Genomic DNA, 228,458 nt, shown 5'->3' on the forward strand with positions numbered 1-228,458 from the left:
CCCTGGGCCTGGGCGACGATCGCTGCCGTGCTCGCCCTGATGGCGCTCGCGTTCGTCGCCTACGGGTCGGCGCACATCGAGGTCGGCCACGACAGCCACGGCGGCCACCTGCGTGCCGGGCGGGCGCGGATCGAGGCGGCCCACCTCGGGCGGGCCGAGGCGCTCGACCCCGAGGCGGCCCGTCGCGCGGCCGGCGCGCAGGCCGACGCCCGCGCCTACCTGCTGCTGCGGCCCTACCTCTCCCGTGCGGTCCGGGTGCAGATCTCCGACCCGCGCGACCCGACGCCCTACTGGCTGCTCGCCACCCGCCACCCCGAGAGCCTGGCCGCCGCGCTGACGCAGCTCCGGGCAGGACACGCCGCCGACTAGACCGCCTACTAAGGTGGGTCCATGGCGAAGAACAAGGGCTCGAAGGGCTCCAAGACGTGGACGATCTTCTCCACGGTGGCGGCGCTCGGCGCGGCGGCGCTAGCGCGCAAGGCGCTCGACAAGGGCTGGCAGGTCTCCACGCGCCGCAGGCCGCCGGAGAACCCGGCGGACCCGGACGTGCAGCTGTGGGAGGCGGTCGCCTGGTCGGCCGCCACCGGGGCCGCTGTCGCCATCGCCCGGATGTTCGCCCAGCGCCGGGCCGCCAACTACTACGTCAAGTCGGCCGGTCACCTGCCGCCGCAGCTCGCGAAGGACTGACACCCGAGGGGTCAATCCTGCGGCGTCGAGGAGTCACTCCAGACGCAACGAGGGGTCAACCGGGGGCACGGGTAGTGCCCCGAGTTGACCCCTCGGTGCGTGGGGATTGACCCCTCGATGCGTGAGGATCGACCCCTCGATGCGGAGGGGTTGACTCCTCGGATCAGGCGCAGTCCTTGCAGATCATCCGCTTCTCGTCAGCCAGCTGGCTGCGGTGGTGGACGAGGAAGCAGCTCATGCAGGTGAACTCGTCATCCTGCTTGGGCTTGACCTCGACCGCGAGCTCCTCGTGCGACAGATCCGCACCGGGGAGCTCGAATGACTCGGCCGCCTCGGCCTCGTCCTCGTCGACCTTGCCGGAGTTCTTGTCGTGACGGCGCGCCTTGAGCTCTTCGATGCTCTCCTCGGACTGCTCCTCATCGGTCTTCCGCGGAGCGTCGTAGTCCGTTGCCATGCGTCACCATCCCCTTCGTTGCATGCCCGCCCTCGTACCGCACCCGAGTCGGTACGTCGGGGCGAGATTGTGCACCATGCCGCACCCAAACCGCACACCGGTTCGGCAGTGCGTGGCATGAACGTCAGGTGACGGGTGGCTATTCCCGGCCGTACCCCGCTTCGAGAACCGCATTCCGCAGCTCTGCGAAGCCGTGCTCCGGAGCCGCGATCACGAGCTGCCGATCGGCGATCCCGGGGAGCACCTCGACCATCGCGCCGGCCCCCTCCGCAACGAGCGCGCCGGCCGCGAAGTCCCACAGGTTGACGCCGACCTCGAAGTACCCGTCGGCCTGTCCGTCGGCCAGGTGGCACAGCTCCAGCGCGCACGACCCGTGCCGGCGGATGTCGCGGACCTGCGGGAGCAGCCGCACCAGGCACTGCGCCTGCTGCTCGCGCACCGCCGCGTCGTAGCTGAACCCGGTGATGACGAGCCGCTGCGCCAGCGGTGCCGGAGGCCGTACGCCGACCGGCGCACCGTCCTTGCGGGAGACGACCCCGTCCTCGGTGCGATGCGCGGTGTACTCCACGCCGGTCGCGACGTTGAGCACGATCCCGGCCACGACGCTCCGTCCGGCCGGCCCGTCGACCTCGGCCGCGATCGAGATCGCGTACTCCGGCAGGCCGTAGAGGAAGTTCACCGTGCCGTCGATCGGGTCGACGATCCAGCGCACACCCGTCGTACTCGTCGCGTCGTCGTGGAGGCCGCCCTCCTCGCCGAGGATCGCGTCGTCGGGCCGCTCGGCCAGGATCGTCGCTCGGATCAGCTCCTCGGAGTCGCGGTCGGTCTGGGTGACCACGTCGACCTCGCTGGACTTGGTCGCGGCGACGGTGATCTCCGCAGCCGCCCGCTCGCGGACCAGCGCGGCGGCGCTGCGGGCGGCGCGGACCGCCACGTCGAGCAGCTCGGCGCTCATCACGACACCTCCCCGCACAGCGCCGGCCGCGACCCGTCGCGCAGGTTGGGGCAGCACCCGACCGGACAGCGGTCCCACAGCGGGCCGATCGACCCGACGGCCGCTCGGGCGACCTCCTCGCCACGCTCGACGGCCGCCCGCTCCAGCAGCAGGTCGCGGACCGTGGCGACGAACCGGGCGTCGTCGCCCGGGGTGGCCGCACGCCGGGCCGCCAGCCCGAGCCGTTCGCAGGTCGCCAGCGCCTCGGTGTCGAGGTCGTAGACGACCTCCATGTGGTCGCTGACGAAGCCGACCGGGACCAGCACGACCGCGCGGGTCCCCGCCGCGGCGAGCTCCTCGAGCCGGTCGTTGACGTCGGGCTCGAGCCAGGGCACCTGCGGGGAGCCGGAGCGCGAGCAGAACACCAGCTCGTGCTCGTGCTGCACACCCGTCTCGGCCGCCACCCGCTCGGCGACGACGGCAGCGACGTCGAGGTGCTGCGCGCGATAGGCGCCGCCGCCCGCGGAGGGCGGACCGGAGGAGTCGTTCATCGCGGTCGGGATCGAGTGGGTGACGAAGACCAGCCGGGCCTCGGCACGCACGTCCTCGGGCAGGTCGTGGAGCGCGGCCAGCACCGCGTCGGCGACCGGCTCGGTGAAGCCGGGGTGGTTGTAGTAGTGGCGCAGCTTGTCGACGACGAAGGGCTCCGGCGCACCCGGCGCGGCGCTCACCGCGTCGTAGAGGTTCTCGCGGTACTGCCGGCACGAGGAGTAGGACGAGTAGGCGCTGGTCGTGAAGACGGCGGCCCGGGTGACGCCGTCGGCCTCCATCTGAGCGACGGTGTCGGCGAGGTAGGGGGCCCAGTTGCGGTTGCCCCAGTAGACCGGGATGTCGACGCCGTGCTCGGTCAGGTCGGCGCGGAGCGCGTCGAGGAACGACCGGTTCTGGTCGTTGATCGGCGAGCGGCCCCCGAAGAGGAAGTAGTGCTGCCCGACCTCCTCGAGCCGCTCGCGCGAGATGCCGCGACCGCGGGTGACGTTCTCGAGGAACGGCACCACGTCCTCCGGCTTCTCGGGACCACCGAAGGAGACAAGCAGCAGCGCGTCGTACGGACGGACATCCATGCCGACAGCCTATTTGCCCGCCAAGTCAGCGGTGTCGGGGGCCCGCGCCGGTCTCCGCGGCTAGGGTTCGGCGCCATGCAGTGGCAGAACTGGTCAGGGCTCGAGTCGGTCATGCCCACCCGCGTGCTGACGCCGCGCAGCGCCGACGACGTCGTGGCGGCGGTCACCGAGGCGCGGGACGCCGGCGGCCGGGTCAAGATGGTCGGCACCGGGCACAGCTTCACGGGCGTCGCCGCCCCTCCGGGGACGATGCTCTCCCCCACCGCGCTCACCGGGATCACGGCGGTCGCCCGCCAGGCGGACGGGTCCGGGACGGTCACGGCGTACGCCGGCACGCAGCTCAAGCACCTCAACGCGGCCCTCGAGCACCTCGGTCTGAGCCTGCACAACATGGGCGACATCGCCGAGCAGACGCTGGCCGGGGCGATCTCGACCGGCACCCACGGCACCGGCGGAAGGGTCGCCGGCCTGTCCGCCCAGGTCGTCGGGCTCACGCTGGTGACCGGCACGGGCGAGCTGATCTCCGCCACCGCCGAGGAGAACCCCGACGTCCTCGAGCTGGCCCGGCTCGGTCTCGGTGCCCTCGGCGTCCTGGTGACGATCACCTTCCGGGTCGAGCCGCTCTTCGGTCTCGAGGCGGTGGAGCAGCCGATGTCGTGGGACGAGTTCCACGCCTCGTTCGACGACCTGACCGCGTCCGCCGACCACGTGGACGCCTACTGGTTCCCGCACACCGACCGGCTGAGCACCAAGCGCAACACCCGGGTCCCGCTCGACGGGCTGCGGCCGCTCCCCCGCTGGAGGGCGTGGCTCGACGACGACCTCCTGCAGAACACCGTCTTCGGCGCGATGTGCGTCGCGACCAACCACGCGCCGGCGGTCATCCCGCCCATGAACCGGATGAACGCCAGGGTGATGGCCGCCCGCACCTACTCCGACACCGCGCACCGCGTCTTCACGACCGAGCGCCGCGTCGTCTTCCGCGAGATGGAGTACGCCGTCCCGCGCCCGGACGGGCTCGAGGTGCTGAGCGAGTGCCGCCGGGTCCTGGAGGCCTCCGACCTGCGGATCTCCTTCCCGGTCGAGCTGCGGGTCGCGCCCGCCGACGACGTGCCGCTGTCGACGGCCTACCGCCGGGACTCGTTCTACCTCGCGTTCCACACCCACCGCGGCATGCCGCATGAGGCCTACTTCGCGCTGCTCGAGCCGGTCCTGCGCGCGGCGGCCGGGCGACCGCACTGGGGCAAGCTGCACACCCGGACGCGGGCCGACCTCGAGCCGGCGTACGAGCGGTTCGGCGACTTCCTGGCGATGCGCGACCGACTCGACCCGGACCGCTTGTTCGCCAATCCCTACCTGGAGCGGGTGCTCGGCGCCTGATCGCTCGGCGCGCCGCGTGGCGCGGCCGGATCGGGGTGCGCGCTGTCGTAAGGTGGCCGCACCCGACGAGCAAGAGACGAAGAGGATGTCCGCCGAAGAGCTGCCCCACCTGATGACACCGGTCCCCGACCAGGGCCCGGCACCCGAGCCATCGGGTCGTCCTCGGCAGCTCACTCCTGTCACGGTGACCCGCGACGGAGCGAGGCTGATCCTCGTCGACCAGGACGGCAACGAGTTCGCCATCGCCGTGGACGACAGTCTCCGCACGGCCCTTCCGACACCCCCGGCAGCGGCCGACCAGCCTCGGCGATCGGAGAAGACGCCCATGACAGCCCCCACCCTGCGCCCCCGCGACATCCAGACGCGGATCCGCTCCGGCGAGAGCCCGGAGTCGGTCGCCGACGCCGCCGGCACGACGGTCGAGAAGATCATGCCGTTCGCGGCGCCGGTCATCGCCGAGCGCGAGCACATCGCCGAGCGCGCACTGAAGGCCTCCGTACGCCGCCGGCCCGCCGAGACCACCGCCGCCTCGGCCTCCGCCCGCACCCTCGGGTCCGCCGTGGCCGCCCACCTGAGCAACCTCGACGTCCTCGCGGACACCGTCGAGTGGGACGCCTGGCGCCGCACCGACGGTCGCTGGTCGCTGGTCGCGATCTACGAGACGCCGAGCCGCTCCGGCACCGCCGAGCTGACCTTCGACCCGCCGGGCAACTTCGTCTCCCTGGACAACGACGACGCGCGCTGGCTCGTCGGCGACCTCGTGGTGCCTGAGCCCGAGCCCGTCCGTGACGACCTGGCCCAGGTTCGCGAGCGCCGGCTCGCGCCCGTCCCGAAGGCCACCGCGGTCATCGACGACGTGCTGCCGATCGACGAGCCGCTCGAGGCGTTCCTGCCCGAGGCGCCGACGACCACCGGGGCCGAGACGCCCGTGGCCGAGCCCGTCATCGAGCCGACCGTCGAGGCCGAGCCTGAGCGGCGCCCGGAGCGACGGCCCGAGCAGGAGGCGCCGGCCGCCGAGGCGAGCCCGGAGCCGGCCCCGGCGCCCGAGCAGCCCGCCCGACGTACGCCGGCCAAGAAGCGTGGCCGCGCCTCGGTCCCGTCGTGGGACGAGATCATGTTCGGCGGCGGCGGTTCCTGAGCCGCTGCACCACCCGATCGCCGGCCTGACAGAATGACCGCCCGTGGCTGAACTGCGCTTCTACACAGGTCCGATGGACTCCGGCAAGAGCACCCTCGCCCTGCAGACCAACCACAACCACGCGGCTCGCGGGCGCGTCGGCCGCATCTTCACCGCGCACGACCGCGCCGGCGCCGCGGTCGTCTCGAGCCGGCTCGGGCTCACCCACGGCGCCGTCGAGGTCGATCCCGAGTTCGACTTCTGGCGCTACACCGTGGAGGCGCTGACCCACGGCGCTCGGATCGACTACTTCATCTGCGACGAGGCCCAGTTCTACACCGCCGAGCAGGTCGAGGCGCTCGCCAAGATCGTCGACGAGCTGCAGATCGACGTCTTCTGCTTCGGGATCCTCACCGACTTCCGGACCCGGCTCTTCGAGGGGTCGGCACGCCTGGTCGAGCTCGCCGACTCCACCCAGTGGCTCCAGGTGGAGACGCTGTGCTGGTGCGGCAAGCGGGCGACCCACAACGCACGCGTCGAGGACGGGATCATGGTCACCGAGGGCGAGGTCATCGTCGTCGGCGACACCGACGACCAGACGCCCGAGGCCCAGCGTCCCGGCGTGGTGACCTATGAGGTGCTCTGCCGCCAGCACCACCGCCGCCAGCTCACCGCCGCCCGCGCCCAGGCGGTCTCGCTCTCCGCCGAGCCGCTGCCGTTCGCCTGAGCCGCGCCGACGCTCACCCGAGGTCGTCGCGCCAGTCCTCCCACTGACGGCGCAGGACCGTCGGGAGCTCGCCCGCGCAGGCCTCGTCGAGCATCGCGAGCTGCGCCGGGGTGAGTGCGAACGGCGGCCGGGCACGGCCGACGACCTGCGCGAACCCCTGACCGCGAGCCGCCCACCCAGGCGCCTCGCGAAGGTAGCGCTCGACATAGGGCGCCAGCAGGTCGCCCGGGCCGGCCGCCCACAGCCCGCGGAAGGTGGCGTCGAAGATGCGGTTGCCGACGTCGGCGACAGCGGCCACCCGCCATGCTGCCGACTTGGCCTCGGCAGTAGGGCGCGCGGCGAGCGCGGCGGCGACGCCGATGTCGGCCTCCAGCCCGGGCGAAAGCCGACGCTCGGCCTCGATCCCGTCGGCGTCGACGGCCCCCAGCTCGGCCAGCCGCTGCACGGCGCGCCAGCGGAGCGCCGGCGTCATCGGCTGGCCCGCGACCTCGTCGGCGTCCAGCCAGCCGAGCAGCAGGTCGGCGTCCATCGAGCCGACCACGACGCCGCGGGCGAAGGCGGCCGCGACGTCCGGCGCCGGCGCGGCGGCCAGGCCCGCGGCACAGGCCTCCGCCACCCGCTCGACGAGCCCGGCGACGTCGCCCGCTCCGGCTCGCAGGAGGACGAGCCGGAGGGAGTGCTCGACGATCGCCGTGACCACCGTCGGGTCCGGCTCGACGGGCAGGTGCCGCTCCACCAGGTCGACGAGTCCGTCGACCGGGAGCGCGCGGGTGCCCACCTCGTCGAGGACCATCGTCCACAGCACCGCGCGGGCGACCACGTCCCCGATCCCGGACAGGCCCGCGGCCACTGCGGCGCGGGACCGGCCGTCGAGCACGATCCGGGCGAAGGTCTCCCCCGCCGCGTTGGGCACGATCACCCGTCCGGCGAGTTGCGGCAGCGGGATCGGCTCGTCGGCGACGTCGACCAGCAGCCGGGCGACCTCGGTGAGGTCGTCGTCGTACGCCGTCACCGTGACACGGTGCGGACGGCTGCCGTCGCGGTGGAGCACCGGGACGCCGTCGACACGCTCGACGCGGAGCGTGTCGAAGCCGCTGCGGCGCAGCCAGAGGTCGACCCACGCTCTGACGTCCCGGTCGGTCGCGTCCGCGAGCGCGTCGACGAGGTCGGCGAGGCTGGCGTTGGCGAACCGGTGCCGGGTGAGGTGGTCGTTGACGCCGCGCAGGAACGCCTCGTCGCCGAGCCAGGTCGCGAGCTGGCGCAGGACCGAGTTGCCCTTGGCGTAGGAGATCGCGTCGAAGATCGTGGCGGCGCTGTCGACGTCCGGCACGTCCTCGGTCGCGGGGGCGACAGGATGGGTGGAGCGGCGCTCGTCGGCGAGGTACGCCGCCGGCTTCTGCATGATCTCGTGCGTGACCTGCGCGCCCGGGAACCCAGCGGCCCCGGCCGCGACCCGGTAGCCCATGTAGTCGGCGAAGGACTCCTGCAGCCAGGTGTCCTCCCACCAGGTCATCGTCATCGAGTCGCCGAACCACATGTGCGCCATCTCGTGGGCGATGATCGAGGCGCGGAGCACGCGGGTCTCGGCCGGCACCCGTCCGCGCGGGAGGAGCTCGTCGCGGAAGAGGACGCAGCCGGGCATCTCCTGGGCGCCCCAGTTCAGGCCCGGGACGAGGACCTGGTCGTAGGAGTCGAACGGGTAGGGCTCGTCGAACAGCCCGGCGTAGTGGTCGAAGCAGCGCTCGGTGACGGAGCGGAGCTCGGCGGCGTCGCGGTCCAGCTCGACGCCGAGGGAGGCGCGCGCGTGCCACCCGAACGGCAGCCCGGCATGCTGCCACCGCACCGACCGCCACGGCCCGGCGGCGACCGTGAAGAGGGCCGGCGGGATCGGCGGCGTGGCCTCGAACGTCCACCGGCCGTCCCCGTTCGCGGCCCCGTCGGCGACGGCACGGCCGTTGGCGAGCACCGTCCAGCGCGGGTCGGCGGCGACCGAGGTGGTGATCGGCGCCTTGAGGTCGTTCTGGTCGAAGCAGGCGTAGACCCGCTGCGCGATGTCGAGCCCGAGGTAGGCGCCGAGGTAGGTCTCCCCGTCGGCGGCGTCCACCGCGCGGTGCATGCCCTCGCCGTCGGTCGTGTAGGGCAGCCGGGCGTCCACGACGACCTCGTGGAGCGCCTCGGAGGGGTCGAGGCGCAGCTGGATCCGGTGGCCGTCGTACGCCGGCTCGACGAGCGAGCCGTCGACGTGGACGGTCAGCTCGCGGGCCGAGGTCAACTCGAGGAACGTGCTCTCGGTCGTTGATCGGAACCGGGTGACCGTGCGCGAGCCGAAGGTCGGGCCGTCGGCGTCGGTCAGGTCGAGCTCGACCTCGTAGGACACCTCGGAGATCTGCTGCGCCCGCGCGCGGGCCTCGATGAGCGTGAGAGACGGCACCCCTCGGACCCTAGGGCACCGGCCCAGCGCCCAGGGCCGGTCAGTCGACGAGCAGCGGGATGAGCATCTCGTCGGGGGTGAGCGACCCGTGCAGGCCGACCAGCATCGCCTCGTAGGGGAACCCGGCCGACGAGATCACCGCGAAGTCACCGTGCGCGGCGACGACGACGTCGCCCAGCCGCGGCAGCACCGCCGGCGAGACCGGGCCGAACCAGCCCCGGCCGATCGCCTCCTCGCGGGTCAGCACCGTCGCCCGGTCGCCGAGCACCTGGCGCCAGGTCGCGGCGACGTCGTCCACCGCACCGCCGCGGCAGTAGAGGTGCCGGAAACGGGCCTCGCCGCCGAGCAGGGCCAGGCCGTCGCGCAGTGACGAGGTCTCCGGGTGCTCGTCGACGTCGAGCCGGGACTCGGTCGGCGAGTCGATCATGCCGTGGTCGGCGATGACGAGCAGCCTCACCGACGGCGGCAGCGCCTCACGCAGCTGCTCGGCCTCGGCGTCGATCATGGACAGCTGCTGCAGCCACTGGCTCGACGCGATGCCGTAGCGGTGCCCGGTCCAGTCCAGGTCGCCGTCGTAGAGGTAGGTGAGCGAGCAGCGCTCGGAGGATGCCAGGACGGCGCCCGCGATGCGCTCGCCGACCCGGTCGGCGCCGATCCAGTCGGCGCCGCGCTGGGACGCCTCGGTCAGGCCGCTGCCCTGGAACTCGCGCTTGTTGACGACCGTCACGGTGACGCCGAGGCGCCGCATCGCCTGGAAGGCCGTCTGGTTGGGCTGCCACTCGTGCGGGTCGACGTCCTTGTTCCACTGCAGCGCGTTGAGCAGGTGGTCGGTCCCCGGGATGCGGCTGGTGTAGCCCACGATGCCGTGCCCGCCGGGCGTGAGCGCGGTGCCGAGCGAGGTGAGGCTCGTCGCCGTCGTGGACGGGACGCCGGCGGTGCCGGGCCGGCCGTCCAGCAGCGAGGAGAGGTACGGCGCCGCGTGGGCGTAGCGCTCGAGCAGCCGCGCGCCCATCCCGTCGACCAGGAAGACCACGTAGGAGGCGGCGTCGGGCAGCGTCAGGCCGGTCGGACCGGCCGGGGTGGCTCCGATGGCGACGCCGATGGCCGGCACGACGTCGCCGAGCGAGCGGACGCCGTACGCAGGCGCGACGAAGCCGTTCGGCTGTGCGGCGTTCACGCGGAGTGCGTTCGCGCCGAGAGCGCCTCGGCGAAGGCGAGCAGGCTGTTGACCGCGTCGGAGCCGTCCGCGGCGGCGGAGACCCGGAGCGAGAAGTCGTCGGAGGAGAGCACGCCGGTGTAGCCGTGGTCGGCGTCGCACTGCGGGTCCGAGCAGCCGGCCGGCTCGAGGTCGACGCGGGAGACGCCGCCCCAGCCGATCGTCATGACCGCCTCGGCCGCGGCGGCCGGGCCGCTGCTGGGGTTGGCGACCATGCGGGTGACGACGACCGACTTCACGGCGCTGAGCCGGACCGCCTCGGTCGAGGTCGAGGTGTAGGGCTCGGGCAGCAGGTCGTCACCGGGGTGCTCGTCGGTGTGCGCGAGGATCAGCCGGCTCGGGGTCAGCACCACGACGGAGAGGTGGCGACGCACCTCGTCGTGGTCGAAGGTCGGCTCGTGGTGGACGAAGAACGACGCGACGTGCTCCCCCGCCACCGCCGAGAGGACTCCGTCGGCGACGACCTCCGGGTAGTAGCCGGTGCGATCGATCGCCTCGCGGAGCTCGATGGCGCGGTCGTCGGTGCGGGTGCTGCTCATGGGGGTCAGTCTGTCACGCAGGATCAGTTCGGGAGGGTGTCGCCCGGAAGCGTGGCCATCCGGCGGACGAACCAGTCCGAGCGGGGGTCGACGACCGGCTCCACCCGGCCGGCCGCGGTCAGCACCGTCGCACCGTCCGGACCGGCCAGGACCAGGTCGAGGGTGAGCGCGCTGATCTGGGGCAGGTCGTTCTGCAGCTGCGCGACGCGCCGGATGAGGCGCTCGACCTCCTCGACGTCGACCACGTCGGCCCCGCGGTAGCCGAACAGCATCGGCGCCGCCTTCACCTCACGGACCATCGCGGCGGCGTCGCGGCGGCTCAGCGGCGGGATGCGATAGCTGCGGTCGCCGAGGAGCTCGCTCATCGGCCCGCCGAGCCCGAAGGAGACCACCGGCCCGAAGAGCGGGTCCTCGATGCTGCGGATGATCATCGGCACGCCCGGTCGGGCCACCTTCTGGACCACGAAGCCGGCCGCGTCCACGTCACCCACGAAGGCGGTCAGAGAGGCCCAGGCCTCCTCCATCTCGTGGTCGTCGTTGATGTTGCGCCACACGTGCGCCATGTCGGGACGCTCGCGCACGTGGTCGGCGGTCGCCTTGAGGACGACGTCCCACTCCAGCGCCCGGCCGGCCTCCCGGGCCTCCTCGAGGCTTGTCACGGGGAGGGTCGGCCAGAGGATGACGCCGTAGCTGGCGAGCAGGTCGACCAGCTCGTCGCGCTCGAGCTCGCCGCCGGCCGGGCGCTTGGACAGCACCGTGGTGACCAGCCGCTTCGCCCGGTCGATGTCGACCTCGGCGGCGTCGTCGGCCGGCCCGTCGGGGGTGCGCAGCCAGACGGCGTACTCCACCACGCGGGCAAGGGCACGCACGGCGCTCTCGACCGAGGAGTACGACGGCACCGAGCCGCGGCCGGCCGTCGACCCGGCGACGTCGGGGACCCGGAGCAGCTCGGGGACGCCCTCGGCGCCCAGGAAGGATGAGACGAGCGGCTTGTCCGACTGCTCGCCGACGGCGGCGAGCACGTTGGCGACGTCCTCGCCACTGACCGACAGCGGCGGGATGTAGACGGCCACGACCGCGTCGACCTCGGGGTCGTCGATCGCGTTGTCGAGGGCGTCCTCGAAGTCCTCGGCGGTCGGCTCGGCCGGCAGCGGGATCTGCCGGTTGACGACGAGCCCGGAGCCGGCGGCGGCGTCGGCGGCGAGCAGGCCGAGCGCGTCGGAGTTGCCGACGATCGCCACGCGGCGCCCGCGCGGCAGGGGCTGGTGGGCCAGCAGCTGGGCGACGTCGAACATGTCCTCGAGGGTGTCGACCTGGATGACGCCGGCCTGGCGGAACATCGCGTCCACGGCCTGCGGCGGAGCGGCGATCTTGCGCACGGCGTGCCCCATGGGGACGCCCTGCGTCGTACGCCCGCTACGGACGGCCACGATCGGCTTGCGCAGCGAGACGCGGCGCGCGATCCGGGAGAACTTGCGGGGGTTCCCGAGCGACTCGAGATACATCATCACGACCTCGGTCGACTCGTCCTCCTCCCAGTACTGCAGCAGGTCGTTGCCGGAGACGTCGGCGCGGTTGCCGGCGGAGACGAAGGTCGACAGGCCGAGGCCGCGGTTCTGGACCTTCTCCAGGATCGCGCTGCCGAGCGCGCCGGACTGGCAGAAGAACCCGGCGCGGCCGCGCGGCGGCATCACCTGCGAGAGCGAGGCGTTGATCTTGACGGTCGGGTCGGTGTTGATGATGCCGAGCGCGTTGGGGCCGATCAGCCGGAGCCCGTAGGAGCGCGAGAGACCGACCAGCCGGCGCTGCCGCTGCCGGCCCTCCTCACCGGTCTCGGCGAAGCCGCTGGAGATGACGACGAGGCCGTGCACGCCCTTGGCGGCACAGTCGAGGACGACGTCCTGAACGGCCTCGGCCGGGACGGCGACGATGGCCACGTCGACGTCGCCATCGATGTCCTGCACCGACTTGTAGGCCGGCATGCCGGAGACGGCCGAGGAGTTCGGGTTGACGACGTAGACCCGGCCGGTGAAGTCGGCGTTGACCATGTTGCGCACCAGCACCTGGCCGACCGTCTCCTGGCGCCGCGAGGCGCCGATGATGGCGACCGAGCGGGGGTTGAGGAAGCGGCTGATCGAGTTGGCCTCGGCCTCGTGCTCGCGGTTGAGCATGATCCCGATCGCGGTCGGGGTCGGGTCGATCGGGAACTCGAGGTGGATGACGCCGTCCTCGTAGCCGCTCGCCACGTGGTAGCCGGCGTCGCGGAAGACCTGGATCATCCGCGCGTTGTCGGGCAGCACCTCGGCGACGAACTTCTCGATCCCGCGCTCGCGACCGGCCTGGGCGAGGTGCTCGAGGAGGATCTGCCCGATCCCCCGGCCCTGTTGCTCGTCGCTGACGAGGAAGGCGACCTCGGCCTCGCCGGGCGCGGTGACGTCGTAGCGCCCGATCGCGATCATCCGCTCGCGCAGCATCAGCACGAACGCCACCCGCGTCACGTAGTCGACGTGGGTGAACCGCTCGACGTCGCGCTGGGACAGGTGCGGCATCGGCGAGAAGAACCGGTAGTACTTCGAGGTGTCGGAGACCCGGTTGTCGTAGAAGTCGACGAGCAGCTCCTCGTCGGCCGGCCGGACCGGCCTGATGTGCGCCGTCCGACCGTCGCGGAGCAGGACGTCGGCCTCCCAGTGGGAGGGGTAGGCGGGGGCGTCGGCCTGGGTCACACCCGAAATCTATCGGGCGCCGATCAGCGCGCGACGCGGTAGCGCAGGTGCAGCACCCGATCACCTCGTACGACGTCGTCGGGGTCCTCCAGCAGGACCTGCCCGTCGACCTCGCCGAAGAACCGCTTCCCCCGGCCGAAGACGACGGGCACGACGTCCATGGCGACCTCGTCGACCAGCCCGGCGGCGAGCGCCCGGCCGCCCATGACGCCGGCGGTGACGGCGACGACCCGGTCGCCTGCGCGACGCTTCGCCTCCGCTATCGCCTCCTCGACATCGTCGTAGAACGGGACGTCGGCCTCCGGGTGCCAGCCGGCGGGCTTGGGTCGGTGGGAGACGACGAGCAGGTGCTCCCCGGCGGGCGGCTTCGCCTCCCAGCCGTTGGTGAGGTCGAAGAGTCGCCGGCCCATCACCGTGGCGCCGATCGAGTCCCACATCGGCCGCGTGTAGGCCAGCGACGCCGCCGACAACTTCATGTTCATGGAGCCCAGGTCCTGGTCGCCGTTGAAGTACCAGTCGAACAACGGCCCGACGTCGTCGTGGTCGTCGGCGATGAAGCCGTCGACAGACATCACCGCGTGCATGATCACCTTCGCCATCGCCGATCCTTCCTCAACTCTTCGGTTGAGGACGACGATGCTCCGTTGTTCCGACATTGTCAACCATGTGGTTGAGGACGGGTGCGGCGGCGTGGCGGTCGCCGGACCGTCGGTGCCCGCAGGGACAATGCCTCCCATGGCACGACGCAACACCCCCGAGCTCCCCGCTGACGACTTCGAGGAGCACATCCTCGACACCGACATCAAGCAGGAGATGGAGTCGTCGTTCCTCGAGTACGCCTACTCCGTCATCTACTCCCGGGCGCTCCCCGACGCGCGCGACGGCCTCAAGCCGGTGCAGCGGCGGATCCTCTACATGATGAACGACATGCGGCTGCTGCCCGACCGCGGCCACGTGAAGTCCTCGCGCATCGTCGGCGAGGTCATGGGTCGCGTCCACCCGCACGGCGACAGCGCCATCTACGAGGCCCTCGTCCGGCTGGCCCAGTCCTGGTCCATGCGGCTCCCGATGGTCGACGGCCATGGGAACTTCGGTAGCCCGGACGACTCCGCGGCAGCGATGCGGTACACCGAAGCCCGGATGGCCCCCGCCGCTGTCGCGATGACGGCCAGCATCGACGAGAACACCGTCGACTTCCGGCCCAACTACGACTCCCGCGAGTTCGAGCCGAGCGTGCTGCCGGCCGCGATCCCCAACCTGGTCGTCAACGGCGCCACGGGCATCGCCGTCGGCATGGCCACCAACATGGCGCCGCACAACCTCGTCGAGGTCGTCTCGGCGCTGCGCGAGCTGATCCGCAACCCCGCGATGACCGTCGAGGACCTGATGCGCTTCGTGCCGGGCCCCGACCTCCCCACGGGCGGCACCATCGTCGGCCTCGACGGCATCCGCGACGCCTACGCCACCGGCCGCGGCAGCTTCAAGATCCGCGCCACCGCCCGCGTCGAGCCGGTCGGCCGCCGCAAGGGCATCGTCGTCACCGAGCTGCCCTACGGCGTCGGCATCGAGAAGGTCATGGAGCGCATCAAGACGCTCGTCCAGACCAAGAAGCTGCAGGGCATCAGCGACCTCAAGGACCTCACCGACATGGCCAACGGCACCCGCCTGGTCATCGAGGTCAAGAACGGCTTCGTGCCCGAGGCGCTGCTCGAGCAGCTCTACAGGCAGACGCCGATGGAGGACTCCTTCGGCATCAACAACGTCTGCCTCGTCGACGGGCAGCCGCGCACCCTCGGTCTCAAGGAGCTGCTCGAGGTCTTCCTCGCGCACCGCTACGACGTCGTACGCCGGCGCAGCCAGTTCCGTCGCGACAAGGCCGCCGCCCGGCTGCACCTCGTCGAGGGCCTCCTCATCGCGATCCTCGACATCGACGAGGTCATCCAGCTGATCCGGTCGAGCGACAACGCCGGTGAGGCCAAGCAGCGGCTGATCCAGGTCTTCGACCTCTCCGAGGCGCAGGCGGAGTACATCCTCGACATGGCGCTGCGCCGGCTGACGCGGTTCTCCCGGATCGAGCTCGAGAAGGAGCAGGAGGAGCTGCAGCGCACGATCGACGCGCTCGATGCGATCCTCGCCGACGAGAAGCTGCTTCGCGGCGTCGTCTCCGACGAGCTGGGCGACATGGCCAAGACCTACGGCACCCCACGCCGGACCGTGCTGCTGGCCAGCGCCGGCACGGCGGCGATCGAGGCGCAGCGGATGTCCGTCGAGGTCGCCGACGAGCCGTGCTTCGCGCTGCTGTCCTCGACCGGTCTCCTCGCGCGCACCTCCGACGCCGACCCCATCACCACGGGCGAGGGTCGGGCCAACCACGACGTCGTCACCTCGGCGGTGCCCACCAGCGCACGTGGGGAGATCGGCGTGGTCACCTCCCGCGGCCGGCTGCTCCGGTTGGGCGTGCTCGACCTGCCGGCCCTGCCGCCGACCCACGTCGACCCCAACCTGCAGGGTGGCGTACCCCTGTCGGCGCTGCTCACCCTCGAGCCCGGCGAGCGCGCCCTCGCGCTCACCACCCTGGCCACCGACGGCCCCGGCCTCGCGCTGGGCACCCGGCTCGGCGTGGTCAAGCGGGTCAACCCCGAGGTGCTCAACCGCGACGAGTGGGAGGTCGTCAACCTCGCCGACGGCGATGAGGTCGTGGGCGCCGTCCAGCTCACGACCGGGTCCGAGACGCTCTGCTTCATCACCTCCGACGCCCAGCTGCTGCACTTCGGTGCCGACTCGGTGCGGCCGCAGGGCCGCAACGCCGGCGGCATGGCCGGGGTCCGGATCGCGCCCGGCGCGAAGGTCGCTTTCTTCGGCGCCATCCCCGCCGGCGCCGACGCCGTGGTGGTGACCGCCTCCGGCTCCTCGACGGCCCTGCCCGGCACCGAGCCGGGGTCGGTGAAGGTGACGCCGTTCGCCGAGTACCCCGCCAAGGGCCGTGCCACCGGCGGCGTGCGCTGCCACCGCTTCCTCAAGGGCGAGGACACCATGGTGTTCGCCTGGGCCGGGCCGGCCCCCGCACGGGCCGCCGCCGCGAGCGGCGCCCCCATCCAGCTGCCCGCGGCCGACGGCCGCCGTGACGGCTCCGGCGTCCCGGCGCCGCAGCCGATCGACGCCTGCTCGGGCCCGGCCGGAATGCTGGTGGGCACCTCGCCTGTGGAAGGCTGACGCCCATGCGTCGTACCGCCTTCGCCGCCGTCGCGGCCGTGCTCCTCCTCGCCGGCTGTTCGGGCGAGGACGGCTCCTCGGACAAGAAGGACGCGGCGCAGACCCCGGAGCAGGCGCTCGCGGCGGCGAAGAAGACGCTCGACGAGACCAGCGGCGTCCACCTCACCCTCGCCTCCAAGAACGTCGACGACACCATCAGCGGGCTGCTGTCCGGCAGCGGCACCCTCACCGACGCGCCCGCCTTCGACGGCAAGATCGTCGTCCAGATCGCCGGGCTCAAGCCGGAGGTCCCCGTGATCGCCGTCGACGGCAAGGTCTACGCGCAGCTGCCGCTGACCAGCGGCTGGCAGGACATCGACCCCACCGACTACGGCGCGCCGGACCCGGCGGCGCTGATGTCGCCCGACCGCGGGCTCTCCTCGATGCTCACCGCCACCACCGACCCGAAGCGGGGCGACTCGGTCCGCGGTGGCGAGGGCAACAAGGAGGTCCTGACCTCCTACTCGGGCACGCTGCCCGCCTCGGCGGCGAAGGCGTTCGTGCCCTCGGTCGCGGGCGACGTCGACGCGACCTACACGCTCACCGCCGACGACCAGCTCCGCGAGGCCGTGCTCACGGGCGACTTCTACGGCACCGGCGCGTCCGAGACCTACACCGTGACCGTCGACGACTACGGCACCGAGAAGGACATCACCGCCCCGTGACGACCGTCCGGGCGGGCCGCGGTCTGCTGGCGCTGGCCGCGGTCGCGGTCGCGTTCGCCGCCGCCGACACCTACGTGGTCGTCCTGGCCCTGCCCGACATCATGCACGGCGTCGGCCTGTCGGTGGAGCAGCTCCAGAAGGGTGCACCGATCGTCTCCGGCTTCCTGCTGGGGTACGTCGCCATGCTGCCGCTCATCGGGCGTATCGCCGACCTCCGCGGCCGGCCGCCCGTGCTGGTCGCCGGTCTCGTCGTCTTCGCCTTCGGGTCGCTGGTCACCGCACTCGCCTACGACCTGCCGATGATGGTGACCGGACGGTTCCTGCAAGGCGTCGGCGGTGGCGCGCTCGTCCCGGCGACCCTCGCCCTCGTCGCCGACCTCTACCCGGTCGAGCGGCGCGGCGTCCCCCTCGGGATCGTCTCCGCCGTGCAGGAGCTCGGCTCGGTGCTCGGCCCGCTCTTCGGAGCGGTGATCCTCGCCGTCGCGGACTGGCGGGCGATCTTCGCGGTCAACCTGGTGGTGGGTGTCGTGCTGGCGGTGCTCGTACGCCGGTCTGCTGGTTCGTCGCGGTATGCAGCCGAACCCCCGCTTCCCGTGCGGAGTTCCGCCCGGGGAGCGACGACTTCCCTGCATACCTCGACGAACCGCCCGGACCGGATCGGAGCGGCCCTGCTGGCGATCATGGTCGCCGCGGCCGTGGTCCTCCGGGTCCGGCCGACGAGCCTGGTCCAAGACCTCACCTGGGGCCGGCTGTGGATCCCGGCGACGGGCACGTCGGACTGGATGACGCCGCTGGGCCTGACCACGATCGCCGCCGGGGTGCTGCTCATCGTCCGGTGCCTCACCGCGCGCAGGCCACTGATCGGCCTGCGCGGGTGGTACGCCAGCGCCCGGGAGGCCGACCTGCCGGGCTCCGTACTGCTCGCGATCGCGCTCGGCGGCGTGGTCCTCGCCTTCGCGACGGCCGATCCCAAGGCGCAGGCGATGTCGGCGCAGGGCGGCTGGTACCTCCTCGCCACGGCGCTTGCGACCGTTGCGCTCGTCGTGCACCTGCGCCGGGCCGATGCGCCGCTGATCCCCCACGGCGCCATCGGCGCCCGCCCCGCCTGGGGGTCGGTGGCGGTGTCGTTCTTCGTCGGCGCCGCCCTGGTCGCGGCGCTCATCGACGTGCCGCTCTTCGCGCGGTCGACGGCCTATCCCGACAGCCAGCTGCTGGCCGCTCTCGTCCTGGTCCGCTTCCTGGTCGCGCTGCCGGTCGGCGCCGTGATCGGCGGCCTGCTCGTCCGGCACCTGCCGGCCGGCGCCGTCACCGCCGTCGGCATGCTGCTCGCCGCCGCCGGGTTCTGGTGGATGTCCACCTGGGGGCCGGACAGCCTGACCTCGTGGAGTGCGACGCTGCCGCTCGTGATCGGCGGGCTCGGGTTCGGGCTCGCGCTGCCGCCGGTCAACGCCGCCGTGCTCGCCACCACCGACCACGCCGTGCACGGTCTGGCCGGCGCGCTCGTCGTCGTCGCGCGGATGGTCGGCATGCTCGTGGGGGTCGCCGGTCTGACCACGCTGGGGCTGCGCCGCTACTACGCCGAGCAGGCCGACCTGCCCCCGGTCCGTGAGGTGTGCGACGGCGCCAGCCGGTGCGACGCGTTCAGCGACCTGATCCGTGCCGCAGGGGTCACCCAGGAGCAGACGGTCTTCGTAGGCGCCGCGGTCGCCGCGCTGGTCGCCGCCGCGCTCGGGCTGGTGCTCCTGCGCGGGGCGCGTACCCGAGGGGTGGACACCGCGTCGGTGCTTCAGACCCTCGGCTAGATTCAACGGCCATGGGTGACTTCGACGACCTCCTGTCCGCCAATGCCGACTACGCCGCCGACTTCCAGCTCAAGGGCTTCGACGGCGTCGCCCGAGCGGGCGTGGCCATCGTGACGTGCATGGACAGCCGTATCGACCCGCTGGGCATGCTCGGCCTCAAGCCCGGCGACGCCAAGATCTTCCGCAACCCGGGTGGCCGCGTCACGGTCGCGGCGATGGAGGCCCTGGTCCTCGGCGCCCACCTCCTCAACGTGCAGCGGATCCTCGTCATCCCGCACACCCGCTGCGCGATGGCGAGCAACAGCGAGAGCGAGCTGCGCGCCCGGATCGGCGAGTCGAGCGGCCAGGACGCCTCCTGGCTGCCGCTGAGCGTTGTGGACGACCAGGTCCGCGCGCTGACCGAGGACGTCGCCAAGGTCCGCTCCCACCCGCTGATCCCCGACACCGTGGCGGTGGGCGGCTTCATGTACGACGTGGACTCGGGCCGCCTCGACCAGAAGGTCTGACCCGGGCCGCTCAGGCCGTCCGCGGCGGGAGCCGGTGGAGGGTGACCTCCTCGAGCCGGCCGCCCGCGGCGACCGCCGTCAGGTAGGTGCAGAACGGCTGCCGGCGGCGGTCGGTCGGCGAGCCGGGGTTGAGCAGCCGGAGCCCGGTCGACGTGGTGCTGTCCCACGGGATGTGGCTGTGGCCGAAGAACAGCACGTCGAGGTCCGGGTAGAGCTCGGCGCAGCGCCGCTCGCGACCCTGCGCCGGTCCGGTCTCGTGCACGACGCCCAGTCGCAGCCCCTCGACCTCCGCCCGGGCCACCTCGGGGAGCCGCTCGCGCAGGACGCCGTGGTCGTTGTTACCGAACACGCCGACGAGCCGGCGCGCGCGTTCCTCGAGCCGGTCGAGCAGCGCCACGTCGACCCAGTCGCCGGCGTGGACCACGACATCGGCGGCGTCGACCTCGGCCCAGACCTCCGCCGGCAGGTCGCGTGCCCGTCGGGGCAGGTGCGTGTCGGAGATGACGAGCAGGCGCGACGGCATGCAGCCATTCAACCCGCCGCTCGTCCGGTCGCTGGGCCGGTGGACGTCGGCGACGCTCGTCAGCGGCGCTCGTCGGTGAGGGATGCCCGCCGCGGTGCCGGCACGTGGGGCTGCACGAGATGCTCGACCGGCAACAGGAACCAGTGCCGGCGTACGCAGGTGATCTTGGCGTGCTCGACCGGGCCGTCGGTGCTCTCCATGACCTCGCGCCACTGCACCTCGGCCAGCGCGCCGCACTCGGGGCACAGCGTCGTGTCCATCTCGTCCTCCGTCAGGCTTGCTGCTTTCGGGACAGGAGCACGACGCGGCGCCCGGTGATACGGGCCAGGCCAGAGGTCGGTGTGCGGCTGGTCGCGACGGGACGTCGACCGGTCCGACGGCCAGGGGCGGCTCAGGGACAATTCCCGTAGCCACCCGCGGGCCCGGTCCGTCAGAGTGGTCCGGTGACCGACGTCGAAACAGCAGTGGCCGCCAGCACCGTCGACCTGCACAAGACCTACGGATCAGGTGACTCCGAGGTGCGCGCCCTCGACGGGGTGACCCTCGACCTCCACGCCGGTCAGTTCACCGCCGTGATGGGTCCGTCGGGGTCCGGCAAGTCGACGCTGATGCACTGCCTCGCCGCCCTCAACGCGCCCACGTCCGGCAAGGCGGTCGTGGACGGGGTCGACCTGAGCACCCTGAACGACACCCGGCTCACCACGCTGCGCCGCGAACGGATCGGCTTCGTCTTCCAGGCCTTCAACCTCATCCCGACCCTGACCGCGCGGGAGAACATCCTCCTCCCCCTCTCGCTCGCCGGCCGCAGGCCGGACGAGGCGTGGTTCGACACCGTCATCGACGCCGTGGGGCTGCGCGACCGGCTCGGTCACCGCCCCAGCGAGCTCTCCGGCGGCCAGCAGCAGCGGGTCGCCTGCGCGCGAGCGCTGGTCAGCAAGCCGCGGATCGTCTTCGCCGACGAGCCGACCGGCAACCTCGACAGCACCTCGTCGGGCGAGATCCTGGCGTTCCTGCGGCGCAGCGTCGACGAGTTCGGGCAGACCGTCGTCATGGTCACCCACGACGCCGTGGCGGCGTCGTACTGCGACCGCGTCGTGTTCCTCGCCGACGGCCGGGTCGTCGACGAGCTCGCCGACCCCGACCGCGAGCAGGTGCTCGAGCACATGGCTGCGCTGCAGTCGGCCGCCATGAACCTGGTCGACTGAGGGCTCGCGATGCTGCGGCTGACCCTGCGCAACCTGCTCGCCCGCAAGGTGCGGCTGGTGATGAGCGCCCTCGCGATCGTGCTCGGCGTGGCCTTCCTGTCCGGGGTGCTGATCTTCAGCCACGGCCTGAGCAACACCTTCGACAACATCATCAAGGGCTCCACGCCCGACGCCGTGGTGCGGCCGATCGGCACCGAGTCGTTCGGCCAGTCCGCCCCCTCGACGCTCACGGTCACCCCGGCCGACGTGAGCCGGTTGGCCGATCTTCCCGAGGTCGCGGCTGCCGACGGGAGCGTCGACGGCACCGGGCTCTTCCTGCTCGACGGCGCCGGGAAGCTCGTCGGCGGGCAGGGCGCGCCCACGCTCGCCTTCAACCACGCCGGCTCGGTCAACATGCTCGGCGAGCCGATCCTCGAGCTGCGGGACGGGCGCTGGCCCGAGCAGCCCGAGGAGGTGCTGCTCGACCACAACGCCGCGGACCGGGGCGGCTACCACGTCGGCGACCAGGTGAGGGTGATCGCACCGAACGGCGACCTGTCCCGCACCCTCAGCCTGGTCGGCACCGCCGACTTCAACGGAGGGGGTACGGCGGGGGCCGTCCTCGTCATCTTCTCCACCCCCGGCGCCCAGCAGATGTTCCTGGGTGGTCGGGACGCGTTCACCTCGGTGAACCTCACCGCGGCCGACGGGGTCAGCCAGGCCCGGCTCGTCGCGGCCGCCAAGACGGTGCTGCCGGACGGCTTCACCGCCGTCACCGGTGACACCGTCGTCGACCAGTCGCAGGACGCCATCGGTCAGTTCCTCGGCGTGATCTCGACGTTCCTCCTGGTCTTCGCGATCATCGCGGTGATCGTCGGCGGCTTCATCATCGTCAACACCTTCTCGATCCTCGTCGCCCAGCGCACCCGAGAGCTGGCGTTGGTGCGTGCTCTCGGCGCCTCCCGACGCCAGGTCACCGGATCGGTCCTGATCGAGGCGCTGGTCACCGGGCTCGTGGCCACCACGGTCGGTGTCGCACTGGGGCTGGCGCTGGCGCGCGGCCTGGCGGCGCTGTTCCGCCAGTTCGGGCTCGACATCGCCGCCAGCTCGCTCACGCTGACGCCGCGCACGATCGTGCTGAGCTACGTCGTCGGCGTGCTCGTCACCCTGGTCGCCGCCTACTTGCCCGCGCGGCGGGCGGCCAAGGTGCCGCCCGTGGCCGCGATGCGGGCCGACCTCGTCCCGAAGGAGCGCTCGCTGCGTCGGCGTACCCTCATCGGGGCCGTGGTCCTGCTCCTCGGTGCCGCGATCGCGGTCGCCGGGCTGTTCGACCCGCCCGGCAACGACGCGGCCTGGATCGGCGTCGGGGCGGTGCTCTGGATCCTCACCGTCGCCGCCATCAGCGCCGCGCTCGGGCATCCCGTCCTGGTCGTGTGCCGCAGCGTCTTCCGTCGCCTCTTCGGCACGCCCGGCCAGCTCGCCGGCGAGAATGCGCTGCGGGACCCGCGCCGCACCGGTGCCACCGCGTCGGCCCTCATGATCGGGCTGGCGCTGGTCTCCCTGATCGGTGTGCTCGCCGCCTCGTTGAACAGCTCGGTCGACGACCTGGTCGACGAGCAGTTCAACGCCGACTTCGTGGTGCAGAGCGTGGCGTTCACGCCGTTCTCGACCGGCGTGGGCGACAAGCTCGAGCACGTGCCCGGGGTGGGCATCATGTCGCGCCAGCAGTTCCTCGCCGCCAAGCTCGGCGGCGTCGACGGCAGCTCCACCTTCATCGCCGCCAACGACGACCGGTTCAGCAGGATCTACGACCTCGACGTGCGCAGCGGCCGCACGACGCTCCAGCCCGGGGAGGCGTTCGTGTCGAAGGACGCCGCCGACAAGCACCACTGGCGGGTCGGCAGCCGGTTCACGCTGAGCTTCCCCGGCGGTGGGACGCTGACGCCGACGGTGGTGGGCGTCATCGAGCCGAGCCAGGTGGCCGGTCAGATCAACATCAGCCTCGACGACCTCGAGTCGGTGGGCGTGCAGCGCCAGGACTCGTCGGTGAGCATCCGACTGGCGCAGGGCGCGGACGCCGCGACCGTCCAGCGCGCCCTCGCCAAGGTCGTCGAGCCGCTGCCCATCGTCAACGTCCAGGACAAGGACGACTTCCGCGACTCGGTCCGCGGTCAGGTCAACCAGCTGCTCTACATGATCTACGGGCTGCTCGCCCTGGCGATCGTGATCGCCGTCATCGGCATCGTGAACACCCTCGGCCTCAGCGTCCTCGAGCGGACCCGCGAGCTGGGCCTGCTCCGGGCGATCGGACTCACCCGTCGCCAGCTGCGCCGGATGGTCACGCTGGAGTCGGTCGCGATCGCCGTGCTCGGCGCGGTGCTCGGCATGGTCCTCGGCCTCGTCTTCGGCGTGCTGCTGCGCCAGGCCCTGTCCGACGACCTCACGAGCCTCGGACTGCCGCTCGGCCAGCTCGTGGTGTTCCTCGTGATCGCGGTCGTGGTCGGCGTTCTCGCGGCCGTGATCCCCGCCGTCCGCGCCTCGCGGCTGGACGTACTGCGGGCGATCGCGACGGAGTGATCGGCTCGGGCAGGTCTAGGGGTAGTCGACGACCGTCACCGGCACATCGGGGTTGGCGATCGTCGAGGACCCGCCCGTGTCGTTGACGACGTGACGGATCCCGCCGCTCCCGTTGGCGGGGTCGAGGAAGATCGTCAGCAGGTCGTGCAGGCGCACGCCGGCCCTGGTGGGCACCTCGTAGGCGTGGTCGGCGAAGACGTCGACGCCCTGGTTGAAGAAGCTGTAGGTCCCCATCCCGGCGCCCTGGAAGGACCGTACGTCGTCGGCGACCTTGACCGCAGCGAAGCCGTCGGTGGTCGGCGACGACCGCCACGCGGCCTGGCTCGGCACGTCGTAGGGCAGTTCGCTCTGGAAGAACGTGACCGACCCGCGCTCGCCGTTCCAGATCACCTGGAAGCCCTGGTAGTGCTCGACGAACAGCCCGGTGGCGGTGACGTCGTCGCCGTTGACCACGACTCCGGTGCGCGCCGTGTTCTCGGTCCAGCCGACGCCTGTGCCATGGTCGGCCCGCCAGGCCCAGATGTCGTCGAGCAGCACGTTGCTGCTGTTGACCTCCAGGCTGGTCTCGGCGCGGCCGGCGTGGGGTCCGCCGATCCGGAAGAACACGTCCTGCAGCGCCGTCGGGTCGCGCGGGTCGTCGCGGTGGTTGTTGCCGTGGGCCTTGCCCAGCCGCACGAGGGTCGGTGACGTCACCGGCCCGGCGTCGACGGTGAAGCCGGCCAGGTCGACGCCGGGGACGTCGGCCACGGACACCGCCGTCGCGCCGCCCTGGGCGGTCAGGGTCGCCAGGCCGAGTCCGAGCACTACCGTGTCGGCTCGCTTCACGTCGATGGTCCGCGGGACGTCGTACACACCCGGGGTGAGCAGGAGGTCGCGGCCTCGGGAGAGCTGGTTGTTGATGGTGGCGATCGAGTCACCGGGGCGGGCGACGTAGAAGTCCGACAGGGGGCGGGAGTGTCCCGGCGTCGAGCCCGCCGCCCAGGTCGTCCCGCGAGCCTCGCGCTGGGTCGCGGGCACGAAGACGCGCCACTGCCCGGCGTCGGTGACGTAGAGGTAGGGCTTCTCGCGCGTCACCGGGGTGGTCGCGAAGGTCGTGTAGTAGGTGGCGGGCGCGCACTCGAAGCACTCGGCCGGAGCGCCCAGGTCACCGGAGAAGACCTGGTTCCAGACGCTGTTGGACCACCCGTCGAGGTCGGAGCTGCGCACGTAGAACTGCTGCTGGGACCCGTTGACGACGGTGCCGCCGGTGAACTGCGAGTCGGCGATGAACCCGCCGCTCGCGAACGACGGCCCGGTGCAGTAGTCCATCAGCGTGGTGTTGCCGTCGACGTGGACGCGGCGCATCGGCGCTGCCTGGGAGACCGCCCAGAACTCGCCCGTGTAGCAGCCCGCGTCGGGGTTGGTCACGTGGATCGTGAGGTTGGACAGTGATCGCCAGAAGTTGTTGAGGGCGATGCAGTTGCCGTTGTCGCACTGGTTGTAGACGTCGACCGAGCCGTTGATGACGACGTCGCCCGGGTCGCGGCCGAGGCCGGCGACCTCGGTGTAGTAACCGACCTGGAAGTTCAGCGGCTCGGCCGCCGTGCCGTAGGTGCCCGGCTTGAACAGCAGGGCGTAGCGCTGCGTCCCGAACTGGTTGGCCAGCTGCTGTGCCGCGACCGCATCCACGGTCGCCTGGATCTGGCTCACCGCCATCGACGGGTCGAACACGTAGGCGTTCGGGCCCAGGTCGGGCGCACCGGGCGCGCGCTTCGCCGCGACCAGTGGCGCTGCCGCGGTGTGGGCGCTCGCCTCATGGGCGGCTGCTCGAGCGGGTGCGGGTGCGGCTCCGAGGAGCGCGATGGCCAGGGCGGCGACAGCGGACAGGGCGAGAGGCGTACGCCGCCCCGCGCGCCGCCCGAGAACAGTCCGGAGCGTCATGCTCGGAGAATCCTCCTGTGCCGTGCTGTGGCACAAGGACCAGTTTCGGGTAAGTGAGCCACCCACTCGCGCGATGCGTCCCACGGGGGTGACATCGCCGGCGGCGGGGTGCACCCTGGCCTAGCGCCTGACACGGACGTCCAGCGGTGGCAGCACCGGTGGGAGCCGTTGAACAAGCGCCTGCTGGGCGGATGCCACCTGACCCCTGAATGACCGACGCGTCGTCAAATTCGGCCGGCGCGGCTGTCGGATCGGCCCGCTCCCGTTCGTAGCGTAGGTAGCGGCAGGCATCAGGCCTGCCCGATGAAGGGAGCAGGGATGGCTCATTACCTCATCTTCTTCAACCAGCAGTGGGTCGGCGACCACGACGAGAGCTGGTTCGAGGGCCGCGTCGAACCGGCCACGGCGGTCATCCGAGAGATGCAGGACCAGGGCGTCCTCGTGTACGCCGGCGGACTGGTCGAGGAGCTCGAGGAAGCGGCAAGCGCGGACGCCACGAGTGGCGAGCTGGTCTTCACCGACGGGCCGTTCGCGGAGACCAAGGAGTGGCTCGGCGGGCTGACCATCGTGGACGTGCCCGACGACGAGTCCGCCCGCAGGTGGGCGGGGCGCGTGGCCGAAGGGTGCGGCTGGCCACAGGAGGTGCGCCGCTTCAAGGCAGGCTCGATGCAGGCCGCCGTGCTCGGCTTGTGAGGCACCGGTCCCCGACGAGCGGTGTCCAACGCTGTCTATTGGCGTCGGTGGAGGCGGATGTGGCCGGGGCGTAGGCGTTCGACCCGGTAGTCGGGGTGGTCGGCGTAGGTGTGGTGGGGCCGGCAGACCAGCACCCCGTCCGCGAGGTCGGTCCTGCCGCCGTGCTGCCACTGGTGGAGGTGGTGGGCGTCCGCCCAGGCGGCGGGTCGTGCGCAGCCCTCGACCGCGCACACGCCGCCCTGCTGCACGTTCATCGCCAAACGCTGCTTCTTGGTGAAGAGCCTGGCCTTGCGGCCCAGGTCGAGGACCTCGCCGCTCGAACCCAGCACGGCCGGGATGATCCCGCAGCGGGCCGCGAGCCGCCGGGCGGTGCCGGGACTGACCACGTCCCCGGTATCCAAACGGGCGGCCTTCAGGCCGCCGAGGAGGGTCGCCAGGTCCAGGGTGACGACCACGACCGGGTCACACCCACCCGTCCGAGGCAGCGTGCCCTTCGGGATGCGGTCGACCAGCTCGGCCAACGCCCGCCCCCGCAGCTCCTCGGCCGAGAGTCGAACCCCGGTCTCGGGGTCGACCGGATCGATCGGGTCGGGGCGGCCGGGGTTGAGCAGCGCCTCCAACATCCGCTGCAACCGCACCCCCTGCACCAGCGGGATCCGAAAGACCCCGTCGGTGGTCTGCGTGGTCTCGTCGTGCCGCAACCGGCAGAACGCCCGACGCGCCGCCAGGGCTTCGGCGCGGGCCAGCTGGACGGCCAGGCGCCGATCCGCGCCGTGGGGGTCGAGCACCTCGTCGAGATGGTCAGCGATCCCGACGCAGCACACCGGTGTCGTGAGCATGGGCCTCCCCGACCAGGTGCTGCTCCGCCCGCACCGCCACGTCGGCGTCCACCTCGGGCGGGAGGGCGTCGAGCGCGTCCACGACCACCGCGGCGGAGGCGACCGGAAACGCGCCCGCGGCCAGGCCCTCGCGGACCAGCCGCCGCTCGGCCAGCGCGTCGGCGAGCGTGACCTCCCGCTTCGCCGCCCCCGGCGCGAGACGCACCTGCTCCCGCAACCACGCGGGTAGGGACACGGCTCCGTCGTGGGCGGCCAGACCCGACGACCCCGCCTGCGCGAGCAGGGCCAGGGTGAGCTCGGCGAGGCGGGCCTGGGCGGCGTACGCCTCCCGCAGACACTCACCCAGCTCCACGGCCGACAGTGCCCACACCCGGTCGGAGTCCACGCCGTCGAGCACCTCGTGCAGCCGGCCCAGGAACCGGTGCACCTGATGCGCGCGCGAGCGCCGGCCGGTGTGGTGGCTCCATGTCCGCTGCGGTCATGCGCACTCCCGAGAGAAGATCCGATACCGAGGATCATCCCCTCGACCACCGACGGTCCTCGACGCTCAGACGACGCAGCGCGAAGCCCTGTGGACAACGCAACCCGGAAGCAGCCCTGTGGACCACAACCGGCCCCGCATGGGGCTCGTGAGGCAGCCGAGACACGACCCAGGAGGAGCGCGAAGGTCAGCGCGAAGGTCTGCGCGGACGCCAGCGCTTCCAGAGCGCCGTGCCCTGGGCGCGCACCTTGCCGTCCCACTCGAGGGTGACCTCGCAGGTCATCTCGTCCTCGCTCGCCGCCGTCACGTCGGCGACCAGCGAGACCGGCTCGGTCAGCGGCGCCGGTCGGCGGTAACGCACGTCGAGGCCGGCGGTGACGTAGGGCAGCGCAGCTCCGGGCAACGGCGGCCAGTCGTGGCCGTGCGCGACGTGGACGACGGCCGCCGCGCTGTGGCAGTCGAGCAGCGTGGCGATGATGCCGCCGTTGAGGTAGCCCAGCCCGTTGTCGTGCTGCGGCCAAGGCAGGAACGTCGCCGTCGCTCCGAACTCGCCGGCCGCGTGGCTCTTCAGCTGCAGCCCGTCGGCGTTGGCCGGCCCGCAGCCGAAGCAGGTCAGCTCCGGGAACCACGTGTCCTGGATCGACGTCATCACTCCCCCATCAGCTCGCGCAGGTCCCGGTCGACGTACGCATCGGCGAAGTCGCCGCGCGACCGGGCCGCGGCCAGCGACTCGACGGTGCCAAGCTCAGCGAGACGGTCGACGAGCGCGGTCGCGGCCGCTCCCGCCTCCCCCTCCAGCAGTACGTCGGCCAGCAGCGCGCAGTCGACCGCGCCGCCGTCCGGCTCGGGACCTAGCGCGCTCGCCCACGCCCCGATCTCGAAGCGCATCGCGGCAGCGGGCGCCGGCCCGTCGGCGCGCAGGTCGACGATCCACGTGATCTCCGGCCCGGGGATGCGCCAGTGCCCCTTGCGCAGCGCCACCTTCCGGGCGCGGAGCGCCTTCGTGACCGCTGCGCGGCGGGCCTTCTGGTCCACGCCGCCCACCATAGAGGGGACCTCAGGCGGATCGCCTTGCCGGGGCGGTGGGCAGCGGCGAGAATCCGAAGGTGCCGCTGGCGGAGCGGTCGCTCCAGCTGCGTTCACTCGGGGACTACGCCGCTGAGGCGCGACAACGGAACGGCCGGTTCGTCCTCATCTCGGGTGAGGCGGGCATCGGCAAGTCCAGCCTGCTCGAGGAGCTCGAGCAGGCCGTTCCGGATGCGCGCTGGTGGTGGGGCGCCTGCGACGGCCTCTTCACCCCCCGCCCCCTCGGGCCGGTCCACGACATCGAGCCGCTCACCGGCCTGCTCGCCGACCTGACCGGCGACGCGGCACCGCGTGAGCGGCTGTTCCAGGGCATCCTCGCCGAGCTCGCCGCGGAGTTCACCGTACTGGTCGTCGAGGACGTCCACTGGGCCGACGAGGCGACCCTCGACCTGCTCCGCTTCCTGACCCGGCGGCTGCGCGACGTTCCGGCGCTCGTGGTGGCCACGTACCGGGACGACGGGCTCGCCGCCCGCGACCCGCTGACGCTGGCCCTCGGCGAGCTCAGCAACCAGCGCGCCGCGCGCCGGATCACCCTGCCCCCGCTGACGCCGGCGGCGGTGGCGCTGCTGTGCGAGGGCACGGGGCACGTCGCCGCGGAGGTGCACCACCTGACCGGCGGGAACCCGTTCTTCGTCTCCGAGGTGCTCAGGGGCCCCGCGCACGGTCTGCCCGGCACGGTGCGCGACGCGGTGCTGGCCCGTCTGGCCACGGTGTCCGACCACGGTCGGCACGCCGCTCGCGTGGCCGCGCTGGTCGGCCTGCGGATCGAGCCGGCCCTCTTCCCCGTGCTCGGGCCGCCCGCCGCCATCGACGAGCTGATCGGCTGCGGGCTGCTCGACGGCGACGGACCGGAGCTGCGGTGGCGCCACGAGATCGCCCGGCGCGCGGTCGAGCAGGCCATGCCGGCCCACCACCAGCCGCCCGTCCACCGCGCCATCCTCCAGGCGCTGCTCGACGCCGGCAGCGTCGACCACGTGCGACTGGCCCACCACGCCGCCTCGTGCGGCGAGGCGTTCGCGGTGCTCACGCACGCACCTCTGGCGGCGGAGCTGGCCGCCGCGGTGCCGTCACACCGCGAGGCCCTGGCGCACTACCGCCTGGCCCTGGACTTCGCGGTCGGCGCCGCGCCGGAGGTCCGGGCGGGCCTCGCCGACGCGGCGGCCGAGCAGGCCGCGCTGGTCGACCAGTGGGAGGAGTCGGCGGCGCACTGCCGGACCGCCCTGGAGGTGTGGCACGCGCTCGGCGACAGCCTGCGCGAGGGCGACACGCTGTGCCGCCTGAGCCGTGCGCTGTGGCACCTGTGCGACGGGCGCGGCTCGATGGGCAGCTCGCGCTCCGCACTGGCCCTCGTCGAGCCGTACGGCGACAGCCCACAGTTCGCCCGGTCGGCGACCAACATGGCCGGCGCCTACCTGCTCGACGGGCAGAACCTGCCCGCCCTCAGCCTGGCCGAGAAGGCCGCCGACCTGGCCGCCCGGCTCGGGCTCCCCGACGTCCGGAGCGACGCGCTGCGCATCGAGGCAGGAGCGCTGCGGGCCCAGGGGCGACCGTGGGAGGGGCCGATGCGCCAGGCGCTCCACGTCGCCCTCGACGCCGGCCACCCGCGTCAGGCGGGCGGTGCCTACACGGCCTGGGTGGACGGGCTGGCCGACCAGTTCCGGTTCGCCGAGGCGGAGACGGTGCTCGCTGAAGGCCTGGCCTACTGCGAGCAGCGCGACGTGCCGACGTATGCCAACGGCCTGGTCGGCGAGCGGGTCCGGATCCTCGAGATGACCGGTCACTGGGACGAGGCGGTGGCCCTGGCCCGGCGGCACCTGGCCAAGGTCACCCTGTCGTTCCCCAACCGGCTGCACGCCACCGTCAGCCTGGCACGGATCCTCGTCCGACGCGGCGAGGACGCCGCCGACCTGGCGCTCGAGGCGAGCCGGGCGGCGGACGGCATCGGCGACCCGCAGTGGCGGCTGCCCGCGCAGCTCCTGCTCGCCGAGCACGCGTGGCTCGCAGGGGACGACGACACCGCCGCCGAGCACGTCCGCCGGGCGTCGTACGCGGCGCTGCGGTTCGGGCCGACCAGCCAGGGGCTCGTCGCGACCTGGCAGCGGCGACTCGGCCTGCCCCATCCCGAGGTGTCCCTCGAGCCGTGGGCGTCCTGGCTGCGCGGTGACACGTCGGCCGCCGTGGCGGCGTTCGAGTCCCTCGGCTCGCCGTACGCCGCCGCCGCCGTGCTCCTCGACTCAGCGACCGAGACGGGGCTGCGCGAAGCGCTCGCCCGCTTCGAGGCGCTGGGCGCCCGGGCGGCCGCCGACCGCACCCGTCAGCGGATGCGCGAGGCGGGACTTCGTGCCGTCCCCCTCGGCGGCCGCGCGACGACGCGGGCCCATCCGCTCGGCCTCACCCGACGCGAGCAGGAGATCCTCGAGCGGCTCTGCGGCGGCGCCACCAACGACGAGATCGCGCAGCAGCTCTTCATCTCGGTCCGCACGGTCGACCACCACGTCTCGGCTGTGCTGGCCAAGCTGGGCGTCGCCAACCGGCGCGAGGCGGTGGCCGCCGCGCACCGGCACGGGCTGCTGACCGCGGAGACCGGCGAAACATAGGCATCCGTCACCCATCCGGGCAGCGGTGCTGCCCACCTACCGTCGAGGAACCCCGACGGAAGGAATCTGCGATGCCGCTCTTCATGGACGTCCACCACATGAACGGAGGCGTGACGGCCAACGACGTGGCCGCCGCCCACGTCGCCGACCTGGCCGAGCAGGACAAGCACGACGTGACCTACCTGCGCTACTGGGTCAACGAGGAGGAGGGCAGGATCTTCTGCCTGTGCGAGGCGCCCTCGGCGGAGGCCGCCAACACCGTGCACCGCGAGGCCCACGGCCTCGTCGCCGATGAGATCTACCAGGTGCAGGAGGGCTCCTGAGTGGGCAACCGCCGATCTCGCGCCGGAGAACCTGGGCAGGCGTCGCGGATCACGAGGGACCGGTGTCGGAAATAGCGTCGATGACGACCGAACCCCCACCACACGGAAGGTGTCAACAGATGCCGCTCTTCATGGATGTCCACAACCTCGGCGAGGTGTCTCTCGCAGACGTTGCCGGCGCGCACGAGGCCGACCTCGCCACCCAGGACCGCTACGACGTGAGCTACCTGCGCTACTGGGTCAACGAGGAGCAGGGCAAGATCTTCTGCCTCGTCGACGCCCCCGACGCCGAGGCTGCCAACCACGTCCACAAGGAGGCCCACGGTCTCGTCGCCGACGAGATCTACGCGGTCTCCGAGGGGTCGTGAGCCCGCGATCGAGTCGAAATGTACGACGCCCGGCCCGCCCATCAGGGCGGACCGGGCGTCGTGCGTGATCAGTCAGATCCCCGCAGGGGTCACTTGACCTTGACCTTGTAGGCCTTGGCCGACTTGGCGGCACCGGTGTACGCGTCGCCCAGGTAGGAGACCTTCACCTTGTTGACGCCCTTCTTGAGCTTCTTCAGCTTGACGGTCGCCTTGCCGTTGACCACGGTGGCCCGGCCGACGACCTTCTTGCCCTTCTTGACGACGACCGTGCCGCCCACCTGGACGCCGCCCTTGGCGGACCAGTCGTTGGCGACGGAGACGACGAGCTTCGCCTTCTTCTTCTTCACGGCCTTCTTGGACGCCTTGGCCGACACGTGGCCGAGCTGCTTGTCGACCTTGATCGAGCCGAGGCTGACCGGGGTCGCGGTCGTGCAGGGCGCGGTGACCCCAGGGATGGGGGCACCGTCCTTGGTCGGGGTGATGGTGAACGACTTGGGCAGCGTGATGGCGTAGGTGCCGGCAGCCGGCTGCTGGAAGAACTCGTTGATGCCCTCACCGCTGAACTGAATGTGGCTGGCGTCGGACGGGGTCGGCGCTCCGAACTTCGCCGGGACCTTGACCTGCACGTTGCCGATGGTGGACGCGAAGTCCTTGACCTCGGCCCCGTTGGCCTGGATCCCGGCCAGAGCCAGGCCGACCGAGATGTCGGTCGTGGCCGTCACCGGAAGGTGCAGCAGGCCGGCAGCCACCGGGATGCCGGCGGCAGCCGTCGTGGGGAGCGCGCCGTTCACCGTGAGCGTGACGGTCTGCGGCCCGACCACAGGGAAGACGCACTGGTAGGCGGCGCTGATCCCGGCGGCCTGAGCCGGCGCAACGGCACCGAGGGTCGCAGCAACGGCGGCGAGAGCGACGCCACTGGCGGCGAGCGGACGAGCAAGCTTCATTCGGGTTTTCCTCCCTTGTAGCGAAGAGGTGCACTCACGGCAGACGCAGCTGTCGCGCGCACCCCGCGGCGAGGTCCCCCTCGGACAGCTCCCCGCCCGAGTCGAACCTGCCGATGTTGGCCGGGATAGCAAACCACATAGTGACGCCGGACACGTCAGAAACGCCGACCCTTGTTACTGGAGAGTTCAGAAGTCGAGATCGTCCAGGTCGAGCGCGCTCGAGCCGGCGGTGATGAACTCCTTGCGGGGCGCCACGTCGGAGCCCATCAGGAGGTCGAAGACGCCCGCGGCGCTCTCGACGTCGTCGACCGTCAGCCGCCGCAGCGTCCGGTGGCGCGGGTCCATCGTCGTCTCCGCCAGCTGGTGGGCGTCCATCTCACCGAGACCCTTGTAGCGCTGGACCGGGTCCTTCCAGCTGACGTTCTTCTTCTTCAGCTCCGCCAGCCGGCGCTGCAGCTCGTCGTCGGAGTAGGTGTAGACGTACTTGTCCATCCCCTTCTTCGGGTTGGACAGCTCGATGCGGTGCAGCGGCGGTACGGCGGAGTAGACCCGCCCGGCCGAGACCAGATCGGGCATGTACTTGAAGAACAGCGTCGCCAGCAGGGTGCGGATGTGGGCGCCGTCGGAGTCGGCGTCCGCCATGAAGATGATCTTCCCGTAGCGCGCGGCCTCGAGGTCGAAGGTGCGCCCCGAGCCGGCACCGACGACCTGGATGATCGAGGCGCACTCGGTGTTCTTGAGCATGTCGGCGACCGACGCCTTCTGCACGTTGAGGATCTTGCCGCGGATCGGCAGCAGCGCCTGGAACTCGCTGTTGCGGGCCAGCTTGGCGGTTCCGAGAGCGGAGTCGCCCTCGACGATGAAGAGCTCGGTGCGCTCGTTGTCGGCGGCGCGGCAGTCGGCCAGCTTGGCCGGCAGCGCTGAGGACTCCAGCGCGTTCTTCCGGCGCTGGGTCTCCTTGTGCTGCCGGGCGGCGATGCGGGTCCTGGCGGCGCCGAGCACCTTCTCCATGACCAGCTTGGCCTGGGCCTTCTCCTTGGCCTTGGTCGAGGTGAGGAACGCCTTGAGCTCGGACGACACGACCTTGCGCACGACGCCCCGGGCCGCCGGCGTACCGAGGATCTCCTTGGTCTGGCCCTCGAACTGCGGCTCGGCCAGGCGCACGGTCACCACCGCGGTCAGGCCCTCGAGGACGTCATCCTTGATGACGTCGACGTCGTTGACCTTGAGCACCTTCGCCGCCCGCATGGCGTCGTTGAACGTCTTGGTCAGCGCGCTCTCGAAGCCGCTCACGTGGGTGCCGCCCTTGGGAGTGGCGATCACGTTGACGAAGGAGCGCACCTCGGTGTCGTAGCCGTTGATCCAGCGCAGCGCGACGTCGACGCCCAGCTCGCGCTCGACGTCCTGAGGGGTCATGTGCCCCTTGTCGTCGAGCATCGGCACGGTCTCGGTGAAGGTCTCCGAGCCCTGCAGGCGGAGCACCTCGGTGACCGGCTCGCCCTGGGAGAGGAAGTCGACGAACTCGGCGATGCCGCCGTCGTGGCGGAACTTCTCCTCGACCGGGCCCTCCCCGCCGGACTCCGCGCCGCGCAGGTCGCGGATGACGAGCTCGAGGCCGGGGACGATGAACGAGGTCTGGCGGGCGCGGCCGATCAGCTCGTCCCAGACGTACTTCGCGTCCTTGGTGAAGATCTGGCGGTCCGGCCAGAAACGGATGAGCGTCCCGGACCTGCCCTTGGTCACGCGGGCGCCCTTGCGGGTGAGGCCGCTCTGGGGCGTGAAGCGGGCCGTCGGCCCGTCGCCGACGAACACGCCCGGCACGCCGCGCTGGAAGCTCAGGCCCTGCCGCGCCGGCGAGCGGTCCACGTCGATGTCCATCCGCGAGGACAGCGCGTTGACGACCGAGAGTCCGACACCGTGCAGGCCACCCGTGGCGGCGTACGACGACCCGCCGAACTTGCCGCCGGCGTGGAGCTTGGTCGCGACGACCTCGACGCCCGGCAGCCCGGTCTTGGGCTCCTTGTCGGTCGGGATGCCCCGCCCGTCGTCGTAGACCTCGACCGAGCCGTCCTCGTGCAGGGTGACCTCGACGCGGTGCGCGTGACCCGCGAGGGCCTCGTCGACGCCGTTGTCGATGATCTCCCAGACGCAGTGCATGAGCCCACGGGTGTCGGTGGACCCGATGTACATGCCCGGGCGCTTGCGGACCGCCTCCAGCCCCTCCAGGACGAGGAGGTGGGCGGCGTTGTAGGTGCTGTCGATCGTGCTGCTCCTAGCCGTGGGGACTCCCTCGCAATCTACCCGCGACACGCCGCGGTCCGGTGCAGGGACGCGCATCGGGGCGCGGCTTACGGTGACCGGAACGACCACGACGTCACGATGTGGACACGATCGGCCCACCCGTTCGGCCAATCGGCTCCGAATCGCTGGTGACGAGGTCAGACTGGGTACCCGGACTGTGAAGCTCGGGGCATGGAATGCCGATGAACAAGATGCACGACCATGGTTGGATCGAAGGGTGGTGGGCAACACAGTCCCTGGGGAATCTTGACCCCCGCGACTACGTTGCACCTGTCACCGACAGAGAAGAGAAATGAGGCCGATGTGACTACTGCTGTTGCCAGCTCCCCGCTGACCGCTGCGGACCGCTGCGACCGCTGCGGGGCCCAGGCCTACCTTCGTGTCGAGCTGCAGTCCGGCGGCGAGCTCCTCTTCTGCGCCCACCATGCCCGCGAGCACGGTGACAAGCTCAAGAAGATCGCGGTGAACGTGGTCGACGAGACCCACAAGCTCACCGGAACGCCGGCACAGGCGCCCGACGACGAGCACTGAGGCCCAACTCCACAAGCCCACGAGAACGGCCCCGGACGGTGTGTCCGGGGCCGTTGTGCGTCCTGGTGCCTAGGGTGTCCCCGTGTCCGCCCTCGAGATCGTCGTCGCCCTCGCCATCGCGGTCGGCCTCGCGACCACCATCGTCCCGGTCCTTCCCGGCACGCTCATCGTCGGCGGTGCCATCCTCGTCTGGGCCTCCGAGACGGGCGGTACGACGGCCTGGCTGGCCTTCGCCGTGGCGGCCGTGCTCCTGGCCGCCGGAGCGGTCGCTAAGTACCTCCTGCCGGGCCGCCGGCTCAAGGAGGCCGGCATCCCGACCTCGACCCAGCTGGCCGGCGCCGCGCTCGGGATCGTCGGGTTCTTCGTCATCCCGCTCGTCGGGCTCTTCATCGGCTTCGTCCTCGGCGTCTACCTAGCCGAGTGGCGACGGCTCGGGTCCGGAAGGGCCTGGCCCTCGACCAAGCACGCGCTGCGGGCGGCCGGCCTGTCGATCCTGCTCGAGCTGGTCTTCAGCGTGCTCGCCACGATCACCTGGGTGGTCGGGCTCGTGGCCACCTGATGGCGGTGCTGCTCGCGCTGCTGTCGGCCCTGGCCTACGGCACGTCTGACTTCCTCGGCGGCGTGATCTCCTCGCGGATCCCGCCCTGGACCGCCGCCTTCTGCTCCCAGATCACCGGGGCGGCCGCGCTCGCGCTGCTGGCGCTGGTCGACGGCGGATCGCTGAGCGCGGCCGGCGCCGCCTGGGGCGTCCTCTCGGGGATCGGCAGCGGCGTGGGGCTCTCCTTCCTCTACCGCGGCCTGTCGTCGGGCCGGATGGGCGTCGTGGCGCCGACCTCCGGGGTGCTCGCGGCCCTGCTCCCGGCGGCCGTCGGCGTCCTCACCGGCGACCGGCCGTCGCTGCCCGCCTGGATCGGCATCGTCCTGGCGGTGCCTGCGACGTTCCTGGTCGCACGGGAGCCGTCGCTGGACGCGCCCGACGACTCGCCCGCCCGCTCCTCAGGAGTGAGCGACGGCCTGCTCGCCGGCTGCGGCTTCGGCGTGGGTTTCGCCGCCATCGCCAAGGCCCCGGACGCGGACGGCTTCTGGCCGGTCGCGCTGAGCCTGCTCGTGGGTGCGGCGGTCGTGGTCGCCGGCGCCCTCGTCGCACGCAGCGACTGGGTGCCGCGCAACGCGACGGCCGCGCTCTCCACCAGCACCGGGATCCTGGCCGCTGCCGCCCTGGCGTTCTTCCTCGCCTCGCTCGACCACGGGATGCTCGCGGTCTCCGCGGTCGTCGCGGCGCTCTACCCGGCCGCGACCGTGCTGCTGGCCATCACCGTGCTGCGCGAGCACGTCCACCGTGCCCAGGCGCTCGGGCTGGCCCTGTGCGCCGTCGCCGTGGCGCTCGTGGCCACGGGCTGAGCCGGCGTCACAGGCCGGCCGCGAGCGACCAGCTCATCGGCCGCTGGACCGACGACGGCTCCCACAGCGGTTCCGGGCGCCCGAAGAGGAACCCCTGCGCGAGCTCGCAGCCGAGACCGCCGAGGACGCGTGCCTGGTGCATCGTCTCGACCCGCTCCGCGATCACACGGACGCCGAGGGAGCGCGCCATCACGAGGATGGCCTCCAAGATCGGAGCCTCCAGCGACTCCTCCTTGATGCCCTCGATGAAGGTGCCGTCGATCTTGATGACGTCGAGCGGCAACCGGTCCAGCCAGCGAAGGGATGAGTAGCCGGAGCCGAAGTCGTCGATGGCGATCAGCACGCCCAGGGCGCGGACCTCGTGCAGCGTCTCGGCGACCTGGGGGTCGTCGTCGTCGCAGACCGCCTCGGTCACCTCGATCATGAGGCGGTCGCCCTGCAGCCCGTGGCGCCAGAGCGCCGCGCGCACCGTGTGGACGTACTCGGCCCGGCGCAGCTCGCACACCGACACGTTCACCGACACCGTCGCGAAGGTGTTGCCGGTCTCGGCGAGGGCGAGACAGGCCTGGTCCAGCGTCCAGGCGCCGAGCGCCCGGATGGCTCCGGTCCGCTCGGCCTGTGGCACGAAGTCGCCCGGCGGCACCAGGCCGCGCTGCGGGTGCTGCCAGCGCACCAGCGCCTCGACCCCGACGACGGCGCGGTCGGCGAGCCGGACCAGGGGCTGGTAGTGGAGGACGAGCTCGCCACACTCGATCGCCGCCTCGAGCTCGCTCGCCGCACGGCCCGGGTCGCCGTGCACGACCGTCTGGTTGCGACCGGCCGCCTTGGCGTCGTAGAGCGCGACGTCGGCCCGGCTCATGAGCATCGACGCCGAGTCGCCCGCGCGCCACGCGGCGACACCTGCCGACGCCGTCACCTCGGGGGCGAGCGCCTCCCGCAGCCGGTCGGCGAGGTCGGCGGCGCCGCCGAGGGTGTCGTCGAGGACGATGAGACCGAACTCGTCGCCTCCGTAGCGGCCCAGCACCGCGTTCTTGGGCAGCACGCTGCGCCATCGGCTCGCACACATCCGCAGCAGCTCGTCGCCGCGCTGGTGGCCCTGGCCGTCGTTGATCTGCTTGAACCCGTCGAGGTCGAGCAGGGCGAGGAAGAGCCGGCTGTCGTCGGCGCGCGCCTGCTGGAGCGCCTCCTGCAGTCGGCGGTCGAGACCGCGCCGGTTCATCAATCGGGTGAGCGGGTCCTCCTCAGCCGCGTCGGCCGCGCGGCAGACGGCCGCGACCACGATCCCGACCGCGATGCAGACGCCGTTCAAGGTCACCACGGTCTGCCACGACACGCCGACCTGCGGCAGCAGCACGGTCGTCACCAGCAGGACGTGTGTCAGGTGCACCGCCACGCCGACGACGGAGAAGAACAGGGCCGCGTCGAGGATCACGAAGAGGTAGACCGGCACCGTCGCGTCGACGACGCCCGTTCCACGGCCCAGCAGGATCTGCGCGGTGGTGAGGACGGCCCCGGCGACCACGGCGACGTGGAAGAACCAGCGCGGGAACCTACGGCCCCACTTCAGAACCGCCAGGCCGCTGAGCATCGAGGTCAGCGGTATCACCATCAACGGGGCCCGATGGGCCGTCCGCGGGTCGACCAGGACCACCAGCAGGATGCACGCCGCGCCCGTGACGTAGACGGCACCCGTCGTCAGTGCGACGACCGGAAGGGTCGCCACAGCAGGGTGCTGCCGGTTGGAGGCGAGCCGCCGCCAACGCGCGCGTAGGAGGACCATGCACCCTCATCGGCACGCGCGGGCGGGCCCTTACCTCTACCCGGGCGAGGATTCCCGCCCGGCCCGCGGTCAGTCCAGGTAGTCGCGCAGGACCTGCGACCGCGACGGGTGCCGCAGCTTCGACATGGTCTTGGACTCGATCTGCCGGATCCGCTCGCGCGTGACGCCGTAGACCTTGCCGATCTCGTCGAGCGTCTTCGGCTGGCCGTCGGTGAGACCGAACCGCATGCTCACGACGCCCGCCTCACGCTCGGACAGCGTGTCGAGCACGGCGTGCAGCTGCTCCTGCAGCAGCGTGAAGCTGACCGCGTCCGCTGGGACGATCGCCTCGGAGTCCTCGATCAGGTCGCCGAACTCGCTGTCGCCGTCCTCGCCGAGCGGGGTGTGCAGCGAGATCGGCTCGCGGCCGTACTTCTGGACCTCGATGACCTTCTCGGGGGTCATGTCGAGCTCCTTGGCCAGCTCCTCCGGCGTGGGCTCGCGGCCCAGGTCCTGGAGCATCTGGCGCTGCACGCGGGCGAGCTTGTTGATGACCTCGACCATGTGCACCGGGATGCGGATGGTGCGGGCCTGGTCGGCCATCGCTCGGGTGATGGCCTGACGGATCCACCACGTGGCGTAGGTCGAGAACTTGTAGCCCTTGGTGTAGTCGAACTTCTCGACCGCACGGATCAGGCCGAGGTTGCCCTCCTGGATCAGGTCGAGGAAGAGCATGCCGCGACCGGTGTAGCGCTTGGCGAGGCTGACCACGAGTCGCAGGTTGGCCTCGAGCAGGTGGTTCTTCGCGCGGCGGCCGTCCTCGGCGATCCACTCGAGCTCCTCCTCGAGCTTCGCGGTGATCTTGCCGCCCTTGGCGAGCTTCTCCTCGCTGAAGAGGCCGGCCTCGATCCGCTTGGCGAGCTCGACCTCCATCTCGGCGTTGAGGAGGGGCACCTTGCCGATCTGCTTGAGGTAGTCCTTCACGGGGTCGGCCGTCGCGCCGGCGACCATCACCTGCTGCTCGGGCTCGTCGGTGTCGTCGGCGGCCGAGACGACGAAGGAGGCTTCCTTCTCGTCCTCGACGATCGTCGGGTCCGTCGCGACGTCCTTCTCGAACTGGTCGTCGGGGATGTCCGGCAGGATCTTCTTGCCGTCGGGGCTCACCGTGGCGGCGGCCTCGTCCGTCCCGACCTCGATCTCGATGGACTCCACGTCGACGTCCTCGAGCACGGGCTCCTCACCGTCCGCGCCGGCGGCCTTGGCGGACGCGGCCTCGGCCGGCGCCGGCTCGGCGCCCTTCTTCGCGGCGGTCTTCTTGGCCGCGGTCTTCGCCGTGGCGGCCTTCTTGGTCGCCGACGTCGCCGCCGCAGCCTTGCCCGCGGGCGCGCCCAGGTCGACCGAGATGCCGAGGGTGCTCAGGTGCCCGAGAAGGGACTTCAGGTGCCGCGGCTCGACGGCTGCCTGCTCGGTCGCCTGCCGGACGTCCTCCGGCGTCACGCGGCCTGAGGGCATGGCCCGCTCGATGAGCGACACAACTGCCGGGTGGCTGAGCACCTCAGCGGGGATCTTCCGTGCGTTCGAGGACACGAACACCTCTCGTGACAGTGTTTTTCGTCGGCCAGCCCCGCTGGCCTGGTGGCTTCGGGGCGCGGCAAGGCCCGGTGGTGTCAAGAGCCGCGAGTTCATTCTGCCACGAGGGCCCCAACCCCCAGCACCCGAGGGTCAACCGCGCGGCGCGGCCGCCTTGGCGGCCGCCTTCTTCTCCTGCTTGTAGGCGCGGACCTTCTGCAGCGACACCTCGTCGACCACATCCGCGACCGACCGGTACCCGGGTTCGGAGTAGCTACCCGCGGCCTGCTCCCAGCCCTCCGGCCGTACGCCGAGCTGCTTGGCCAGGAGCGCGACGAAGATCTGTGCCTTCTGCTTGCCGAAGCCCGGCAGGGCCATCACCCGCTTCAGCAGGTCGGCACCGCTCGACGCCTCGGTCCACAGCCGGGTGACGTCACCGCCGTAGGTGGTGGCGACGATGCCGGCCAGCTCCTGCAGCCGGGTCGCCATCGAGCCTCCGTAGCGGTGGATCGCGGGCGGCCGGCGGCACAGCTCCGAGAACGCCTCCGGGTCGGCGGCCGCGATCGCCGCCGGGTCGAGGGTCCCGAACCGCTCCAGCACCTTGGCCGGCCCCGCGAAGGCGCGCTCCATCGGGAACTGCTGATCCAGCATCATCCCGACCAGCAGGGCGAACGGGTCCTCCGTCAGCACCTGGTCGGCAGCCGGCTCCTGGGCGATCTGGATGGCCATGCCCCGAGTATCGCGCACCGCGCGCTCGGTCAGTCGCGAGCCTTGACGGCGAGCACCGGGCAGTGCGCGTCGAGCAGGATCCGCTGGGCGTTGCTGCCCAGGATGAGCTTGCCGACCGGCGAGCGACGCCGCAGGCCGATGACGATGAGCTCGGCGGCGTTGGCCTCGGCGATGCTGATCAGGTCGTCGGCGGGGTCGAAGCCGCGGACGAGCTGCCGCACGACGTAGGGCACTCCCGTGCCGTCGAGCTTGCGGCGCACCTGGTCGAGGGCGGCGTCGTGCTCGCTCGCTGCCTGCTCGTCGTAGTCTGCGCCGCCGCGCTGGGAGCTGACGACGACGAGCTTCAGCCCGCGGAGCTCCGCTTCCTGGACCGCTCTCTCCAGTGCTGCGTCACCCTCGGGCTTCGGCACGTAGCCGACGACGACCGTGGCCATCCGGACCTCCTTGTTCGCGAGTGTGAGTCACGTTACAACGGCCCACCCCGCACGGCAGCCTGTGGAGGAGCGTCGGCGCGCCGCGGCGCACTCCGGCAGGCTGGCGGCATGGGACACGAGGCGGGGCTGCGCGAGCCGGTCGCCACGCCGCTGCGCCGGGCGCTGCGGCAGGCGGTGCTCGACCACGCCGTCGCCGAGCGCCGCCCGGCGCACCTGCCCATCCTCCACGTCGGACTCCCAGGGGCGAGGCAGGTGGTCCACCCGATCAGGCCGGACGAGGCGACCGACCACGCGCTGCGAGCCGACGTCGTGGCGGCGATGGTGCGGCGCGTCGCCATGTCCGGCACGCCCCTGGTCTGGCTCACGCGATCCGGCGAGCTGATCGACCAGGACGTCGACACCGACTGGCTCGCAGGTGCGCGCCAGGCGCTCGGCGAGGCGGGCCTTCCGCTGGTCTTCGTCGTCGTCAACCGGCACGGCTGGCGGGACCCGCGCAGCAGGCTGGAGACGACCTGGGTGCGGATGCGCCCGCGAAGCGATCGCCGTTAGTCCCAGGTGTGCACCGGCTCACCGGTGTGCATGCGGTCGCGGTAGTCCAGCAGCGTCGCCCGCAGCGCGGCCAGGCGGCCCTCACGTGAGCGCTCGCGCACCCTGCGGACCAACCATTCGGCGCCGTTCACGCGGCGCCTCGCACGCCCCTCGATGATGCCCAGCACCCGGTCGGCCTCGGCGGGCTGGACGCCCCAGTCGACGAGACCCTCGTGTGCTGCGGGGAGGAGTCGGAGGACGAGCTCGGTGGCGGCGATCCGCTCGTGGCCCGGCCAGGCCACCTCGGCCGCGATGCCGTCACGCGCCGCGGCGTGGAAGTTCTCGTCGGCCGCGGCGAACGGCAGCCGCGACCAGAGCGGGCGCTCGCTCTCGGCGAGCGACCTGACCAGCCCGAAGTAGAACGCGGCGTTGGCCATCGTGTCCGCCACCGTCGGCCCGGCCGCCAGCACGCGGTTCTCGACGCGCAGGTGGGGCAGCCCGTCGGCGACGTCGTAGACCGGCCGGTTCCAGCGATAGATCGTCCCGTTGTGCAGCCGCAGCTCGGCCAGGCCGGGGGTGCCGCCACCGTCGAGCACCGCGACCGGATCCTCGTCGTCCACGACGGGCAGGAGGGCCGGGAAGTAGCGCCGGTTCTCCTCGAAGAGGTCGAAGACGGAGGTGATCCACCGCTCGCCGAACCACACGCGTGGCCGCACCCCCTGGGCTTGGAGCTCCTCGCTGCGGGTGTCGGTCGACTGCTCGAAGAGCGGGATGCGGGTCTCGCGCCACAGCTCCTTGCCCAGGAAGTAGGGCGAGTTGGCGCCGATCGCGACCTGGAGCGAGCTGACGGCCTCCGAGGCGTTCCAGTAGGCGGCGAACCGGTCCGGCCGCACCTGCACGTGGAGCTGCGTGCTGGTGCACGCGGCCTCCGGGAGCACGGTGTCGGCGACCATCTCGAGCCGCTCGGCGCCCTCGATGCTGATCCGGATGTCCTCACCGCGCGCGGCGATCACCTGGTCGTTGAGCACGGAGTAGCGCGAGTCGGCGCTCATGCTCGGCGCCTGCAGGTGCTCGGGGCCGAGCGTGGGCAGGATGCCGATCATCACGAGGTCGGCGTCCTGGCTCGCCGTGCGCTGGCGCGCTTCGTCGAGCCGCTCCCTCAGCGACTGCTCGAGCCGCCCGAAGCCGCCGTGGTGAAGGGCGGTCGGCGGGACGTTGACCTCGACGTTGAAGCGGGCCAGCTCGGTCTGGAAGTCCGGGTGGTCGATCGCGTCGAGGACCTCGGCGTTGCGCAGCGCGGGCATGCCGCGGTCGTCGATGAGGTTGAGCTCGACCTCCAGCCCCGTCATCGGGTCGGTCGCGTCGAACCGCTGCTCCTCGAGCATGCGCGCCAGCACGTCGAGGCTGCGGCGCAGCTTCTCCCGGAACCGGCCCCGGTCCGACCCGCCAAACTCCTGTTCTTCGACCTCTTCGCCCACTTACGCCGCCTTCCAGGTGGCCTCGGTCCGTGCGAGGAGGTCGTCGACGACCTCCTCGATCCTGCCGCCGCGTTCGTACGCCGCCCGCTGCCGCGTCGCCCCGCCCGCACGTAGTACCCGGTCGACGCCCTCGGCGACCCGGTCGAGGTCACCGGCGTCGGCGAGCGCCTCGCGGACATGGTCGACGAGCGCCTCGAGCACCTCGCGGGCGGGCGCGAGCTCGCGGCGTTGCGGGTGGACGAGCGTGTTGCTGAGCCCCATCCGCGCGGCGCGCCAGTGACCGGCGCGCAGGAGCGCGGCGCGCCACCGGTCCAGCGGCTGCTCGTCGGCCCACTCGCGCGCGGCCGTCCCGACGAGTCCGCGGACCAGCGCGGCCACGAGGAGGACGTCCTCGGGGTCGGTGCACGCGTCAACGACCCGCACCTCGACGGTCGGCTGGTTGGCCGAGAGCCGGGCGTCGTAGTAGAGCATCCCGTCGTCCCGGGCGGCTCCGGTCATCTGGAGCATGCGGGACGCCTCGCGATAGCCCCCGACGGTCTCGAACGCCTCGGTCGGGCCGGCGCTCGGCCAGCGCGACCAGACCTGCGAGCGCCAGGAGGCGTAGCGCGTGTCCTGGCCCTCGGCGAACGGCGAGTTGGCCCCGGCCGCGACCAGGAGCGGCAGCCAGGGCGCGATCCGGTCGATGACGCCGACCCCCTCCTCCGGTGAGTCGATCGCGACGTGGACGTGGGTGCCGCAGGTGCTGCCGTTGAGCGCGGCCTCGCCGAAGATCTCGACCATGGCCTGGTAGCGCTCGTCGGGCGAGACCTGCGGCTCGGTGCCGGCGAGCGGGACGACGCCGCAGGCGATCACCCCGAGGCCCGACGAGGTGGCTGCCTCCCCCGCCGTCCGCCGCGCGGCGACGAGCTGGCGGGCGGTGTCGTCGAGGTCGGTGGTCGGGTCGGTGCGAGTCTCGACCATGTGCAGGAAGATCTCTTGGTCCAGCTGGTCGCTCGAGGTTTGCGGGTCACGGCCGCTGCCGTGCTCGCGGTTGGCCTTGAGCACTTCTACGGAACGGGCGCTGACCGCGCGCGTCTCCGGGTCGACCAGGAGCAGCTCCTCCTCGACCCCCACGGTGCGGACGTCCATGCGGCAACGTTATCCAGCGAGACCCCGCGGAAACCTGTCGTGGCCGAGGTCGGCGGGCCACTCCTCCAGCGGTGGCACGGCTCGCTCGAGCGCGTCGGCCACGAGCCTCCCGAGCCCGTGGTCCGGAGCCTCGTCGAGGCACCGGTCCACCGCGCACCAGGCCAACGCGCCGTCGCCGTGCATCCACGCCGCGAACGCGAGCACCCCGGCTGCGCCGGCCACCAGGCCGTCGGGCGCCCGCCGGAGCAGGTCGGTCCACAGCCGGACGTGGTGCACCGCGTCCTCACGGCGCATCCCCACCCAGGCGTGGTCGCGGATCTCTCCGTTGTACACGGCGAGCAGGATCCGCGCCGCCTCCTCGTCGTCCGGCACGGTGCCTGCGACCAGGTGCCGCGCGAGGACGGCGCGCAGCTCCGGGCCGTCGGGGCGGACCCGGCCGAGCAGCGCCAGCGCCGTCTCCGGCGCATCGGCGTCGTCGAAGGCGACCTGCAGGTCGGGAGGGAGCTGCTCCCACAGCTCCCCCAGCGCGTCCTCGACCGCGGCGACCGCCTCCCCATCGGCGCGGATCCGCTCGGCCACCTCGTCGCGCGATCCCACGGTCACCTTCCCGTCGAGGACCGCCTGCGCCCGGAACGGATGGTCGGAGACGTCGTAGCGCACTCCGTCCACCGGGACGCCGCTGCGCCCGAGTGGTGCGAACCAACGGCCGTCGTGGACCTGGATGACGTCGATGACGTGGATGCCCGCCACTCGGAAGCGGCGCGACAGCGCCCCGGCGGTGAGCCTGACGACGCGGTCCCTCCCACTGAACAGGGCCAGGACGACCTGGGCGACGCGGTGGCGCACGGCCGGTGCGAGCAGCGCCGACACGCACGCCTGGACGTCCTCGGGCTCGGGGAGGTCGACCCGGGCGTGGAGGGGCTGGGACCCACCGAAGGTGAGCATGACGATCGACTCGTGCGGCTCGAAGCCGAGCACGACCGGCACGAGGGCGAGGACGTCCTCGGCGGAACGGGCGGTGTAGGTGGTCATGCCGCCACGCTCGTCGGCGAGGCCGACGCTCTCGACCGGTTCGGCACTGCCCTGTGGGAACTGCGGTCCGAAGGACGCGCTGTGGACGGCGAGCGGCCTGCCGCGGGGCGCAGGTGACGGGAGTGTCGGTCCGGCGGGGTAGGTTCCGTCCGTGCGCCAGCACGCCTCCGTCCTCCACATCGACCTCGATGCGTTCTATGCGTCGGTCGAGCAGCGTGACAAGCCGTCGCTGCGCGGCAAGCCCGTGGTCGTCGGCGGGATCGGCGGCCGCGGGGTCGTCGCCACCGCCTCCTACGAGGCCCGCAAGTACGGCGTCCACTCGGCGATGTCGACCCGCGAGGCGCGCAGCCGCTGCCCGCACGCCGCCTTCCTCTACCCGCGCTTCCCGGCCTACCGCGAGTCCAGCGAGCGCGTGATGGGGCTGCTGCGCAGCGTCTCGCCGCTGGTCGAGCCGCTCTCGCTCGACGAGGCGTTCGTCGACCTCGAGCGGTCCTCGCTGGACGACCTCGGGGTGGAGTCGGTCCGGGCGTTCGCCGAGGAGCTGCGCGAGCGCGTCCACGACGTGACCGACGGGCTCACCGCGAGCGTCGGCGTCGGCAGCAGCAAGTTCATCGCCAAGGTCGCCAGTGACCTGGAGAAGCCGGACGGCCTGGTCGTGGTCGCCCCGGGCACCGAGCGCGAGCTGTTGCGGCCGATGCGCGTGAAGGTCATCCCGGGCGTCGGCCCGGCCACCGACGAGCGCCTCCGCCGGGCCGGCATCCACACCGTCGCCGACCTGGAGTCGGTGAGCCTGGAGGAGCTCGTCCGACTCGTCGGCAAGGCCCACGGCGGCGGGCTCTACCAGCTGGCCCGCGCGCAGGACGACCGCCCGGTCGTCGCGGAGCAGGAGGCCAAGTCGGTCAGCGTCGAGAGCACCTACGACACCGACCTGACCGACCGGGTCGTCATGGAGGGCCTGGTCGACCGGCAGGCCCGCGACGTGGCCGGCCGGTTGCAGAAGCACGGGCTCTCGGGTCGGACCGTCACGCTGAAGGTGCGTCTCTACGACTTCACCACGCTCAGCCGCTCGTCGACGCTCGCCGCTCCCACCGACGCGGCCCCCACCATCGCCCGGCTGGCCCGCACGCTGCTCGGCGAGCTGGTCGCGGGCGGGTCCACCGCGGGCGGCGTACGCCTGCTCGGTGTCGGTGTCTCCGGCCTCGCCGACTGGATCCAGGAGGACCTCTTCGGGGAGTCCGACGAGGCGGAGGAGGCGCTCGCGCTCCCCGAGCCGGCCGTGCCGATCCGGCACCGACCGGAGTGGGCGCCGGGCATGGACGTCCTGCACGCCGAGCTCGGACGCGGCTGGGTGTGGGGCTCGGGCCGAGGAGTGGTGACGGTCCGCTTCGAGACGGCGACCACCGAACCGGGGCCGGTGCGGTCCTACTCGGCGGCGGACCCCGCCCTCAGCCCCTGGCCGCCCGCCGGAACCTGATCGGATCGCCCGGGCGCGCCTGGGCGCACTGCCACAGGTCGTCGTGGTGCACGACCCCGACGACGGGGTAGCCGCCGGTCGGCGGGTGATCGGCGAGGAAGACGATCGGGCGGCCGCTGGGCGGGACCTGGATCGCGCCGAGCACCATCCCCTCGCTGGCGAGCTCGTCCGCGCGCGCCCGCTCCAGCGCCGGGCCGTCGAGCCGCAGGCCGATCCGGTCCGACTCCGTGCGCACCGTCCACTCGCTCGCGAAGAGAGGCTCGAGCGAGCGGATCCAGTCGGCCCGAGGTCCGGGCAGCACCCGCAGACCGCCGGGCCGCCGCGCGGGCGGCACGTCGACGGCGCGCGGCGCCCCGGTCGGCTCGCCCAGCGGCAGGACGGCTCCGTCGACGACGCGCGGCGGCCCGACCCAGGCCAGGGTGTCGGTGCTGCGGGAGCCGAGCACGGGAGCGACGTCGAAGCCACCCGCGACGGCGAGATAGCTGCGCAGGCCGTACGCCGGCATCCGCACGCTCAGCTCTTCTCCGGCGGCCCACCACAGCGTCAGCGGTCCGCTCGCGCCGGTCAGCGCCGCCCAGCGGCCCGGCCCCCGGTTGTGCAGGGTCAGGCCGCCGAGCACCGTCTCGAGGACCGCGGTGCCGGGCGGGTTGCCGACCAGCCGGTTCGCCAGGTCGGCCGCCGGCGCGTCCAGCGCACCGGCACGGGGGACGCCGAGGTGGGCCCAGCCGGGCCGGCCCCTGTCCTGGATGGTCGTCAGGGCGCCGGCCGCGAGCACCTCGACCTCAGAGACCGGCAAAGCGCACCCGCGTCCCCGGCGCCAGCAGCGCGGGCTCGGCGGCGGCCGGGTCCCACAGCGACACGGCGGTGCAGCCGAGCAGCAGCCAGCCGCCCGGCGAGGCCGTCGGGTAGACCCCGCACCACTCCCCCGCGATCGCCAGCGAGCCGGCCGGCACCCGCGGGCGTGGGTCGGCGAGCCGCGGCACCTGCCACTCCCGCGGCAGGCCGGCGAGGTAGGCGAAGCCGGGCGCGAAACCGCAGAAGGCGCTCGTGAACGTCAATGACGTGTGCCGCGCGACCACCTCGGAGACCGAGACGCCCCAGCGGGACGCGACCAGCTCCAGGTCCGGACCGTCGTAGGTGACGGGGATCACGACGGTCCGCGCGGCAGCGACCGACCTGCCGCCGGGCCAGGACGCCACGAGCCGCTCCGCCGCCGCCATGTCGACACCGTCGGAGCCGTCGACACCGTCGACGAGCACGCTGCGTGCCGCCGGCACCACGTCGTCGGCGACGAGCCCGGACGCACGCAGGAAGGCGGCCAGCGCCGCCGCCTCCTCCGCCGAGCCGACCTCGGCGAGCAGCGCCCGGTCGCCGACCCGCCGGACCCCGACGACGCCCGGCTCGCTCACAGGCCGACCAGCGTCCAGCCGGCGCCCTCGAGCGCGGTGCGCACGGCCCGCGTGTGCGCGACGGCGCCCGGGGTGTCGCCGTGCAGGCACAGCGAGCGGACCGACCCGGCCAGGGCGAGCGCTTGGGCGACGATCGCGTCGTCCTCGGTCAGGACCGCCCCGGGCCGGTCGCGCGGACGCAGTCGGTCGCCGTCGTACGCGCGGTCGGGGAAGCCCTCGCCGATCACCTCGCGCCCGGCCGCGGCAGCGAGCGTCAGGAGCGCGCCGGGCATGCCGAGGACCGGCAGCGTCCCCGAGCCGGCGAGCACCGCCGACGCCTGCTCCTCGTCGTCGCGGACGCGGTGGTAGAGCGCGCCGTGCGGCTTCAGGTAACGGACCGCGACGCCTTCCGACGACGCGATCTCGGAGAGTGTCCCCACCTGGTCGGCGACCTGCTCGCGCAGCACGTCGGCCGGCACGTCGAGAGGCAGCCGGCCGAAGCCCGCCCGGTCGGCGTAGGACACCTGGGCGCCGACCGACACGCCCCGCGCGGCCGCGGTCGCGCAGACCGCCCGCATGATCGCGGGCGAGCCGGCGTGGTAGCCGCACGCCACGTTGGCCGAGGTCACCAGCCCGAGCAGCGCCTCGTCGTCGGTGACCTCCTCGCCCAGGTCGGCGTTGAGGTCGACGACCCGCTCCGACTCGGCAGTCATGGGACCGAGGATAGGGTCGCGCCATGTCCGAGCAGCCCCAGCCTCCGGTCGCCGAGCGGCGCCCGATCACCACGACCCACCACGGCCGCACCCGGACCGACGACTACGAGTGGCTGCGCGACAAGAGCGACCCCGCGGTCATCGCCTACCTCAAGGCGGAGAACGCCTGGACGGAGTCGAGGACCGCGCACCTGGCCGACCTGCGCCAGCAGGTCTTCGAGGAGATCCGCACGCGCACCCTCGAGACCGACCTCTCGGTGCCGACCCGCAACCGCGGCTACTGGTACTACGGCCGCTCCTTCGCCGGCAAGGAGTACGGCGCCACCTGCCGCGTCCCCGTCGCCGACCCTGCCGACGGGCCGGCCGACTGGACCCCGCCGACGCCCGCCGACGTTGCCCCCGACCAGCCGGCACTGCCCGGCGAGGAGGTCCTGCTCGACCTCGACGAGCTCGCCACCGGCCACGACTTCTTCTCGGTCGGCGGGTCAGCGGTGTCCCCCGACACCACCAAGCTGGCCTACGCCACCGACGTCGTCGGCGACGAGCGCTACACCGTCCGGGTCAAGGACCTCACCACGGGTGACCTGCTGCCCGACGAGATCACCGGCGTGATGGGCGGGGCCACCTGGGACCGCGACGGCGCCTCGTTCTACTACTCGACGGTCGACGAGTCCTGGCGCCCGGACAAGGTGTGGCGGCACGTCCTCGGCACGACGCAGGCCGACGACGAGCTCGTCTTCCACGAGGCCGACGAGCGGTTCTGGAGCGGCCTGGGCCGCACGCGCAGCGACCGCTTCCTCATGATCGAGTCCGGCGCCAAGGTCACCACCGAGTACCGCTTCCTCGACCTCGACCACCCCGAGGCCGGCTGGCAGGTCTTCGCCGCCCGCGAGGAGGGCGTGGAGTACTCCCTCGAGCACGCCGTGATCGGCGGCGAGGACGTCTTCCTCGTCCTGCACAACGCCAGCGGCCCCGACTTCGAGATCGCGACCGCGCCGATCGCGCCGACCCCGCGCAGCGAGTGGGCCCCGCTGATCGCCCACGACCCCGCTGTACGGCTGGAGTCGGTGGACGCCTTCGCCGGTCACCTGATCGTCCACCAGCGCAGCGGCGGTCTCACCCAGCTGCGGGTGCTGCCGCTGGACGCGGACGGCGTCGCCGACGACTACCTGGTCAAGTTCGACGACGAGCTCTACACCATCGGCTCGGGCGGCAACCCGGCCTTCGACCAGCCGACGATCCGGCTCGGCTACACCACCATGCGCACCCCGAGCTCGGTCTACGACTACGACGTCGCCGGTCGCTCGCTGACCCTGCGCAAGCAGCAGCCGGTCCTCGGCGGCTACGACCCCGACCTCTACGAGGAGCACCGGCTCTGGGCCACCGCCGACGACGGCGAGCAGGTACCGATCTCGCTGGTCGTGCGCAAGGACGCCCGGACGGCCGGCCCGGTGCCGGTGCACCTCTACGGCTACGGCTCCTACGAGCACTCCATCGACCCTGGGTTCTCCATCCCCCGCCTGTCGGTCCTGGACCGCGGCGCGGCCTTCGCGATCGCGCACGTGCGCGGCGGCGGCGAGATGGGCCGGCGCTGGTACGACGAGGGGAAGGTGCTCAGCAAGCGCAACACGTTCACCGACTTCATCGCGTGCGCCCGGCACCTGGTCGAGTCCGGCTGGGCACGGCCCGGCGCGATCGTCGCCGAGGGCGGCAGCGCAGGCGGCCTGCTGATGGGGGCGGTCGCCAACCTCGCGCCCGAGGGGATGTTCGCCGGCATCGACGCCTCGGTGCCGTTCGTCGACAACCTCACGACGATGCTCGACGCCTCCCTGCCGCTCACGGTCGTCGAGTACGACGAGTGGGGCAACCCGGAGGCCGATCCGGACGTCTACGACTACCTGGCGTCGTACGCGCCCTATGACAACGTGACCACCCGGGCCTACCCGTCGATCCTGGCCGAGACCTCCCTCAATGACACCCGGGTGCTCTACGTCGAGCCGGCGAAGTGGGTGGCCCGGCTGCGCGCCGTCGCGGGTGCCGACGTCCTGCTCAAGACCGAGATGTCGGCCGGGCACGGAGGCGTCTCCGGGCGCTACCAGGCGTGGCACGACCGGGCCTTCTCCCTCGCCTGGATCCTCGACCGGCTCGGCCTCGCGCCTCGCTGATCGGGCCGCGAGCGCCAGCGAGCGCGTCGAGATCACGGGGCCGGCCCTGAGAAGACCCTGAGATTCGCGCAGAACCGCAACTCTGCGCATCAGTCGAACGTCCTTTCCTTCGAGAGCGCATGCATGCCGCGGGAATCCCGGGGTCACCTGATGCGTTGAGATCCTGCAGGCGAACCCTGCACATGAAGGAGGGTCCCCATGGCGACACGCACCGCCGTCCGTGAGATCGAAGGTCGCGACAGCGTCGGCCTCTACCTCGACGAGATCGCTCGCAACGAGCTGCTCGACGCCGCCAAGGAGGTCGAGCTGTCGAAGGCCATCGAGGCGGGTCTGATGGCCGAGCACCTGCTCGCCCAGAAGCGCTACGGCCGCAAGGCGCCGAGCGGCGCGACGAGGGCCGAGCTCGAGTGGCTGGCCGAGGAGGGGCAGAAGGCGGTCGACACCTTCATCACCGCCAACCTGCGCCTCGTCGTCTCGATCGCGCGCAAGTACGGTCGCGCCCAGATGCCGATGCTCGACCTAATCCAGGAGGGCAACACCGGCCTGATCCGGGCGGTCGAGAAGTTCGACTACACCAAGGGCTACAAGTTCTCGACCTACGCGACGTGGTGGGTGCGCCAGGCGATCACCCGCGGCATCGCGCAGCAGGCCCGCGTCGTCCGGCTCCCGGTCCACGTCGTCGAGGAGCTCAACCAGATCGGCGGCGCCCGCCGCACGCTCGAGCGCCAGCTCGGCCGTGACCCGGAGCCCGCCGAGATCGCCGCCGAGCTCGGGATCGACGTCGACCGGGTGCTCGACCTGATGTCGTGGGGTCGCGAGCACATCAGCCTCGACTCCCCGATCGACGAGGACGGCGACACCTCGCTCGGCGACCTGATGGCGCAGGAGACGTCGCCCGGGCCGGACCTGACGGTGCTCGACGAGGAGTCGCGCGAGCGGCTCAACGCCCTCGTCAGCCAGCTCGACGACCGCGCCGCCGACATCATCCGGTCGCGCTACGGCCTGCTCGACGGCCGCCAGCACAAGCTGGCCGACATCGGCGTGAAGCACGGCATCTCGGCCGAGCGGGTCCGCCAGCTCGAGCGCGAGGCGCTGCAGAAGCTCCGTCGCCTCGGCGACCCCGACCTCGCGGCCTGAGCGCCCGAGGGCTACGAGCGCAGCTCGGCGAGGACCTCCGCCACTCGTCGGCGGAGGTCCTCGACCGTTCCGGTGTTGTCGATGAGATGGGTGGCCGCGGCGATCCGCTGCTCCCGGGTGACCTGGGCGGCGATGCGGGAGCGCGCCTCGGCCTCGTCCATGCCGCGGTCGCGGAGCAGCCGCTCCACCTGCGTCTCGACGGGTACGTCGACCACGACGACCGCGTCGAACCTCGACTGCTGACCGGTCTCGACCAGGAGCGGGATGTCGTGCACCACGACGTCGTCCGGTCCCGCCGTGGCGGCGAGCTCGGCGCTGGCCGCGGCCACCAGCGGCCAGACGATGGCCTCGAGGCGCTGCCGCTGCTCGGGGTCGGCGAAGACGATGGCGCCGACCTTGGCGCGGTCCATGGTGCCGTCCGCCGCGAGGATCTCGGGCCCGAAGGCCTCGACCACCTGGGCCAGTCCGACAGTGCCGGGTGCCACCACCTCGCGGGCCAGGACGTCGGAGTCCACGACGACCGCCCCGAGCTCGCGCAGCATGCCGGCGACCGTGCTCTTGCCCGACCCGATCCCGCCCGTCAGCCCCACTCTCACGCGGGGCACCCTAGCGACCGGTGAGCAGGAGCCGGAGGATCCGGTCCAGCTCGGCGCGGTCCCGCACGGTCAGGCCGTCGGCGAACCCGTCCAGCTCACGGTGGCGCGACTCGTGGACCAGGCGCTGCAGCCGCAGGCCCTCCCCGGTCGCGGTGACCCTCATGGCGCGCCGGTCGGCCGGGTCCGGCTCGCGCGCGACGAGGCCGCGGGCCTCCAGGGCGTCGACGACCTCGGTGGCCGACCTCGGCGCGATGCCGAGACGCTCGGCCAGGACGGAGAGCCGGATGCCCGGCTCCTCGACCACGGTCCGCAGGGCACGGGCCTGCGACGGAGTGACGGCGTAGTCCTCGAGCGCGGCGGCGAATCCGCGTCGCAGCCTCCTGGCGACCGCCATCAGCAGCTCCGCGGTGGTCTCTTCCTCACGCTCGTCCTCTCGCATGGGAATGGATCGTAGCCACTTCTGCGTTACCCTCATAGTGAGGTTCCCTCAGTAATAGGACGAGGTGGTCGGATGGTGAACCCTCAGCACTCCCATGGCGCGGCCGAGCGCGACACTCAGCGGGCCCGCCGCAACCCTGACTCCCGACGGTCCGACCGGCGCCAGCTCGAGGACCGACCGGTCTCGCTGCGCCGCATCGGCCGGCTCTTCTCCGCGCACCGGTCGACGCTCGGCGTCGTGATCGCGCTCATCGTGGTCAGCTCCACGATCGGGCTGGCCCAGCCCTTCCTGGTCCGCCACGTCATCGACGTCGCGCTGCCCGGCCAGGACGTCGGGCTGCTCGTCTGGTGCGTCGTCGGCATGGTCGCCGTCGCCGTGGCGAGCGCCGCCCTGGGCATCTTCCAGACGCTGCTGTCGACACGGGTCGGCCAGCAGGTGATGCACCGCCTGCGCAGCGACCTGTTCACGCACCTGCAGCGCCAGTCGGTGGACTTCTTCACCCGCACCCGCGGCGGCGAGGTGCAGTCGCGGATGGTCAACGACATCGGCTCGATGCAGGGCGTCGTCACCAGCACGGCCACCGCGATCGCTGCCAACGTCACCGTCGTCATCGGCACCGTGATCGCCATGTTCGCCCTCGACTGGCGGCTCGCGCTGATCTCGCTCGTCGTCCTTCCTCCCGCCGTCATCACCACCCGCCAGGTCGCGCGGATGCGCTACGCCGTCACCTCCCAGCGGCAGGCCAAGCTCGCCGACCTGCACGCCCAGGTCGAGGAGGGCCTGTCGGTGAGCGGGATCCTGCTCACCAAGACGCTCGGGTCGGCGCCCGCGCTGGCCGGCCGCTTCGAGCGGACCTCCCACGAGCTCGTGGATCTCGAGATCCGCAGCCAGCTCGCCGGCCGCTGGCGGATGGCCACGATGCAGATCATCTTCGCGGCGGTGCCAGCGGCGCTCTACCTCGCCGCCGGCCTCCCGGTGACCCGAGAAGGGGTCACGATCGGGACCCTGGTGGCGTTCGTGTCGCTGCAGAGCTCGCTCTTCCGCCCACTGATGGGGCTGCTCAACGTCGGTGTCGACGTGACCGCGAGCCTTGCGCTCTTCAGCCGGATCTTCGAATACCTCGACCTTCCCGTCGAGATCGACGACCCGGCCGACCCTGTGCGCCTCGGCGAGGTCGACGGCGAGGTCCGCTTCGACCACGTCACCTTCGGGTACGACGCCTCCACCGCCGTCCTGCACGACATCGACCTGACCGTCCCGGCAGGGAGCAGCCTGGCGCTGGTCGGCGCGACCGGCTCCGGAAAGTCGACGCTCGCCGGCCTGGTCGCCCGGCTGCACGACCCCGGCTCCGGCCGCGTCACGCTCGACGGCGTCGACCTGCGCGACCTGACCCTCGCCGACGTCGCCGAGGCGGTCGGCGTGGTCACCCAGGAGACCTACCTGCTCCACGCGAGCGTCCGTGACAATCTGCGCCACGCCCGCCCCGACGCGACCGACGAGCAGATCGAGGCCGCCGCCCGGGCGGCCCGCATCCACGACCTCGTCGAGTCGCTGCCCGAGGGCTACGACACCATGGTCGGCTCGCGCGGCCACCGCTTCTCCGGCGGCGAGCAGCAGCGCCTGGCCATCGCCCGCACGCTGCTGCGCGACCCGCGGGTGCTCGTGCTCGACGAGGCCACCAGCGCGCTCGACAACACCACCGAGCGCGAGGTGCAGGCGGCGCTCGACACCCTGGCGCGCGGCCGCACCACCATCACCATCGCCCATCGACTGTCGACCGTGCGCAACGCCGACCAGATCGCCGTCCTCGACCGGGGACGGGTCGTCGAGCGGGGCACCCACGAGGAGCTGCTGCTCGCGGGCGGTCGGTACGCCGACCTGGTCAGGGGCGGCCTCGAGCGGACGACCCAGGCCGCGTGACGGCGTGACACCGGGCCGGCGGGCGATCCTCGCCCGCCGGCCCGGCGCGTCCGGTGGCTACTGGACCGCGTTGCGAACCAGGTCGGCGGCCTGGGCCGGGAACCAGGCGCCGGCGGCGGGGTCGACCTGACCCCACTCGGGGTCGATGCCGCCGTTGTCGGTCAGGCCCCGGCTGCACTCACCGTCGGACTCCCCCGGCGTCTTGACCCAGAGGAAGGCGTCCGCCAGCGGGTTGCCGGTGTCGGTGGTGGGGCGCAGGCCCAGGCCGCGGTCCGGCGGGTTGCACCAGTCCTGGGCGTCCGGGTAGACACCGGCCGGCGGTGTCCACGGTCCCTGGCCGTTGCGACTGGTGTCCACCACGAAGTGCGCGAGCGCCTCCGGGCCGGACGGCGGGTTGGCGGCGTCGGCGAGGTTGTCGACGTACCACTGGTCGGTGAGGCCCCAGGTCGAGAAGTCGTTCGGGTCCGCCGGGTAGTACTGGCTGCCGCAGTAGTCGAAGTGGCCGACCCGCCAGCCGCCCTCGGCGGGGTTGGTGCCGTACCAGAGGCACTGGCTGATCCAGCTGCCGTACTTCACCTGCTGCTCGGTGAGCCGGTAGTTCGAGACGTTGAGAAAGAAGCCGGCGGCGCGCTCGACACCGGCCTTGTGCAGCCGGTCGGCGGCGTCGCCGACGCCGAGCCAGCCGGTGTGGGTGCCGTCGAGATAGACGTCGGTGTGGGAACCGGCCTCGAGCACGTCGACGGCGTCGTTGAGCATCGCGAACCGGTCGCTCGCCGCGGTCGCCGGGTCGGCGTCAGCCGGCTGGCACCACTCCGGGCCGGAACCGGTGATCGGCGTGTAGAAGGGGATGATGCCGAGGCCGTCGGGCTCGAGCAGCACCACGGCGCGACGCTGCCCGATGCCGCGGGCGACCGCCCGGACCCAGTCGGCGTACTCGGCAGCGGAGGTCGCCCCGCCCGCGGAGTACTGCGCGCAGTCGCGGAACGGGATGTTGTAGGCGACCAGGACCGGGACCTGGTGGCGGGCCGCGGCACGTCGGGTGACCTGCCGCGCGTCGCGCTGAGCGTCCTTGGCCGTCCCGGTGAGCCAGACGGCCTGGGGCGTCCGGGCCATGTCGAGGACACCCCGGGCGGTCGCGCGGTCACCGGATCGGACGAGCTTCGCCGCAAGCCTCGCCGCGTCGGCGGTGTGGAGACCCGGGGAGTACAGCGAGACGCCGTCGGAGAGGACCCGATCGGCGTGCGGAGAGCCGTGGTGCCTCCCGTGGGCGGCCGCCCCGGGCGGCGCGGCCGCGAGCCCCGCTGTCGCGACGAGGGTGACGGCGGCGACTGCGATCGCGCGGACGATGGGACGACTGGCCACGGCGGACCTCCTCGAGAGTTGGGAGCGCTCCCGCGCCCGTGCTGGGAGTGTGGCCCCCGTCACACGACGGTGTCAACGCCTCAACAGGCGAAGCGTCGCCGGTAGGCCTGCGGGCTCAGCCCCCGTACCCGCGCGAAGTGATGGCGCAGCGTGGCCGCGTTGCCGAAGCCGACCTCGTCGGCGATCCACTCCACGGACCGGTCGGTCGTCTCGAGCAGCTCCTCGGCGCGCAGGACCCGCTGGCTGGTCACCCACGAGTGAGGGGTCGCCCCGGTCTCCGCCTTGAACCGGCGCGCGAAGGTGCGCGGCGACATCAAGGACCTCCGAGCGAGGGTGCCGACGTCGAGCGGCTGGTCGAGGTTCTCCACGATCCACGCCAGGAGCGGGGCCAGCGTGTCCGCCTCGAGCTCGGGCACGGACCGGGCGATGAACTGCGCTTGTCCCCCGTCGCGCTGGGGCGGCACGACCATGCGCCGGGCGACGGCGCTGGCCACCTGGGCGCCGTACTCCTGCCGCCAGATGTGGAGCGTCGCGTCGAGCCCGGCCGCGGTGCCCGCGCTGGTGACGATCTGGCCGGAGTCGACGTAGAGGACCTCAGGCACGACCTTGGCCTCGGGATAGCGGGCGGCGAGCTCGTCGGTGTACTTCCAGTGCGTCGTGCACTCGAGCCCGTCGAGCAGGCCGGCGTCGCCGAGCGCGAAGGCGCCCGAGCACACGCTCAGCAGCCGTGCGCCACGGTCGTGGGCCCGCCGCAGCGCCTCGGCCACGCCGGCCGGCAGCGGGCGGGACCGCCTCATGGCGGGGATGCCGATCAGGTCCGCCTCCTCCAGGCGCTCCATCCCGTGCTCGACGTTGATGGTGAAGCCGAGGCTGAAGGCGACCGGGCCGGGCTCGGGCGCGCAAACGGCGAAGTCGAGCAGCGGTACGCCGTCCTCGCGCCTGTCCAGCCCGAACGCCTCGCACAGCACGCCGAACTCGAAGGGCGCGACGCCGTCCCAGACCAGAGCAGCGACGTTGCGGAGAGTCACCTGATCAGGATGGCACAGATCTGGCAGGAACTGGACGCACACCGGCAAATCTGCCACTCGTGGCAGGATCTTGCGCGGCGCATGATTATTGCCATGACCATTCTGACCCTCGTCCTCCTGGTGGGAGGCTTCGCCGCGCTCGCGGCCTACGCGCGTCACGACCGGTTCGCCGGTCCCGGCAACATGCACGACGACGTCGACGACCTGGGCGCCAGTGAGCACCGGCTCGTCCGCCACTGAGGCGGCTCAGCGCACGCGCGTGCAGGCCGAGGACGCCGCAGCGAGCGGACCGGCGACGCCGTCCCTGACGGCGTACCACCGCACCCACAGGGCCCGGGCCCTCGCGCGCACCGTGGCGCTGGGCGACCGCCGGTCGTGACCCGCCGGACGGAAGGCCGACGCTCGGGGATGTCTCCTGCACGAGCGGACCGGAGCGACGAGCAGCCGGTAGCCGGTCGCTGTGGGCACCGCGGGTGCGCTCGTGCGCACCCGGTCCCGTCGCGGTGAGCGGGCCCTGACCGGGCCGACCGGTCCGAGCGGCGGACCGACGACCGGTGCGGCCGTCGACGGTGCCGGCGGCGGCCCCGGGACCACGGAGACGACCGGTGACGTCACGTCGGCGGAGACGGCCGTCCCCTTGGCCGGCCGGAGCCTGAACTCCCAGCGGTGCCCGTCGACGGCGGCGGCGGTCCACGAGGTCGTCCCTGCCGGGAAGTCCAGCGGGTAGCGGTCCCACGCACCGCCGCTGGACACGTCCCGGCGCTCGAGCCACTCGGTCGTCACGCCGGGAACGTCGTGCCACGAGAGGGAAACCTGACCGACGCCGGCCTCGGCGGTGAGCGAGGACGCCGTGCGTGGTCCGTTCTGGACCACCGGGGTCATGCCCGCGGGCGGGGCCACGCCGGCCAGGTAAAGAGCGGCCTCGACGGCCTCGGCGATCTTGAGGTCGCCCGACGCCGTCGGGTGCGTGCCGTCCCAGGTGTCCGTGCGGCGATCGAAGTCGGGCAGGGCGGTCGTCACGACACGAGCGGCCGGCCCGTCGAGCTCTGCGGAGAGGGCGACCAGCTCGGCGTTGTAGGCCGGGACGTCGGCGTACCAGGTCTGGGGCACCTGGACCAGCACGACGTCGGCCGCCGGCGAGGCGGCCCGGACCTCCGCGACCTCCGCGCGCCAGCGTTCGGCGAGAGCCTCGGGCGTGACGTGGTTCCAGACGAGGTCGTTGAGGCCGATCAGCGCGATCACGACGTCCGGGGTGTGGTCGGCGGCCAGATCGCCCAGGTCGGCGACGGGCGCGGTCAACTTCTGGCCCCAGACGGCCGCGTGGTCGGTGTCGAAGCCGGGCTCGGCGTAGTCGAGGTCGTCGTCGGCGCCCTCGGGCAGGTGGTGGAGGCCGCGCCGCGGGCCCACGAGGTCGAACGGGACGCCCGCGTCGCGCAGGTGCCGGTCGAGGAAGTAGCGCCACGTGTAGTCGCCGGTGGACCCCTGGGTGATCGAGTCACCGTAGACGAGGATCCGGAGCGGGTCGGAGGCTCGGGCGCCGGGCGCGGCGGCGAGGGTCAGCGGAAGCAGGAGCAGAGCCGCCAGGCCCACCATCGTCCGCCGCACGCCGCACCTTCCCGAGTCCACTCGGTCAGAGGTTATGCGCCGGGGGCCGCCGCGCGGGCCGGAACGACCGGAACGGCGAAGGGCGCCCACCGCAAGCGGTGGGCGCCCTTCGTGTTGCTCAGGCTGAGCGGCTGGTCAGTTGCTCCCGCCGGTCAGCTTCTCGCGGAGCGCCTGCAGCGCCTCGTCAGAGGCGAGCGAGCCCGAGGTCTCCTCCTCGACCGGAGCCGAGGAGTACGAGCTGGCCTCGCCGGCCTCGGCCGCGGCGACCTTGGCCTCGGCCTGCTGCTTGACGTGGGCCTCCCAGCGGGCGTGAGCCTTGGCGTACTGCTCCTCCCACGCGGCGCGCTGCTCGTCGAACCCCTCGAGCCACTCGCCGGTCTCGGCGTCGAAGCCCTCGGGGTAGAGGTAGTTGCCCTGCTCGTCGTAGCTGGCGGGCATGCCGTAGAGCGTCGGGTCGAACTCCTCGACGTCAGCAGCGGCGCTGGTCTCGTTGGCCTGCTTGAGGGACAGCGAGATCCGGCGACGCTCGAGGTCGATGTCGATGATCTTGACCATGACGTCGTCGTTGACCTGGACGACCTGCTCCGGGATCTCGACGTGGCGCTCGGCCAGCTCGGAGATGTGGACCAGGCCCTCGATGCCCTCCTCGACGCGGACGAACGAACCGAAGGGCACCAGCTTGGTGACCTTGCCGGGGACGATCTGACCGATCTGGTGGGTGCGGGCGAAGTGCTGCCACGGGTCCTCCTGCGTCGCCTTCAGCGACAGGGAGACACGCTCGCGGTCCATGTCCACGTCGAGGACCTCGACGGTGACCTCGTCGCCCACGGCGACGACCTCGGACGGGTGGTCGATGTGCTTCCAGGACAGCTCCGAGACGTGGACGAGACCGTCGACACCGCCGAGGTCCACGAACGCACCGAAGTTGACGATCGAGGAGACGACACCCTTGCGGATCTGACCCTTCTGGAGCTGGGTCAGGAAGCCGTGGCGAACCTCGGACTGGGTCTGCTCGAGCCAGGCACGGCGCGACAGGACCACGTTGTTGCGGTTCTTGTCGAGCTCGATGATCTTGGCCTCGAGCGTCTGGCCGACGTAGGGCTGCAGGTCGCGGACGCGACGCATCTCCACCAGCGAGGCGGGCAGGAAGCCGCGCAGGCCGATGTCGAGGATGAGACCGCCCTTGACGACCTCGATGACGGTGCCCTCGACGACGCCGTCCTCCTCCTTGACCTTCTCGATCGTGCCCCAGGCGCGCTCGTACTGGGCGCGCTTCTTGGACAGGATCAGGCGACCCTCCTTGTCCTCCTTCTGGAGGACCAGGGCCTCGACCTGGTCGCCGACCGCGACGACCTCGTTGGGGTCGACGTCGTGCTTGATCGACAGCTCACGCGAGGGGATGACGCCCTCGGTCTTGTAGCCGATGTCGAGCAGGACCTCGTCCCGGTCGACCTTGACGATGGTGCCCTCGACCAGGTCACCGTCGTTGAAGTACTTGATCGTGGAGTCGATCGCTGCGAGGAAGTCCTCTTCGGACCCGATGTCGTTGATCGCAACCTGGGGCGCGTCGTAGTCCGGAAGAGCGGAGAGAGTCGTCATGAAGTAGTAGGAACCTTGGTTTTGAGGGGTGCCCCGCGCGAGCGGGGTGCGCGCACGACGCACGCAACCACCGAGGTTACGCCGGTCGGCCGGACCCAGTCCAACTGGCGCAGTGGCTACGCTGAACGGCGTGGAGGCTGCCTATCCCCCGGTCCGAGCCGAGCGTCGTGCGGTGAGCGAGGAGGAGTCCCGCCGAGCGAACGGTCCCGACTGGGACCGCTACGCCGACGAGTACCAGGCCACCCACGGCGCGTTCCTCGGCGACACCGGCTTCGTGTGGGGCCCGGAAGGGCTCACCGAGAAGGAGGCAGGCGTCCTGGGCGACGTCGGCGGGCGTGAGGTCCTCGAGCTGGGCTCGGGCGCGGGCCAGTGCGCGCGGTGGGTGCGGTCGCAGGGCGGACGCGCCTACGGGCTCGACCTCGCGCACCGGCAGCTGCAGCACTCCAGCCGCATCGACGACGCCAGCGGGGTCGTCGTACCGTCCGTGCAGGCGACCGCGACCGCGATCCCCTTCGCCCCGGCGTCCTTCGACGTGGTCTTCTGCTCCTTCGGCGCGCTGCAGTTCGTGGCCGACATCGACCGGTGCATCGCCGAGGTCGTGCGCGTGCTGCGGCCGGGCGGTCGCTTCGCGTTCTCGATCACCCATCCCACGCGATGGATGTTCGTCGACGACCCGGGCCCGGAGGGCCTCGTCGCGAGCCAGTCCTACTGGGACCGCACGCCCTACGTCGAGGTCGACGACGCCTCCGGCGAGGTGTCGTACGTCGAGCACCACCGCACCCTCGGCGACTGGGTCGGCCTCCTGGCCGGCGCGGGCTTCCGGATCACCGACCTGCTGGAGCCGCAGTGGCCGGCCGAGCTGGACCGCAACTGGGGCGGCTGGTCGCGGACGCGGGGTCTGCTGACCCCCGGGACCGCCATCTTCGGGGCCGACCTGGCCCCATGACGATCAGGCCCGCCGACGCCGCACGAGCAGCACGCCACCGACGATCAGCAGCAGGCCGACGATCGGGGCGATGATCCGCAGGCCGGTCCCGACCACCCACAGGGAACGTCCGTTGCTCTTGGCGGTCGAGACGTTCTCCTTGACGGTGCCGTCGGTGTAGCTGACGTCGACGTCGAGCAGCTTCGTGCCGTCGAGGAGGGCGACGGTCTGCGTCGCCTTCTGGTCGACGAAGGCGCCGGTCACCGGGTCGACCCACACGCTCTGCGTGGCCGCGTAGGTGCCCTGCGTGTCTGCGGCGATCTCGGCGGTCTGCGACGGGACGGTGACGTCGAACCGGTAGGTCTTCAACCCGTCGATGGTCCGGGTGCCCGCGTAGTGGGCGGAGACCGCCTTGCCGACGGTGCTGTCCCAGTAGTCGTAGTCCTTCTTCTCCGTGTTGAACGGCAACTTGACCACGAAACCCTGGTAGTCCTTCACGAGCTCGGCGTCGGAGACGTACTTGCCCTGGTCCTGGACCGGCAGGCCGGTCCGCCGGTCGAGGGCGAACTTGTTGTGGCCGATGTTGACGACCGCCTCGTCGTCGCCGGCCAGGACGAAGGTGCCCTTGGCGTCGATGCAGTAGTCGCTCGTCGTCGCCATGCAGCTGGTCTGCTCCATCGCGATGACGTCGTCGTTCGACCGCTTCGGGTCGACCTGGGTGTGCACCACGTAGGTGACCGGGACAGGCGTGTCGGACTTCGCCAGCGCACCGGAAGCCTCACCCGTCAGCCGGGTGAACGAGTCCGTGTCCATGGGAATGCGGTAGGCCGCGTCCTTGCCCCAGAAGATGGCGACGCCGCCAGCCACGACAGCGAACACGCCGACCACCAGAAGCAAGCGACCAACAACACCACGCACGTTCGAACCCTCCCAAGGTCACGGAAACCAGCGCACAGTAGCAGTAACTACCGGCGAGTATGTGCACCTCGTCACAGCCGCCGAGCGGTGTGCGCAAACCGTTACCTGAGGCCCGACTCGATGTGGTCGACGGCGCGCCCTGTGTCATAGTCCCGCCGTGGATCCCCACGCCGTCGACGACCGCTCCCGGTCCGAGCAGGCGCGCCCGGGGATGGCGGAACGCCTGTGGGCGAGCCTCCTGCGCGAGCGTGGGGTGGTCCTCGCCGGCAGCGCGATGGTCCTCGCCCAGCTCGGGTTCCGTGCGTGGGCGACCCTCGGCTCGTGGTTCTACTTCGACGACCTGGCCTTCATGTCGCAGGCGATGAACCGCCCCTTCGACCTGCACTACCTCTTCCAGTCCTACGGCGGGCACCTGATGCCCGCAGGGTTCGCGGCGGCGGCGGCCCTGACCGCCGTCTCCGCCTACACGTGGTGGCCCTGGGCGCTCCTCCTGCTCGCGCTGCAGGCCCTGTCCGGCTTCGGGATGCTCCGGCTGCTGGTCTCGATGTTCGGCCGCCGGCCGCTGGTGCTCGCGCTCCTGGCCGGCTACCTCTGCTACGTCTTCACGCTGTCCGCCGGGATCTGGTGGGCGGCCGGCATCAACCAGCTGCCCATGCTGGTCGCGCTGACCTTCGGCCTGCACGCCTTCCTCGACCACCTCCGCAGCCTGCGGATCCGTCCGCTGGTCGTCGCCCTGCTGTGGACCGTCGCCGGGCTGGCGTTCTACGAGAAGACGCTGCTCGTGATCGGTGTCTACGCCATCGTGGCGATGGCCTACTTCACCTCCGGCGACACGCCTGCCCGCCTGCGACAGCTGTGGTCGACGTACCGCTGGGCGGTGGTGGGCTTCTCGGCGCTCGGCGTGGCCTACCTGGCGCTCTACGTCGCCCTGTCCCCCGACTTCGCGGCCAGCCAGGGCGGCGACAACCCGTGGGGGCTGCTGACCTGGAACCTGGTGATGGTGAGCTTCGCGAGCGCACTGGTCGGTGGCCCGCTGCGCTGGGAGAGCGTCGGCATGGGCTCCCTGGCCGATCCCAGCTATGTGGTGCAGGTGGCCGCCTGGGCGGCGCTGGCCGGCCTGGTCCACCACTGCGTCACGACCCGGACCAGCAGCATCAGGGCCTGGCTGCCGCTCGCCTTCACGATGGCGTGCACGGCCGCCCTGCTCGTCAGCAACCGCGCCGGCGCCGTCGGCCCGTCCATCGCCCGCGAGTACCGCTACCAGCCCGAGTCGGGTGCGCTCTTCGTCATCGGCGCGGGACTCGCGCTTCTCCCCCTGCTCGGCGCGGTCGAGCAGAACCAGCGCCGGCAGGGCCTCGTCGCCCCCTGGGAGCGGACGAGGTACGTCGCCCCGGTGGTCGCCGTGGTCGTGGCGCTCGCGACGGTGTCGGCGACGACCTACGTGCGCTCCTGGCACCACGCCAACCGCACGCGTGACTATCTCGACAACGTGCGGGCGGCCCTGCGCGCTGCGCCCGAGCCGCCGCCGCTGGTCGACGCCGGCATCCCGCAGGACCTGCTGTGGTCCTACCGCTATCCCGAGAACACCTACAGCCACGTGTTCCGGCGCCTGGCCGGCCCGCTCCGCTTCCCCACCGCCTCGCACGAGCCGCTGCAGATGTTCGACGACGACGGCCGCCTGGTCACGGCCTCGCTGACCACGGCGCGGTCGATGGTCGCCACCGCCGGGTGCGGCTACCGCTCCGACGGCGCCGGCGACGTCGAGATCCCGCTCGACGGCCCGGTCCTGGGGTCGAACTGGTGGATCGCGCTGACCTACCGCAGCCGGGAAGCGGTCGACGCCGAGGTCGTGACCGGCGACCTGAGGCACCGCCTCACGCTCGCCGAGGGGCGACACACGGTCTACCTCTCCGCCGAAGGCGAGTTTCACACCGTCGTGATCCACCATGGTGCTGGCCACTCCTCGACCGACGGCCTGTGCGTCAGCGCGCTGACCCTGGGCCTCCCGACCGCGACACCACCGACCTCATGACCGTTGACCAGCCCGGCCCGCGCAGTCCTGTCGCGCGGGACCTGCCGCACCCGCTGGCGCGGTGGACGGAGGACCACCTGGTGATCCCGGCCCGGGCGCACGTCCGGGCGAGGTGGCGTCGGCTCCGCGCCGAGCGGGTGCTTCAGGTGGCCGTCGCGCTGATCGTGGTCCAGCTTGCGCTCCGGGCGTGGGCCCTGAGCCGGTCGTGGTACACCCAGGACGACTTCGCCTTCATGGCCCGCATGCTCGACGACGGCATCACCCCGTCGTCGCTGTTCCGGCCGTACGCCGGCCACGTCATGCCGGTGCCGATGCTGGTGTCCTGGCTGAACGCGACGTTCGCGCCGTTCAGCTTCCTCCCGACCGCCGCGGTGATCTGGGGCATGCAGGCGGTCGCCGACATCGGGCTGCTGATGCTGCTGGTGCGCTGGTTCGGCGTACGCCCGGGCATCCTGCCGCCGCTGGCGCTGTACCTCTTCTGCGTCATCTCCGTGCCGGTGATGGTCTGGTGGGCGGCCGCAGCCAACCAGCTACCGCTGCAGATCGTGCTCTTCTTCGCCCTGCAGACCCACGTCGCCTACCTCCGTACGCGGCGCGTGCGGCACGCCTGGTCCACCGCGGCCTGGCTGCTCGGCGGCTTCCTCTTCTACGAGAAGACTCTCTTCGTGGTGGGCGCCATGGGGATCGTCTCGGTGGCCTACTTCGCGACCGGCACGCTGGCCGAGCGGCTCCGCTACTTCTGGGCGGAGCATCGCGGCGTCGCCGTGCTCCACATCGTCCTGAGCGCGTCCTACCTGCTCGTCTACTACCGCGCGGTGCTCGACTTCGACCCGGCCGCGGCAGCCAGCGGCAGTCTTCCGGACGTCGTCGCCAACATGGCCTTCCGTGGCTACCTCCCGGCCTTGCTCGGTGGTCCCCTGAGGTGGTCGCACACCGACGAGTTCGGGAACCCGTCGCCCGGCTCGCTCGGCGTGCTGGTGGCGGCCGTCCTGGTCGTGGCGATCGTCCGCACCATCAGCCGCTCCCGCGTCAACAGCCTGCGGGCGTGGTGGCTGCCAGCCTCGTTCCTCGCCAGCAACATCCTGCTCGTCACCGCGGGGCGCACCAGCCTCGCCGGCGCCTGGCTCTCGCGAGACTTCCGCTACCAGGGCGAGATGGCCGCCGTGACAGCCGTGGCGCTGGCCTGCGCCCTGATGCCGATGCGCGGTGCGACGGAGACGGTCGAGCTCCGTCCGGGCGCTCACGGGTTCGCCACGAGGTCCCGCCAGGTCGCGGCCTTCGTCGTCCTCTGCTCGATCCTGGGAACGGTCTCCACCGTCCAGTTCGTGGCGAACTGGAGCGATCATCTCGTCGGCCGTTCCTACTTCCGGACACTGCTCCGCGAGGCCGATGCCGCCGGACGCCCGTACCCGTTGGTCGACCAGCCGGTGCCGAAAGCCATGCTGCTCCCGCTGCTCTACCCCGACAACCTCCAGAGCAAGATCATGCGGCGCGTCGTCGACGACGGCAGGGTCCGGTTCGTCACGGCCTCGGTCGACGAGCTTCGGATGACCGACGAACAGGGCCGGATCTGGCCGGCTGCGATCACGCCCGTGCGCTCGGCCCCGGCCGGGCCGTCGGCCTGCGGCTACGAGATCGACAGCTCGCGGACGATCCCCCTGGACGGGCCGGTGGCATTCGGCGGCTGGTGGGCCCGCGTCGCCTACTACGCCGCGCAGCCGGTGTCGGTGCACGTCACCCTCGGCGACACCGAGCACGACCTCGTGCTGCGCAGCGGGATCCACGCGTTCTACGTGGCGGGCGACAACTTCGACTCGATCCGCGTGTCTCCCGACATCTCCTCCGGCCGGCCGCGTCCTCAGCTCTGCGTGGGCGACGTCGTCGCGGGCCGTGCCGAACCAGTGAAGGCGAGCCAGTGACCCGAGACCGCACCTTCCCGACGCTCAACGCGCTGCGCGCGATCGGCGCGATCATGGTCGTGCTCACCCACTCCGCGTTCAACACCGGCCGGATCAACCAGGGCTGGAGCGGCGCTGTGCTCGCCCGCTTCGACTTCGGTGTGACGCTCTTCTTCATCCTCTCCGGCTTCCTGCTCAGCCGGCCGTGGTTCCTGGCGGCCGCGCTGGAGGAGCACCGCCCCTCCACCGGGCACTACCTGTGGAAGCGGGCGCTGCGCATCCTTCCGCTGTACTGGGTGGTCGTGGTGGTCGCGCTGCTGCTCGACCCGGTCAACGACGACGCCGACGCGGTCGACTGGGTCACGAACCTGACGTTCACCCAGCTCTACACCCACGGCCTGCTGCCGAGCTCGCTGACCCAGATGTGGAGCCTGTGCACGGAGGTGGCGTTCTACCTCGTGCTGCCGCTCCTCTGTGTCGCGCTCATCGGGCGCCCCGGTCGCGGCCTGCGGCTGCGCCGGGTGGTGGTCGGCGCCATCGGGATCTCCGTGCTCGGCGTCGCCTGGCAGGTGTACGTCGCCCAGATCCCCGGCTCGGAGGGCCACTACGCCCAGTGGCTGCCGGGCTACCTTCCCTGGTTCATGGTCGGCGTGGTCTTCGCGGCCGTCTCGGCGAGCCTGACCGCGCGCCCCCGTGACCACGTGCTCGACCGCCTCGCCGCCGACCTGACCGGATGCTGGATCCTGGCGGCGGCCGTCTTCGCGATCGCCTGCACCCCGCTGGCCGGCCCGCGGCTGCTGCTGATCCCTGGTGCGTGGGAGGCGGGCTCGAAGGTCGTCCTCTACACGGTGACGGGCGCCTTCTTCGTGCTGCCGCTGGTCTTCGGCCCTGAGCGGGACGGCCTCGTCCGGAACCGGCTCAGCACGGCGGTCCCCGCCTGGCTGGGCGACATCTCCTACGGCATCTTCGCGATCCACATGCTCGTGCTCAACCTGGTCTTCTCGGTGCTCGACCTCGAGGTCTTCACCGGCCACTTCGCCACGGTGGTCGCGCTGACCCTGACGATCACCGTCGCCCTGGCCAGTCTGTCCTTCTACCTGTTCGAGAAGCCGATCCTGCGGGCCAAGAACGTCGGGCGCTTCGCGCGGATGGAACCCCCGGACCTCGAGCCGGAGCCCGAGCAGACCCCCGAGATCGCTCCGTGACTGCTCTCCATGCGCGGGTGACCGCGGCCGCCCGCCCCCTGCGCGGTGCGCCCCGGCACCCGGTGATCCTCCTCGGGCTCGTGATCATCGCCGCCGGGACGGTCCTGCGCGGCTGGGCCGTCAGCCGCACGTGGTTCTGGCTCGACGACCTCATCCTGGTCGGGCAGGGTCAGGACGGCCTCGGCTGGGGAGCGCTCACCGCGCCGTACAACGGGCACCTCATGCCCGGTGGGCGGCTGCTCGCCTGGAGCGTCGCCCAGGGTTCGCACTACGACTACAGCCTCGCCGCGACGCAGATCGTGGCGCTCTACGTCCTCGCCTGCCTGGCGGTCCTCCGGCTCCTGGTCACCCTCTTCGGCCGGCGCCCGGCGATCCTGGTCGCCCTCTCCTACTTCGCCTTCAGCCCGTGGCTGATCCCCGCCACCACGTGGTGGGCGGCGACGATCAACCACCTGCCGGTCCTCGCCACGACGGCGCTCGCCCTGGACGCCCACGTCCGCCACCTGCGGACGAACCGGCGCGGTCACCTGGTCGCGTCGGTCGTCTGGATGGTCGTCGGCCTGGCCTTCGCGGAGCTGGCCCTCTTCGCCTACATCCCGCTCGTCGTCATCACGCTCGGCTACTTCACCGCAGGGTCACCCGTTGCTCGGCTCACCGAGCTCTGGAGCCGCTACCGGCCCGCGCTCCTGGCCCACACGGTCCTGGTGGTCGTCTACGCCGGCCTCTACCTGAGCTCGCCCGCAGCGAGAACCCCACCCGGCGACGGCGTCGCGTGGCGGGAGTACGTCGACAACATCTTCCTCCGCGCCTTCCCAGCGGCCGTGATCGGCGGACCCGGCAGCTGGACCCAGCCCGCGATCGGGCTGTCGAAGCCCACCCCGTCGGTCCTGGTCCAGGTCATCGCGCTGGCGGTGATCGCCGCCGTCTTCGCGCTGGCCTCGCTCACCCGCGACCGAGGCCTGCGCGCGTGGTCGATCCCCCTGCTCCAACTGGCGGCCATCACCCTCCTCGTCGGACATGCCCGGCAGATCTACGGCCCGGACCTCGCGCTCGACCTGAGGTTCACGACGCCTCTGGCGCTCGGTGTCGCGCTCGGACTCGGGCTGGCCTTCCTCGAGGTCCCGGGTGCGCGGGAGTGCTCCACCCTGCGAGCACGGCACTGGATCCTCAACCGTTGGCCCGGACCGGCGGTCGCCACGGCGGCTTTCGTCGCCTTCGCCATCGTCAGCGCCAGCAGGTTCCCCCTGCTCCACGTGGACGAGGACGACTCGGCGCGCCCCTACCTCGACACCTTCGCCGCCTCGCTCGCGCGCGCGGAGAAGCCGGTCACGCTCATCCCCGGCGTCGTCGCCCCGCGCATCGTGAGTGGCGCGGTCGCCGACTCGCCCCTCGACTTCGACGCGCAGTACCGACGGGTCCTGCACCCGTGGCGCGACGAGCTCACCTTCACGCAGGTGCTCGTCGACGACCGGAGGGCGGACGCCTCCATGCTCGACGACTCAGGGGCGATCGTGCCCGCCTCCCTGACGGTCGCCCGCCGCATGCGCGAGCCTGCTCCGGCGGCCGGCGCCGACGGCTGCAGCGGCTACCCGCTGAGCTCCACGACGACGTACGCCCCGCTCGACGGGCCGATCTCCGGCTCCGGGTGGCTGCTGCGCGTCAGCTTCGACGCCGACATCGAGACGCCGGTCCGGATCCGGGCGGGCGAGCGCCGGACGGACGCCGTCCTTCCTGCCGGTGAGCACACCGTGCTCCTGGCCGCCCCCGGTGACTACGACGCCATCGCCTTCTCCGGTCTCGCCCCGGGCGCCGAGGTGTGCGTGACGGGCCTCGCGGTCGGCCGGGCCGGCACCTCCGGCGCCGGCGGCTGACCGATCAGTCCTGGCGTGCAGGGCTCCACAGCAGCGCTGCCGCCAGGAGGCCGACCGCCGCCAGCGCCCAGCCCTGGGTCCACTCGACGGCCCACGACCGCTCGGTGATCCTGTCCCACGACAGCCCGAGCCCGGAGCCCCAGAGCGCCAGCCCGGCGAGCCACGGCCAGCCGACCCGAGCCCGCAGCAGCGGCCCCGCCAGGACGACCAGCACGGCGACGCCCAGGCCCCACCAGCCGCCCACGAGGCCGAGCACGACCGCGATCACGGCCACCTCCAGCAGACCGGCCCGTCGGCGGCCGAGCGGCGGCAGGTCGGTCTGCTCCGCTCGGCGACGGGGCACCGGAAGGAGGACCACCAGGACGCAGCCGAGCAGGCCCACTCCGCCGGCCACCAGCGCCCAGGTGAACGACCGGGCGGCGGGCACGCTGAGCCGAACGGTTCCCGCGGCACCGGCCGGCACCAGCCACGCCTGCTTCCAGCCGTCGGTCCGGATGGGCGTCAGCGTCCTCCCGTCGAGGGTCGCCCGCCAAGCGTCGTTGACGTTCTGGGGCAGGGTGAGCACCGACGACCCGCTGCGCTCGGGCAGCGCCACCGAGATCGGAGCACCCCGCCCGTCGCGCTCCGTGGTGAGCGTCGCGGTGCGGGCCGGAGCGGCGCCCTGCCGCTCGAGGGTCACCGTGTCGACCCGGAAGAGGGCCGACGGAGGCGCGATCACCGTGTGCGCGCCCGTCCCGGACAGCAGGTCGTCGGGAACGTCGCCGCACACCGAGAGACCGACCTGTCGCCCACGCACCAGGTCCCTGACGCTGGCGGTGACCGCCGTCCGCAGTGACGTCCGGTCGACGAGGATCTGCGGACCCGACCCACAACCGAAGCTGCGCGGCTCGGTCGACGCCACAGCCTCGGCCCGGGCGTCGTCGAGGCCGCCGAAGGTGAGGCTGCTGATGCCAGGCATCGCGTCCTCGAACCGCGAGCCCACCACGTGGACGGCCGGCTCGCTGCTCGCCACCTCCAGCCGGAGCGACCTGACCCGCCGCCAGTCGGGCAGCTGCGCGACGCCGTCGGCATCCAGCTCGACGACCGTCCTACGCCGGCCGGCCGTCAGGCGCAGAACCGTCGGCCGGGCGGCGGCGGCGTCGTCGCTCGTCGTCGCCACCAGCGAGGTCAACCGGGTCGGGTGCGGGAACGTGATCGTGACGGTGTCGTCGCGGTCGGCGGCCACCCACGTCGTCCCGGGGTCCCCGTCGAGCATGGCGGTCGGTCCGGCCGCGACGTCGTACGCCGGTCCGGCCGAGCTCGTCGCCCGCATCACGGTGGCGCTGATCGGCAGGTCGTCCACCCCGCGACGGAGCGAAGCGGTGGCCGTGAGGTCGTAGTCGTCACCGGACGTCGTCTCGAAGGCGCGGGCGAGGGTGTCACCGTCCTCGCCCGCGGCCTGCAGGGTCGGCGAGCAGGGCAGCGCGTCGCCGATGCTGGTGCAAGCGGCACGGTCGGGGTCCCGGGTCAGGGAGACGAGGTCGACCGGCACGTCGGGGAGCGGCTTCGGGAGCCGGAGCAGGCGCAGCGGCTCCAGCCCGGGCACCTCCACCTCGCTGATCGCCAGCGACCCCGGCAGGCTCAGGTCACGCCCGGCCGCGACGATCCGCAGCAGGTCGCCGAAGCCCAGCTTGGTCGAGTAGGTCCTCGTCTGCCCCGGTTCGGGCGCCGGACGCAGGACGCTCTCGTCGCCCGCCCACAGCTGCAGCTGGTCGACGGGGGCGGAGTCGGCGGCCAGGGTGACCCGGACAGTGCTCAGGTCGACCGGCTCGGTGAAGCTCATCTGCCAGACCTGGCCGGTCGGGTCCAGCTGGCGCGCCGAGCGCCAGGCCGTTGTCGGGTCACCGTCGATGGCCGCACCGGGGTGGTCGCCGATCCGGATCGGCGGCAGCGCGCTGACCGAGCCCTCGCTCGAGCTGGCGGTGACGTCGGAGACGCCGAAGGACCACTGCTCGGTGGTCTGCCAGCGAGCCTGGTCCGCGACGACGCGGTGCTCGTGCTCGGGGCCGCCGAGCTGGTAGTCGCGCTCCGCGGGCATGGTGGCCGACTCGTTCCAGCGGACGCTGGCGAAGTTGGTCTCGCGCCTGCGCATGTCGTCGGTGAGCACCTGACCATCGCCGTCGGCGAGGAGCGAGCGGCCGGCCCGTTCGGCGTCGGCGGCCAGGAGCAGCTGCCCACCGCCCATGCGCTGGACGGCGGGCGCGAGGGTGCTGCCCGGGTCAGCCGCGGCGGCCTTGGCGCCGGTCGTCAGGTAGGCGGTGGCGGCGCCGTCCACCGAGTACACCTCGATCGAGCCCACCTCGGCGGAGATGCCGTCGCCCTCGATGATGCGCCCAGCCCCTCCGTCGGGCTCCGGCTTCACGGCCGGCGCCCCCACCGTCGGCCCGAACGACTCGGCCAGGCTGATGCCGTGCGTGTGGCCCAGCAGGCTGGCGACGTAAGCAGGGTCGGGCGCGCCGGTCTCGAACCGGTCGACGTCGTTGCGGACCACGAGCCTGCCGACGCCGTTCGCGGCGAGGAACCGGGCGAAGGCCCGGTCCGCCCCGTCCGCCTCGGACGGGGGGTGGCCGGACTCGAGGTAGCGGGTGACCGCGTCGAGGAAGACGACGTTGCCGGGCTGTGCCAGCGGGATCACGTTGCGCACCGCCCACGGGCTGTCCGCGAGCCCCTGCATGACGTCGTCGTGCGTGTTGCCCCAGGAGTAGACCCCGAACGCGGAGGCGGGGACCACGAGCGAGACGGTCCCGTCATCGGTGCGGGCCAGGTAGTCGGCCGCCTGCGACCAGTAGGCCGGGACCTGCGCCACGCCCTCGCGCGGGGCCACCTCGTCCTGCAGCCAGGGCGTCGCCAGGGCGACCAGGGCGAGCGCCGTGGCGGCCCGCATGCCGAACAGGGCCGCCCCGGCCCCTCGCCCGCGGATCAGCCGCGGAAGCTCGGCGAGGAGGTGAGCGAGGCCCAGCACCAGCGGGAGGCGCAGGACGACGTCGAACTTGTGCAGGTTGCGCAGTGGCGCGAGCACACCGTCGAGCAGCGCGGTCCGGTCGTCGGCGAAGAAGCCGGCCAGCTGCCCGGAGTAGCCGAAGCCGACCAGCGCGACGCCCGCGAGGACGCTGAGCCCGAGGAAGCGCCGCTCCGGGTTGCCGTGCAGCGCGACTCCGACGAGGCCCGCCGCGGCGATCGCGGCGGCGTCGAGGAGCAGGTGCTCGGAGGTGACCAGCGTCTGGCCGGCGGTGTAGTCGATCCCGGTGAAGTAGGCGACCCAGTCGGAGGTGCCGACCAAGGTGCGGCCGAGGCCGGTCGGCACGGTGGTGATGCCTGCGTTCTCGATGTAGTCCAGGAACGGCGCGCTGTAGCGGCCGAGGAGGAGCAGCGGCAGGCTCCACCAGAGCGTCGCGAGCGCGGTGAAGAGCGTCCACCAGCCGAGCAGGCGCCACCGCCGGGGACCGCGATCGCGCGTGACGATCCAGATGACGCCCAGCGGCAGCACGGCCGCCACGGCGACCGCGTTGACGCCGCCGCAGGTCGCCACGACCAGCGCGCTGAGAGCAGCGGCACGGCGTACGGAGCCCTCGCGGCTGCCGCGAACCAGGGGCAGCAGCACCCAGGGCGCCAGCGCCATCGGCCAGACCTCGACCGACGTGCCGCCGATCAGCGTGGTCATGCGGGGGGTGAGCACGAACGCGAACCCGGCGACGACCTGCGTGAGCGGTGACCCGATCGCGAGCCGCTGGGCGAGCCTGACCACACCGAAGAACGCCGCGCACAGCAACAGCGCCCACCACAGCCGCTGCACCACCCAGCCGGGCATCTGGGCGGCGTGGCCGAGCCAGAAGAACGGCCCCATCGGCCAGGCGTAGCCGTAGGCCTGGTTCTGGACCTGCCCGAAGGCAGCCGACGGGTCCCACAGGTGCAGGGCGTTGGCGAGGAACTTGCCGGGGTTGGTGACCAGGTCGAACTTCGTGTCGGCGACCATCGCGCCGGCCGACTGGGAGAAGGCCAGCGCGGTGAGGAGCGCTCCGTAGCCCCACATCCGCAGGGGCGCGGTGGCGCGCCCCTCGCTCACCGCTTGCGCAGGACGAGCAGGAGGTTCCACGACAGCACCTCCCCCACGAGCGGCACCCGGACGATCCAGCGGGCCCACCGCGGGTGGTAGCGGGCCGCGCGGAGCAGCACCTGCGCACGCTGCTGCCGGCCGGACCAGCGCAGCATCTCGGCGGCCGTGACGGCGTACATGGACTCCCCGAACCTGTTCTTGGGCTCCCGCCCCTGCGTGCGCAGGTACCGGCGCCTGGCGTACCGGCCGCCCAACAGGTGCCAGGGCGACGTCTCGTGGCCACCCCACGGGCCCCACCACAGCGTGTAGGAGAGGAAGACGATGCCGCCGGGCCTGGTGACGCGGAGCATCTCCTCAGCCATCCGGGCCCGGTCCGGGACGTGCTCGAGCACGTTGGAGGAGTAGCAGACGTCGACGGAGTCGTCGGCGAACGGCAGTCGCATCCCGTCGCCGATCACGGTGCCGGGCGCGATCTCACCCTGCCCGGAGAGCTCGCCGACGTCGGCGTCGAGGGCGACGTACGCCGCCCCGGCAGCGGTGAAGGTGTCCCGGAAGTATCCGGGGCCACCACCGACGTCGAGCACGGTGGCGCCGTCGAGGTCGGCGTAGACGCCGAGCTGTCCGACGGAGTCGGCGGCCAGTGCCGTGTAGAAGCGGCGGGGGTCGTCCTGCTCGTGACGGAAGTCGGCGAAGAGGCGGAGCGAGCGGCCCAGCGTCGGTGCCCACGGACGAGGTCGCGGGGTCTGGATCCGGCGGAGCACCGGCGGAGCCTAACCGAGCCGTCGGCGGCTGTGCATATCGTCACAGGCTGATCTACTCTCCAGTAATGCGTTCGGGGGGAGGGGCGTTCTGGGCGGGGCGCCGCGTCGTGCTGATGACCTGGCGCGACACCGGGAACCCCGAGGGCGGTGGCGCGGAGGTCTACCTCGAACAGGTGGCCCACGGCCTCGTCGAGCTGGGTGCCGAGGTCACCTGCTTCACCGCCACGTACGACGGCGCGCCGGCGGACGAGCTGGTCGACGGCGTCCGCTACGTGCGCCGCGGCGGCAAGCTCAGCGTCTACCTCTGGGGCATGCTGCTGCTCCTCACCGGCCGGCTCGGCCGGCCGGACGTCGTGGTCGACGTCCAGAACGGCCTCCCGTTCTTCACACGGCTGGTGACCCGGCGACCGGTGGTCGTCCTGGTGCACCACGTCCACCGCGAGCAGTGGCCGGTCGTCTACCCGGGTGCGAAGGGCCGGGTGGGCTGGTGGATCGAGTCACGCCTGGCGCCGCGGCTCTACCGTGCCTGCCAGTACGTCGCCGTCTCTCGCGCCACCCGGGCCGAGCTGAACCGCTACCGCGTCTCGCCGGACCGGATCGCTGTCGTGCACAACGGCACCGACCTCGGCATCGACGCGCATCCCAGCAAGACGTCGCACCCGTCGATCTGCGTCGTGGGCCGGCTCGTGCCGCACAAGCGGGTCGAGCACGCGATCGACGCCGCGGTCCGCCTGCGCGAGGAGTTCGACGGGCTCAGGCTGACCATCGTCGGCAGCGGCTGGTGGGAGGACGAGCTGAAGGCCCACGCCGCCGAGCGGGGGGCAGGTGACACCGTCGAGTTCCTCGGTCACGTGGACGACCAGACGAAGCTCGCCGTCTACGAGCGCTCCTGGGTGCTGGCCGTGCCGTCCCTCAAGGAGGGCTGGGGCCTGGTCATCACCGAGGCCGGCCGCTGCAGCACGCCGTCCGTCGCCTACCGCGCGGCGGGCGGGACCACCGAGTCGATCGTCGACGGCGTGTCGGGCCTCCTCGTCGAGGACCAGGCCGAGTTCGACGACCGGCTACGGGAGGTGCTGGCGGACGAGGTCCTGCGCAAGCAGCTCGGCGAGGGCGCCTACTGGCACGCCGCGGCACACACCTGGGACCAGTCGCGGCTGAACTTCGCGGCCGTCCTGAAGGCGGCGGTGTGCGGCGAGCGAGTCGCCGTCTCCGACTGACGCCCGCCACTCACAGGCTGGTGCGCTCGAAGACCGGGCGCGGCAGCAGCCGGATCACGGCCATGATCAGGCGCCAGCGCCGGGGCGTGTAGACGACCGGCCGGCCCCCCTCGACCCCTCGCACGATGTCCCCGGCGACGGTCTCGACCTTCGCGAGGCTGAGCCGGCCACCACGGAGGTGGTCGGTCATCGGAGTGGCGGTCGGGCCGGGCTTCACCAGGGTGATCGCCACCGATGTCCCCGCGGTGCGGTGCTGCAGTCCGGCCACGCCCGTGGCGACCATCGCCTTGGCCGCGCCGTAGAGGTAGTTCGACCGGCGCCCGCGGTCACCGGCGACCGAGCCGATCACCGCGAGCGCGCCGCTGCCCTGCTCGAGCAGGCGCAGGGTGGCGAGGTGGGCGGCCAGCAGCGTGAGGGTGCCGTTCACGGTGAGCAGGTCGGCTGCGACCGCCGGGTCGGCGTCCGCATCCTGCTGTGTCGGCATGGTGCCGAAGGCGACCATCACGACGTCGACCGGTCCGTCGGCGAAGACGGCGTCCACCGCCTGCGACACCGCCGTCGTTTCGGTGAGGTCGTGGAGCGCCGTGGTCACCTCGACCTCGGCGGACCTCGCCCCCAGGTCCGCGGCCACCCGCTCCAGGCGCGTCCGGTCACGTCCGATCAGCCTCAGGGTCAGCCGACCCGTCGACGGATCGTGGCCGGCGACCCACTCGCGCAGGCAGCCCTGCGCGATGCCGCTGGTCGCGCCGAGCACGGCGATGGTCCTCATGACTCTCCTTCAGGCCAGGCCCAGGCGACGCGCCTGTGCCGAGACGAACACACCGGTGGCGCCGTAGCGGCTGCGGACCTGCTCGAACTCCTCCAGCCGCGGATATCCGGCGGCGAACATTCCCGACGTCATCCGGGAGTCCTTCGTGAGGTAGAGGCGGCCGCCGGCCTCGAGCACGAGGCGGTCGAGCATCTCGCACAGCCGCAGGGCGTCCGGGCCCGCCTTGAGGTCGACGGTGAGGGTGTACCCCGGCCGGGGGAAGCCGAGCATGCTCGCGTTGCCCTCGCCGAAGACCTTGAGTACGGCGAGCGGGGAGGCCAGGCCGCTGGCGGCGATGAGGCGCACGGCCTCGGCCACGGAGTCACGTCCGGCCGCCTCCGGCACGACGAACTGGTACTGCAGGAACCCCTGGCGACCGTAGAGCCTGTTCCAGTCCGAGAGGCGGTCGAGGGGGTAGAAGAACGGCTCGTAGCCGACCCGGTGCCGGACGAGCGGACGCCTGACCCGGCCGTAGTAGAGGGTGTTGAACGCGGCCACGGTGAAGCGGTTGAGCAGCCTCGCCGGCGTGTCGACAGGTACGGGAAGACCTCGCGCCGAAGCGGCCCCGAGGTCACCGTCCTCGGCGTGCTCGCCGAGCATCACCAGCGAGCGGCCCAGGCTCGACCCGGTCGCGACGAGGTCGATCCAGCCGACCGAGTAGGTCGATCCGGCGTATTCCTCGAACGCGTCGAGGGCGCCGTCGAGCGACGGAGTCTTGACCACCGTCTCGTCGATGGCGCGTGAGCGCACCGGGCGCAGCCTGAACGTAGCCTCCAGGACGATCCCCGTCAGGCCCATCCCCCCACAGGTCGCGTGGAAGAGGTCGGGATGGCTGGCGCGGGAGACCTCGAGGACCTCCCCCGACGCCACCAGCACGCGCAGCGAGGACACGTGGTCGGTGAACGCGCCGTCGCGATGGTGGTTCTTGCCGTGCACGTCGCTGGCGATCGCACCGCCGACCGTGACGAAGCGGGTGCCGGGCGTCACGGGGAGGAACCAGCCACGCGGCAGTGCGACCGCAAGGACGTCTGCGAGCGACACCCCCGCCTCGCAGGTGAGCTCACCGGTGGTGTCGTCGAAGGCGACGAGGTGGTCGAGCCCGGTGAGCTCGGCGATCCGCTCCCCCAGCGAGCTGTCGCCGTAGCTGCGCCCCAGTCCGCGCGCGGTGACCGGCCCGCCGCGCACGACGGCTGCGACGTCGTCGACGGTCCGCGGGTGGTGCACCTCGGCGTCGACGACCGGATAGCGCCCCCACCCCGACACCGGGACCGGACCGGTCACATCGTCACCACCTTGGCGGCGACGAAGACGGCCACGACGAGCAGAGCGGCCACCAGGGAAGCGCGGTCACGGGTGGCGAAGATGATCGGGTCCTCGTCCATCGTGCCGCGGTGCGCCAGCAGCCACACCCGCATCAGCCAGGCCAGCAGCACCGGCACACCGCACCAGAGCAGCTCCGGGGTGTCGTAGAGGACCGAGGTCTTCGGGTCGTCCACGTAGAGGGAGAAGATCACGACGGCCGCCACGCTCGAGGCCACGCCGTAGGACGAGAGCAGCTCCAGGTCCGTCTCGACGTAGCCGCGCCCGCGCACCTGCACGCCGACCTGCCCCATCGTGCGACGGATCCGGGTCAGCTCGTTGACCCGCTTGGTCAGCGCCAGGCTGAGGAAGAAGAACATCGAGAACGTGAGCAGCCACATCGACAGCTCGACGTCGATCGCTGCCGCGCCCGCGACGATCCGACTGGTGTAGAGGAGACCCAGGACGACGACGTCGAGCACCGGCTGCCTCTTGAGGCGGAAGGTGTAGGCGGTCGTCAGCACCAGGTAGGCCGCCAGCGCCGCGACGAACAGCGCTGGGAGGAACGCCACCGAGAGCCCGAACCCGACCACCGCCAGCGCCGGCCACAGCATCCAGCCGGTGAGCAGGCCGACCCGGCCCGACGCGAAGGGCCGCAGGCGCTTGCGCGGGTGGTGACGGTCGTGGACGACGTCGGCGAGGTCGTTGAGGACGTAGACGCTGGAGGCGACCAGGCAGAAGGCCACCACGGCGAGAAGCATCTGCAGCACCGCGGAGGCGTCGTCGAGCCGCTGCGCGGTGAAGAGCGGAACCAGGACCAGGGCGTTCTTGACCCACTGGTAGGGCCGCAGCAGCGAGCCGAGCGCGCGCAGCCGTCCCTCGGGCGACGGGAAGACCATGCCGACCTCGGTGACGCGACCGACCCGCTCGGCGAGCGAGCGCCTGGCGCCCACGACGACGTGCCCGGTGGCCGCTGCGCCCCAGACCGAGAGGTCGGCCCCGTGGTCACCGAGGTAGTCGAAGCCGCGCTCGCCGAAGCGCTCGACGAGCACCTCCCGCTTGGCGCTCCCCTTCAGGTTGACGCCGTCGGCAGTGGCGATGACCTCGTGGAAGATGCCCAGCTGATCGGCCACGGCCTGCGCCTGCCAGGCCGCGCTGGCGGTGGCCAGCACCAGCCGACGGCCGTTGCTCTGCTCGGCCTCGAGCCAGGTCAGCACGTCACCCCGGTAGGGCAACACCGACGCGTCGAGCTCCGTCCGGGCGGCCAGCTCGGCCTTGAGGTGTGCCTTGCCACGCCGCAACCAGCCCGCCAGCCGGAACACGCCCAGTGGTGAGTGGGTGAGGAAGGCGGTCGCGGCCTCGTGCAGCGTGTCCGTCGCGACGAGCGTCCCGTCGAGGTCGACCACGAGCGGTCGCGACACGGTGCTGCTCATCGCTGTCCCGGTCCGGCGCACGGCACCGGGCGGACGGGGAGCCGAACGCTCAGCGGGTGCCGTACTGGACGGCTGAGGAGCCCGACACGTTGCCTGCGTTGTCCGGCTTCGAGTCGACGGTCGTCGTCACGAGTCCGACGACGGTCACGGCGGCGACAGCCCCACCCACGAGGATGCTGGCAACGGTGCCGATGAAACCCATGCTCAACAACGAAATCTCCCTCTCCCAGGTCAGTCGGGGACTCTAGCAGTCTCCGACCGACGTGTTGCCATCCTCACACGGATCCACCGCGCCGATGTCACGACTCCCGCGAGGACGGCGGCGAGGAGGGCCGCCCAGGCGGCGCCCTGCGCGAGGACCCTTCCCTGCGCGACGTCGGGACGGCGTACGTCGCCCTCGAGCCGCACGACCCGCAGGAGCGGTCCGTCGTGGAGCACCCGGCCGGCCACCTCGGGCGAGGAACCGGCGTCCTTCTCGACCACGACCCACCCCACGCCCATGGCCCGCAGGGCCTTCGCGCGGCCTTCGGGGTCGGTGGCCTGGAGGGCCGATGCGGCCTCGCGGACCCTCGGGTCCTCGCCCCGCACCGTCGTCGAGCCGACCACCAGGTCGTCGGAGGCGACGGTGTCGACGGTGAGGAGGCGGCCGAGCGGGTCGAGCACGGGGCGCCGTCCGTTCCACGCCGGCGCTCGATAGCTGCTCCAGGGCAGGAGCGCCGCGTCACCGTGCGATCCGGTGACGACGTGGCGAGCCGCGAGCCACTCGTCGGGGAGGTGTGTGGGCCGCAGCGAGCCGCCGAGGCCCCAGGCGATGTCGGGCAGCACGGCGACCGGCGCGAGGACGACCGCCACGGCCAGCGCCGTCCGCGCCAGCGCCCGGGTGCCGAGTCCGGCCAGCAGGGCGGCCCCCGAGGAGACGACGGCGACGGTGAGCGGCAGGGCGAGGGCCAGCGAGCGGCTGCCGTCCCGCAGGACGGCGAGGCCGGGCACGGCGCGGCCGAGCGCGCCGACGGCGTCGGGCGCGGCCCAGCTCAGCACCGCGATCCCCACGCCAGCCGCCCAGAGGCCGAGGAGGGCGGTGCACTGACCGTGTCGCTCGGTCCGCCACCACCTGCGGGCGCCGAGAGCGGCCAGGCCGACGACGAGGACGACCGCGGCCCAGCCCGCCGGTCCCCCACGGCTCGCAGGCACGGCGTCCGCGTTCCAGATGCCGCCGAGCGTCAGGACCGCCAGGGGTGCGGGCAGGCCGTGGCCCGAGGTGGCGAAGGCGCGGTAGCCCTCCGCGTCCCCGGCGGCCGACGCGTTCGCCAGGCCGGCGACGACCCAGGGCGCGTTCGCCGCGACCACCGTCAGCACGAGCGCCACGGTCACCCGGCGACGTACTCCGCCGGCGAGGGCCGTGGCGAGCAGCACCGCCGCCGACACGAGTCCCGCGCTGGCACTGAGACTGCCGACCACGAGGACCAGCGGGGTCCAGGGAGGGATCCTGCCGGCAGCGGCGACCCGGCGGCCGGCGACCGCGAGCCACGGCACGGCGGCATAGCCGAGCAGCACCGGCCAGTGGCCGATCGAGAGGCGCTCGGCGACGAACGGGCTCCAGACGGCCAGGCTCACCGCGACGAGCCGCTGCACGAGCCCGCCCCGCACGAGCGCCGCGGCGCCGGTGCCGGCGCCGACCAGACTGCCGACGAGCACCAGCTTCTGGACCAGCATGCCGGGCACGATCTCGTCGAGGACCGCGACGACCGCGTCGGACGGCACGGCCCGAGGCAGCGCAGACCCCAGGCCCAGGACGTCGGAGCGCAGCGCCAGGTCCGGCACCCAGACCATGTCGCGCACCAACACGTAGCCGGGGGCGAGCGCGGAGCCCAGCAGCAGCCCCGTGAGCACGACCGCCCAGGAGAGCGGGAGCCAGCGGGTCACGTCGGAGGAGTCTGCCCGACACCGCCGCTCGGAGGCACGGCAAGGCGGGATCGGCCGTCGGACTCCCTTAGGCTCAGCCCTCGTGACCACCGCAGCATCGCCGCCGTCGCGCCTCGGCAGGCTCCTCGACCGAGGCGGCGTCATCGCGATCGCCATCATGGTGATGAACGTGGCCACCTACGCGTTCCAGATGGTCGCCGCACGGCTGATGGGTCCCAACCAGTACGGCAGCCTCGCCAGCCTGCTCGCACTCATGATGATCGTCGCCGTGCTGCAGCTCGGCCTCCAGGCCACCGCCGCCCGCCGGATCGCAGCCAGCCCGGACGACGTGGGCCGCGTCGAGCGCGGCATCCTGCGCCTGGCGTACCGGTCGTCGCTCCTCCTCTGCGGGCTGCTGCTGCTCCTCTCCCCTGCCGTCGAGCGCCTCCTGCGCCTCGACAGCATCTATCCCGCCATCCTCGTCGCGCTCGGCGCCATCCCGATGACCGTCATGGGCGCGCAGGCCGGGATCCTCCAGGGCGAGCGTCGCTGGCGACCGCTCGCGCTGCTCTACCTCGCCGCGGGCGCCCCCCGCTTCGTCATCGGCTTCGCCGCGCTGCTGGTCCGCCCCACCGAGGGCTCGGCGATGGCCGCCGTCGCCCTGTCGAACTTCGCCCCGGTCGTCGTCGGCTGGTTCGCCCTCCGCCACGGCAACCGGGCCGAGGACCCTGAGAGCCTCAAGCCGCTCGTCTCCGAGATCTGGCACGGCTCCTTCGCACTGCTGGCGTTCTTCGCGCTGTCCAACATCGACATCCTCATCGCCCGCAACGTGCTCAGCGACCACAACTCCGGGCTGTACGCCGCCGGCCTGATCCTGACCAAGGCCGTGCTGTTCCTGCCGCAGTTCGTCACGGTCGTCGCGTTCCCGGCCATGTCGGCGACCGACAGCCGCCGGCGCGCGCTACTGGGCAGTCTCGGATTCGTCGCCGGTCTGGGCCTGATCTGCGTCGCGGGTGCGGCCGTCCTCTCGGCCCTCGCCATGGTCTTCGTCGGGGGTCACGCCTACGACGACGTCCAGGGACGTCTCTGGCTCTTCGCGCTGCTCGGCACCCTGCTGTCCTCCCTGCAGCTGCTCGTCTACGCCGTGCTGGCGCGGCAGAGCCGCCGCTCGGCGTACCTCGTGTGGGCGGCCGTCGTGGTCGTCGCCGCGGTCGGCTCCCAGGTGGGCTCCCTCACCGGCCTGGTCGTCCTGGTCTGCGTGACCGACGCGGTCCTGCTGTCGATCCTGCTCACGCACAGCCTGTGGCGGATGAAGGACGACCCCGCACCGGCCCGCTGACCGGGTCGACCGGTCAGTGAGCGGCGTCGAACCAGCTGGCGCCGGTGCCGATCGACACGTCGAGCGGGACCAGCAGGTCGGCGGCGCCGCCCATCTGCTCCCGCACCAGCGCCTCGAGGGCCTCGCGCTCGCCGGAGGCGACCTCGAGCACGAGCTCGTCGTGCACCTGCAGCAGCACCCGTGAGCCGAGCCCCTGCTCGTCGATGGCGCGCTGCAGGTCGAGCATCGCGACCTTGATCAGGTCGGCGGCCGAACCCTGGATGGGGGCGTTGAGCGCCATCCGCTCGGCGGTCTCCCGCCGCTGCCGGTTGTCGCTGGTGAGGTCGGGCAGGTAGCGGCGGCGGCCCATGATCGTCTCGGTGTAGCCGGACTTGCGCGCCTCGTCGACCACGCCGGAGAGGTAGTCGCGTACCCCGCCGAAGGTGAGGAAGTACTCCTCCATCAGGGCGCGCGCCTCACCCGGCTCGATGCCGAGCTGCTGGGAGAGCCCGAACGCCGAGAGGCCGTAGGCCAGGCCGTAGTTCATCGCCTTGATCTTGGCGCGCTGCTCGGGTGAGACGACCTCCACCCCGAAGACCCGCTGAGCGGTGATCGTGTGGAAGTCGCGGCCGGACTTGAACGCGTCGATCAGCAGCTCGTCCTGAGAGAGGTGCGCCATGATGCGCATCTCGATCTGGCTGTAGTCGGCGGTCATCAGGCAGTCGCCTCCGGCCCCGACCACGAAGCCCTGCCGGATCCGGCGGCCCTCCTCGGTCCGGACCGGGATGTTCTGCAGGTTGGGCTCGGTGCTGGAGAGCCGGCCCGTGGCCGCGATCGTCTGGTTGAACGTGGTGTGGATCCGCCCGTCCGGCTGGACGGTCTTGAGCAGCCCCTCGATCGTCACCCGCAGCCGGGTCACGTCGCGGTGGCGCAGCAGGTGGAGCAGGAACGGATGCTCGGTCTTGACGTAGAGCTGCTGCAGCGCGTCGGCGTCGGTCGTCCAGCCCGTCTTGGTGCGCTTGGTCTTGGGCATGTCGAGCTCGTCGAAGAGGACGACCTGCAGCTGCTTGGGCGAGCCGAGGTTGATCTCCTTGCCGATGACCGCGTAGGCCTCCTCGGCCGCCTGCCGCATCTGCGCGGCGAAGTGGCTCTCGAGGGCCTCGAGGTGGTCGGTGTCGACGGCGATGCCCACCTGCTCCATCCGGGCGAGCATCCCCAACAGGGGCTGCTCGATCCCGGTGAGCAGGCGGGTCCCGCCGGCCCGCTCGACCTCGTCGGCCAGCGCGACCGACAGGTCGAGAGCGGCACGGGCGTGCAGCATCGCCGCGGCGGCGGCGTCCTCGACCCCGCCCTCGACGGAGTCGAAGAGGGCCGCCTGGTCGTCGTCGGCCTCGTGCTTGAGCTCGCGCTTGAGGTGGCGCAGGGTCAGGTCGGCCAGGTCGTAGGAGCGCTGGTCGGGCGCGACGAGGTAGGCCGCGAGCGCCGTGTCGGTCGCGAGGCCCTCCAGCCGCCAGCCCTGGGCCTCGATCGCCAGCAGCGGGCCCTTCGCGTCGTGCACGACCTTGGGTCGGGTCGGGTCGGCCAGCCAGCCGGCCAGGGCGTCGTCGTCCTCCGGGCCCAGCGCCGCGGTGTCGACGTAGGCCGCCTGGGACTCCGACGCGAAGCCGACCCCGTCGACGCGACCGGTGCCGGAGCCCCACGTGCCGCGGATGTGGACGCCGACCGGGTCGGTGCCGAGGCCGCTCAGGAAGGCGGCGACCTCGCCCGGGCCGAGCGTGGTCCCGGCCAGCTCGAACCCCGACTCGTCGATCACCACCGCCTCCTGCGGGGCGAGCACGTCCATGATGCGGGTGCGCAGCTCGCCGCGGAACTCCAGCTCGTCGAGCAGCTCGAGCGCGCTCTGGCGGTCCCACTCCTGGCGCGCCGTCGCGGCGGGCGAGAGGTCGAGCGGCAGGTCGCAGACCAGCGCGTTGAGGCGCCGGTTGCGGATCACGTCGCCGAGGTGCGCACGGAGGTTCTCCCCCGCCTTGCCGCTGATCTTGTCGGCGTGGGTGACGACGTTGTCGAGGCCGTCGTAGGTGGCGATCCACTTGGCGGCGGTCTTCGGCCCGACGCCGGGGATGCCCGGCAGGTTGTCGCTGTCCTCGCCGACGAGCGCGGCCAGCTCGGGATAGCGGTGCGGCGGGACGCCGTACTTCCCCTCGACCGCCGCGGGCGTCATCCGGGCGAGGTCCGAGACCCCGCGCATGGGGTAGAGCACCGTGGAACGCTCGGTGACCAGCTGCAGCGAGTCGCGGTCGCCGGTCAGGATCAGCACCTCCATGCCGGCCTCGAGCGCGCGCGTCGTGAGGGTGGCGATGATGTCGTCGGCCTCGTAGCCGGCGAGCGAGAGGTGCGGGATGCGCCAGGCGTCGAGCATCGCCTGGATCAGCGGGAGCTGGCTGGAGAACTCGGTCGGCGTCTTGTTGCGCTTGGCCTTGTATTCCGCGTACTCCTCCAGCCGGAAGGTCTGCCGGGACAGGTCGAAGGCGACCGCGACATGGGTCGGCTGCTCGTCGCGCAGCACGTTGGTGAGCATCGACGTGAAGCCGTAGACGGCGTTGGTGTGCTGGCCGGTGGCCGTCGTGAAGTTCTCCACGGGCAGCGCGAAGAACGCGCGGTAGGCCAGCGAGTGGCCGTCGAGGAGCAGCAGCCGGGGGGTCGATTCAGGCACCTGAGGAGCCTATCGGTCACCGCCGACAGCAGAATGAGCGCATGACCGACGCGAAGACCTCCATCGACGACTACCTCGCCATGCTCCCCGAGGGCATGGGCACCCTCAACGACAAGGTGGGCATCGAGCTCATCGAGGTCTCGGTCGAGAGGCTCGTCGCGACGATGCCCGTGGCGGGCAACACCCAGCCGTTCGGCCTCCTGCACGGCGGCGCGTCGGTCGTCCTGGCCGAGACCCTCGGATCGATCGGGTCCGGCCTGCACGCGTTCGGGATGGGCAAGACGTCGGTCGGCGTCGACATCAACGCCACCCACCACCGCTCCGCGCGGTCGGGCCTCGTCACCGGCGTGGCCACGCCCGTCCACCTGGGCCGCAGCAGCGCGTGCTACGAGGTCGTCATCACCGACGAGCGCGGCAAGCGGGTCTGCACCTCGCGCATCACCTGCGCGCTGGTGCCGCTCCCCGAGAGCTGAGCGCCCGTCGTACGGCGAGCACGCGCTGCGGCCGCCGGTCCTGGGCGCGCTGCAGGGACGGCGCCTGCGCGTTGAGCTTGGCGCGCACGACGTGGGTCGGCGCCATCCGCAGGACGGCGTGCTGCCCCATCGCGAGCCGGGCCAGGAAACGGTTGCCATCGCGCGACATCGGCTGCGCGCCGGTCGTGATGTGGGCGATCCCCCGCTCCTCGGCGAAGAGCAGGGCCGCCTCCATCAGCGCTCGGCCGAGTCCGCGGCGACGGAAGGCCGGGAGCACGTGCGGGTGCAGCACCTGCAGCGCGGGCTCGAGATTGAGGGGCGTCACGGTCGTCATCCGCAGGAAGACGGCACCGGCACGCTCGCCGCCGTACTCGACGACGAGGACGCGCTGCTCGGCCGAGTCCGCCGCCGTCTTGATGATCACCTCGAGATCGGCGACCTGCTCGGAGATGTCGCCACGCCTCACCGAGTCGTGCCACAGCTCGGCCAGGAATCCGGCGTCAGTGACGACTGCCTCCCGCAGCGCCACAGGGATGCGGCTCATGTGTCCATGCCTTTCCAGGTGCACGTCCGGTCGGCCCCCCTCCGCCTCGACTTCCGTCGTCGTCCCAAGCCGACGAAGGTCGAGGCCTGACACTACGGGCCGACGTGTGTCGGCGTACAGACCCCTCCGGGCGACACGACGTGACCGATCGAAGATGGGACACAGGTGGCACGGGTCACTACACTCTGCCGCCATGATCAAGCGCACCCTGCTCGGCGTCGCCGCCGCGGCCACAGCTCTCGCTCTCACCGCCTGCGGATCCTCCGACAGCGGCTCCGACTCGGGCAAGGACTCCGGCTCCGCCTCCGGACTCAAGCTCGTCGACGACGGCACCCTGACCGTCTGCTCGGACGTTCCCTACGCTCCGTTCGAGGACTTCGACAAGAGCAGCCCCTCCGGGTTCAAGGGCTTCGACATCGACATCGACTCCAAGATCGCCGACGCGCTCGGCCTGAAGCTGAAGGTCCTCGACGAGGACTTCGACGGCCTGCAGAGCGGTCTGACGCTCAACGCCGGCACGTGCGACCTCGTCTCCAGCGCGCTCACCATCACCGACGACCGGGCCAAGCACCTCGCGTTCTCCGACGGCTACTACGACTCCAAGCAGTCGCTGCTGGTCCCGGAGGGCTCGTCGATCGCCGCGATCGGCGACCTCAAGGGCAAGAAGGTCGGTGTCCAGAAGGGCACCACCGGCAAGGACTACGCCAACGAGCACGCCAGCGGGGCCAGCGTCGTGGACTTCCCGAGCGACGCCGAGGAGTTCCAGGCGCTGAAGGCCGGTCAGGTCGACGCGCTGCTCCAGGACCTCCCGGTCAACCTGGCCCACGAGCAGGCCGGCGGCTTCAAGGTCGTCGAGACCTACGACACCGGTGAGAAGTACGGCCTCGCCGCCAAGAAGGGCAACGACGCGCTCATCACCGCCGTGAACGACGCGCTGACCAAGATGCGCTCCGACGGCTCGTACGACGAGATCTACAACAAGTACTTCGCGACCAGCTGATCGACCGGCTGATCGTGAAGCGCTCGACCAAGCGACGTCTCCGCCAGGGCGGCCTCTATGCCGTCCTGGCGGCGATCGTCGTCCTCCTCGCCCTCGCGGTCGACTGGGCCAACGTCCGTGCCAACTTCTGGGCCGACGGGCTCGGCAGCAACTGGCACGACCTGATCGTCACCGGCGTCAAGAACACCGCGATCTACACCATCATCGCCTTCGCCCTCGGCCTGGCGCTGGCGCTGTTGCTCGCGCTGATGAAGCTGTCCGACGTGGTCGCCTACCGGTGGATCGCGACGGCCTACATCGAGCTCTTCCGCGGTCTCCCGGCGCTGATCACGATCCTGTTCATGGCCTTCGCGGTGCCGATCGCGTTCCAGTGGCGGCCCCCGGGCGGCACGGCCGGGGCCGGCGTGGTCGGCCTCGTGCTGGTCGCCGGCGCCTACATGGCCGAGACCCTGCGCGCGGGCCTCCAGGCCGTTCCGAAGGGCCAGGCCGAGGCCGCTCGCTCCCTGGGCATGGGGCCGGCCCACACGCTGATCCACATCATCATCCCGCAGGCGTTCCGGATCATCATCCCACCGCTGACCAACGAGTTCGTCCTGCTGATCAAGGACACCTCGTTGCTGTCCATCGTGGGGGCAGCCGTCGGCCAGCGTGAGCTGACCAACGTGACGCGAGACTTCCTCAGCTCGGGCGACACCGCCGGCACCGCCACCAGCCTGATGCAGGCGGCGCTGCTCTACCTGATCATCACCCTTCCCCTGACCCGTCTCGTGGCGTGGCTGGAGAAGCGCCAGCAGAGGGCCCGGTGAGTGCCATGACGACGGCTGCCATCCACGTCAGCGACCTGCACAAGAGCTTCGGGAAGAACGAGGTCCTGAAGGGCATCGACTTCCACGTCGACCCCGGCCAGGTCGTCTGCGTCATCGGCCCCTCCGGCTCGGGCAAGTCGACGCTGCTGCGCTGCGTCAACCGGCTCGAGGAGCCGAGCAGCGGGCAGATCCTCGTCGAGGGCATCGACATCACCGACCCGGAGACGGACCTGGACGACGTCCGCACCCGGATCGGCATGGTCTTCCAGCAGTTCAACCTCTTCCCGCACATGACCGTCCTGCAGAACCTGTGCATCGCACAGCGGACGGTCAAGAGACGCTCGAAGAAGCAGGCGATCGAGATCGCTCGAGCGAATCTCGAGAAGGTCGGCCTGGCCGAGAAGGAGTCGGCCTACCCGGCGCACCTCTCGGGCGGCCAGCAGCAGCGCGTCGCGATCGCCCGGGCGCTGTCGATGGACCCCGACATGATGCTCTTCGACGAGCCGACCTCCGCGCTCGACCCCGAGCTGGTCGGCGACGTCCTCGAGATCATGAAGCAGCTCGCCGCGGAGGGCATGACGATGATGGTCGTCACCCACGAGATGGGCTTCGCCCGTGAGGTCGGGGACAAGCTCGTCTTCATGGACGGCGGCGTCATCGTCGAGGAGGGCGACCCGCGCGTCGTCCTGGCCGACCCGAAGCACGAGCGGACCAAGGCCTTCCTCGCCAAGGTCCTCTGACACGGACAGGACGAAGGCCCCGGTGCGATGCACCGGGGCCTTCGTCGTTCCTCAGCTCAGACGTCGCCGCCGAGGTAGGCGGCCTTGACCGACGCGTCGCCGGCCAGGTCACGACCGGGGCCGGAGCGGATGATCCGGCCCGTCTCCAGGATGTGGGCGGAGTCCGAGCGCTTCAGCGCCTGGGCGGCGTTCTGCTCGACCAGGAGCACCGTGGTGCCCTGGGCCCGGATCTCGTCGATGATGGCGAAGATCTGGGCGATGAGCTTGGGCGCCAGACCCATCGACGGCTCGTCGAGCAGGACGACCTTCGGCCGCGCCATCAGCGCGCGACCCATGGCGAGCATCTGCTGCTCGCCGCCCGACATGGTCCCTGCCATCTGGTTGACCCGCTCGGACAGACGGGGGAACAGGTCGAACACCCGGTCGAGGTCCTGCTGGTAGGCGGGCGTGCGCGTGTCCTTCCGGACGAACGCACCCATGTCGAGGTTCTCCCGCACCGTCATCCCGGGGAAGCAGCCACGCCCCTCGGGCGACTGGCTCAGCCCCATCTTCACCCGCTCGTACGGCGGCAGGTGGGTGATGTCCGTGCCGTCGAACACGATCCGGCCGGCCCGGACCGGTCGCAGTCCCGAGATCGTCTTCAAGGTGGTGGTCTTGCCGGCACCGTTCGCCCCGATCAGGGTCGTGATGGTGCCCTCCTCCACCCCGAAGGAGATGTCGCGGATCGCTTCGATGTGGCCGTAGTTCACACACAGGCCTTCGACCTCAAGAAGCATCTTCGTCCTCCTCAACGCCGAGGTAGGCCGCGATCACGGCCGGGTTGTTCTGGATCTCCTCGGGCGTGCCCTCGGCGATCTTGCGGCCGAACTCGAGCACCACGATCCGGTCGGTGACGCCCATGACCAGTCGCATGTCGTGCTCGATGAGCAGGACGGTGTAGCCCTCGTCGCGCACCCGTCGGATGAGCTCCATGAGCCGCCGCTTCTCGGCCGGGTTGAAGCCGGCCGCGGGCTCGTCGAGGCAGAGCAGCTTGGGGCCGGTCGCCATGGCGCGCGCGATCTCCAGGCGGCGCTGGTCGCCGTAGGACAGGTTCGCGGCGAGCTCGTCGTACCCCGCCGTGACACCGACGATCCTCAGCAGCTCCTTGGCCCGGACCAGCGACGCCCCTTCGGTGCGCCGGTGGCGGGGCGTGCGGAACAGCGCGTCGAAGAAGCCGACCTTGCTGTGCACGTCCGCCCCGACCATCACGTTCTCGAGCACCGTCATCGTCTTGAAGAGTCGGATGTTCTGGAACGTGCGGGCCATGCCGAGCTTGGTGATCTGGTGTCGCTTCATCTTGGCGATCGGCTCACCGTCGAGCCGGACCTGCCCCGAGGTCGCCTGGTAGACGCCGGTCATGACGTTGAAGCACGTCGTCTTGCCGGCGCCGTTGGGACCGATCAGGCCGAGGATCTCGCCCTCGCGGATGTCGAACGACACCGAGTCGAGCGCGGTGAGGCCACCGAACCTGATGGTGACGTCGTCGACCTCCAGCAGCGACTTGCGGGTCGCCGGCTGGGTCTGCTGGACCTCAGACATGAGTGCCCTCCTCTTCCACGTCGCCTTCCTCCAGGGCGTCGATCTCGGCCAGCACGGCCTTGGCGCGCCTGGTCCGTCTCGGCGGTAGCAGCCCCTCGGGCCGGAAGACGGCCAGGGTCGTCAACGCGAGACCGAAGACGAGCAGCCGGTAGTCGGCGAACTCGCGGAACCGCTCCGGCAGGTAGGCGACGAGCGCGCCACCCGCCATCGCGCCCCAGCGGTTGCCCGAGCCACCGACGATGACCGCCGCCACGAACAGCATCGAGAGCAGCAGGGGGAAGCTGTCCGGGCTGATGTAGCCGCCCTGGCCGCTCGCGTAGAACGAGCCGGACAGACCGCCGATGCCGGCGCCGAGGGCGAACGCCATCAGCTTGTACTTGAAGGTGTGGACGCCCATCAGCTCGGCGGCATCCTCGTCCTCCCGGGTCGCCTCCCAGGCCCGGCCGACCTTGCTGGCCTTCACCAGCCGGTCGCCGATCACCACGAGGATCAGAGCCGTCAGCAGGAGCCAGTAGTACGGCGTCGCGTCGGTCGCCCCGAAGATCAGGAAGTGGGTGGGGTGCTCCCGGTCGAGCGACGGGACCACGCCGTTCCAGACGACGCGGGGGATCTCGAACAGGCCGCCCGGGTCGAACGGCGGCTTGGGGGCCGGCCCGATCGAGTTGGGGTGCGGGATGTCCTTGATGCCCGCCGAGGCGCCGAGCCACTCGATGTTCTTGACGCAGATCCGGATGATCTCACCGAATCCGAGCGTCACGATGGCCAGGTAGTCGCCGCGGACGCGCAGCGTCGGCGCACCCAGGATGACGCCGGTGATCATCGTGACGACGATCGCCACCGGGAGGGCCAGGAAGAACGGCCAGCTCCCGTGGTGCGACGTCAGCACACCGGTGGTGTAGGCGCCGGTGGCGTAGAAGCCGACGTAGCCGAGGTCGAGCAGGCCGGCGTAGCCGATGACGATGTTGAGACCCAGGGCGACCAGCGCGAACGCGGCGACCTGGAACATGACACCACCGAAGTCGATCTGGTTGGTGGTGAGCAGCGGCGGACGGAGCAGCGGCAGCGAGTAGAAGAACAGGACCACCACGGCACCGGCCAGGATGCGCACGGCGCGCGGCTGCCGGCCGAACCAGTCGGTGATCTCGTTCCAGCCGTTGCCGATGGGAGCCAGGGCACTACGGAAAGAGGTCATCAGGCACGCGCCTTTCCGAGGGCCTCGCCGAGCAGACCCGACGGGCGCACGAGCAGGATCAGGACCAGCAGCACGAAGGCGACGACGTCCCTCCACTCGCTGCCGAAGACGGCCGCTCCCCAGTTCTCCATGATGCCGAGCAGCAGGCCGCCGAGCAGGGCGCCCCGCAGGTTGCCGATGCCGCCCATGACGGCGGCGGTGAAGGCCTTGACGCCGAGGATGAACCCGGCGTTCTGACGGGTCGAGCCGATCTTCATCATGTAGAGGGTCGCCGCGGCCCCGGCCATCAGGCCGCCGATGAGGAACGTCACCTGCACCACGCGGGTGGAGTTGACGCCCATGAGGGACGCCGACTCCGGGTCCTGGGCGACGGCACGGATGCCGCGGCCGAAGCGGGTGCGGCGGACGAACTGGTCCAGCGCGAACATCATCAGCAGCGCCGCGACGATGATGACGATGTCGACGTCGCTGACCGCGTATCCGCCGATCTCGAAGAGCTTGTGCGGCTGGATGGAGACGGGGTTGGAGTAGACGTCACGCGCGGCACCCGGCGAGACGTAGTTGCTCAGCTTGTGGTCAAGCCCGAACCAGCCCGCGAAGCGGTCACGCAGGCCCATGGCCTCGCTCAGCGCGAACGAGGCGCCGATCGCCGAGATGAGTGCGATCAGCTTCGGGGCGTTCTTCTGGATCAGTGGTCGGTAGGCGACCCGCTCGAGCAGGAGCGCGACCAGCGCCGACACGATCATCGCCGCGACGAACGCGACGAGGAGGATGGGCAGCGCCTTGCCGAGGCTCCAGCTCACGTCGCTGGTGCCGTGCAGCAGCACGAAGATCCAGGCCACAGCGAAGGTCCCGAACATGAAGACCTCGGAGTGGGCGAAGTTGATGAGTTGCAGGACGCCGTACACCATCGTGTAGCCGAGCGCGATCAGCGCGTAGATGGCGCCGAACACGAGGCCGCCGACGGTGAAGCTGGCGAAGTTGTCGAAGCTGCCGAAAAGGGCTCCGAGGTCCAAGAGGGTTCCTCCCCTTCTGATCGGCTGCGGCCGGAGCGTCGCTCCGGCCGCAGCCTGTGTCACTCAGATGTTGCAGCTCGTCACTGGATCGCCTGGGGGTTCTCCACGTCCAGCGCGCCGTCCTTGACGAAGTAGGCGTAGATCTTCGACTCCTTGATGTCGCCCTTGTCGTCGAAGGCGATCGGACCGCTCACGCCGTCGGCGTTGTAGTCGTTGATGAACTTGTTGATGTCCTCCGGCTTCGACTTCCCGGCGTCCACCGCGGCGAGGAAGATGTTCGCGGAGTCGTACGCCTGCGTGGCGTAGAGGCCGGTCGCGCCGAAGTCGGCCGGAGCCGGACCCGCGGGAGCGGAGAGCACGGCGCCGTTGGCGCCCTTGGCACCGGCGACCTTCACGAAGTTCGGGTCCTCCGAGCCGTCGCCGGACATGAACGTCCCGGCGAAGCCGCCCTGGCGCAGCGCCTTGGCGAGCAGGCCGGCCTCGGTGTAGTAGCCACCGTAGAAGACGGCGTCCGCGCCGGACGCCTTGACCTTGGTGACGACGGCCGACATGTCGGTCTGGCCGACGGAGATCTGGTCGGAGTCGGCGAGCGCCGGGCCGAGGGCCTTCTTGACCGTGCCGGCGAGACCCTTGCTGTAGTCCTGGCCGTCGTCGACGACGAAGACCTTCTTGGCACCGCCGGTGCCGGTCAGGTAGGAGGCGTCCGCCTGGCCCTGGGCGTCGTCGTTGCCGATGACGCGGTGCCAGGTGGTCCAGCCCTGCTGCGTGATGGTGACGTTGGTGGCCGACGGGGAGATCGACGGGAGGCCGGCCTCGAAGAACGTCTTGCCGGTCGCCAGCGACTCGCCGGAGAACCCGGGGCCGACCAGGCCGAAGATCGAGTCGTCGTTGATGATCTGGGTCGCGAGGGCCGGCGCCTTGTCGGGGCTGCCCTGGGAGTCGAAGGTCTTGAGGTTGACCTTGCAGTCGGCGTTCTTCTCGTTGTGCTCCTTGATGGCCAGGTTGATGCCGTTGACCATGTTCTGGCCGAGCGCACCGGCGTCACCGGTCAGGGCGCCCAGGAACGCGATGTTCTTGCCGCACAGCGCGCTCGTGCCGGAGCTGCTGCCCTTGCTGCTCGAGTCGCTGCCGCCGTCGTCCGACGAGCCGCAAGCGGCGGTCAGGGCCAGCGCGGCGACGCCGGCCACAGAGGCGAAGCGCGCCTTCTTGGTGAATCCAGTCATGACTGTGTCCTTCTTGATGAACCGGGCGTGAACGGGCGCAATCTACCCACACCTCGGTGTGAGTGGGAGCACATAACGCCAGATGTCGCCCCCTGCCGCCGAAGCGTTATCTGGCCGTACCACACGTCCCGACGGGTGTCGAGAGCAGGACGGTCAAACCTCCGGGGTGTCGCCGGCGAGGCCCGGACCGTGCTCGATGACCCCGTCGGCCACCTGGCGCATGGAGAGCCGGAGGTCCATCGCCGTCTTCTGGATCCACCGGAACGCCTCCGGCTCCGAGAGGCTCAGCTGCTCCTGCAGCACCCCCTTGGCGCGCTCCACCGCCTTGCGGGTGTCGAGCCGCTCGGTCAGCCCGGCGACCTCGGCCTCGAGGTGGGAGAGCTCAGCGAACCGGCTCACCGCCAGCTCGATGGCGGGCACCAGGTCGCTGGCCGTGAACGGCTTGACCAGGTAGGCCATCGCGCCCGCGTCGCGGGCCCGCTCGACGAGCTCACGCTGCGAGAAGGCGGTCAGCATGACGACCGGCGCGATGCGCTCGCGGGCGATGCGCTCGGCGGCCGCGATGCCGTCCAGGACCGGCATCTTGACGTCCAGGATGACCAGGTCCGGCTTGTGCTGCGTCGCCAGGTCGATCGCCGTCTGGCCGTCGCCGGCCTGGCCCACGACCTCGTACCCCTCCTCGGCGAGCATCTCGGCGAGGTCCATCCTGATCAGCACCTCGTCCTCGGCGATGACGACGGTGCGGTGCGCGGGCTGGTCGGTCACGGAGGTCAGGTTAGGGCATCCGCAGTACGCCGCCCCGGACTGCGCCGAGGCGCGACCGGTCCGGTACGGTTCCGTGGCTGAGGCCCCGATATCCCAACGGCAGAGGAAGTCGGCTCAAACCCGATCCAGTGTGGGTTCGAATCCCACTCGGGGCACCACTCAGACGCGGCGATAGGCGGGCGCGACCTCGTTGATCGCGTCGCCCATGCGGTGGATCCGCAGCGCGTTGGTCGAGCCGGGGATCCCCGGCGGGCTGCCGGCGATGATCACGACGAGCTCGCCCTCCTCGGCGCGGCCGAGCTGCAGCAGGGCCTCGTCGACCTGGCGGACCATCTGGTCGGTGTGCTCGACCTCGTCGACCTTGAAGGTCTCCAGGCCCCAGCTCATCGACAGCTGCGAGCGGACGGTCGAGTGCGGCGTGAAGGCCAGCAGCGGGATGGAGCCGCGCAGACGGGACAGGCGTCGGGCGGAGTCGCCGGAGGTGGTGAACGCGACGAGGTACTTCGCCCCGACCCGGTCGGCGACCTCCTGCGCAGCCTTGGCGATGACGCCGGCGCGCGTGTGCGGGTCCCACGGAAGCGGCGCGAGGCTGCCCTGCTGGAACGCGTGGGTCTCGGTGGCGTCCACGATGCGCGCCATCGTCTCGACGGTGTGGATCGGGAACTCCCCCACGCTCGTCTCGGCGGAGAGCATGACGGCGTCGGCGCCGTCGAGGACGGCGTTGGCGACGTCAGACGCCTCGGCGCGGGTCGGCTGCGGGTTGGTGATCATCGACTCGAGCATCTGCGTCGCGACGATCACCGGCTTGGCGTTGAGCCGCGCCTTCTCGATGATCAGCTTCTGGAGGAACGGCACCTCCTCCAGCGGACACTCCACACCCAGGTCGCCGCGAGCGACCATGAAGGCGTCGAAGGAGTCGATGATCTCGTCGAGGTTGTCGATGGCCTGCGGCTTCTCGAGCTTCGCGACGATCGGCACGCTGATGCCGACCTCGCGCATGATCTTGCGGACGTCCTCCGCGTCGGCGGCGTCGCGCACGAACGAGAGGGCGATGAAGTCGACGCCGAGCTGCAGCGCGAAGCGGAGGTCGTCGATGTCCTTCTCGGACAGGGCCGGGACCGAGACGGCGACGCCGGGCAGGTTGATGCCCTTGTGGTTGCTGACCGGACCGCCGACCAGGACCTCGGTCTGCACATCGGTGCCGTCCGCGATCCCGGTGACGCGCAGCCGGATCTTGCCGTCGTCGATCAGCAGGATGTCGCCCGGGTTGGTGTCGCCCGGGAGGCCCTTGTAGGTCGTTCCGCAGACCATGTCGTCACCCTCGACGTCGCGGACGGTGATCGTCCACGCCTGACCTCGGCGCAGCACCCACTTCGAGCCGTCCTCCCGCGGGCGGAAGGTCTCGAGGCGGATCTTCGGGCCCTGCAGGTCAGCCAGGATGCCGACGCTCTTGCCGCTGGCGTCGGACGCGTCGCGCACCAGGCCGTAGTTACGAGCGTGGTCCTCGTGGCTGCCGTGGCTGAAGTTCAGCCGCGCGATGTCCATCCCCGCGTAGACGAGCTCCTTGATGCGGCGCTCCGTCCCGACAGCAGGGCCCAGGGTGCATACGATCTTGGCTCGTCTCACGTCTGACCACCCTACCGATACTGGATCGTTCCAAGTACATCTTCGTCAACACCCACAAGTAACAACGCCGGGACGCCGGCCCGCGTGCTCAGACCGCCAGCGGACGGTCCGTCGGCCGGATCGGCGAAGGCAGCGTCGTCGAACCGGTCAGGTACTCGTCGACCGCCGCGGCGGCGGCGCGACCCTCGGCGATCGCCCAGACGATGAGCGACTGGCCGCGGCCGGCGTCGCCGGCGACGAAGACACCGGGGACCGAGCTGGCCCAGCCGCCGTCGCGGGCGACGTTGCCGCGGGGGTCGAGCTCGACGCCGAGCTGCTCGACCAGGCCCGGCTTCTCCGGCCCGAGGAAGCCCATCGCGAAGAGGACCAGGTCGGCCATGATCTCGCGCTCGGTCCCCTCCTTCTCGACCAGCCTGCCCTCGACGAACTCGACGTCGACGAGCCTGAGCGCCCGCACGTTGCCGTCGGCGTCGCCGAGGAACTCCTTGGTCGAGACGGCGTACATGCGGTCGCCGCCCTCCTCGTGGGCCGAGGAGACGCGGAAGATCATCGGGTACGTCGGCCACGGCTGTCCGGCCGGACGCTCGAGCGAGGGCTCGGGCAGGATCTCGAGCTGCGTGATCGAGGCCGCACCCTGGCGGATGGACGTGCCGAGGCAGTCGGCGCCGGTGTCGCCGCCGCCGATGATGACGACGTGCTTGCCGGCGGCGGTGATCTGGCCGTCCACCTCCTCGCCCAGCGACACCCGGTTGGCCTGGGGCAGGAACTCCATGGCCTGGTGGACGCCGTTGAGCTCACGCCCGGGCACTGCCAGGTCGCGCGGTGCGGTGGAGCCCATGGCGAGCACGATGGCGTCGTACCGGCCCTGGAGCGCCTCACCGGTGATGTCGACGCCGACGTTGACGCCGGTCCGGAAGACGGTGCCCTCGCGGCGCATCTGCTCGAGACGCCGGTCGACGTGCTGCTTCTCCATCTTGAACTCGGGGATGCCGTAGCGCAGCAGTCCGCCGATCTTGTCGGCGCGCTCGTAGACCGCGACCGTGTGGCCGGAGCGGGTCAGCTGCTGGGCGGCGGCCAGTCCGGCCGGGCCCGAGCCGATCACGGCGACGGTGCGGCCCGAGAGCCACTCCGGCGGCTGGGGCCGCACGAAGCCGGACTCCCACGCCTTGTCGATGATCGAGACCTCGACGTTCTTGATCGTCACCGGGTCCTGGTTGATGCCGAGCACGCAGGCCGTCTCGCACGGCGCCGGGCAGAGCCGGCCGGTGAACTCCGGGAAGTTGTTGGTCGCGTGGAGGCGCTCGATCGCGCCCTCCCAGTCGTTGCGCCAGACCAGGTCGTTCCACTCCGGGATGATGTTGCCCAGCGGGCAGCCCTGGTGGCAGAACGGGATGCCGCAGTCCATGCAGCGGCCGGCCTGGGTGTTGATGATCGGGAGCAGCGCCCGCCCGACGCCGCCCGGGTAGACCTCGTTCCAGTCCCCCACCCGCTCCTCGACCGGGCGTCGGGTCGCGACCTCGCGACCCGCCTTGAGAAAGCCCTTCGGGTCAGCCATCGTTAACCTCACCTTCCGCGATCACGTCGCGTTCCTCATGACGCGCCAGTCCCACGAACAACTGCTCAGCCATGAAGTACCTCCATGATCCGCGCGGCGGCCTCGTCCTCGTCGAGGCCCTCCTCGAGGGCCTCCTCCTGGGCCTCGAGGACCCGCTTGTAGTCGCTGGGCATGACGAGGGTGAACCGCGCCAGTGCGGCCGCCCAGTCGTCGAGCAGCTCCTCGGCGACCGTCGAGCCGGTCTCCTCGAGGTGCTTGACCACGAGGGTCTTGAGCTCGTCGGCGTACTTCGTGCCCACCGGCCCGAGCTCCACGAGCTCGGGGTTGACGCGCTGCGCCATCAGGTCGAGCACGAAGGCGTAGCCGCCCGACATGCCCGCCGCGAAGTTGCGGCCGGTCCCGCCGAGCACGACCACGCGACCGCCGGTCATGTACTCGCAGCCGTGGTCACCCACGCCCTCGGTGACGATGGTGGCACCGGAGTTGCGCACGCAGCACCGCTCCCCCACGCCGCCGCGGATGAAGATCTCACCCGACGTGGCGCCGTAGGCGATCGTGTTGCCCGCGATGACGTGCTCCTCGGCCCGGAACGTGACCGACCGGTCGGGCCGGATCACGATCCGGCCGCCGGAGAGCCCCTTGCCGACGTAGTCGTTGGCGTCGCCCTCGAGCCGGAGCGTGACGCCCCGCGGCACGAACGCGCCGAAGGACTGGCCGGCCGACCCGATGAAGGTCAGGTCGATGGTGCCGTCCGGGAGGCCGCCGCCGCGGTACTTCTTGGTGACCTCGTGACCGACGATCGTGCCGACGGTGCGGTTGACGTTGGTGATCTGCACCTGGGCCCGCACCGGCTCGCCGTGCTCGATCGCCGGGCCGACGAGCGGCAGCAGCGTGGTGACGTCGAGCGACCGCTCCAGGCCGTGGTCCTGCGACGTCACACGACGCAGGGCCTGCTCGGCGAACTGACCGGGCAGCTCGACCTTGTGGAAGATCGGGGACAGGTCGAGCCCCGACGCCTTCCAGTGGTCGATCGCCCGCCGGGCGTCGAGCACCTCGACCTGGCCGATCGCCTCCTCGAGGGAGCGGAACCCGAGCTCGGCGAGGATCTCGCGCACCTCCTCGGCGAGGTACATGAAGAAGTTGACGATGTGCTGGGCCTGGCCGGTGAAGCGCTCGCGCAGCAGCGGGTTCTGCGTCGCGACACCCACCGGGCAGGTGTCGAGGTGGCAGACCCGCATGAGGATGCAGCCGGCGACCACCAGCGGAGCGGTGGCGAAGCCGTACTCCTCGGCGCCCAGCAGCGCGGCGATGACGACGTCGCGACCGGTCTTGAGCTGGCCGTCGGTCTGGACGACGATCCGGTCGCGCAGCCCGTTGAGGAGCAGCGTCTGCTGCGCCTCGGCGAGGCCGAGCTCCCAGGGGCCGCCCGCGTGCTTGAGCGACGTCAGCGGCGAGGCGCCGGTGCCGCCGTCGTGGCCGGAGATGAGCACCACGTCGGCGTGCGCCTTCGAGACGCCCGCCGCGACCGTCCCGACGCCGACCTCGGCCACGAGCTTGACGTGCACCCGCGCAGCGGGGTTGGCGTTCTTGAGGTCGTGGATCAGCTGCGCCAGGTCCTCGATCGAGTAGATGTCGTGGTGCGGCGGAGGGCTGATCAGGCCGACGCCCGGCGTCGAGTGCCGGGTCCGGGCCACCCACGGGTAGACCTTGTGGCCGGGCAGCTGGCCGCCCTCGCCGGGCTTGGCGCCCTGCGCCATCTTGATCTGGATGTCGTCGGCGTTGGTGAGGTACTCGCTGGTGACGCCGAACCGGCCGGACGCGACCTGCTTGATCGCGCTGCGCCGGGCCGGGTCGTAGAGCCGCTCCGGGTCCTCGCCGCCCTCGCCCGTGTTGGACTTCGCGCCCAGCATGTTCATGGCGATGGCGAGGGTCTCGTGCGCCTCCTGGGAGATCGAGCCGTAGGACATCGCGCCCGTCGAGAACCGCTTCACGATCTGGCTGGCCGGCTCCACCTCGTCGATCGAGATCGGCCGGCGGCCGGTCTCCTCGCCGTCCTTGAAGCGGAACAGGCCGCGCAGCGTCATCAGCCGCTCGGACTGCTCGTCCACCCGCGACGTGTACTGCTTGAAGATGTCGTAGCGGCCGGCCCGGGTGGCGTGCTGGAGCCGGAAGACGGTCTCCGGGTCGAACAGGTGCGGCTCGCCCTCGCGGCGCCACTGGTACTCGCCGCCGATCGCGAGCTCGCGGTGGGCAGGTGCCACGCCGCCCCGCGGGTACGCCGAGGCGTGCCGCCTCGCGACCTCCTCCGCGATCACGTCGAGGTCGACGCCGCCGAGCTTGGAGACCGTGCCGGTGAAGTACTTGTCGACCACCGACCGCGACAGGCCGACGGACTCGAAGATCTGGGCGCCCATGTAGGACGCGACCGTCGAGACGCCCATCTTCGACATGACCTTCAGGACACCCTTGCCGAGCGCCTTGATGAGGTTCGCGACCGCGGCCTCGGGCTCGGCCTTGACGTAGTGGCCCTCGCGGGCGAGGTCCTCGACCGACTCCATGGCGAGGTAGGGGTTCACGGCCGTCGCGCCGTAGCCGACGAGCAGTGCCACGTGGTGGACCTCGCGGACGTCGCCGGCCTCGACCAGCAGGCCGACCTGGGTGCGGGTCTTCTCGCGGACGAGGTGGTGGTGCACGGCGCCGGTGAGGAGCAGCGACGGGATCGGCGCCAGGTCGGCCGTCGAGTGACGGTCGCTGAGCAGGATGATCCGGGCGCCGCCGGCGATCGCCTCGGAGACCTCGGCGCAGATCTCGTCGAGCCGGGCCGCCATCGCCGACCCACCGCCGTGGACGTCGTACAGGCCGCGTGAGACGTGCGCGATGAATCCCGGCATGTCGCCGTCGCGGTTGATGTGCCGGATCTTGGCGAGGTCGTCGTTGGAGATGACCGGGAACGGCAGCACGACCTGGCGGCACGACGCGGGGGTCGGCTCGAGCAGGTTGGCCTCCGGCCCGATCGTGCCCGCGAGGCTCGTGACGAGCTCCTCGCGGATCGCGTCCAGCGGCGGGTTGGTGACCTGCGCGAAGAGCTGCGCGAAGTAGTCGAACAGCAGCCGCGGCTTGTCGCTCAGGGCCGCGATCGGGCTGTCGGTGCCCATCGAGCCGATCGGCTCGGCGCCGGTGTTGGCCATCGGCGTGAGGAGGACGCGGAGCTCCTCCTCGGTGTAGCCGAAGACCTGCTGGCGGCGGGTGACCGACGCGTGCGTGTGGACGATGTGCTCGCGCTCGGGGACGTCCTCGAGCTTGATCAGGCCCGCGTGCAGCCACTCGTCGTAGGGGTTCTCGGCAGCGAGCTCGGCCTTGATCTCGTCGTCCTCGATGATCCGGTGCTCGTCGGTGTCGATGAGGAACATCCGGCCCGGCTGCATCCGGCCCTTGCGGACCACCGTGGCCGGGTCGATGTCGTGCAGGACGCCGGCCTCGGAGCCGTAGATGACCAGCCCGTCGTCGGTGACCCAGTAGCGCCCCGGGCGCAGGCCGTTGCGGTCGAGGACGGCGCCGACCTGGGTCCCGTCGGTGAAGACGACGTTGGCCGGGCCGTCCCACGGCTCCATCAGCGTGGAGTGGAACTCGTAGAAGGCGCGCCGCTGCGCGTCCATCTCGCCGTGGTTCTCCCAGGCCTCCGGGATCATCATCAGCACCGAGTGCGGGAGGCTGCGGCCGCCCATATGGAGCAGCTCGAGCACCTCGTCGAAGCTCGCCGAGTCCGACGCGCCGGGCGTGCAGATCGGGAAGATCCGCTCGAGGTCGCCGGGGATCAGGTCGGAGGTCAGCAGCGCCTCGCGGGCCCGCATCCAGTTGCGGTTGCCCATCACGGTGTTGATCTCGCCGTTGTGGGCGATGAACCGGAACGGGTGGCTCAGCGGCCAGCTCGGGAAGGTGTTGGTCGAGAACCGCGAGTGCACCACGGCGATGGCCGAGGCGATCCGCTCATCGCGCAGGTCGGGGAAGACGTCGGCGAGCTGGGCGGTGGTGAGCATGCCCTTGTAGACCAGGGTGCGGCACGACAGCGACGGGAAGTAGACGTCGGTCTCCCGCTCGGCGCGCTTGCGCAGCACGAAGGCCAGACGCTCGAGCGCCATGCCGGTGAGGCGCTTGCCCGCGCCCGCGACGAAGAGCTGCTCGAAGCTCGGCATGACCGCGAGGGCGGTCGGGCCGAGGGTCGCCGGCTCGACCGGCACGGGGCGCCAGCCGAGGACGTCGAGGCCCTCCTCGGCGGCGATCTCCTCGATGCGCTGCTTGGCCTTGGTGACGTCGTCCTCGCCGCCCGGGAGGAAGGCGGTGCCGACGGCGTAGGCGCCGGCGGTGGGCAGGTCGAACCCCGCCACCGCCCGCAGGAACGCGTCGGGGACCTGGAGGAGGATGCCGGCACCGTCCCCGGAGTTGACCTCGGCGCCCGCGGCACCGCGGTGGTCGAGGTTCTCCAGGGCGATGATGCCCTTGCGGACGATCTCGTGGCTGGGTACGCCGGTCAGGGTCGCTACGAAGGCCACGCCACAGGCGTCACGCTCGAAACGGGGGTCGTAGAGGCCCTGGGGCGAGGGGAACGAGTGCGAGTAGGGCACCGAAGCTCTCCCGTCGACTTCGTGCATGCGCAACGTCAGACCAGCGAGGCTGGGAGAGGCGTGCGCCATGCGGTTCGGCAAGAAACAGCTTGGGACGGCATTGGCCCACGCGATACGCGCACGTTACCACTGGGTGACGAGCGGCCGCACGGACCGTCCGCCTGTCAGTCCTCCGCGGCGGGAGCGGGGGCCTCGGCCGGCCGGTCGGCGTACACCTGGGACTCGCGGCCCGGGTTGCGGCGCAGGCTCCAGACGAAGTAGGCGACGGCCGCCACGAACAGCACGATCGAGGTCCACACGTTGAACCGCAGACCGAAGACGTCGTGCAGCTCGACGGTGTCGATGCGGAGCTGCTCGATCCAGAACCGGCCGGCGGTGTAGATGATGACGTAGAGCGCCATCACGCGGCCGTAGCCGATCCCGCTGCGCCCATTTCTGGGGCGCTCGAGCCACAGGATGAGCGCGAAGCCGGCCAGGTTCCACAGCGCCTCGTAGAGGAACGTCGGGTGGAACGTGGCGAAGTCGGCGTACCCCGGGACGCGGTGCGCCTCGTCGATCTTCAGGCCCCACGGCAGGTCGGTCGGGCGGCCGTAGAGCTCCTGGTTGAACCAGTTGCCGAACCGCCCGAGCGCCTGCGCGACGAGCAGGCTGGGCGCGATCACGTCCATGAGCGGCCGCATGCGGATGTCGTGCTGCCGGGCGCCGATGTAGGCGCCGAGCGCCCCGCCGGCGATGCCGCCCCAGATCCCGAGGCCGCCGTGCCAGATGTAGAGGATGTCCCAGGCGCTGCGGCCCGCCCCGAAGTAGAGGTCGTGGTCGGTGGCCACGTGGTAGAGCCGGGCGCCGATGATGCCGAAGGGCACCGCCCAGAGCCCGATGTCCTGGATCTGCCCCGCCTTGCCGCCGCGGGCCACCCAGCGGCGCTCGCTGATCCACACGGCGATGAAGATGCCGAGCACGATGCACAGCGCGTAGCCGCGGATCGGCACCGGGCCGAGGTGCCAGACGCCCTGCGACGGGCTGGGGATGCTCATCGCGGTCATCGCTGGGGCGATCGTCATTCCTGGGGGGCCTTCCCGTGCAGCAGCGCCTGTACGTCGGCCGCGAACTGCGCCGAGGAGGTGTCCATGTCCCACAGGACCGTGCTGGTGTCGTCGCTCCCGATCGCGCTCACCTGGGTGCTGTGGGTGTTGAGGTCGTAGCCGCCGCTGGGCAGCTTGGTGCCGTCGGCGACGTAGATCGCGAGCGGCTTGGCCACGTCCACGATCGTCTGCAGGTCGCCGGTGAGCCCGATGAAGCTCGGGTCGTAGCGGTCGAGATACTTGCGCAGCACTCCCGCCGTGTCCCGCGCCGGGTCGGTCGTCACGAACACGACGTCGACCTTCTCACGATCGGCCTTCTTCAGGCGCGTCATCGCGCTGGTGAGGCTCGACATCACCATCGGGCAGATGTCGGGGCAGTGCGTGTAGCCGAAGAACACCAGCGTGAGCGGCTTCTTCGTGTCCTCGGTCAGCGAGTACGGCGACCCGTCGGTGTCCGTCAGCGACGTGGCCGGGACGTGGTAGGCGTCGTGGGTGACGCCGGAGAACGCGACCTCGCCCGCGCCTCCCCCGCCTCCGCAGGCCGAGAGGGCGAGCAGCCCGGCCGCGAGCGCGGCGACGAGCGCCCTACGCACGCCGGACGCCCGCAGCCAGCTCCTCGGTGAGCGCCGACAGGGCGCGCAGCCCGGCCGAGCGGTCACCCGCGTTGTCGAGCAGGGCCCGCACGAAGGCGCTGCCGACGATCACCCCGTCGGCGTACTCCGCGAGCTCGGCGGCCTGCTCGCCGGTGCTGACGCCGACGCCGACGCCGACCGGGAGATCCGTCGTGGCCTTCGTCCGCGCGATGAGCGGGCCGACCACCTCGGCGGTGGCCCGGCGCCCGCCCGTGACGCCCATGACGCCCGTCGCGTAGACGAAGCCGCGGGAGGCGGCGGTCGTCATCGCGATCCGCTCGTCGGTGCTCGACGGGGCGACCAGGAAGACCCTGTCGAGGTCGTGCGCGTCTGCGGCGGCGATCCAGGCGTCGGCGTAGTCCGGTGTGATGTCGGGGGTGATCAGGCCGGCGCCGCCCGCGTTGGCGAGGTCGGCCGCGAAGCGCTCCACGCCGTACCTCTCGATGGGGTTCCAGTAGGTCATCACCACCGTGGGGACGCCCGTGGCGGCGACCGCCTCGACCGTGCGGAGCACGTCGCGCGTGCGGACGCCGCCGTCGAGCGCCTGCTGGGCGGCGGCCTGGATGGTCGGCCCGTCCATGACCGGGTCGCTGTAGGGCAGCCCGATCTCGATGACGTCGCAGCCTGCCACGACCATGGCCTTGAGGCCGTCGATCGCGCCGTCGACGTCGGGAAAGCCGGCGGGCAGGTAGCCGATCAGCGCGGCCCGGCCGTCGGCCTTCGCCTTCTCGAACGCGGTGCTGGTGCTGGCGCTGGGGCCGGTCATGACTTCGCCCCCTCGGCGATCTGGGCGTCGGTGGCGCCGACCGGTGTGCCGTCGGGCTTGGCCTGGCCCAGGCCGAACCACTCCACGGCCGTGCCCATGTCCTTGTCGCCGCGACCACTGAGGTTGACCAGGATGGTCGAGCCCTCGGGCAGGTCGGGCGCGATCCGCAGGGCGCCGGCGACGGCGTGCGCCGACTCGATGGCCGGGATGATCCCCTCGGTGCGGGAGAGCAGGGCGAAGGCCTCCATCGCCTCGGCGTCGGTCACCGGCTGGTAGGTGGCACGGCCCGTCTTGGCCAGCCAGGAGTGCTGCGGCCCGACGCCCGGGTAGTCCAGGCCGGCCGAGATCGAGTGCGACTCGATGGTCTGGCCGTCGTCGTCCTGCAGCACGTAGGTGCGGGCCCCGTGCAGCACGCCTGTGTCGCCGGCGGTGATCGTGGCGGCGTGCCGGCCGGTGTCGAAGCCGTCGCCGCCCGCCTCGAAGCCGTAGATGCGCACGTCGGCGTCGTCGAGGAACGCCGTGAAGAGCCCGATCGCGTTCGACCCGCCGCCCACGCAGGCGGCGATCGCGTCCGGCAGGGCGCCGTACTGCTCGAGCGACTGCGCGCGGGCCTCGTCGCCGATGCCGCGGACGAGGTCGCGCACGAGCGTCGGGAACGGGTGCGGGCCGGCGGCCGTGCCGAAGAGGTAGGCGGTCGTCTCGACGCTGGAGACCCAGTCGCGCAGCGCCTCGTTGATCGCATCCTTGAGGGTCGCGCTGCCGGACTCGACGGGGATGACCTCCGCGCCGAGCAGCTGCATGCGGGCGACGTTGAGCGCCTGGCGCTCGGTGTCGACCTTGCCCATGTAGACGGTGCAGTCGAGGCCGAAGTAGGCCGCGGCGGTGGCGCTGGCGACGCCGTGCTGGCCGGCGCCGGTCTCCGCGATCACCCGGGACTTCCCCATCCGCTTGGTCAGCAGCGCCTGGCCGAGGACGTTGCGGATCTTGTGCGCGCCGGTGTGGTTGAGGTCCTCGCGCTTGAGCAGGATGCGTCGGCCGACCGACTCCGAGAGCCGCTTGGCCTCGTAGAGCGGGCTGGGCAGGTTGGCGTAGTCGCGCAGGATCGCCTCGAAGTCGGCGACGAACGCGGGGTCGGCCTTCGCCTCCTGCCAGGCCGCGTCGAGCTCGTCGAGCGCCTTCATCAGCGCCTCGGGCATGTACTTGCCGCCGAAGCCCTCGAGGGGGCCGCCGAACCAGCCCTTGTCGTCCGCGTCGAAGCTCACTGGGTTCGTCACTGGGTTCGTCACTGGGTTCGTCACTGGGTCACTCACTGGGTCACTCCCGTCATGCTGCGGACGGCGGACTCGGGGTCGCCGTCCTTGACCAGCGCCTCGCCGACGAGCACCACGCGGGCGCCCTCGGCGACGACCCGCGCGACGTCGGCCGCGCCGAAGATGCCCGACTCGGCGACCTTGACCCGGTCGTCGGGGATGCCGGGGGCCAGCCGGGCGAACGTGTCGCCGTCGACGGTGAGGGTCTTGAGGTTGCGCGCGTTGACGCCGACCAGCTCGGCGCCGAGCGCCACCGCGCGCTCGGTCTCGGTCTCGTCGTGGACCTCGACGAGCGCCCGCATCCCCAGCTCGCGGGTCAGCTCGTAGAGCGCGCGCAGGCTGTCGTCGTCGAGCGCCGAGCACATCAGCAGGACGAGGTCCGCGCCCGCCGCCCGCGCCTCGAGGACCTGGTAGGGCTCGACGGTGAAGTCCTTGCGCAGCAGCGGTACGTCGACCGCCGCGCGCACCGCGCGCAGGTCGGCGAGGCTCCCGCCGAAGCGGCGCTGCTCGGTGAGGACGCTGATCGCGCCCGCTCCCCCGCGGGCGTAGGCCCGGGCCAGCACCGCCGGGTCGGGGATGTCGGCGAGGGCGCCCTTGCTGGGGCTCCTGCGCTTGACCTCGGCGATCACGCTGCTGCCCGCGGCGCGGAAGTGTGGCATCGGGTCACGGGGCGGGTCGACGTCGGCGAGGGCGGCGCGCAGGTCCGCCTCGCTCACACCGGCCCGGCGCTCCTCGAGGTCGATGCGGACGCCGGCGATGATCTCGCCGAGCACACCCTCTGACACGCTGTGTTCCTCTCCCGCTGCGTCGCTGCGCCTCTGAGTGTTTCATGCGGGACCCAACCGGCTGCCGCCGCCCGGGAGGGCTGAGACGCCGCGCGGCTCAGGGAGCCAGCCAGGCCCCGGTCGGCGTGTTGCGGAGCACCATGAACGCCAGCGCGACGACCCCGGCGGTCCACCACAGCGTGTGCTGGGCGCGCTCTGGGATCGGGCGCATGGGCGTCCCCCGCCAGGCGCGGACCGCCCAGAGCGCGAGCACGGCGACGGCGATCGGGATCCCGACGGCGACCAGCACGTTGCTCGAGACCGCAGCCCCGACGTTGCCGTCGGTGAGGTCGTTGACCGCGCGGAGGCCGCCGCAGCCGCGGCAGTAGACGCCCATCATGGCGAGCGGGCAGAAGCCCCAGCTGCCCTGCTGGTGCGGGTCGCGCAGGTGCAGCGCGAGGGTCGCCGCGCTCAGCGTGCCGATCGTGACCAGCGGCGCACGCAGCCGTTCCGCCCGCGCCGCCCGCGCCGTCATGCGACTAGTGGCCGCCGTGGAAGCCGAGCTTGGCGAGGACGCCGAAGAGCACGCCGGCGAGGAGGACCAGGGCGACGCCGATCCAGAAGACGACGTAGTTGGCCGGGCTCAGCATGAGGCCGACGCTTCCCACCATGAAGCCGATCAACGCCACAGCGACGGCGCTCCAGGCGGCCGGAGTGTTTCCGTGGTGGCTGTCGGGCATGGGGACTCCTTCGATCAAGCTGCGGGTGTGGCGCGATAGTCGCGGCAGCAGTCTATTCGGGTCGCTCCGTGGTCCGGTCGGCGGTCGGATCGTTGCCCTGGTCGAGTGCCTTCCAGACGTCGATGCTGGACTGCTCCTGGAGCGGGACCGCAGGCGCGGCCGCACCGGCCGGGGCGTCGTACTTGCGGCCCATCTCGGGCCAGCCGGGCGCCGCCCGGAAGGCGGCGAGCGCGGCCAGCGTGGTCAGGACGGCGCCGCCGAGGGCGATCCAGCCCCAGGCGGTCTTGTGCGGTGTCGGCTGTGCGTCGTCGTAGGAGAACCAGCCGATGTCGACCGGCCGGTCGTCGAGCAGCCCGTGGACGGCGAGCGCCGCTGCGGCGACGCCGGCCACGACCGCCAGGACGGCCACCGCACGGCGGGCCCGGCTGCGGGTCACGAGCAGGACGCCCCATGCGGCGAGCGCGACCAGGGCCAGCGCCTCCACCTCGGGCCGGCCGAGGCCGCCTCCACTGTTCACCACAGCGTCGCCGAAGCCGACCCACGGCTTGTGGCCGGCGAGCGCCGTCAGCCCCGCCGAGGCCAGTCCCACGAGGACGACCGGGCCGAAGCTGCGGCGGCGCCTGTCCACGGTCACGACAGCAGATCGGCGTCGAAGCAGGTGCGGTCGCCGGTGTGGCAGGCCGCGCCCTCCTGGTCGACCTTCACGAGCAGGGCGTCGCCGTCGCAGTCGAGGCGGACCTCCTTGACCCACTGGCGGTGGCCGGAGGTCTGGCCCTTGACCCAGTAGTCCTGGCGGCTGCGGGACCAGTACGTCGCCCGACCGGTGGTCAGCGTCCGGGAGAGGGCCTCGTCGTCCATCCAGGCGAGCATCAGCACCTCGCCGGTGTCGTGCTGCTGCACGATCGCCGGGATCAGGCCGTTCAGGGTGCGCTTGAGGCGCGCGGCGATGGCGGGATCGAGGCTCATGCGCCCATTCTCCCCTGCTGCGCCACCCACGACCGATGCAGCCGGTCGTAGACCGACCCGTGCTCCCTGACCAGCTCGTCGTGCGGTCCGCGCTGGACGATGCGGCCGGCGTCGATGACGACCACCTCGTCGGCGTTCTCCGCCGTGGACAGGCGGTGCGCGATCGTGACGCTGGTGCGGCCCGACATCAGCCGCTCCAGCGCCCGGCCGATCCGCATCTCCAGGGCCGGGTCGACGGCGCTGGTCGCCTCGTCGAGGACCAGCAGGTCGGGATCGGCGAGCTGGGCGCGCAGCAGGGCGACCAGCTGTCGCTCCCCCGCGCTGAGCGCCTCGCCGCGCTGGCCCGCCCGGGTGTCCAGGCCGCGGGGCAGCCCAGCCAGCCAGTCGCCCAGCCCCAGCTCGTCCGCGGCACGGCTGATGTCGTCGTACGTCGCGTCGAGGCGGCCGTAGCGCGCGTTGGCCGCGATGGTGTCGTCGAAGAGGAAGCCCTCCTGCGGCACGAGCACGACGCTGCTGCGCAGGCTGTCCTGTCGGATGGCGCGCAGGTCGACGCCGTCGAGCCGGACCGAGCCCTCCGTGGGGTCCATCAGGCGGGTGAGCAGCTTGGCGATGGTCGACTTGCCGCTGCCGGTCTCCCCGACGACGGCGACGCGGCGGCCGGCGTCGATGGTGAGGTCGACGTCGTGCAGCACCGGGCGGCCGCCCGGGTAGGCGAACGTGACGTGGTCGAACCTGACGTCGACGGCGGCGCGCGGCAGCGTCTGGCCGTCCGGCCCGGGATCGACGAGGTCGGCCGGGGTCTCCAGGACGCCGATGACGCGACGCCAGCTCGCGATGGCGTTCTGCGCGTCGGTCAGGATCTGGGTGCCCATCTGCACCGGGCCGACGAAGAGCGTGACGAGGAACGCGAACGCGAGCACCCGGCCGGCGGTCATGCCGTGCGCCGCGCCCAGCCACACGCCGACCAGCAGCACGCCGGCATTGGCGAAGCCCGCGGAGATGCCGCCGAGGGAGAAGGAGAAGACGGTGAACTGCTGGGCCCGGGTCTGCGCGGTCATGTTGGCGTCGACAGCGGCGTCGATGCGCTGCTGGGTGCGGGCCTCGACGGCGTACGCCTTGACCACGGCGGCGCCGACGACGGGCTCGGAGACGGCCGACAGCAGCGCCCCGACGTTCTGGCGCACCTGGGTGTAGGCGTCGCTCAGCTTGCGCTGGAACCACCGGATGCTCACGAAGAGCGGGGCGAACGCCACCCAGACCACGATCGCCAGCTGCCAGGAGTAGACGGCCATCACGACGGTCGCGACGAGCACCTGCCCGATGCTGACGACGAAGAGGATGCCGCCGAAGACGAGGAACTGGCTGATCTGGTCGACGTCGCTGGTCACCCGGCTGACGAGCGCGCCGCGCCGCTCGGTGTTCTGGGTGAGCATGGGCAGGTCGTGGACGTGCCGGAAGGCCTTGGTGCGCAGGGTCGCGAGACCGCGCTCGGAGGCGGTGAAGAGCCGGCTCGTCATCAGGTACGACGACAGGCCGGTCAGCACGATCGCGACGGCGCTGATCGCTGCGGCCGCCAGCGTGAACCCGAGGTCGGGCCCGCCCTTCGCGCCGATGCCCCGGTCGAGGGTCTGCTGCACCGCGATCGGCACGACCACCTGGCCGGCGCTCGCGAGGACCGCGAGGAGGAGCGTGACCCTGATGCCCGACGTCAGCTCGGGCGAGTGCCTGACGCCCTGCCGCAGCGTCGCGAGGGCGCCGAGCTCGGCGCCGGTGCTCATCTCGCTCACGTCTGCTCCACCTCCTCTGCCTGGGTCTCGTAGGCGTTGACGAGCTCGGCGTAGGCCGCGTTGCGGGCCAGCAGCTCGGCGTGGGTGCCGCGGTCCCGGATCCGGCCGTCGGCGAGGTGCACCACCTCGTCGGCGAGGGCGATCGTGGCCTTGCGGTAGGCGACGACGACGAGGGTGCTGTCGTGCTCCCTGAGGCCGGCGAGGATGCGCTGCTCGACCTCCGGGTCGACCGCCGAGGTCGCGTCGTCGAGGATCAGCAGCCGCGGCCTCCTGACCAGCGCCCGCGCGAGCGACAGACGCTGACGCTGGCCGCCGGAGAGACTGGTGCCGCGCTCCCCCAGCCGCGTGTCGAGCCCGTTCGGGAGGGCGGCGACGAAGCCGTCCGCCTGGGCGGTGCGGAGCGCGTCCCAGACCTCCTCGTCGGAGATCCGGTCGTTGCCGAGCGTGACGTTGCCCCGGACGGTGTCGTCGAAGAGGAACGCGCTCTGCGGCACCACGGCGACGGCGGTGGCGAGCTCGCCGGCCGCGAGGTCGCGCAGGTCGGTGCCGTCGACGGCCACCCGGCCGCTGGCCGGGTCGACCAGACGGGTGAGCAGGGTGGTGAGCGTGCTCTTGCCGGACGCCGTCGCGCCGACGACGGCGACGGTCCGGCCCGGCTCGGCCTCGAACGTGACGTCGGTCAGCAGCGGCTGGGCAGGGTCGTAGGCGAACGCCAGCTGCTCCACGGTCAGCCGCGCCCCGGCCGTGTCGGGGGCGAGTCGCCGGTCGCCGTACGCCATGGCCCCGGTGGCGTCGAGGACGGCGCGGACCCGCCGCCAGCCGACGACGCTGCGGGGGAACTCGCCGAGCAGCCACCCGATCGAGCGGATCGGGAAGGACACGATGGTGAGGAGGTAGGCGACGGTGACGACGTCGCCGGCGACCGTGGCGCCGTCGCGCACGCGGATGACGCCGACGAGCAGCACGACGAGGACACCGAGGTTCGGGAGGGCGGCCAGGGCGGGGTCGAACGCGGCGCGGATCCGGCCGGCGCGGATGTTGACGTCGCGCAGCTCGCGGGCCTTGCGGCCGAAGCGGTCGGTCTCCTCCTGCTCGCGGCCGAGCGTCTTGACGACGAGCGCGCCGTCGAAGGACTCGTGGGCGACCTCGCTGAGCTCGGCGCGCAGCTGCTGGGCGCGGGTCATCAGCGGCGAGCTGAACCGCTGGTAGACGAGGTTCGCGGTGACGACCGCCGGGAAGACGAGCAGCCCGACCCCTGCCAGCACCACGTCCGCGACCAGCATCTGGATGACCGCGACGACCATCATCACGACGGTGCCGACGGCCATGGGCAGCGGCGCGATCGGGCCCCAGGCCGCCTCGACGTCGCTGTTGGCGTTGCTGAGCAGCTCGCCGGTGGGGTGGGCCTGGTGCCAGGCCATCGGGAGGTCGAGGTACTGCCGGGTCACCGCCCGTCGGGTGTGGGCCTGCATGCGGTACTGCATCACCCCGGCCCCCAGCCTGCGAGCCACGATGCCGACCGCGCGCAGGATCGCGACACCGACGAAGAGGCCGAGCACCGCCCACATCGCCGCCGCACCCACGTGGTCCCCGTCGAAGGCGGGCAGCAGGACGTGGTCGGTGGACCAGCCGAGCACCCAGGCATCGGCGACGGTCAGCACCCCGAACAGCGCACTGCCGACGGTCGACGCGGTGAAGACCCACGGCTCGCGCTTGATCGCGACCCACAGGACCTTGAAGCCATCGAGCGTGGTGGCGCGCCTGTTCGGTCCGTCGCCACTCACAGGGGGGAGTCTAGTGTCGGGGCCGTGCTGACCTCGCTCGTACCCCGACCCTTCACCGGTTCGCTCGCCGCGCGGGAGCGCGCCGAGCTCGCGTCGCTCGCGCTGTCGCTCGGAGCGCCTGCGCCGACGATGTGCGCCGGGTGGACGGTCAAGGACCTCGTCATCCACCTCCTGGTGCGCGAGCGCCGGTTGGTCGCGAAGGATCGGGCCACCGCCGAGCTGGCGTCGCGCGACCTGGCCTCGCTCGTCGCGCAGCTGCGCGCGGTGCCGCTGCTGCTGTCCGTCGTGGACCCCGTGCTCAACGGGATGGAGATGTTCGTCCACCACGAGGACGTACGCCGGGCGCAGCCGTCGTGGACGATACGGCCGCTCTCCTCCCGCGACGAGCGCGAGCTCTGGCTCTCGGCCTCGCTGGTCGGTCGGATCCAGGGCCGCCGGGTCGACGTACCGCTCGTCATCGCGTCGGGAACGCGCCGCACCGTCCTGCGCTCGGGCCCGTCGCCCGTCGTCGTCTCCGGTCCGGTGTCGGAGGTGCTGCTGTTCCTCAGCGGGCGGGTGTCCGTGGCGTCCGTGGCGTTCGACGGACCGGTTGACGCGATCGAGAAGGTGAAGGCGGCGTCGCTCTCGCTCTGAGCTTCTCCACAGGCTGCGGCTTCGCTCTTCCAGGGTCGCTGGCTTGGGGCTACCGTCCCGCATAGCGCTTCATCTCACCGCGTTCTCGGGAAGGACGACCATGAGGCGACCTCTCACTGCGGTCCTCACCCTCGGACTGCTCGCGCTCGCCGGGTGCTCCGGCGACGCCGATCCCGCGCCGGCTCCGCCGCGGCCGTCCACGTCATCTGCTTCGCCGTCGGCCTCACCGTCAGCGGCTCCCAGCCCGCCGGTGATGCCGGCGCCTGCGAAGGCGCACACGAAGGCCGGGGCGAAGGCGTTCGTCAGACACTTCGTAAGTGTCGTGAATTACGCGGAGCACACCGGCGACACGCCAGCGATCTCTGCGCTGAGCGCTGAAGGATGTACTGGATGCTCGGCGGGTGTTCGGACCGTGTCGAAGGTCTACAAAGCAGGCGGTCGAATCGTGGGGGGCGACTCCACACTCCAAAACTCAACCGTGGAGCTCGGCTGGGCAGGGCAGGTCGCGATTGCGCACGTCACAGCCTCGGTAAAAAGCACTGTGGAAATCCACGACTACCCGGGCGACAACCGCGATACAAGGCGCCCAGCCACCGCGACGAGGACTCGCTTTTTGCTCATGCAGGACGGAGACGGATGGCGTGTCGCCCAGATCGAGGCGGCGTCATGACAGTTCGAGTCCATTGTGCAGGCCTGGCCCTCCTGATTGGTATGTCCCCGGCTTTGAGCGCGGCGTCTTATGCGGGAGACCCCCACACCGGCGCGGACGAGGATTCCTTCTGGACGAGTGCGGTGGAGACCACTCCAGGACATGCAGATCCGGGGGAATCTGACTCATCCGCAGCAGGAGTGGTCTCGGCTGAACCGGCGGGAACGCCCGTCACCGAGGCGGTATGCCAGGTGCCACTCAATGAGAACCTCACGTGTAGCAGCCCGCGCTTGTGCCCAAACGGCACCGAGATGGTCATGACCTACCTCGAGACCGCAGACGGTCACCTCATCAACGGATATGACAACTGCTCTGTCGCAGCCTCGGCACCCACCGGTCCATCTCAAGCAGACGTCCAGAACGCGTTCCGCCAGATCCCCCTTCCTGAGTCCGTCCTTGTCATCCAGCCACCCGGCGGCGCGACGCTGGTCAACTTCGACACGAACTTCTACACCGTGGCGCAGCCCTTCGAGCGGACCGTGACGCTCCTGGGCCACCAGGTCCGGTTCAAGATCCGGCCGCGCAGCTTCGCGTGGCACTACGGAGACGGCAGCAACCAGACGACGGCCGAGCCGGGCGCGGCCTACCCGACGCTCGACGTGACGCACCGCTACCTGAAGAAGGGCACCGTCGCGGCGAGCGTCGACACCGTCTGGGAGGCCGACTTCCAGATCGACGGCGGAGCGTGGGCTCGGGTCGACGGCACGGTCTCCAAGACCGGCGCACCGCAACAGCTGACGATCAGGTCGGCCACGCCGACCCTGGTGGGCTGATCAGCCGGTGTTGCGGAGGTCGGGGGAGACGTCTCGGGTTCCGTCGGTGTCCTTGACCCACTGGTAGCCGTGGGGACTGGTCCAGAGGTATTCGGCCGGTCCGAGCCTGAGGTAGGTCCAGTGGCCGAAGGTCTTGGCGCGGTGGTGTCTTCGACACAGCGGGGCAAGGTTGTCGCTGGTCGTCGGGCCGCCCTGGGCGTGCTCGACGATGTGGTCGAGGTCGAGGTTGTCGGCCGGGCGGTGGCAGTGGGGGAAGGCGCACACGACATGGACGGCGACGACCTGGTCCCGCAGCCGGGTCGAGGGCTGGTAGCCGGTCGAGGTGAGGGTCTCGGCGAGGTCGAGCACGGGCTTCACGGTGACCGTCGCACCGGTGGTGCCGCACCACTCCTGGACCTGCTCGACGGTAACGAGACCGAGCCGGTGCCCGGTGGCGGTGGTGAGCTCGCCGATCCCGTCGCCGTAGCCCCGCAGCGCGGCCTCGGCCAGGTGGACGTGCAGCACCACCGCCCGCCGGCGCCGCGGTGTCACACCGTCGGGCAGGTCGACGGCCTCACCGCGCGCCAGCAGGCCGAGCGCCTTGGCCCGGCGTACGTCGAGGGGGTCGGTGTCACCGGCCGCGGCCAGCTCGGCGGCCAGCTCGGCGAGGATCGTGTCGAGGTCGAGCGCGTCGGCCACGTCGAGGACCGCATCGACCCGGCCGGTCGACAACGCCGCCGCACCGAGGTCGGACAGGTGCTGCTCGACCGTCACGGTGGCGTGCCGGGTCTCCAGGGCCTCCAGCGCGGTGCGGGCGGCGGTCTCGGGGTCGAACCGGACGATCGCCTCCTCGACCAGCCGCTCCAGCACACGCGGACCGACCCGCCCGGCCACCGGTGCGACCTGGGCGTCGACCCAGGCCGCGCCCTCCGGCGGCAGACACTGGGTGAGGTCGGCGATCCGCAACGCCCGCCACACCGGCACCTGCCCGGCCCCCACCCGGCGCCAGGTCTGCCGCAGCCGGTGGCCGAGCTCGAGAACCCGACCGAGATGGAGACGCGCGGCGTCGGTCGACATCCCGGCCGCAGCACCGAACTCCACCACCGCGAACTCCGCCACCCCGGGCGCGCCCTCCCCGGCCAGGGCCAGCTCACCCTCGGTGCCCGGCACCGTCGCGGCCGGATGACGCGAGTCCGGGGAGTTGAACGCGCAGTAGTCCAACGCCAGCCGCGCCTGGAGGACCTGCTCGGCCGCCTCCCGCTGCCTCGATGCCCGCAACGCCGCCAAGACGTCGCCGCTGGCATCCAACGACGCGTCACCAGGCTCCCCGGGAGGGGAGGCGAGCACCGAGATCGACATACCTCCATCACACCAGAAGCCACCGACATTCCTGGTCGGGCACGTCACGGCGGGGTTGGAGCAGCGTCACAACTGGTGCTTGTCGTCGATCGGCGGCGGTGACAAGGTCGATGCATGACCACGATCAACAACATCGGTACGGCCATGTTCTCGGTCGCAGACCAGGACGCGGCGATCGCGTTCTACACCCAGAAGCTGGGCTGGGAGCTTCGCTCCGAGACGTCGTTCGAGGACGGCGGCGACGCCGGCCGGTGGGTCGAGGTCGCACCGCCCGGGTCCGCCACGGTGCTCGCCCTCAACCTGCCGATGGGCGGCCAGCCCGGCGGGGGCAGCATCGGTGTCGAGACCCCCGACGTGGACGCCGAGTACGACCGGCTGAGCGGCACCGAGGGTGTCCAGGTCGGCGAGCGGATCGGTGGAGAGGGGCCCGTGCCGCGGATGTTCTCGATCAACGACCCCGACGGCAACTGGATCTGGGTGGTTCAGTCGCGCGGCTGAGCGCCACGCGGTCCACTCACGCCGCGGACAGGCCCAGCTTCGCCAGCTCGAGGAGGCGGGTCCGCGCGGGCTCGAGGACCAGATCGACCCATCCTGCCCAGGCCGCCGTCTCCACCGAGCGCACGGTGTCGCGCCGGGCGTCCTGGTAGGCACGGGCGTTGAGTACGGCGGCTCCGACGTACGCCTGGTCGGCCGGATCGACCTCACCGCGACGGGCGCGGTCGAGCACGCGGTAGGCCGCCGGACTCACCTCGTCGCGTCCCTCCCGGAGCTGCTGCATGACCCGGCCGTGCTCCCGAGCGGGCGTGCCGAAACGGAGCAGCTCGAGGTCGAGGACGTCGGTGGTGAGCTGGTAGTCCTCCCGGAGGAGTGCCGCGGACGCCATCCGCCCCGCGTCCCGGGCGCGCGCCAGGATCTGCAGCCAGTCCACCTCAGCGGAGCCGGCGACCGCCCGCGCGACGGCGGAAGGCACGCCGAGCGGCGGCATGTCGAACATGAGTCGATCACCGGTCCCGCTCGGCACCAGGCGGCCGATCACCCAGCCCCCGGGCGAGCAGCAGAGCGCGCCGAGGTCGACCGCCTCGAGCCAGTCGCCGCCGGCCTCCCGGACCCGGAGCAGCGCACCGGGGAGGCGATCGCCGAGCTCGTAGCCGCCCATCCGCGCCTCGGTCCAGGTGCGGACCAAGTCGGTGTGCTCGGCCAAGCGTCCGGTCGCGAACTCGTCGAGGAAGGCGGTCAGCGCACCGCCCTCGTGCGTCACGGCCTGGTGGAACGCCCACGACTCCCCGAGCACGCGGGCGACGACCTTGATCGGGTCACCCTCGTGGCGGTAGCAGTCCTCAAGGAGGTCCTGGTGGAGCTCCTCGATCACCCGGCGATGCCATTCCCTGATGACATGACCGGTGTCGCCGTCCTCGCACCGCGCGGTCTGGTAGGCGATCCAGCGGGCCCACACCCAGTCGGGCAGGTCGTCGCCGAGCTGGACGAGCTGGTCGAGGAGCCACCGGTTGCGGCCCTTCCTGAACATCGGGACCGCCTGGTGCCACTCGAGGGCGGCCGCGACGTCGCCGGCCCGCTCGGCGGCCAGCGAGCGCTCGACACAGGCGTAGAGCTCCGGCGTCATGGAGTCGGCGATGCGCCGATGGCGGCGGAACCCGCCGGGAATGTTCCGAGACATGCGAGCAGCCAACGCCGGACGCCGGTCCGCTGCAACGGCCCCCGGCCGCACCTGTGGATAACCGGATCGTCAGCGGCGCACCTGGTAGCGGAGCGAGACGAACTGCCCCGTACGCCCCACCTCGACGAGCCGCAGCCGGTCGGACTCCATCCGCCGCGGGAGCAGTGGCGCGCCGGCGCCGAGGGTGACGGCGGCGACCGAGAGCATCAGCTCGTCGAGCGCGCCGGCATCGTCGAACTGGCCGGCGAGGTCTCCCCCGCCCATCAGCCAGACGTCCTTCCCCGCGGCTGCCTCGACGACGGCCTGCAGGTGGTCGGCGACCGGGCCACGGAGGATCGAGATGTCCGCGCCGGGGATGACCGGCAGGTCGCGCGAGGAGAACACGTAGGTCTTCTTGCCGGGGTAGAACTGGTCCCACTTCTCGGGGTGGTCGAGCAGCTTCTCGTGGTCGAGGATCCACTCGTAGGTGGTCGACCCCATCACGAGCACACTGACGCCCTGCACGAACGTCTCGAGCTCGGACATCGACTCCTCGCCGCCTTCGACCGCGAAGAGCCAGTCGAGCGAGTTGTCGGGATCGGCCAGGAAGCCGTCGAGGGTGGTTGCGGTGGCGTAGACGAAACGGGTCATGCCGCGACGCTAGACCGGGTCACCGACAGTCAGCGGCGCGACGGAACGGCGATCCGTCCCGGCCAGCGTCAGCTGGCGCTGCGTGCCCTCCCCCGGGTCGAACAGCACCACCTCGGTGCGCCACCGGAGCACGGTGCCCTGGTGGGCCCGCGTCCGGGTCGGCACCTGCGAGGCGGTGCCGAGGACGACGAGCTCGCGGTCGCTCATCAGCGGACCGGCGCCCCCGCGGCCCGCAGCCCGTCCTTGACCTGGCCGACCCGCAGCGTCCCGAAGTGGAACACCGACGCGGCGAGGACCGCATCGGCGCCGGCGGCGACGGCCGGCGGGAAGTGCGCCACGGCACCCGCGCCGCCCGATGCGATGACGGGGACCTCGACCGCGGCCCGCACGAGCCGGATCAGCTCGAGGTCGAAGCCGTCGCGGGTCCCGTCGGCATCCATCGAGTTCAGGAGGATCTCCCCGGCCCCCAGGGACGCGGCGCGAGCCGCCCACTCGACGGCGTCGATGCCGGTCGAGGTCCGGCCGCCATGGGTGGTCACCTCGAAGCCGGAGTCGGTGCGCACGCCGCCGGACACCCGTCGCGCGTCCACCGAGAGCACCAGCACCTGGTTGCCGAACCGGTCGGCGATCTCGGCCACCAGCTCCGGCCGGGTGATGGCGGCGGTGTTGACGCCGACCTTGTCGGCGCCCGCGCGCAGCAACCGGTCCACGTCGGAGACGGCCCTGACGCCGCCGCCGACGGTGAGCGGGATGAACACCTCCTCGGCGACCTTCGAGACGACCTCCATCGTGGTCGCCCGCTCGTCGCTCGAGGCGGAGATGTCGAGGAAGGTCAGCTCGTCGGCACCCTCGGCGTCGTAGACCTTCGCCAGCTCGACGGGGTCACCCGCGTCGCGCAGGTCCTGGAAGTTGATGCCCTTGACGACCCGGCCACCGTCGACGTCGAGGCACGGGATGACCCGGACCGCGAGGCTCACGACCCGTCACCCTGGGTCCGGCCGAGGGTGAGGTCGAGCGCCTCGGCCAACGACAGCGAGCCGGTGTAGAGCGCGGTGCCGGCGATCGCTCCCTCGACGCCCAGCGGCACCAGCTCCATGAGCGCGTGGATGTCGTCGATGGTGGTCACGCCACCGGACGCCAAGACCGGCGCAGGCGTGGCGGCGCAGACGTCGCGCAGCAGCTGCAGGTTGGGGCCCTGCAGCATGCCGTCCTTGTTGACGTCGGTGACGACGTAGCGGGCGCAGCCCTCGGAGTCGAGGCGGTCGAGGGTCTCGTAGAGGTCGCCGCCCTCCTGCGTCCACCCGCGCGCGGCCAGCGTGGTGCCGCGGACGTCGAGGCCGATGGCCACCCGGTCGCCGTACGTCGCGATGGCGCGCGCGCACCACTCGGGCTGCTCGAGCGCGGCGGTGCCGATGTTGACCCGGCGGCAACCGGTCGCCATCGCCGCCTCGAGCGACTCGTCGTCGCGGATCCCGCCGCTCATCTCGACCTTGATGTCGAGGCGGCCGACGATCTCGGCCTGCAGCTCGCGGTTGGTCCCGACACCGAAGGCGGCGTCGAGGTCGACGAGGTGGATCCACTCCGCGCCCGCCTCCTGCCAGCGCAGGGCGGCCTCGATGGGGTCGCCGAAGCGCTTCTCGCTGCCGTCCACGCCCTGCACCAGCTGGACGGCCTGGCCGCCCTTGATGTCGACGGCGGGGAGGAGCTCGAGGTAGTCAGACACGGCAATCCTTCTAGGAGCGGCGGAACAGCACGGTGTAGATGACGGGGGCGACCAGCACGCTGGCCACGGCGGCGAGCGCGCGTGCCGACGGTGCGGGAGCGGCGAACCAGACCAGGACGTTGACGGCGAGCAAGACCGCGAGCACGGCCTCGGCCCGCCGCCGCCGCTTCCTCGCGAGTACGCCGGCCGAACCGGTGCGGCGCTGCGGGAGCCGGCCGGTCAGCGCCCGTCGGCGCCGGTCACGGCGGGCCCGTCGGGCCGCCTCGGTCTCGCGCCGGGCGGCCTCCTCGGCGGCGGCACGCTCGCGCTCGGCGCGCGCGACGGCCCGTGCCTTGCTCATGAGGTCCGCAGCGTCTGCACCCAGTTGCGCAGCAGCGCGGCGCCGGCGTCGCCGGACTTCTCGGGGTGGAACTGGGTCGCCCACAGCGGACCGTTCTCGACGGCGGCGACGAACCGGTCCCCCGCGTGCTCAGCCCAGGTCACCAGCGGTGCGGTGGTCCGATCGTTGGTGACGAGCTCCCACGACCGCACGCCGTAGGAGTGCACGAAGTAGAACCGCTCGTCCTCGATGCCGTGGAACGCGACGGACCCGGCCGGCACGGAGACGGTGTTCCAGCCCATGTGCGGCACGATCGGCGCCTGCAGCCGCTCGACGACCCCCGGCCACTCGTCGCAGCCCTCGGTCTCGACGCCGTGCTCGACACCGCGGGCGAAGAGGATCTGCATCCCCACGCAGATGCCCAGCACCGGTCGGCCGCCGGCCAGCCGCCGACCGATGATCCGCTCGCCCTTGATGGCGCGCAGGCCCGCCATACAGGCGGCGTAGGCGCCGACCCCCGGCACCAGCAGACCGTCCGCGTCGAGCGCCTCGTCGAAGTCGGAGGTCAGCGTCACCGACGCACCGGCGCGCTCGACGGCGCGCACCGCCGAGCGCAGGTTGCCGGAGCCGTAGTCGAGGACGACGACGGACGGAGCGGTCACAGGGTGCCCTTCGTGGAGGGCACCCCGGTCTCGCGCGGGTCGAGCGCGATCGCGTCGCGGAAGGCCCGGGCGAACGCCTTGAACTGCGTCTCGACCAGGTGGTGCGGGTCGCGTCCGGCCAGCACGCGGACGTGCAGGGCGAGGTGGGCGTGGAAGGCGATCGTCTCGAAGACGTGCCGGGTCAGCGAGCCGACGTAGCCGTCGTTGCCGATGGTCACGTAGACCTGGCCCTCCGGCTCCCCCGTGTGGACGCAGTAGGGGCGGCCGGAGATGTCGACGACCGCCTGGACGAGCGCCTCGTCCAGCGGCACCGTCGCGTCGCCGAAGCGGCGCGTGCCCCGCTTGTCGCCCAGCGCCTCGCGCAGCGCCTGGCCGAGCACGATCGCGGTGTCCTCGACGGTGTGGTGGGCGTCGATGTGGGTGTCGCCCTCGGTCTGCACGGTCAGGTCGATCAGGCCGTGACGCGCGAACGCCGTCAGCATGTGGTCGTAGAACCCGACGCCCGTGGAGATGTCGTGGCGACCGGTGCCGTCGAGGTCCACCTCGACCAGCACCTTGGACTCGCTGGTCTGCCGCTCGATGCGTGCGGTCCTGCCCGTCATGCGGTCACCTCAACTAGTGCGTTCTTGAAAGCGGTCATCTCGTCGGGCGTGCCGATCGACACCCTCAGCCAGCCGTCGGGGCCGACCTCCCGGATCAGCACACCCCGGTCGAGCAGCCCCTGCCACACAGCATGGCGGTCGGCGAAGCGCCCGAACAACACGTAGTTGGCGTCGGACTCCGCCACCTCGTGCCCGCGGGTGCGGAGCCAGTCCACCACCCGGTCGCGCTCGGCGCGCAGCTCGTCGACCTTGCCGAGCAGCTCGGGCGCGTGCTCCAGCGCGGCCAGCGCGACCGCCTGGGTCACGGCGGACAGGTGGTAGGGCAGCCGGACGACCCGGATCGCGTCGGTGATCGCGGGGTGGGCGGCCAGGTAGCCGAGGCGCAGGCCGGCGCCTGCGAACGCCTTCGACATGGTGCGCGTGACGACGAGGCTGCGGTGGTCGGCCAGCGACTCGAGCGCGCTCGGCACGCCCGTCCGGCGGAACTCGCCGTAGGCCTCGTCGACCACGACGATGCCGTGGTCACCGACCGCCTCGCACAGGGCGCCGACGGCCTCCGGCCGCAGCGCGGTGCCGGTCGGGTTGTTGGGGCTGGGCAGCAGCACGACACTCGGCCTGACCTCCTCGACGAGGGCACGGGCCTTGTCGACGTCGAGGCTGAAGTCCTCCTCGCGGGAGCCCGCGACCCACTCGGTGTGGGTGTCGCGGGCGTACTCGGGATACATCGAGTAGGTCGGCGCGAAGCTGAGCACCGTCCGCCCCGGACCGCCGAAGGCCTGCAGCAGGTGGAGCATCACCTCGTTGGAGCCGTTGGCCGCCCAGACCATGTCGGGGGTCACCGGAGCGGCGCCGGAGTCACGCGAGAGGTACGCCGCCAGCGCGCTGCGCAGCGCGGTGAACTCGCGGTCCGGGTAGCGGTTGAGCGTCGCCGCCGCCTGTGCCGCGGCCGCGGCGATGTCGGCGATGCACTCGGCCGAGGGACCGTAGGGGTTCTCGTTGACGTTGAGCTGCACGGGCACGTCCAGCTGGGGCGCCCCGTACGGCTCGATCCCGGCGAGCTCGGGGCGGATCGGCGGCCAGCTCACTCGAACCGCACCCTCACCGCGGCGCCGTGACCGGGCAGGTCCTCGGCCGCGGCCAGCGTCATGACGTGGTCCTTCACGTCCTCGAGCCCCTCGCGGGTGTAGTCGATGACGTGCACCGACTTCGTGAACGCGCGCACCGACAGCCCCGAGCTGTGGCAGGCGCAGCCACCGGTCGGGAGCACGTGGTTGGAGCCCGCGGAGTAGTCGCCGAGGCTGACCGGGGCGAACGGCCCGATGAAGATCGCGCCGGCGTTGGTCACTCGGGCGGCCCAGTCGTGCGCGTCCCGGGTCTGGATCTCGAGGTGCTCGGCGGCGTAGGCGTTGACGACGGCCAGGCCCTGCTCGAGGTCGTCGACCAGCACGATCCCGGACTGGCTGCCCCCGAGAGCGGTCCGGATCCGCTCGACGTGCTTGGTCGCGGAGACCTGCTTCTCCAGCTCGGCCTCGACGTCGTCGGCGAGCGCCTCGCTGTCGGTGACCAGCACCGAGGCGGCCAGCGGGTCGTGCTCGGCCTGGGAGATCAGGTCCGCGGCGACGTACGCCGCCTCGGCGGTCTCGTCGGCGAGGATCGCGATCTCGGTCGGACCCGCCTCGGAGTCGATGCCGACCTGGCCCTTGAGCAACCGCTTGGCGGTGACCACGTAGATGTTGCCCGGACCGGTGACGAGGTCGACCTTCGCGCACGGCCCGACGCCGTAGGCGAACATCGCGATCGCCTGGGCGCCGCCGACGGCGTAGACCTCCTCCACGCCGAGCAGCTCGCACGCGGCGAGGATCGTCGGGTGCGGGAGGCCGCCGAACTCCCGCTGAGGAGGCGACGCCAGCGCGAGGGAGCGGACCCCTGCCACCTGGGCCGGGACGACGTTCATCAGGACGCTGGAGACCAGCGGGGCCAGCCCGCCGGGCACGTAGAGCCCGACCCGGCCGACCGGCACCTTGCGGTGGACGACGCGGGCGCCGGGCGCGAGGTCGGTGACCGCGTCGGCCTCGAGCTCGTTGGCGCAGGTGGCGCGCAGGCGCCTGATCGACTCCTCCAGGGCCGCCCGGACCTCGGGTTCGAGCTCGGCGAGCGCCTTCGTCAGGGCCTCCGCGGGGACCCGGATGTCGGAGAGCTCGACCTTGTCGAACCGCGCGCTGAGCTCGAGGATCGCCTCGACCCCGCGGGACTTGATGTCGTCGAGCATCGGCTGCACCACGTGGGCCGCGGCCTCGACGTCGAACTCTGCGCGCGGCACGGCGGCGCGGTAGTCGACGGGCGCTCCGGAGGACGGAGCGCCGCGGAGGTCGATGCGGCGGATGGTCATGGATCGATTCTACGAGCCGCATGTCCGGCGGCTGCGCGGCAACCGTAGGGAGAGATCCTGAGGAGGACGTCATGCGACACGCACTGATCCACCGAGACGCCGAGCGCGATACGGGGCGCGATACGGAGCGCTCCGCCGACGAGCGCATGGTCAACGACCGGTTCACCGCGCTCACGCCTCACGAGACCTACGGCGGCACCAACTGGGGCGCGTGCTTCTTCGGCTGGCTCGTCGCGGTCGGGGTCACCGTGCTGCTCGGTGCGATCGTCGCAGCGGTGGCCGCCGCGGTGGGGTCGCAGCTGGACTGGACGGCCGACGACGCGCGCGGCAACGCCCGCAGCCTCGCCCTCGCCGGCGCGATCACGCTGGCGGTCGTGATGTTCGTCGGCTACTACGCCGGCGGGTACGTCGCCGGACGGATGTCGCGCTTCGACGGCATGCGCCAGGGGGTCGGCGTGTGGCTCATCGGCATCCTGACCGCGGCCATCGCCGGCGGCCTGGCCGCCCTCCTCAACGCGCGCACCGACCTGTTCGGCGACCTCGACCTCACCCCCGGCGACCTGACCGCCGACGACGCCACCACGGGCGGCATCGTGACGGCCATCGCCGTGCTCCTGCTGATGCTCGGCGGCGCCGTGCTGGGCAGCGCCGTGGGGCGGCGCTACCACCGTCGGATCGACAGCGTCCTCTAGGTTGGGGGACGTGCCCGACTCCCCGGCGACGCTGCCGATGTTCCCGCTCAACGCGGTGCTGTTCCCGGGGGTGAGCACCTCGCTGCACGTCTTCGAGGATCGCTACCGCGCCCTGGTGCACCACCTGCTCCGGATCGAGGACCCCGCCGACCGGCTCTTCGGGTCGGTGGCGATCCGCGAGGGCTACGAGGTGGGCGACCACGGCGCCCAGTCGCTCTACCGGGTCGGCGTACGCCTGCAGCTGACGGAGGCGGACGAGAACACCGACGGCAGCTTCGACATCGTCGCGGTGGGCCGCGACCGGATCGCACTGGACCGGCTCGAGGTGACCGGCCTCTTCCCCCGCGGCCACGTCACCGAGCGGCCCGAGCCGGTCCTCGACGTGCCCCAGGAGCTCCTCGACCGCGCCCGCGCCACGTTCACCGCCTATCGCGCCGCGGTCTCGGAGCTGCGCCCCGACCCCTTCAGCGGCACGCTGCCGCGTGACCCGGAGTACCTCTCCTGGACCTTGTCCGCATGCGCCCCGCTCCCCATCGCCGAACGCCAGCAGCTGCTGGAGGCCTCCGACGCCGGCGAGCGCCTCAGCCTGGTCACCGAGCTGCTGCGCACCGAGCTGCGCGCGATGAACGTCATCCCCTCGCTGCCCGCCACCGAGGTCGCGCGCACGCGCTGGTCGCCGAACTGATGAGCCGCAAGGCAGCCATCGGGAGTACGCCGGCCACGGTCGCCCTGACCCGGGCCGGCATCGCCTTCACGCTCCATCCCTACGAGCACGACCCGCGGGCCGCGTCCTACGGTCTGGAGGCGGCCGAGGCGCTCGGGATCGAGCCCGAGCGCGTGCTCAAGACGCTGATGGCGGCGGTCGACGGTCGGCTGTGCGTCGGGATCGTGCCGGTCTCGGCTCGGCTCGACCTCAAGGCCCTGGCCAGGGCGCTCGGCGCGAGCAGGGCCGTCATGGCCGAGGTGGCGGCCGCCGAGCGGGCGACGGGCTACGTCGCCGGCGGCATCTCCCCGATCGGGCAGAAGCGGACCCACCCGACCGTCGTCGAGGCCGCGGCCCTCGGCTTCGACACGGTCTTCGTGTCGGCCGGGCGCCGCGGCCTCGACCTGGAGGTCGCGCCGGCCGACCTGGTGTCGGCCACGTCGGCGCTGGTCGCCCCGATCAGTCGTCAGTGAAGGCTGAGCTTGAAGACGCCGTGCGAGACGTCGCCATCGGTCCAGCCGCTGATGCCGAGCGCCTTGAGCGGTGCGAGGTTCGCCGTGACCTCGTCGTCGCCGCTGGCCAGCGCCTTGATCGCGTCGTCGAGGGCGTCGAAGTTGACGTAGAGCACGCCCGACGCCTTGTCGCCGTCCGGCACGACTCCGGCGAACGTGTCCGAGGAGCCGAGCTTGCCGCCCTTCGCCACGTCGCCGGTGAAGGACTTGTCGAGGCCGAGGGCGACGCCCTCGTCACCGGCGACCGGCTCCAGCGCTCCGTCGGGGGCGCCGATGGCACCGCGCAGCTTGGTCACGACCTTGTCGATCGCGTCCTTGTCCCCACGGACCTTGAGCGCGACCGGCACGTCGGACGGGTCGCCGCCGTTGACCAGGCCCTCGACGTCGATGTCCGGGCCGAGGGCGAGAGCCGCGGAGTCGCCCAGCAGCTTGTCGAGGTCTCCGGGGAGGTCCAGACCGGTGGCCTGGGACAGCGGCGCGAAGAGCGCCTCCGGGTCGGCGTCGTCACCGCAGACGTTCTTGATGCTCGTGGTGACGGAGTCGATCCAGCCCTTCGGCAGCGCGACGCCAAAGGCGACCGCGGTGTCGTCCGGCAGGGTGTTGACGACCGGCGACGCGCTCGGCTTGCCCAGCGCGCCACCGAACGCGCGCATGTCGCCGACGGTCTCGAGCTCGACACCGTCGTCCGCGAACCGCAGCGTCGCCGCGGCTCCGCCGAAGTCGGCGAGGTTCGCCTGCATCCGCTGGCCCGAGGTTCCGGAGTCGGCCAGGCCGGGGCACGCGCCGAGCATGCCGAACGGGTCGAGCGGCGACGAACCCGGGTCGGCGCCGGCCGGCCCGGCCAGGTCGCCGAACATCGCCTCGCAGTCCGCCTTGGTGAAGTCGTCGGAGAGCACGTCCGGCGAGCACAGCTCGTCGGTGTCTGGGGCCGCGGAGACGCTGGCCTTGGGGAGCGCCCCCTCGAGGTCGGAGGTGACGTTGCCGAGCTGCTTCGCCAGGACCTGGCCGGCCGCCGGGGCGGCGTAGGCGGTCAGGATGCCGCTGTCCCCTGCCTTGTCGGTCCAGCTCTGGAAGTCGGCGTCGTCGGCGAGGGTGCCCTTGTCGGACTCGGCGACGACCTTCTTCGCGGCGTCCTCGGTAGCGGCGAGGACGACCCAGTCACCGTCGAAGGCCCAGCCGGGGGCGTCGGAGGCGTCGTCCGTGCCACACGAGAGGAGCTTCTTCAGGCCGGCCTCGGCCTTGCCCTTGTCGCTGGTCTGAACGACCACCACGGGCTCGGGCTTGTCGGTCCCGACTGCCGCCACGGCGGCGCGGGAGCCCAGCCACGGCTCGACGTCCTTGGCGAAGTCGAGCTTGCAGCCGGAGTCCGCGACCATCTGCTTGAAGATCCACTCACGGACGTCGTCGTCGGTCTGCAGGCCGACCTTGTCCTTGAACGCGGGGAACTTGCGCGCCAGCTTGAGCGCGGCGATCTTCTGCCCACCGCTCGGGTCCAGGTCGACGCTGACGTAGCCGATCGTCGAGGCGGGCAGCGCCTCGGCGGGCTGGGAGCCCTGGCTGAAGAACGACGCGGCCGCCCACGCGGCGGCGGCGCCGCCGATGGCGAGAGCACCGAGGACGCCACCGCCGATCCAGAGTCCCTTGCGGCTCTTGGGCGCTCCGGGACCGCCGATCACGAGCTGGTCGGTCGGCGGCTGGTCGGCGTTCTCAGACATGGGCGGGAGCCTATCGCGGCTCTTCGCCGGTCGGACGCTCTCCGAGCAAGAGGAAGACAGCACCGACGGCCAGGACCGCGGCGAGCGGCCAGGTCACGAACGCCGCCACCCCGGGCCTGCTGATCGTCCCCGTGAGGCGCGTGCCGTCGGCGGCGTGCGCGGCCGCTCTCGCGGGGTCCGGAGGGGCGCCGTGCAGACCGACGACGCGCATCAGCCAGGCGGCGAGCAGCGATCCGACGAGCACCGCGGCGAGCGTCAGGACCTCCGGCGCACGCGAGAGCCACGCGGCCGCGATGCCGAGCAGCAGCCCCGCGGCGACGGCGATGACGACGTACCACCCGGTGGAGGCGAAGGAGTCCTCGTGCGTGGAGCCGGAGTACCACTGGCCGCCGACCACGATGCCGTCCGGGGCGTGCAGCCGGGTGCGCCAGAGCAGCCCGGACACCGCACCGGTGGCAGCGAAGCCAGCGACGAGGCCGGCGACCCAGGCGGTCGCGCGGCTCACCCGGTCAGGCATCCGGGACCGAGCAGGTGCTTGAGGTCGGCGAAGAGGGCCGGTGTGGGAGTCACCCGGAGATTGTCCCCGAGCCGCATGACGCGGGTGGACTCGCGGGTCAGCAGGCGCAGGCGCACCTCGGTGACGCCGGGGTGGGTGCCGAGCACGTCCCGGAGCTGGGCCACCACCGGCGGGGTGCAGCGCGTCGACGGCATGCTGATCACGACCGGTCCGCTCGGACCCTCGGACAGGTCCGGGACGGTGACCTCCTGGCCGCGCAGCTGGGGCTGCTCGCGGTCCTTGTCGAGCACGCCCTTGACCCGGATGATCGCGTCCTCGATGAGGTAGGGCGCGGCGAGCTGGTAGGAGCTCGGGAAGAGCAGCACCTCGACGGCGCCGTCGAGGTCCTCGAGGGTGACGGTCGCCCACGGGTCGCCCTTCTTGGTGATCTTGCGCTGGACCGAGGTGACCAGGCCGGCCACCGTCACGACGGCGCCGTGCGGCCGCTCGTCGAGCAGCAGCTGCCCGACGGTCGCGTCGGTGCCGCTGGACAGCACATGCTCGAGGCCGAGCAGCGGGTGGTCGGAGACGTAGAGGCCGAGCATCTCCCGCTCGTGGCCGAGCAGGGTCATCTTGTCCCACTCGTCGAGGTCGGGGATCGTCACCGAGACGCCGAACGATCCGCCCTCGTCGTCGAGGCCGCCGAAGAGCGAGTCCTGGCCGATCGCCTCGTTGCGCTTGATGTCGACGTATTGGTCGACCGCCGTCTCGTGGATGGCGACGAGCGCCCGGCGGCGGTGCTTCATGTCGTCGAACGCGCCGGCCTTGATCAGAGACTCGATCACCCGCTTGTTGCAGCCCTGGGCGGGCACCTTGCTCAGGAAGTCGTTGAAGTCGGTGTAGCGGCCCTTCTCCTCACGGGCGGCGACGATGCCGTCGACGACGTTCCAGCCGACGTTGCGCACCGCGGTCAGGCCGAAGCGGATGTCGTTGCCGACGGCGGTGAAGTTGTGCGCCGACTCGTTGACGTCGGGCGGCAGGACGGCGATCTTCATGCGGCGACACTCGTTGAGGTAGATCGCCATCTTGTCCTTGTCGTTCTTGACCGAGGTCAGGAGCGCCGCCATGTATTCGGTGGGGTAGTTGGCCTTGAGGTAGGCGGTCCAGTAGGTGACGACGCCGTAGGCCGCCGAGTGCGACTTGTTGAAGGCGTAGTCGGCGAAGGGGACGAGGATCTCCCAGAGAGTCTTGACGGCGTCCTTGGGGTAGCCGCGCTCGAGCATGCCGCTCTCGAAGCCGGCGTACTGCTTGTCCAGCTCCTCCTTCTTCTTCTTGCCCATCGCGCGGCGCATGTTGTCCGCGGCGCCCAGCGAGAAGCCGGCGAGCACCTGCGCGATCGCCATGACCTGCTCCTGGTAGACGATCAGGCCGTAGGTCTCCCCCAGCACCGGCTCGAGCGCCTCGGCCAGCGCCGGGTGGATGTAGTCGATGGCCTGGCGGCCGTTCTTGCGCAGCGCGTAGTTGGTGTGCGAGTCGGCGCCCATCGGGCCCGGCCGGTAGAGCGCGGAGACGGCGGTGATGTCGGCGAACTTGTCCGGCTGCATGAGGCGCAGCAGCGAGCGCATGCCGCCGCCATCGAGCTGGAAGACGCCGAGCGTGTCACCGCGGCCCATCAGCTCGTAGGTCGCGCGGTCGTCGAAGGGAAGCTCCTCCAGGACGAGCTGCTCACCCTTGTTGGCGGTGATGTTGGCGACCGCGTCCTCGAGCGTGTGGAGGTTGGAGAGCCCCAGGAAGTCCATCTTGACCAGGCCGAGCGCCTCGCACATGGGGTACTCGAACTGCGTGATGACCGCGCCGTCCTGCTTCGGGTCCATCAGCGGCACGATGTCGAGCAGCGGCTCGCTCGCCATGATCACACCGGCCGCGTGTACGCCGGTCTGCCGGATCTGCCCCTCCAGGCCGGTCGCCACCTCGTAGATGCGGCGCACGTCCGGGTCCTGGTCGTAGAGGGCACGGAACTCGCCACCCTCGGCGTAGCGCTTGCTCTCCGGGTCGAAGAGCTCCTTGAGCTTGACGCTCTTGCCCATCACGTCGGGCGGCAGCGCCTTGGTGATCCGGTCGCCGATGGCGAAGCCGTGGTCGAGGATGCGGGCGGCGTCCTTGATCGCGGCCTTGGCCTTGATCCGACCGAAGGTGGCGATCTGGGCGACCTTCTCGGCGCCGTACTTCTCGGTGACGTACCTGATGACCTCGCCGCGCCGGTGATCGTCGAAGTCGATGTCGAAGTCGGGCATCGACGGGCGCTCGGGGTTGAGGAAGCGCTCGAAGAACAGGCCGTGCTCGAGCGGGCAGAGGTCGGTGATCCGCAGCGCGTAGGCGGCGATCGAGCCGGCACCTGAGCCACGGCCGGGACCGACCCGGATGCCGTTGTCCTTCGACCACTGGATGAAGTCGGCGACCACGAGGTAGTAGCCGCAGTAGCCCTTGGTCGCGATGATGTCGAGCTCGAAGTTGACGCGGTCCTTGACGTCCTGGGTCAGCCGCTCGCCGGGGTAACGGGCCTCGATGCCGCGCCAGACCTCCTTGCGGAACCAGCTCTCCTCGCTCTCGCCGGCCGGGATGTCGGCGCGGGCCATGTAGCCGCCGGTCGACTCGGTGAACTCGACGTTGCAGCGCTCGGCGATCAGCAGCGTGTTGTCACAGGCCTCGATGAGGTCCTGGGAACCCCACAGCTCGCGCATCTCGGCGGCCGACTTGATGTAGTAGCCGGTGCCCTCGAAGGCGAACCGCTTGCCGCCCTGGCTGTAGGGCGGCTCCGAGAGGCGGCTGCCGGAGTTGACGCACAGCAGCGCCTCCTGGGCGCTGGCGTCCTCGGGGTTGTTGTAGTGGCTGTCGTTGGTGGCGAGCGGCGCGATGCCGAGCTGCTTGCCGAGCCGGAGCAGGTCGTCGCGCACCCGCTTCTCGATGCTGATGCCGTGGTCCATCAGCTCGAGGAAGACGTTGTCCCGGCCGAAGATCTCCTGCAGCTCGCCCGCCTCGCGGACCGCCTCGTCCCACTGCCCGAGTCGCAGCCGGGTCTGGATGGCGCCGCTGGGGCAGCCCGTGCTGACGATGAGGCCCTTGCTGTAGGTCTCGAGGAGCTCGCGGTCCATCCGCGGCTTGTAGAAGTAGCCCTCCATGCTCGCCTTGCTGGAGAGCCGGAAGAGGTTGTGCATGCCCTCGGTCGACTCCGCCCACATCGTCATGTGGGTGTAGGCGCCCCCGCCCGAGACGTCGTCGCCGCCCTCCTCGGCCGTCTCGCCCTTGCCCCAGCGGATCCGCTTGCGCTCACCGCGCGGCGTGCCCGGCGTGAGGTAGGCCTCGATGCCCATGATCGGCTGGACGCCGTACTTCTTGGCCTTGGAGTAGAAGTCGTAGGCGCCGTGCATGTTGCCGTGGTCGGTCATGGCGATCGCCGGCATCTGCTGCTCGGACACCCGCTGGAACAGCCCGTCCAGCAGCGACGCACCGTCGAGCATGGAGTACTCGGTGTGGACGTGCAGATGGACGAAGGAGTCCTGCGAGGTCATCGGTGGAGAGCCCTCCTCAGGGGTCGCTCGGGCGCAGCAGATCAGGGTTACGACGGCTCGCGCCGACGGCCTGGGGGAAGAGCCTCAGCCTACGGGACGCGATGCGTCCGGTCATGGTGGACGCCACCGACAATGCCGGATTCGGTGCGGGCTAGTCCGGGTCGGCGAACTTCTCGGCCAGGGCCGCCTCGACGATCGTCGGCCCCACGCCCACGTCACCCGCGATCCGGTGGAGGAGACCGAGGACGAACGCGTACTCGGCCGTCGACCAGTCGGCCGCCGCGAGGTCGCTGCCCGGGACCAGCCCGTTGACGGCCCGGGCGAGCACCCGGTCGAGCCCGAGAGCGTGCTCGCCGGCGCGCCGGTCGGCCGCGTCGAGGAAGCGGGTGAACAGCGAGGGGCCCCAGCCGGGCAGGTGCCCCTCGTTGGCGAGCAGGTAGTAGGCGTCGACCGGGCCGACTGCGTCCAGGGTGGCGACGACCGCCTCGAGCCGGGGCTCGACGTCGCCGCGGTCGAGGATCCGGCCCGTCCGCCAGGCGCCGTCGTCGGACCGTCCGAAGCTCCAGGCGCTCGCGGCCGCCAGCAGCGGCGCCCACCCGCTGCCGGCACGGCAGGTTGCGGCCACGGCGAGCAGGTCCGACCGGCCGATCCGAAGGCCTGCACGCAGGTCGCCGGGCAGTTGTGCGACCTCGCGCCAGGCCGGGTGCAGGACGACCGGACGCTCGTCGTCGACGGTCCAGCTCACACCGTCGAGGGCCCCACCCTCGATCTCCGTGGTCGCCGCCAGCTCGAGCGCAGCGCCGACCGCGGCCCGGACCTCGTCGTCGATCACCGGCTGCCCTCCGCTCCCCGACGGCAACGCTACCGGCTGCCGTCCCGCGTGGCCATCCACTCCATCCGGATGTCGGGGGCGCGCTCCTCGTTCCCGGAGCCGTCCGTGCGCTCGACCTCGACGAAGCCGTGCCGTCGGTAGAACCGGCGGGCCGGCGCGTTGGTCTCGAAGACCCACAGGCCCAGGCCGTCGGGACGCAGGGACAGCGCGAGCTCGATCAGGGCGGTGCCGACCCCGCGCCCCTGCGCGTCCGGGTGGACGTAGAGCGAGTCGAGCCAGGTCGCCGTGAAGGTGGCGAACCCGACCAGCTCGCCGGACTGCTCGCCTGACTGCTCGGCGACCCAGACGTCGCGCGCGCCCAGGTCCCAGCCACCGACGTAGGAGTGCACCTCGGCCGGCGTCCGCGCGAGTGGCGGCATCAGCGGGACGGCCGCGGCGCGGACCACCAGGTAGAGCTCGGCGATCTCGGGCAGGTCCGCCGGCTCCGCCGGGCGGAGCAGCAGACCGAGGTCAGTCGGAGTCGCGGATGACATCGAGCGCGTGCTGCAGGTCGTCGGGGTAGGTCGACGCGAACTCGACGTAGTCCCCCGTCGCCGGGTGCTCGAACCCGAGCCGTACGGCGTGCAGCCACTGCCGCTCGAGCCCGACCCGCTTGGCGAGGACCGGGTCGGCGCCGTAGGTGAGGTCGCCGACGCACGGGTGCTTGAGTGCGCTCATGTGGACGCGGATCTGGTGGGTGCGGCCGGTCTCGAGGTGGATCTCGAGCAGGCTGGCGAAGCGGTGGGCCTCGAGCGTCTCGTAGTGGGTCACGCTGTGCCGGCCGTCGGCCATGACGGCCATCTTGTAGTCGTGCCGGGGGTGGCGGCCGATCGGCGCGTCGACGGTGCCCTCGAGCGGGTCGGGGTAGCCCTGCACCAGCGCGTGGTAGACCTTCGTGGGCGTGCGGTTGCGGAAGGCGTTCTTCAGCACGGAGTAGGCCTGCTCGGACTTGGCGATCACCATCAGGCCCGAGGTGCCGACGTCGAGGCGCTGGACGATGCCCTCGCGCTCCTTCGCGCCGCTGGTGGAGATCCGGAACCCGGCCGCCTTGAGGTGTCCGACGACCGTCTGGCCGGTCCAGCCGGGGCTGGGGTGGACGGCGACGCCGACCGGCTTGTCGATCACCACGATCGACTCGTCGTCGTGCACGATCCGGATGCCCTCGACGATCTCGGGAACGACCTCGAGCGGGTCGGCCAGGGACGGGATGACCACCTCGAGGAGGGCGCCCGGCAGCACCCGGTCGCTCTTGCTCACGCCCGAGCCGTCGACCAGCACGTTCCCCTCGGCGACGAGGTCGGCCGCGCGGGTGCGGGACAGCCCGAACATCCGGGCGATCGCGGCGTCGACCCGCTCACCCGCCAGCCCGTCGGGAACGGGGAGGACGCGGTGCTCAGCGTTCACGAGCGGTCCTCGCGGCGGCCGTCGAGGCGGATGCCGCGGAAGGCCTGCAGGACGATGAGAGCGGCGGCGACGGTGATGCAGATGTCGGCCACGTTGAAGACCGGCCAGTGCGGCAGCATGAGGAAGTCGATCACCTCGCCGCGCAGCGTCCCGGGGGCCCGGAACACGCGGTCGGCGAGGTTGCCCGTGATCCCGGCGAGCAGCAGGCCGAGGGCGAGGGCCCAGACCGTCGTACGCGCCCGGAGCGCGATGACCGCGACCACCACGGTGGCGACCGCGGCGAGGCACGAGAGCACGACGGTGAACTGCGTGCCGGTGCTGAACGCCGCACCCGCGTTGCGGGTCAGGTGGAGCTGCAGCAGCGACCCCACGACGCGTACGTCGTCCTCGTCGGTCAGCCGGTCGACCGCCAGTGCCTTGGTCGCCTGGTCGATCCCGAGCCCCACGAGCCAGGCCAGCGCGACGAGCGCGCGGTAGCCCATCGGGCGGGATCGGTCGGATGCGGGCCGGGGTTCTGGGCGGTCGCTCAGCGACGCTCCTCGCGCTGCTTGCATGTCATGCACAGTGTCGCACGGGGGAAGGCCATGAGCCGCATCTTCCCGATCGGCTCCCCGCAGGACTCGCAGATGCCGTAGCTGCCCTCGCTGATGGCCACGAGCGCGCGCTCGATCTGGGCGAGCTTGTCGCGCTCGGAGTTGAGGACGGTGAGCTCGTGGTCGCGCTCGAAGCTCGTCGCGCCCATGTCGGCCTGGTCCTGGCCGGCGCCGTCGCCGGGGTCCTTCATCAGGCCCGAGAGCTCGGCCTCCTGGACCGTGAGGACCTGCAGGGAGTGCTCGCGCTGCTCGCGGAGCTCACCGACGACCTCCTCGAGCTCGGACTTGGTCCAGGCATCCTCACCCTCACGAACCGCGAGCGCCGAGGCGGCCGCCTTCGTGGCCGTCGTCGCCTCGGCTGTTGCCTTCTTCGTCGCCACGCTGGTCCCCTTCTCGGACAGTCTTCCTGGATGCTGTCGTGTCGGCCGCCGCCCTGGTCGCGGGAGCAGTCTGCCCGGTCCTCCAAGGGGACCGGGCAGCGAGGCCGACTGACGAGACGGACCCCGAGGTCTGCGCCCGAGCGTGCCGGGAGAGTAGCCGCTGGGACTCCCCCACTCAAACGACCACGCCGACCGCCCCGAAGGGACGGCCGGCGTGATGTCGGTCTGAGTGGTTCAGCGACGAGGGCTCAGCCCTCCTCCTCGCCCAGGATCGAGCGGAGCCGCTTGGGCGCGGCCGGCGCCTCCTCGGCGCCGCCACCCTCGCTGCCCATCGTGTTGAGGGCCTCGAGCTGCTGGGTGAAGTAGTTCTTCAGGCGCGAACGGTACTCGCGCTCGAAGGAGTGCAGCTTCTCCACCTCGGCGGTGAGCTTGTCCTTCTCGCGCTCGAGGTCGCCGAAGAGCTGCTGGCGACGCTCGGCGGTCTCGGAGTCGAGCATCTGCGCACGGGTCCGGGCGTCGGACTCCATCCGGTCGGCCTTCGACTTCGACTCGGCCTCGAGCCGCTCGGCCTTCGTGCGGGCCTCACCGATGATCTTGTCGGCCTCGTTCTTGGCGCCGTCGACGAGCTCGTCGGCATTGCGCGTGGCGATCTCCAGCAGCCGGGCCGCGGCGTTGGACGCCTCGGGCACCGTCTCGACGCGGATCGTCTCGACACCACCGGCGGCCGGGGCAGCAGCGGCCACGGGCACCGGAGCGGGTGCCGGAGTCGGCTCGGGCTCCCTGACGGGCTCGGGCGCGGGCTGCCGGTAGGACTCACCAGCACCCTGAGCCGCGGACAGCTTCGACCGGAGGTCCTCGTTCTCCTTGGTGAGGCGCGCCAGCTCCGCCTCGACCTCGTCGAGGAACTGGTCCACCTCGCCCATGTCGTACCCCTCGCGGAGCCGGACGGGAGTGAAACGCTTGTTGCTCACGTCCTCTGGCGTCAGCGGCATGACCTCACCCTTATCGTTGCTCGGTTGTTCGGAACTCAATGGTGTTGCAAGGTGCAACGGTGTTTCCCTGGGTTGCTCTGTGGAACTGTAGCGCCTGCCCGGCGCGGTCCTAGGGCGAGGCTACGTCGCCAGGGGTGAGAGCAGCCTCAGCAGCAGGTAGGCGACCAGCAGCACGATCAGGAAGCTCAGGTCCAGCGCGATCGACCCCAGCCGCAGCGGCGGGATCACCCGGCGCAGCGCCTTGATGGGCGGGTCGGTGATGCTGTAGACGATCTCGAGCGCCACCAGCAGGATCCCGCGCGGCTGCCAGGAGCGGGCGAAGACCTGCACCCAGTCGACGACGAAGCGCACCCAGAGCAGGCCGATGAACGCCCAGAGCAGGACGACGACGACCTGCCAGAAGATCTGCATGATGGAGAACTGTAGAGAGTCGACCTAGGACTGGTTGAAGAACCCGCCCTGCGCGATGCGCGCCTTGGCCTCGGCGGCCACGGAGACGTTGTGCGGCGAGAGCAGGAACACCTTGTTGGTGATCCGCTCGATGTCGCCGTGGGTGGCGAAGATGAGCCCGGCCGCGAAGTCGACGAGGCGCTTGGCGTCGGCGTCCTCCATCTCGGAGAGGTTCATGATGACGGGCGTGCCGTCGCGGTAGTGCTCACCCACGGCGCGGGCGTCGTTGTAGGTCGTCGGGGTCAGCGTGACGATCCGCGACATCTCCGCCACGTCGGCCAGGTCGGGGACGACCTGGGGGCGGCGCCGCTCGGCGAGGTCGGCGACCTTCGCGGGTGCGGCCGCCCTCGGCGCACGGGTGGCCACCGCCGGGGACTCGCGGGTGTAGTCGGCCTCGTCGTAGGCCTCGAACTCGCCGGTGTAGTCGTCGTACCGGCCGGTGTCCTCGAGCAGGCCGAGGTATTCACCGATCCTGCGCATCGCGCCGCTCATGACACTTGCCTTCCTTTTCGGACGCCGGCCGTCGCCGTCGTCAGATCTGTCTCGAACACTAAGGGACCTGGGGCCTCGAACCGAGGACCGCGGAGCCGACACGCACGTGTGTCGCGCCGGCGGCGACGGCCTGCTCGAGGTCGCCGCTCATCCCCGCCGACAGCACCGTCGCGCCGGGGTGGTCGGTGAGGAAGCCGGCGCGGATCTGCGCCAGCCTGTCGAACGCTTCCGCGGGGTCCTCGCCCAGCGGCGCGACGGCCATCAGACCGCGCAGGACGAGGCCCTCGGTCGCGGCCGCCCGCTCGGCGAGCGCGGCGAGGTCGTCGGGCGCGACGCCGGACCGGCTGCCGTGCGCGGACGGCGGGTCGAGGCTGACCTGGAGGAGCACCTCCAGCGGCCGGCCGCGCTCCTGCGCCCCGCGGGCGAGCGGGGCGAGCAGCTTGGCCCGGTCGACGGACTCGACCACGTCGGCGTACGCCGCCACGGCGGCCGCCTTGTTGCTCTGCAGGCCTCCGATGAAGTGCCAGCGCAGGTCCAGGCCGGCGCACTCGGCCGCCTTGGCCTCCGCCTCCTGGTGCCGGTTCTCGCCGACGTCGGTGACGCCGAGCCCGGAGAGGATCCGCACGTCGGAGCCCGGGAAGAACTTCGTCACCACGACCAGCCCGACGGCGTCGTCGCGTCCGGCCGCGGTGGCCGCGGCGGCGATCCGCTCGCGCACCCGGCCGAGGCTGAGCCGGAGCTCCTCCTCGCGGCTCATGAGAGCCACACCAGCCCGGCGAAGCGCCCGGAGCGGGCACCGTCGCGTCGGTAGGAGTGGAGGGACGGGTCCTCGAGCGTGCAGGGACCGACGTCGGTGGCAGCGACGCCGTGCTCGGCCAGCTGCGCGGCCACGCCCGCTCCGAGGTCGAGGGACGGGGTGCCCCAGGCCGTCTCCGCCAGAGTCGCGGGCACCACCGCGGCGACCTCGTCGCGCAGGTCGGCGGGGACCTCGTAGCAGCGGCCGCACACGTGGGGCCCGACCCAGGCGGTGATCTTCTGCGCGCCCAGCGCCCGCATGCTGTCGACGGCGCGCCCGACGACGTCGAGCGCGACCCCCTTGCGGCCCGCGTGGACGGCGCCGACGACCCCGGCCGCGGGGTCGGCGAGCAGCACGGGGACGCAGTCGGCCACTCGCACCATGAGCCCGATTCCGGGGTGGTCGGTGACGAGCGCGTCGCCCACGGGCACGTCGGCGCTGGGTCCGGGAGGCCAGGGCTCGGTGACGTGGCGGACGACGTCTCCGTGCACCTGCTCGAGCCGGGCGAAGGTGACACCGGCCTCCGCCTCGACGCGGGCGAGCGCGCGGGAGAAGCCCTCCAGCTTGTCGAGGTTGCCGTGAAGGTTGCCCTGCAGGTCGAGCGAGGAGTCGGTGAACGCGACCTCGACCCGGGGGTGTCCCGGGCCGAGGTCGGCGGTGTCACGGAAGGCGAACATGGCTCCTGGGGACGATCACTTCAGGAAGTCGGGGACGTCCAGCTCGTCGTCGCTGTACGACACCGGCTCGGGCGCGGCCGGGCGGGGTGCGGGCGGCGGCGTCGTCGGGCCGGAGGCCTGGGCGGGCGCGGGAGCGGCCTGTCGGGGGGCGACCGCCGCCGCGACCGCGGCGCGGGTCTGCTCCTGGCTCTGCTGCGGACGACGCATCGAGTTGCTCTCGTCGAGCCGCTTGGGCTGCCCGCCGTCGAAGCCGGCGGCGATGACCGTCACGCGGACCTCGTCGCCGAGGGCGTCATCGATCGTGGCGCCGAAGATGATGTTGGCCTCGGCGTGGACCGCCTCGGCGACGAGGGCGGCGGCCTCGTTGATCTCGAACAGGCCCAGGTCGGAGCCACCGGAGATCGACAGGAGCACGCCGTGGGCGCCGTCGATGCTCGCCTCGAGGAGCGGGCTGGAGACGGCGGTCTGGGCGGCCTCGACGGTGCGGTTGTCCCCGCGCGCGGAGCCGATGCCCATGATCGCGGAGCCGGCGTTGGACATGACCGACTTGACGTCGGCGAAGTCGAGGTTGATCAGGCCGGGGGTCGTGATCAGGTCGGTGATGCCCGCGACGCCCTGGAGGAGCACCTGGTCGGCCTGGCGGAAGGCATCCATGACGCTGACGCTCCGGTCGGAGATCGACAGCAGCCGGTCGTTCGGGATCACGATGAGGGTGTCGACCTCGGCACGCAGGCCGGCGATGCCGTCCTCGGCCGACTTCGCACGCCGCTTGCCCTCGAACGCGAACGGGCGGGTGACGACGCCGATGGTCAGCGCGCCGAGGCTGCGGGCCATCTTGGCGACGACAGGCGCGCCACCGGTGCCGGTACCGCCACCCTCGCCGGCGGTGACGAAGACCATGTCGGCCCCCTTGAGGACCTCCTCGATCTCCTCGGCGTGGTCCTCGGCGGCCTGCTTGCCGACGTCGGGGTTGGCGCCGGCACCGAGGCCGCGGGTCAGCTCGCGGCCGATGTCGAGCTTGACGTCGGCATCGCTCATGAGCAGCGCCTGCGCGTCGGTGTTGATCGCGATGAACTCGACCCCCTTGAGGCCGACCTCGATCATCCGGTTGACGGCGTTGACACCGCCTCCACCGATGCCGACGACCTTGATGATCGCCAGGTAGTTCTGTGCAGCTCCCACGGTGCTCGCCCCTCGTGTGTCTTCCGGGTGTGTGTCTGGTCTGTCCGGCGTGTCGAGAACCCTGACCCTCAGGCTGAGGGTTATAGTTATGTCAACCTCGTCGTGCTGAAGACAGTAGGCAGCGGCGACCGTCGATCGGCGCAGACACGCCGCGTGTCGGAGATCCGGGCCGGTCTGCTCAGCCGGCGGTCGTGGGCTGGCCGGGGACCGACACGTCGTAGGTCTTCGCGTCCTGCCCCAGCAGGGCGCGCAGCACCTCGGCCTTCTGCGGCGACTCGGCCGCGCTCCCCCAGACGACCGTGCGACCGTCGCTCAACGCCAGGGTGATCTGGTCGACGGTCTTGACCTCGACGTGGTCGACGACCCGGGTCAGCTCGACCGGCAGGGCGGTGACCACCCTCGCGGCCTCGCGCAGCGCCTCCGCGCTGGTGCCGAACGGCGTGGTCACCTTCGGCAGCCCCGCCGGGGCGGTCTTGTAGTCGAGGAAGACGACGCCGTTCTTGTCGAGCCCCCTCAGCCGGCCGCCGAAGTCGACGACCGCGACCGGGGTCCGCTCGGTGATCTCGATGCGGACCTGGTCCGGCCACTGCCGCGACACCTCGACATGGTCGACGGCCGCGAGCGCGGCGATCCGGGCGTGCACCGCGCCGAGGTCGACCGAGACCAGCGGGTCGCCGATCTCGACGTGGGCGACCCGGCGTACCTGTCCCGGACGCAGCGTCGACACTCCGCTGACCTGCACCGACTGCACCGACAGCAGGGTCGAGAACCAGACCACCCACGCCGCGGTGCCGATCGCGGCCAGCACCACCGCGACGGCCAGCACCCGGCGCCAGGCGAGCCAGCGGCGGCGCCACTGGCGCCGGGCGAAGCGTCGCCGCGTCCGTCGGGCCGCCCGGTCCTCGGCGGACACCGGCGGAAGGGTGCCGGACGTCTCGGCCGAGGCCCTCGACCTGCTACGCACGCAGCAGCTCCAGCACCTGCGGGCCGACGGCAGTGATGCTGCCCGCGCCGAGGGTCAGGACGAGGTCACCCGGCCGGGCCCGACGGGCGAGCTCGGCCGCGGCGGCGTCGAGCCCCTCGACGGTCACCACGCGATCGGCGGGCAGCGGGACGTGGTCGGCCACGAGGGCCGCGGTCACCTCGGGGTCAGCGTCCTCGCGCGCGAGGTAGACGTCGAGCACCACGACCTCGTCGGCGGCGCCGAGCGCCCGGCCCATGTCGGGCCCGAAGATCCGCGTCCGGGAGACGAGGTGCGGCTGGAAGGCCACCAGCAGCCGCCGCTCCCCCGCGACCGCGCGGGCGGCCTCGAGGTCGCCCGCGATCTCCGCCGGGTGGTGGGCGTAGGAGTCGTAGACCTCCACGCCGCCGGCCTCGCCCTTGCGCTCCATCCGCCGCCGGGTGCCGCCGAAGGCCTCGACGCCGCGCCTGAGCGCCTCGAAGTCGTGGCCGGTGCGCAGCCCGAGCGTGATCGCGGCCAGGGCGTCGAGGACGTAGTGGCGGCCCGGGATCTGCAGCGTGACCCGGCCCAGCTCGCGTCCGCGGTCGACGACGGTGAAGGAGGAGGTGATGCCCTCGAGGACGACGTCGACGGCACGCACGTCGGCCTGGTCGGTGGTGCCGACCCCGACGAAGGTCCGGCCGAGGCTCGAGGCGACGGCGCGCAGCTCGGCGGCGCCCGGGTCGTCGACGCACGCGACCAACAGGCCCGCCGGGTCGATCCGCTCGACGAACTCGTTGAACGCGGCACGGTAGGCCGCCTCGCTCCCCCACGAGTCGAGGTGGTCGGCCTCGACGTTGGTGACGATGGCGGCGAAGGGCCGGTAGACGAGGAACGCGCCGTCGCTCTCGTCGGCCTCGGCGACGAACAGCTCGCCCGCACCGAGCTCGGCGTTGGTGCCGGACGCGGTCAGCACGCCCCCGATGGCGTACGTCGGCTCGGCACCCGCCTCGCGCAGCGCGACGGTCAGGAGGGACGTGGTGGTGGTCTTGCCGTGGGTGCCGGCGACGGCGAGGACCTTGCGGTCGGCCATCACGCTGGCCAGTCCGGCGGAGCGGGGCAGCAGCCGCAGCCCGAGCCGCTCCGCCTCGACGACCTCGGGGTTGTCCTCGCGGACGGCCGTCGACACGACCAGGGTGTCGACTCCGTGGACGTTCTCCGCCGCGTGGCCGAGGTGGACGGTGGCGCCCAGGGCGCGCAGCTCGTCCAGGGTCGGCGAGTGGACGCCGTCGCTGCCGGAGACGGTGATGCCGCGCGCCAGCATGATCCGGGCGATCGCGGAGAGCCCGGCGCCGCCGATGCCGACGAAGTGGACCCGGCCGAGCCGGTCGGCGGGGAGGATGACCTCGGGGACTGGCACCCTCACCGGCCGCCCACCTCCGCGATGATCCGGGCGAGCCGGTCGTCGGCGTCACGCGGCACGAGCCGCTCGGCCGCGGCGCCCATCTCGGCCAGCCGGTGCCGGTCGGCGATGAGCGAGGGGACCGTCCCTGTCAGCCACTGCTCGGTGAAGGCGGCGTCGGAGACGAGAAGCGCTCCTCCGGCCTCGACGACCGGCCGGGCGTTGCGCTCCTGCTCGCCGTTGCCGTGCGGCAGCGGCACGAAGACGGCCGGCACGCCGACCGCAGCGGCCTCCACCACCGAGTTGGCACCCGCCCGGCAGACCATGAGGTCGGCCCCCGCGAAGGCGTAGTCCATCCGGTCGACGTACCCGACCGGCGCGTAGCCCGGCGCGGCCGGCGGCAGGTCGTTCTTGGGCCCGACCACGTGCAGCACCTGCACGCCGGCCTCGACGAGGGTCGGCGCGGCGGCGGTGACGGCGGAGTTGAGGCTCCGGGCGCCCTGGGAGCCGCCCGTGACGACCAGCGTCGGCCGCTCGGCGAGACCGAAGAACGCGAGCGCCTCGCTCCGCAGGGCGTGCCGGCGCAGGGTCGAGATCATCCGCCTGATCGGCAGGCCGACGTACTCGGCGTGTGGAAGGGGTGTGTCCGGGAAGCTGACCGCGACCCGGGTGGCGACCCGAGCGCCCACCTTGTTGCCGTAGCCGGGCAGGGCGTTCTGCTCGTGCACGACGACGGGCACCTTGCGACGGCGGGCGGCCAGGTAGGCCGGGACCGAGACGTAGCCGCCGTAGCCCACCACCACGTCGGGCCGCACGCGGTCGAAGACGTCGTGGGTCGCCTTCACCGCGCCCCGCAGGCGTGACGGCACCCGGAAGAGGTCGGGGTTGAGCGTGCGCGGCAGCGGCACCGGCGGGATCAGCTCGAGCGGGTAGCCCGCCTCCGGCACCACCCGCGTCTCGAGCCCGCGGGCCGTGCCGAGGCAGGTGATCTCGACGCTCGGGTCGAGCCGGCGCAGCGCATCGGCGGTGGCGAGCAGGGGCGAGGTGTGGCCGGCGGTTCCGCCGCCGGCGAGGAGAACACGCATGGCGGTAAGAGACTATCGAGAGGCGGACAGGCCGGCCGAGCGCGCCTTGCGCCGGGCGGCGAGAGCGCGGGCCGCCTCCGGCTCGCGACGGGCGAAGCCGATCACCAGGCCGAGCGCGGCCAGCGTGGGCAGTAGCGCCGAGCCGCCGTAGGAGACGAGCGGCAGTGGGATGCCGATGACCGGCAGCAGCGCGAGCACCATGCCGATGTTGATGATCATCTGGCCGATCAGCCAGACCACGACACCGAAGGTGACGTAGCGGACGAACGGGTCGGCCGTCTGCAGCGCGACCCGCAGGGCGGCGTAGGCGATGGTGAGGAACAGCCCGATGACGAGCAGCGTGCCGACCAGGCCGAGCTCCTCGCCGAGCACGGCGAAGATGAAGTCGGTGTGGGCCGCGGGCAGGTTGCTGCCCCACTTCTGCGTGGATGCGCCGATGCCCTCACCGAAGAGGCCGCCGCTCGACAGCGCGTAGAGCCCGTGACCGGCCTGCCAGCCGTTGCCCTGGAAGTCCTTGAACGGGTCGAAGAAGCTCGTCAGCCGGGCGACGCGCTCCTTGTCGACGGTGGCCAGGCCGAAGGCGGCCACGGTCACGATGCTCAGGCACAGGCCGAACAGCCGGGCGGGAGCGCCCGCCATCCACAGCATGCCGAGCATGATGGCGAAGAGGACGAGTCCGGTGCCGAGGTCGCGACCGGCGATGACGAGGAAGGTCGCCAGCAGCATGCCGGGGACCACGGGGATGATCAGGTGGTGCAGGCTGGCGAGCCGGCGCTCCTTGTTGGCGTAGACGTTGGCAGCCCAGAGGATCAGCGACAGCTTCGCGATCTCGGACGGCTGGATCGCGATCGGTCCGACGCCGAGCCAGTTCTGGTTGCCGTTCTTGGCCTGGCCCATCACGGCGACCAGGGCCAGCAGGGCCAGCGAGACGACGTACGCCGCCCAGACGAAGCGCCGGATCCAGCGGGTCGACATCCGGCTGGCCGCGAAGGCGACCGGGAGGCCGATCAGCACCCAGAGCGCCTGCCGTCGGACCATCGTGTAGGAGTCGCCGAACTGGGTGTAGGACTTCACGCTCGAGGCACTCAGGACCATGACCAGGCCGATGGTCAGCAGGAGGGCGGTGGCGCCCAGCAGCAGGTAGTAGGACGTCAGCGGCCGGTCCAGCGCCTCGCGCACGGCGCGCAGCCACGGGGTGACCGGCAGCGGGCTGCGGCTCCTGCGGACCGCGGGGACGAGGGCCGTGTCCTCGGGGTTGGCTGTCGTCATCCCCTGGCTCCCCCTGCCTCGCGCCGCTCAGTGTCCGGTCTGCTCCCTCACCGCCGCGGCGAACGCGTCACCCCGGGCGGCGTAGTCACGGAACTGGTCCATGGAGGCACAGCCGGGCGCGAGGAGAACGGTGTCCCCGGGCTTCGCGAGACCGGCAGCGGCCGCCACGACCTGTCGCATGACGTCCGCACCAGTCTCACCGGTCCCAGCTGTCACAACCGGCACATCCGGCGCGTGTCGCGCGAGAGCGTCGGCGATGACGCCGCGGTCCCGCCCGGTGAGGACCACGGCACGCAGCCGGCCACGCACCGCCTGGACCAGGTCGTCGAACGTCGCCCCCTTGGCGAGGCCGCCCGCGACCCAGACGACGGGGTCGTAGGCCAGCAGGCTGGACTGTGCGGCGTGGGGGTTGGTGGCCTTGGAGTCGTCGATCCACGTGACGCCCCCGCTCTCGGCGACGACGGAGATCCGGTGGCCGCCGGGGCGGAAGGACCGCAGCCCGTCGCGGACGGCCGCCTGGCTGACACCGTGGGCGCGGGCCAGGGCCGCGGCAGCGAGCGCGTTCTGCACGAAGTGCGGCGCCGGGCTGGCCAGGTCGCTGACCTGGCAGAGCTCCGCGGCGCTGGTCGCGCGCTCCTCGATGAAGGCGCGGTCGACGAGGATGTCCTCGACCAGTCCGAGCATGCCGACGCCGGGCATGCCGAGCGTGAAGCCGATGGCCCGGGCGCCCTCGACGACGTCGGCCTCCTCGACCAGCCGCCGGGTCGTCTCGTCGGCCACGTTGTAGACGCAGGCCCGCGAGACGCCCCGGTAGACCCGGCCCTTGTCGGCGGCGTAGCCGGACATCCCGCCGAGGTCGTCGTACCAGTCGAGGTGGTCCTCGGCGACGTTGAGCACCGCGGCGGACTCGGCCGCCATCGAGTCGGTGTAGTGCAGCTGGAAGCTGGAGAGCTCGACCGCGAAGACGTCGTACGGCGTCGGGTCCATCACCGCCTCGACGATCGGCAGGCCGACGTTGCCCACGGCCACCGACCGGAGCCCGGCCGTGCGCAGGATCGTGTCGAGCATCTCGGTCGTCGTGGTCTTTCCGTTGGTGCCGGTCACGGCCAGCCAGGGCGCCGCGCTCTCCGGGTCGCGCAGTCGCCAGGCCAGCTCGACCTCTCCCCACACGGGGATGCCGCGGTCGCGCGCCTGGGCCAGCAGCGGCGCCGACGGCCGCCAGCCGGGGCTGGTGACGAGCAGGTCGACGCCGTCGGGCAGCTGCGCCGTCGACCCCTCGCCCAGCTCCAGCCGGGCACCGAGCACCTCGAGGAGCTGTGCCTTCTCGGCCCGCTCACCCTCCGCCGGCTTCTCGTCGAGCGCCGTGACGGCGGCACCCAGGTGGAGCAGGTTGTCGGCGGCGGCGAAGCCGGAGACGCCGAAGCCGGCGACGACGGCACGGACGCCCTCCCAGGAGTCGTGCCGGCCGAGGGTCCGAGGGTCCATCAGTTGCCGGTCACCCACTCGGCGTAGAAGATCCCGACGCCGGCGGCGACGCAGAGGCCGGTGATCACCCAGAACCGGATGACGACGGTGACCTGCTCCCAGCCGAGCATCTCGAAGTGGTGGTGGACGGGCGCCATGCGGAAGATCCGCCTGCCCCTGCTGACCTTGAAGAAGCCGACCTGCAGGATCACCGAGAGCGTCTCGATGACGAAGAGGCCACCCAGCACGGCGACGAGAAGCTCGGTGCGGGAGAGGATCGCGAAGCCGGCCAGCGCGGCGCCGAGGGCGAGCGAGCCGGTGTCGCCCATGAAGATCTGGGCGGGCGAGGCGTTCCACCACAGGAAGCCGATGCAGGCGCCGGCGATCGAGGCCGCGACCACGGCGAGGTCGAGCGGGTCGCGCGCCTCGTAGCACTTGGGGTTGAGCGTCACGCCGCACGTCTGGTTGGCCTGCCAGATCCCCACCACGACGTAGGCCGAGAAGACGAGCGCGCTCGCGCCGGTGGCCAGGCCGTCCAGGCCGTCGGTGAGGTTGACGGCGTTGCTGAAGCCGGTGACGAGGAACCAGATGAGCAGCAGCACCACGATCGTGGGCAGCGTCCAGCCGAAGTCGCGCAGGAAGGAGAGGTGGTCGGCGGCGGGGTTGCGGCCGCTCCCGTCGGCGAGCCGGTCCCACAGCGCCAGGCCGCCGAAGACCAGCGCGATCACCGTCTGGCCGATCATCTTCGCCTTGCTGCGCAGACCGAGGTTGCGCTGCTTGTAGATCTTGATGAAGTCGTCGAGGAAGCCGACCACGCCGGTCCCGACGAAGAGGAAGAGCAGGAGCAGCGCCGAGTACGACGGCTCGACGCCGGTCGCGAGCTTGGCGCCGAAGTAGCCCAGTACCGCGGCCACGATGATCGCGACGCCGCCCATCGTGGGCGTCCCGCGCTTGGTGTGGTGGCTGGTCGGGCCGTCCTCGCGGATCTCCTGGCCGTAGCCGAGCCGGGTGAACTGCCGGATCGCGATGCGGGTGCCGAGCAGCGAGATGAGCAGGGACAGGCCGCCGCCCAAAAGGATCGCTCTCATGACTCCCTCATCGCCTGCTCGTCCGTGGGTGCCCCCACCCGCCCGTCCGGGGACGAGCCCGCACCATCCTGCCGTAGTCGTCCGCCGGCCCTCACTCGCCATGCCGGTGGAGCCATCCCGGCGTGTGACCGATGGCTCACTCCGCAGCGTCCCGACGCAGGGCGGCCAGGGCCTCGCGAGCGACCTGGCGGTCGTCGAAGGCGTGCACGACGCCGTCGACCTCCTGGCCGGTCTCGTGGCCCTTGCCCGCGATGAGCACGATGTCACCGGTGCGGGCGGCGCCGATGGCCTCCTCGATGGCGGCGCGCCGATCGTCTCTCTCGAGCACGTCGGCGCTCCCGCGTCGCGCGCCCTCGAGCACGGCGGCCCGGATCGCGGCGGGGTCCTCGGTGCGCGGGTTGTCATCGGTGACGACGACGACGTCGGCGAGCCGGGCAGCCAGCTCGCCCATCACCGGCCGCTTGCCCGCGTCGCGGTCGCCGCCCGCGCCGATCACGACGATGACCCGCCCGCCGGTCAGGGGGCGCAGGGTCCGGATCGCGGCCTCGACGGCGTCCGGCTTGTGGGCGTAGTCGACGACCACGGTGAAGTCCTGGCCGCCCTCGACCCGCTCGAGCCGGCCGGGGACGCCGCCGCCCTGCCCGATCCCGTTGGCGACGCGCTGGGCGTCGAGGCCCGCCTCCGCCGCCCCGGCGATGGCGGCGAGGGCGTTGGCCACGTTGAAGTCGCCGGGCAGGGGGCAGCGTGCCTCGAAGCGGACGTCCGGCCCCACGACGGTGAAGGTCGATCCCTGTGGGCCGAGCTCGACGTCGACCGCGCGCCAGTCCGCGTCGGTGCCGGCGAGGGGGCTCGCTGAGAAGGTCCGGATCGGGATCTGCGCCTCGGCGGCGAGCCGGCGACCGTGCTCGTCGTCGACGTTGACCAGTCCCATCCGCGCGCGCTCGGGGGTGAAGAGCGACGCCTTGGCGGCGTAGTAGTCGGCGAGGTCGCGGTGGAAGTCGAGGTGGTCGCGCCCCAGGTTCAGGAAGACCGCGACGTCGAAGACGACCCCGTCGACGCGGCCGAGCACCAGTGCATGGCTGGAGACCTCCATCGCGCACGCCTTGACCTTCTGCTCCCGCATCCGCGCGAAGAGCGCGTGCAGGTCCGGCGCCTCGGGGGTGGTCAGGGAGGTCTTCACGTCCTTGCCGGCGATGCGGGTGCCGACGGTGCCGATCACGCCGGACGTGACACCGGCCCGCTGCAGGCCGCCCTCGAGCAGCCGGGTCGTGGTCGTCTTGCCCTGGGTCCCGGTGACACCGACCATCCGCAGCGCGGCCGCCGGGTCGCCGTACACGCGTGCGGCGAGGCGCCCGAGGACGCGCCGCGGGTCGGGCGTGACGACGACGGGTACGCCGGCCAGCAGCGGTGACCCGGGCCGGACCCGGCTGGCGCCGACCTCGTCGGTGAGGACCGCGACGGCACCCGCGTCGAGGGCGTCGGCGACGAAGTCGATGCCGTGCACGCGCGACCCGGGCAGCGCGGCGTAGAGGTCCCCCCGGACCAGCCGCTGCGTGCTCAGCGAGAGGCCCGTGACGACGGTCGTCTCGTCGCCCGAGATCGTCGAGTCCCCGGGCAGCACGTCGCGAAGCTCGGAGAGCGCGACGCGCGGCGAGCGTCGTGGCCGGGTCGCCGCCACGCCGGCGCGGTCGGTGTCCTGCATCAGGCGATTATCGCGAGGTCAGTACTTGAGGTGACCGGGGCCCCACTCCACCGGCAGGTGGGAGGGCTTGGTGCCGGTCGGCGGGATGCCGTAGCGCGCGAGCAGGCGGCTCATGATCTTGGAGAACACCGGCCCGGCGAGCGAGCCGCCGCCCTTGTTGCGCTGGGGGTCCTGCACCGCGACGTAGACCGTGAACCGGGGGTCGTCGGCCGGGGCGAAGCCGGCGAAGGAGACGGTGAGCGAGCCGTCGTAGCGACCGTCGACGGCGCGCTGGGCGGTGCCGGTCTTGCCGGCCACCCGGTAGCCGGGCACCTGGGCGCCCGGAGCGGTGCCGGTGTCCGGGTCCGGGACCCGCTCCATCATCTGCATCATCTGCTTGGCCGCCTCGCTGCTGACGACGCGCTGCCGGGTGGTGTGGTCGGTCCCGACGGTCTCGCCGGCGTCGTTGGTCGCGCTGCCCTCGATGAGGCTCGGCGAGACACGGACGCCGCCGTTGGCCACCGTGTTGACGGCCGTGACCATCTGGAGCGCGTTGACCGAGAGCGACTGGCCGAAGTCGATGCGGTCCTCGACCTGGTCGGTCCAGGCCGCACCGCTGGGGAGGATGCCCGGGGACTCGCCCGAGAGGCCGACGCCCGTGCGCTGCCCGAGTCCGAACTTCGCCAAGTAGTCGCGCAGCTGGCCCGGGCCGAACTTGTCCGCCGCCAGCACGGTGCCGATGTTCGACGACTGCGCGATCACGCCGGCCAGCGTCCACCGCTTGGTGGGGTGGTCGAACCAGTCGTGGATGGGGTGGTCCTGACGGTCCAGGCTGTTCGGCACGGTGAGCCGGGTGCGGTCGGTGACCTTGCCCGCGTCGATGAGCGCCGACAGGGTCAGCACCTTCTCGACCGAGCCGGGCTCGTAGACGTCGGACAGGGCACGGCTGCCGCGGTCGGCCTTCGGCGACTGCCCGGGCTTGTTGGCGTCGAACGTCGGGAAGTCCGACAACGCCAGCACCTCGCCGGTCCGGGTGTCCATCGCGATCGCGACGCCCGATTCGGCGTCGGTCGACGTCACCGCCTGGGCGAGCACCTTGTCGGCGTACCACTGGACGTCGCGGTCGATGGTGGTCTTGAGGTCGTGGCCGTTGACGGGCGCGACGGTGGTGCTCCGGCCGAGCGGAATGCGGCTGCCGCCCGCGACCTCGTAGGTAGCCGTGCCGTCCTTGCCCGCGAGCTGCTCGTCGAAGGTGCGTTCGAGGCCGCCGAGCGACTCGTCGGTCCCGACGAAGCCCACGATGTTGGCCGCCAGGTCGCCGCCCGGATAGTTGCGGACCGGGTCTCGTCGCGTCGAGAGGCCCTTGTAGTGGAGGGCCTCGGCCTCCTGGACCGCCTCGGCGGCCAGCGTGGCGGGGACGCGCCGGGCGACGTACTCGAAGCGACTGTCGCTGTCCCCCCGCAGCTGGCGCAGCGCGGTGAAGTAGTCGATGCCGAGCTTGTTGGAGAGGAACTTGGCCAGCTGCGGCGCCTGCTTGGCCGTCAGCTTCGGGTCCGCGACCACCATGAGCCCGTCGACGGAGTCGGCCAGTGGCTCACCGTTGCGGTCGAGGATGTCGCCCCGCGTGGCCGGGAGGATGACGTGGTCCATGTTGGCCTTGCGGGCCGCGGCGGCGTAGGAGTACGGGTCGAAGGCCTGCAGCTGCACCAGGCGCGCCCCGAAGAGCGAGAGCACCATCGCGATCAGGACGAAGCCGACCCGCAACCTGAAGTGCGGCGAGCCGCGACCGGTGCGCTTCGTGGCCACCCGCTCCCCCTTGCTCCTCGGTCCGGTCGTTCCTGTTACTGGTGTGACTGCTGAGTCGCGCCACGATGAAGTCTCGCTGCTCCCCCTCGATCGCCGGCTCATCGCGCCCGCGTGTCGGAGGGATCAGTTGAAGCTGGGCTTGCGCACGGCGGGCCACAGCGGTGGCGTGGCGTCACCGTTGGCCGGCACCGCCTCGCCGCTGACCTGTCCGGTGTCGACGTGCAGGATCAGCGGGTTGGCGGCGATGACCATGCCCTGCCGCTCGGCCGCCTCGGCGACGTGCTGCGGGTCGCGCAACCGCTCGAGGTCCATCTCGAGCGACTCCTGCTGCGCGGCGAGGTTCGTCGCCTGCTTCTCCAGCCGTGACTCGGTGAAGGCCGCCTGCTGCATGGAGGTGTTGAAGCAGAGCAGGCTGATGACGCCGCCGAGCAGGATCAGGCTGACGAGGGTCACGAACGGGAAGCGGGAGGCCTGCACCCGGCGGCGCGGGACGACGGTGAGGCGGGCGCGCTGCAACGCGCCCGGCTCGAGCCAGGCCAGCCGGCGGGAGGTGATCTTCGGTGCTGCGGAACTGCTCATGACGCTCCCCGGTGCTGTGCTGGGTCTCTGGGTGAAGGGCGGGACGGGCGGACACGCTCGACGGCGCGCAGGCGGACCGAGGCGGCGCGCGGGTTGCGGGCGATCTCGTCGGCGTCGGCCTGCTCGGCGCCGCGGGTGACCAGACGGTGGGTCGGCTCCATGCCGGCCGGCACGAACGGCAGGTCGGGCGGGACGTCGAGCCGGGTGGCGGCGGTGAAGGCCTGCTTGACGAGCCGGTCCTCCAGCGAGTGGTAGGACTCCACGACGACGCGGCCGCCGATGCCGATCGCCTCGACGGCGGCCGGGATGGCACGCCGCAGCACCGCGAGCTCGTCGTTGACCTCCATCCGCAGCGCCTGGAAGGTGCGCTTGGCCGGATGCCCGCCGGTACGCCGGGCGGGCGCCGGGATGACCTCGTAGAGCAGCTCGACCAGGGGGCCGCTCGTGGTCCACGGCGTCGTCTCGCGCCGGCGGACGATCGCCCGGGCGATCTTGGCGGCGAAGCGCTCCTCGCCGTACTCGCGCAGGATCCGCGCGAGATCGCCCGGCGCGTAGGTGTTGAGGACGTCGGCCGCGGTCGGCCCGGTGCTGTCGTCCATGCGCATGTCGAGCGGGGCGTCAGCGGCGTAGGCGAAGCCGCGCTCGCGCATGTCGAGCTGCATCGAGGAGACGCCGAGGTCGAAGAGGACCGCGTCGACCGAGGTCAGCCCCAGGTCGGCGATCACCTCGGGCAGCTCGTCGTAGACGGCGTGGACTCCGGTGAACCGGTCGCCATACGCCGACAGCCGCTCGCCCGCCATGGCGAGGGCGTGCTGGTCCCGGTCGATGCCGACGAGACGACAGGTCGGGATGCGCTCGAGGACCGCCTCGCTGTGCCCGCCCAGGCCGAGCGTGCAGTCGACGATGACGGAGCCGTCGCGGGTCAGGGCCGGGGTGAGCAGGTCGACGATGCGGTCGAGCAGGACGGGAAGGTGGCGCGGTGCGCCCGTCCCTTCTGCGTCGTCTGCGCCGCTCATCTCGACCCCACCGTCGGTTCCGTCCCTGGAAAGTGCCCTGCTGGAAATGCGGAGCGGCTCCGTAGGACCAGGTCTCATGCCCGCCCGGCGCAACGTCGGGTGAGCGCGCCATCTGGGACCGGGGAAGTGCCCCAGGAGGGCGACGGTCGTCTGGAACCGGGGAAGGTGCCCCAGATGACCGCGAGCGGGACTGAGACCTCGTCCTGCGGAGCCGCTGTTCAGTTGTGTCAGTTGTGTCCGGTCGTGCCCGTCAGCTCTGGGCCGCGGGGTCCTCGTCGAGCTCGGCGAACTTCGCCTGGGCCACGGCCGAGTAGTCGTGCCAGCGCGTGGGGTCCCAGATCTCGATCCGGTCCATCACGCCGATGACCACGACGTCCCTCGTCAGGCCGGCGTAGGCGCGCAGGAGCGGGGAGATGCTGATCCGGCCCTGCTTGTCGGGGACGCCCGGCTCGGCGCCACCGAAGAGGACGCGGGCGTAGTCACGCGCTCCCCGCGAGGTCAGCGGCGTCTGCTGCGCCCGCTGGGCCTCGGCCATGAAGGTGTCCTCGGGCCACACGACCAGGCAGTTCTCCTGACCCTGCGTCACGACGACCCCCTCCGACAGCCGATCCCTGAACTTCGCGGGGAGGAAGAGACGGCCCTTCTCGTCGAGCTTCGGAGTGAACGTGCCCATGAAGAACACGGGCACCACCCCCCTCGGTCCGACCAGGCCGCTCCACGTTCGTGGCCTCGTCCTCCACTTTCCACCACCGTACCCCACTTTCCTCCACCGTCAACCACTGACGCCCCTTCTGCGCGTCGGACCGCTCCCCGCCCGCGGTGGAACGCACACCGCTCGCCGTTGAACAGCCCGGCGCTCGGCGTCGTGGAGGGTCGTGGAGGGGTCGTGGAGCGTCGGGAGGGCGGGTGGAGCCGGTGGTGGAGCTGGTGGTGGAGCTGGTGGTGGAGCTGGTGAAGTGGACCAACGGGGAGCGCAGGACTTGCCGAGCGCAATACGGTTGGGTCAAGCGCCCCGCGAAGATGCGGACGGCCCGCCGGAAGGACCACACGTGACAACGCCGACCGCTGACCCGTCAGCAACCCCTCATTCGGTCCCGGGCGCGGACCTGGAGACGCTGACCCGCGTGGCCGGTCGCATCCGCGCCAACATCGAGCGCGTCATCGAGGGCAAGCCCGACGTCGTGTTCTCGACCCTCGTCGTGCTCCTGGCCGAGGGGCACCTGCTGATCGAGGACGTCCCCGGCGTCGGCAAGACGCAGCTCTCCAAGGCACTGGCGCGCTCGATCGACTGCACCGTCCGCCGCATCCAGTTCACGCCCGACCTGCTGCCCTCCGACGTCACCGGCGTCTCGGTCTTCAACCAGAACACGCGGGAGTTCGAGTTCCGGCCCGGCGGCGTCTTCGCCAACATCGTGGTCGGCGACGAGATCAACCGCGCCTCGCCGAAGACGCAGTCGGCGCTGCTCGAGTGCATGGAGGAGCGTCAGGTCACCGTCGACAACGCGACCTACCAGCTCGAGGCGCCGTTCATGGTCGTCGCGACCCAGAACCCGGTCGAGATGGAAGGCACCTACGCGCTGCCGGAGGCCCAGCGCGACCGCTTCATGGCCCGCGTCTCGGTCGGCTACCCGGTGCCGGCGGCAGAGATCGCCATGCTCGCCTCCCACACCCGGGCCAACCCGCTCGACGACCTCGAGCCGGTCACCGACGCCAGCGAGCTGCGCAAGCTGATCGGGATCGTCGGACAGGTGCACGTCTCCGACGCCGTCCAGCGCTACGCGGTGGCGCTCACCTCCGCGACGCGCGGGCACGACGAGCTCAGCCTGGGCGCCTCGCCACGAGCCACGCTCCACCTGGTCCGCGCGGCGAAGGCGGCCGCCGCCCTGCGGGGGCGCGACTACGTGCTGCCCGACGACGTCTCCTCGCTCGCCACGCCGGTCCTCGCCCACCGGCTGCTGCCGACGGTCGAGGCCACCATGACCGGACGTACGACGGCCTCGGTGCTCGACGCGATCCTCGCGACCGTGCCCGTCCCGGCCGGCAGCGCGGGGTGACCACGTGCGTGAGGCGCTCTCCGGTCTGACCCTGCGCGGGCGGGCGTTCCTCGCCGCCGGGATCAGCGCGGTGGTGTGCGCGATCCTGCTGGGGCAGTCGACGCTGGTCCGGGTCGGGGTGCTGCTCGTCGCGCTCCCCCTGGTCACCGCGTTCGCGGTCGGACGGGCGCGCTACAAGCTGTCGCTGGTCCGGACGGTCAGCCCCCAGGTCGTGCCGGCCGGGCAGTCCGCCCGGGTGCGCCTGACGCTGCGCAACGACGGCCGGATGCCGACCGGTGCCCTGCGCATCGAGGAGCAGGTCCCCTACGCGCTGGGGAGCCGCCCCCGCTTCGTCGTCGAGGGCGTCGAGCACGGCTGGCACGGCAGCGTGGACTACCCGGTCCGTGCCGAGACCCGCGGCCGCTACGAGCTCGGTCCGATGACGGTGCGCGTCGGCGACCCCTTCGGCCTGGTCGAGCTGACCCGGGCGTTCCGGACCACCACTCCCCTGGTCGTCACCCCCCACACCGTCCCGCTGCCGGGGATCGCGCTGTCCGGGTCGCTCACCGGCTCGGGCGACCAGCGGCCGCGCGCGTTCGCCGGTGGCAGCGCGGAGGACGTCACCGTCCGCGACTACCGCCGCGGCGACGACCTGCGCCGTGTGCACTGGCGCAGCTCGGCCAAGGTCGGCGAGCTGATGGTGCGCCGTGAGGAGCAGCCCTGGCAGACCCGGGCGACGGTCTTCCTCGACAACCGGGTCGGCGCGCACCGCGGGGAGGGCGCGGCCTCCTCCCTGGAGACGGCCGTCGTGGTCGCCGCATCGGTCGCGGCGCACCTGACCAGCCGCGGCTACACGGTCCGCCTCGTCACCGCCGCCGGAGAGGACCCCGGGACGTCGTGGCAGCACGACGACGCCGCGGTCACCGCCGGCCACCTGCTCGAGGCGCTGGCGATGGTCCAGGCGCTGCCCAACACCGTGCTGGAGACCGGCTGGCTGCGCGAGCAGGGCGCGGGCTCGCTCACCGTCGCCGTCGTCGGCGGCCTCACCGGGCCCGACCTCGCCGTCATGCGGCGGGTGCAGCACCACGCCGGCGGTGCACTCGCGGTCGCGCTCGACGTCGACGCGTGGGGTCCCACCAGGATCGCCGGCGGCGGGTCCGCCGGCTGGCTGCTGCAGCAGGGCTGGCGGGCGGTCGGGCTCACGCCCGACGACAGGATCGACCAGGCGTGGCAGGAGCTGGGCGCCGTACGGGCGTGGCGGCGGGGGGTGGCACATGCGCATCCGTGACACCGCCTTCGGCCCGGTCCTGCAAGCGATCGTCGCCGCGGCCACCGTGTGGGCCACGACGCTGTCGTGGCGCGCCTTCTCCCAGGACCCGGGCGGCTACCTCGCGGCCCTCCTTCTCCTGGGCCTCGTCGTGGCGGGGGTCGGCTCGCTGGCGCGCTGGGCGCGGCTGCCATGGGGGCTGGTCCTGCTCGCGCAGCTCGTCGTGGGGGGCGCGGCCGTGAGCCTCCTGCTCACCGGATCGCCCCTCCCCGTCGCCGGTGCCTGGACAGAGCTGCGCGCCGACCTCTCGCACGCCGGTGACGTGGTGCGGACGCAGCGTCCCCCTGTCCAGGTGGCGGGCGGGATCGCCCCGTTGCTCATCGGCGGCGGCCTCCTCTGCTTCGTTCTCGTCGACCTGCTCGCCTGCACCTTCCGCCGGGCAGCGCTGGCCGGCCTGCCCCTGCTCGCGATCTATGCCGTCCCGTTCTCCGTGGTGGACGGCGGGCTGCCGTGGTGGGGCTTCGCACTCGGCGCCGCCGGCTTCTTGATGATGCTCGTGCTGAGTCAGAGCGAGATCGTCGGCAGGTGGGGACGCCGGCTCGAGAGCCCCGACACCCTCGGCGCTCGCGAGAGCGCGGGCGCGATGTACGTCGGCAGCGTGGCCACCGTCCTCGCGATCATCCTCCCCGGCCTGGTCCCCACGTTGGACCTGCAGCTGTTCGGCCTCGGCCCGGGCAACGGCAGCGGTGGCCACATCACCGTGACCAACCCTCTGGTCGGTCTGCGCCGCGACCTCGTCCGCGGGCCCGACATCCCCGTCATCCGGGTGACCACCGACGACCCGGACCCCTCCTACCTGCGCATCGCCGTGCTCAACCGCTTCGGCGACAACGAGTGGTCGGCGGGCAACCGCTCCGTCCCCGTCACCAACGACGCCGACGGTCTCCTGCCCGGGCTGCTCGGGGTGGCGACCTGGGTCGACCGGACGACGTACGACTACCAGGTGTCGATCGGGAACGACTTCGACTCGCGCTGGCTGCCGACGCAGGCGCCGATCAACGAGATCCACGCCGCCGGCGACTGGCGCTACGACACCCGCACGATGGACTTCCTGGCCGGACCGGACCAGGGCGGCGCCGGCGGCATGACCTATCAGATGAAGGCCGTCGCGCTCGACCTCGACTCCGCCGACCTCGCCAACGCGCAGGGCTCGCCGGGAAGCGTGGGCACCTCCTACCTCGACCTCCCCGACGACTACCCCAAGAGCGCCCGCGACCTCGCCGATCGGGTCACCGCGTCGGCCGGCTCCGACTTCGCCAAGGCCGTGACGCTGCAGAACTGGTTCCGCGACGATGGCGGCTTCGTCTACGACGACACCGTGCCGATCGGCAGCAGCCCGGGGGACCTCGAGAGCTTCCTCTCCACCGCCGAGGGCGGACGTCGCGGCTACTGCCAGCAGTTCGCCGCCGCGATGGCGGCCATGGCCAGGTCACTGGGCATCCCGGCGCGGGTCGCCGTCGGCTTCCTGAGCCCCGAGAAGGTGGGCCCGGCCAGCTGGATCTACAGCACCCACGACCTGCACGCGTGGCCCGAGCTCTTCTTCAGCGGGGCCGGCTGGGTGCGGTTCGAGCCGACGCCGGCGGCGCACGTCCCCGACGTGCCCGGCTACACCCGTGACCTCGGTGCGCCCCGGGCCGACGACCTGCCGAGCGCCGCTCCGAGCTCGGCGGAGCCGACGGCCGGTGCGGCTGACACGCAGAAGCCGCGGGAGGAGACGCAGTCGACGAGCGACGCACCCGCGGTCAGCTCCCACACGATCTGGTGGTGGACGCTCGGCGGCGTGCTGGCCGTCGCCGCGTTCGGCGCCCTCGCCCTGGTCCCCTCACGGCTCCGGACGCGGCGGCGGACGGCCCGGCTCCGGGCCGGTGCGCCCGAGGGCGCCTGGACCGAGATCAGGGAGACCGTCGCCGACCTCGGCCTGAGCTGGCCCGTGGGTCTCTCGCCGCGCGCGGCGGCCGGGATCCTCGAGCGCTACCTGCCCGGGGACGACCGACCTGCGCTGTGGCGCATCGTCGAGGCGGTCGAGGTGGCGCGCTACTCGCTGCACTCGCCGGCGAAGGTCGCCGAGGACGACGTGCTCACCGTGCTCGCGGGACTGCGACGGGCCAGCAGCGACCGGGCGGTACGCCGGGCGGCCTGGTGGCCGCGGTCGGTCCTGCAGCCGGTGCCGGCCGAGACGACGTCGGCCGAGCTCGTCGACCAGGTCGGCTGACCCTCTCGGCCGGAGGCCGAGGGCCGGCCACTCAAAGCGGGATCTACCAGCCGGCGTTGCCGTCGCGGCGACGCTGCCAGCGCTGCTCCATGCGGTCCATGAAGGAGCCGTGGGGGCGACGGGTGCGCGTCCTGCCGCGCCGACCGCCCTCGAAGACGGTCAGGCCGTGGCTCGGGTGCCCGGCCGACGGTTGCACGACCGGCTTGGAGCGGATGGCGGCGAGCCCGACGGTCGCGGCCGCGAGCATGATGACGAAGCCGATGATGCCGACGACGGGCAGCTGGGTGATCACGCCTGTCATCAGGAGCGCGATGCCGGCGACGAAGACGACCCCGGCCAGGACGGCGCGCCGACGGGCTGCGCGTCGGAAGGACGTGCCGCGAAGAGTGGACGCGAACTTCGGGTCCTCCTGCAGGAGAGCCCGCTCCATCTGCTCGAGCAGCCGCAGCTCCTCTTCAGAGAGTGGCACCGGTCCTCCCGCTGGTTCTGAAGGCGGCGTGCCGCCGCGTTGATCTCCTGGAGCCAGTCTAGGCAGCAGGTTGATCACACGGTACCCGCGCGCAAGAAAATTCCACCGATCCGGGACTCATCGGTCGAAGGTGGCCATCAGATGCAGCTGCGCGGCGAGTGGAAGGAAGTCGGGTCGCTGGGCGACGGCGTGCTCGAGCTCGGCGAGCGCGGCCGGGGCGCCGGGCTCGAGATCGAGGAGCGAACCGGGCACCAGGTCGGCGAAGACCCGCACGCCGTGCACCGAGTCGACCCGGAACGCGGCATCGGCCAGCAGGTCGGTCGCCTCCGCGACCGTGAAGCGGCGGCCGGCCCGTCCGGACGGACTGGTGTCGTCGAGCAGGGCGAGCGCCTGGGCGAAGTGGCCGGCCATGGCCCGTGCGACCACCGAGGCGTTGCGCTGGCCGACGAGCAGGCTGAGCCGGCCGCCCGGGCGCAGGACACGGCCGAGGGTCGCGATCGCCTCGGCCGGGTCGTCGACGACCTCCAGCACGCCGTGGCAGAGCACCAGGTCGACGGCTCCCTGCTCCACGCCGAGCGCGCCGAGGTCGCCCTGGCGACCCTCGACCTCGACGTCGAGCTCGCGGGCGCGACGGGCGAGTGCGGCCAGCGCATCGGGGCTGGGGTCGACCACGGTCACCCGGTGGCCCAGCTGCGCGACGCGCACCGCGAACCCGCCGGTGCCGCCGCCGATGTCGAGGACGTCGAGCGGTGGGGCGTCGAGGATCGGCCGGAGGGTGTCCCAGACGACGGCCGTGCGGGCACTCCCCCGGCGTTCGCTCACGGTCATGCGCCCACCCTAGTGGCGACTCCTTCGAAGATCGTGCCGTGCGGGACGAGGCCGAGCGACTGCTCGACGACGGCGAGGAACCGGTCGGCGTCGCGGATCAGGTGGTCGGCCTCGGCGCCGGTGACGGCTCGGGTCGACCCGGCCTCCGCCGCCGCCCGCTTCGCGGCTCCGGCCGAGAAGAACGCCGCCCAGTCCGTGAGCTCCGGGGCGACCTCGCTCAGCAGCACCCAGGCGTTGCGTTGCGGCCGGCGGCGTGCCGCGAGCATGGGAGTCGAGCGCGCCGCGAGCAGGGCGGCGGCCGCCTGGAGCGCGGCGACGTGGGCGCAGGCGTAGCGGGTGGCGACGTCGTCGGACTCCATCGCCTCGGCCAGCGACGAGGCTGACCGCATCAGGTAGGCGTGGGTGGTGGCCGGCAGGATCGTCACCTGGGTCATCGCGCTGCTCCTCTCGCGGTCCGGAGGAGCTTCCGCTCCACCGAACCTGATCGAACACGTGTTCGATATTCCGACGGTAGCGCCGCGCGACGGGCCGGTCAAGGCGCGTCGTTCGGCGTTCGGAGGCGAGTCAAGCAGCGGGCACCGACAGTCCTCGCCCGCGTCAGTGCAGGGCCGTGTCCAGGTCGGCGTCCACGCCGGTGTCCGCGTCCGGGTCGGCGTGGATGTAGGCGGTGGTGTCCGGGTGCCACAGCGGGACCATCAGAGCGGCGAAGAGCGCCAGCCCGACGATCGTGCACACCGTGAACGTGGTCGGCTGTCCGACCCGCAGGCCGGCCACGCCGGCGACGCCTGAGAAGAACAGCAGCGCGGTGATGCCCAGCCGGGCCCACTCGTAGCCGTTGCTCAGGAAGACGCCGAACACCCCGATCAGGCCGGACAGGACGACGTACAGCGTGATGGCGACCCTGACGAACTGCGGCGGCGGGACCGAGCCCTGCTCGACCGCCGGCAGGCCGCCGGTCCGCAGCAGCTCCCGGACCGCCGGGTTCCCCTCCGCCCAGGAGCGGACCAGGTCGTCACGGAGGACGACGATGAGCACCACCGCCACGGCGCCCAGCAGCACCAGGGCCACCAGCAGCTGTAGGGCAAGGGTCAGCGACGCAGGCCGCTCGTCCACTCATGACTCCGTTCGCTCGAGATGGCTAGGGTCGGCCCATGGCCTCCGACCTCACCGAGCACCCGTCCGTCGTCCGCTTCCGCGAGGAGCACGCACGGCGCGGCGGCACAGGTGACATCGTCATTCTGCCCGACTCGGTCCACACCGCCGCACTGGCGGCCGCCGCGCTCGGCTGCGAGGTCGGCGCGATCGCCAACAGTCTGCTCTTCGACGCCGGCGGCACGCCGGTCCTGGTGCTCACCTCCGGGGCCCACCGGGTGGACACCGCGCTGACCGCCGAGCGGCTCGGCCTGCCGGGTCTGAAGCGCGCGTCCGCCGACTTCGTGCGGGCGCACACCGGTCAGGTGATCGGCGGCGTCTCCCCCATCGGCCACCCGACCCCCGTGCCGACCTACGTCGACGGCTGGTTGCGGCGCCACCCCGTGGTCTGGGCGGCCGCGGGCCACCCGGCCACCGTGTTCTCCACGACCGTCGACGAGCTCATCTCCTTGACCGGAGCCACCGAGGTGGAGGTGGAATAGACGCGCGGCAGCGCGTCGTCGACCCGTGCTCGGCACATCTTGCCGCGCGATCGGGGGGAACATCGCACCATGGACAGCCTCGCTCTGACCTTCTCCAGCGGCTGGGCCAGCGGCGTCAACGCCTACCTGGTCGTGCTCGTGCTCGGCATCGCCGACCGCATCGGTGACTTCACGCAGATCCCCGACGCGCTCGGCACCTGGCCGGTGCTCCTCGTCGCCGCCGCGCTCTACGCGACGGAGTTCGTCGCCGACAAGATCCCCTACGTCGACTCGACGTGGGACGCGATCTCGACGGCGATCCGCCCCACGGTGGCTGCGGTGGTCGGCGTGCTCCTGGCCGGTGACGCCAGCTCGCTCGACCAGGCGGTCAACGGCGTGGTCGGCGGCGGCACCGCCCTGCTGTCGCACCTGACGAAGGCGGGCAGCCGGCTGGCCATCAACGCCTCCCCGGAGCCGTTCTCCAACATCATCGCCAGCCTGACCGAGGACACCGCCGTCCTGGCGGTCGTGGCGTTCGCCATCCACCACCCGCACGCGGCCGCCGCGGTCGCCGCCGTGCTGCTCGTGGGCGGCCTCGTCGTGCTCTACCTGCTCGCGAAGGTCGTCCGCCGCGGCTGGAGACGATGGAAGGGCAAGGACCGAGCGGTGCCCGCCTGAGCGACGGGCTAGGTTTGCGCCCGTGGCGCGGGTGGTGGTGGTCGGCGGCGGCTTCGCCGGGCTGGCCTCTGCGGCACGTCTCGCCAAGCTCGGCCACGCGGTGTCACTGCTCGAGGCCGAGCCCACCCTCGGTGGCGCACTGCGCCCGGTCGAGCAGGACAACTTCTCCTGGGACGCGTCGGCGAGCACGACGCTGCTGCCCGCGGTCGTCCGCGACCTGTTCCGCAAGTCCGGCCGGCCACTCGAGCGCGAGCTCGAGCTCGAGCCGGTCGAGATCGTCCGCGAGCACCGGTTCCGGGACAGGACGTCGGTGCGGTTGCCCGGTGGCTCCCGCGCCGCCCAGGTCGCGGCGTTCGACGAGCTCACCGACAAGCGCGGTCGCCCGCAGGGACAGGCGTGGGTGGACCATGTCGGCACCTACGGCGCGGTCTGGGAGGCGCTGCGGCAGCACGTCTTCGAGGCGCGTACGACGGCTCCGCCGGTCGAGGTCACGGCGCTGCTGCGCAGCCGGGAGATGCTGCATCGTCGCCTGCGCGCCGACTTCTCCGACGAGCGGCTGCGGCTGGTCGCCGGCCACCCGTTCGAGGCTGCCGGGCATGTGCTGCGCGACGTGCCGGCCTGGGCCGGGCTGACCGCCTACCTGGAGCAACGGTTCGGCGCCTGGCGCCCGGTCGGCGGCATGTCGGCGCTCGCCACCGCCCTGGCCGACCGGATGGCGACGCGGAAGGTGGAGGTGCACACGTCCACCCCGGCGGTCGACCTGGTGCTGCGGAACGGCCGCGCGGTCGGCGTACGCACGGCGGAGGGTGAGGTGGACGCCGACGCCGTCGTCGTGGCGACCGACCCGCGCAACCTCCCCGCGCTCAAGGTGCACGCCGCCCGGGCGACGCCCGCGATCCCGCCGTTCGTCGTCCACCTCGGTCTCGAGGGCGCCGTCCCGGACCTCCCCGCCGAGCTGGTGCTGCACGGCGACCCGACGCTGGTCGTGCGACCTGGCGGCCGCGCGCCCGAGGGCGGTCATGCCTGGACGGTGCACGTGCGCGGCCGGATCTTCGAAGACATCCTGGTCGCGCTGGCGCGCCACAAGGTCGACGTGCGCGACCGGGTCGTCAGCCGGGTGGACCTCTCGCCGCGGGACCTGGTCGAGCGCTGGCACGGCTCGCCGCTGGGCGTGGTCTGGCGCGGCCGCTCGACGGCGCGGCTCGGGCCGACGACACCGATCGCCGGCGTCTACGCGGCCGGCGCGCACGCGGTGGGGGGCGACGGGCTGCCGTTCGTGGGTCTGTCGGCGGCCCTGGTCGCGCAGGCGATCGGGCCGGCCTGACGTCAGACCGTCAGGTTGAGCCTGTCGAAGATCTCGAGGGTCGCCTTGGACCGGTTGAGCGTGTAGAAGTGCAGCCCCGGGGCCCCGCCCGCCAGCAGCGTCTCGCACAGCTCGGCGGCGAGCGCGATGCCCTCGGCGCGCACCGCCGCGGGGTCGTCGGCCCTGGCCTGGATCCGGTCGGCGATCTCCTGGGGCACGGAGGTGCCGATGAGCTCGCCCTGCCGTCGGATGGCGCCGAGGTTGAGGATCGGCATGATGCCGGGCAGGATCGGCATGTCGACGCCGCGAGCGCGCACGCGGTCGACCAGGTCGAAGTAGTCCTCGGCGCGGAAGAACATCTGGGTGACGGCGAACGCCGCACCGGCCCGGGCCTTGGCGACGAGCACGTCGGCGTCGGCCTCGAGCGAGGCCGACGACGGGTGGCCCTCGGGGAAGGCCGCGACGCCGATGTCGAAGGTGCCCCGGCCGCGGACGAGCTCCACGAGCTCGGAGGCATAGCTGAAGCCGCCGTCCGTGGGCGTCCACGCGGCGCGCGGGCCGTCGCTCGGGTCGCCGCGCAGCGCCATGATGTTGCGCACGCCGGCCGCTTCGTAGTCGTCGAGGATCGCCTCGATCTCGGCCACCGTGTGCCCGACACAGGTCAGGTGGGCCATCGGGATCATCGCGGTGTCCCGCGCGATCCGAGCGGTGATCCGCACGGTCTTGTCACGGGTCGACCCGCCGGCGCCGTAGGTCACCGAGACGAACGTCGGGCGGTAGGGCCCGAGCGCCTCGATGGCGGCCCACAGCTGCTCCTCGCCCGCCTCGTCCTTCGGGGGGTAGAACTCGAACGAGAACGACCGCCCGCCCTCTCGGATCAGCCGGCCGATGTGCTGCGCATCGCTCTCGGTCATGCGGGTCATCCTAGGGACGCGGACGGGTGGGGCGGCGCATCGTCCACGCCTTTGGACAGCTCGGGTGGTTCGCGAGCCCGCGGGGCACGTGCGGTGCGCGCCCGGGCCATCGATAGGCTCGTCGGTCGTGACGCAGACCTGGGACGTCGACGGCTTCCGCGGCGGCGTGCAGCAGGCCCTCGACGAGTTCCTGGAGCGGCACGAGGCAGCCCTGGCGCCGCTCGGTCCCGACGCCGGCCGCCTGCTCGCGCAGGCCCGAGTGACGGTGAGCGGCGGGAAGCGGTTCCGGGCGGCGTTCTGCTACTGGGGGTACCGCGCCCTCGCCCCCTCGGTCGCCGACGAGGCCGCACTGGTCCGCGCCTGTGCCTCCCTCGAGCTGCTGCACGCCTCGGCACTGGTGCACGACGACCTGATGGACGCCTCCGACACCCGGCGTGGCCGACCGGCCACCCATCGCGCGCTCGAGGCCGACCACCGCGAGGCCGGCTGGCGGGGCGACCCGGAGCAGTACGGCGCCGCCGCGGCCATCCTGCTGGGCGACCTGCTCCTGGCCTGGGCCGACGAGCTGCTCCGGCGCTCCGGCTTCCCGGTGGAGCGGGTGGCCCCGGCGCTGGAGGTCTTCGACGCGTGCCGCAGCGAGGTGATCGCCGGGCAGTTCCTCGACGTCTCGGTGCAGGCACGGGGCCGGGCGGACGTCGAGACCGCGATGACGGTGCTGCGCTACAAGTCGGCGAAGTACTCCATCGAGCGGCCGCTCCACATCGGCGCCGCGCTGGCCGGGGCGTCGGCCGACGACCTGGCCGCGCTGACCGCCTTTGGCCTGCCGCTCGGCGAGGCCTTCCAGCTGCGCGACGACCTCCTGGGCGTCTACGGCGACCCCGCGGTGACCGGCAAGCCGGCCGGCGACGACCTGATCGAGGGCAAGCGGACGGTCCTGGTAGCGCTGGCGCTCCACGGTGCCTCCTCCACCGACGCGGCGGTCCTCGACGCCGCGCTCGGGCGGTCACTCTCGGCCGACCAGGTCGACGACCTGCGCCGCATCATCGACGCCTCCGGCGCGCGCGAGCAGGTCGAGACGACCATCGCCGAGCTGACCGACTCGGCCGTCGCCGCGCTCGACCGCGCCCCGATCGACGAGCACGCCCGCGGCGTACTGCTGGGGCTGGCGGAGGCCGCGACGCAGCGCAGCGTCTGAGCGCAGCGTCTGAGCGCAGCCGGGATCCGCGGGACGATCGCCGGGGGTCAGTCGAGGCTGGGCAGCGGGATGTCCGGGCCCTCGCCACGGAGCAGCACGGCGAGGTCGCCCCGTCCGCTGCGCTCGGCGAAGATGTCGGTGACCGCGTCGAAGGTCGGGCGGTCGGCGCGGGCGAACGGACCCCACTCGTCCCACAGCACGACCAGGCGGCCCTCGACGTCGCGCAGGACGTCGCGCAGCGCGTCGAGGTTGCGGCCGAAGTGGTCCGGCGCGGCCAGCGCGGAGCCGAACGCGTCCATCAGCGCCTGCTTGTCCTCCACGCCGACGCCGTCGACGCGGGTGAAGTGCCAGCCGGCGTGCTCCACGGTGTGCTTGACGTCAGCGGCGCCGAAGGCCGCGTGCCACCGGTAGACCCCCGGCGCGTGGTGCCCGGCCAGGATGCCCGCCAGGCCGCTCATCGGTCGTTCCTTCGAACCATCGCCTGCTCCTCCTCGAGTCGCGCTTACCGCCTGATCCGGTCGAAGTGCTCGTAGTGGTCGGCGGTCCAGTAGTACTCGCCGCCGTCACCCGTGATGATCCGCCGTGCGCCGCGATCGCGCGACCCCGGCGTGGGGACCGTGTACTCCTCGTAGTACCCCCGCTGCTGCTGGGGAAGCAGCCTCTCGAAGTTGCCGAAGGTGCTGCCGTCCTTGCCGGGATAGGGGAACGGACCGCCCGCATCAATGAGGTCGAGTGTCGTCCGCGCCTCGACGGGCAGGTCCTGCTCGTCGATCCAGCGCAGCCCCGAGTCCGGGTCGGTCTGCCCGCTCGCCTGCCCGTCGGCGGTCGAGGTGCCGGCGTACGACGGCGGGCCTGCGCTGCCGGAGGTCCCGCCGTCGTCGGTGCCCCGCGTCCACGCCACAGCGGCGAGGACCACGAGGACCGCGACGACCGACCCGATCGTCGACAGCGTCCGACGGCTCACCGCGGGCACGCGTCAGAACGCCATCGCCTGGGCGCGGCGCTTGGCCTCGGAGCCGCGGTTCTCCTTCAGTGCGTCGATGGGCCGTCCCGGCAGGTCGGCGTCGAGGTAGAGCCAGGCGATGCACTCGCGGTCGTCGTACCCGCCGTCGTGGAGGACGGTGAGCAGGCCGGACAGGCCCTTGACCGGCTCGCCGTCGACGATGAAGTCGGCGGGGATGCGCTGGCCGGCACCCTTCTCCCCCGGGTTCGGAACGGCGGCGGCGAGGTGGTGCTCGCGGATCAGGGTGCGGACCTTGCCGACGCTCACGCCGAGGCGTTTCGCCGCCTCCGCCCAGTCGATCCAGTCGGGCACGAGTGCGGCCAGGTCGTGGTCGGCGAGTCGCAGCGGAGCGTCCATGGGAGTGATCCTAGGCGCGCGCGTTGCGCGAGTCGCGGCCCGGTTGAGGCGGGATGGCTCCGTACCATGGCTTCGATCCGGTCTCTTCCCCGGCCGGTAGCAGGAGGGTCGACATGCAGGCTGACCGGCGTGGGCAGAGCCGTGCCGGAGCACAGGCGCGCCCGACCGTCACCGACCACGACCCCCTGCTCGGACGCACGCTCGACGGCCGTTACCGGATCACCTCGCGGATCGCGCGCGGCGGCATGGCCGGGGTCTACGAGGCCACCGACCTGCGGCTGGACCGCACGGTCGCGGTCAAGGTCATGCACAGCGGCATGGGCGGCGGTGGCGGTGGGCTCGGCGACGACAGCGCGTACGTCGCCCGGTTCGTGCGCGAGGCGCGCGCCGCGGCCCGGCTCTCGCACCCCCACGTCGTCTCGGTCTACGACCAGGGCGAGGACGGCGGCTCCCCCTACCTGGTGATGGAGCTCGTCCCCGGCCACACCCTGCGCGACACGATCACCTCGCAGAGCCCGATGGCGCCGCGTCGCGCGCTGGCGCTGCTCGAACCGGTCCTCGCGGCGCTGGCCGCCGCCCACCGGGCCGGGCTGGTGCACCGCGACATCAAGCCCGAGAACGTGCTGATCTCCGACGAGGGGGCGATCAAGGTCGCCGACTTCGGCCTGGCCCGCGCGGTCACCGCCGACACCCAGCACACGTCCACGGGCGTGCTGATCGGAACGGTCTCCTACATCGCGCCCGAGATCGTCACCGAGGGCCGGGCCGACGCCCGTGCCGACGTCTACTCGGCGGGCATCCTGCTCTACGAGCTGCTCACGGGCCGCAAGCCGCACGAGGGCGAGACACCGATCCAGGTCGCCTACAAGCACGTGCACGAGGACGTCGCGCCGCCGTCGCGGCTCGTTCCCGCGCTGCCGCCGTACGTCGACGCGCTGGTCGCCCGCGCGACTGCCCGAGACCCCGGGCTGCGCCCGGCCGACGCCGGCGTCCTGCTCCGCCAGGTCCAGCGGGTCGGCTCGGCGCTCGCCGCCGGGATGCGCGACGACGAGGAGCTCACCGCCGACCTGGCGCTGCCGGCGCGGGTCACCGACGACACCACACCCGAGCGCTGGGACCAGCCGCTCGACCTGCACGACGACCGCACCCGGGCGGTCTCGCGGCCGACGCGGGCCCCGGCACCCCTGCGGGCTCCGGTCGCGGCACCGGTCGCGGCCCCGGCGTCGGCCCGGCGGCGCCGCGGACCCCTCAAGGTGGCCCTCGCGGTGCTGCTCGTCGCGGCCATCGCCGGCGCCGCCCTCTGGTTCGGTTACCTGCGCTACACCAGCACCCCCGGCGTGCTGGGCCTCACCCAGGCCGCCGCACAGAGTCGTCTGAAGGCGGCCGGCCTCGACGTCGAGGTCGGCAGGCCGGCGTACTCCGACACCGTCGCGGCGGGCCGCGTGCTGCGCACCTCGCCGTCCCCGGGCGACCGGGTCCTCGACGGCGGGACCGTCACGGTGGTGCTGTCCAAGGGCGTCGAGCAGTACCAGGTGCCCGACCTGGCCGGCCGGACCGTCGACCAGGCCCAGGACGCCCTGCTCGGGATCAAGATGACCTATGGCAAGGCGGTCAAGCGCTGGTCGGAGACCGTCCCGGCCGGGCAGGTCATCCGGACCGACCCTGCCGCGGGCGCGACGCTACGTCCCGGGACGTCCGTCGACGTCTGGGTCAGCAAGGGCCGCCGGCCGATCGAGGTCGCCGACTGGACCGGGAAGTCGCTCGACCGTGCCCGCCCCGCGCTCGAGGGCGCCGGGCTGACCGTCGAGACCGACAGTCGGTACGACGACGACGTCCCCGAGGGCCGGGTGATCTCCCAGTCGCCGGACTCCGGCACGCTCTACAAGGGCGACACGGTGAGCTTGGTCGTCTCGCGCGGCCCCCAGCTCGTCGAGATCCCCGGCGGGCTGCGCGGCATGGGTGTCGATGCCGCGACCGGCAGGCTCGAGGATCTCGGCTTCAAGGTCGAAACCGCGAAGACCGATCACTACCTGGGTCTGGGCTTCGTCTGGTCATCGGACCCCGACAGCGGCAAGAAGATCCCCAAGGGCAGCACGATCACGCTCTACCTCGTCTGACCCTGACGCCGTCCCGGCGAGACCACCTCGACGTGACGCCGGCGACCACAATGACAAGCTCGCTTGACATGGCCTTGTGATGTCAAGCAGGCTTGTCATATGGCACGTACTCCCGCCGACCCGAGTCACCGGCCCGAGCGGAACCGTCGGTCCCTCCTGCTGCGGTCAGCTCTCCTAGCACTCGCCGCGGCCGCGGTGGCGATCAACGTCGTCGTCGCCGATTCCATCCGACTGGGTGCTCTGATCCCCATCCTCGTCGCGGTAGCGATCGCGATGTTCAGCGGCGATCGGGCGGGCGCGTGCGGGCGCCGGCATGCGAAATGACGTTCGCGCGATGAGGGCGGCGCGCGGGATCTCACAGGCGGAGCTGGGCCAGGAGCTGGGCGTTTCACGCCAGACGATCAACTCGATCGAGGCGGGACGCTACTTGCCGTCGCTTCCACTGGCCCTGGCCTTGGGTCGCTTCTTCGGCGTGGCCGTGGAGGAGATGTTCCATGAGGACGCCTAGCACCACCGAGCTCGCCGTGCCGGCGGTCGCCGTCGGCATCGGCCTCGTCTACCTGGTGACCGGCCTCGTCGGTGGGCAGACCCGCTTCGGTGTCGGCGGACTCGCCGTCATGGTGGCGTTCGCCGGAGTGCTGCTGCTGGCGCGACGCCGCAGCGAGACCGTCAAGGGCCTGCTGGACCGGCGCGACGAACGCATCAACGCCATCGATCTGACAGCGACGGCGGTGGCGGGCGGCGTTGTGCTGGCTGCCCTGTTCGTCGCGTTCGCGATCTCGATCGCCCGCGGCGGCAATGGGACCCCCTATGACTGGCTGCTGGGGCTCGGCGGCCTTGCCTACGTCGCCGCCGTCGTGGTCATGCGCCTACGCGGCTGACGGCGGTCGGCTCGCGACCGGGTGACACTGCGACGCCGGCCACCGGCGGCGCGCCGGGGCACACCACGCTAGGCTCTGCGCGTCATGCGCAACCCGATCGGCACCCACGTCCAGGTCGGCAAGGGGCTGGTCGCCGGTGCGCTCGCCCAGGCCGACCTGCTCGGCTGCGAGACGCTCCAGCTCTTCGTCGGCAACCCGCGCGGCTGGGCGCTGTCGGCGGGCCGGCCGGCCGAGGACAAGGAGTTCCGCCGGCAGCTGGAGAGCCGCGGGATGCGAGCGTTCGTCCACGCGCCCTACCTGGTCAACCTCGGCTCGCCGACCCCTGCCACCTTCGAGAGGTCGGCCGCGGCCGTGGCGCACAACCTGCGGCGCGCCGCCGAGATCGGCGCCGAGGGCGTGGTGGTGCACACCGGCTCGTTCGTCTCCACCGACGGCGATCCGGAGGCACAGCTCGCCACGGCGATGGGACAGGTCCGCGAGGCGCTGCTGCCCGTCCTCGACACGATCGAGGGCGACGACGCCCCGTGGCTGCTGCTCGAGCCGACCGCCGGCCAGGGACGCTCGCTGTGCGCGGACGTGGAGGACCTGACGGCGTACCTCTCCGCCCTCGACCTCCACCCCAAGGCGGGCATCTGCCTCGACACCTGCCACGTCTTCGCCGCCGGTGCGCGGCTCGACGAGCCCGGCGGGACGACGGCGACGGTCGACCGCATCGTCGAGATCGGCGGGCCGGGCCGTCTCCGGCTCATCCACGCCAACGACTCGATGGACGTGCGCGGCGCCTTCAAGGACCGGCACCAGCTGATCGGCCAGGGACACATCGGCACCGGGGCGTTCGAGGAGCTGTTCGCGCACCCGGCGACCGACGGGGTGCCCTTCATCCTCGAGACCCCGGACTCGCGAGATGTCGACAACGCCGACATCCCGCTCCTCAAGCGCCTGCGCGGCTGAGCCGGAGGCGTCGCGGCTTCGAAGGGGCCCCGGACTTGGCGTAGCCTGCTGCGCGATGAAGTTCTGCATGCAGTGCGGCCACGAGCTCGGGGCGAGCCGCACCTGTGCCGGCTGCGGCACGACCGCTCCGGTCGAGCCGCTGCCTGCCCCGCAGCTGCCGCCGGCCGGTGCGCGCTACCCCCTGTTCGTCGACGAGGTCGACTCGGTCAGCGTGAGCACCTCCGGTCGCGTCCTCGCCAGCCCGGTCACCGAGCCACTCCTCCCGCCGCCTCCCCCGCCGCCGGCCCCTCGCGCCGAAGCGGAGCCGTCGATGCTGTGGGACGACCCCGACGCGACGCAGGTGCGACTGCCGGCGGTTCCCGTGCTGCCGCCCCGGCGCGGCGGGCTCGCCACGGTGTGGCTGACCCTCGGCGCGCTCGTGCTCGGGCTCCTCGTGCTCGGCGGCTGGCTGCTCACCCACGGCAGCCACTCCAAGCCGGAGGCCGGTCACGGCAGGAGCACCGCCGGCGCCGGCTCCGCCACGCCCTCGGCCTCGGGTGACGACGTGGCGTCGACCGCCACCGCGAAGGCGCCGGTCACCCGGGCGCCCGGCGTCGACACGCAGGGCAGGCCGACGACGTACGACGCCTCGAACATGCTCGACGGCAAGCCCAGCACGGCCTGGGAGATGCCCGGCGACGGCACCGGCAAGGCGTTGACCTTCACGCTGGCCGCCCCGACTCACCTCACCTCCGTCGGGCTGGTCAACGGCTACGCCAAGACCGCGCGGGAGGGCGCCGCGACCGTGGACTGGTACGCCGGCAACCGCCGCGTCCTCAAGGTCGAGTGGGTCTTCGACGACGGCAGCAGCATCAGCCAGGACCTGCACCAGACCAAGGAGCTCCAGACGACGAAGGTCGACGTGACGACGAAGACCGTCACGCTGCGACTCCTCGACGTCTCCGAGGCCGGCAAGGGGCCCGCCCGGCGCGACATGACGCCGATCAGCGAGGTCAGCCTCACCGGCCAGGCCTCCTGAGGCTCGGCCGGAGCCTGCCTGCGGATCAGGCCTTGCGGAGCATGTCGGCGACGAGGAAGGCCATCTCGAGGGACTGGACCCGGTTGAGCCGCGGGTCGCAGACCGACTCGTAGCGGTGCGCCAGGTCGGCGTCGGTGAGCTGCTCGCCGCCGCCGAGGCACTCGGTGACGTTGTCGCCGGTGAGCTCGACGTGGAGGCCGCCCGGCCAGGTGCCGACGGCGCGATGCACGTCGAAGAAGCCCTGGACCTCGTCGAGGACGTCGTCGAAGTTGCGGGTCTTGTAGCCCGAGGGCGCCTCGAACGTGTTGCCATGCATCGGGTCGGTGATCCAGGCGACGTTGAGCCCTTCGGCGCTGACCTTCTCCAGGATCGGCGGCAGGCCGGCGCGGATCTTCCCCGCGCCGAAGCGGGTGATGAAGGTGAGCCGGCCGGGCTCGTTGGCCGGGTTCAGCCTCGCGGCGAGCGCGATCGCGTCGTCGGGGGTCGTGCTCGGGCCGAGCTTGACGCCGATCGGGTTCTTGATGCGCGCCATCAGCTCGACGTGGGCGCCGCCGATCTGCCGGGTGCGCTCGCCGATCCAGATGAAGTGACCGGAGACGTCGTACGGCTCGTCGGTGCGGGAGTCGATGCGGGTGAGGGCGTGCTCGTACTCGAGCACCAGCGCCTCGTGGGAGGAGTGGAAGTCGACCCGGTGGAACTCGTCGGGGTCGGCCACGCCGATGGCCTGCATGAACGACATGGCCCGGTCGATCTCGCCGGCCAGGACCTCGTACTTCGCCGCGAACGGGCTGTCGCGCACGAAGTCCTGGTTCCAGGTGTGGACCTGGCGCAGGTCGGCGTAGCCGCCGGTGACGAAGGCGCGGATGAGGTTGAGGGTCGCCGCTGAGGCGTTGTAGACGTCGACCAGCCGCTGTGGGTCGGGGATGCGCGACTCGGGCGTGAAGTCGTAGCCGTTGACGGCGTCGCCGCGGTAAGCCGGCAGCGTGATGCCCTCGCGGGTCTCGGTGTCGTTGGAGCGGGGCTTGGCGTACTGCCCGGCGAGCCGGCCGATCTTCACGACCGGCACCGAGGCGGCGTAGGTGAGGACGACCGCCATCTGCAGCAGCACCCGCAGCTTGGCGCGCACGTTGTCGGCGCTCACGCCGGCGAGGGTCTCGGCGCAGTCGCCGCCCTGGAGGATGAAGGCCTCGCCGCGGGTGACCGCCGCGATCCGCTGCTTGAGGTCGTCGCACTCGCCCGCGAAGACCAGCGGCGGCATGGTGCGCAGCTTGTCGACGGCCGCCTGCACCGCCCCCGCGTCGGGGTAGGTCGGCTGCTGCGCGGCACCGAGGGCGTGCAGCTCAGCGAGGGTGGGGATCTCGACGGTCACGGCAAAAGGGTACGGCGGCCACCTCCACCTGACCGAACCATGCTCGTCAGGTGGGAGGGATGATCTCCAGCCGCTCCAGCAGGACGAGGAACGCGTAGGCGAAGTCGTTGCCCTTCGTGTTGGTCCGGACGACCGACCAGTCGACCTGCTCGCGCACCGCGCGGGCCGCGGGCAGCACCTTCCCGAAGTCGCAGGCGTGCTCCTCCATCGCGTTGAGCTTGTCGGTCATCAGCGTCGTCGCGGGGAGCACCGGCATCGCGACCGACTCGACCTCGATCTCGTCGACGCCGGCGAAGTGGCTGCGCTCGATCGTCTCCCCCGCACTGCGGAAGAGGATGTCGACCATGGGCGGTGACTGCCCCTCGCCGACGAACACCTTGAACAGCCAGTCCTCCGGGGGCTGCACGACCTGGAGGCCCTGCTCGGCGAGCCGGGCCATCACCAGCGGCGCGTCGGCCTCGGCGACCATGAAGTCGACGTCGTGCTCCGGCTCCGGCCCGCCGCGCGCCCACAGCGCATAGCCGCCGGTCAGCGCGAACGGCGCGTCGCCCTGCTTCAGCGTGACGGCGACCAGCTTCAGCGCCTCGCGCAGGTCGCGCTGGGACTCTCGGAGCTCCTGCGGCATCCCCCGCCGTTACCCGGGTACCAGCGGCGCATGCGCGTCGCGACCTTCAACATCCTCAACGGACGCTCACCGGACCGGCAGGACGTCGACATCGCCGCCTTCGCCGACGCGATCAAGAGCCTGGACGCCGACGTGCTCGCGCTGCAGGAGGTGGACCGCTTCCAGGTGCGGTCGGGCCGGGCCGACCTGACCGCCGTCGCCGCGGAGGCGACCGGCGCCGACGAGCACCTCTTCGTCGCGGCGCTCGCCGGGACGCCCGGCACGACGTGGACGGCGGCCACCGGCGAGGAGCAGCCCGACAGCGCGGCGTACGGGATCTCGCTGCTCTCCCGCTATCCGGTACACGCGTGGGAGACCGTGCGGTTGCCGCGGGTCCCGACCCCGGCGCCGGTCCGGCATCCCGGGCGCCGGCTGCCGTCGATCGTGCGCGACGAGCCGCGCGTCGCCGTCGCGGCGGTGGTCGAGACGCCGCTCGGCACCATCACGATCGCGAACACCCACCTCTCCTTCGTCCGCTGGTGGAACGGTCGCCAGCTCCGCCTGCTGACGCGCTCGCTCGCCCATCTCCCCCGCCCCCTGCTGCTCGCCGGCGACCTCAACATGGGGCCGGACCGGGCGGCCCTCACCACCGGGCTGACCAGCATCGCCGACCACCTGACCTTCCCGTGGGACGAGCCGTGCGTGCAGCTCGACCACCTGCTCGCCGACCCGCCGCTGCGGGCACGCGCGTCGGTGCGCCGGCTCCCCGTCTCCGACCACCTGGCGCTGATCGCCGACCTGGAGTGACTAGGGTCGCCGTCATGGCGACGATGGTGGTGGCGCGTGAGTTCGGTGGTCCCGAGGTGCTCGACCTGGTCGAGGCGGACGTCCCCTCCCCTGGTCCGGAGGAGGTGCGGATCGTGGTCCGCGCCGCCGGCGTCAACCCGGCCGACGCGAAGCTGCGCCAGGGCCTCTTCGGACGGCCGCCCCTGCCGCTCCGGCTCGGCAGTGAGGTGGCCGGTGTCGTGGCCGAGGTCGGCTCCGGCGTCGACCACCTGCGACCCGGCGACGAGGTGGTCGCCTACCGGGTGTCGGGCGGCTACGCGACCGAGCTGGTCACCAAGGCCGCCAACGCGTTCCGGAAGCCGGCCGACCTGCCGTTCGAGGAGGCCGCCGGCCTGCTCCTCGCCGGCGTGACGGCCACGCAGGCGCTCGAGGTCGCCGCCGCGGGGAAGGGCGACACGCTGCTCGTGCACGGCGCGAGCGGCGGCGTCGGGCAGCTGCTCGTCCAGCTCGCCCGGCTGCGCGGCGTACGCGTCATCGGGACCGGCAGCGCGCGCTCGGCCGACGTGCTGCACGAGCTCGGCGCCGAGCCGGTGGAGTACGGCGACGGGCTGGCCGCCCGCGTGCGCGCGCTCGCCCCCGACGGCGTCACCTGTGCGATCGACCTGGCCGGCACCGACGAGGCGCTCGCGGTCTCGCTCGAGCTCGTCGACGACCGCGACCGGATCGTCACCGCCGCTCCCGGCGAGGCGGCCGTGGAGGCCGGCATCCGCGCGATCGGCGGCGGCCCCGGCGCCGACCCGGGGACGGCGATCCGCAACGCCGCCCGGGCCGACCTGGTCCGGCTGGCCGGCGAGGGCTCGATCCGCGTGCGGGTCGCCCGGACCTTCCCGCTCGCCGAGGCGGCCGACGCCCAGCGCCTCGTCGCCGAGGGCCACTCGGCCGGCAAGGTCGTGCTGGTCCCCTAGCCGAAGAACACCTGCGCCTCGGCGTACTCCTCCGGGCTCACCAGCTTGAGCTCGCCGGTGGCGTCGGCCAGCGGGATGCGGACGATCTCTGTGCCGCGCAGCGCCGTCATCACGCCGAAGTCCCCCTCGGCGACCGCGTCGATCGCGTGCAGGCCGAGCCGGGTGGCGAGCCAGCGATCGAAGGCGGTCGGGGTGCCGCCGCGCTGGATGTGGCCCAGGACGACGGCGCGGGCCTCGCAGCCGACCCGGTGCTCGATCTCGCTGGCGAGCCGGTCGCCGATGCCGCCGAGCCGGACGTGGCCGAAGTCGTCGCGCCCGCCGTCGGCCAACGTCATCCCGGAGCCGTCGCGGGGCACCGCCCCCTCGGACACCACGAGGATCGGTGCGTAGCGCGACTCGAAGCGGCTCTTCACCAGCGCGCAGACCTCGTCGATGTCGAACGGCTGCTCCGGGATGAGCACGATGTTGGCGCCGCCGGCGATGCCGCTGTGCAGCGCGATCCAGCCCGCGTGGCGTCCCATCACCTCGACGACCAGCACGCGGTGGTGCGACTCGGCGGTGGTGTGCAGCCGGTCGATCGCCTCGGTGGCGATGTTGACGGCGGTGTCGAAGCCGAAGGTGAAGTCGGTGCCGGAGAGGTCGTTGTCGATGGTCTTCGGTACGCCGACCACGCAGATGCCCTGCTCCGCGAGCCGGGTGGCGACCCCGAGGGTGTCCTCGCCGCCGATCGCGACCAACGCGTCGACGCCGTCGGCGGCCAGCTGCTCGCCGATCCGTCCGACGCCGTCAGGGACCTTGAGCGGGTTCGTGCGACTGGACCCGAGGATCGTGCCGCCGCGCGGCAGGATCCCGCGGCACTGCTCGATGCCGAGCTCCATGGTGAGGCCTTCGAGCGGCCCCTTCCAGCCGTCGCGGTAGCCGACGAAGTCGAACCCGTGGACCGAGACGCCCTTGCGGACCACCGCCCGGATGACTGCGTTGAGGCCGGGGCAGTCGCCACCCCCGGTCAAAACTCCGACACGCATGTGTTCTCCCACTTTGGATCGTTCACGTGACCTGTGTCACAGCGTTGCACGGACGGACCGCGTCTGACGAGGCCTCCACGCCGGCCACTAGGGTCGGCCGCATGACCTTCTCGATCGTCGCCCGCTCCGCAGACGGGGAGTCCTGGGGTGTTGCCGTCGCCTCCAAGTTCCTGGCCGTCGGGTCGGCCGTCCCCGCCGCCGTGGCCGGGGTCGGCGCCATCGCCACCCAGGCCAGTGCCAACGTCGCCTACAAGGGCCTCGCGCTGGCACACCTCGACGACGGGGCCACCGCCTCGGTCGCCCTCCAGCGCCTGCTCGAGGAGGACGACGGCCGCGACCACCGCCAGGTCGGGATCGTCGACGTCGAGGGCAATGCGGCCTCCCACACAGGGACGGCCTGCCTGGACTGGGCCGGTTCGCTGACCGGCGCCGGCTATGCGATCCAGGGCAACATCCTGACCGGCTCCGAGGTCGTCGAGGCGATGGAGTCCGCCTGGCTGGCCTCCGACCCGGCCCAGCCGCTCGCGCGCCGGCTCCTCGCCGCGCTGGCTGCCGGCGACGAGGTGGGCGGCGACAGCCGCGGCCGGCAGAGCGCGGCGCTGCTCGTCGTACGTGAGGAGGCGGGGTACGACGGCAACGACGACATCGCCGTCGACCTGCGCGTCGACGACCACACGACGCCGATCCCCGAGCTCGCGCGGCTGCTCGACCTCAACGACCTCTACCTGACCGCCTCCTCGGAGGAGGAGAGGGTGCCGGTCACCCCGGACGTCGAGGCGGAGCTCGAGGCGTTCGCGCAGGCGCACGGTGCCCGTGACTTCCTCTCCTGGGTCGGGACCGAGAACTACGAGATGCGGGTCGCCCCCGACCTCGCCTGGATCGACGAGAAGGTCCTCGCGATCGTGCGGGGGGCCGAGTGAGCGTCCTCGCCATCGACGCGGGCACGACCGGCGTCACGGCCCTGGTCGTCTCGTCCGAGGGGAAGGTCGTCGCCCGCGGCTACCAGGAGTTCAACCAGCACTTCCCCCGCCCCGGCTGGGTGGAGCACTCCCCCGAGGAGATCTGGGCGGCCACCCTGGCCGCGACCCGCGCGGTCCTCGACGCGTACGACGCCTCGGCGCTGGGCGGCCTGACCGCGCTCGGCATCACCAACCAGCGCGAGACGGTCCTGCTGTGGGACCGCGAGACGCTCGGCTCGCCGCGGCGCGCGATCGTGTGGCAGGACCGGCGCACCACCGCGATCTGCGATCGGCTCCGCGAGGCGGGCCACGAGCCGCGGGTGGCCGAGGTGACCGGGCTGCGGCTCGACCCCTACTTCTCGGGCACCAAGCTGGCCTGGATCGCCGAGCACGAGCCACAGACCTGGGCGCTGGTCGAGTCCGGACGCTACGCGGTCGGCACGGTGGAGTCCTACCTCGTCGCCCGGATGACCCGCGGCGTCTGGCACGTCACCGACGTCTCCAACGCCAGCCGCACGCTGCTCTTCGACCTGGCCGCGGGCGACTGGTCGGACGAGATGTGCGACCTCTTCGGCGTCCCGCGCGACGCCCTGCCCGAGATCGTGCCGAACTGGGGCGCCCCCATGCGGACCGACCCGCGCGTCTTCCTCGGCCTCGACCTGCCGATCGCGGGACTGGCCGGTGACCAGCAGTCGGCCCTCTTCGGGCAGACCTGCTTCTCCGTGGGCGACGCGAAGTGCACCTACGGCACCGGCTCCTTCGTCCTCACCAACACCGGCTCCGAGATCGAGCGCTCCGACGCGGGGCTGCTCTCGACCGCCGCCTGGCGATCACCGGACGGCGAGATGACCTACGCGCTCGAGGGTGCGATCTTCGTGACCGGCGCCGCGGTCCAGTGGCTGCGCGACGGGCTGCAGGTCGTCGGGACGGCCGCCGAGACGGCGGCGATCGCCTCGACGGTGCCCGACACCGGCGAGGTCGTGTTCGTGCCCGCGCTCACCGGCCTCGGCGCGCCCTACTGGGACCCGAACGCCCGCGGCACGATCGTCGGCATCACCCGCGGCACCACCCGGGCCCACCTGGTCAGGGCCACGCTCGAGGCGATCGCCTTCGAGGTCCGCGACGTCCTCGAGACGATGCCCGCCCTGTCCTCCCTCCGCGTGGACGGCGGCGCGTCCGCCAACGACCTGCTCTGCCAGATGCAGGCCGACCAGCTCGGCGTGAGCGTCACCCGCCCCGGCCAGGTCGAGACGACCGGCCTCGGGGCGGCCTTCCTCGCCGGGCTCGGCAGCGGCGTGTGGTCCTCCACCGACGAGCTGCGCGACACCTGGGCGGTCGACCGGGAGTTCGCGCCCGCCTCCTCCCGGGAGAGCGCGGACGCGTCGTACGGCCGGTGGAAGGAGGCGGTCCAGCGCTCCCTCGACTGGGCGCGCTAGGAGAGCCGGTCGACGGCCGCCTGGGCCTCGGCCAGCTCGCCGGCGGCCTCGTCGCGGGCGTCCTCCGCCTCGGCCAGCTCCTCATCGAGCTCCTCGGCCTTCTCCTCGAGGTCTGCCACCCGCCGACGCGCCTCCTCGAGCTCGGCGGAGAGCTGCAGGGCCTTCGCCTCGAGCTTCGAGACCTGCTTCGCAGCGGCGGCGTGGTCATGCTGCGCCTCGGCCAGGGTCCCGCGCGCCGCCTGCAGGGCCTCCTCACGCCGACGGCGCTCGGCCTCCTCCGGCTCAGGGTCGGGTACGACGCGCAGCTCCCGTGACACCGGAGCGGCCTCGAACCCCAGCGCCGACGGCAGCGCCACGGCAGCCGCCGCGTCCACGGCGTCGACGCCGGTCGCCGCGAGCGACGTGACGAGCAGCCCGCTGCGGACCGCCTCGGCGGCGCCCTGGTCGAGGATCGCCGCGGTCAGGGTGGCCTCCACCTGGTCGGCCACCGCCTCCGTGACCCGCACGCCGCGCTCGCGGGCGACGGCGCGGGCGCGGGTGGTCACGGCGGCGGTGAGCTGGCGGCGCTGCTTGGTGAGCTCGCGCAGCTGCTTGGCGTCCATCCCCTCCGCGGCGGCGCGAAGCCCGGCGCCGATGGCGAGCACCTGCTCGACCTGCTCGGTCTCGTGGCGGACGAGGAGGTTGACCACCCACGCGGCCAGGCTGGGCTTGCGCAGCGCCTTGATCCGAGTGTCCTTCGTCTCCTTCGCGCGCTTGTCCCGAGCGGGGGTGAAGGCGGCCAGTGGGAGCGCGTACAGCTCGTCGGCCAGCGGCAGGAGGTCCTCGTCAGCCATCGAGGGCCAGCCAGTCGTCGTGGCGCAGCGCCATCCGCCGGTGCAGGGCGCGCAGGGCGTCGTCGTCGACGCCGGTCAGCGAGACGCCGAGCCCGAGGAGGACGGCCCGCCAGTCGTCGTACGACCGCAGGTCGCGCCGGAACGCGCCCGCGCCGGTGCGGAAGTGCTGGATGCCGCGGACCGTCTCGGCCCCGCTCTGGTCACGGCGCTGGACGACGAGCAGCCGGGTGAAGTGGCCGTCCGGCGGCGTGGACAGGCGGGCGTGGTTGGCGTCGACATCGGACTGCGCGACGCCCGGGCGCCCGACGACGGCGCCGCTGAAGCTGCCGGCCGGGTCGTGCAGGAACGTCCAGCCGCGGTCGGTGAGCCGGGCGATGCGGTAGACGAAGGAGCCCTGCCGGTGCACGCCCTCACGGAGCGGGAGCGGGTCGCGGAAGGCGTCGCCGAAGCCGAGGTCGGGCCACCACCGTCCGTCGGGGTTCGACGGCGTGGGCAGCCCGCTGACGACGAGGACCAGGTGGTCCAGCAGGCCCGACGAGCCCACCTCCGCCAGCATCGACCCGGGGCGTCGCTCGACGTCGAAGCCCAGCCCACGCAGCACCAGCTCGACGGCCCCGTTGTGGTGGAAGCAGTAGCCGGCGTTCCCGCCGGCGGCGATCCGGACGAGCGTCTCGGCGGGGTCGGCCGAGGTCGGGGCGGCGAGCATGATCGAGAGGTTGTCGTAGGGCACCGCGTCGAGATGGCGGTGGTGCAGGTCGACGAGGGTCTCCAGCGTTGGCGCCGGACGCCCGGAGACCCCGAGGCGAGCGAGGTAGCCGTCGACGCTCATCTCACATACCTGCCCCGACGGTGGAACAGCGGCTCGTCGTCCTCACCGACGAACAGCTCCTCGACGACGGCCGTGACCAGCAGGGACCAGCCGGCCGAGGCCGTCGACTCGACCCGGACGCCCGCCCAGGTCCCGGCGTCGGCCAGTCGCGGCCCCCGCGGCGTCGGTTCCCACGCCGCCAGTCGGAACGCGCCGCCGGGCGCCGGTGCGGTCCCGGCGAACGCCTCGGCGAGGTCGCGGTGACGCCAGGACAGCAGCTGTACGACGGCCGTGCCGGACTCCTCCAGCGCCTCGGCCAGGTCGCTGTCGGGATCGACGAGGGCGAGCAGGCGCGCCGGCTCACCGGCGGCGACCATGAGGGACGAGACCGTCAGCCCGGCCGATCCCGACGCCCGGCCCGATGTCCAGAGCGACACCGTGCCGCCGACCCGCCCCCGCAGCCGACGGACGGCGTCGTCGGGGGTCGGGAACGGGTGGGAGTCGTGGATCGTCAATGGGGGTCTCAGGCCGCCGGCTTGCCAGACGACGGCGGCGCCTCGGCCGCCTGCTGCTTGGCGAGCTCCTTGGCCCGGTTGGCGTACATGTCGACGTACTCCTGACCGGAGAGCCGCATGATCTCGTACATGATCTCGTCGGTGATCGAGCGCAGGATGTAGCGGTCGTTGTCCATCCCCTCGTAGCGGGAGAAGTCGAGCGGCCGTCCGAACCGGACGACCGGCTGCGCGAAGCGGCCGAAGGCCTTGCCCGGCGGCGCCACCTCGTCGGTCTTCAGCACGGCGACGGGGATGACGGGGGCCTTGGTGAGCAGCGCGAGCCGGGCCACCCCGGTCTTGCCGCGGTAGAGCCGCCCGTCGTGCGAGCGGGTGCCCTCGGGGTAGATCCCGAACAGCTCGCCCTCGTCGAGCACCTTGCGCGCCGCCAGCAGCGCACCCTCCGCGGCGTCGGCCCCTGAGCGATCGATCGGCACGTTGCCGGTGCCGGAGAAGAACGTCTTCTTGAACCAGCCCTTCACGCCGGGCTCGGTGAAGTACTCCGCCTTCGCGACGAAGCGCACCATGCGGGGCAGGCCGAGCGGCATGAACAGCCAGTCGGCGTAGGACAGGTGGTTGCCGGCGAGGATGGCCGGCCCCTCCGCGGGGACGTTCTCGACACCCTCGACGCGCGGCCGGAAGACCAGCTTGAGCCATGGGCCGATGGCCACCCATTTGAGCACCGAGTAGAACACCCTCACGAACACAGCCGAATCCTTGCAGAATGCTCCAGTGACCTCCACCCCAGCAGTCCTTGCGAGCGCCCAGCCGCTCTCCGTCGCGGCCCGCCCCGACCTCACCGACGGGCGCCGGATCGGTGTCCTGCTGTCCCACGGCTTCACCGGCTCCCCCGGCTCCATGCGCGCCTGGGGCGAGCACCTGGCGGCGAAGGGGTACGCCGTCGAGGTGCCGCGGCTGCCCGGACACGGCACCCACTGGCGCGACCTCAACACCACCACCTGGGCCGACTGGTACGGCGAGGTGTGCCGCGCCTTCGAGAAGCTCGCCGCCGAGAACGACGCCGTGGTCGTCGGCGGTCTCTCCATGGGCGGGGCGCTCGTGCTGCGACTGGCCGCGGACAACCCCGACCGGATCGCCGGTGTGGTCGTGGTCAACCCCGCGGTGGCGATCAAGCGCTGGGACGTCAAGCTGCTGCCCGTCCTCAAGCACCTGGTCGGCGCCATGCCCGGGATCAGCAGCGACATCAAGAAGGAGGGCGTCGTCGAGAGCGCCTACCAGCACACCCCGCTCAAGGCGACCCACTCGATGATGAGCGCCTGGCCGGTGCTGGTCGCCGACCTGGGTGCGATCACGGCGCCGCTGCTCTACTTCCGCTCGACGGTCGACCACGTCGTCGACGAGCTGTCCGAGCCGCTCATCCTCGACCGCATCTCGTCGACGGACGTCACGGTGACGCGCCTGGAGGAGAGCTACCACGTCGCGACCGTCGACAACGACGCGGAGCGGATCTTCGCGGACTCGGCTGCGTTCATCGCCCGCGTGACCGCCTCGTAGGCTGGGGGCGTGCCACCGACCGAGGAGCCCGACGACCTGGACCTGACGGCGTGGCGCGAGATCGTCGAGAACTACGGCGACCGGGCCGAGCTGCCGCCGGACGACGATGCCGACGGCGTCGTCGACACGGTCGACCCGGTGGTCGAGCCCGGGGCGTCGTACCCCCTGCACTTCGGACGGTTCGACGACGACGTCGACGATGAGGCGGACGAGCCCTTCGACGCGTCCGAGTCGATCGACGAGCAGGGGTTCGTCCCCGACGACCCTGAGCCCCTCCACCTCGGCCCGGCGCGGACGGCGGCCTGGGCCGGTGTGCTCGGCGCCCCGCTCGTGGCCATGCTGGCGACGATCGTGGTGACGGCGACCACCCTCACCGTGCCGCACTGGTTCGGCTGGTTGCTGGTGCTGGCGTTCCTCGGCGGGTTCGGCTACCTCGTGGCGACTATGCCGAAGGACCGCGACGACCCTTGGGACGACGGCGCGCGGTTGTGACGGCCGGGGGTTCCGGGGCCAGCAGGTCGCGGAACCGAAGCCGCTCGCGACGGCGGGCACGACGGACCAGCTCGCCGCGGCGGCGCCGGAAGATCGGCCGGACCGCCTCGGTGCGGGCCAGGTCGGCGGCGCCGATGATGCCGGCCTCCGGGCCGAACCTGGCATGCAGCAGCGGCGGGATGTCGCGGTGCCCGGCACCCACGAGGGACTCCGCGAGGGCCCTGCGAGCAGGCCCGAGGAGGAGGTCCCCGGCTGCGGACACCCCGCCGCCGATGACGACCATCTCGGGGTCGAAGGCGGCCACGAGGTTGGCGACGCCCACGCCGAGCCAGCCGCCCACCGAGGCGAACGCCTCCAGCGCCACCGCGTCGCCCTGCTTCGCGGCGTCGGTCACCATCGGGCCGGTCAGCGCACGCGGGTCGCCGCCACAGGCCTCGTCGAGCACCGTGTCGCGGCTGTCCAGATGTGCCCGCGCGAAGCGGGCCAGTGCGTTGCCGCTGCAGTACTGCTCCCAGCAGCCGGTCCCGCCGCACTCGCAGGCCTGCCCGTTCGGAACGACCTGCATGTGGCCGAACTCGCCGGCCATGCCGTTCTGGCCGCGCAGGAGGGTGCGGTTGAGGATCAGGCTGCCGCCGATGCCCGTGCCGAGCGTGATCATGACGACGTCGGTGTAGCCGCGCGCGACGCCGAAGGAGTACTCCGCGCGAGCGGCGCAGTTGGCGTCGTTGTCGAGCGCGACCGGCACGCCCCACCGTGCCTCGAGGCGGGCCCGGGTGGGGTCCATGCGCCACGGGAGGTGCGGCGCGAACATGACCCGCTCGCCGGTGGCGTCGACGAAGCCGGCGGCGGCCAGCCCGACGGCGTCGATCCGACGGCCGTCGGCGACCTCCAGCACGGCCTCGGTCAGCGCGTCCTCGACGAGCGTCACCTCCACGTGACGGCCGGGGGTCGAGCGGCGCGCCGTCCGCCCGACGGTGCCGTCGGGCAGGACCTCGCCGGCGAGCACCTTCGTGCCGCCGATGTCGACGCCGATGTAGAGAGTCACCGCCCCGTCACCGCCCCGTCACCCGCCCCGTCACCGGCGCGCCAGGTCGGCGGCGCCGATCAGGCCGGCGCGGCTGCCGAGCGTCGCCTTGCGGATGGCCAGCTCCGGTCGGTGGCCGCGGCCGGTGAGCTGGCTGAGGAAGCCCTCGCGGGCGGGCTCGAGGAGCAGCTCGTCGGCCTCCGACACACCGCCGCCGATGGCGACCATGGCCGGGTCGAGGACGGCGGTGAGCGAGGCGATGCCCTCGCCGAGCCAGCGTCCGAGCTCTCCGAGCAGGCTGAGCGCTGCCAGGTCGCCCTCCCGGGCCGCCGTGGTCACCAGGGGGCCGTCGATCGACTCCACCTCGCCGCCCGCGCGCTTGAGCAGGCCGTCGGCGCGGCCGCACTCCGCCGCCTCGCGGGCCATCCGGACCAGCGCGGTGCCGCTCGCATACATCTCGTAGCAGCCGAGGTTGCCGCATCCGCAGAGGATGCCGCCGGGCACGACGCGCATGTGGCCGATCTCGGCGCCGATGCCGAACGCGCCGCGGTAGAGGGAGCCGTCGAGGACGAGACCCCCGCCCACGCCGGTCCCGACGGTGACGAGGAGGAAGTCGTCGATGTCGGCGCCGGCGCCGAACGTGAACTCGCCCCACGCCGCGGCGTTGGCGTCGTTCTCGATGACGACGCTCTTGCCGGTGCGCTGCTCGAGCTCGGCGCGCAGGTTGACGTCGCGCCACGCGATGTTGGGTGCGAAGAGCACGGTGCTGCGCTGCTTGTCGATGTAGCCGGCCGCGCCGACGCCGACGTTGTCGAAGGCGTGTCGGGTGGCCAGGTCGGCGACCAGCCCCGAGACGGCGTCGGTGATGGCGTCCACGTCGGTGGCCGGGGACTCCACCCGGACCTCCTCGACGATCGAGCCGTCGTCGCCGACGACACCGGCCAGGATCTTCGTCCCGCCGATGTCCACTCCGCAGGCCAGACTCACTGTCGTTCCTCCCGTTCCGTCGACCCGGACGGGTCGGTCTCCGGCCAGTCGCCCTCGGAGTCGAGGTCGATCCTCTCCACCCCGGCCGACCGCTCCGTGGCCGGGTTCGAGGCGCCGGCGGCCGCGAGCACGCTGGCTGCTGCCTGCATCAGCGAGGCAGCCGCGCTGGCCAGGTGCACCTTGAGCTCGGGGCTCGCCTCGCGCAGCACGTGGACGGTACGGCAGATCGGGCAGTAGGCGCACTCCTGCGCGCCCGTGTCGAGATGGGCGTCCAGGTTGGCGCCCAGACCGTGTCCGAGGTCGCCCGCCCAGCCGGAGAGCGCGCCCAAGAGCTTCGCCGCCTCCTCGGCCGCAGACCCGATCCGGTCCTGCCCGTCGGCAGGACCCTGGTCCGATCCCGTCACTGCGTTCCCCGTCCTGTCCGTTCCTCCGCGCGCTCCGATCCTTCCACGAACCGCACCTGGAGCTCGCCGGCATCCACCCGTGCCCCCGCGATCCGGAGGCGGGCGATGCCCTGGGGCAGCGTCATCAGCCGCCGGTAGGAGCCGACGGTCACCACGAGGTCGTCACCGTTGCGAGCCAGGTGCACCTGGTCGCTGCTCGCCCCCGGCAGCGCCAGGTGAGCCACCGCTCCGGTCGCGGTGCGGGTGACGCGGAACGGCCCGTCACCGGCCGGCGCGGCCAGCGGGTCGCCCGTCTCCGGGTCGTAGACCTCGCTGGCGAGCGCCTCCAGAGCCGGTACGCCGACCGGCTCGCGCGGTCGGTAGACCGACCGCCACACCGGCAGCGCCGGGAAGGAGGCGCCCACATCGGCGAGCACCTCGTCCTGGGCCTTCACCCAGCCGGAGCGCCAGTCGTCGGCCCCCTCGGCGGGGAAGATCCGGTTGGCCACGACCCCGTCGACGCGATAGCCGTAGAGCGACAGCATCGTGTAGGACCGACGGGCCTCGGCGACCACCACGGTCTCCGGCGTCAGCACGATCCGGACGCTCGCCGTCGGGCCGGTGAGCAGGTCGCGCACCTCGAGCAGCTCGTCGTGCAGCCTCTGCAGCGCGTCGAAGACCGTGTCACCGGGCATCGGCACGCCCGCGGCGCGGGTCAGCACGGGCTTGAGCGCCTTGACGACGCGGCGCTGCATCGGGAAGACCCGGGCCATGTACCAACCCAGCGCCTCGGGCAGCGCGAGCAGGCGCAGCGTCTCGGCGGTCGGCGCGCAGTCCACGACGACGACGTCCCACTCGCCGGACCTGGCGCGCTGGCGGAGGTCGAGGAGGGCCATCACCTCCTCGGCGCCGGGGATCACGGTCAGCTCCTCGGCGGCCACCGGGTCCATGCCGGCGACGTCGAGCACCGACAGGAGGTAGCGCTGGATGTCGGCCCAGGACTGCTCGAACCGGAGCTGGGCGTCGACCTGCTCGACGTACAGGTGCGGCGCGACGAGCGTCGGCTCGGGACCGACCTCGACGCCGAAGGCGTCGGCCAGGGAGTGGGCGGCGTCGGTGGACAGCACCAGGGTCCGCTGTCCCGACGCGGCAGCGAGGGCGGCCGTGGCGGCGGCCATCGTCGACTTGCCGACGCCGCCCTTGCCCGTGAAGAGCAGGACCCTCAAGACTGCAGGGCCTCCACGCGCGTCTTGAGTCCGCGCAGGGCCGCCTCGATGAGGATCTTCTCGCCGCGGCGCTTGAGCATGCCGATGAGCGGGATCGTCAGGTCGAGGGCGAGCCGGTAGGTCACCTCGGTGCTACCACCGAGGTCGCGCAGGACGTAGGCGCCGTCGAGCGCACGCAGCATGTTGCCGCGCGCGAGGGTCCAGGTGACCTGGCGGTGCCCGTCCCAGGTGTAGGCGAGCGTGTAGTCGTCCTTGATCGGGGCCACGTCCAGCACGAAGTGCACCTCGCTGGGCCGCCCGTCCGCACCGGTCGACTCCACGTCCGCGGTCTTCACGCCCTTCGCCCACACCGGGTAGGAACCGAAGTCGGCGATGACGGCCATCACAGCGGCGGGCGCAGCATCGACGACGATCGAGGACGTGGTCTGTTCAGCCATGGATGCGGGTCCCAGCAGTGTCGGCGAGCGGGTCGGCGGTGGTGTGCCAGGCGGCGCTGGCGTGCTCGGCGAGCGTACCGGATGCTCGACGTCCTAGGCTCGGCGGTAGTGTGCTGGCCGATTACCGCCTAGTAAGTCCTGACAGGGGGCCCCGGTGCGCGAGTTCTCCACGCCGCTGACGATCGATCTGCCGACGGTCGGCAACCTGACGGACGACGTCGTCAGCAACGCGCGGGATGCGGCCGACGCCGCCGTCTTCAGCCGCCGCAACGCCGGTGGCGCCTGGGAGGACGTCAGCTCGGCGACCTTCCTGGAGGAGGTCACGGCCGTCGCCAAGGGCCTCGTCGCGGCCGGCATCGAGCGCGGCGACCGGGTCGCCATCTTCTCCAAGACGCGCTACGAGTGGACGCTGCTCGACTACGCGATCTGGTTCGCGGGCGCGATCACCGTGCCGATCTACGAGACCTCCTCCCCCGAGCAGGTGCGCTGGATCCTCCAGGACTCCGGGACCAAGGCGGTCGTCGCGGAGGGGCCGGAGCACGTCTCGCGGATCGCCGAGACCCGGAGCGCGCTGACCGACCTCAACCACGTCTGGTCCTTCGCCGACAACGGCGTCGACGTGCTCCGGCGCCTGGGCGCCGACGTCGCCGACGAGGAGATCGAGAAGCGGCGTACGTCGCTCACGCCGGCCGACACCGCCACGCTGATCTACACCTCCGGCACGACGGGCCGACCCAAGGGCTGCGTCCTCACCCACGGCAACTTCATGTTCGAGCTCGGGATCGCCGTCCACGAGCTCGACCGCCTCTTCCAGGCCGAGGAGCGCAGCACCCTGCTGTTCCTGCCGCTGGCCCACGTGTTCGCTCGCGTCATCCAGCTCGGTTGCGTGAAGTCGCGGACCCGCCTGGGCCACTCCCCCGACATCAAGAACCTCATCGACGACCTCGGCGAGTTCCAGCCCACCTTCATCCTCGCGGTCCCGCGGGTCTTCGAGAAGGTGTTCAACACCGCCTCGCAGAAGGCCGCCGCCGATGGCCGCGGCAAGATCTTCGACAAGGCGGCCGACGTCGCCATCGGCTACTCCCGCGCGCTGGACAAGGGCCGGGTCCCGCTCCCGCTGCGGCTGCAGCACGCGCTGTTCTCCAAGCTGGTCTACGGCAAGCTCCTGGCGGCCCTCGGCGGCAAGTGCCAGTACGCCGTCTCCGGCGGTGCGCCGCTCGGCGAGCGGCTCGGTCACTTCTACCGCGGCATGGGGCTGACCGTGCTCGAGGGCTACGGCCTCACCGAGACGACCGCGGCCCTCACCGTCAACCTGCCTGACGCGATCAAGGTCGGCACCGTCGGACGGCCCCTCGAGGGCACCACCGTGCGGGTCGCCGACGACGGCGAGCTCCTCTTCAAGGGCGGCCAGGTGTTCCGGGAGTACTGGAACAACCCCGAGGCCACCGCCGAGGCGAAGGCAGGTGACGGCGCCTGGTTCCACACCGGCGACCTCGGCGAGGTCGACGACGAGGGCTTCGTGCGCATCACCGGCCGCAAGAAGGAGATCCTGGTGACCGCGGGCGGCAAGAACGTCGCGCCCGCCGTGCTCGAGGACCGCCTGCGCGCGCACCCGCTCGTCGACCAGTGCATGGTCGTGGGCGACGGAGAGCCGTTCATCGCCGCACTGGTCACCCTCGACTCCGAGTCGCTGCCCGCCTGGGCCGAGTCGCACGGCAAGGCGATGGACCTCGCCGGCCTCGTCGACGACCCCAACCTGGTCGCCGAGGTCCAGGCCGCCGTGGACGACGCCAACAAGGCGGTCTCCAAGGCCGAGTCGATCCGGAAGTTCCTCATCCTGCCGGACGCGTGGACCGAGGAGGGCGGCCAGCTGACGCCCAGCCTGAAGCTCAAGCGCAGCGTGGTGATGAAGGAGTTCCGGGACCAGGTCGAGGGCCTCTACCACTCCTGACAGATCTCACATACTGAGACACTTGCTGCGAGGCGAACGGACGGTTTCGCCGCGCCGGGCGGACTACTCGGCCCGACCGTTCGGATCATGCCGTCCTGGGACTTTCGCCCTCCTGAGCGTGGGACCGTCGGGACGGTCCCTGGTCGGGGTGTGGACCACTCTCTGGATGGCCGGAACTTTGATTCTCGTTCCGCCACATCGGCCCCAGCGAGTCCCTAGAGTGCTCCGCTGTCGGGGGACGGCTCAGTCGTCCTGTGAGTGAAAGGTCGTCGATGGAACGGCGCAGAATCCTTGTGGTCGCAGCGGCACTGGTCGCGGCGATCGGTGCAGTCCTGGTGTTCATGTACGTCCGCGGGGCGGACGCGCGAGCCCAGGACCAGTTCGAGACCACAGACGTCCTCGTCGCGGCACAGCCGATCGAGGCGGGCGAGAAGATCGACGAGGCATCGAGTGCCGGCAAGATCGTCAAGAAGGCGGTCACCAACAGCTCGCTGGTGCCCGGCTACCAGGTCGACCTGAGCACGTTGACCGGCAAGGTCGCGCTGACGCCGATCTACCCGGACGAGCAGATCATCGGCTCGAAGTTCGGCGACACCGCTGCGCCGACCTCGTCGCTGCGGATCCCGGACGACAAGATCGCGATCTCGGTCAACCTCACCGACCCGGCGCGCGTCGCCGGCTTCGTCGACCCGGGGTCGAAGGTCGCCATCTTCCTCAACGGGACCGACGCCAAGCAGGGCACCCCGTTCACGCAGCTGCTGCTGCCCGAGGTGACCGTGATCGGCGTCGGCTCCACCACGCCGGTCTCCACCACGACCACCGACGAGACGGGCGCGCAGACCACCGAGCAGCTGCCTCGCACGCTGCTGACGCTCGCGCTGAACCAGACGGACGCGCAGAAGGTGCTCTTCAGCCAGGGCAACGGCGAGCTCGCGTTCGCCCTTCTGCCGGCCGACGGCAAGGCCGAGATCAAGCCCGGCGCCCGCACCGACTTCGACAACCTCTTCGGGTGATCTGAATGCCCGTCATCGTCGATCAGGACCAGGACGTCGTCGCCGCGCTCCTCCGCTCGCTCCCCGCGGGCTCCCAGGGCGTTGCGAGCGTCGACCGGATGCGCGCCTGGCTGGCCCAGCACGAGGACGAGTACGTCGTCGTGCTCGGCCCGACCGTCGAAGTGCCGGACGCGCTCGCACTGTGCGACTACCTGCGCACCGCGCACCCGACCCTGAGCGTGGTCCTCGTCCGTTACGAGATGACCACCGAGGTGCTGGCCGCGGCCATGCAGGCCGGTGCCAGGGACGTGGTCCCGGGCGAGTCTCCCGAGGCCCTCTCGGCCGCCGTCACGCGCGCCTACCAGCTCTTCGTCGCCCTGCGCGGCCCGGGCGGCGCCAACCAGTCCGGCAAGGTGATCACGGTCTGGTCGCCCAAGGGCGGCGTCGGGAAGACGACGATGTCGGTCAACCTCGGCCTGGCGCTCACCGAGGGTGGCGCCCGTCGCGTCTGCGTGGTCGACCTCGACCTGGCGTTCGGGGACGTGGCGATCACCCTCCAGCTGTTCCCGACCCACTCCATCGAGCACGCGGTGGGGTCGGAGAACTCCGTCGACGCCGACCTGCTCAACGGCCTGCTGACCCGCCACGGCGACTCACTGATGATCCTGGCGGCACCGGCCCACCCCGACGTCCGTGACCGGGTCTCGGCCACGCTGGTCGCCCAGATCCTGCGCACCCTCAAGCAGTCCTTCGACTTCGTGGTCGTCGACACCGCGCCCGCGTTCGACGAGCAGACCCTGACCGCGCTCGACGAGACCGACGAGATCGTCATCGTGGCCACCCTCGACGTGCCGACGCTGAAGAACGTCAAGATCGCTCTCGAGACGCTCGACATGCTCAACGTCGCGCCGGACCGCCGGCACCTCGTGCTCAACCGTGCCGACGACGAGGTGGGGATCAGCCCCGACCGGGTCGAGGGCATCCTCGGCATCCGGCCCTCCGCCCGGGTGGCGACCTCGCTCGAGGTCGCGGCGTCGACCAACGCGGGCAGCCCGATCGTGGTGAAGAACCCCCACCACCCGACGAGCACCGCCATCATCGCCCTCGCCTCGGAGCTGGCCGGCGGCGAGATCGCCACCCCGGTCTCCGCCAGCGCCGACGAGCCGGCGCCGGAGCAACAGTCGAAGCGACGTCTGAGGAGGCGGCGATGAGCCTCGCCGACCGGATCGCCGCCGCCCGCCGACAGGCGCCCGGCGAGGTCCCGGAGCACGTCGGAGCGCGCGTCGCCGAGGTGCAGACGGTTCCGGTGGACGCATCCGCCGGCTCGGGCGGCAAGCGCCGGGCCGCCGTACCCTCCGACGCGGAGCTGACCGCCGTCACCGCCCCGCCGGCCCCGGAGCCTCCCGCACCGGCCGCGCCGACGACGACCACGACCACGACGGCGGCGGACGCCGCCGCGTCGCGCCGCCTGCTCAGCCAGGGCCAGCAGGCCGACCGGTTCGAGGCGATCAAGAGCAGCGTGCACGCCGAGCTCCTCAAGCACCTCGGCCCGCAGCTCTACGAGTCGGACCTCGACGCCAAGGAGCTCGACCAGGCCGTCCGCGGCGTGCTCCAGGACGTGCTCGCCTCGCAGGACCGCCCGCTGTCCAACAGCGAGCGTCAGCGGGTCACGCAGGAGATCAGCGACGACATCCTGGGCAACGGCCCGATCGAGCCCTACCTGCGCGACCCCGACGTCTCCGAGGTCATGGTCAACGGCCACGCCGACATCTGGCTGGAGCGCCGCGGCAAGCTCGTGCAGGCGGAGGCGCAGTTCTCCGACGAGGCGCACCTGCGTCGCACCATCGACAAGATCGTGTCCCGCATCGGTCGCCGCGTCGACGAGTCCAGCCCCATGGTCGACGCGCGCCTGCCCGACGGCAGCCGTGTCAACGCCATCGTCCCGCCGCTCGCGATCGACGGCTCGGCGCTGACCATCCGTAAGTTCTCCGCCGACCCGCTGACCGCCGACGACCTGCAGCGGTTCGGTTCGCTGACGCCGGGCTCGCGGCAGTTCCTCGAGGCCTGTGTGCGCGGCCGGCTCAACGTCATCGTGTCCGGTGGAACCGGCGCCGGGAAGACCACGACGCTCAACGTGTTGTCGTCGTTCATCCCCGACGACGAGCGCATCGTCACCATCGAGGACGCCGCCGAGCTCCAGCTCAAGCAGGCCCACGTCGTCCGGCTCGAGTCGCGACCGCCCAACATCGAGGGCAAGGGCGCCGTCCACATCCGTGACCTGGTCAAGAACAGCCTGCGCATGCGTCCCGACCGCATCATCGTCGGCGAGGTCCGCGACGCCTCAGCGCTCGACATGCTCCAGGCGATGAACACCGGTCACGACGGCTCCATCTGTACCCTGCACTCCAACGGTCCCCGCGACACGCTGGCCCGCATGGAGACCATGGTCCTGATGGCCGGCATGGACCTGCCGGTGCGAGCGATCCGCGAGCAGGTCGCCTCCGCGGTGGACCTGATCGTGCACCAGGCCCGTCTCAAGGACGGCTCCCGCCGCATCACCCACATCACCGAGGTGGAGCGGATGGAGGGTGACGTCATCACGCTGCAGGACATCTTCGCGTTCGACACCAGCGCCGGCTTCGACGCCGACGGCCGCTCCCTCGGCCGGATCAAGCCCACCGGGCTGCGTCCGAAGTTCCTGGAGAAGATGGCTGACTCCAACGTCACCGTCGACCCGATGATCTTCGTGCCGGACCGCGGCTGATGCGGCTCGTCCTCGCCGCCACCGCGGCTCTCGGAGTCCTCGCACTCGCCCAGCCCGCCGCCCACGCCGCCGGGAGCGACAGCGCGATCACGCACATCCAGCACACCAAGGCGGGCTTCAAGCTGCTCGTCTCGGTCCCTGCGGATGCCGACGTCTCCCTCGACGACGTCTCCGTGACGGTGGACGGCACCCGCGCGGAGGCGACGGCTGCCGTAGCCCGCTCGGGTGACGTGCGACGGACCGAGATGCTGGTCATCGACACCAGCAACTCGATGAAGGGCGCGAAGTTCCAGGCCGCGAAGGCGGCCGCCCTGCAGTTCCTCGACGCGGTCCCCGAGGACGTCTACGTCGGCATCGTGACGTTCGACGAGCAGGTCACCACCGACCTCCAGCCGACCCAGGACCGGAGCGCTGCGGCGGCCGTGATCGACGGCCTCAAGCTGAGCGGGGGCACGCACCTGTACGACGGCGTGGTCACCGCCGTGCACGACGCCGGCAAGGCCGGCCAGCAGTCACTGCTCGTCCTCTCGGACGGCGCCGATGCCAGCAAGACGCCGCTGGACACGGCGACCTCGGCGATCTCGAAGGCCAAGGCCCTCGTCGACGTGGTCGCCGTCGACCAGGACGCCGACAGCGCGGCCCTCGCCGCCCTCGCCGACGCCGGCAAGGGGCAGGTCCTCTCGGCAGATCCGGGCGCCCTCGCCGCGACGTTCGCGTCCGAGGCCCTCGCCCTGGCCCGCCAGGTCGTGGTGAACGCCGAGGTGCCCGCCACGTTCACCGGGACCGACGCGACGGTCCAGGTCGACTTCGGAGCCGTCAGCGCGAGCGCGTTCGGCCGGGTCCGCGCTGCGGGGCCGCCGCAGGTCGCCGCCACGGCCGCGGGCTTCGTCCTGCCGGACTGGGGCATGTACGCGGGAACGGCCGCCCTCGGCATCGGGATCGCCTTCCTCCTGATCCTGATCATCCCCAAGCCGGCCGGCCCGATGACGGCCGAGCAGCGGATCACCTCCTACACGGTGGGCACCAGTCGGGGCGCGCGCCGGCGCGGGGGCGCCAACGCCGACTCCGACGACCTGCTCGACAGCGCGAAGACCGCCGCCGCCGGCATCCTCAAGCGGAACGCGGACTTCGAGGCGAAGATCGCGGCACGCCTCGACGCGGCCGGCAGCGAGCTCAAGCCCGCCGAGTGGCTGCTCCTGCACAGCGGCATCGCCGTCGTCGTCACGCTTCTCGGCCTGCTCCTCGGAGGCGGCAGCCTCGTGCTCGGGTTCGTCTTCCTCGGGGTCGGCATCCTGGTTCCCTGGATGTACCTGGGAGTCGCCCGCAACAGGAGGCGCAAAGCGTTCGGCAAGGCTCTGCCCGACACCCTGCAGCTGATCTCCGGCTCGCTCGCCGCCGGCCTCTCCCTCGCGCAGTCGCTCGACACCGTCGCCAACGACGGCACCGAGCCCGTCGCCAGCGAGTTCCGGCGGGTGCTGGTCGAGACCCGGCTCGGCGTCAACCTCGAGGACGCGCTCGAGGGTGTCGCGGAGCGCTTCGAGAGCAAGGACTTCGGCTGGGTCGTCATGGCGATCGGGATCCAGCGGCAGGTCGGCGGCAACCTGGCCGAGCTGCTCGACACCGTCGCGGCGACGATGCGCGAGCGTGAGTACCTGCGCCGCCAGGTCAGCGCCCTGGCCGCCGAAGGCAAGCTGTCCGCGATCGTCCTCGGTCTGCTGCCGCCCCTGTTCGTGCTCTACCTGTGTGCGACCAACTGGACCTACGTGTCGGTACTCTTCACCGACATACGCGGCATCCTCATGCTCGCCGGTGGCACACTCTGGTTGGGGTTGGGCGTGTTCTGGATGAGCCGTCTCGTGAAGGTCGAGGTCTGACATGGTGGTGTACCTCGCCCTCGGGGTCCTGCTCTTCGCCGTTGCGATCGCGCTGCTGGCGATCGGCCTGCGTCCCGCGGAGGAGGCCCGAGGCATCAACCGCTCGCTGGCGGTGCTGCAGGCGATGACCGAGGCGCCGCGCGAGCTGAGCGCCGAGCTGGAGAAGCCCTTCGCCGACCGCGTGCTGCAGCCGCTGCAGGAGCGTGCCCTCGGCCTCGGCCGCCGGATCAGCGGTGCGGACTCGGCGGACCGGATCAGGAAGAAGCTCGACCTGGCCGGCAACCCCGCCGGGTGGACGGTCGACCGGGTGACCGCGGGGAAGGTGCTCGGCGCCGGCCTCGGTCTCCTGTTCGCGCTGGCTTTGGGAGCAGTGCTGGTGCACTCCCCGACCACCCGCATCGTGCTCTGCGGCGTCGGGCTGGTCGTCGGCTTCTTCGGCCCCAACCTCTACCTCTACCAGCTCGCCTACGACCGGTCAGCGAAGCTCCAACGGGAGCTCCCCGACGCCATCGACCTGATGACCATCAGCGTGGAGTCGGGACTGGGCTTCGACGCCGCGGTGCAGCAGGTCGCCACCAACACTGAAGGCCCGCTCGCTGACGAGTTCGCCCGGATGCTGCGCGAGATGCAGCTCGGCATGGGGCGCGGCGAGGCGCTGCGCTCCCTCAGTGAGCGCGCCGACGTCGACGACCTGCGCTCCTTCGTGTCGGCGATGGTGCAGGCGGACACCTTCGGCATCCCGATCGCGCAGGTGCTGAGGGTCCAGTCCGGGGAGATGAGGGTGAAGCGGCGTCAGCACGCCGAGGAGAAGGCTCAGCAGGTGCCGGTCAAGATCACCGTCCCGCTCATCTTCTGCATCCTCCCCGCTCTGTTCGTGGCGGTGATGGGCCCCGCAGCCATCAACATCATGGACAACTTCGGCGGCTGATGTTCGACGCGGACCGGCTCCCCTTCCGGGTTGCGGCGCTCGCACGGATCATCGTGCTGATCGCCCTGACCGGGCCGGTCCTCTGGGCTCGCGACGCCGCCGCCCTGATCGCGCTCTTCGTCATCGGGGCCATCTGGGCGCTCGCGACGCTCGTCGACCTGCGCGGCGTCCTGCCGCTCGGGTTGCTGATCGCCGGTGAGGCGCTCCTGGTCGGGACGGTGTGCGGCATCGTCGTCGACGCCTCGACGGCGGTGATCGGGGCCCTCTGCGTGCCGCCCTTCACCGCCGCCGTGTTCCGCGGGCTCTGGAGCGTCGTGACATCGCTCTGCGCCGAGCTGTTGATGCTCGTCGCCTTCGCTTACCTGGTGGGCGGCAGCCTGAGCGTTGAACAGGCCTCCGCTGCGTTCAGCTGGGCGGTGACCGGACTCGGACTCGGACTGATCGGCACCTTCCTGAACGGTGCGCTGATCGAGCGCAGCGACCCGCTGGCGCCCTACCACTACGCCCAGGGGCTGCTCCGTCAGCTCATCGACATCTCCGAGGGCCTCGACAGCGGTCTCGACCCGGTCGCGCTCGGGGGCTCGATCCTGTCCGGCGTACGCGACGAGGTCCCGACCGTGGCGATGACCCTCTACGTCGCGCGTGACGAGGCCCTGCTGCCGCTGGTCACCAAGGCGCTGGGCACCCCTGACGAGGTGCGCGAGTTCGAGGGTGTCGCCGGCGAGTCGTGGCGGGCCTGTGCTCCGGTCCGGCGCGGTCGCGTCTTCGCCTTCCCCCTGCTGTCGGAGATGCGCGCCATCGGAGTCGTGGTCGCCGCCCTCCCGGACGGCGCCGACGCACGAGCGGTCGGGGTCGACGACGCCGTACGACGCCTGATGTCCGACCTGGGCCCGAGCGCCGTCCATCTCGACACCGCGCTCCTGTTCGCGGCCTTCCGCGACGCCGCGAGCGCCGAGGAGCGCCGGCGGCTCGCCCGCGAGATGCACGACGGCGTCGCGCAGGACATCGCCTCCCTCGGCTACCTCGCCGACGCCCTCGACGCGGTGTCCACCACCGACGCCCAGCACGAGCGGATCGCCCAGCTGCGCGAGCGGATCACCGCGATCGTGGGCGAGATCCGGAGGTCGCTGGTCAACCTGCGAACCAGCATCGGCGAGAGCGAGAGCCTCGGCGCCGCCATCGCCTCGGTCGCGCGCAACCTCTCGGAGGTCTCCGGCGTGCCGATCCACGTCACCGCCGACGAGCTCACCGAGCGGCTGCGTCCCGAGGTGGAGGCCGAGCTCTTCCGCATCGCCCAGGAGGCGATGAACAACGCCGTCAAGCACGCGCAGGCCGACTCCGTGGACGTGCACTGCCAGGTCCGGGCGCCGGCCGCGCGGATCACGGTGACCGACGACGGTCGCGGCCTGCAGCCCGGGCGGGCCGACTCGCACGGGTTGAAGATCATGCGTGAGCGGGCACTGTTGGTCAACGCCGAGCTCGAGCTGAGCGACGTGCCCGAGGGCGGCCTCTGCGTCTCTGTCACCATCCGTGGTGACGGGGGGCCCGAGGAGATCACAGTCGTGCAACCGGACTTCGACGATGAAACGAGGGTGAAAGCATGAGCGAGCCGATCAAGGTGCTGTTGGTGGACGACCACGAGCTCATCCGAGAGGGCCTCGCCGGGGTCATCGACCTCCAGGAGGACATGCAGGTCGTCGGACAGGCCGGCAGCGTGTCGACGGCCCTCCGTGCCTACGCCGAGTTCGCGCCCGACGTGGTCGTCGCCGACCTCCAGCTGCAGGACGGCACCGGTCTCGACATCGTGCGAAGCATCCGCAAGACCAACAACCGGACCGGCGTCGTGGTGCTGACGATGCACTCGGGCGACGACCAGATCTTCGCCGCCATGGAGGCGGGCGCCTCCGGGTTCGTCGGGAAGGACGCCCCCTCGGGCGAGGTCGTCCGCACCGTCCGCCACGCGGCCGTCTCGCCCCGCTCCTTCGTCTGTGCCGGTCTGGCGCAGGCCATGATGCGGCGCGCCACGTCAGAGTCCACGCGGCTCTCCGACCGCGAGCACGAGGTGCTCCTGCTGCTCGCCGACGGCCTGGGCGCGGCGGAGATCGGGAAGAAGCTCTACCTCTCCGAGTCGACCGCCAAGTCGCACATCGCGAAGATCTACCAGAAGCTCGGCGCCGCCAACCGGGCGCAGGCGCTCGTCACGGCGATGCGGATCGGGCTGCTCTCCAGCGTGCAGCCGGGCGGTCGCTCTGACGGCTGAGCCGAGCGGACACCGGGACCTCGTAGCCCGAACGGACTACCCAGGTCAGCACACTCTCCCGATTCGGTGCATGTCTCCCCTGGCCGACGATTGATCTGTGGGGCAGGGGCTCCACGGACACAGGACAACCGTCCGGAGCCCAGCTCTCGGCCAACTACCTCAAGGGGAAACATCATGGTGGACTACTTCCGCATTCTGCTCAACGCTCGTATGGCGAAGATGGAGGAGCGTGGCGCGTCGGCCGTCGAGTACGGCCTGCTCATCGCCGGCATCGCCGCCGTCATCGTCGTCGCGGTCATGGCCCTCGGCCCGGTCGTCAAGAACGCCTTCAGCCAGACCTGCGACGCGATCACCAGCAACAACTCGAACATCACCGCTTCCTGCAAGAGCTGATCTCTCACTCGAGCGACCGAGGGCGCCACGGCCTGCGCCGTGGCGCCCTCCGCCATTCCTGAAGGAGCAATGAGATGCACCGAAGGTCCGAGCGCGGCGCGTCAGCCGTCGAGTACGGCCTGCTCGTCTCCGGCGTTGCCGGCCTTGTCGCGGTCATCGTCTTCAGCCTCGGGCGAGTGGCGGGCGAGCAGATGAACAACGACTGCGACGCGATCACCGGTCAAATGAACACCGCCTTGAAGAGCGGCAGCGCCCCCGGGTGCCACTGATCAGTCGGTCACCCGGCGGGCCAGCGCGATTCTCTGCAAGACCGTCGGGTGTGACCCGAACCAGAACTGCGACCAGGACGCCGGTGCCGGGTCCTGCAGCGAGCTGATCGCCAGCTGACGCTGCAGGTCCACGAAGGCACCGGCGTCCCTCGTCGTTCTCAGGGCTGTCACGTCAGCCCTCGTCTCGATCTGGCGGCTGATGGTGTTCTGCACCGGCAGCGCGACCACGGTCCCGAGCGCCAGCAACGCCAGCAGCATCGGAACGGCGGCGGGGTCGCCGATGCTCGTCGGGGCACGTCGCCGCCGCTCGACGGTCAGGCCGAGCAGACCGATGCCCACCACGGACCCCGCGGCCCCCAACAGCGATCCCGTGAGGACGTCGTCGTACTTGGCGTGGCCGAGCTCGTGGGCGACCACCGAGAGGGCCTCCGGCTCCGAGACGTCGTCGACGAGGTTGTCGTAGAGCACCACCCGGCGCGTGCCGCCGAACCCGGAGACGTAGGCGTTGAGCGTCGTCGTCCGGCGCGACGCGTCGGTGACGAGGACGTCGTCGATCCTGACGCCGTCCTGTCGGGCCAGGTCGAGGACGCCGGAGCGCAGCGGACCGTCGGGCAGCGAGGTGAAGTCGTTGAAGAGCGGTTCGACGAGCACGGGATAGACGAAGGACCCGAGCAGGACCAGGACGGCGAGCAGGCCTCCCGCGACGGCCGGCCAGAGCCGCCGCGACCGCCTGACGCACGCCATCAGGGCCAGCAGACCGAGCGAGGTGCCGACGACCGACACCAGCAGGCTGATCGCCTGGTCGCTCGCGAATCCGCTCCAGGCCTGGTGCGAGAGGCCGACGTCGAGCTGGCGCCGCCGCAGCTGGATCGCGGGCAGGAGCGTGGCGACGACGCCGATCAGCTCCAGGACCGCGACGCCCTCGACGACCCGCAGCCACCACGGCCCTCGGGCCAGTGCCATGAGCCGCCGACCGAGCGGCGAGAAGCCGATGACACACGCGACCAGCAACGACACGACGAGGCTCGAGCGCGACCACAGCCGCGCGAAGGAGGAGTAGTCCTGCATGGCGCTCAGCTGCGCGTCGGAGAACACCGATCCCGGGGAGGGCGGGTTGAGCGGTCCTCCTGGATAGGGACGCCACGGCACGCGGACGACGGCCAGCACGACGAACGCCACGAGCCCGATGCCGAGCACCGCCAGCGCCACCCGGCGCGCTCGGACCGTCTCATTGCTCCCGCTCGCGCCGCTCACGCGGCCAAGTGTGACAAACGCTCCTGCCACAGGCGCGTGACCCCCGGAGCTCCGACGCCCACCACGTCGCGCAGCACCGCATCGAGGTCGTCTCCGGCGCCGACCCGGTCGTAGACGGCGAGCAGCCCGCGCTCCCCCGCCCGGTCGGCGATCACCCGGCACGCCAGCCAGGCCGCCTCGTACTCGGCGCCGAAGCTGCTGGAGTGGGAGTCGAAGTCGCCCTCGTCCGGCAAGTGGTCAGGTGGACCGCTCTGACGGACCTGGGCGAGGATCTGGCCGGCCGTAGTGGACAGCGGCAGGCGAACGTCGCGCAGGGCGACGTAGTCCGCGAAGCCCTCGGTCAGCCAGATCGGCCGGTGGCTGCTCGTCGCGGCCTTCGTCGCGGCGTGGGTGGCCTCGTGGCTGACCACGATCTGCGCACCCTGCGTGTCGAGGGTGGCCATCACCTCGGGGTTCAAGAAGACGTGGACGGGCGCGTCCGCCGCCGACGAGCCGTCGACCGTGGCCGTCACCGCCGCGACACCGGAGTAGGTGCCGGCGGCGGCACCGAGCGCCGCGTCGAGGGCGGTCTCGGAGGGCGGCACCTCGACGACCAGTGGCCCCGCCCACCCTGCGACCACACGACCCACGACGGTCACCGCACGGGCGGCGAGCTTCGCGTACCGGTCGACCGATGCCCGGTCGGGGCCCAGCGTCAGCACACCGGCCTGCCGGCTGACGTGCACCGGCCCGGTGAGCCACAGCGGCGTGCGCCGGTCGCCGCCGCCGAACCCGGTGATGCGGGCCGTGTGGCCGTCGCTGGCGAACCCGAGGTCGACCTCCTCGTGGACCGAGGTCGGGTCGAAGCGGCCGAAGCGCCAGGTCAGGTCGACGGCGGCGGTCCAGCGCCCACCACGCTGCACCGCGCCCTGCTCGTCGACGTAGCGCGCGGTGAGGTCGGTCAGATCCAGCGCCGAGGCGTTCGCCACCACGGCCCGCAGCAGCGACCGGCCGGAGGGATCCGCAGCGAGCCCCGCGGCCGCATCGGCGTCCCGCTGGGTGATGGCCCCCACGAGCCGCTCGAGCGCCGTGGCGGCGAGATCGGGGCGGGCGGTCGCCTGGGCAGCCCTCGGCGGGGTCGCCACGTAGGTGTCCGGTTTGAGCACCAGCCAGGCGACGGTCGCGACGATCAGCGCGAGGAGACCGACAAGGCCGGCCACCCACCAGCGTGGGCGACCGGCCTGGTCGGACGTTGCGTCGGTCGAGCCTGGCGAGACCAACTCAGCCAGGACGAACGGCGCCGACGTAGGGCATCGAGTGCAGGGCGGTGACGCGGACGCCCTCGCCGGGGTTGGCGGCGTGGACGATCATGCCGTTCCCGATGTACATGCCGACGTGGCTGATCGGGCTGTAGTAGAACACCAGGTCACCCGGCTGCAGGTCGCTCTCGGAGACGTGCCGCCCGGAGCCGTACTGGGCGCTCGAGGAGTGCGGGAGGCCGACGCCGGCGGTGCCCCAGGCCATCATGGTCAGGCCGGAGCAGTCGAAGGCGCTCGGGCCGGCTGCACCCCAGACGTAGGCGTCACCCACCTGAGCGAGTGCGTACTTCACGGCAGCGGCCGCACGACCACTGGCCGGAACGTCGCTGGGGACACGCATCTCGCCCCGCGAGAGGATCGCCTCACGCTCCTCCGCCTGCAGCTTTCCAAGGAGCTCCTTGGCGTCGGCGAGCTTGGCCTCGACGGTGCTCTTGTCGCCGGCCAGCTTCTTCTCCGTCGCCGCCACGTCCGCGGCGCGCTCAGCGGTCGCCTTGCGGCGCAGCCGCAGCGCGTCGAGCTGCGTGGAGTAGTCCTTGTAGAGACCGGCCTCCAGGCTGTCGAACGCCGAGATCGTCGAGAGCTGTCCGAGGAAGGCCTTCGGGTCGTCGGAGATGAAGACCTGCCCGACCGCGGAGAGGTTGGACCCCTCGAACTGCTGCAGCATCGAGTCGCGCAGCTGCTCACGGATCGTGGACAGTGCCGCATCCTGACGCTGCTGGTCGGCCCGCAGGCTCGAGAGCTCCTGGTTGAGGGCGTCGAGCCGCAGCTTGGCGTCGTTGTAGTCCTCGGTCGCCTTCTCGGCGTCGCGGTACAGGGTGTCGACCTGCGCCTGGACATCCTTGATGTCCGGCTTGGCCTGGGCAGGCGTGGTGGTCGTCAGTCCGAGGGTGCAGGCGAGCCCGAGGCCCGCCACCGCTGCGGCGACGCGTTTCCGACCGTTCAGCACGAGCGGGCGGTCTCCCTTGCTTGTGTCGTACGCCTACCGGGTGAGCTGACGGGTTCGGGCACGACTGGCCCTACTCCCGCTCCTCGCAGCCACCGTCCCCGGCCGCTGCGCCTTGCGCGAGATTCACCCCAGATGGCACCGCCAGAAGCGGCGCCGGTTGGTTCCCCGGTTCTCGACGGGACCCGAATCCAGTCGAAACTCAGCGCGATGCTCGCGCGAGTCGGTTGACCCACTTCCACGAGCATCTGAGTGCTGAACTCTAACCGCCGAATCCGGGCACGGCCAATCGGTCGTTCGGGCGAGTTCTGCCGGATTGAGCCCCTTCTCTCCCAACGGCCTCACTGGCCTCGTCAGCCACAGGAGTTACGCCGACTCGACCTCGCCGCTCCCGGTCGGCGTCACCATCCGCAGCGGCGGGACCAACCCGCCCTCGGCGAGGACGTCGAGCGCCCGGCGCTCGTCGTCGTCGAACGCCAGCTCCGGTGGCGGCCCGAGCAGCACGGTCACCACGCAGTCGTGGCACGCCACGCCGCGCACCATGCACGTGTCGCAGTCGATCCTTGTCGTCATGTGTCGCACTCTGGCACCCGCCACCGACATCAAGGGCGGCCCGATCGTCCGATCGGGCATATCTCCAGTGCACACGGACTAGACGCCCGACCAAAAGGGTCCGGCACCCGGGACGGTCCCGTACGTTGCCGACGACGGGATCCGAGAGGGGCACATGTCCACGCTGACGAAACACACAGACGTCGCCGACGAGACCGCCGGCAGGCGCTCGCAACGTCTACGAGTGTTCGTGCGACGTGCGCGTCCGATCCTGGCCGCGGTCAGTGTCGTCTATCTCTCCGAGCTGCTCCTCGAGCTCCCCATCGAGCTCGGCCACGTCGCGTGGTTCGTCATCCCCTTCACGCCGATCGCCTTCCCACTGGGCTGCCTCTTCGTCGCCTGCGTCCTCACCACGTTCTACGGCCTAACCGGCAAGCTCACGATGGCAGCGATTCTCACCGTTGGGCTGGGACTCGTCGTGACCATCGCGGATGCCGTCAAGCTCTCCATCCTCGGGGAGCCGGTCTATCCCACCGACGTCATCTGGCTGTCGGAGCCGGGCTTCCTCGTCGAGATGGTCTCGCCGCGGGTACTGGTCGCCGGCGGGGTGCTCGCCGTGGCACTGGTGGGCACGGTGGCCTGGTGGCTCGTCGTGTCCCTCCGTCGGACACGGAGTCACCGCCCTTCGGTGCGCCGAAGGGTCACGCGACTGGTCGCTCTCTGCCTCGGCGCCACCGCCCTTTGGCAGGCGACCGAGTTCCACCACCCGAACAACCTCTGGGACGCCGCCTACGAGGCCAGCGGCGCTTCTTGGAAGCCCTGGAGCCAGTCGTTGAACTATCGCGACAACGGCTTCGTGGGCGGCGCGCTCTTCAACATGCCGATCGACGCCATGCCGAAGCCATCCGGCTACAGCCGGGCCGCGATCGACGAGATCGCCCAGAAGTACGCCGTGCGCGCCGCCGCCCGCAACGCGGGCACCTCGCCAGACGCACTCGCCAAGACCAACGTCGTCGTCGTGCTCAGCGAGGGTTTCGGCGATCCCGGGAGTCTCAAGGGGATCCGCTTGGCCGAGGACCCTATCCCCAACGTCAGGTCTCTTATCCAGTCCGGCTGGGGCGGCACGACCGTGGCCAACTTCCACGGCATCGGTACCTCCACGATGGAGTGGCAGGCACTGTCGGGTGAGTACCTAGGGCTGTTCAACCCTCAGATCAGCACCCCCTATGCCATGGTCATCCCGAAGCTCAAGAACTACCCGACTGCGGTGGGCTGGTTCCAGCAGCACGGACACCGGGCGGTCGCCGTCCACCCTTACTTCCCGAGCATGTACCGGCGCCGCGCCGTCTACGACCGCTTCGGCTTCGACGACTTCATCTACGAGAGCAAGATGAAGCACACCGAGACCGTGGAGGACAACGACTTCGTCTCCGACAAGGCCGCCTACGAGGAGGTCTTGGACCAGATCGACTCCTCGTCGAAGCCTCTCCTCGTCAACCTCGTGACAATGCAGAACCACTATCCCGTGACCGGCAAGTACGACGACCCGATCCCCTCGAGCGGCGACTTCGACAAGGCCTACGGCAAGCAGGTTTCGGCATACGCCCGTGGCCTGTCCTACAGCGACGAGGCGATCGCAGGCTTTCTCGACCAGCTGAAGAAGCGGGACGAGCCGACGATCGTCGTGTACTACGGTGACCACTACCCGGCGGTGCTGAGCGATCAGGTGATCGAGGAGAACCCGGGCACACTTCATCGCCGAACACCCATGTTCGTGTGGACCTCGACCGGCGCCGAGCAGCATCGAGCGCTCAACGCCGCAAGTCCGTCAACCTTCTTGCCGCTGGTCTTCCAGCTCGCCGGACAGAGCATTCCGGCCTACTACGAGCTGATCGACGAGCTCGCGGAGAAGGTAGGAACGATCGCGCCCGGGGTCATCGTCAGACCTGACGGCACGGAGACCGCCGAGGATCAGCTGACGCCCGAACAGGAGGAGCTCGTCCACGACATGAAGATGGTCGAGTACGACTTCTCGATCGGTCACCGCTACGGCGTGTCGTCCATGTGGTACCAGTTCCCCGAAGGCAGAGGTTGAGCGCGTCTCGCCGAGATTGTCGGAGGTTCCTTCTAGCGTCGCCGTCATGAGCAGCGCCGTCCGGACCGAGCCGTCTCGTTGGGAGACCCAGCGCAGCTTCGACGAGCTCGGGCGGCCGCTCCGCGACATCACGTTCTGCGTGGTCGACCTCGAGACGACCGGCGGCTCCGCTGAGGCAGGTTCGATGATCACCGAGATCGGTGCCGTCAAGGTGCGTGGCGGGGAGCTTCTCGGCGAGTTCCAGACGCTGGTGAACCCCCGGAGCGAGATCCCCGCCTTCATCGCGGTGCTGACCGGGATCAGCAACACGATGGTCAGTGACGCCCCGGCGATCGAGTCGGCGCTCCCGGCCTTCCTCGAGTTCGCACAGGGGTGCGTGCTGGTCGCTCACAACGCGCCGTTCGACGTCGGCTTCCTCAAGCACTTCGCCGAGCGGCAGGGCCGGCCGTGGCCGAGCTTCGATGTCCTCGACACCGCGAAGCTCGCCCGGCGGGTCGTCACCCGGGACGAGACCCCGAACTGCAAGCTGTCCTCACTCGCGGTGCTCTTCAACGCCTCGACGACGCCGAACCACCGCGCCCTCGCGGATGCACGCGCCACCGTCGACGTGCTGCACGGGCTGATGGAGCGGCTCGGCGGGCTGGGCGTGCACACGCTCGAGGAGCTGCAGACGTTCTCCGGCCGGGTGACGACGGCCCAGCGGCGCAAGCGCCATCTCGCCGAAGGGCTCCCGCACGCCCCCGGTGTCTATCTCTTCGAGGACGAGCGACGGCGCGTGCTCTACGTCGGCACGTCGCGCGACCTCCGCACCCGCGTCCGCTCCTACTTCACCGCCTCCGAGACCCGCACCCGGATGGGCGAGATGGTCGGCATCGCCGAGCGGGTCACCGGCATCGAGTGTGCGACGACGCTCGAGGCGCAGGTGCGCGAGCTGCGCCTGATCGCCCAGCACAAGCCGCGCTACAACCGCCGCTCCCGCTTCCCGGAGAAGGTGCACTTCATCAAGCTGACCCGGGAGCCGTGGCCGCGGCTGGCCCTGGTCAAGCGCGTGCTCGACGACGATGCGGACTATCTCGGCCCGTTCAGCTCCAAGAAGGTCGCCGAGAAGGCGGTCCAGGCGCTGCACGACAGCTTCCCGATCCGGCAGTGCTCGGAGCGGCTGGCCCGTCGGCCGTCGAAGAGTCCCTGCGTCCTCGCAGAGATGGGCCGGTGCCTCTCCCCGTGCGACGGCAGCACCGACGAGGCGGCGTACGCCGAGGTGGTCGCGCAGCTGCAGCAGACGCTCTCGAACCGGCCCGACCGGGTCGTCGCGTCGATGACTGCGCGGATGGCGACGCTGGCCGACGACGAGCGTTTCGAGGAGGCCGGCGTGCACCGGGACAGGCTGGCCGCCTTCATCCGCGCGGCGGCCCGGACCCAGCGCCTCTCAGCGCTCACCAGGTGCCCGGAGGTTGTCGCGTCCCGCCGCGAGAACGACGGCCGGTGGTCGGTGCACGTCGTCCGGCACGGCCGGCTGGCCGCGGCCGGCGTCATACCCCCGGGGGCCAACGCCCACCAGTTCGTCGACCAGTTGAAGGCCAGCGCCGAGACCGTCACCCCTGGGCCCGGCCCGACCCCTGCTGCATCTGCTGAGGAGTCCGAGGTGATCCTGCGCTGGCTCGAGAAGCCGGGGATCCGCCTGGTCGACGTCGATGGGGAATGGACGTGCCCTGTGGCGGGAGCCAGCCGTCACCTGGCCGTCCACGACGCGGTCAACGAGTCGCGCAAGACCCTGGTCCCGTTCGACGACCGGAGAGAGATCACGACGGTCCACCAGCCGGTACGGTGACGTCGTGATCACCGCCATCGTCTTCGTGAAGGCCGACACCGCCCGGATCCCCGAGGTCGCCGAGGCGATCGCCGCCCTCGACGGCGTCAGCGAGGTCTACTCCACGACCGGGCAGATCGACCTGATCGCCCTGGTCAGGGTGCGCAACCATGACGACATCGCCGCGGTCGTCGCCGACCGGCTCAACAAGGTGCCCGGCGTCGTCGACACCGAGACGCACATCGCGTTCCGTGCCTACTCCCAGCACGACCTGGAGTCCGCCTTCTCCATCGGCCTGGACTGAACTGATCGCTTCCGGGCAGACCTTCTAGTCCGAACGGACCATTTCGCACCGGGACCGCTCCCCAAGGCAAAGGCCACCCCCTAGGTTCGACGCGCCGTGGAACTGAGAGGGAACGAACGCATGATGGCTCGTCGGGACCACCTTCGTCGCGCGCTCGCCGGCGTGACAGCGACCGTTGCGATGATCGCCGCGACGCTCACCATGGCGACGCCGTCCTACGCCGCGCCGGCAGCGCCGGTGAATCTGTCCCCGGACGGTGGAAGTGTGACCGGCGTTCCGACGCTCTCCTGGGACTGGGTCCCCGGGGCGACGAGCTACGTCATCCAGGTGTCCGGCAACCAGGACTTCACAGGCACGCTGGTCGACTCGGCCACGACGACGAACCGTCAGTACGTCCCGGACTCGACCTTGCCGGCGAGCGTCTACTGGCGAGTGGCGGCCAAGGACTCGTCCGGAACCAGCGACTACGCGACCGCCCACTTCTCTCGCACCATCGCCGCAGCGCCGACCCAGCTCACCCCGTCGAACGGGGCCAACGTCCGGCTTCCGGACGCCTCAGCGACCCTGACCTGGACCGCCGTGCCGGGCGCACTGAGCTACGACATCAAGATCGGTCCGGACTTCGACAACCCGAACGGTTTCCTCACCAAGACGCTCAAGGTCACGGCCGCCCACTACAGGCCGGCCCAGCTCGGGACGCACTTCTGGCAGGTCCGCGCCTTGGTGTCGTCGTCCGGTGGCGCCAACGTCTACACCGAGTGGTCCGCCGTGCAGACGTTCGTCGTCCAGCCACTCCGGTTGCCCGACGAGTGGGCCGACGCCGCTTCGCCCCAGGGCCTCTCGTCGGTCCAGGACGCAGTGCTCGACTGGGACCCCGTGCCGGGCGCTGTCACCTATCAGGTGCAGCTCCACACCGACCGGGCGTTCCCGAGCAGCGGCTTGATCTCGCAGACCGGCATCACCGGCACCCGCTGGGCGCGCCCCGCCACGTTGCTCAACGACCAGTACTACTGGCGGGTCCGGCCGGTCGACGCCTATGGTCTCACTCCTGACTGGAGCACCGTCCCGGTCTTCTCGTTCCAGCGGGCTTGGGCCGATCAGCCGGTGCCGACGTACCCGGCCAACAACAGCAATGTCGGGAACCCGTTCTACTACGAGTGGACTCCGGCCGACCGACTGGCCAGCCGGTATGCCGTCCAGCTGACGACTGACTCGACGTTCAACACAGACGTCCAGACCTGTTACACCGTCCACACCACCTACGTGCCGTCGAAGGACGACTGCATGCCCGATCCCGGCCTCGCCTACTACTGGCGCGTGATCGGCATCGACGGCAGCGGAAACTGGAACAGCACGAGCGTGCCGGTGACCGAGGTCGTCAACGCGCAGGTCAACCAGTTCACGATGGCCCAGTGGAAGGCACAGCGACTCTCCCCCGCCGACGGCGCGAGCGGTCCTCCTCCGACCCTGAGGTGGGCCCCCGTCAGCGGAGCCACGGAGTACCGCGTGACGCTCAGCAGCACCAACGGTGGCCCGAACACCACTTACACGACGGCAGCGACGCAGCTCGACATCACGACGAACCTCTTTCCCGAGCTCCTCACGCCGGCAGTGGAGCAGGACCTGCCCGGGGACCCTGTCCGTTTCAACTGGCAGGTCGTTCCCGTCGACGCCGCGGGTCGGGTCGGCAACGGCACCATCGCCAGCGGTTGGCAGTACACGGTCACCCAGGACGACGCCGGCACCGCCAACCAACCGAACCCGATCTCACCTGCCAACGGCACCGCCTTCGAGCGGTTCCCCAGCCTCAAGTGGACGGCCCTGCCGGTGGCTTCCACCGATCCTGAGGACGGGGACCTCTCTCGCTACACCTATCGCGTGTTCGTTCGCAAGGCCGGATCGACGGTCTGGCCGGCGACGCCCGAGGGTGTGACCTACCACGCCTCGTTCACCGACCTGGACTCGAACAACCTCGCGCCGGGCAACTACGAGTGGATGGTCCAGGCGATGGACGGACAGACTCCGGTCTCGGCGACCTCTCCGTCGAACATCGGGGCCTTCACCATCGCCCCACCCACCTCCACCACCACGATCGGCTCGGACGGTTCGCAGGTCACGCTCCCTAGCCCGGTTCCCGAGGTCGTGGGCGAGGGCGTCTCGCTCCGCGCTAACGCGACCGGCGACGCCCGCTGCACCCTCAGCGTGCAGACCGACGCCGAGAACTGCGCCGGCATCCCTGAGACACCGATCTTGAGCTGGGCCCCGATCCCCAACGCCGGCTACTACCAGATCTACCTCAGCGCCGACCAAGCCCTGACGCACCTCCTGCCGGGCTATCCGCAGCGTGTCGATCGCCCGCTGTTCCGACCGGTGGTGGAGCTTCCCGACAGCCAGGCCGGCATCGCCTACTACTGGTACGTCCAGGCCTGCACCGTCGACGGCAAGTGCGCCAGCACGGCCTCGGCGAAGTACGGCTTCGAGAAGATCGCCAACCCCGTTGTCGTGAATCCGCCGGATCCGACGTACGGAACCGATGCGACGAGCGGCGCACCGATCGTGCGCGACGACGTCACGCTCTCGTGGCAGGACTACGTCGACACGAACCTGAACGCCGACACGAGCGGCTCTGACCTCCCCGACCGTGCGACTCTGGAAGCCGACAAGTACCGCATCGAGATCGCCACGGACGCTTCGTTCGGGAATAAGGAGATCTACGATGTCGACCAGAAACAGTTCACCCTGGCCGACGACACCTACAACGAGGGCGACATCTACTGGCGGGTCCAGGCCAGGGACCAGTCCGGGAACTACCTGCCCTACAGCGCCACGCAGCACATGATCCGGCGCTCTCCCACACCAACGTTGCTCGAGCCCTCGGACGGTGGCAGCAGCTCAGGCACCCGGCTCGTCTGGCAGCCCCTGCCTTTCGCCGCCTCCTACGACGTCGAGATCTACAAGACGTGGAATGCGACGACGCAGAGCGGGGCGACCCTCTTGACGGACAACGCGGTGGCGCAGTCGATGTACGCATTCGCCACTCCGCTCCCGGCCCAGGCCACGCCGTACTACTGGCGCGTGCGGCGCAACGACGCCAAGGGCAAGGACGGCCAGTGGTCGCAGATGTTCAGCTTCCGCTGGACCGGGCAGAACCCGCAGCTGCTGTCGCCCGCCACGGGCGAGCGGGTGGAGCCCAACGAAGAGGTCTTCCGATGGGCTCCCGCTGACCCCGCGATGCCTCCGGTCGCCTACCGCTGGCAGCGCCGCAAGGCCGGCCAGACCAGCCTGACCGACAACTTCAAGACCTACGCGACGGCGTGGGCGCCGACCTCGACGATCGCCGACGGTGACTGGGAGTGGCGGGTCGTCGCGCTCGACGCCGACGACGCCGAGCTCGGTGCCACCGGTTGGCGCGCCTTCACGTCGAGCACGAAGCCCCTCGTCGTCCAGCCTCCCGAGATCACTGGGGGCGTCCAGGTCGGTCAGGTGCTGAGCGTCAGCACGATGCCGGTCTTCGAGCCCGCCGACGTCACGCTGGCGTGGCAGTGGCTGGTGAGCGGCTCGGCCGTCGCCGATGCCACCGGCACCAGCTTCACCGTCCGCCCATCCGACGTGGGCAGGGCCATCACCGTGCGTGTGACCGCGTCGCGATCCGGCTACGCCAACTCCACGGTGACGGCCGCGGCGCAGACCGGCGCGGCCGGGGAGGCCCCGCACGTCGAGGACCCCGTACCTTCGATCAGTGGGGACAGCCACGTGGGCGGCGTCCTGACGGTGGGCGCCGCGACGTGGAGCATCGACGGGGTGGCCACCAGGTACCAGTGGAAGGTGGGGACCAAGAGCGTCGGGTCGAACAGTGCAACCTCGACGTCGTACACCGTCGCTCCCTCTGACGTCGGACAACCGATCACCGTCGTGGTCACCGGGACCAGGACCAGCTACGCGACCGGCAGCTACACCACGGGCGAGGCGACCGCGATCCTCGGCATCGCACCGACGTCGCCCGTGCCCTCGGTCACCGGCACGGCGCAGGTGGGTTCGACCTTGTCCGCGAGCGGCCTCGCATGGACCCGCGCCGGCGCCTCAGCCGGCGGCAGCACGACGTACCAGTGGCGGCGCGACGGCGCGATGATCAGCGGTGCGACCCGCAGCACCTATGTGCCGACGGACTCCGACGCGGGTCACCTGGTCAGCGTGCAGGCCGCCCGAGCACAGGCCGGCTACGAGACCGGTTATGTGACCAGCACAGAGGTACTGGTCACCGCGAAGGCGAGCAGCGGCTCCTCCGGGGACGCGAGCGGCAGCACCGGAGGAGGCACGTCCACGCCTCCGGGCGCGACCGGAAGTGGTTTCGCGCTCGGTGCCCCGAGCCACTCCGGCGCGGTCGACGGGGCGCCCCGGATCGTGCGGATCACCCCGGCGGTCGGGCGCACCGTCAAGAAGAGCGGGCCCATCAAGATCACGTTCAGCGAGCCGGTCACTGGTGCCACCAAGGCCGTCCGGCTGACCTACAAGGGCAAGAAGGTCAAGCTCAAGGTGACCTACGACGCGCGCACGCGAACGCTGACGATCAAGCCGAAGAGCAAGCTCAAGCACGGCAAGAAGTACAAGATCGTCGTCAGGTCCATCGTCAAGGACCTCACCGGTGTGAGGTTCTCGACATCGTCCTGGCAGTTCAAGGCCAAGTAGTGGGTCGGCTCGGGGCCAGCGGGGAACCGCCGCCCCGAGCCGGCGTCCCTGTCGGTTCGCGAGCGTTGCCCGGATCAGGCGGAGCCGGCCACCCAGCGCTCGAGCACCTCGCGGGCCGCGCCGGAGTCGATCGCCTCGGTGGCGCGGGCGATGCCCGCCGTCAGCCCGTCGTCGAGCCCGGCACGGTCTGCGGCGTAGACCGCGAGCGCCGCACCCGCGTTGAGCACGACGGCGTCGCGGACGGCGCCCTGCTCGCCAGCCAGCAGCCGGCGTACGACCTGGGCGTTGAACGCGGCGTCTCCCCCGCGCAGCGCGTCGACGCCTGAGCGGGCGATGCCGAAGTCCCGCGGGTCGATCGTGTGCTTCGCGACCGAGCCGTCGCGCACCTGCCACACCTGGGAGGTCGTCGTGATCGTCAGCTCGTCGAGACCGTCGTCGCCGCGGAAGACCCAGGCATCCAGGCCGCGCTCGGCGAACACACCGGCCATCACGGGCGCCACGTGCGGGTCGGCGCAGCCGATCGCGCTGGCCTGCGGCCGGGCGGGGTTCGTCAGCGGCCCGAGCAGGTTGAAGGTGGTCCCGATGCCGAGCTCACGACGCGGCACGGCCGCGTAGCGCATCGCCGGGTGGAACGCAGCGGAGAAGAGGAACGTGATCCCGGCCGTCTCGGCGAGCGCCGCGACACGGTCTACGGGAAGGTCGAGCCGGATGCCCAAGGCCTCGAGCACGTCCGCGGAACCGGACTGCGAGGACGCCGACCGGTTGCCGTGCTTGACGACCTTCGCGCCCGCTCCGGCGGCCACGATCGCCGCCATCGTCGAGATGTTGACCGACATCGAGCGGTCCCCACCGGTGCCGACGATGTCGAGCAGCCGTCCGGGCACCGAGATCTGGTTGGCGCGGTCGAGCATCGCATCGGCGAGGCCGCGGACCTCGTCGATCGTCTCGCCCTTGGCCCGCAGCGCGACGGCGAACCCGGCGACCTGCGCGTCCGTGGCCTGTCCGGCGAGGATCTCGCCCATCGCCCAGCGGGTCTGCTCAGCGGTGAGGTCGGCGCGCGCGACGAGGACCCCGAGCACGTCGGGCCACGTGGTGCCGCCCATCGTCAGGCGGTGGCGGGTACGCGGTCACGAAGGAGGCCGACGACGGCCTTCGCCAGCGCGATCGGGTCGAGCGGGTGCGGGACAGCGGCGTCGGCACGCGACCACGTCGCCAGCCAGGCGTCCTGCGGACGCCCGGTCAGCACGACGATCGGCGGACACTGGTAGATCTCGTCCTTGAGCTGCTTGGCGATGCCGATGCCCCCTGCGGGGACCGCCTCACCGTCGAGGACGGCCAGGTCGATCCCGCCGGCGTCCATGTTCTGGATCACGACCGGCTCGGTGGCGACCTCGACGTACTCGACCTCGGGCAGGTCGGCGTGAGGGCGGCGTCCGAGGGCCAGGATGACCTGCTGGCGGATGTCGATGTCGTCGCTGTAGACGAGCACGCGGAGAGGCTTTGTCGCGGTCACGACCGGGACTCTACTCGCGCCGGGACGCCGTCGACCGGGGATGCCGCGCGGCCGGACACGATTCGCGCTGCCAGCGCCGTCGCGAATCCGCTCGCGAGCACCAGTCCCACGATCGCCGCGGGCCTCCGCTGCAGCCAGTACCACAGTCCGTTGGTGGTCCAGGAGTCGATCTCCGGCGTGTAGAGGTCGGTCAGCGAGCCGGGGATGATGAGCGCCCCCTGCACGATCACCAACGGCACGAGGAGTGCTCGAGCCACGCGCCCCGCACGGCTCCAGCTCAGCACCAGAGCAGGTGTGGCACAGAGCACCGCCTCGAGCTGCAGCCGGTAGCCGTAGAAGAAGAAGCCACCCGAGAACCTGTTCAGCAGGCCCTGCACCAGCAGGTAGGTGAGGCCGCCGAGGCAGAGCCACCGCGACCAGTCCGGCAGCGTGCGCCAGGCCCGGACGAGCGCCGGCAGCAGAACCAGGATGACGGGCGACCACAGGAACAGGCCGCGATGCGGCGAGACGAAGAAGCCCAGCAGGTTCACAAGGTCGACACGGTGGCCCGCGGCGTAGTCGGTGAACTGGTTGGTGTCGTAGGCGGAGGTCGGGTCCCACCTGCCGTACATCCAGTGCGTCCACACCGAGATCAGCCCGATCCAGGCGGCCCCGGCCGACCCGGCCTGCAGGACGGGACGCCACTGCCGACGATGCACGGCACACCCCAGTGCGAGGACGAGGCAGACGAGTGCGACGTGCAGCCGCCCCGTCGCGGCGACCCCGCCCCAGAACCCGACCCACCACCATCGGTCGGCTCGCGCGGCGGCGGCCATGCCGACCACGCCGAGGAGCGTCACTGTGTGCGGCCACATGGCGTCGGCCGCCACCGACCACACGGGCGTGGTGAAGGCCACCACGAGGGTCGCCGCCAGGGCCGTGCGACGCCCCGCGAGCCGGCTCAGCAGGACGAAGAGCCACGTCATGGCGGCCGCCGACAACACCGCGGCGCTCAGGCTGCCGGGGAGGACGGAGAAGTCCGACCCGCCCAGTAGCCAGTACGCCGGGACGCTGGCCGCGATGACGCCGGGCGCCCGGCCGATCATGTCGTCGCCGTCGGCGTTCTTGACCAGCCACTGTGCCCGGCTGGCATCGCTCATCAGGTTGGGATAGTCGGAGAGGGGCAGATCGGGATTGCCGGTTCGCCCGATGTGCCATGAGGCGAGGTTGGCCGTCTCAGCGTCCCAGCTCGGCAGTCGCGAGACCGTCGCGCAGTAGACGAGAGCCGTGCCGAGGAAGACGAGCACGGGGAGCCACACCGACCACCGACGCTCGCGCACAGGCGTGAGGCTGCCACAGGTAGGTCTACGGCAGGACTGAATCCGTGGAACTCAGGCGTGCCAGCGCGGACCTCTTGTCACAGGACGGCAGCCGTCGGTGTCTCATGAGTGATGATGCTCCGCCGCCGTCCGCTCCCGCGCCTCGAGGAGGTCCAGGCGCCGGTCCTCGCGCGCCGCCTCCTTCATCGAGGAGCGGACCCACTGGGTGAAGAGCACGCCGAAGAACACCAGGCCGACCAGGTCACCGGATCCCCACAGGATGCCGCCGGCCAGGTGCTGATCGTCGTGCGGGTCGGGGAGCCAGGAGCCCATCGGGCCGGCGTGGAGGTCGGGGTACCACGTGCCGCCCAGCAGATCGGTTTGTCCCATGATCGTGATGCCGAGGAAGGCGTGGAACGGCAGCGTGAGCATGGCCAGGAGCAGCCGGAAGGGGTAGGCGACCCGTCCGGGGACGGGGTCGATGCCCATGAGGGGCCAGAAGAAGAGCGCTCCGACCAGCACCAGGTGGAGGTGCATCATCTCGTGCACGTAGTCCGAGCGGAGCGACGCCTCGTACCACCCGGAGAAGTAGAGGGCCCACGGCGAGACGAGGTAGAGCGCCAGGGTGAGCGGCGGGAAGGACAGCACCTTCGCGACCCGCGAGTGCAGGACGACGAGCAGCCAGCGCCGGGGCGTGGCGGGCAGGGTGCGCAGCGCCAGCGTGACGGGAGCCCCCAGCGCCAGCGCCAGCGGGACGACCATGGCCAGGATCATGTGCTGGACCATGTGCACGGACACCAGCGTGGTGTCGTACGCCGCCAGCCCGGACGACGTGGCGAAGTAGAAGGCCCCCATCCCGAGGACCACGAACGACACGGTCCGTCCCACGGGCCAGCGGTCGCCGCGACGGCGCAGCGAGACCACTCCCCACACGTAGAGGCCGACCGCCCAGGCCGTCACGACGAACGGGACGGGGCTCAGTCCCCACTCGGTGATGACCCTGGAGAGCCCGAACGAAGGCAGGTCGAGGACGGCCCCGGAGGAGGCGCTGAGCGGGGGGAGAACCACGCTGTGAACTTTATGACCCCCTCACACAGGGGGTCGGGGTGGCCTCCCGAAGGAGGACCGCCATAATGGCACCTGTGGCGACTGCAGCTTCTGCTATTCCGGCATCCCGTCTGACGGGCCAGCACGACCGACCGAGCATGGTCAGTGTCGGGACGATCATTTGGCTCTCCAGCGAGCTGATGTTCTTCGCGGCCCTTTTCGCGGCCTACTACACGATCCGGTCGGTCAGTCCGGAGCTGTGGCCCGCGAACACGGAGAAGCTGAACGTCCCGTTCGCAGCGGTCAACACCACGATCCTGGTGCTCTCGTCGGTGACCTGCCAGATGGGCGTGTTCAAGGCCGAGGCCGGCAAGGTCGGCCGCTCCGGCCGGCTGTTCAACGTCGGCGCCTGGGGCCTGCGTGAGTGGTTCCTGCTCACCTACGTCATGGGTGCGATCTTCATCGCCGGCCAGGCCACCGAGTACGCCTCGCTGATCCAGGAGGGCGTCACGATCCCGGACTCGGCGTACGGCACGATGTTCTACCTGACCACCGGTTTCCACGGTCTCCACGTGACCGGCGGCCTGATCGCCTTCCTCTTCGTGCTCGGCCGCACCTACGTCGCGCGCACGTTCACGCACGAGCAGGCGGTGAGCGCGATCGTCGTCTCGTACTACTGGCACTTCGTGGACGTGGTCTGGATCGGCCTGTTCGCGACGATCTACATCATCAAGTGACCTGCGAAGCAGACTGAGTGAGGATTTCGAAGTGCGTCTCCTGAACCGCTCCGCCGGTCGCCTCTCGCGGCACCGTCGTGGCCCCGTCGCCGGGCTCGTCGTGCTGCTGCTGGGCCTGTTGCTCACCGGAGGGCTCTACGCGGCCGTCTCCCCCAGCTCGTCGGCGTCCTCGGCCGAGGACGACCAGGCGCTGGTCAAGCAGGGCCGCGAGCTCTTCCTGGTCGGCTGCGCCTTCTGCCACGGGCAGAACGCCGAGGGCCAGACCGACGTCAACGGCAAGCTGATCGGCCCGAGCCTGGTCGGCGTCGGCGCCGCCGCCGTGAACTTCCAGGTCGGCACCGGCCGCATGCCGCTGGCCGCGCCCGGACAGCAGGGCCCGGCCAAGCCGCAGACCTACAGCGACGACGAGATCTCCGCGCTCGCGGCGTACGTCGCCTCGCTCGCCCCCGGCCCGGCCATCCCGACCGAGGCCGACTACTCGACCGACGGCATGACCGACGCCGAGCGCCAGGAGGCGGTCGTCCGCGGCGGCCAGATCTTCCTGACCAACTGCACGGCCTGCCACAACTTCACCGGTGCCGGTGGCGCCATGCCGCGCGGCGGCTACGCCCCGAGCATCCTCAACACGTCCCCGCGCCACATCTACGAGGCCATGCTGACCGGCCCCGGCCCGATGGACGTCTTCTCCAACGGCAACCTCTCGCCGGACGAGAAGCGTGACGTGATCGCCTACATCCAGACGATGCGCGAGCAGCCGTCCTTCGGCGGCTTCAGCCTCGGCAACATGGGCCCGGTGAGCGAGGGCCTGTTCGCCTGGCTCGTCGGACTCGGGACCTGTGTCGCGTTCGCGATCTGGATCGCGGCCCACACCACCCGTTCGAGCAAGAAGAAGGAGTCGCAGGCGTGAGTGCCGACACCAGCCACGACACGGGCCACGACACGGGGCACCTGCCCATCAACGCGGCCACGGACGCGCTGCTCCCCGACCCCGGGCTGGCCGAGCACCAATGGCGGCCGACCGACGTCGACGCCAGGGCCGAGAAGCGCGCCGAGCGCCAGGTCGCCACGCTGTTCGGTCTCTCGGCGGTCGCGACGGTCCTGTTCGTGGTCTTCTACATCACCCTCAAGACCGGCACCGACGGTCACACCTTCATCGGCCTGGGCGCGTCCAACGTCGCCCTCGGCACGACGCTCGGTCTTGCGCTGCTCCTCATCGGCCTCGGCGTCATCCAGTGGGCCCGCAAGCTCATGGGCGACCACGAGATCTCCGAGCAGCGCCACCCGGCCGCCTCGTCCGAGGAGGACCGCACCGCCACGCTCGCCGCGCTCAACGCCGGGCTCGAGGAGTCGGGCATCGGCCGCCGGCCCCTCGTCCGCAACTCGCTGCTCGGCTCGGTCGCGCTCCTGGCCGCCCCGGCTGTCGTCATGCTGCGCGACCTGGGCCCGCTGCCCAACCAGGTCGTCGGGGAGTACCCCGGCGCCGGCCTGCACCACACGATCTGGGCCAAGGGCACCCGCGTCGTCCGCGACGTCGTCGGCACCCCGATCAAGGCGTCCGACATCGAGATAGGCGACCTGTTCAACGCCGAGCCCGACGGACTCTTCGACCTCGAGGGCGCCGAGCTCCAGATCGCCAAGTCGAAGGCCGCGATCGTGATGCTGCGGATGGACCCCGACGACATCATCAGCGACGTCACGCGCAACTGGTCGGTCCAGGGCATCGTCGCCTACTCCAAGATCTGCACGCACGTCGGTTGCCCGATCTCGCTCAACGAGCGGACGACGCACCACTTGCTGTGCCCCTGCCACCAGTCGACCTTCGACCTGGCCGACTCCGGCCGCGTCGTGTTCGGTCCGGCCGGTAGGCACCTGCCCCAGCTGCCTTTGGGCGTCGACGACGAGGGCTACCTCATCGCGCTCAGCGACTTCCTCGAGCCGGTCGGCCCGAGCTTCTGGGAGCGCAACACCAAGAGTCCGTCCGAGGTCGCTAAGGAGCTCAAGTCGTGAGCATCGACACTTCCAGGGTGGCTACCTCCAACAAGACCGCCGCCAACGCTGCCAAGCCTTCCAAGGCGGGCGCCGCGGCCCAGTGGGCCGACGAGCGCCTCGGCCTCGCGGCCATGGGGAAGAAGAACCTGCGCAAGGTCTTCCCCGACCACTGGTCCTTCATGCTCGGCGAGATCGCGCTGTGGTCCTTCGTCGTCCTCCTGCTCTCGGGTGTCTTCCTGACGCTGTGGTTCCGTCCCTCGATGGCCGAGGTGACCTACCAGGGGTCCTACAACCCGATGCGCGGCCTGCAGATGTCGGAGGCGTTCTCGTCGGCGCTCAACATCAGCTTCGACGTGCGCGGCGGCCTCCTCATGCGCCAGATGCACCACTGGGCAGCCATGCTCTTCATCGCGGCGATGATGATCCACCTCCTGCGGGTGTTCTTCACGGGTGCGCACCGCAAGCCGCGTGAGCTCAACTGGGTCATCGGCTCGCTGCTGCTGCTTCTCGGCACCCTCGAGGGCTTCACGGGCTACTCGCTGCCCGACGACCTGCTCTCCGGCACCGGCATCCGCGCCGCCGACGGCTTCATCAAGTCGATCCCGATCGTCGGCAGCTACATCTCGTTCTTCCTCTTCGGCGGCGAGTTCCCGGGCGAGTCGATCATCCCCCGGCTCTACACCATCCACGTGCTGCTGATCCCCGGCCTGCTGCTGGCGCTCATCGCCGCCCACATGCTGCTGCTCGTCTACCACAAGCACACCCAGTGGGCGGGGCCCGGCCGCACCGAGGACAACGTCGTCGGCTACCCCATGCTCCCCGTGTACGCCGCCAAGGCCGGTGGCTTCTTCTTCATCGTCTTCGGCGTCACCGCGCTCATGGGTGGCCTGCTGTCGATCAACCCGGTGTGGAAGTTCGGCCCCTACGACCCGACCAAGGTGACCGCGGGCTCCCAGCCCGACTGGTACATGGGCTGGCCCGACGGCGCGCTGCGCATCATGCCCGGCTGGGAGTCGCACTTCTGGGGCTCGACCTGGTCGTGGAACATCTTCCTGCCGATCATCGTCCTGCCCGGCCTGCTCTTCACCGTCGTGCTGCTGCTGCCCTTCATCGAGGGCTGGATCACCGGTGACAAGCGCGAGCACCACCTGCTCCAGCGGCCGCGCAACGCCCCGACCCGCACCGCGACGATGGTCGCCCTGATGACGCTCTACGGTCTCTTCTGGACCGCCGGCGGCAACGACATCATCGCCATCCGGCTGCACGCGTCGATCAACCAGATCACCTACTTCCTGCGTGCCGCGGTCTTCATCGGCCCGGTGATCGCGTTCCTGGTGACGCGACGGATCTGCATCAGCCTGCAGCGTCACGACAACGACCTGCTGCTGCACGGCTACGAGACGGGCGTCATCATGCGGACGCCGGAGGGCTCCTACTACGAGAAGCACCTCCCGATCAGCGACGTCGAGGCCTACACCCTCACCGTCCGCGACCGCAGCGCCGAGCAGCTGACGCCGGCCGCCGGCCCCGACACGAACGGCGTGCCGGCGCCCCAAAGCAAGCTGGGCGGCCTGCGCGAGAAGATCCGCACGCTCTACTACGCGGACGACATCGACAAGCCGACGCATGCCGAGCTCGAGGAGGCGCGTCACCACGCCGCGCACGAGGCGCACGAGCTGGCCGCGCTCGACGGCCACTCCGCGGAGGGTCACCACTTCGACGGCCGCCACCCGGTCGCCGAGGAGCCGATCCGCCCCGAGCACCACCACTGATCCACCGCAGAACGTCGGAGGGCCGGCCCGTCACATGACGGGCCGGCCCTTCCGGCATTCGACGCCCGCTCAGCGCTGGATCGAGAGCACGAGGCTCAGAGGGCCGAGCCCTCCTGGTAGTCGCCGAACGACTCGTTCCAGTCGCCGTACCCGTTGCCGAACTCCATCGGACGCGAGGTGCCGGTGTACTCCACGACATCGCCGCGACGGCTGAGGTCGTAGAGCCACTTCGCGTTGGCCGTGCTGAGGCCGGTGCAGCCGTGCGAGACGTTGGCGCGACCTTGGGAGCCGACGGACCACGGCGCGGCGTGGATGAACTCCCCCGAGTAGGTCAGGCGCATCGCCCACTGCACGTCGTCGAGGTCGTAGTACTCCGGGTTGTTCTTGCCGATCCCGATGGTCTCCGAGCGCATCCGCTTGGAGGCGGACTTCTCGATGATGACCTTCGTGCCCGACCGGGTGGTGAAGCCCGCCTTGCCGGTGGTGACCGGCAGGGTGCGGACCAGCTTCTTGTTGACGAACACCTTCATCTGGTCGGTCTGCGTGTTGACGCGATAGACGTGCGTGTCGCCCACGTGGAAGTGGACCGTACGGTCCTCCTGGCCGAAGACGCCGTTGCCCGCGGGGACGGAGTTGACCCCCACCTCCACCGTGACGTCGGTGCCGGCCTGCCAGTAGGTCGCCGGCCGCCAGTGCGCCTCGTGGTCGCTCAACCAGTGCCAGCTGCCCTGCTGGGCTGGCTGGGTGGCGACCTTCATGTGCCGCTCGAACGCCTTCTTGTTGGTGACCGGGACGTCGAACGTGACGACCACCGGCATGCCGACACCGACGGTCTCGCCGTCGAGCGGGGCGACGGAGGGGTAGGTCTGCTGGTCGAGCGAGAGCGACTGCGTCCGGAAGCGCACTTGGCGCTGCGTCGTACCGCCCTGCTCCCCCGCGGCTGTGGCCCGCACGGTGTAGAGCGTGTCCGGCTCGAGGAGGTCGTCGGCGGTCCAGGTGGTGCCGTCGGGCGACAGCGCGCCTGAGAGGGCCACCTCACCGGCCGTCACGGCGACGTGGTCGAGTCGACCGGCGTCCGCCCGCACCTGTACGCGCCGGCTGACCGGCACGTCGCGCTCGCCCTTGGTGACGTTCACGGTGACGGCGACCGGGTCCTTCACCGCCGACGGCGACGAGCTCGGGGTGCTGCCCGTCTCGGCGCCGCCGGCGCTGGGTACCGCGTCGTCGGCGTCACACCCCGTCAGGAGGGCCGCCGTCGTGGCGGCGGCGAGCACCAGTGCGACCGGCTTGCCCGAGCGCCTCACGGCGACTGCGCGGTCGTTGTTCCTCATGTTGGATCTCCAGACGGATGGTTCGACGGACGGTCGCCCGGCCGTGGCCGGAGCAACCTTAACTTCCACTCACCCACCAGACGCAAAGGCCCGCCGACCTGGTTGCAGTCGGCGGGCCTTCGTGATCGATCCGTTACTCAGTGCGCGTGGTCCCCGCGGTAGTACTCGAAGACCAACCCGGCGAGGGCGACCGCGCCGAGCACACCACCGATGATCATCAGCCAGTAGGCGGCCATGGCGGCGCCGAAGACGATGATCGCAAGCGTCGCGCCACACCACAGCGGCCACCAGGAGTATGGCGAGAAGAAGCCGAGCTCGCCGGCGCCGTCGGCGATCTCGCCGTCCTTGCGGTCCTCGGGGCGCGGGTCCATCCGCTTGGCGTGGAAGCCGAGGTAGAGCCCGATCATGCCCGTCAGGAGCGCGGTCATGAACAGGGCCGAGGTGCCGGTCCAGTCCATGCCGTGGTCGGACGCGTCGGTGATCAGCGCGTAGGCAGGCGTGACGAGCACGAAGAACACGAAGCAGCCGCCGAAGATCCAGGTCTCGGACTTCATCAGGCGTCACCCTCCTCGTGAACGGACTTGCCAGGGATGTGGACGGCGAGCTCGTCCTCGGACTCGATCTCGAGCGCCGCGATCTCCGGGTGGTGCAGGTCGAAGGCGGGCGACTCGGAACGGATCCGGGGCAGCGACACGAAGTTGTGACGCGGCGGCGGGGAGGAGGTCGCCCACTCCAGCGAGCGGCCCCAGCCCCACGGGTCGTCGACCTCGACCATGGGCGACTTGTGGGTGACCCAGAGGTTCAGGAACCACGGGATCATCGACATGCTGAGCAGGAAGGCGCCGACCGTCGAGATCTGGTTGAGCGTCTCGAACCCGTCGGACGGGAGGTAGTCGGCGATGCGTCGCTGCATGCCCTCGACGCCCAGCCAGTGCTGCACCAGGAACGTGGTGTGGAAGCCGATGAACAGCAGCCAGAAGTGGATCTTGCCCAGGCGCTCGTTGAGCATCTTGCCGGTGAGCTTGGGCCACCAGAAGTAGAACCCGGCGAACATCGCGAACACGACCGTGCCGAAGACGACGTAGTGGAAGTGAGCCACCACGAAGTAGGAGTCGGAGACGTGGAAGTCGAGCGGCGGGCTGGCCAGGATGATGCCGGTGAGGCCACCGAACAGGAAGGTCGTGAGGAAGCCGACCGACCACAGCATGGGCGTGTCGAACGAGATCGACCCGCCCCACATGGTGCCGATCCAGTTGAAGAACTTCACGCCTGTCGGAACGGCGATCAGGAAGGTCATGCCGGAGAAGAACGGCAGGTCGACCGCGCCCGTGACGAACATGTGGTGCGCCCACACCGCGACCGAGAGGATCGCGATGCCGACGGTGGCGCCGACGAGGCCGACGTAGCCGAAGACCGGCTTGCGGCTGAACACCGGGAGGATCTCGGTCACGATGCCGAAGAACGGCAGCGCGATGATGTAGACCTCGGGGTGGCCGAAGAACCAGAACAGGTGCTGCCACAGGATCGGGCCGCCGTGGGCGGTGTCGAAGACGTGCGCACCGATCTGGCGGTCCGCCTCCAGCATCAGCAGGGCACCGGCCAGGACCGGGAAGGCGATCAGCACGAGCAGGCTCGTGACCAGCGTGTTCCAGACGAAGATCGGCATCCGGAACATCGTCATGCCCGGCGCGCGCATGCAGATGATCGTGGTGATGAAGTTGACCGCACCGAGGATCGTGCCCAGACCGGCCATCCACAGGCCCATGATCCACAGGTCGCCGCCGACGCCCGGGCTGCGGACCGCGTCGGAGAGCGGGGTGTAGGCGAACCAGCCGAAGTCGGCCGCACCGAGCGGGGTGAGGAACCCGGAGGCCGCGATGAGACCACCGAACAGGTAGAGCCAGTAGCTCAGCATGTTGAGCCGCGGGAAGGCGACGTCGGGAGCGCCGATCTGCAGGGGCATGATCGCGTTGCCGAAGGCGAAGAAGAGCGGGGTCGCGAACAGCAGCAGCATGATCGTGCCGTGCATGGTGAAGAGCTGGTTGAAGAGCTCGTCGTTGACGACCTGGTTTCCCGGGAAGGCCAGCTCCGCGCGCATGATCAGCGCCATCAGGCCACCGACCAGGAACCACGCGAACGCGGTGACGAAGTACATCTTGCCGATCAGCTTGTGATCGGTGGTCGTCAGGATGCGGAACGCCATCTGGCCCAGCGGCCGGCGACCACTGGCGGTCGCCGTGCTGGGTGATGCGGTCGCGGTCACTTGTTCACTCCCTCGGTGTCGTTGTTGAGCCCGGCCTGCGTGTCGGCCTCAGCACCGCCGAGCAGCGGCTTGTCAGCCTCGTTGCCCTGGCTCTTGAGGTCCTGGAGGTAGCTCTCGTAGTCCGCCTCGCTGACCACCTTCACGTTGAACAGCATCCGCGAGTGCGACACGCCGCAGAGCTCGTAGCAGGCGCCGCGGAAGTCACCCATACGGGTCGGCGTGATCGCGTAGTGGTTCACGCGGCCCGGGATGACGTCCATCTTCATGAGGAAGGCGGGGACACCGAAGTCGTGGACGACGTCGGGGCTGTGCAGGTTGAAGCGGGTGGTCTTGTTGATCGGGAGCACGAGCGTCGGGATGCGCTCGGCGGTGCCGGCCTCGTAGACGTAGTCGGAGTAGGGGAACTCGTCATCCGCGGCGTCGTCGTCGGCCGAGCCGTCCCGCTCGCCCATGCCGTAGTTGAATGTCCACGACCACTGCTGGCCGACGACCTCGATCGTGTTGTCGACCTTGCCCTCGTCGAGGATGGCGTCCTGGGTCCGCACCGTGTGGGTGAAGAAGACGATGACCATCAGGACCGGCGCGATCGTGTAGAAGATCTCGATCGGCAGGTTGTAGCGGGTCTGGACCGGGATGTCGGACTCGCTGCGGCGGCGGTAGTGCCAGCAGGCCCAGAAGATCAGGCCCCAGACGATGACACCCGTGATCATCGCGGCGATCCAGGCGCCCTGCCACAGCGAGAGGGTGTGCTCGCCCTGGGCTGAGGCGGGGTCGGGCATCGCTGCCCGCTTCCACTCGCCCTTCGTCTCCGACGAGCAGCCCCCCAGCAGGACGACCACAGCGGCCAGCGCGACCAGCAGGGAGGTCTTCCCCACCAGTCGTCGTCCCTCCGGCTTTCCGGGCAAGTGCAGACCCACGAACGAGCCTCTCTCTCGAGCAGTCACGGCATCGGACCCGTACCCGCCGACGGGCACGAGTTCACACGTCGCACATTAGCGGAAGTGCTCCGCCCCTCGACCCACTGGGTGGCCCCTCGAAGTCTCTAGGGTGTCGATGTGAGCCACCCCGCGGTCTACCTCGACGCCGCCTCCGCCGAGCCTCTCCATCCCGCCGCTCGGGCCGTTCTCGGCGCCGCCTCCACGCGGGGATATGCCGACCCGCGGCGACTGCACGGTCCGGGTCGCGATGCGCGCCTGCTGCTCGACAACGCGCGCGAGGTGGTCGCCGCGGTCCTGGGCGTGCGCCGGGACGAGGTGATGTTCACCTCCTCCGGCTCGGCAGCGGTCCACGCCGGCCTGCTCGGGTTGCTTCCGTCCGGGGGTGCGCCCGTCGTCATGACCGCCGTCGAGCACCAGTCCGTGCCGGACGCCACGGCCTGGGCGGGAGTGCCGACGCGCGTCGTGGAGGTCGACCGCGCCGGCCGGGTCGACGCCGGGTCGATCGCCGCCGCCGCGCGGGAGGAGAGCGCCGGCCTCGTCGTCGTACAGCAGGCGAACCACGAGGTCGGGACGCTCCAGCCGGTCGACGCGGTGGCCGAGGCGCTCGGGGACGTCCCGCTGCTGGTCGATGCCGGCGCCTCGATGGGGCGGCTGCCGCTGCCCCCGGGATGGACCGCCGTGGCGGGGTCCGCCCGCAAGTGGGGCGGCCCGGGCGGGGTGGGGGTCCTCGTCGTACGCCGCTCGGCGCGCTGGCGGCACCCCTTCCCGGCCCCCGACCGGACGGAGCGCGCCGACCACGGGTTCACCGACGTGCCGGGCGCCCTGGCTGCGGCCGCGGCGCTGCAGGCCGTCGCTGCCGAGCGCGACGAGGTCGGCGGCCGGCAGCGCGCCATGATCGACCTGGTCCGCGAGCGGGTCGCCTCGATCCCGGACGTCGACCTGGTGGGCGATCCCGTCGACCGGCTCCCCCACCTGGTGACGTTCTCCTGTCTCTACGTCGACGGTGAGGCGCTGGTGAGCGCGCTGGACCGGCACGGCTTCGGCATCGCCAGCGGCTCGGCCTGCGCGGTCGACACCCGGGAGCCGTCGCGGGTGCTCGCGGCGATGGGCGCCCTCACGCACGGCAACGTCCGGCTGTCGCTGACCCGCGACACGACGCAGAGCGACGTCGAGCGGTTCCTCGACGTGCTGCCCGGCGTCGTGGCGGACCTGCGCGCGGAGGTCGCCCTGTGAGCGGCTCCGGGCCGACCCTGGACTGCCGGGGCCTGCCGTGCCCGCGGCCGATCATCGAGCTGGCCCGCCACCTGGCCGACGTGCCGGTCGGCGACGTGCTCGGCGTCGCGTCGGACGACCCCGCAGCACGCCACGACGTGCCGGCGTGGTGCCGGATGCGGGGTCAGGAGTACGTCGGCGAGGAGACCGCCCCCGACGGGGTGCCGGTCCTGCTCGTCCGGCGGCTCAGCTGAGGAACGGGGCGACCTCGGCGGCCGCGTCGGCGCCGTAGTTCTCGCTGAACCGCGTCAGGAACTCCTGGCCGGTGAAGGAGTACTCCTGCGTGCCGACCGTCTCCACGACGTACGCCGCCAGGGTGCAGCCGACCTGGGCCGACCGCTCCAGCCCGAGCCCCCAGGTAGTGGCGGCAAGGAACGCGGCGCGGAACGCGTCGCCGACGCCCGTCGGCTCGACCGCGGTGACGTTCTTGCAGGCGAGCACGGTGATCGGGTCCTCGCCCTTGCGCGAGATGCGCACGCCGTCGGCGCCGAGGGTGGTGACCTGGGTGCCCACGCGGGCGAGCACCTCCTCGGCGCTCCAGCCGGTCTTGGACTCGATGAGGTGGGACTCGTACTCGTTGGAGAAGAGGATCGACGCACCGTCGACCAGGTCGCGGATGAGCTCGCCGCTGCCGAAGGCCAGCTGCTGGCTGGGGTCGGCGATGAACGCGTAGCCGCGCTGCCGGCACTCCTCGGTGTGGCGCAGCATGCCGTCGGGGTCGTCCGCACCGATCAGCACGAAGGTCGGGTCACCGACCGAACGCACGATCGGGGCGAGCTCGATGAGCCGCGCCTCGGACATGGCACCGGGGTAGAAGCTGGCGAACTGCGCCATCGTCTCGTCGGTGGTGCAGACGAAGCGAGCGGTGTGCTTGGTCTCCGACACGTGGACGTGGTCGCAGTTGACGCCGTGCCGCTCGAGCCAGGAGCGGTAGTCGCCGAAGTCCTCACCCACCGCGCCGACGAGCACCGGAGCGAGACCGAGCGTGCCGAGGCCGAAGCAGATGTTGGCCGCGACGCCGCCGCGACGGATCTCGAGGTCGTCGACGAGGAAGCTCAGCGAGAGCTTGTCGAGCTGCTCGACCACCAGCGAGTCGGCGAACTTGCCGCGGAAGGTCATCAGGTGGTCGGTGGCGATCGACGCGGCGATCAACAGGGAGCCAGACACGTGGCCGAACACTACCGCTTCGTACCGCTTGGAGTACCCATCGGTAGTGCCTAGCGTCGATCGCATGACCGACGCCCAGCAGACCTCCGGCCTCGCCTACGACGACGCCCCGATGGCCTCGGACTGCCGCGCCGCGCAGGCGCGTCTGGAGCTTTCGCGGTCGTTCGCGAGGGTCGCGCGCGCGGCCTCGCGTCCCGCGCCCAGCATCGGCTTCGACGCCTTCACCGAGGTGGCCAAGCCTGACATCGATCCCACGGTCGCCGCTCGCCGGATCGCAGCGGCCCTCGGGCTCGACCTCGTCTGAGCCGTCCGTTCTCTTTCCTCCCGGAAAGGCAACAGCCCCCGCCGATCGGCGGGGGCTGTCGTCCTCAGCGGATCAGTGGAACGAGTCGCCGCAGGCGCAGGAGCCGGTCGCGTTCGGGTTGTCGATCGTGAAGCCCTGCTTCTCGATCGTGTCCACGAAGTCGATCATGGCGCCGTTGAGGTAAGGGACGCTCATCCGGTCGACGACGACGGAGACGCCGCCGAAGTCGGTGACGGTGTCACCGTCGAGCGTGCGCTCGTCGAAGAAGAGCTGGTAGCGCAGGCCCGAGCAGCCACCCGGCTGCACCGAGATGCGCAGCGAGAGGTCGTCGCGACCCTCCTGCTCCAGCAGGCTCTTCACCTTGGAGGCCGCGACGGGGCTCAGGTTGATCTGGTCCTCCCGGCGGTCGGTCAGCACTGGGGCGGCGACCGTCTGGGTCGCACCCGACGTCGTCGCGGTGGTCGCGGTCGTCTCGGTGGTGGCGCCGTGGCCGTGGCCGCAGCCGCATCCGTCGCTCATTGATGACTCCATCTCGTCGAGCAGAACTGGTTCAACAGTTCCCAATCGTCGCACACACCCGGTTATTCCCCACCCCGCCGAGGGGACCAGCTGCGCGCGACCCGCTCGGCGAGCGCGGCCAGCGACCCCGCCGGATCGGCCAAGGCACGCTCCTCCCCCACCACGTCGACCAGCGCGTACGCCGACTCCACACCGAGGGCCCGCATCTCCCGGGCCCCCACGTCGACGCGCCCCGCGAGCACCACGCATGGTCGGGCCGCCCGGGCCGCGACGTCGGCCACCCCGTAGGGGACCTTCCCGGCTCGGCTGGAGAAGTCGAAGGCGCCCTCGCCCGTGACGACGAGATCGGCGCGGCGAGCCTTCGCGAGCAGGCCGACCGCGTCGGCGAGCAGCGCCAGACCCGGCTGCCGCCGCGCGCCGGCCACCAGCAGCCCGTAGCCGAGCCCACCGGCCGCGCCGGCGCCCGCCTCGAGCGCCAGTCGGCGGCCCGACGGCCCGGCGGCGGCGGCCAGGTCCTGCAGGGCGCCGTCGAGAGCCGGGAGCTGGTCCTCGGTCAGCCCCTTCTGGGGTCCGTAGACCTTCGTCGCGCCGAAGAGCCCGGTGAGCGGGCTGTCGACGTCGCTGGCCGCCACGATCTCGACCTCCGGCGACGCCGGGACGGTGAGGGACGTGATCCCGGTGAGCGCTGCACCGCCCTGGTCGAGCGGCCGGTCGGCGGTCGCGCCGAGGGCGGCCAGGAAGCCCGCACCGCCGTCGTTGGACCCGCTGCCGCCGAGGCCGACGACGACCCGCCGGGCGCCGGCGTCCGCGGCGGCGAGGACGAGCTCCCCGACGCCGTAGGTCGTGGCGGACCCGGCCCCGCTTGCGCCGGTCAACGCGAGGCCGCACGCCTGCGCCGACTCGACGTAGGCGGTGTCCCCGACCACGAGGATCGTCGCGGGCGTCGGCTCGCGGTGCGGCCCCGTCACGGTGACGGCCAGCAGCTCACCGCCGAGGGTGGCGTGCAGGACGTCGACGAAGCCCGGACCGCCGTCCGCCATGGGGACGAGCTCGAGCTCGTCGTCCGGAGCGTGCCGGGACCAGCCGGCCGCGATCGCCTCCGCGGCCTCGACGGCGGTCAGCGTGCCGGCGAACTTGTCAGGGGCGATCAGGATCCGCACGGGTGAGACCCTAGGCGGTCGCGCCCGCGCGGGACCGTACGATGCGGCCATGACGACCGTCGATCTCCCGCTGCTGCCGCTCGGTCGCGGCATCGACCTCGACTCCGAGCGCGGCGTCGAGTGCCCGGGCGACCTGCCCCCGGCCTCGGACCCCACGCTCGTCGAGCGCGCGCGGGCCGCCAAGGAGGCGCTCGGCGACAAGGTGTTCGTGCTGGGCCACCACTACCAGCGCGACGAGGTCATCGAGTTCGCCGACGTCACCGGGGACTCCTTCAAGCTCGCTCGCGACGCGGCCGCTCGTCCGGAGGCGGCGTACATCGTCTTCTGCGGCGTGCACTTCATGGCCGAGTCCGCCGACATCCTCACCTCGCCCGAGCAGAAGGTGATCCTGCCGGACCTG

Annotated in this window: 217 protein-coding genes, 1 tRNA gene, 1 pseudogene and 1 riboswitch (2 of these 220 running past the window's edge); of the genes and pseudogenes, 85 read left to right on the forward strand and 134 right to left on the reverse strand. The window is 71.6% G+C overall.

Features of this window, described 5'->3' with window-relative positions; genetic code table 11:
• Together BM236_RS05050 and BM236_RS05055 are read left to right on the forward strand one after the other, a co-directional pair.
• Positions 1-369: the 3' portion of a DUF3093 domain-containing protein gene (locus tag BM236_RS05050; RefSeq protein ID WP_245750146.1), read on the forward strand. Its footprint begins 138 nt before the window's first position; 369 of the gene's 507 nt are visible here — the last part of the coding sequence; its start codon lies off the left edge, out of view; its stop codon occupies positions 367-369.
• 21 nt (positions 370-390) lie between these two features.
• A complete protein-coding gene (locus BM236_RS05055; RefSeq protein ID WP_091120974.1) occupies positions 391-687 on the forward strand; it encodes a DUF4235 domain-containing protein in 297 nt (98 codons plus the stop codon).
• 163 nt (positions 688-850) lie between these two features.
• Here the strand turns inward: BM236_RS05055 and BM236_RS05060 are convergent, their stop codons facing one another.
• From BM236_RS05060 to BM236_RS05070, 3 genes are all read right to left on the reverse strand, one after another.
• Positions 851-1,141, reverse strand: a complete 291-nt coding sequence (locus BM236_RS05060) for a DUF4193 domain-containing protein (RefSeq protein WP_091120975.1) — start codon at positions 1,139-1,141, stop codon at positions 851-853.
• 139 nt (positions 1,142-1,280) lie between these two features.
• Complete coding sequence (locus BM236_RS05065) at positions 1,281-2,096, reverse strand: inositol monophosphatase family protein (protein ID WP_091120976.1); 816 nt, start codon at positions 2,094-2,096, stop codon at positions 1,281-1,283.
• Positions 2,096-3,199, reverse strand: coding sequence for a ferrochelatase (locus BM236_RS05070; protein WP_091120977.1), 1,104 nt, complete (start codon positions 3,197-3,199; stop codon positions 2,096-2,098). The genes BM236_RS05065 and BM236_RS05070 overlap by 1 nt, the downstream gene beginning before the upstream one ends.
• Before the next feature lie 75 nt (positions 3,200-3,274).
• Here BM236_RS05070 and BM236_RS05075 point away from each other — a divergent pair, with 75 nt between their 5' ends.
• The 3 genes from BM236_RS05075 (at position 3,275) to BM236_RS05085 (ending at position 6,423) form a co-directional block, all read left to right on the forward strand.
• The gene (locus BM236_RS05075) at positions 3,275-4,579 is read left to right on the forward strand and encodes a D-arabinono-1,4-lactone oxidase (RefSeq protein WP_091120983.1); all 1,305 of its coding nucleotides are present in this window, start codon (positions 3,275-3,277) and stop codon (positions 4,577-4,579) included.
• Positions 4,580-4,691: 112 nt separating this feature from the next.
• Positions 4,692-5,717 carry a septation protein SepH gene (gene sepH / locus BM236_RS05080; protein ID WP_245750176.1) on the forward strand — a complete coding sequence of 342 codons (1,026 nt, stop codon included), beginning with the start codon at positions 4,692-4,694 and terminating at the stop codon, positions 5,715-5,717.
• Positions 5,718-5,760: 43 nt separating this feature from the next.
• Positions 5,761-6,423, forward strand: a complete 663-nt coding sequence (locus BM236_RS05085; protein WP_091120988.1) for a thymidine kinase — start codon at positions 5,761-5,763, stop codon at positions 6,421-6,423.
• 13 nt (positions 6,424-6,436) lie between these two features.
• Here BM236_RS05085 and pepN read toward each other — a convergent pair whose 3' ends face one another.
• The 5 genes from pepN to BM236_RS05110 are packed head-to-tail and all read right to left on the reverse strand — an operon-like array spanning position 6,437 to position 13,931.
• Positions 6,437-8,854 (reverse strand): aminopeptidase N, encoded by a 2,418-nt coding sequence (gene pepN, locus BM236_RS05090; RefSeq protein ID WP_091120990.1) that lies wholly within the window; start codon positions 8,852-8,854, stop codon positions 6,437-6,439.
• A gap of 40 nt (positions 8,855-8,894) precedes the next feature.
• Positions 8,895-10,031: an alkaline phosphatase family protein gene (locus tag BM236_RS05095; RefSeq protein ID WP_091120992.1), complete on the reverse strand. Its 1,137-nt coding sequence runs from the start codon at positions 10,029-10,031 to the stop codon at positions 8,895-8,897.
• Entirely contained in the window at positions 10,028-10,609 is a 582-nt protein-coding gene (locus BM236_RS05100) for a DUF5998 family protein (protein WP_091120995.1), read from the reverse strand. The genes BM236_RS05095 and BM236_RS05100 overlap by 4 nt, the downstream gene beginning before the upstream one ends.
• Positions 10,610-10,632: 23 nt before the next feature.
• Positions 10,633-13,332 carry a bifunctional acetate--CoA ligase family protein/GNAT family N-acetyltransferase gene (locus BM236_RS05105; RefSeq protein ID WP_091120998.1) on the reverse strand — a complete coding sequence of 900 codons (2,700 nt, stop codon included), beginning with the start codon at positions 13,330-13,332 and terminating at the stop codon, positions 10,633-10,635.
• Positions 13,333-13,355: 23 nt separating this feature from the next.
• The gene (locus tag BM236_RS05110; protein ID WP_091120999.1) at positions 13,356-13,931 is read right to left on the reverse strand and encodes a dihydrofolate reductase family protein; all 576 of its coding nucleotides are present in this window, start codon (positions 13,929-13,931) and stop codon (positions 13,356-13,358) included.
• Between the two features lie 136 nt (positions 13,932-14,067).
• On the opposite strand from BM236_RS05110, the gene BM236_RS05115 reads away from it, so the two are divergent.
• The 4 genes from BM236_RS05115 to BM236_RS05130 are packed head-to-tail and all read left to right on the forward strand — an operon-like array spanning position 14,068 to position 19,557.
• Positions 14,068-16,545, forward strand: a complete 2,478-nt coding sequence (locus BM236_RS05115; protein WP_091121002.1) for a DNA gyrase/topoisomerase IV subunit A — start codon at positions 14,068-14,070, stop codon at positions 16,543-16,545.
• 5 nt (positions 16,546-16,550) lie between these two features.
• Positions 16,551-17,249, forward strand: coding sequence for an LppX_LprAFG lipoprotein (locus BM236_RS05120; protein WP_091121004.1), 699 nt, complete (start codon positions 16,551-16,553; stop codon positions 17,247-17,249).
• The gene (locus tag BM236_RS05125; RefSeq protein WP_091121006.1) at positions 17,246-19,051 is read left to right on the forward strand and encodes an MFS transporter; all 1,806 of its coding nucleotides are present in this window, start codon (positions 17,246-17,248) and stop codon (positions 19,049-19,051) included. Before BM236_RS05120 ends, BM236_RS05125 begins: the two co-directional genes overlap by 4 nt.
• 11 nt (positions 19,052-19,062) lie before the next feature.
• Positions 19,063-19,557: a beta-class carbonic anhydrase gene (locus BM236_RS05130; RefSeq protein WP_091121008.1), complete on the forward strand. Its 495-nt coding sequence runs from the start codon at positions 19,063-19,065 to the stop codon at positions 19,555-19,557.
• Positions 19,558-19,567: 10 nt separating this feature from the next.
• Here BM236_RS05130 and BM236_RS05135 read toward each other — a convergent pair whose 3' ends face one another.
• On the reverse strand, positions 19,568-20,080 hold the full coding sequence (locus BM236_RS05135) for a metallophosphoesterase family protein (RefSeq protein ID WP_091121010.1): 513 nt from the start codon (positions 20,078-20,080) through the stop codon (positions 19,568-19,570).
• A gap of 59 nt (positions 20,081-20,139) precedes the next feature.
• Complete coding sequence (locus BM236_RS05140) at positions 20,140-20,340, reverse strand: hypothetical protein (RefSeq protein ID WP_091121012.1); 201 nt, start codon at positions 20,338-20,340, stop codon at positions 20,140-20,142.
• Between the two features lie 183 nt (positions 20,341-20,523).
• Here BM236_RS05140 and BM236_RS05145 point away from each other — a divergent pair, with 183 nt between their 5' ends.
• Positions 20,524-21,285 (forward strand): ABC transporter ATP-binding protein, encoded by a 762-nt coding sequence (locus BM236_RS05145; RefSeq protein ID WP_217645236.1) that lies wholly within the window; start codon positions 20,524-20,526, stop codon positions 21,283-21,285.
• A 9-nt stretch (positions 21,286-21,294) separates the two neighbouring features.
• The gene (locus tag BM236_RS05150; RefSeq protein WP_091121017.1) at positions 21,295-23,841 is read left to right on the forward strand and encodes an ABC transporter permease; all 2,547 of its coding nucleotides are present in this window, start codon (positions 21,295-21,297) and stop codon (positions 23,839-23,841) included.
• Positions 23,842-23,856: 15 nt separating this feature from the next.
• Here the strand turns inward: BM236_RS05150 and BM236_RS05155 are convergent, their stop codons facing one another.
• Positions 23,857-25,761: a pectate lyase family protein gene (locus tag BM236_RS05155; RefSeq protein ID WP_091121018.1), complete on the reverse strand. Its 1,905-nt coding sequence runs from the start codon at positions 25,759-25,761 to the stop codon at positions 23,857-23,859.
• Between the two features lie 318 nt (positions 25,762-26,079).
• On the opposite strand from BM236_RS05155, the gene BM236_RS05160 reads away from it, so the two are divergent.
• Positions 26,080-26,454 carry a YciI family protein gene (locus tag BM236_RS05160; RefSeq protein WP_091121021.1) on the forward strand — a complete coding sequence of 125 codons (375 nt, stop codon included), beginning with the start codon at positions 26,080-26,082 and terminating at the stop codon, positions 26,452-26,454.
• A 35-nt stretch (positions 26,455-26,489) separates the two neighbouring features.
• On the opposite strand, the gene BM236_RS05165 is transcribed toward BM236_RS05160, so the two are convergent.
• The 4 genes from BM236_RS05165 to BM236_RS05180 all read right to left on the reverse strand — a co-directional run bounded on the left by BM236_RS05165 (position 26,490) and on the right by BM236_RS05180 (position 28,809).
• On the reverse strand, positions 26,490-27,293 hold the full coding sequence (locus tag BM236_RS05165) for an HNH endonuclease signature motif containing protein (protein ID WP_139230027.1): 804 nt from the start codon (positions 27,291-27,293) through the stop codon (positions 26,490-26,492).
• Positions 27,256-27,720 (reverse strand): DUF222 domain-containing protein, encoded by a 465-nt coding sequence (locus BM236_RS05170; protein ID WP_091121026.1) that lies wholly within the window; start codon positions 27,718-27,720, stop codon positions 27,256-27,258. The genes BM236_RS05165 and BM236_RS05170 overlap by 38 nt, the downstream gene beginning before the upstream one ends.
• 241 nt (positions 27,721-27,961) lie before the next feature.
• Complete coding sequence (locus BM236_RS05175) at positions 27,962-28,423, reverse strand: PaaI family thioesterase (protein WP_091121515.1); 462 nt, start codon at positions 28,421-28,423, stop codon at positions 27,962-27,964.
• On the reverse strand, positions 28,423-28,809 hold the full coding sequence (locus BM236_RS05180) for a hypothetical protein (RefSeq protein ID WP_139230028.1): 387 nt from the start codon (positions 28,807-28,809) through the stop codon (positions 28,423-28,425). The genes BM236_RS05175 and BM236_RS05180 overlap by 1 nt, the downstream gene beginning before the upstream one ends.
• A 71-nt stretch (positions 28,810-28,880) precedes the next feature.
• On the opposite strand from BM236_RS05180, the gene BM236_RS05185 reads away from it, so the two are divergent.
• The 3 genes from BM236_RS05185 (at position 28,881) to BM236_RS05195 (ending at position 32,148) form a co-directional block, all read left to right on the forward strand.
• On the forward strand, positions 28,881-31,457 hold the full coding sequence (locus tag BM236_RS05185) for an ATP-binding protein (RefSeq protein ID WP_175507554.1): 2,577 nt from the start codon (positions 28,881-28,883) through the stop codon (positions 31,455-31,457).
• A 71-nt stretch (positions 31,458-31,528) separates the two neighbouring features.
• Complete coding sequence (locus BM236_RS05190) at positions 31,529-31,780, forward strand: DUF4242 domain-containing protein (protein ID WP_091121032.1); 252 nt, start codon at positions 31,529-31,531, stop codon at positions 31,778-31,780.
• Positions 31,781-31,899: 119 nt separating this feature from the next.
• Positions 31,900-32,148, forward strand: coding sequence for a DUF4242 domain-containing protein (locus BM236_RS05195; protein WP_091121034.1), 249 nt, complete (start codon positions 31,900-31,902; stop codon positions 32,146-32,148).
• A gap of 89 nt (positions 32,149-32,237) precedes the next feature.
• Here the strand turns inward: BM236_RS05195 and BM236_RS05200 are convergent, their stop codons facing one another.
• The gene (locus BM236_RS05200; RefSeq protein ID WP_091121036.1) at positions 32,238-33,092 is read right to left on the reverse strand and encodes a DUF6801 domain-containing protein; all 855 of its coding nucleotides are present in this window, start codon (positions 33,090-33,092) and stop codon (positions 32,238-32,240) included.
• 186 nt (positions 33,093-33,278) lie between these two features.
• Positions 33,279-35,429 (reverse strand): DNA gyrase/topoisomerase IV subunit B, encoded by a 2,151-nt coding sequence (locus BM236_RS05205; RefSeq protein ID WP_091121039.1) that lies wholly within the window; start codon positions 35,427-35,429, stop codon positions 33,279-33,281.
• Between the two features lie 267 nt (positions 35,430-35,696).
• On the opposite strand from BM236_RS05205, the gene BM236_RS05210 reads away from it, so the two are divergent.
• The 3 genes from BM236_RS05210 (at position 35,697) to BM236_RS05220 (ending at position 37,325) form a co-directional block, all read left to right on the forward strand.
• A complete protein-coding gene (locus BM236_RS05210) occupies positions 35,697-35,924 on the forward strand; it encodes a DUF7455 domain-containing protein (RefSeq protein WP_091121041.1) in 228 nt (75 codons plus the stop codon).
• An 82-nt stretch (positions 35,925-36,006) separates the two neighbouring features.
• On the forward strand, positions 36,007-36,483 hold the full coding sequence (locus BM236_RS05215; protein WP_175507555.1) for a DUF456 domain-containing protein: 477 nt from the start codon (positions 36,007-36,009) through the stop codon (positions 36,481-36,483).
• Positions 36,483-37,325, forward strand: coding sequence for an EamA family transporter (locus BM236_RS05220; protein WP_091121043.1), 843 nt, complete (start codon positions 36,483-36,485; stop codon positions 37,323-37,325). Before BM236_RS05215 ends, BM236_RS05220 begins: the two co-directional genes overlap by 1 nt.
• A gap of 7 nt (positions 37,326-37,332) precedes the next feature.
• Here the strand turns inward: BM236_RS05220 and BM236_RS05225 are convergent, their stop codons facing one another.
• The 4 genes from BM236_RS05225 to BM236_RS05240 form a co-directional block, all read right to left on the reverse strand.
• Complete coding sequence (locus tag BM236_RS05225) at positions 37,333-39,105, reverse strand: putative bifunctional diguanylate cyclase/phosphodiesterase (RefSeq protein WP_091121046.1); 1,773 nt, start codon at positions 39,103-39,105, stop codon at positions 37,333-37,335.
• Between the two features lie 69 nt (positions 39,106-39,174).
• On the reverse strand, positions 39,175-40,677 hold the full coding sequence (locus tag BM236_RS05230) for an RNA polymerase sigma factor (protein WP_091121047.1): 1,503 nt from the start codon (positions 40,675-40,677) through the stop codon (positions 39,175-39,177).
• A gap of 129 nt (positions 40,678-40,806) precedes the next feature.
• On the reverse strand, positions 40,807-41,382 hold the full coding sequence (locus BM236_RS05235; protein WP_091121050.1) for an HhH-GPD-type base excision DNA repair protein: 576 nt from the start codon (positions 41,380-41,382) through the stop codon (positions 40,807-40,809).
• 29 nt (positions 41,383-41,411) lie between these two features.
• Positions 41,412-41,816 carry a universal stress protein gene (locus tag BM236_RS05240; protein WP_091121051.1) on the reverse strand — a complete coding sequence of 135 codons (405 nt, stop codon included), beginning with the start codon at positions 41,814-41,816 and terminating at the stop codon, positions 41,412-41,414.
• Positions 41,817-41,924: 108 nt separating this feature from the next.
• Between BM236_RS05240 and BM236_RS05245 the strand changes: the two genes are divergently transcribed.
• On the forward strand, positions 41,925-42,365 hold the full coding sequence (locus tag BM236_RS05245; protein WP_091121054.1) for a hypothetical protein: 441 nt from the start codon (positions 41,925-41,927) through the stop codon (positions 42,363-42,365).
• On the opposite strand, the gene BM236_RS05250 is transcribed toward BM236_RS05245, so the two are convergent.
• Genes BM236_RS05250 through BM236_RS05260 form a run of 3 tightly spaced genes read right to left on the reverse strand, consistent with a single transcriptional unit; the run spans position 42,362 to position 45,982 of the window.
• Positions 42,362-43,822 carry a glutamate-cysteine ligase family protein gene (locus BM236_RS05250; RefSeq protein WP_091121057.1) on the reverse strand — a complete coding sequence of 487 codons (1,461 nt, stop codon included), beginning with the start codon at positions 43,820-43,822 and terminating at the stop codon, positions 42,362-42,364. The two genes, BM236_RS05245 and BM236_RS05250, sit on opposite strands and share 4 nt — an antisense overlap.
• Positions 43,823-44,950 (reverse strand): carboxylate-amine ligase, encoded by a 1,128-nt coding sequence (locus tag BM236_RS05255; protein ID WP_091121058.1) that lies wholly within the window; start codon positions 44,948-44,950, stop codon positions 43,823-43,825.
• A 9-nt stretch (positions 44,951-44,959) separates the two neighbouring features.
• Positions 44,960-45,982, reverse strand: a complete 1,023-nt coding sequence (locus BM236_RS05260; protein ID WP_175507556.1) for a DUF4192 domain-containing protein — start codon at positions 45,980-45,982, stop codon at positions 44,960-44,962.
• 151 nt (positions 45,983-46,133) lie between these two features.
• Here BM236_RS05260 and BM236_RS05265 point away from each other — a divergent pair, with 151 nt between their 5' ends.
• Positions 46,134-47,456, forward strand: a complete 1,323-nt coding sequence (locus tag BM236_RS05265; RefSeq protein WP_091121061.1) for a DNA polymerase IV — start codon at positions 46,134-46,136, stop codon at positions 47,454-47,456.
• On the opposite strand, the gene BM236_RS05270 is transcribed toward BM236_RS05265, so the two are convergent.
• From BM236_RS05270 to BM236_RS05280, 3 genes are read right to left on the reverse strand one after another with little or no spacing between them, the layout of a single operon-like run.
• Positions 47,428-48,252, reverse strand: coding sequence for a 5-oxoprolinase subunit C family protein (locus BM236_RS05270; protein WP_091121062.1), 825 nt, complete (start codon positions 48,250-48,252; stop codon positions 47,428-47,430). The two genes, BM236_RS05265 and BM236_RS05270, sit on opposite strands and share 29 nt — an antisense overlap.
• Positions 48,239-48,865, reverse strand: a complete 627-nt coding sequence (locus BM236_RS05275) for a 5-oxoprolinase subunit B family protein (RefSeq protein WP_091121065.1) — start codon at positions 48,863-48,865, stop codon at positions 48,239-48,241. Before BM236_RS05275 ends, BM236_RS05270 begins: the two co-directional genes overlap by 14 nt.
• Positions 48,862-49,557, reverse strand: coding sequence for a 5-oxoprolinase subunit PxpA (locus tag BM236_RS05280; RefSeq protein ID WP_091121066.1), 696 nt, complete (start codon positions 49,555-49,557; stop codon positions 48,862-48,864). Before BM236_RS05280 ends, BM236_RS05275 begins: the two co-directional genes overlap by 4 nt.
• A 23-nt stretch (positions 49,558-49,580) precedes the next feature.
• Between BM236_RS05280 and BM236_RS05285 the strand changes: the two genes are divergently transcribed.
• On the forward strand, positions 49,581-51,722 hold the full coding sequence (locus BM236_RS05285; protein ID WP_091121069.1) for a S9 family peptidase: 2,142 nt from the start codon (positions 49,581-49,583) through the stop codon (positions 51,720-51,722).
• 198 nt (positions 51,723-51,920) lie between these two features.
• Positions 51,921-52,859 carry a sigma-70 family RNA polymerase sigma factor gene (locus BM236_RS05290; protein ID WP_091121071.1) on the forward strand — a complete coding sequence of 313 codons (939 nt, stop codon included), beginning with the start codon at positions 51,921-51,923 and terminating at the stop codon, positions 52,857-52,859.
• Between the two features lie 11 nt (positions 52,860-52,870).
• On the opposite strand, the gene coaE is transcribed toward BM236_RS05290, so the two are convergent.
• Both coaE and BM236_RS05300 read right to left on the reverse strand, forming a co-directional pair.
• Entirely contained in the window at positions 52,871-53,455 is a 585-nt protein-coding gene (coaE, locus tag BM236_RS05295) for a dephospho-CoA kinase (RefSeq protein WP_091121522.1), read from the reverse strand.
• A 10-nt stretch (positions 53,456-53,465) separates the two neighbouring features.
• Entirely contained in the window at positions 53,466-53,894 is a 429-nt protein-coding gene (locus BM236_RS05300; RefSeq protein ID WP_091121074.1) for a MarR family winged helix-turn-helix transcriptional regulator, read from the reverse strand.
• A 72-nt stretch (positions 53,895-53,966) separates the two neighbouring features.
• Between BM236_RS05300 and BM236_RS05305 the strand changes: the two genes are divergently transcribed.
• Complete coding sequence (locus BM236_RS05305; RefSeq protein ID WP_091121076.1) at positions 53,967-55,814, forward strand: ABC transporter ATP-binding protein; 1,848 nt, start codon at positions 53,967-53,969, stop codon at positions 55,812-55,814.
• Positions 55,815-55,871: 57 nt separating this feature from the next.
• On the opposite strand, the gene BM236_RS05310 is transcribed toward BM236_RS05305, so the two are convergent.
• Positions 55,872-57,176, reverse strand: a complete 1,305-nt coding sequence (locus tag BM236_RS05310) for a glycoside hydrolase family 6 protein (RefSeq protein WP_217645237.1) — start codon at positions 57,174-57,176, stop codon at positions 55,872-55,874.
• Positions 57,177-57,256: 80 nt separating this feature from the next.
• Positions 57,257-58,204, reverse strand: a complete 948-nt coding sequence (locus tag BM236_RS05315; RefSeq protein WP_245750147.1) for a helix-turn-helix domain-containing protein — start codon at positions 58,202-58,204, stop codon at positions 57,257-57,259.
• A 93-nt stretch (positions 58,205-58,297) separates the two neighbouring features.
• Here BM236_RS05315 and BM236_RS18870 point away from each other — a divergent pair, with 93 nt between their 5' ends.
• On the forward strand, positions 58,298-58,444 hold the full coding sequence (locus tag BM236_RS18870; protein WP_175507557.1) for a hypothetical protein: 147 nt from the start codon (positions 58,298-58,300) through the stop codon (positions 58,442-58,444).
• Between the two features lie 6 nt (positions 58,445-58,450).
• Here BM236_RS18870 and BM236_RS05320 read toward each other — a convergent pair whose 3' ends face one another.
• Together BM236_RS05320 and rpsA are read right to left on the reverse strand one after the other, a co-directional pair.
• Positions 58,451-59,809 carry an SGNH/GDSL hydrolase family protein gene (locus tag BM236_RS05320; protein WP_217645238.1) on the reverse strand — a complete coding sequence of 453 codons (1,359 nt, stop codon included), beginning with the start codon at positions 59,807-59,809 and terminating at the stop codon, positions 58,451-58,453.
• A 135-nt stretch (positions 59,810-59,944) separates the two neighbouring features.
• Complete coding sequence (rpsA, locus tag BM236_RS05325; protein ID WP_091121081.1) at positions 59,945-61,408, reverse strand: 30S ribosomal protein S1; 1,464 nt, start codon at positions 61,406-61,408, stop codon at positions 59,945-59,947.
• A 130-nt stretch (positions 61,409-61,538) separates the two neighbouring features.
• Here rpsA and BM236_RS05330 point away from each other — a divergent pair, with 130 nt between their 5' ends.
• A complete protein-coding gene (locus tag BM236_RS05330; protein ID WP_217645239.1) occupies positions 61,539-62,354 on the forward strand; it encodes a class I SAM-dependent methyltransferase in 816 nt (271 codons plus the stop codon).
• Between the two features lie 3 nt (positions 62,355-62,357).
• Here BM236_RS05330 and BM236_RS05335 read toward each other — a convergent pair whose 3' ends face one another.
• A complete protein-coding gene (locus tag BM236_RS05335) occupies positions 62,358-63,251 on the reverse strand; it encodes a porin PorA family protein (protein ID WP_091121083.1) in 894 nt (297 codons plus the stop codon).
• Positions 63,252-63,408: 157 nt separating this feature from the next.
• Between BM236_RS05335 and BM236_RS05340 the strand changes: the two genes are divergently transcribed.
• From BM236_RS05340 to BM236_RS05355, 4 genes are read left to right on the forward strand one after another with little or no spacing between them, the layout of a single operon-like run.
• Entirely contained in the window at positions 63,409-65,283 is a 1,875-nt protein-coding gene (locus BM236_RS05340) for a hypothetical protein (protein WP_091121086.1), read from the forward strand.
• A complete protein-coding gene (locus tag BM236_RS05345; RefSeq protein ID WP_139230030.1) occupies positions 65,280-67,202 on the forward strand; it encodes a hypothetical protein in 1,923 nt (640 codons plus the stop codon). Before BM236_RS05340 ends, BM236_RS05345 begins: the two co-directional genes overlap by 4 nt.
• On the forward strand, positions 67,199-68,386 hold the full coding sequence (locus tag BM236_RS05350; protein ID WP_091121090.1) for an acyltransferase family protein: 1,188 nt from the start codon (positions 67,199-67,201) through the stop codon (positions 68,384-68,386). The genes BM236_RS05345 and BM236_RS05350 overlap by 4 nt, the downstream gene beginning before the upstream one ends.
• Positions 68,383-70,257: a hypothetical protein gene (locus BM236_RS05355; RefSeq protein WP_139230031.1), complete on the forward strand. Its 1,875-nt coding sequence runs from the start codon at positions 68,383-68,385 to the stop codon at positions 70,255-70,257. The genes BM236_RS05350 and BM236_RS05355 overlap by 4 nt, the downstream gene beginning before the upstream one ends.
• A 4-nt stretch (positions 70,258-70,261) precedes the next feature.
• Here the strand turns inward: BM236_RS05355 and BM236_RS05360 are convergent, their stop codons facing one another.
• Positions 70,262-74,359 carry an alpha-(1->3)-arabinofuranosyltransferase domain-containing protein gene (locus tag BM236_RS05360; RefSeq protein ID WP_091121095.1) on the reverse strand — a complete coding sequence of 1,366 codons (4,098 nt, stop codon included), beginning with the start codon at positions 74,357-74,359 and terminating at the stop codon, positions 70,262-70,264.
• The gene (locus BM236_RS05365) at positions 74,356-75,111 is read right to left on the reverse strand and encodes a class I SAM-dependent methyltransferase (protein WP_245750148.1); all 756 of its coding nucleotides are present in this window, start codon (positions 75,109-75,111) and stop codon (positions 74,356-74,358) included. The genes BM236_RS05360 and BM236_RS05365 overlap by 4 nt, the downstream gene beginning before the upstream one ends.
• Positions 75,112-75,176: 65 nt before the next feature.
• Between BM236_RS05365 and BM236_RS05370 the strand changes: the two genes are divergently transcribed.
• The gene (locus BM236_RS05370) at positions 75,177-76,328 is read left to right on the forward strand and encodes a glycosyltransferase family 4 protein (protein WP_091121096.1); all 1,152 of its coding nucleotides are present in this window, start codon (positions 75,177-75,179) and stop codon (positions 76,326-76,328) included.
• 10 nt (positions 76,329-76,338) lie between these two features.
• Here BM236_RS05370 and BM236_RS05375 read toward each other — a convergent pair whose 3' ends face one another.
• The 5 genes from BM236_RS05375 to BM236_RS05390 are packed head-to-tail and all read right to left on the reverse strand — an operon-like array spanning position 76,339 to position 81,791.
• Positions 76,339-77,097, reverse strand: coding sequence for an SDR family NAD(P)-dependent oxidoreductase (locus BM236_RS05375; protein WP_091121099.1), 759 nt, complete (start codon positions 77,095-77,097; stop codon positions 76,339-76,341).
• Positions 77,098-77,106: 9 nt separating this feature from the next.
• Positions 77,107-78,417 carry an FAD-binding oxidoreductase gene (locus BM236_RS05380; protein WP_091121101.1) on the reverse strand — a complete coding sequence of 437 codons (1,311 nt, stop codon included), beginning with the start codon at positions 78,415-78,417 and terminating at the stop codon, positions 77,107-77,109.
• The gene (locus BM236_RS05385) at positions 78,414-79,868 is read right to left on the reverse strand and encodes a UbiA family prenyltransferase (protein WP_091121103.1); all 1,455 of its coding nucleotides are present in this window, start codon (positions 79,866-79,868) and stop codon (positions 78,414-78,416) included. Before BM236_RS05385 ends, BM236_RS05380 begins: the two co-directional genes overlap by 4 nt.
• Positions 79,869-79,917: 49 nt before the next feature.
• Positions 79,918-80,070 (reverse strand): DUF2613 family protein, encoded by a 153-nt coding sequence (locus BM236_RS18650; protein ID WP_139230032.1) that lies wholly within the window; start codon positions 80,068-80,070, stop codon positions 79,918-79,920.
• A gap of 29 nt (positions 80,071-80,099) precedes the next feature.
• Positions 80,100-81,791 carry an MmpA family trehalose lipid delivery protein gene (locus BM236_RS05390; protein WP_091121105.1) on the reverse strand — a complete coding sequence of 564 codons (1,692 nt, stop codon included), beginning with the start codon at positions 81,789-81,791 and terminating at the stop codon, positions 80,100-80,102.
• Between the two features lie 82 nt (positions 81,792-81,873).
• Between BM236_RS05390 and BM236_RS05395 the strand changes: the two genes are divergently transcribed.
• On the forward strand, positions 81,874-83,109 hold the full coding sequence (locus tag BM236_RS05395) for an oligosaccharide flippase family protein (RefSeq protein ID WP_245750149.1): 1,236 nt from the start codon (positions 81,874-81,876) through the stop codon (positions 83,107-83,109).
• Positions 83,110-83,122: 13 nt separating this feature from the next.
• On the opposite strand, the gene polA is transcribed toward BM236_RS05395, so the two are convergent.
• On the reverse strand, positions 83,123-85,801 hold the full coding sequence (gene polA, locus BM236_RS05400) for a DNA polymerase I (RefSeq protein WP_091121107.1): 2,679 nt from the start codon (positions 85,799-85,801) through the stop codon (positions 83,123-83,125).
• Between the two features lie 41 nt (positions 85,802-85,842).
• Here polA and BM236_RS05405 point away from each other — a divergent pair, with 41 nt between their 5' ends.
• Positions 85,843-86,274: a hotdog fold thioesterase gene (locus BM236_RS05405; protein ID WP_091121110.1), complete on the forward strand. Its 432-nt coding sequence runs from the start codon at positions 85,843-85,845 to the stop codon at positions 86,272-86,274.
• On the opposite strand, the gene BM236_RS05410 is transcribed toward BM236_RS05405, so the two are convergent.
• The gene (locus tag BM236_RS05410; RefSeq protein WP_175507559.1) at positions 86,240-86,818 is read right to left on the reverse strand and encodes a GNAT family N-acetyltransferase; all 579 of its coding nucleotides are present in this window, start codon (positions 86,816-86,818) and stop codon (positions 86,240-86,242) included. The two genes, BM236_RS05405 and BM236_RS05410, sit on opposite strands and share 35 nt — an antisense overlap.
• 193 nt (positions 86,819-87,011) lie before the next feature.
• On the opposite strand from BM236_RS05410, the gene BM236_RS05415 reads away from it, so the two are divergent.
• The 3 genes from BM236_RS05415 to BM236_RS05425 are packed head-to-tail and all read left to right on the forward strand — an operon-like array spanning position 87,012 to position 89,364.
• Positions 87,012-87,818, forward strand: a complete 807-nt coding sequence (locus BM236_RS05415; RefSeq protein WP_091121114.1) for an ABC transporter substrate-binding protein — start codon at positions 87,012-87,014, stop codon at positions 87,816-87,818.
• A 14-nt stretch (positions 87,819-87,832) separates the two neighbouring features.
• Positions 87,833-88,624 (forward strand): amino acid ABC transporter permease, encoded by a 792-nt coding sequence (locus BM236_RS05420; protein WP_175507560.1) that lies wholly within the window; start codon positions 87,833-87,835, stop codon positions 88,622-88,624.
• A 5-nt stretch (positions 88,625-88,629) separates the two neighbouring features.
• Positions 88,630-89,364, forward strand: a complete 735-nt coding sequence (locus BM236_RS05425) for an amino acid ABC transporter ATP-binding protein (protein WP_091121118.1) — start codon at positions 88,630-88,632, stop codon at positions 89,362-89,364.
• 56 nt (positions 89,365-89,420) lie between these two features.
• On the opposite strand, the gene BM236_RS05430 is transcribed toward BM236_RS05425, so the two are convergent.
• The 6 genes from BM236_RS05430 to BM236_RS05455 form a co-directional block, all read right to left on the reverse strand.
• Positions 89,421-90,140 (reverse strand): ABC transporter ATP-binding protein, encoded by a 720-nt coding sequence (locus BM236_RS05430; RefSeq protein WP_091121121.1) that lies wholly within the window; start codon positions 90,138-90,140, stop codon positions 89,421-89,423.
• The gene (locus tag BM236_RS05435; protein WP_091121123.1) at positions 90,130-90,942 is read right to left on the reverse strand and encodes an ABC transporter ATP-binding protein; all 813 of its coding nucleotides are present in this window, start codon (positions 90,940-90,942) and stop codon (positions 90,130-90,132) included. The genes BM236_RS05430 and BM236_RS05435 overlap by 11 nt, the downstream gene beginning before the upstream one ends.
• Complete coding sequence (locus BM236_RS05440) at positions 90,935-92,134, reverse strand: branched-chain amino acid ABC transporter permease (RefSeq protein WP_091121125.1); 1,200 nt, start codon at positions 92,132-92,134, stop codon at positions 90,935-90,937. Before BM236_RS05440 ends, BM236_RS05435 begins: the two co-directional genes overlap by 8 nt.
• A complete protein-coding gene (locus BM236_RS05445; protein WP_091121129.1) occupies positions 92,134-93,150 on the reverse strand; it encodes a branched-chain amino acid ABC transporter permease in 1,017 nt (338 codons plus the stop codon). The genes BM236_RS05440 and BM236_RS05445 overlap by 1 nt, the downstream gene beginning before the upstream one ends.
• Before the next feature lie 80 nt (positions 93,151-93,230).
• On the reverse strand, positions 93,231-94,373 hold the full coding sequence (locus tag BM236_RS05450; protein WP_091121131.1) for a branched-chain amino acid ABC transporter substrate-binding protein: 1,143 nt from the start codon (positions 94,371-94,373) through the stop codon (positions 93,231-93,233).
• 153 nt (positions 94,374-94,526) lie between these two features.
• Positions 94,527-95,228, reverse strand: coding sequence for an ANTAR domain-containing response regulator (locus tag BM236_RS05455; RefSeq protein WP_425434184.1), 702 nt, complete (start codon positions 95,226-95,228; stop codon positions 94,527-94,529).
• Here BM236_RS05455 and BM236_RS05460 point away from each other — a divergent pair.
• A tRNA-Leu gene (locus tag BM236_RS05460) sits at positions 95,221-95,296 on the forward strand. The two genes, BM236_RS05455 and BM236_RS05460, sit on opposite strands and share 8 nt — an antisense overlap.
• 1 nt (position 95,297) lies before the next feature.
• Here the strand turns inward: BM236_RS05460 and pyk are convergent.
• The 14 genes from pyk to BM236_RS05530 form a co-directional block, all read right to left on the reverse strand.
• Entirely contained in the window at positions 95,298-96,764 is a 1,467-nt protein-coding gene (gene pyk / locus BM236_RS05465; protein ID WP_091121136.1) for a pyruvate kinase, read from the reverse strand.
• An 88-nt stretch (positions 96,765-96,852) separates the two neighbouring features.
• Entirely contained in the window at positions 96,853-98,319 is a 1,467-nt protein-coding gene (locus BM236_RS05470; protein WP_091121138.1) for a glutamate synthase subunit beta, read from the reverse strand.
• Between the two features lie 65 nt (positions 98,320-98,384).
• The gene (gltB, locus tag BM236_RS05475; protein WP_245750150.1) at positions 98,385-102,941 is read right to left on the reverse strand and encodes a glutamate synthase large subunit; all 4,557 of its coding nucleotides are present in this window, start codon (positions 102,939-102,941) and stop codon (positions 98,385-98,387) included.
• 164 nt (positions 102,942-103,105) lie between these two features.
• Positions 103,106-103,975, reverse strand: a complete 870-nt coding sequence (lgt, locus tag BM236_RS05480; RefSeq protein WP_245750151.1) for a prolipoprotein diacylglyceryl transferase — start codon at positions 103,973-103,975, stop codon at positions 103,106-103,108.
• Positions 103,976-103,998: 23 nt separating this feature from the next.
• On the reverse strand, positions 103,999-104,616 hold the full coding sequence (locus tag BM236_RS05485) for an SCO family protein (protein ID WP_245750152.1): 618 nt from the start codon (positions 104,614-104,616) through the stop codon (positions 103,999-104,001).
• Positions 104,609-105,421 carry a tryptophan synthase subunit alpha gene (trpA, locus tag BM236_RS05490; protein ID WP_091121146.1) on the reverse strand — a complete coding sequence of 271 codons (813 nt, stop codon included), beginning with the start codon at positions 105,419-105,421 and terminating at the stop codon, positions 104,609-104,611. Before trpA ends, BM236_RS05485 begins: the two co-directional genes overlap by 8 nt.
• Positions 105,418-106,683 carry a tryptophan synthase subunit beta gene (gene trpB / locus BM236_RS05495; RefSeq protein ID WP_281247628.1) on the reverse strand — a complete coding sequence of 422 codons (1,266 nt, stop codon included), beginning with the start codon at positions 106,681-106,683 and terminating at the stop codon, positions 105,418-105,420. Before trpB ends, trpA begins: the two co-directional genes overlap by 4 nt.
• Positions 106,684-106,727: 44 nt before the next feature.
• Positions 106,728-107,516 carry an indole-3-glycerol phosphate synthase TrpC gene (trpC, locus tag BM236_RS05500; RefSeq protein ID WP_245750153.1) on the reverse strand — a complete coding sequence of 263 codons (789 nt, stop codon included), beginning with the start codon at positions 107,514-107,516 and terminating at the stop codon, positions 106,728-106,730.
• A 97-nt stretch (positions 107,517-107,613) separates the two neighbouring features.
• Entirely contained in the window at positions 107,614-108,030 is a 417-nt protein-coding gene (locus BM236_RS05505; RefSeq protein WP_091121151.1) for a DUF2752 domain-containing protein, read from the reverse strand.
• A 4-nt stretch (positions 108,031-108,034) separates the two neighbouring features.
• On the reverse strand, positions 108,035-108,235 hold the full coding sequence (locus BM236_RS05510; protein WP_091121154.1) for an HGxxPAAW family protein: 201 nt from the start codon (positions 108,233-108,235) through the stop codon (positions 108,035-108,037).
• Positions 108,236-108,287: 52 nt separating this feature from the next.
• Positions 108,288-108,869 (reverse strand): Trp biosynthesis-associated membrane protein, encoded by a 582-nt coding sequence (locus BM236_RS05515; protein ID WP_175507562.1) that lies wholly within the window; start codon positions 108,867-108,869, stop codon positions 108,288-108,290.
• On the reverse strand, positions 108,866-109,201 hold the full coding sequence (hisI, locus tag BM236_RS05520) for a phosphoribosyl-AMP cyclohydrolase (RefSeq protein WP_091121158.1): 336 nt from the start codon (positions 109,199-109,201) through the stop codon (positions 108,866-108,868). Before hisI ends, BM236_RS05515 begins: the two co-directional genes overlap by 4 nt.
• On the reverse strand, positions 109,198-110,979 hold the full coding sequence (locus tag BM236_RS05525) for an ABC transporter ATP-binding protein (RefSeq protein ID WP_091121539.1): 1,782 nt from the start codon (positions 110,977-110,979) through the stop codon (positions 109,198-109,200). The genes hisI and BM236_RS05525 overlap by 4 nt, the downstream gene beginning before the upstream one ends.
• A gap of 5 nt (positions 110,980-110,984) precedes the next feature.
• Positions 110,985-112,772, reverse strand: coding sequence for an ABC transporter ATP-binding protein (locus BM236_RS05530; protein WP_091121159.1), 1,788 nt, complete (start codon positions 112,770-112,772; stop codon positions 110,985-110,987).
• A 24-nt stretch (positions 112,773-112,796) separates the two neighbouring features.
• On the opposite strand from BM236_RS05530, the gene BM236_RS05535 reads away from it, so the two are divergent.
• The 3 genes from BM236_RS05535 (at position 112,797) to BM236_RS05540 (ending at position 114,887) form a co-directional block, all read left to right on the forward strand.
• The gene (locus BM236_RS05535; RefSeq protein WP_175507563.1) at positions 112,797-113,405 is read left to right on the forward strand and encodes a TIGR03085 family metal-binding protein; all 609 of its coding nucleotides are present in this window, start codon (positions 112,797-112,799) and stop codon (positions 113,403-113,405) included.
• Positions 113,406-113,658: 253 nt separating this feature from the next.
• Positions 113,659-114,075, forward strand: a complete 417-nt coding sequence (locus BM236_RS19600; RefSeq protein WP_425434183.1) for a DUF6318 family protein — start codon at positions 113,659-113,661, stop codon at positions 114,073-114,075.
• Positions 114,076-114,371: 296 nt separating this feature from the next.
• Positions 114,372-114,887: a hypothetical protein gene (locus BM236_RS05540; RefSeq protein ID WP_139230034.1), complete on the forward strand. Its 516-nt coding sequence runs from the start codon at positions 114,372-114,374 to the stop codon at positions 114,885-114,887.
• Here the strand turns inward: BM236_RS05540 and BM236_RS05545 are convergent, their stop codons facing one another.
• Positions 114,888-116,225, reverse strand: coding sequence for an HNH endonuclease signature motif containing protein (locus BM236_RS05545; RefSeq protein WP_091121164.1), 1,338 nt, complete (start codon positions 116,223-116,225; stop codon positions 114,888-114,890). It lies immediately after the preceding gene.
• Between the two features lie 114 nt (positions 116,226-116,339).
• Between BM236_RS05545 and BM236_RS05550 the strand changes: the two genes are divergently transcribed.
• Entirely contained in the window at positions 116,340-116,723 is a 384-nt protein-coding gene (locus BM236_RS05550; RefSeq protein ID WP_091121166.1) for a VOC family protein, read from the forward strand.
• A 16-nt stretch (positions 116,724-116,739) separates the two neighbouring features.
• Here BM236_RS05550 and BM236_RS05555 read toward each other — a convergent pair whose 3' ends face one another.
• The 10 genes from BM236_RS05555 to hisD form a co-directional block, all read right to left on the reverse strand.
• Positions 116,740-117,900: a hypothetical protein gene (locus BM236_RS05555; RefSeq protein WP_139230035.1), complete on the reverse strand. Its 1,161-nt coding sequence runs from the start codon at positions 117,898-117,900 to the stop codon at positions 116,740-116,742.
• A 69-nt stretch (positions 117,901-117,969) separates the two neighbouring features.
• Complete coding sequence (locus BM236_RS05560; protein WP_091121172.1) at positions 117,970-118,530, reverse strand: dihydrofolate reductase family protein; 561 nt, start codon at positions 118,528-118,530, stop codon at positions 117,970-117,972.
• A gap of 9 nt (positions 118,531-118,539) precedes the next feature.
• Positions 118,540-118,737, reverse strand: a complete 198-nt coding sequence (locus BM236_RS05565; protein WP_091121173.1) for a hypothetical protein — start codon at positions 118,735-118,737, stop codon at positions 118,540-118,542.
• The gene (gene hisF / locus BM236_RS05570) at positions 118,737-119,507 is read right to left on the reverse strand and encodes an imidazole glycerol phosphate synthase subunit HisF (RefSeq protein WP_091121176.1); all 771 of its coding nucleotides are present in this window, start codon (positions 119,505-119,507) and stop codon (positions 118,737-118,739) included. Before hisF ends, BM236_RS05565 begins: the two co-directional genes overlap by 1 nt.
• Positions 119,504-120,253, reverse strand: a complete 750-nt coding sequence (gene priA / locus BM236_RS05575; RefSeq protein ID WP_091121178.1) for a bifunctional 1-(5-phosphoribosyl)-5-((5-phosphoribosylamino)methylideneamino)imidazole-4-carboxamide isomerase/phosphoribosylanthranilate isomerase PriA — start codon at positions 120,251-120,253, stop codon at positions 119,504-119,506. Before priA ends, hisF begins: the two co-directional genes overlap by 4 nt.
• Before the next feature lie 10 nt (positions 120,254-120,263).
• Positions 120,264-120,593, reverse strand: coding sequence for a hypothetical protein (locus BM236_RS05580; RefSeq protein ID WP_091121181.1), 330 nt, complete (start codon positions 120,591-120,593; stop codon positions 120,264-120,266).
• The gene (gene hisH / locus BM236_RS05585; RefSeq protein WP_091121182.1) at positions 120,590-121,234 is read right to left on the reverse strand and encodes an imidazole glycerol phosphate synthase subunit HisH; all 645 of its coding nucleotides are present in this window, start codon (positions 121,232-121,234) and stop codon (positions 120,590-120,592) included. The genes BM236_RS05580 and hisH overlap by 4 nt, the downstream gene beginning before the upstream one ends.
• Positions 121,231-121,836, reverse strand: a complete 606-nt coding sequence (hisB, locus tag BM236_RS05590; RefSeq protein ID WP_091121185.1) for an imidazoleglycerol-phosphate dehydratase HisB — start codon at positions 121,834-121,836, stop codon at positions 121,231-121,233. Before hisB ends, hisH begins: the two co-directional genes overlap by 4 nt.
• Positions 121,833-122,921 carry a histidinol-phosphate transaminase gene (locus tag BM236_RS05595; protein WP_091121186.1) on the reverse strand — a complete coding sequence of 363 codons (1,089 nt, stop codon included), beginning with the start codon at positions 122,919-122,921 and terminating at the stop codon, positions 121,833-121,835. The genes hisB and BM236_RS05595 overlap by 4 nt, the downstream gene beginning before the upstream one ends.
• A complete protein-coding gene (gene hisD, locus BM236_RS05600) occupies positions 122,918-124,225 on the reverse strand; it encodes a histidinol dehydrogenase (protein WP_091121189.1) in 1,308 nt (435 codons plus the stop codon). The genes BM236_RS05595 and hisD overlap by 4 nt, the downstream gene beginning before the upstream one ends.
• Before the next feature lie 71 nt (positions 124,226-124,296).
• On the opposite strand from hisD, the gene BM236_RS05605 reads away from it, so the two are divergent.
• From BM236_RS05605 to ybaK, 3 genes are read left to right on the forward strand one after another with little or no spacing between them, the layout of a single operon-like run.
• Positions 124,297-124,917: a hypothetical protein gene (locus BM236_RS05605; RefSeq protein ID WP_139230036.1), complete on the forward strand. Its 621-nt coding sequence runs from the start codon at positions 124,297-124,299 to the stop codon at positions 124,915-124,917.
• Between the two features lie 10 nt (positions 124,918-124,927).
• Positions 124,928-125,602 (forward strand): LON peptidase substrate-binding domain-containing protein, encoded by a 675-nt coding sequence (locus BM236_RS05610; protein ID WP_245750154.1) that lies wholly within the window; start codon positions 124,928-124,930, stop codon positions 125,600-125,602.
• Complete coding sequence (gene ybaK, locus BM236_RS05615) at positions 125,602-126,093, forward strand: Cys-tRNA(Pro) deacylase (RefSeq protein WP_091121193.1); 492 nt, start codon at positions 125,602-125,604, stop codon at positions 126,091-126,093. The genes BM236_RS05610 and ybaK overlap by 1 nt, the downstream gene beginning before the upstream one ends.
• On the opposite strand, the gene BM236_RS05620 is transcribed toward ybaK, so the two are convergent.
• From BM236_RS05620 to mraZ, 25 genes are all read right to left on the reverse strand, one after another.
• A complete protein-coding gene (locus tag BM236_RS05620; RefSeq protein WP_091121195.1) occupies positions 126,087-127,847 on the reverse strand; it encodes a DUF3352 domain-containing protein in 1,761 nt (586 codons plus the stop codon). The genes ybaK and BM236_RS05620 overlap by 7 nt on opposite strands.
• Positions 127,848-127,857: 10 nt before the next feature.
• Positions 127,858-128,352 (reverse strand): hypothetical protein, encoded by a 495-nt coding sequence (locus BM236_RS05625; RefSeq protein WP_091121198.1) that lies wholly within the window; start codon positions 128,350-128,352, stop codon positions 127,858-127,860.
• On the reverse strand, positions 128,349-131,912 hold the full coding sequence (gene dnaE / locus BM236_RS05630; RefSeq protein WP_091121199.1) for a DNA polymerase III subunit alpha: 3,564 nt from the start codon (positions 131,910-131,912) through the stop codon (positions 128,349-128,351). The genes BM236_RS05625 and dnaE overlap by 4 nt, the downstream gene beginning before the upstream one ends.
• A gap of 151 nt (positions 131,913-132,063) precedes the next feature.
• Positions 132,064-132,744 (reverse strand): 8-oxoguanine DNA glycosylase OGG fold protein, encoded by a 681-nt coding sequence (locus tag BM236_RS05635; protein WP_091121202.1) that lies wholly within the window; start codon positions 132,742-132,744, stop codon positions 132,064-132,066.
• 29 nt (positions 132,745-132,773) lie between these two features.
• Positions 132,774-133,277, reverse strand: a complete 504-nt coding sequence (locus tag BM236_RS05640; protein WP_091121203.1) for a GNAT family N-acetyltransferase — start codon at positions 133,275-133,277, stop codon at positions 132,774-132,776.
• Positions 133,255-134,187, reverse strand: a complete 933-nt coding sequence (locus BM236_RS05645) for an RluA family pseudouridine synthase (RefSeq protein ID WP_091121206.1) — start codon at positions 134,185-134,187, stop codon at positions 133,255-133,257. Before BM236_RS05645 ends, BM236_RS05640 begins: the two co-directional genes overlap by 23 nt.
• Complete coding sequence (lspA, locus tag BM236_RS05650; RefSeq protein WP_091121209.1) at positions 134,184-134,669, reverse strand: signal peptidase II; 486 nt, start codon at positions 134,667-134,669, stop codon at positions 134,184-134,186. The genes BM236_RS05645 and lspA overlap by 4 nt, the downstream gene beginning before the upstream one ends.
• Before the next feature lie 44 nt (positions 134,670-134,713).
• Complete coding sequence (locus BM236_RS05655; protein ID WP_091121211.1) at positions 134,714-135,160, reverse strand: TraR/DksA family transcriptional regulator; 447 nt, start codon at positions 135,158-135,160, stop codon at positions 134,714-134,716.
• A gap of 248 nt (positions 135,161-135,408) precedes the next feature.
• The gene (locus tag BM236_RS05660) at positions 135,409-136,152 is read right to left on the reverse strand and encodes a DivIVA domain-containing protein (protein ID WP_091121214.1); all 744 of its coding nucleotides are present in this window, start codon (positions 136,150-136,152) and stop codon (positions 135,409-135,411) included.
• A 120-nt stretch (positions 136,153-136,272) separates the two neighbouring features.
• Positions 136,273-136,563 (reverse strand): YggT family protein, encoded by a 291-nt coding sequence (locus BM236_RS05665; protein WP_091121217.1) that lies wholly within the window; start codon positions 136,561-136,563, stop codon positions 136,273-136,275.
• Positions 136,564-136,587: 24 nt separating this feature from the next.
• Entirely contained in the window at positions 136,588-137,094 is a 507-nt protein-coding gene (locus BM236_RS05670) for a cell division protein SepF (RefSeq protein ID WP_091121220.1), read from the reverse strand.
• A 58-nt stretch (positions 137,095-137,152) separates the two neighbouring features.
• Positions 137,153-137,851: a YggS family pyridoxal phosphate-dependent enzyme gene (locus BM236_RS05675; RefSeq protein WP_091121223.1), complete on the reverse strand. Its 699-nt coding sequence runs from the start codon at positions 137,849-137,851 to the stop codon at positions 137,153-137,155.
• Complete coding sequence (locus BM236_RS05680; RefSeq protein WP_091121225.1) at positions 137,848-138,567, reverse strand: purine nucleoside phosphorylase YfiH/LACC1 family protein; 720 nt, start codon at positions 138,565-138,567, stop codon at positions 137,848-137,850. The genes BM236_RS05675 and BM236_RS05680 overlap by 4 nt, the downstream gene beginning before the upstream one ends.
• A gap of 15 nt (positions 138,568-138,582) precedes the next feature.
• Complete coding sequence (gene ftsZ / locus BM236_RS05685; protein WP_091121228.1) at positions 138,583-139,749, reverse strand: cell division protein FtsZ; 1,167 nt, start codon at positions 139,747-139,749, stop codon at positions 138,583-138,585.
• Positions 139,750-139,927: 178 nt separating this feature from the next.
• The gene (locus BM236_RS05690) at positions 139,928-140,662 is read right to left on the reverse strand and encodes a cell division protein FtsQ/DivIB (RefSeq protein WP_091121230.1); all 735 of its coding nucleotides are present in this window, start codon (positions 140,660-140,662) and stop codon (positions 139,928-139,930) included.
• Between the two features lie 43 nt (positions 140,663-140,705).
• A complete protein-coding gene (gene murC, locus BM236_RS05695) occupies positions 140,706-142,115 on the reverse strand; it encodes a UDP-N-acetylmuramate--L-alanine ligase (protein ID WP_091121232.1) in 1,410 nt (469 codons plus the stop codon).
• The gene (gene murG, locus BM236_RS05700; protein WP_091121233.1) at positions 142,112-143,176 is read right to left on the reverse strand and encodes an undecaprenyldiphospho-muramoylpentapeptide beta-N-acetylglucosaminyltransferase; all 1,065 of its coding nucleotides are present in this window, start codon (positions 143,174-143,176) and stop codon (positions 142,112-142,114) included. The genes murC and murG overlap by 4 nt, the downstream gene beginning before the upstream one ends.
• Positions 143,177-143,188: 12 nt before the next feature.
• On the reverse strand, positions 143,189-144,445 hold the full coding sequence (ftsW, locus tag BM236_RS05705; protein ID WP_091121236.1) for a putative lipid II flippase FtsW: 1,257 nt from the start codon (positions 144,443-144,445) through the stop codon (positions 143,189-143,191).
• A 27-nt stretch (positions 144,446-144,472) separates the two neighbouring features.
• Positions 144,473-145,930, reverse strand: coding sequence for a UDP-N-acetylmuramoyl-L-alanine--D-glutamate ligase (gene murD / locus BM236_RS05710; protein WP_091121238.1), 1,458 nt, complete (start codon positions 145,928-145,930; stop codon positions 144,473-144,475).
• Positions 145,930-146,997, reverse strand: a complete 1,068-nt coding sequence (mraY, locus tag BM236_RS05715; protein ID WP_091121240.1) for a phospho-N-acetylmuramoyl-pentapeptide-transferase — start codon at positions 146,995-146,997, stop codon at positions 145,930-145,932. Before mraY ends, murD begins: the two co-directional genes overlap by 1 nt.
• 136 nt (positions 146,998-147,133) lie before the next feature.
• Positions 147,134-148,699 carry a UDP-N-acetylmuramoyl-L-alanyl-D-glutamate--2,6-diaminopimelate ligase gene (locus tag BM236_RS05720; protein ID WP_091121242.1) on the reverse strand — a complete coding sequence of 522 codons (1,566 nt, stop codon included), beginning with the start codon at positions 148,697-148,699 and terminating at the stop codon, positions 147,134-147,136.
• A gap of 18 nt (positions 148,700-148,717) precedes the next feature.
• Positions 148,718-150,484, reverse strand: coding sequence for a peptidoglycan D,D-transpeptidase FtsI family protein (locus BM236_RS05725; RefSeq protein WP_245750155.1), 1,767 nt, complete (start codon positions 150,482-150,484; stop codon positions 148,718-148,720).
• A gap of 123 nt (positions 150,485-150,607) precedes the next feature.
• Complete coding sequence (ftsL, locus tag BM236_RS05730) at positions 150,608-151,063, reverse strand: cell division protein FtsL (RefSeq protein ID WP_091121245.1); 456 nt, start codon at positions 151,061-151,063, stop codon at positions 150,608-150,610.
• A complete protein-coding gene (gene rsmH, locus BM236_RS05735) occupies positions 151,060-152,079 on the reverse strand; it encodes a 16S rRNA (cytosine(1402)-N(4))-methyltransferase RsmH (RefSeq protein WP_091121248.1) in 1,020 nt (339 codons plus the stop codon). The genes ftsL and rsmH overlap by 4 nt, the downstream gene beginning before the upstream one ends.
• A gap of 250 nt (positions 152,080-152,329) precedes the next feature.
• Positions 152,330-152,761, reverse strand: a complete 432-nt coding sequence (gene mraZ, locus BM236_RS05740; RefSeq protein WP_175507572.1) for a division/cell wall cluster transcriptional repressor MraZ — start codon at positions 152,759-152,761, stop codon at positions 152,330-152,332.
• Positions 152,762-153,128: 367 nt separating this feature from the next.
• On the opposite strand from mraZ, the gene BM236_RS05745 reads away from it, so the two are divergent.
• The 3 genes from BM236_RS05745 to BM236_RS05755 are packed head-to-tail and all read left to right on the forward strand — an operon-like array spanning position 153,129 to position 157,651.
• The gene (locus BM236_RS05745; RefSeq protein WP_175507564.1) at positions 153,129-154,133 is read left to right on the forward strand and encodes an AAA family ATPase; all 1,005 of its coding nucleotides are present in this window, start codon (positions 153,129-153,131) and stop codon (positions 154,131-154,133) included.
• A gap of 4 nt (positions 154,134-154,137) precedes the next feature.
• Complete coding sequence (locus BM236_RS05750; protein WP_091121250.1) at positions 154,138-155,400, forward strand: DUF58 domain-containing protein; 1,263 nt, start codon at positions 154,138-154,140, stop codon at positions 155,398-155,400.
• Positions 155,387-157,651, forward strand: a complete 2,265-nt coding sequence (locus BM236_RS05755) for a transglutaminase TgpA family protein (protein WP_091121252.1) — start codon at positions 155,387-155,389, stop codon at positions 157,649-157,651. Before BM236_RS05750 ends, BM236_RS05755 begins: the two co-directional genes overlap by 14 nt.
• A 43-nt stretch (positions 157,652-157,694) precedes the next feature.
• Here BM236_RS05755 and BM236_RS05760 read toward each other — a convergent pair whose 3' ends face one another.
• From BM236_RS05760 to BM236_RS05775, 4 genes are all read right to left on the reverse strand, one after another.
• Positions 157,695-158,120 (reverse strand): DUF3040 domain-containing protein, encoded by a 426-nt coding sequence (locus BM236_RS05760; RefSeq protein ID WP_091121254.1) that lies wholly within the window; start codon positions 158,118-158,120, stop codon positions 157,695-157,697.
• Positions 158,121-158,237: 117 nt separating this feature from the next.
• Positions 158,238-158,948, reverse strand: coding sequence for a methyltransferase domain-containing protein (locus tag BM236_RS05765; protein ID WP_091121257.1), 711 nt, complete (start codon positions 158,946-158,948; stop codon positions 158,238-158,240).
• A complete protein-coding gene (locus BM236_RS05770) occupies positions 158,945-159,382 on the reverse strand; it encodes an SAV_6107 family HEPN domain-containing protein (protein WP_091121259.1) in 438 nt (145 codons plus the stop codon). The genes BM236_RS05765 and BM236_RS05770 overlap by 4 nt, the downstream gene beginning before the upstream one ends.
• Before the next feature lie 163 nt (positions 159,383-159,545).
• A complete protein-coding gene (locus BM236_RS05775) occupies positions 159,546-160,061 on the reverse strand; it encodes a hypothetical protein (RefSeq protein WP_091121261.1) in 516 nt (171 codons plus the stop codon).
• A gap of 38 nt (positions 160,062-160,099) precedes the next feature.
• Here BM236_RS05775 and BM236_RS05780 point away from each other — a divergent pair, with 38 nt between their 5' ends.
• From BM236_RS05780 to BM236_RS05790, 3 genes are all read left to right on the forward strand, one after another.
• Positions 160,100-160,582 (forward strand): YbaK/EbsC family protein, encoded by a 483-nt coding sequence (locus BM236_RS05780; protein WP_091121264.1) that lies wholly within the window; start codon positions 160,100-160,102, stop codon positions 160,580-160,582.
• Between the two features lie 69 nt (positions 160,583-160,651).
• Positions 160,652-161,239, forward strand: coding sequence for a DUF4126 domain-containing protein (locus BM236_RS05785; RefSeq protein ID WP_091121265.1), 588 nt, complete (start codon positions 160,652-160,654; stop codon positions 161,237-161,239).
• 22 nt (positions 161,240-161,261) lie between these two features.
• Positions 161,262-162,563: a phytoene desaturase family protein gene (locus BM236_RS05790; protein WP_091121268.1), complete on the forward strand. Its 1,302-nt coding sequence runs from the start codon at positions 161,262-161,264 to the stop codon at positions 162,561-162,563.
• A gap of 2 nt (positions 162,564-162,565) precedes the next feature.
• On the opposite strand, the gene metF is transcribed toward BM236_RS05790, so the two are convergent.
• On the reverse strand, positions 162,566-163,456 hold the full coding sequence (metF, locus tag BM236_RS05795; protein WP_091121552.1) for a methylenetetrahydrofolate reductase [NAD(P)H]: 891 nt from the start codon (positions 163,454-163,456) through the stop codon (positions 162,566-162,568).
• A gap of 127 nt (positions 163,457-163,583) precedes the next feature.
• On the opposite strand from metF, the gene BM236_RS05800 reads away from it, so the two are divergent.
• Positions 163,584-164,651, forward strand: coding sequence for a polyprenyl synthetase family protein (locus tag BM236_RS05800; protein WP_245750156.1), 1,068 nt, complete (start codon positions 163,584-163,586; stop codon positions 164,649-164,651).
• A gap of 47 nt (positions 164,652-164,698) precedes the next feature.
• Here the strand turns inward: BM236_RS05800 and BM236_RS05805 are convergent, their stop codons facing one another.
• From BM236_RS05805 to BM236_RS05815, 3 genes are read right to left on the reverse strand one after another with little or no spacing between them, the layout of a single operon-like run.
• Positions 164,699-165,109: a barstar family protein gene (locus tag BM236_RS05805; protein WP_091121273.1), complete on the reverse strand. Its 411-nt coding sequence runs from the start codon at positions 165,107-165,109 to the stop codon at positions 164,699-164,701.
• A gap of 44 nt (positions 165,110-165,153) precedes the next feature.
• Positions 165,154-165,615, reverse strand: a complete 462-nt coding sequence (locus BM236_RS05810) for a guanyl-specific ribonuclease (RefSeq protein ID WP_245750157.1) — start codon at positions 165,613-165,615, stop codon at positions 165,154-165,156.
• A 12-nt stretch (positions 165,616-165,627) separates the two neighbouring features.
• Positions 165,628-166,011 carry an Rv2175c family DNA-binding protein gene (locus BM236_RS05815; RefSeq protein WP_217645242.1) on the reverse strand — a complete coding sequence of 128 codons (384 nt, stop codon included), beginning with the start codon at positions 166,009-166,011 and terminating at the stop codon, positions 165,628-165,630.
• A gap of 185 nt (positions 166,012-166,196) precedes the next feature.
• Here BM236_RS05815 and pknB point away from each other — a divergent pair.
• From pknB to BM236_RS05840, 7 genes and pseudogenes are all read left to right on the forward strand, one after another.
• Positions 166,197-167,912: pseudogene (gene pknB / locus BM236_RS05820) on the forward strand (Stk1 family PASTA domain-containing Ser/Thr kinase); the annotation flags it as partial.
• Between the two features lie 54 nt (positions 167,913-167,966).
• On the forward strand, positions 167,967-168,128 hold the full coding sequence (locus BM236_RS19605) for a PASTA domain-containing protein (RefSeq protein WP_425434185.1): 162 nt from the start codon (positions 167,967-167,969) through the stop codon (positions 168,126-168,128).
• 195 nt (positions 168,129-168,323) lie between these two features.
• Positions 168,324-168,452, forward strand: a complete 129-nt coding sequence (locus tag BM236_RS19485) for a hypothetical protein (RefSeq protein WP_281247625.1) — start codon at positions 168,324-168,326, stop codon at positions 168,450-168,452.
• A 10-nt stretch (positions 168,453-168,462) separates the two neighbouring features.
• Positions 168,463-168,636 carry a helix-turn-helix transcriptional regulator gene (locus BM236_RS05825; RefSeq protein ID WP_245750158.1) on the forward strand — a complete coding sequence of 58 codons (174 nt, stop codon included), beginning with the start codon at positions 168,463-168,465 and terminating at the stop codon, positions 168,634-168,636.
• A complete protein-coding gene (locus BM236_RS05830; RefSeq protein WP_091121279.1) occupies positions 168,623-169,009 on the forward strand; it encodes a hypothetical protein in 387 nt (128 codons plus the stop codon). The genes BM236_RS05825 and BM236_RS05830 overlap by 14 nt, the downstream gene beginning before the upstream one ends.
• An 84-nt stretch (positions 169,010-169,093) precedes the next feature.
• Positions 169,094-169,960 carry a deoxyribonuclease IV gene (locus tag BM236_RS05835; protein WP_091121282.1) on the forward strand — a complete coding sequence of 289 codons (867 nt, stop codon included), beginning with the start codon at positions 169,094-169,096 and terminating at the stop codon, positions 169,958-169,960.
• Between the two features lie 55 nt (positions 169,961-170,015).
• A complete protein-coding gene (locus BM236_RS05840; protein ID WP_091121283.1) occupies positions 170,016-170,978 on the forward strand; it encodes an NADase-type glycan-binding domain-containing protein in 963 nt (320 codons plus the stop codon).
• A gap of 25 nt (positions 170,979-171,003) precedes the next feature.
• Here BM236_RS05840 and BM236_RS05845 read toward each other — a convergent pair whose 3' ends face one another.
• On the reverse strand, positions 171,004-172,347 hold the full coding sequence (locus BM236_RS05845) for a class II 3-deoxy-7-phosphoheptulonate synthase (RefSeq protein ID WP_091121285.1): 1,344 nt from the start codon (positions 172,345-172,347) through the stop codon (positions 171,004-171,006).
• 46 nt (positions 172,348-172,393) lie between these two features.
• Positions 172,394-172,972 (reverse strand): nucleotidyl transferase AbiEii/AbiGii toxin family protein, encoded by a 579-nt coding sequence (locus BM236_RS05850; protein WP_245750159.1) that lies wholly within the window; start codon positions 172,970-172,972, stop codon positions 172,394-172,396.
• A gap of 30 nt (positions 172,973-173,002) precedes the next feature.
• Here BM236_RS05850 and BM236_RS05855 point away from each other — a divergent pair, with 30 nt between their 5' ends.
• Both BM236_RS05855 and BM236_RS05860 read left to right on the forward strand, forming a co-directional pair.
• Positions 173,003-173,758, forward strand: coding sequence for an endonuclease/exonuclease/phosphatase family protein (locus BM236_RS05855; RefSeq protein WP_091121286.1), 756 nt, complete (start codon positions 173,003-173,005; stop codon positions 173,756-173,758).
• A 14-nt stretch (positions 173,759-173,772) separates the two neighbouring features.
• Positions 173,773-174,702, forward strand: coding sequence for a quinone oxidoreductase family protein (locus tag BM236_RS05860; RefSeq protein ID WP_091121289.1), 930 nt, complete (start codon positions 173,773-173,775; stop codon positions 174,700-174,702).
• Here the strand turns inward: BM236_RS05860 and BM236_RS05865 are convergent.
• Complete coding sequence (locus tag BM236_RS05865; RefSeq protein ID WP_091121292.1) at positions 174,699-175,727, reverse strand: 6-phosphofructokinase; 1,029 nt, start codon at positions 175,725-175,727, stop codon at positions 174,699-174,701. The genes BM236_RS05860 and BM236_RS05865 overlap by 4 nt on opposite strands.
• Positions 175,728-175,828: 101 nt before the next feature.
• Here BM236_RS05865 and BM236_RS05870 point away from each other — a divergent pair, with 101 nt between their 5' ends.
• A complete protein-coding gene (locus tag BM236_RS05870; protein WP_091121295.1) occupies positions 175,829-176,647 on the forward strand; it encodes a DUF1028 domain-containing protein in 819 nt (272 codons plus the stop codon).
• Entirely contained in the window at positions 176,644-178,122 is a 1,479-nt protein-coding gene (gene glpK, locus BM236_RS05875; RefSeq protein WP_091121298.1) for a glycerol kinase GlpK, read from the forward strand. The genes BM236_RS05870 and glpK overlap by 4 nt, the downstream gene beginning before the upstream one ends.
• On the opposite strand, the gene BM236_RS05880 is transcribed toward glpK, so the two are convergent.
• From BM236_RS05880 to BM236_RS05895, 4 genes are read right to left on the reverse strand one after another with little or no spacing between them, the layout of a single operon-like run.
• The gene (locus BM236_RS05880; RefSeq protein ID WP_091121299.1) at positions 178,119-178,955 is read right to left on the reverse strand and encodes a hypothetical protein; all 837 of its coding nucleotides are present in this window, start codon (positions 178,953-178,955) and stop codon (positions 178,119-178,121) included. The genes glpK and BM236_RS05880 overlap by 4 nt on opposite strands.
• Positions 178,948-179,784: an arylamine N-acetyltransferase family protein gene (locus tag BM236_RS05885; protein ID WP_091121301.1), complete on the reverse strand. Its 837-nt coding sequence runs from the start codon at positions 179,782-179,784 to the stop codon at positions 178,948-178,950. The genes BM236_RS05880 and BM236_RS05885 overlap by 8 nt, the downstream gene beginning before the upstream one ends.
• The gene (locus tag BM236_RS05890; RefSeq protein ID WP_091121302.1) at positions 179,781-180,278 is read right to left on the reverse strand and encodes a flavin reductase family protein; all 498 of its coding nucleotides are present in this window, start codon (positions 180,276-180,278) and stop codon (positions 179,781-179,783) included. The genes BM236_RS05885 and BM236_RS05890 overlap by 4 nt, the downstream gene beginning before the upstream one ends.
• A gap of 8 nt (positions 180,279-180,286) precedes the next feature.
• Complete coding sequence (locus tag BM236_RS05895) at positions 180,287-181,021, reverse strand: lysophospholipid acyltransferase family protein (protein ID WP_245750160.1); 735 nt, start codon at positions 181,019-181,021, stop codon at positions 180,287-180,289.
• A gap of 25 nt (positions 181,022-181,046) precedes the next feature.
• On the opposite strand from BM236_RS05895, the gene BM236_RS05900 reads away from it, so the two are divergent.
• Both BM236_RS05900 and BM236_RS05905 read left to right on the forward strand, forming a co-directional pair.
• Positions 181,047-181,829, forward strand: a complete 783-nt coding sequence (locus BM236_RS05900) for an alpha/beta hydrolase (protein WP_091121305.1) — start codon at positions 181,047-181,049, stop codon at positions 181,827-181,829.
• 9 nt (positions 181,830-181,838) lie between these two features.
• Positions 181,839-182,321 carry a hypothetical protein gene (locus BM236_RS05905; protein WP_091121306.1) on the forward strand — a complete coding sequence of 161 codons (483 nt, stop codon included), beginning with the start codon at positions 181,839-181,841 and terminating at the stop codon, positions 182,319-182,321.
• Here BM236_RS05905 and BM236_RS05910 read toward each other — a convergent pair.
• From BM236_RS05910 to BM236_RS05925, 5 genes are read right to left on the reverse strand one after another with little or no spacing between them, the layout of a single operon-like run.
• A complete protein-coding gene (locus tag BM236_RS05910; protein WP_091121309.1) occupies positions 182,272-183,366 on the reverse strand; it encodes an ROK family protein in 1,095 nt (364 codons plus the stop codon). The two genes, BM236_RS05905 and BM236_RS05910, sit on opposite strands and share 50 nt — an antisense overlap.
• 30 nt (positions 183,367-183,396) lie before the next feature.
• Positions 183,397-184,332: an ROK family glucokinase gene (locus BM236_RS05915; RefSeq protein WP_245750161.1), complete on the reverse strand. Its 936-nt coding sequence runs from the start codon at positions 184,330-184,332 to the stop codon at positions 183,397-183,399.
• Positions 184,329-184,736, reverse strand: coding sequence for a hypothetical protein (locus BM236_RS19315; protein ID WP_245750162.1), 408 nt, complete (start codon positions 184,734-184,736; stop codon positions 184,329-184,331). The genes BM236_RS05915 and BM236_RS19315 overlap by 4 nt, the downstream gene beginning before the upstream one ends.
• Entirely contained in the window at positions 184,733-185,941 is a 1,209-nt protein-coding gene (locus BM236_RS05920) for an ArsA family ATPase (RefSeq protein WP_091121313.1), read from the reverse strand. The genes BM236_RS19315 and BM236_RS05920 overlap by 4 nt, the downstream gene beginning before the upstream one ends.
• Positions 185,938-186,378 (reverse strand): SRPBCC family protein, encoded by a 441-nt coding sequence (locus BM236_RS05925; RefSeq protein ID WP_091121315.1) that lies wholly within the window; start codon positions 186,376-186,378, stop codon positions 185,938-185,940. Before BM236_RS05925 ends, BM236_RS05920 begins: the two co-directional genes overlap by 4 nt.
• Before the next feature lie 154 nt (positions 186,379-186,532).
• Between BM236_RS05925 and BM236_RS05930 the strand changes: the two genes are divergently transcribed.
• The 10 genes from BM236_RS05930 to BM236_RS18875 all read left to right on the forward strand — a co-directional run bounded on the left by BM236_RS05930 (position 186,533) and on the right by BM236_RS18875 (position 197,809).
• Positions 186,533-188,329, forward strand: a complete 1,797-nt coding sequence (locus tag BM236_RS05930; protein ID WP_091121318.1) for an AMP-dependent synthetase/ligase — start codon at positions 186,533-186,535, stop codon at positions 188,327-188,329.
• 272 nt (positions 188,330-188,601) lie between these two features.
• Entirely contained in the window at positions 188,602-189,342 is a 741-nt protein-coding gene (gene cpaB, locus BM236_RS05935) for a Flp pilus assembly protein CpaB (protein ID WP_091121320.1), read from the forward strand.
• Positions 189,343-189,347: 5 nt separating this feature from the next.
• On the forward strand, positions 189,348-190,532 hold the full coding sequence (locus BM236_RS05940; RefSeq protein ID WP_091121322.1) for a CpaE/TadZ family protein: 1,185 nt from the start codon (positions 189,348-189,350) through the stop codon (positions 190,530-190,532).
• Positions 190,529-192,085, forward strand: coding sequence for a TadA family conjugal transfer-associated ATPase (locus BM236_RS05945; RefSeq protein ID WP_091121324.1), 1,557 nt, complete (start codon positions 190,529-190,531; stop codon positions 192,083-192,085). The genes BM236_RS05940 and BM236_RS05945 overlap by 4 nt, the downstream gene beginning before the upstream one ends.
• On the forward strand, positions 192,085-193,959 hold the full coding sequence (locus BM236_RS05950) for a type II secretion system F family protein (protein ID WP_091121326.1): 1,875 nt from the start codon (positions 192,085-192,087) through the stop codon (positions 193,957-193,959). Before BM236_RS05945 ends, BM236_RS05950 begins: the two co-directional genes overlap by 1 nt.
• A gap of 1 nt (position 193,960) precedes the next feature.
• Positions 193,961-194,887, forward strand: coding sequence for a type II secretion system F family protein (locus tag BM236_RS05955; protein WP_091121328.1), 927 nt, complete (start codon positions 193,961-193,963; stop codon positions 194,885-194,887).
• On the forward strand, positions 194,887-196,491 hold the full coding sequence (locus BM236_RS05960) for a sensor histidine kinase (protein ID WP_091121330.1): 1,605 nt from the start codon (positions 194,887-194,889) through the stop codon (positions 196,489-196,491). The genes BM236_RS05955 and BM236_RS05960 overlap by 1 nt, the downstream gene beginning before the upstream one ends.
• The gene (locus BM236_RS05965; protein ID WP_091121332.1) at positions 196,488-197,147 is read left to right on the forward strand and encodes a response regulator transcription factor; all 660 of its coding nucleotides are present in this window, start codon (positions 196,488-196,490) and stop codon (positions 197,145-197,147) included. The genes BM236_RS05960 and BM236_RS05965 overlap by 4 nt, the downstream gene beginning before the upstream one ends.
• 174 nt (positions 197,148-197,321) lie before the next feature.
• The gene (locus tag BM236_RS05970; RefSeq protein ID WP_091121334.1) at positions 197,322-197,540 is read left to right on the forward strand and encodes a Flp family type IVb pilin; all 219 of its coding nucleotides are present in this window, start codon (positions 197,322-197,324) and stop codon (positions 197,538-197,540) included.
• Positions 197,541-197,614: 74 nt separating this feature from the next.
• Positions 197,615-197,809: a Flp family type IVb pilin gene (locus BM236_RS18875; RefSeq protein WP_091121337.1), complete on the forward strand. Its 195-nt coding sequence runs from the start codon at positions 197,615-197,617 to the stop codon at positions 197,807-197,809.
• On the opposite strand, the gene BM236_RS05980 is transcribed toward BM236_RS18875, so the two are convergent.
• The 4 genes from BM236_RS05980 to BM236_RS05995 all read right to left on the reverse strand — a co-directional run bounded on the left by BM236_RS05980 (position 197,810) and on the right by BM236_RS05995 (position 201,877).
• Positions 197,810-199,063 carry a M48 family metallopeptidase gene (locus BM236_RS05980; RefSeq protein ID WP_091121339.1) on the reverse strand — a complete coding sequence of 418 codons (1,254 nt, stop codon included), beginning with the start codon at positions 199,061-199,063 and terminating at the stop codon, positions 197,810-197,812.
• Positions 199,060-200,262, reverse strand: a complete 1,203-nt coding sequence (locus BM236_RS05985; RefSeq protein ID WP_139230037.1) for a hypothetical protein — start codon at positions 200,260-200,262, stop codon at positions 199,060-199,062. Before BM236_RS05985 ends, BM236_RS05980 begins: the two co-directional genes overlap by 4 nt.
• A gap of 61 nt (positions 200,263-200,323) precedes the next feature.
• Complete coding sequence (locus BM236_RS05990) at positions 200,324-201,307, reverse strand: C40 family peptidase (protein ID WP_245750163.1); 984 nt, start codon at positions 201,305-201,307, stop codon at positions 200,324-200,326.
• A gap of 15 nt (positions 201,308-201,322) precedes the next feature.
• Positions 201,323-201,522: riboswitch (cyclic di-AMP (ydaO/yuaA leader) on the reverse strand.
• A 148-nt stretch (positions 201,523-201,670) separates the two neighbouring features.
• Positions 201,671-201,877, reverse strand: coding sequence for a hypothetical protein (locus BM236_RS05995; RefSeq protein WP_091121343.1), 207 nt, complete (start codon positions 201,875-201,877; stop codon positions 201,671-201,673).
• 229 nt (positions 201,878-202,106) lie between these two features.
• On the opposite strand from BM236_RS05995, the gene BM236_RS06000 reads away from it, so the two are divergent.
• The 4 genes from BM236_RS06000 to BM236_RS06015 all read left to right on the forward strand — a co-directional run bounded on the left by BM236_RS06000 (position 202,107) and on the right by BM236_RS06015 (position 210,748).
• Positions 202,107-203,951: an LTA synthase family protein gene (locus tag BM236_RS06000; RefSeq protein ID WP_175507565.1), complete on the forward strand. Its 1,845-nt coding sequence runs from the start codon at positions 202,107-202,109 to the stop codon at positions 203,949-203,951.
• Between the two features lie 46 nt (positions 203,952-203,997).
• Complete coding sequence (locus tag BM236_RS06005; protein ID WP_091121348.1) at positions 203,998-205,779, forward strand: DEDD exonuclease domain-containing protein; 1,782 nt, start codon at positions 203,998-204,000, stop codon at positions 205,777-205,779.
• Positions 205,780-205,783: 4 nt separating this feature from the next.
• Positions 205,784-206,062 carry an Lrp/AsnC family transcriptional regulator gene (locus BM236_RS06010; protein WP_091121350.1) on the forward strand — a complete coding sequence of 93 codons (279 nt, stop codon included), beginning with the start codon at positions 205,784-205,786 and terminating at the stop codon, positions 206,060-206,062.
• 162 nt (positions 206,063-206,224) lie between these two features.
• A complete protein-coding gene (locus BM236_RS06015; protein WP_175507566.1) occupies positions 206,225-210,748 on the forward strand; it encodes an Ig-like domain-containing protein in 4,524 nt (1,507 codons plus the stop codon).
• 74 nt (positions 210,749-210,822) lie between these two features.
• Here BM236_RS06015 and trpD read toward each other — a convergent pair whose 3' ends face one another.
• The 4 genes from trpD to BM236_RS06035 form a co-directional block, all read right to left on the reverse strand.
• On the reverse strand, positions 210,823-211,851 hold the full coding sequence (trpD, locus tag BM236_RS06020) for an anthranilate phosphoribosyltransferase (RefSeq protein WP_091121354.1): 1,029 nt from the start codon (positions 211,849-211,851) through the stop codon (positions 210,823-210,825).
• A 2-nt stretch (positions 211,852-211,853) separates the two neighbouring features.
• Positions 211,854-212,261: an Rv3143 family two-component system response regulator gene (locus tag BM236_RS06025; protein ID WP_091121356.1), complete on the reverse strand. Its 408-nt coding sequence runs from the start codon at positions 212,259-212,261 to the stop codon at positions 211,854-211,856.
• Positions 212,258-213,580 carry a hypothetical protein gene (locus BM236_RS06030; RefSeq protein WP_139230038.1) on the reverse strand — a complete coding sequence of 441 codons (1,323 nt, stop codon included), beginning with the start codon at positions 213,578-213,580 and terminating at the stop codon, positions 212,258-212,260. Before BM236_RS06030 ends, BM236_RS06025 begins: the two co-directional genes overlap by 4 nt.
• A 102-nt stretch (positions 213,581-213,682) precedes the next feature.
• The gene (locus BM236_RS06035; RefSeq protein ID WP_091121360.1) at positions 213,683-214,627 is read right to left on the reverse strand and encodes a cytochrome c oxidase assembly protein; all 945 of its coding nucleotides are present in this window, start codon (positions 214,625-214,627) and stop codon (positions 213,683-213,685) included.
• 65 nt (positions 214,628-214,692) lie between these two features.
• On the opposite strand from BM236_RS06035, the gene ctaE reads away from it, so the two are divergent.
• From ctaE to qcrB, 4 genes are read left to right on the forward strand one after another with little or no spacing between them, the layout of a single operon-like run.
• Positions 214,693-215,343 carry an aa3-type cytochrome oxidase subunit III gene (gene ctaE / locus BM236_RS06040; protein WP_091121362.1) on the forward strand — a complete coding sequence of 217 codons (651 nt, stop codon included), beginning with the start codon at positions 214,693-214,695 and terminating at the stop codon, positions 215,341-215,343.
• Between the two features lie 31 nt (positions 215,344-215,374).
• A complete protein-coding gene (gene qcrC / locus BM236_RS06045; RefSeq protein ID WP_091121364.1) occupies positions 215,375-216,250 on the forward strand; it encodes a cytochrome bc1 complex diheme cytochrome c subunit in 876 nt (291 codons plus the stop codon).
• 41 nt (positions 216,251-216,291) lie between these two features.
• Entirely contained in the window at positions 216,292-217,350 is a 1,059-nt protein-coding gene (gene qcrA / locus BM236_RS06050; RefSeq protein ID WP_425434186.1) for a cytochrome bc1 complex Rieske iron-sulfur subunit, read from the forward strand.
• Positions 217,347-219,104 carry a cytochrome bc1 complex cytochrome b subunit gene (gene qcrB / locus BM236_RS06055; RefSeq protein WP_175507567.1) on the forward strand — a complete coding sequence of 586 codons (1,758 nt, stop codon included), beginning with the start codon at positions 217,347-217,349 and terminating at the stop codon, positions 219,102-219,104. The genes qcrA and qcrB overlap by 4 nt, the downstream gene beginning before the upstream one ends.
• 95 nt (positions 219,105-219,199) lie before the next feature.
• On the opposite strand, the gene BM236_RS06060 is transcribed toward qcrB, so the two are convergent.
• From BM236_RS06060 to ctaC, 4 genes are all read right to left on the reverse strand, one after another.
• A complete protein-coding gene (locus BM236_RS06060; protein WP_091121368.1) occupies positions 219,200-220,435 on the reverse strand; it encodes a L,D-transpeptidase in 1,236 nt (411 codons plus the stop codon).
• Between the two features lie 137 nt (positions 220,436-220,572).
• On the reverse strand, positions 220,573-220,989 hold the full coding sequence (locus tag BM236_RS06065) for a cytochrome c oxidase subunit 4 (protein ID WP_091121371.1): 417 nt from the start codon (positions 220,987-220,989) through the stop codon (positions 220,573-220,575).
• On the reverse strand, positions 220,989-222,638 hold the full coding sequence (gene ctaD / locus BM236_RS06070; RefSeq protein WP_091121565.1) for an aa3-type cytochrome oxidase subunit I: 1,650 nt from the start codon (positions 222,636-222,638) through the stop codon (positions 220,989-220,991). Before ctaD ends, BM236_RS06065 begins: the two co-directional genes overlap by 1 nt.
• Positions 222,639-222,694: 56 nt before the next feature.
• Positions 222,695-223,573 carry an aa3-type cytochrome oxidase subunit II gene (ctaC, locus tag BM236_RS06075; protein WP_245750165.1) on the reverse strand — a complete coding sequence of 293 codons (879 nt, stop codon included), beginning with the start codon at positions 223,571-223,573 and terminating at the stop codon, positions 222,695-222,697.
• A gap of 180 nt (positions 223,574-223,753) precedes the next feature.
• Here ctaC and BM236_RS06080 point away from each other — a divergent pair, with 180 nt between their 5' ends.
• Positions 223,754-224,869, forward strand: a complete 1,116-nt coding sequence (locus tag BM236_RS06080) for a cysteine desulfurase family protein (RefSeq protein ID WP_175507568.1) — start codon at positions 223,754-223,756, stop codon at positions 224,867-224,869.
• On the forward strand, positions 224,866-225,102 hold the full coding sequence (locus tag BM236_RS18880; protein ID WP_175507569.1) for a sulfurtransferase TusA family protein: 237 nt from the start codon (positions 224,866-224,868) through the stop codon (positions 225,100-225,102). The genes BM236_RS06080 and BM236_RS18880 overlap by 4 nt, the downstream gene beginning before the upstream one ends.
• Here the strand turns inward: BM236_RS18880 and BM236_RS06085 are convergent.
• A complete protein-coding gene (locus BM236_RS06085; protein ID WP_245750166.1) occupies positions 225,095-226,075 on the reverse strand; it encodes a carbohydrate kinase family protein in 981 nt (326 codons plus the stop codon). The two genes, BM236_RS18880 and BM236_RS06085, sit on opposite strands and share 8 nt — an antisense overlap.
• 64 nt (positions 226,076-226,139) lie before the next feature.
• On the opposite strand from BM236_RS06085, the gene BM236_RS06090 reads away from it, so the two are divergent.
• Positions 226,140-226,379 (forward strand): hypothetical protein, encoded by a 240-nt coding sequence (locus BM236_RS06090; protein WP_091121375.1) that lies wholly within the window; start codon positions 226,140-226,142, stop codon positions 226,377-226,379.
• 72 nt (positions 226,380-226,451) lie between these two features.
• Here the strand turns inward: BM236_RS06090 and erpA are convergent, their stop codons facing one another.
• Complete coding sequence (erpA, locus tag BM236_RS06095; RefSeq protein ID WP_342714151.1) at positions 226,452-226,898, reverse strand: iron-sulfur cluster insertion protein ErpA; 447 nt, start codon at positions 226,896-226,898, stop codon at positions 226,452-226,454.
• 62 nt (positions 226,899-226,960) lie between these two features.
• The gene (locus BM236_RS06100; RefSeq protein ID WP_091121377.1) at positions 226,961-228,058 is read right to left on the reverse strand and encodes a glycerate kinase family protein; all 1,098 of its coding nucleotides are present in this window, start codon (positions 228,056-228,058) and stop codon (positions 226,961-226,963) included.
• Between the two features lie 49 nt (positions 228,059-228,107).
• On the opposite strand from BM236_RS06100, the gene nadA reads away from it, so the two are divergent.
• Positions 228,108-228,458 carry the 5' portion of a quinolinate synthase NadA gene (gene nadA, locus BM236_RS06105; protein ID WP_091121380.1) on the forward strand. Its footprint extends 816 nt past the window's final position, so only the first 351 of its 1,167 coding nucleotides appear in the window; the start codon lies at positions 228,108-228,110; its stop codon lies beyond the right edge, outside the window.

The organism is Nocardioides terrae, from assembly GCF_900112345.1.
GTDB classification, from domain to species: Bacteria; Actinomycetota; Actinomycetes; order Propionibacteriales; family Nocardioidaceae; genus Nocardioides; species Nocardioides terrae.

Coding starts and splice junctions, on each gene's coding strand:
- BM236_RS05055 (WP_091120974.1), top strand. CDS start 391: ATGGCGAAGAACAAGGGCTCGAAGGGCTCCAAGACGTGGACGATCTTC.
- BM236_RS05060 (WP_091120975.1), bottom strand. CDS start 1,141: ATGGCAACGGACTACGACGCTCCGCGGAAGACCGATGAGGAGCAGTCC.
- BM236_RS05065 (WP_091120976.1), bottom strand. CDS start 2,096: ATGAGCGCCGAGCTGCTCGACGTGGCGGTCCGCGCCGCCCGCAGCGCC.
- BM236_RS05070 (WP_091120977.1), bottom strand. CDS start 3,199: ATGGATGTCCGTCCGTACGACGCGCTGCTGCTTGTCTCCTTCGGTGGT.
- BM236_RS05075 (WP_091120983.1), top strand. CDS start 3,275: ATGCAGTGGCAGAACTGGTCAGGGCTCGAGTCGGTCATGCCCACCCGC.
- sepH (WP_245750176.1), top strand. CDS start 4,692: ATGACACCGGTCCCCGACCAGGGCCCGGCACCCGAGCCATCGGGTCGT.
- BM236_RS05100 (WP_091120995.1), bottom strand. CDS start 10,609: ATGAGCAGCACCCGCACCGACGACCGCGCCATCGAGCTCCGCGAGGCG.
- BM236_RS05110 (WP_091120999.1), bottom strand. CDS start 13,931: ATGGCGAAGGTGATCATGCACGCGGTGATGTCTGTCGACGGCTTCATC.
- BM236_RS05115 (WP_091121002.1), top strand. CDS start 14,068: ATGGCACGACGCAACACCCCCGAGCTCCCCGCTGACGACTTCGAGGAG.
- BM236_RS05120 (WP_091121004.1), top strand. CDS start 16,551: ATGCGTCGTACCGCCTTCGCCGCCGTCGCGGCCGTGCTCCTCCTCGCC.
- BM236_RS05130 (WP_091121008.1), top strand. CDS start 19,063: ATGGGTGACTTCGACGACCTCCTGTCCGCCAATGCCGACTACGCCGCC.
- BM236_RS05135 (WP_091121010.1), bottom strand. CDS start 20,080: ATGCCGTCGCGCCTGCTCGTCATCTCCGACACGCACCTGCCCCGACGG.
- BM236_RS05140 (WP_091121012.1), bottom strand. CDS start 20,340: ATGGACACGACGCTGTGCCCCGAGTGCGGCGCGCTGGCCGAGGTGCAG.
- BM236_RS05150 (WP_091121017.1), top strand. CDS start 21,295: ATGCTGCGGCTGACCCTGCGCAACCTGCTCGCCCGCAAGGTGCGGCTG.
- BM236_RS05155 (WP_091121018.1), bottom strand. CDS start 25,761: ATGACGCTCCGGACTGTTCTCGGGCGGCGCGCGGGGCGGCGTACGCCT.
- BM236_RS05160 (WP_091121021.1), top strand. CDS start 26,080: ATGGCTCATTACCTCATCTTCTTCAACCAGCAGTGGGTCGGCGACCAC.
- BM236_RS05165 (WP_139230027.1), bottom strand. CDS start 27,293: ATGCTCACGACACCGGTGTGCTGCGTCGGGATCGCTGACCATCTCGAC.
- BM236_RS05175 (WP_091121515.1), bottom strand. CDS start 28,423: ATGACGTCGATCCAGGACACGTGGTTCCCGGAGCTGACCTGCTTCGGC.
- BM236_RS05190 (WP_091121032.1), top strand. CDS start 31,529: ATGCCGCTCTTCATGGACGTCCACCACATGAACGGAGGCGTGACGGCC.
- BM236_RS05195 (WP_091121034.1), top strand. CDS start 31,900: ATGCCGCTCTTCATGGATGTCCACAACCTCGGCGAGGTGTCTCTCGCA.
- BM236_RS05200 (WP_091121036.1), bottom strand. CDS start 33,092: ATGAAGCTTGCTCGTCCGCTCGCCGCCAGTGGCGTCGCTCTCGCCGCC.
- BM236_RS05205 (WP_091121039.1), bottom strand. CDS start 35,429: ATGCGCGTCCCTGCACCGGACCGCGGCGTGTCGCGGGTAGATTGCGAG.
- BM236_RS05220 (WP_091121043.1), top strand. CDS start 36,483: ATGGCGGTGCTGCTCGCGCTGCTGTCGGCCCTGGCCTACGGCACGTCT.
- BM236_RS05225 (WP_091121046.1), bottom strand. CDS start 39,105: ATGGTCCTCCTACGCGCGCGTTGGCGGCGGCTCGCCTCCAACCGGCAG.
- BM236_RS05235 (WP_091121050.1), bottom strand. CDS start 41,382: ATGGCCATCCAGATCGCCCAGGAGCCGGCTGCCGACCAGGTGCTGACG.
- BM236_RS05240 (WP_091121051.1), bottom strand. CDS start 41,816: ATGGCCACGGTCGTCGTCGGCTACGTGCCGAAGCCCGAGGGTGACGCA.
- BM236_RS05245 (WP_091121054.1), top strand. CDS start 41,925: ATGGGACACGAGGCGGGGCTGCGCGAGCCGGTCGCCACGCCGCTGCGC.
- BM236_RS05255 (WP_091121058.1), bottom strand. CDS start 44,950: ATGGACGTCCGCACCGTGGGGGTCGAGGAGGAGCTGCTCCTGGTCGAC.
- BM236_RS05260 (WP_175507556.1), bottom strand. CDS start 45,982: ATGACCACCTACACCGCCCGTTCCGCCGAGGACGTCCTCGCCCTCGTG.
- BM236_RS05280 (WP_091121066.1), bottom strand. CDS start 49,557: ATGACTGCCGAGTCGGAGCGGGTCGTCGACCTCAACGCCGACCTGGGC.
- BM236_RS05285 (WP_091121069.1), top strand. CDS start 49,581: ATGTCCGAGCAGCCCCAGCCTCCGGTCGCCGAGCGGCGCCCGATCACC.
- BM236_RS05290 (WP_091121071.1), top strand. CDS start 51,921: ATGGCGACACGCACCGCCGTCCGTGAGATCGAAGGTCGCGACAGCGTC.
- BM236_RS05300 (WP_091121074.1), bottom strand. CDS start 53,894: ATGCGAGAGGACGAGCGTGAGGAAGAGACCACCGCGGAGCTGCTGATG.
- BM236_RS05305 (WP_091121076.1), top strand. CDS start 53,967: ATGGTGAACCCTCAGCACTCCCATGGCGCGGCCGAGCGCGACACTCAG.
- BM236_RS18870 (WP_175507557.1), top strand. CDS start 58,298: ATGACCATTCTGACCCTCGTCCTCCTGGTGGGAGGCTTCGCCGCGCTC.
- rpsA (WP_091121081.1), bottom strand. CDS start 61,408: ATGACGACTCTCTCCGCTCTTCCGGACTACGACGCGCCCCAGGTTGCG.
- BM236_RS05345 (WP_139230030.1), top strand. CDS start 65,280: ATGACCGTTGACCAGCCCGGCCCGCGCAGTCCTGTCGCGCGGGACCTG.
- BM236_RS05370 (WP_091121096.1), top strand. CDS start 75,177: ATGCGTTCGGGGGGAGGGGCGTTCTGGGCGGGGCGCCGCGTCGTGCTG.
- BM236_RS05375 (WP_091121099.1), bottom strand. CDS start 77,097: ATGAGGACCATCGCCGTGCTCGGCGCGACCAGCGGCATCGCGCAGGGC.
- BM236_RS05385 (WP_091121103.1), bottom strand. CDS start 79,868: ATGAGCAGCACCGTGTCGCGACCGCTCGTGGTCGACCTCGACGGGACG.
- BM236_RS18650 (WP_139230032.1), bottom strand. CDS start 80,070: ATGGGTTTCATCGGCACCGTTGCCAGCATCCTCGTGGGTGGGGCTGTC.
- BM236_RS05405 (WP_091121110.1), top strand. CDS start 85,843: ATGACCGACGCGAAGACCTCCATCGACGACTACCTCGCCATGCTCCCC.
- BM236_RS05410 (WP_175507559.1), bottom strand. CDS start 86,818: ATGAGCCGCATCCCTGTGGCGCTGCGGGAGGCAGTCGTCACTGACGCC.
- BM236_RS05415 (WP_091121114.1), top strand. CDS start 87,012: ATGATCAAGCGCACCCTGCTCGGCGTCGCCGCCGCGGCCACAGCTCTC.
- BM236_RS05425 (WP_091121118.1), top strand. CDS start 88,630: ATGACGACGGCTGCCATCCACGTCAGCGACCTGCACAAGAGCTTCGGG.
- BM236_RS05430 (WP_091121121.1), bottom strand. CDS start 90,140: ATGCTTCTTGAGGTCGAAGGCCTGTGTGTGAACTACGGCCACATCGAA.
- BM236_RS05435 (WP_091121123.1), bottom strand. CDS start 90,942: ATGTCTGAGGTCCAGCAGACCCAGCCGGCGACCCGCAAGTCGCTGCTG.
- BM236_RS05440 (WP_091121125.1), bottom strand. CDS start 92,134: ATGACCTCTTTCCGTAGTGCCCTGGCTCCCATCGGCAACGGCTGGAAC.
- BM236_RS05450 (WP_091121131.1), bottom strand. CDS start 94,373: ATGACTGGATTCACCAAGAAGGCGCGCTTCGCCTCTGTGGCCGGCGTC.
- BM236_RS05470 (WP_091121138.1), bottom strand. CDS start 98,319: ATGGCTGACCCGAAGGGCTTTCTCAAGGCGGGTCGCGAGGTCGCGACC.
- lgt (WP_245750151.1), bottom strand. CDS start 103,975: ATGAGCATCCCCAGCCCGTCGCAGGGCGTCTGGCACCTCGGCCCGGTG.
- trpA (WP_091121146.1), bottom strand. CDS start 105,421: ATGACCGGCCCCAGCGCCAGCACCAGCACCGCGTTCGAGAAGGCGAAG.
- BM236_RS05505 (WP_091121151.1), bottom strand. CDS start 108,030: ATGACGGCGCGGGCGGCGCGGGCGGAACGGCTGCGTGCGCCGCTGGTC.
- BM236_RS05510 (WP_091121154.1), bottom strand. CDS start 108,235: ATGCCCGACAGCCACCACGGAAACACTCCGGCCGCCTGGAGCGCCGTC.
- hisI (WP_091121158.1), bottom strand. CDS start 109,201: ATGAGCCTCGATCCCGCCATCGCCGCGCGCCTCAAGCGCACCCTGAAC.
- BM236_RS05525 (WP_091121539.1), bottom strand. CDS start 110,979: ATGAGCACCGGCGCCGAGCTCGGCGCCCTCGCGACGCTGCGGCAGGGC.
- BM236_RS19600 (WP_425434183.1), top strand. CDS start 113,659: ATGCCGGCGCCTGCGAAGGCGCACACGAAGGCCGGGGCGAAGGCGTTC.
- BM236_RS05540 (WP_139230034.1), top strand. CDS start 114,372: ATGACCTACCTCGAGACCGCAGACGGTCACCTCATCAACGGATATGAC.
- BM236_RS05545 (WP_091121164.1), bottom strand. CDS start 116,225: ATGTCGATCTCGGTGCTCGCCTCCCCTCCCGGGGAGCCTGGTGACGCG.
- BM236_RS05550 (WP_091121166.1), top strand. CDS start 116,340: ATGACCACGATCAACAACATCGGTACGGCCATGTTCTCGGTCGCAGAC.
- BM236_RS05555 (WP_139230035.1), bottom strand. CDS start 117,900: ATGTCTCGGAACATTCCCGGCGGGTTCCGCCGCCATCGGCGCATCGCC.
- BM236_RS05560 (WP_091121172.1), bottom strand. CDS start 118,530: ATGACCCGTTTCGTCTACGCCACCGCAACCACCCTCGACGGCTTCCTG.
- BM236_RS05565 (WP_091121173.1), bottom strand. CDS start 118,737: ATGAGCGACCGCGAGCTCGTCGTCCTCGGCACCGCCTCGCAGGTGCCG.
- BM236_RS05580 (WP_091121181.1), bottom strand. CDS start 120,593: ATGAGCAAGGCACGGGCCGTCGCGCGCGCCGAGCGCGAGCGTGCCGCC.
- hisB (WP_091121185.1), bottom strand. CDS start 121,836: ATGACGGGCAGGACCGCACGCATCGAGCGGCAGACCAGCGAGTCCAAG.
- hisD (WP_091121189.1), bottom strand. CDS start 124,225: ATGACCATCCGCCGCATCGACCTCCGCGGCGCTCCGTCCTCCGGAGCG.
- BM236_RS05605 (WP_139230036.1), top strand. CDS start 124,297: ATGCGACACGCACTGATCCACCGAGACGCCGAGCGCGATACGGGGCGC.
- ybaK (WP_091121193.1), top strand. CDS start 125,602: ATGAGCCGCAAGGCAGCCATCGGGAGTACGCCGGCCACGGTCGCCCTG.
- BM236_RS05620 (WP_091121195.1), bottom strand. CDS start 127,847: ATGTCTGAGAACGCCGACCAGCCGCCGACCGACCAGCTCGTGATCGGC.
- dnaE (WP_091121199.1), bottom strand. CDS start 131,912: ATGACCTCGCAGGACTCCTTCGTCCATCTGCACGTCCACACCGAGTAC.
- BM236_RS05640 (WP_091121203.1), bottom strand. CDS start 133,277: ATGTCATCCGCGACTCCGACTGACCTCGGTCTGCTGCTCCGCCCGGCG.
- lspA (WP_091121209.1), bottom strand. CDS start 134,669: ATGGGCTACCGCGCGCTCGTCGCGCTGGCCTGGCTCGTGGGGCTCGGG.
- BM236_RS05660 (WP_091121214.1), bottom strand. CDS start 136,152: ATGCCGCTGACGCCAGAGGACGTGAGCAACAAGCGTTTCACTCCCGTC.
- BM236_RS05665 (WP_091121217.1), bottom strand. CDS start 136,563: ATGCAGATCTTCTGGCAGGTCGTCGTCGTCCTGCTCTGGGCGTTCATC.
- BM236_RS05670 (WP_091121220.1), bottom strand. CDS start 137,094: ATGAGCGGCGCGATGCGCAGGATCGGTGAATACCTCGGCCTGCTCGAG.
- BM236_RS05675 (WP_091121223.1), bottom strand. CDS start 137,851: ATGAGCCGCGAGGAGGAGCTCCGGCTCAGCCTCGGCCGGGTGCGCGAG.
- BM236_RS05680 (WP_091121225.1), bottom strand. CDS start 138,567: ATGTTCGCCTTCCGTGACACCGCCGACCTCGGCCCGGGACACCCCCGG.
- murG (WP_091121233.1), bottom strand. CDS start 143,176: ATGCGTGTTCTCCTCGCCGGCGGCGGAACCGCCGGCCACACCTCGCCC.
- ftsW (WP_091121236.1), bottom strand. CDS start 144,445: ATGACGACAGCCAACCCCGAGGACACGGCCCTCGTCCCCGCGGTCCGC.
- murD (WP_091121238.1), bottom strand. CDS start 145,930: ATGGACCCTCGGACCCTCGGCCGGCACGACTCCTGGGAGGGCGTCCGT.
- mraY (WP_091121240.1), bottom strand. CDS start 146,997: ATGAGAGCGATCCTTTTGGGCGGCGGCCTGTCCCTGCTCATCTCGCTG.
- BM236_RS05720 (WP_091121242.1), bottom strand. CDS start 148,699: ATGCAGGACACCGACCGCGCCGGCGTGGCGGCGACCCGGCCACGACGC.
- ftsL (WP_091121245.1), bottom strand. CDS start 151,063: ATGAGCAGTTCCGCAGCACCGAAGATCACCTCCCGCCGGCTGGCCTGG.
- rsmH (WP_091121248.1), bottom strand. CDS start 152,079: ATGAGCGGCGCAGACGACGCAGAAGGGACGGGCGCACCGCGCCACCTT.
- BM236_RS05755 (WP_091121252.1), top strand. CDS start 155,387: ATGCGCATCCGTGACACCGCCTTCGGCCCGGTCCTGCAAGCGATCGTC.
- BM236_RS05765 (WP_091121257.1), bottom strand. CDS start 158,948: ATGACCGTGAGCGAACGCCGGGGGAGTGCCCGCACGGCCGTCGTCTGG.
- BM236_RS05770 (WP_091121259.1), bottom strand. CDS start 159,382: ATGACCCAGGTGACGATCCTGCCGGCCACCACCCACGCCTACCTGATG.
- BM236_RS05780 (WP_091121264.1), top strand. CDS start 160,100: ATGGCCTCCGACCTCACCGAGCACCCGTCCGTCGTCCGCTTCCGCGAG.
- BM236_RS05785 (WP_091121265.1), top strand. CDS start 160,652: ATGGACAGCCTCGCTCTGACCTTCTCCAGCGGCTGGGCCAGCGGCGTC.
- metF (WP_091121552.1), bottom strand. CDS start 163,456: ATGACCGAGAGCGATGCGCAGCACATCGGCCGGCTGATCCGAGAGGGC.
- BM236_RS05805 (WP_091121273.1), bottom strand. CDS start 165,109: ATGAGCGGCCTGGCGGGCATCCTGGCCGGGCACCACGCGCCGGGGGTC.
- BM236_RS05815 (WP_217645242.1), bottom strand. CDS start 166,011: ATGGACGCTCCGCTGCGACTCGCCGACCACGACCTGGCCGCACTCGTG.
- BM236_RS19605 (WP_425434185.1), top strand. CDS start 167,967: ATGGGTGTCGATGCCGCGACCGGCAGGCTCGAGGATCTCGGCTTCAAG.
- BM236_RS05825 (WP_245750158.1), top strand. CDS start 168,463: ATGAGGGCGGCGCGCGGGATCTCACAGGCGGAGCTGGGCCAGGAGCTG.
- BM236_RS05830 (WP_091121279.1), top strand. CDS start 168,623: ATGAGGACGCCTAGCACCACCGAGCTCGCCGTGCCGGCGGTCGCCGTC.
- BM236_RS05835 (WP_091121282.1), top strand. CDS start 169,094: ATGCGCAACCCGATCGGCACCCACGTCCAGGTCGGCAAGGGGCTGGTC.
- BM236_RS05840 (WP_091121283.1), top strand. CDS start 170,016: ATGAAGTTCTGCATGCAGTGCGGCCACGAGCTCGGGGCGAGCCGCACC.
- BM236_RS05850 (WP_245750159.1), bottom strand. CDS start 172,972: ATGCCGCAGGAGCTCCGAGAGTCCCAGCGCGACCTGCGCGAGGCGCTG.
- BM236_RS05855 (WP_091121286.1), top strand. CDS start 173,003: ATGCGCGTCGCGACCTTCAACATCCTCAACGGACGCTCACCGGACCGG.
- BM236_RS05860 (WP_091121289.1), top strand. CDS start 173,773: ATGGCGACGATGGTGGTGGCGCGTGAGTTCGGTGGTCCCGAGGTGCTC.
- BM236_RS05865 (WP_091121292.1), bottom strand. CDS start 175,727: ATGCGTGTCGGAGTTTTGACCGGGGGTGGCGACTGCCCCGGCCTCAAC.
- BM236_RS05870 (WP_091121295.1), top strand. CDS start 175,829: ATGACCTTCTCGATCGTCGCCCGCTCCGCAGACGGGGAGTCCTGGGGT.
- BM236_RS05880 (WP_091121299.1), bottom strand. CDS start 178,955: ATGGCTGACGAGGACCTCCTGCCGCTGGCCGACGAGCTGTACGCGCTC.
- BM236_RS05885 (WP_091121301.1), bottom strand. CDS start 179,784: ATGAGCGTCGACGGCTACCTCGCTCGCCTCGGGGTCTCCGGGCGTCCG.
- BM236_RS05925 (WP_091121315.1), bottom strand. CDS start 186,378: ATGGCTGAACAGACCACGTCCTCGATCGTCGTCGATGCTGCGCCCGCC.
- cpaB (WP_091121320.1), top strand. CDS start 188,602: ATGGAACGGCGCAGAATCCTTGTGGTCGCAGCGGCACTGGTCGCGGCG.
- BM236_RS05940 (WP_091121322.1), top strand. CDS start 189,348: ATGCCCGTCATCGTCGATCAGGACCAGGACGTCGTCGCCGCGCTCCTC.
- BM236_RS05945 (WP_091121324.1), top strand. CDS start 190,529: ATGAGCCTCGCCGACCGGATCGCCGCCGCCCGCCGACAGGCGCCCGGC.
- BM236_RS05950 (WP_091121326.1), top strand. CDS start 192,085: ATGCGGCTCGTCCTCGCCGCCACCGCGGCTCTCGGAGTCCTCGCACTC.
- BM236_RS05955 (WP_091121328.1), top strand. CDS start 193,961: ATGGTGGTGTACCTCGCCCTCGGGGTCCTGCTCTTCGCCGTTGCGATC.
- BM236_RS05960 (WP_091121330.1), top strand. CDS start 194,887: ATGTTCGACGCGGACCGGCTCCCCTTCCGGGTTGCGGCGCTCGCACGG.
- BM236_RS05965 (WP_091121332.1), top strand. CDS start 196,488: ATGAGCGAGCCGATCAAGGTGCTGTTGGTGGACGACCACGAGCTCATC.
- BM236_RS05970 (WP_091121334.1), top strand. CDS start 197,322: ATGGTGGACTACTTCCGCATTCTGCTCAACGCTCGTATGGCGAAGATG.
- BM236_RS18875 (WP_091121337.1), top strand. CDS start 197,615: ATGCACCGAAGGTCCGAGCGCGGCGCGTCAGCCGTCGAGTACGGCCTG.
- BM236_RS05995 (WP_091121343.1), bottom strand. CDS start 201,877: ATGACGACAAGGATCGACTGCGACACGTGCATGGTGCGCGGCGTGGCG.
- BM236_RS06005 (WP_091121348.1), top strand. CDS start 203,998: ATGAGCAGCGCCGTCCGGACCGAGCCGTCTCGTTGGGAGACCCAGCGC.
- trpD (WP_091121354.1), bottom strand. CDS start 211,851: ATGGGCGGCACCACGTGGCCCGACGTGCTCGGGGTCCTCGTCGCGCGC.
- ctaE (WP_091121362.1), top strand. CDS start 214,693: ATGGCACCTGTGGCGACTGCAGCTTCTGCTATTCCGGCATCCCGTCTG.
- BM236_RS06060 (WP_091121368.1), bottom strand. CDS start 220,435: ATGAGGAACAACGACCGCGCAGTCGCCGTGAGGCGCTCGGGCAAGCCG.
- BM236_RS06065 (WP_091121371.1), bottom strand. CDS start 220,989: ATGAAGTCCGAGACCTGGATCTTCGGCGGCTGCTTCGTGTTCTTCGTG.
- ctaD (WP_091121565.1), bottom strand. CDS start 222,638: ATGGCGTTCCGCATCCTGACGACCACCGATCACAAGCTGATCGGCAAG.
- BM236_RS06090 (WP_091121375.1), top strand. CDS start 226,140: ATGACCGACGCCCAGCAGACCTCCGGCCTCGCCTACGACGACGCCCCG.
- erpA (WP_342714151.1), bottom strand. CDS start 226,898: ATGAGCGACGGATGCGGCTGCGGCCACGGCCACGGCGCCACCACCGAG.